The 168,438-nt window shown below is 35.0% G+C and carries 170 protein-coding genes, 7 pseudogenes, 2 riboswitches and 1 other annotated feature (1 of these 180 cut by a window edge); of the genes and pseudogenes, 43 read left to right on the forward strand and 134 right to left on the reverse strand.

Going from position 1 to position 168,438, the window contains the following annotated elements:
- Window positions 1–378 carry the 5' portion of a cobalamin biosynthesis protein CbiN gene (locus tag COE49_RS19475; protein ID WP_088231217.1) on the reverse strand. It extends 165 nt beyond the left edge of the window, so 378 of the gene's 543 nt are visible here — the first part of the coding sequence; its start codon is at window positions 376–378; the stop codon falls past the left edge of the window.
- A 176-nt stretch (window positions 379–554) separates the two neighbouring features.
- Between COE49_RS19475 and COE49_RS19480 the strand changes: the two genes are divergently transcribed.
- Window positions 555–1,538 (forward strand): ketoacyl-ACP synthase III, encoded by a 984-nt coding sequence (locus COE49_RS19480; protein ID WP_088231216.1) that lies wholly within the window; start codon window positions 555–557, stop codon window positions 1,536–1,538.
- A gap of 41 nt (window positions 1,539–1,579) precedes the next feature.
- Here COE49_RS19480 and COE49_RS19485 read toward each other — a convergent pair whose 3' ends face one another.
- Window positions 1,580–2,854: an MFS transporter gene (locus COE49_RS19485; RefSeq protein WP_098841109.1), complete on the reverse strand. Its 1,275-nt coding sequence runs from the start codon at window positions 2,852–2,854 to the stop codon at window positions 1,580–1,582.
- Window positions 2,855–3,145: 291 nt separating this feature from the next.
- On the opposite strand from COE49_RS19485, the pseudogene COE49_RS19490 reads away from it, so the two are divergent.
- Window positions 3,146–4,006 (forward strand): annotated as a pseudogene (locus COE49_RS19490) (leucine-rich repeat domain-containing protein); the annotation flags it as partial.
- A 34-nt stretch (window positions 4,007–4,040) separates the two neighbouring features.
- Here the strand turns inward: COE49_RS19490 and COE49_RS19495 are convergent.
- The 4 genes and pseudogenes from COE49_RS19495 to COE49_RS19510 form a co-directional block, all read right to left on the reverse strand.
- Complete coding sequence (locus tag COE49_RS19495; protein ID WP_088231214.1) at window positions 4,041–5,789, reverse strand: MFS transporter; 1,749 nt, start codon at window positions 5,787–5,789, stop codon at window positions 4,041–4,043.
- Window positions 5,790–5,821: 32 nt separating this feature from the next.
- Window positions 5,822–6,361 (reverse strand): PadR family transcriptional regulator, encoded by a 540-nt coding sequence (locus tag COE49_RS19500; protein WP_088231213.1) that lies wholly within the window; start codon window positions 6,359–6,361, stop codon window positions 5,822–5,824.
- 165 nt (window positions 6,362–6,526) lie between these two features.
- On the reverse strand, window positions 6,527–7,339 hold the full coding sequence (locus tag COE49_RS19505; protein ID WP_088231212.1) for a polyphosphate kinase 2 family protein: 813 nt from the start codon (window positions 7,337–7,339) through the stop codon (window positions 6,527–6,529).
- Window positions 7,340–7,428: 89 nt separating this feature from the next.
- Window positions 7,429–7,677 (reverse strand): annotated as a pseudogene (locus tag COE49_RS19510) (carbon starvation CstA family protein); the annotation flags it as partial.
- Window positions 7,678–7,787: 110 nt separating this feature from the next.
- Here COE49_RS19510 and COE49_RS19515 point away from each other — a divergent pair.
- A complete protein-coding gene (locus COE49_RS19515) occupies window positions 7,788–8,252 on the forward strand; it encodes a hypothetical protein (RefSeq protein WP_088231211.1) in 465 nt (154 codons plus the stop codon).
- A 9-nt stretch (window positions 8,253–8,261) separates the two neighbouring features.
- Here COE49_RS19515 and COE49_RS19520 read toward each other — a convergent pair whose 3' ends face one another.
- Together COE49_RS19520 and COE49_RS19525 are read right to left on the reverse strand one after the other, a co-directional pair.
- The gene (locus COE49_RS19520; RefSeq protein ID WP_088231210.1) at window positions 8,262–8,540 is read right to left on the reverse strand and encodes a hypothetical protein; all 279 of its coding nucleotides are present in this window, start codon (window positions 8,538–8,540) and stop codon (window positions 8,262–8,264) included.
- A 25-nt stretch (window positions 8,541–8,565) separates the two neighbouring features.
- Entirely contained in the window at window positions 8,566–9,828 is a 1,263-nt protein-coding gene (locus COE49_RS19525; protein WP_098252675.1) for an MFS transporter, read from the reverse strand.
- Between the two features lie 366 nt (window positions 9,829–10,194).
- Between COE49_RS19525 and COE49_RS19535 the strand changes: the two are divergent.
- Window positions 10,195–10,359 (forward strand): annotated as a pseudogene (locus COE49_RS19535) (DNA mismatch repair protein MutT); the annotation flags it as partial.
- Between the two features lie 28 nt (window positions 10,360–10,387).
- On the opposite strand, the gene COE49_RS19540 reads toward COE49_RS19535, so the two are convergent.
- From COE49_RS19540 to COE49_RS19550, 3 genes are read right to left on the reverse strand one after another with little or no spacing between them, the layout of a single operon-like run.
- Entirely contained in the window at window positions 10,388–12,013 is a 1,626-nt protein-coding gene (locus COE49_RS19540; RefSeq protein WP_098946022.1) for a YndJ family protein, read from the reverse strand.
- Between the two features lie 5 nt (window positions 12,014–12,018).
- Entirely contained in the window at window positions 12,019–12,630 is a 612-nt protein-coding gene (locus COE49_RS19545) for a DUF4166 domain-containing protein (protein ID WP_088231207.1), read from the reverse strand.
- 3 nt (window positions 12,631–12,633) lie between these two features.
- On the reverse strand, window positions 12,634–13,542 hold the full coding sequence (locus tag COE49_RS19550) for a DoxX-like family protein (protein WP_088231206.1): 909 nt from the start codon (window positions 13,540–13,542) through the stop codon (window positions 12,634–12,636).
- Window positions 13,543–13,733: 191 nt separating this feature from the next.
- Window positions 13,734–13,920, forward strand: a riboswitch (Lysine riboswitch).
- A gap of 201 nt (window positions 13,921–14,121) precedes the next feature.
- On the opposite strand from COE49_RS19550, the gene COE49_RS19560 reads away from it, so the two are divergent.
- The gene (locus COE49_RS19560) at window positions 14,122–15,351 is read left to right on the forward strand and encodes an aspartate kinase (RefSeq protein WP_088231205.1); all 1,230 of its coding nucleotides are present in this window, start codon (window positions 14,122–14,124) and stop codon (window positions 15,349–15,351) included.
- Between the two features lie 203 nt (window positions 15,352–15,554).
- Here the strand turns inward: COE49_RS19560 and asnA are convergent, their stop codons facing one another.
- Both asnA and COE49_RS27700 read right to left on the reverse strand, forming a co-directional pair.
- Window positions 15,555–16,538 carry an aspartate--ammonia ligase gene (gene asnA, locus COE49_RS19565; RefSeq protein WP_088231204.1) on the reverse strand — a complete coding sequence of 328 codons (984 nt, stop codon included), beginning with the start codon at window positions 16,536–16,538 and terminating at the stop codon, window positions 15,555–15,557.
- 70 nt (window positions 16,539–16,608) lie between these two features.
- Window positions 16,609–16,867: a binding site (T-box leader), on the reverse strand.
- 131 nt (window positions 16,868–16,998) lie between these two features.
- A complete protein-coding gene (locus COE49_RS27700; RefSeq protein WP_098946023.1) occupies window positions 16,999–17,172 on the reverse strand; it encodes a hypothetical protein in 174 nt (57 codons plus the stop codon).
- A 102-nt stretch (window positions 17,173–17,274) separates the two neighbouring features.
- Between COE49_RS27700 and COE49_RS19580 the strand changes: the two genes are divergently transcribed.
- Window positions 17,275–17,409 (forward strand): DUF3934 family protein, encoded by a 135-nt coding sequence (locus tag COE49_RS19580; protein ID WP_000047587.1) that lies wholly within the window; start codon window positions 17,275–17,277, stop codon window positions 17,407–17,409.
- Between the two features lie 100 nt (window positions 17,410–17,509).
- On the opposite strand, the gene COE49_RS19585 is transcribed toward COE49_RS19580, so the two are convergent.
- The 8 genes from COE49_RS19585 to COE49_RS19620 form a co-directional block, all read right to left on the reverse strand.
- On the reverse strand, window positions 17,510–20,704 hold the full coding sequence (locus COE49_RS19585) for a DEAD/DEAH box helicase (RefSeq protein ID WP_098946024.1): 3,195 nt from the start codon (window positions 20,702–20,704) through the stop codon (window positions 17,510–17,512).
- A 125-nt stretch (window positions 20,705–20,829) separates the two neighbouring features.
- Window positions 20,830–24,456, reverse strand: a complete 3,627-nt coding sequence (locus tag COE49_RS19590; RefSeq protein WP_098946025.1) for an S-layer homology domain-containing protein — start codon at window positions 24,454–24,456, stop codon at window positions 20,830–20,832.
- A 50-nt stretch (window positions 24,457–24,506) separates the two neighbouring features.
- Window positions 24,507–28,427, reverse strand: a complete 3,921-nt coding sequence (locus COE49_RS19595) for a choice-of-anchor L domain-containing protein (protein ID WP_098946026.1) — start codon at window positions 28,425–28,427, stop codon at window positions 24,507–24,509.
- Window positions 28,428–28,651: 224 nt separating this feature from the next.
- The gene (locus COE49_RS19600; protein WP_088231199.1) at window positions 28,652–29,584 is read right to left on the reverse strand and encodes a response regulator; all 933 of its coding nucleotides are present in this window, start codon (window positions 29,582–29,584) and stop codon (window positions 28,652–28,654) included.
- Between the two features lie 2 nt (window positions 29,585–29,586).
- The gene (locus COE49_RS19605; RefSeq protein ID WP_088231198.1) at window positions 29,587–30,885 is read right to left on the reverse strand and encodes a sensor histidine kinase; all 1,299 of its coding nucleotides are present in this window, start codon (window positions 30,883–30,885) and stop codon (window positions 29,587–29,589) included.
- 63 nt (window positions 30,886–30,948) lie between these two features.
- A complete protein-coding gene (gene malS, locus COE49_RS19610; protein WP_140417389.1) occupies window positions 30,949–32,661 on the reverse strand; it encodes an oxaloacetate-decarboxylating malate dehydrogenase in 1,713 nt (570 codons plus the stop codon).
- A gap of 75 nt (window positions 32,662–32,736) precedes the next feature.
- Window positions 32,737–34,176 (reverse strand): aspartate ammonia-lyase, encoded by a 1,440-nt coding sequence (aspA, locus tag COE49_RS19615; RefSeq protein WP_088231197.1) that lies wholly within the window; start codon window positions 34,174–34,176, stop codon window positions 32,737–32,739.
- 25 nt (window positions 34,177–34,201) lie between these two features.
- Complete coding sequence (locus COE49_RS19620; RefSeq protein WP_088231196.1) at window positions 34,202–35,473, reverse strand: cation:dicarboxylate symporter family transporter; 1,272 nt, start codon at window positions 35,471–35,473, stop codon at window positions 34,202–34,204.
- Between the two features lie 375 nt (window positions 35,474–35,848).
- Between COE49_RS19620 and pyrH the strand changes: the two genes are divergently transcribed.
- Window positions 35,849–36,592 carry a UMP kinase gene (pyrH, locus tag COE49_RS19625; RefSeq protein ID WP_088231195.1) on the forward strand — a complete coding sequence of 248 codons (744 nt, stop codon included), beginning with the start codon at window positions 35,849–35,851 and terminating at the stop codon, window positions 36,590–36,592.
- Window positions 36,593–36,775: 183 nt separating this feature from the next.
- Here pyrH and COE49_RS19630 read toward each other — a convergent pair.
- From COE49_RS19630 to COE49_RS19665, 8 genes and pseudogenes are all read right to left on the reverse strand, one after another.
- Window positions 36,776–37,279: pseudogene (locus tag COE49_RS19630) on the reverse strand (imm11 family protein); the annotation flags it as partial.
- Between the two features lie 36 nt (window positions 37,280–37,315).
- Window positions 37,316–37,625, reverse strand: a pseudogene (locus COE49_RS19635) (cytoplasmic protein); the annotation flags it as partial.
- A gap of 86 nt (window positions 37,626–37,711) precedes the next feature.
- The gene (gene cls / locus COE49_RS19640; RefSeq protein WP_141556635.1) at window positions 37,712–38,923 is read right to left on the reverse strand and encodes a cardiolipin synthase; all 1,212 of its coding nucleotides are present in this window, start codon (window positions 38,921–38,923) and stop codon (window positions 37,712–37,714) included.
- 111 nt (window positions 38,924–39,034) lie between these two features.
- Window positions 39,035–40,180: an ABC transporter permease gene (locus COE49_RS19645; protein WP_088231193.1), complete on the reverse strand. Its 1,146-nt coding sequence runs from the start codon at window positions 40,178–40,180 to the stop codon at window positions 39,035–39,037.
- 1 nt (window position 40,181) lies between these two features.
- Window positions 40,182–41,291 carry an ABC transporter permease gene (locus COE49_RS19650; protein ID WP_088231192.1) on the reverse strand — a complete coding sequence of 370 codons (1,110 nt, stop codon included), beginning with the start codon at window positions 41,289–41,291 and terminating at the stop codon, window positions 40,182–40,184.
- A 37-nt stretch (window positions 41,292–41,328) separates the two neighbouring features.
- Window positions 41,329–42,267 carry an ABC transporter ATP-binding protein gene (locus COE49_RS19655; protein WP_088231191.1) on the reverse strand — a complete coding sequence of 313 codons (939 nt, stop codon included), beginning with the start codon at window positions 42,265–42,267 and terminating at the stop codon, window positions 41,329–41,331.
- Window positions 42,268–42,404: 137 nt separating this feature from the next.
- On the reverse strand, window positions 42,405–43,505 hold the full coding sequence (locus COE49_RS19660) for a sensor histidine kinase (RefSeq protein ID WP_098882921.1): 1,101 nt from the start codon (window positions 43,503–43,505) through the stop codon (window positions 42,405–42,407).
- Window positions 43,506–43,509: 4 nt separating this feature from the next.
- Window positions 43,510–44,148, reverse strand: coding sequence for a response regulator transcription factor (locus COE49_RS19665; protein WP_088231189.1), 639 nt, complete (start codon window positions 44,146–44,148; stop codon window positions 43,510–43,512).
- A 188-nt stretch (window positions 44,149–44,336) separates the two neighbouring features.
- Here COE49_RS19665 and COE49_RS19675 point away from each other — a divergent pair, with 188 nt between their 5' ends.
- The 4 genes from COE49_RS19675 to exsE are packed head-to-tail and all read left to right on the forward strand — an operon-like array spanning window position 44,337 to window position 47,374.
- A complete protein-coding gene (locus COE49_RS19675) occupies window positions 44,337–44,912 on the forward strand; it encodes an RNA polymerase sigma factor (RefSeq protein WP_240522835.1) in 576 nt (191 codons plus the stop codon).
- Window positions 44,909–45,352, forward strand: a complete 444-nt coding sequence (locus COE49_RS19680) for a hypothetical protein (protein WP_088231188.1) — start codon at window positions 44,909–44,911, stop codon at window positions 45,350–45,352. The genes COE49_RS19675 and COE49_RS19680 overlap by 4 nt, the downstream gene beginning before the upstream one ends.
- A complete protein-coding gene (locus tag COE49_RS19685; RefSeq protein ID WP_088231187.1) occupies window positions 45,345–46,415 on the forward strand; it encodes a hypothetical protein in 1,071 nt (356 codons plus the stop codon). The genes COE49_RS19680 and COE49_RS19685 overlap by 8 nt, the downstream gene beginning before the upstream one ends.
- Entirely contained in the window at window positions 46,412–47,374 is a 963-nt protein-coding gene (exsE, locus tag COE49_RS19690) for an exosporium protein ExsE (protein ID WP_088231186.1), read from the forward strand. Before COE49_RS19685 ends, exsE begins: the two co-directional genes overlap by 4 nt.
- Window positions 47,375–47,404: 30 nt before the next feature.
- On the opposite strand, the gene COE49_RS19695 is transcribed toward exsE, so the two are convergent.
- Window positions 47,405–48,652, reverse strand: coding sequence for a DUF445 domain-containing protein (locus COE49_RS19695; RefSeq protein WP_088231185.1), 1,248 nt, complete (start codon window positions 48,650–48,652; stop codon window positions 47,405–47,407).
- Window positions 48,653–48,805: 153 nt separating this feature from the next.
- Complete coding sequence (locus tag COE49_RS19700; RefSeq protein WP_088231184.1) at window positions 48,806–50,137, reverse strand: D-serine ammonia-lyase; 1,332 nt, start codon at window positions 50,135–50,137, stop codon at window positions 48,806–48,808.
- A gap of 148 nt (window positions 50,138–50,285) precedes the next feature.
- Here COE49_RS19700 and COE49_RS19705 point away from each other — a divergent pair, with 148 nt between their 5' ends.
- Entirely contained in the window at window positions 50,286–50,831 is a 546-nt protein-coding gene (locus COE49_RS19705; RefSeq protein WP_088231183.1) for a helix-turn-helix domain-containing protein, read from the forward strand.
- 45 nt (window positions 50,832–50,876) lie between these two features.
- On the opposite strand, the gene COE49_RS19710 is transcribed toward COE49_RS19705, so the two are convergent.
- The 5 genes from COE49_RS19710 to COE49_RS19730 form a co-directional block, all read right to left on the reverse strand.
- Window positions 50,877–51,557, reverse strand: a complete 681-nt coding sequence (locus COE49_RS19710) for a prolipoprotein diacylglyceryl transferase family protein (RefSeq protein WP_088231182.1) — start codon at window positions 51,555–51,557, stop codon at window positions 50,877–50,879.
- A gap of 17 nt (window positions 51,558–51,574) precedes the next feature.
- Entirely contained in the window at window positions 51,575–52,129 is a 555-nt protein-coding gene (locus COE49_RS19715) for a TlpA family protein disulfide reductase (RefSeq protein ID WP_088231181.1), read from the reverse strand.
- A gap of 55 nt (window positions 52,130–52,184) precedes the next feature.
- The gene (locus COE49_RS19720) at window positions 52,185–52,997 is read right to left on the reverse strand and encodes a M56 family metallopeptidase (protein ID WP_088231180.1); all 813 of its coding nucleotides are present in this window, start codon (window positions 52,995–52,997) and stop codon (window positions 52,185–52,187) included.
- Between the two features lies 1 nt (window position 52,998).
- The gene (locus COE49_RS19725) at window positions 52,999–53,415 is read right to left on the reverse strand and encodes a BlaI/MecI/CopY family transcriptional regulator (RefSeq protein ID WP_088231179.1); all 417 of its coding nucleotides are present in this window, start codon (window positions 53,413–53,415) and stop codon (window positions 52,999–53,001) included.
- Between the two features lie 107 nt (window positions 53,416–53,522).
- On the reverse strand, window positions 53,523–53,921 hold the full coding sequence (locus COE49_RS19730; protein WP_088231178.1) for a DUF3942 family protein: 399 nt from the start codon (window positions 53,919–53,921) through the stop codon (window positions 53,523–53,525).
- Between the two features lie 382 nt (window positions 53,922–54,303).
- Between COE49_RS19730 and COE49_RS19735 the strand changes: the two genes are divergently transcribed.
- Both COE49_RS19735 and zwf read left to right on the forward strand, forming a co-directional pair.
- The gene (locus tag COE49_RS19735; RefSeq protein WP_088231177.1) at window positions 54,304–55,002 is read left to right on the forward strand and encodes a peptidase E; all 699 of its coding nucleotides are present in this window, start codon (window positions 54,304–54,306) and stop codon (window positions 55,000–55,002) included.
- A 346-nt stretch (window positions 55,003–55,348) separates the two neighbouring features.
- Window positions 55,349–56,824: a glucose-6-phosphate dehydrogenase gene (gene zwf, locus COE49_RS19740; RefSeq protein WP_218012275.1), complete on the forward strand. Its 1,476-nt coding sequence runs from the start codon at window positions 55,349–55,351 to the stop codon at window positions 56,822–56,824.
- Between the two features lie 155 nt (window positions 56,825–56,979).
- Here the strand turns inward: zwf and gndA are convergent, their stop codons facing one another.
- The 11 genes from gndA to COE49_RS19795 all read right to left on the reverse strand — a co-directional run bounded on the left by gndA (window position 56,980) and on the right by COE49_RS19795 (window position 72,316).
- The gene (gene gndA / locus COE49_RS19745) at window positions 56,980–58,389 is read right to left on the reverse strand and encodes an NADP-dependent phosphogluconate dehydrogenase (RefSeq protein WP_098946028.1); all 1,410 of its coding nucleotides are present in this window, start codon (window positions 58,387–58,389) and stop codon (window positions 56,980–56,982) included.
- A gap of 337 nt (window positions 58,390–58,726) precedes the next feature.
- Window positions 58,727–60,073, reverse strand: a complete 1,347-nt coding sequence (gntP, locus tag COE49_RS19750; RefSeq protein WP_098946029.1) for a gluconate permease GntP — start codon at window positions 60,071–60,073, stop codon at window positions 58,727–58,729.
- A gap of 255 nt (window positions 60,074–60,328) precedes the next feature.
- Window positions 60,329–61,864: a gluconokinase gene (gene gntK, locus COE49_RS19755; RefSeq protein ID WP_088231173.1), complete on the reverse strand. Its 1,536-nt coding sequence runs from the start codon at window positions 61,862–61,864 to the stop codon at window positions 60,329–60,331.
- On the reverse strand, window positions 61,857–62,588 hold the full coding sequence (locus tag COE49_RS19760; protein WP_088231172.1) for a GntR family transcriptional regulator: 732 nt from the start codon (window positions 62,586–62,588) through the stop codon (window positions 61,857–61,859). Before COE49_RS19760 ends, gntK begins: the two co-directional genes overlap by 8 nt.
- 413 nt (window positions 62,589–63,001) lie before the next feature.
- Complete coding sequence (locus tag COE49_RS19765; protein WP_088231171.1) at window positions 63,002–64,411, reverse strand: MATE family efflux transporter; 1,410 nt, start codon at window positions 64,409–64,411, stop codon at window positions 63,002–63,004.
- Between the two features lie 98 nt (window positions 64,412–64,509).
- Window positions 64,510–65,274 carry a DUF2087 domain-containing protein gene (locus COE49_RS19770; protein WP_088231170.1) on the reverse strand — a complete coding sequence of 255 codons (765 nt, stop codon included), beginning with the start codon at window positions 65,272–65,274 and terminating at the stop codon, window positions 64,510–64,512.
- 831 nt (window positions 65,275–66,105) lie between these two features.
- Entirely contained in the window at window positions 66,106–67,494 is a 1,389-nt protein-coding gene (fumC, locus tag COE49_RS19775; protein WP_088231169.1) for a class II fumarate hydratase, read from the reverse strand.
- 231 nt (window positions 67,495–67,725) lie between these two features.
- The gene (gene nhaC, locus COE49_RS19780; RefSeq protein WP_088231168.1) at window positions 67,726–69,129 is read right to left on the reverse strand and encodes a Na+/H+ antiporter NhaC; all 1,404 of its coding nucleotides are present in this window, start codon (window positions 69,127–69,129) and stop codon (window positions 67,726–67,728) included.
- Window positions 69,130–69,652: 523 nt separating this feature from the next.
- Window positions 69,653–71,107: a hypothetical protein gene (locus COE49_RS19785; RefSeq protein WP_098357245.1), complete on the reverse strand. Its 1,455-nt coding sequence runs from the start codon at window positions 71,105–71,107 to the stop codon at window positions 69,653–69,655.
- Between the two features lie 193 nt (window positions 71,108–71,300).
- The gene (locus COE49_RS19790; RefSeq protein ID WP_088231166.1) at window positions 71,301–71,711 is read right to left on the reverse strand and encodes a hypothetical protein; all 411 of its coding nucleotides are present in this window, start codon (window positions 71,709–71,711) and stop codon (window positions 71,301–71,303) included.
- Between the two features lie 119 nt (window positions 71,712–71,830).
- Window positions 71,831–72,316, reverse strand: coding sequence for a hypothetical protein (locus COE49_RS19795; protein WP_088231165.1), 486 nt, complete (start codon window positions 72,314–72,316; stop codon window positions 71,831–71,833).
- 169 nt (window positions 72,317–72,485) lie between these two features.
- On the opposite strand from COE49_RS19795, the pseudogene COE49_RS19800 reads away from it, so the two are divergent.
- A pseudogene (locus COE49_RS19800) lies at window positions 72,486–72,722 on the forward strand (GntR family transcriptional regulator); the annotation flags it as partial.
- Between the two features lie 144 nt (window positions 72,723–72,866).
- On the opposite strand, the gene fbpA reads toward COE49_RS19800, so the two are convergent.
- Both fbpA and COE49_RS19810 read right to left on the reverse strand, forming a co-directional pair.
- Window positions 72,867–73,037, reverse strand: a complete 171-nt coding sequence (gene fbpA / locus COE49_RS19805; protein ID WP_088231164.1) for a Fur-regulated basic protein FbpA — start codon at window positions 73,035–73,037, stop codon at window positions 72,867–72,869.
- 193 nt (window positions 73,038–73,230) lie between these two features.
- Complete coding sequence (locus COE49_RS19810) at window positions 73,231–74,130, reverse strand: cation diffusion facilitator family transporter (protein ID WP_098357244.1); 900 nt, start codon at window positions 74,128–74,130, stop codon at window positions 73,231–73,233.
- A gap of 212 nt (window positions 74,131–74,342) precedes the next feature.
- On the opposite strand from COE49_RS19810, the gene COE49_RS19815 reads away from it, so the two are divergent.
- Window positions 74,343–75,416, forward strand: coding sequence for a WD40/YVTN/BNR-like repeat-containing protein (locus tag COE49_RS19815; protein WP_088231162.1), 1,074 nt, complete (start codon window positions 74,343–74,345; stop codon window positions 75,414–75,416).
- A gap of 39 nt (window positions 75,417–75,455) precedes the next feature.
- Here COE49_RS19815 and COE49_RS19820 read toward each other — a convergent pair whose 3' ends face one another.
- From COE49_RS19820 to COE49_RS19830, 3 genes are all read right to left on the reverse strand, one after another.
- Complete coding sequence (locus COE49_RS19820; RefSeq protein WP_088231161.1) at window positions 75,456–76,562, reverse strand: DUF4179 domain-containing protein; 1,107 nt, start codon at window positions 76,560–76,562, stop codon at window positions 75,456–75,458.
- A complete protein-coding gene (locus COE49_RS19825; protein WP_088231160.1) occupies window positions 76,559–77,125 on the reverse strand; it encodes a sigma-70 family RNA polymerase sigma factor in 567 nt (188 codons plus the stop codon). The genes COE49_RS19820 and COE49_RS19825 overlap by 4 nt, the downstream gene beginning before the upstream one ends.
- 126 nt (window positions 77,126–77,251) lie before the next feature.
- On the reverse strand, window positions 77,252–78,082 hold the full coding sequence (locus COE49_RS19830) for a PP2C family serine/threonine-protein phosphatase (RefSeq protein ID WP_088231159.1): 831 nt from the start codon (window positions 78,080–78,082) through the stop codon (window positions 77,252–77,254).
- 124 nt (window positions 78,083–78,206) lie between these two features.
- Here COE49_RS19830 and COE49_RS19835 point away from each other — a divergent pair, with 124 nt between their 5' ends.
- From COE49_RS19835 to COE49_RS19845, 3 genes are read left to right on the forward strand one after another with little or no spacing between them, the layout of a single operon-like run.
- Window positions 78,207–78,617: a MarR family winged helix-turn-helix transcriptional regulator gene (locus COE49_RS19835; RefSeq protein WP_088231158.1), complete on the forward strand. Its 411-nt coding sequence runs from the start codon at window positions 78,207–78,209 to the stop codon at window positions 78,615–78,617.
- Window positions 78,601–78,930, forward strand: coding sequence for a DUF3147 family protein (locus COE49_RS19840; RefSeq protein WP_098252659.1), 330 nt, complete (start codon window positions 78,601–78,603; stop codon window positions 78,928–78,930). Before COE49_RS19835 ends, COE49_RS19840 begins: the two co-directional genes overlap by 17 nt.
- On the forward strand, window positions 78,891–79,823 hold the full coding sequence (locus COE49_RS19845) for an alpha/beta fold hydrolase (RefSeq protein ID WP_141524758.1): 933 nt from the start codon (window positions 78,891–78,893) through the stop codon (window positions 79,821–79,823). The genes COE49_RS19840 and COE49_RS19845 overlap by 40 nt, the downstream gene beginning before the upstream one ends.
- Window positions 79,824–79,841: 18 nt before the next feature.
- Here the strand turns inward: COE49_RS19845 and COE49_RS19850 are convergent, their stop codons facing one another.
- From COE49_RS19850 to COE49_RS19865, 4 genes are all read right to left on the reverse strand, one after another.
- Window positions 79,842–80,213 carry a hypothetical protein gene (locus tag COE49_RS19850; protein ID WP_088231156.1) on the reverse strand — a complete coding sequence of 124 codons (372 nt, stop codon included), beginning with the start codon at window positions 80,211–80,213 and terminating at the stop codon, window positions 79,842–79,844.
- Window positions 80,214–80,300: 87 nt separating this feature from the next.
- Window positions 80,301–80,876, reverse strand: a complete 576-nt coding sequence (locus tag COE49_RS19855) for a histidine phosphatase family protein (RefSeq protein WP_088231155.1) — start codon at window positions 80,874–80,876, stop codon at window positions 80,301–80,303.
- A gap of 181 nt (window positions 80,877–81,057) precedes the next feature.
- Window positions 81,058–81,219, reverse strand: a complete 162-nt coding sequence (locus tag COE49_RS19860; RefSeq protein ID WP_002171285.1) for a hypothetical protein — start codon at window positions 81,217–81,219, stop codon at window positions 81,058–81,060.
- Between the two features lie 65 nt (window positions 81,220–81,284).
- A complete protein-coding gene (locus COE49_RS19865; RefSeq protein ID WP_088231154.1) occupies window positions 81,285–81,401 on the reverse strand; it encodes a multidrug transporter MatE in 117 nt (38 codons plus the stop codon).
- Between the two features lie 39 nt (window positions 81,402–81,440).
- On the opposite strand from COE49_RS19865, the gene COE49_RS19870 reads away from it, so the two are divergent.
- Window positions 81,441–81,863: a YfmQ family protein gene (locus COE49_RS19870; protein ID WP_098357241.1), complete on the forward strand. Its 423-nt coding sequence runs from the start codon at window positions 81,441–81,443 to the stop codon at window positions 81,861–81,863.
- 40 nt (window positions 81,864–81,903) lie between these two features.
- Here the strand turns inward: COE49_RS19870 and COE49_RS19875 are convergent, their stop codons facing one another.
- Window positions 81,904–82,434, reverse strand: a complete 531-nt coding sequence (locus tag COE49_RS19875) for a DUF4398 domain-containing protein (RefSeq protein WP_141552191.1) — start codon at window positions 82,432–82,434, stop codon at window positions 81,904–81,906.
- Between the two features lie 109 nt (window positions 82,435–82,543).
- Entirely contained in the window at window positions 82,544–83,812 is a 1,269-nt protein-coding gene (locus COE49_RS19880) for an MFS transporter (protein WP_098357239.1), read from the reverse strand.
- Window positions 83,813–83,931: 119 nt separating this feature from the next.
- Here COE49_RS19880 and COE49_RS19885 point away from each other — a divergent pair, with 119 nt between their 5' ends.
- From COE49_RS19885 to COE49_RS19905, 5 genes are all read left to right on the forward strand, one after another.
- On the forward strand, window positions 83,932–85,146 hold the full coding sequence (locus COE49_RS19885; RefSeq protein ID WP_088231150.1) for a helix-turn-helix domain-containing protein: 1,215 nt from the start codon (window positions 83,932–83,934) through the stop codon (window positions 85,144–85,146).
- 66 nt (window positions 85,147–85,212) lie between these two features.
- The gene (locus COE49_RS19890; protein WP_001019753.1) at window positions 85,213–85,392 is read left to right on the forward strand and encodes an H-type small acid-soluble spore protein; all 180 of its coding nucleotides are present in this window, start codon (window positions 85,213–85,215) and stop codon (window positions 85,390–85,392) included.
- A 124-nt stretch (window positions 85,393–85,516) separates the two neighbouring features.
- Window positions 85,517–85,852, forward strand: coding sequence for an antibiotic biosynthesis monooxygenase family protein (locus tag COE49_RS19895; protein WP_088231149.1), 336 nt, complete (start codon window positions 85,517–85,519; stop codon window positions 85,850–85,852).
- A 2-nt stretch (window positions 85,853–85,854) separates the two neighbouring features.
- On the forward strand, window positions 85,855–86,448 hold the full coding sequence (locus tag COE49_RS19900; protein ID WP_088231148.1) for a dienelactone hydrolase family protein: 594 nt from the start codon (window positions 85,855–85,857) through the stop codon (window positions 86,446–86,448).
- A gap of 11 nt (window positions 86,449–86,459) precedes the next feature.
- Window positions 86,460–86,819 (forward strand): hypothetical protein, encoded by a 360-nt coding sequence (locus tag COE49_RS19905; RefSeq protein ID WP_088231147.1) that lies wholly within the window; start codon window positions 86,460–86,462, stop codon window positions 86,817–86,819.
- 22 nt (window positions 86,820–86,841) lie between these two features.
- On the opposite strand, the gene COE49_RS19910 is transcribed toward COE49_RS19905, so the two are convergent.
- From COE49_RS19910 to COE49_RS19985, 16 genes are all read right to left on the reverse strand, one after another.
- Complete coding sequence (locus tag COE49_RS19910; protein WP_016088508.1) at window positions 86,842–87,012, reverse strand: DUF3951 domain-containing protein; 171 nt, start codon at window positions 87,010–87,012, stop codon at window positions 86,842–86,844.
- Between the two features lie 62 nt (window positions 87,013–87,074).
- Window positions 87,075–87,386: an AzlD domain-containing protein gene (locus COE49_RS19915; RefSeq protein ID WP_088231146.1), complete on the reverse strand. Its 312-nt coding sequence runs from the start codon at window positions 87,384–87,386 to the stop codon at window positions 87,075–87,077.
- Window positions 87,377–88,102: an AzlC family ABC transporter permease gene (locus COE49_RS19920; RefSeq protein WP_088231145.1), complete on the reverse strand. Its 726-nt coding sequence runs from the start codon at window positions 88,100–88,102 to the stop codon at window positions 87,377–87,379. The genes COE49_RS19915 and COE49_RS19920 overlap by 10 nt, the downstream gene beginning before the upstream one ends.
- Entirely contained in the window at window positions 88,095–88,931 is an 837-nt protein-coding gene (locus COE49_RS19925; protein WP_088231144.1) for a TrmB family transcriptional regulator, read from the reverse strand. The genes COE49_RS19920 and COE49_RS19925 overlap by 8 nt, the downstream gene beginning before the upstream one ends.
- Before the next feature lie 158 nt (window positions 88,932–89,089).
- Complete coding sequence (locus tag COE49_RS19930) at window positions 89,090–89,863, reverse strand: flagellar basal-body rod protein FlgG (RefSeq protein WP_088231143.1); 774 nt, start codon at window positions 89,861–89,863, stop codon at window positions 89,090–89,092.
- A gap of 42 nt (window positions 89,864–89,905) precedes the next feature.
- Window positions 89,906–91,213 (reverse strand): flagellar biosynthesis GTPase FlhF, encoded by a 1,308-nt coding sequence (flhF, locus tag COE49_RS19935; RefSeq protein WP_088231142.1) that lies wholly within the window; start codon window positions 91,211–91,213, stop codon window positions 89,906–89,908.
- 14 nt (window positions 91,214–91,227) lie between these two features.
- Window positions 91,228–93,294 carry a flagellar biosynthesis protein FlhA gene (gene flhA, locus COE49_RS19940; RefSeq protein WP_098946030.1) on the reverse strand — a complete coding sequence of 689 codons (2,067 nt, stop codon included), beginning with the start codon at window positions 93,292–93,294 and terminating at the stop codon, window positions 91,228–91,230.
- Between the two features lie 23 nt (window positions 93,295–93,317).
- Window positions 93,318–94,364: a flagellar type III secretion system protein FlhB gene (flhB, locus tag COE49_RS19945; RefSeq protein ID WP_088231140.1), complete on the reverse strand. Its 1,047-nt coding sequence runs from the start codon at window positions 94,362–94,364 to the stop codon at window positions 93,318–93,320.
- A gap of 10 nt (window positions 94,365–94,374) precedes the next feature.
- A complete protein-coding gene (locus COE49_RS19950) occupies window positions 94,375–95,136 on the reverse strand; it encodes a flagellar biosynthetic protein FliR (protein WP_088231139.1) in 762 nt (253 codons plus the stop codon).
- A 15-nt stretch (window positions 95,137–95,151) separates the two neighbouring features.
- Window positions 95,152–95,427 (reverse strand): flagellar biosynthetic protein FliQ, encoded by a 276-nt coding sequence (locus COE49_RS19955; protein ID WP_001098082.1) that lies wholly within the window; start codon window positions 95,425–95,427, stop codon window positions 95,152–95,154.
- A 33-nt stretch (window positions 95,428–95,460) separates the two neighbouring features.
- Complete coding sequence (locus COE49_RS19960) at window positions 95,461–96,219, reverse strand: flagellar type III secretion system pore protein FliP (RefSeq protein ID WP_088231138.1); 759 nt, start codon at window positions 96,217–96,219, stop codon at window positions 95,461–95,463.
- Entirely contained in the window at window positions 96,216–96,536 is a 321-nt protein-coding gene (locus tag COE49_RS19965) for a hypothetical protein (protein WP_000121176.1), read from the reverse strand. Before COE49_RS19965 ends, COE49_RS19960 begins: the two co-directional genes overlap by 4 nt.
- A 12-nt stretch (window positions 96,537–96,548) precedes the next feature.
- Window positions 96,549–96,908, reverse strand: a complete 360-nt coding sequence (locus COE49_RS19970) for a flagellar motor switch protein FliN (RefSeq protein WP_098357235.1) — start codon at window positions 96,906–96,908, stop codon at window positions 96,549–96,551.
- Window positions 96,909–96,918: 10 nt separating this feature from the next.
- Window positions 96,919–97,905 carry a flagellar motor switch protein FliM gene (gene fliM, locus COE49_RS19975; RefSeq protein WP_098357234.1) on the reverse strand — a complete coding sequence of 329 codons (987 nt, stop codon included), beginning with the start codon at window positions 97,903–97,905 and terminating at the stop codon, window positions 96,919–96,921.
- A 14-nt stretch (window positions 97,906–97,919) separates the two neighbouring features.
- Window positions 97,920–98,144, reverse strand: coding sequence for a flagellar motor switch protein FliN (locus COE49_RS19980; RefSeq protein ID WP_000775710.1), 225 nt, complete (start codon window positions 98,142–98,144; stop codon window positions 97,920–97,922).
- Window positions 98,145–98,205: 61 nt separating this feature from the next.
- Window positions 98,206–98,973: a lytic transglycosylase domain-containing protein gene (locus COE49_RS19985; RefSeq protein WP_088231135.1), complete on the reverse strand. Its 768-nt coding sequence runs from the start codon at window positions 98,971–98,973 to the stop codon at window positions 98,206–98,208.
- Window positions 98,974–99,218: 245 nt separating this feature from the next.
- Between COE49_RS19985 and COE49_RS19990 the strand changes: the two genes are divergently transcribed.
- Window positions 99,219–100,625, forward strand: coding sequence for a flagellin N-terminal helical domain-containing protein (locus tag COE49_RS19990; protein WP_088231134.1), 1,407 nt, complete (start codon window positions 99,219–99,221; stop codon window positions 100,623–100,625).
- 264 nt (window positions 100,626–100,889) lie between these two features.
- On the opposite strand, the gene COE49_RS19995 is transcribed toward COE49_RS19990, so the two are convergent.
- The 22 genes from COE49_RS19995 to COE49_RS20100 all read right to left on the reverse strand — a co-directional run bounded on the left by COE49_RS19995 (window position 100,890) and on the right by COE49_RS20100 (window position 119,750).
- Window positions 100,890–101,825 carry a DNA-binding domain-containing protein gene (locus COE49_RS19995; protein WP_098252655.1) on the reverse strand — a complete coding sequence of 312 codons (936 nt, stop codon included), beginning with the start codon at window positions 101,823–101,825 and terminating at the stop codon, window positions 100,890–100,892.
- A gap of 642 nt (window positions 101,826–102,467) precedes the next feature.
- Complete coding sequence (locus COE49_RS20000) at window positions 102,468–103,376, reverse strand: chemotaxis protein (protein WP_088231132.1); 909 nt, start codon at window positions 103,374–103,376, stop codon at window positions 102,468–102,470.
- Between the two features lie 104 nt (window positions 103,377–103,480).
- A complete protein-coding gene (locus COE49_RS20005; protein WP_088231131.1) occupies window positions 103,481–103,966 on the reverse strand; it encodes a LysR family transcriptional regulator in 486 nt (161 codons plus the stop codon).
- Between the two features lie 324 nt (window positions 103,967–104,290).
- Window positions 104,291–104,626, reverse strand: a complete 336-nt coding sequence (locus COE49_RS20010) for a DUF3964 family protein (protein ID WP_088231130.1) — start codon at window positions 104,624–104,626, stop codon at window positions 104,291–104,293.
- Window positions 104,627–104,675: 49 nt separating this feature from the next.
- A complete protein-coding gene (locus COE49_RS20015; RefSeq protein WP_088231129.1) occupies window positions 104,676–105,899 on the reverse strand; it encodes a flagellar hook protein FlgE in 1,224 nt (407 codons plus the stop codon).
- A gap of 17 nt (window positions 105,900–105,916) precedes the next feature.
- Window positions 105,917–106,495, reverse strand: a complete 579-nt coding sequence (locus tag COE49_RS20020; RefSeq protein WP_098946031.1) for a flagellar hook assembly protein FlgD — start codon at window positions 106,493–106,495, stop codon at window positions 105,917–105,919.
- Window positions 106,496–106,498: 3 nt separating this feature from the next.
- Window positions 106,499–107,611: a flagellar hook-length control protein FliK gene (locus COE49_RS20025; protein WP_141524757.1), complete on the reverse strand. Its 1,113-nt coding sequence runs from the start codon at window positions 107,609–107,611 to the stop codon at window positions 106,499–106,501.
- Window positions 107,612–107,621: 10 nt separating this feature from the next.
- Window positions 107,622–108,032, reverse strand: a complete 411-nt coding sequence (locus tag COE49_RS20030; RefSeq protein ID WP_088231127.1) for a cytoplasmic protein — start codon at window positions 108,030–108,032, stop codon at window positions 107,622–107,624.
- Between the two features lie 114 nt (window positions 108,033–108,146).
- On the reverse strand, window positions 108,147–109,451 hold the full coding sequence (locus COE49_RS20035) for a flagellar protein export ATPase FliI (RefSeq protein WP_088231126.1): 1,305 nt from the start codon (window positions 109,449–109,451) through the stop codon (window positions 108,147–108,149).
- Window positions 109,448–110,134 carry a FliH/SctL family protein gene (locus tag COE49_RS20040; RefSeq protein WP_088231125.1) on the reverse strand — a complete coding sequence of 229 codons (687 nt, stop codon included), beginning with the start codon at window positions 110,132–110,134 and terminating at the stop codon, window positions 109,448–109,450. The genes COE49_RS20035 and COE49_RS20040 overlap by 4 nt, the downstream gene beginning before the upstream one ends.
- A complete protein-coding gene (locus COE49_RS20045) occupies window positions 110,121–111,125 on the reverse strand; it encodes a flagellar motor switch protein FliG (protein WP_088231124.1) in 1,005 nt (334 codons plus the stop codon). The genes COE49_RS20040 and COE49_RS20045 overlap by 14 nt, the downstream gene beginning before the upstream one ends.
- Before the next feature lie 13 nt (window positions 111,126–111,138).
- Window positions 111,139–112,707, reverse strand: a complete 1,569-nt coding sequence (fliF, locus tag COE49_RS20050; RefSeq protein WP_098357227.1) for a flagellar basal-body MS-ring/collar protein FliF — start codon at window positions 112,705–112,707, stop codon at window positions 111,139–111,141.
- 22 nt (window positions 112,708–112,729) lie between these two features.
- Window positions 112,730–113,029, reverse strand: coding sequence for a flagellar hook-basal body complex protein FliE (fliE, locus tag COE49_RS20055; protein ID WP_088231122.1), 300 nt, complete (start codon window positions 113,027–113,029; stop codon window positions 112,730–112,732).
- A 15-nt stretch (window positions 113,030–113,044) separates the two neighbouring features.
- Entirely contained in the window at window positions 113,045–113,458 is a 414-nt protein-coding gene (flgC, locus tag COE49_RS20060; protein WP_098946032.1) for a flagellar basal body rod protein FlgC, read from the reverse strand.
- A gap of 21 nt (window positions 113,459–113,479) precedes the next feature.
- Complete coding sequence (gene flgB / locus COE49_RS20065) at window positions 113,480–113,887, reverse strand: flagellar basal body rod protein FlgB (protein WP_088231120.1); 408 nt, start codon at window positions 113,885–113,887, stop codon at window positions 113,480–113,482.
- Between the two features lie 378 nt (window positions 113,888–114,265).
- Window positions 114,266–114,538 (reverse strand): flagellar biosynthesis protein FlgG, encoded by a 273-nt coding sequence (locus COE49_RS20070; protein ID WP_088231119.1) that lies wholly within the window; start codon window positions 114,536–114,538, stop codon window positions 114,266–114,268.
- Window positions 114,528–114,896 (reverse strand): flagellar export chaperone FliS, encoded by a 369-nt coding sequence (locus COE49_RS20075; RefSeq protein ID WP_088231118.1) that lies wholly within the window; start codon window positions 114,894–114,896, stop codon window positions 114,528–114,530. Before COE49_RS20075 ends, COE49_RS20070 begins: the two co-directional genes overlap by 11 nt.
- Before the next feature lie 23 nt (window positions 114,897–114,919).
- Window positions 114,920–116,338, reverse strand: coding sequence for a flagellar hook-associated protein 2 (locus COE49_RS20080; protein ID WP_098841490.1), 1,419 nt, complete (start codon window positions 116,336–116,338; stop codon window positions 114,920–114,922).
- A gap of 19 nt (window positions 116,339–116,357) precedes the next feature.
- Window positions 116,358–117,221: a flagellar hook-associated protein 3 gene (locus COE49_RS20085; protein WP_088231116.1), complete on the reverse strand. Its 864-nt coding sequence runs from the start codon at window positions 117,219–117,221 to the stop codon at window positions 116,358–116,360.
- A gap of 280 nt (window positions 117,222–117,501) precedes the next feature.
- On the reverse strand, window positions 117,502–118,800 hold the full coding sequence (gene flgK / locus COE49_RS20090) for a flagellar hook-associated protein FlgK (RefSeq protein WP_098252653.1): 1,299 nt from the start codon (window positions 118,798–118,800) through the stop codon (window positions 117,502–117,504).
- A gap of 17 nt (window positions 118,801–118,817) precedes the next feature.
- Window positions 118,818–119,270: a hypothetical protein gene (locus tag COE49_RS20095; protein ID WP_088231114.1), complete on the reverse strand. Its 453-nt coding sequence runs from the start codon at window positions 119,268–119,270 to the stop codon at window positions 118,818–118,820.
- Between the two features lie 15 nt (window positions 119,271–119,285).
- Window positions 119,286–119,750, reverse strand: coding sequence for a YaaR family protein (locus COE49_RS20100; protein ID WP_000946323.1), 465 nt, complete (start codon window positions 119,748–119,750; stop codon window positions 119,286–119,288).
- A 147-nt stretch (window positions 119,751–119,897) separates the two neighbouring features.
- Here COE49_RS20100 and COE49_RS20105 point away from each other — a divergent pair, with 147 nt between their 5' ends.
- A complete protein-coding gene (locus tag COE49_RS20105; RefSeq protein WP_088231113.1) occupies window positions 119,898–120,395 on the forward strand; it encodes a flagellar motor switch protein FliG in 498 nt (165 codons plus the stop codon).
- 39 nt (window positions 120,396–120,434) lie between these two features.
- Window positions 120,435–121,217, forward strand: a complete 783-nt coding sequence (gene cheR, locus COE49_RS20110) for a protein-glutamate O-methyltransferase CheR (protein ID WP_140417385.1) — start codon at window positions 120,435–120,437, stop codon at window positions 121,215–121,217.
- Between the two features lie 110 nt (window positions 121,218–121,327).
- On the opposite strand, the gene COE49_RS20115 is transcribed toward cheR, so the two are convergent.
- From COE49_RS20115 to COE49_RS20145, 7 genes are all read right to left on the reverse strand, one after another.
- Window positions 121,328–122,044: a hypothetical protein gene (locus COE49_RS20115; protein ID WP_088231111.1), complete on the reverse strand. Its 717-nt coding sequence runs from the start codon at window positions 122,042–122,044 to the stop codon at window positions 121,328–121,330.
- 27 nt (window positions 122,045–122,071) lie between these two features.
- A complete protein-coding gene (locus COE49_RS20120; protein WP_088231110.1) occupies window positions 122,072–123,397 on the reverse strand; it encodes a transglycosylase in 1,326 nt (441 codons plus the stop codon).
- 29 nt (window positions 123,398–123,426) lie between these two features.
- Complete coding sequence (locus COE49_RS20125; RefSeq protein ID WP_098357148.1) at window positions 123,427–125,070, reverse strand: flagellar motor switch protein; 1,644 nt, start codon at window positions 125,068–125,070, stop codon at window positions 123,427–123,429.
- Between the two features lie 334 nt (window positions 125,071–125,404).
- Window positions 125,405–127,453 (reverse strand): chemotaxis protein CheA, encoded by a 2,049-nt coding sequence (locus tag COE49_RS20130; protein WP_098357149.1) that lies wholly within the window; start codon window positions 127,451–127,453, stop codon window positions 125,405–125,407.
- 128 nt (window positions 127,454–127,581) lie between these two features.
- Window positions 127,582–127,950 (reverse strand): response regulator, encoded by a 369-nt coding sequence (locus tag COE49_RS20135; protein WP_088231107.1) that lies wholly within the window; start codon window positions 127,948–127,950, stop codon window positions 127,582–127,584.
- A 146-nt stretch (window positions 127,951–128,096) separates the two neighbouring features.
- Complete coding sequence (locus tag COE49_RS20140; RefSeq protein ID WP_088231106.1) at window positions 128,097–128,774, reverse strand: OmpA family protein; 678 nt, start codon at window positions 128,772–128,774, stop codon at window positions 128,097–128,099.
- A 19-nt stretch (window positions 128,775–128,793) separates the two neighbouring features.
- Window positions 128,794–129,627, reverse strand: a complete 834-nt coding sequence (locus tag COE49_RS20145; protein WP_098946033.1) for a MotA/TolQ/ExbB proton channel family protein — start codon at window positions 129,625–129,627, stop codon at window positions 128,794–128,796.
- A gap of 172 nt (window positions 129,628–129,799) precedes the next feature.
- Between COE49_RS20145 and COE49_RS20150 the strand changes: the two genes are divergently transcribed.
- On the forward strand, window positions 129,800–130,402 hold the full coding sequence (locus COE49_RS20150) for an HD domain-containing protein (RefSeq protein ID WP_025688340.1): 603 nt from the start codon (window positions 129,800–129,802) through the stop codon (window positions 130,400–130,402).
- Between the two features lie 18 nt (window positions 130,403–130,420).
- Here COE49_RS20150 and hfq read toward each other — a convergent pair whose 3' ends face one another.
- Both hfq and COE49_RS20160 read right to left on the reverse strand, forming a co-directional pair.
- The gene (hfq, locus tag COE49_RS20155; RefSeq protein ID WP_088231104.1) at window positions 130,421–130,609 is read right to left on the reverse strand and encodes an RNA chaperone Hfq; all 189 of its coding nucleotides are present in this window, start codon (window positions 130,607–130,609) and stop codon (window positions 130,421–130,423) included.
- A gap of 53 nt (window positions 130,610–130,662) precedes the next feature.
- A complete protein-coding gene (locus COE49_RS20160) occupies window positions 130,663–130,881 on the reverse strand; it encodes an aspartyl-phosphate phosphatase Spo0E family protein (protein WP_098252650.1) in 219 nt (72 codons plus the stop codon).
- Between the two features lie 238 nt (window positions 130,882–131,119).
- On the opposite strand from COE49_RS20160, the gene COE49_RS20165 reads away from it, so the two are divergent.
- The 3 genes and pseudogenes from COE49_RS20165 to COE49_RS20175 form a co-directional block, all read left to right on the forward strand.
- Window positions 131,120–131,242, forward strand: a complete 123-nt coding sequence (locus tag COE49_RS20165; RefSeq protein WP_000007806.1) for a YjcZ family sporulation protein — start codon at window positions 131,120–131,122, stop codon at window positions 131,240–131,242.
- A 188-nt stretch (window positions 131,243–131,430) separates the two neighbouring features.
- A complete protein-coding gene (locus tag COE49_RS20170; RefSeq protein WP_088231102.1) occupies window positions 131,431–131,898 on the forward strand; it encodes a VOC family protein in 468 nt (155 codons plus the stop codon).
- Window positions 131,899–131,904: 6 nt separating this feature from the next.
- Window positions 131,905–132,167: pseudogene (locus tag COE49_RS20175) on the forward strand (MFS transporter); the annotation flags it as partial.
- 799 nt (window positions 132,168–132,966) lie between these two features.
- Here the strand turns inward: COE49_RS20175 and COE49_RS20185 are convergent.
- Both COE49_RS20185 and COE49_RS20190 read right to left on the reverse strand, forming a co-directional pair.
- The gene (locus COE49_RS20185) at window positions 132,967–133,140 is read right to left on the reverse strand and encodes an aspartyl-phosphate phosphatase Spo0E family protein (RefSeq protein ID WP_098357153.1); all 174 of its coding nucleotides are present in this window, start codon (window positions 133,138–133,140) and stop codon (window positions 132,967–132,969) included.
- A gap of 200 nt (window positions 133,141–133,340) precedes the next feature.
- Entirely contained in the window at window positions 133,341–134,123 is a 783-nt protein-coding gene (locus COE49_RS20190; protein WP_088231101.1) for an SDR family NAD(P)-dependent oxidoreductase, read from the reverse strand.
- A 400-nt stretch (window positions 134,124–134,523) separates the two neighbouring features.
- Here COE49_RS20190 and COE49_RS20195 point away from each other — a divergent pair, with 400 nt between their 5' ends.
- Entirely contained in the window at window positions 134,524–135,429 is a 906-nt protein-coding gene (locus COE49_RS20195; RefSeq protein WP_001019663.1) for a LysR family transcriptional regulator, read from the forward strand.
- A gap of 63 nt (window positions 135,430–135,492) precedes the next feature.
- Here COE49_RS20195 and COE49_RS20200 read toward each other — a convergent pair whose 3' ends face one another.
- From COE49_RS20200 to COE49_RS20210, 4 genes are all read right to left on the reverse strand, one after another.
- The gene (locus tag COE49_RS20200) at window positions 135,493–135,969 is read right to left on the reverse strand and encodes a 2,4'-dihydroxyacetophenone dioxygenase family protein (protein WP_000528732.1); all 477 of its coding nucleotides are present in this window, start codon (window positions 135,967–135,969) and stop codon (window positions 135,493–135,495) included.
- A gap of 209 nt (window positions 135,970–136,178) precedes the next feature.
- Window positions 136,179–136,967 carry an SDR family NAD(P)-dependent oxidoreductase gene (locus tag COE49_RS20205; protein ID WP_088231100.1) on the reverse strand — a complete coding sequence of 263 codons (789 nt, stop codon included), beginning with the start codon at window positions 136,965–136,967 and terminating at the stop codon, window positions 136,179–136,181.
- Between the two features lie 346 nt (window positions 136,968–137,313).
- Window positions 137,314–137,481, reverse strand: coding sequence for a hypothetical protein (locus tag COE49_RS27705; RefSeq protein WP_170933768.1), 168 nt, complete (start codon window positions 137,479–137,481; stop codon window positions 137,314–137,316).
- Window positions 137,482–137,536: 55 nt separating this feature from the next.
- Entirely contained in the window at window positions 137,537–138,826 is a 1,290-nt protein-coding gene (locus COE49_RS20210; RefSeq protein ID WP_088231099.1) for an MFS transporter, read from the reverse strand.
- 827 nt (window positions 138,827–139,653) lie between these two features.
- Between COE49_RS20210 and COE49_RS20215 the strand changes: the two genes are divergently transcribed.
- Window positions 139,654–140,427: an SDR family NAD(P)-dependent oxidoreductase gene (locus COE49_RS20215; protein WP_088231098.1), complete on the forward strand. Its 774-nt coding sequence runs from the start codon at window positions 139,654–139,656 to the stop codon at window positions 140,425–140,427.
- Window positions 140,428–140,533: 106 nt separating this feature from the next.
- On the opposite strand, the gene COE49_RS20220 is transcribed toward COE49_RS20215, so the two are convergent.
- The 8 genes from COE49_RS20220 to COE49_RS20255 all read right to left on the reverse strand — a co-directional run bounded on the left by COE49_RS20220 (window position 140,534) and on the right by COE49_RS20255 (window position 149,415).
- Window positions 140,534–141,481 carry an alpha/beta hydrolase gene (locus tag COE49_RS20220; protein WP_098357154.1) on the reverse strand — a complete coding sequence of 316 codons (948 nt, stop codon included), beginning with the start codon at window positions 141,479–141,481 and terminating at the stop codon, window positions 140,534–140,536.
- A 273-nt stretch (window positions 141,482–141,754) separates the two neighbouring features.
- The gene (locus tag COE49_RS20225; RefSeq protein ID WP_098946035.1) at window positions 141,755–142,750 is read right to left on the reverse strand and encodes a TauD/TfdA family dioxygenase; all 996 of its coding nucleotides are present in this window, start codon (window positions 142,748–142,750) and stop codon (window positions 141,755–141,757) included.
- Window positions 142,751–143,122: 372 nt separating this feature from the next.
- The gene (locus COE49_RS20230; protein ID WP_255294756.1) at window positions 143,123–144,412 is read right to left on the reverse strand and encodes an MFS transporter; all 1,290 of its coding nucleotides are present in this window, start codon (window positions 144,410–144,412) and stop codon (window positions 143,123–143,125) included.
- A 136-nt stretch (window positions 144,413–144,548) separates the two neighbouring features.
- Window positions 144,549–145,604: a TauD/TfdA family dioxygenase gene (locus tag COE49_RS20235; protein WP_088231094.1), complete on the reverse strand. Its 1,056-nt coding sequence runs from the start codon at window positions 145,602–145,604 to the stop codon at window positions 144,549–144,551.
- A gap of 33 nt (window positions 145,605–145,637) precedes the next feature.
- Window positions 145,638–147,152, reverse strand: coding sequence for a long-chain-fatty-acid--CoA ligase (locus COE49_RS20240; RefSeq protein ID WP_098252647.1), 1,515 nt, complete (start codon window positions 147,150–147,152; stop codon window positions 145,638–145,640).
- Window positions 147,153–147,417: 265 nt separating this feature from the next.
- Complete coding sequence (gene nfsA, locus COE49_RS20245) at window positions 147,418–148,152, reverse strand: oxygen-insensitive NADPH nitroreductase (protein ID WP_088231289.1); 735 nt, start codon at window positions 148,150–148,152, stop codon at window positions 147,418–147,420.
- A 212-nt stretch (window positions 148,153–148,364) separates the two neighbouring features.
- Window positions 148,365–148,682, reverse strand: a complete 318-nt coding sequence (locus COE49_RS20250; RefSeq protein ID WP_088231092.1) for a magnetosome magnetite crystal formation protein family — start codon at window positions 148,680–148,682, stop codon at window positions 148,365–148,367.
- 154 nt (window positions 148,683–148,836) lie between these two features.
- Window positions 148,837–149,415 (reverse strand): YdcF family protein, encoded by a 579-nt coding sequence (locus tag COE49_RS20255; protein ID WP_088231091.1) that lies wholly within the window; start codon window positions 149,413–149,415, stop codon window positions 148,837–148,839.
- A 160-nt stretch (window positions 149,416–149,575) separates the two neighbouring features.
- On the opposite strand from COE49_RS20255, the gene COE49_RS20260 reads away from it, so the two are divergent.
- Window positions 149,576–150,253: a DUF421 domain-containing protein gene (locus COE49_RS20260; RefSeq protein ID WP_088231090.1), complete on the forward strand. Its 678-nt coding sequence runs from the start codon at window positions 149,576–149,578 to the stop codon at window positions 150,251–150,253.
- Between the two features lie 21 nt (window positions 150,254–150,274).
- On the opposite strand, the gene COE49_RS20265 is transcribed toward COE49_RS20260, so the two are convergent.
- Window positions 150,275–151,630 carry an MATE family efflux transporter gene (locus COE49_RS20265; RefSeq protein WP_088231510.1) on the reverse strand — a complete coding sequence of 452 codons (1,356 nt, stop codon included), beginning with the start codon at window positions 151,628–151,630 and terminating at the stop codon, window positions 150,275–150,277.
- 123 nt (window positions 151,631–151,753) lie between these two features.
- Complete coding sequence (locus tag COE49_RS20270; RefSeq protein WP_088231511.1) at window positions 151,754–152,593, reverse strand: MerR family transcriptional regulator; 840 nt, start codon at window positions 152,591–152,593, stop codon at window positions 151,754–151,756.
- Window positions 152,594–152,861: 268 nt separating this feature from the next.
- Between COE49_RS20270 and COE49_RS20275 the strand changes: the two genes are divergently transcribed.
- Window positions 152,862–154,025: a cation:proton antiporter gene (locus COE49_RS20275; RefSeq protein WP_000393907.1), complete on the forward strand. Its 1,164-nt coding sequence runs from the start codon at window positions 152,862–152,864 to the stop codon at window positions 154,023–154,025.
- Between the two features lie 66 nt (window positions 154,026–154,091).
- On the opposite strand, the gene COE49_RS20280 is transcribed toward COE49_RS20275, so the two are convergent.
- The 8 genes from COE49_RS20280 to COE49_RS20315 all read right to left on the reverse strand — a co-directional run bounded on the left by COE49_RS20280 (window position 154,092) and on the right by COE49_RS20315 (window position 160,812).
- Window positions 154,092–154,370, reverse strand: coding sequence for a DUF3986 family protein (locus COE49_RS20280; protein WP_098841492.1), 279 nt, complete (start codon window positions 154,368–154,370; stop codon window positions 154,092–154,094).
- A gap of 78 nt (window positions 154,371–154,448) precedes the next feature.
- Window positions 154,449–155,798, reverse strand: coding sequence for an aspartate aminotransferase family protein (locus tag COE49_RS20285; RefSeq protein WP_141555299.1), 1,350 nt, complete (start codon window positions 155,796–155,798; stop codon window positions 154,449–154,451).
- Window positions 155,799–155,988: 190 nt separating this feature from the next.
- Entirely contained in the window at window positions 155,989–157,539 is a 1,551-nt protein-coding gene (locus COE49_RS20290; protein ID WP_212590128.1) for a solute symporter family protein, read from the reverse strand.
- 2 nt (window positions 157,540–157,541) lie between these two features.
- Window positions 157,542–157,883, reverse strand: coding sequence for a DUF485 domain-containing protein (locus COE49_RS20295; RefSeq protein ID WP_098841494.1), 342 nt, complete (start codon window positions 157,881–157,883; stop codon window positions 157,542–157,544).
- A 395-nt stretch (window positions 157,884–158,278) separates the two neighbouring features.
- Window positions 158,279–158,908, reverse strand: a complete 630-nt coding sequence (locus tag COE49_RS20300; RefSeq protein WP_088231517.1) for a sterol desaturase family protein — start codon at window positions 158,906–158,908, stop codon at window positions 158,279–158,281.
- Between the two features lie 90 nt (window positions 158,909–158,998).
- Window positions 158,999–159,292 carry a cytoplasmic protein gene (locus COE49_RS20305; RefSeq protein ID WP_088231518.1) on the reverse strand — a complete coding sequence of 98 codons (294 nt, stop codon included), beginning with the start codon at window positions 159,290–159,292 and terminating at the stop codon, window positions 158,999–159,001.
- Window positions 159,293–159,311: 19 nt separating this feature from the next.
- Window positions 159,312–159,944 (reverse strand): LysE family transporter, encoded by a 633-nt coding sequence (locus COE49_RS20310; protein ID WP_088231519.1) that lies wholly within the window; start codon window positions 159,942–159,944, stop codon window positions 159,312–159,314.
- Between the two features lie 139 nt (window positions 159,945–160,083).
- The gene (locus COE49_RS20315; protein ID WP_088231520.1) at window positions 160,084–160,812 is read right to left on the reverse strand and encodes a YqcI/YcgG family protein; all 729 of its coding nucleotides are present in this window, start codon (window positions 160,810–160,812) and stop codon (window positions 160,084–160,086) included.
- 261 nt (window positions 160,813–161,073) lie between these two features.
- Here COE49_RS20315 and cspB point away from each other — a divergent pair, with 261 nt between their 5' ends.
- Window positions 161,074–161,271 carry a cold shock-like protein CspB gene (gene cspB, locus COE49_RS20320; protein WP_001161731.1) on the forward strand — a complete coding sequence of 66 codons (198 nt, stop codon included), beginning with the start codon at window positions 161,074–161,076 and terminating at the stop codon, window positions 161,269–161,271.
- Window positions 161,272–161,391: 120 nt separating this feature from the next.
- Window positions 161,392–161,640, forward strand: a complete 249-nt coding sequence (locus tag COE49_RS20325) for a DUF2564 family protein (RefSeq protein WP_000534394.1) — start codon at window positions 161,392–161,394, stop codon at window positions 161,638–161,640.
- A 34-nt stretch (window positions 161,641–161,674) separates the two neighbouring features.
- Here COE49_RS20325 and COE49_RS20330 read toward each other — a convergent pair whose 3' ends face one another.
- From COE49_RS20330 to COE49_RS20340, 3 genes are all read right to left on the reverse strand, one after another.
- A complete protein-coding gene (locus COE49_RS20330) occupies window positions 161,675–161,851 on the reverse strand; it encodes a zinc-finger domain-containing protein (protein WP_000358801.1) in 177 nt (58 codons plus the stop codon).
- Between the two features lie 12 nt (window positions 161,852–161,863).
- Window positions 161,864–162,523, reverse strand: a complete 660-nt coding sequence (locus COE49_RS20335; protein ID WP_088231521.1) for a ribonuclease H family protein — start codon at window positions 162,521–162,523, stop codon at window positions 161,864–161,866.
- Between the two features lie 125 nt (window positions 162,524–162,648).
- Window positions 162,649–163,134 carry a QueT transporter family protein gene (locus COE49_RS20340; RefSeq protein WP_088231522.1) on the reverse strand — a complete coding sequence of 162 codons (486 nt, stop codon included), beginning with the start codon at window positions 163,132–163,134 and terminating at the stop codon, window positions 162,649–162,651.
- A gap of 6 nt (window positions 163,135–163,140) precedes the next feature.
- A riboswitch (PreQ1 riboswitch) is annotated at window positions 163,141–163,185 on the reverse strand.
- A 132-nt stretch (window positions 163,186–163,317) separates the two neighbouring features.
- Between COE49_RS20340 and COE49_RS20345 the strand changes: the two genes are divergently transcribed.
- The 3 genes from COE49_RS20345 to COE49_RS20355 all read left to right on the forward strand — a co-directional run bounded on the left by COE49_RS20345 (window position 163,318) and on the right by COE49_RS20355 (window position 165,565).
- Window positions 163,318–164,190 carry an aldose 1-epimerase family protein gene (locus COE49_RS20345; protein WP_088231523.1) on the forward strand — a complete coding sequence of 291 codons (873 nt, stop codon included), beginning with the start codon at window positions 163,318–163,320 and terminating at the stop codon, window positions 164,188–164,190.
- Window positions 164,191–164,259: 69 nt separating this feature from the next.
- A complete protein-coding gene (locus tag COE49_RS20350; RefSeq protein ID WP_088231524.1) occupies window positions 164,260–164,646 on the forward strand; it encodes a reverse transcriptase-like protein in 387 nt (128 codons plus the stop codon).
- A 13-nt stretch (window positions 164,647–164,659) separates the two neighbouring features.
- On the forward strand, window positions 164,660–165,565 hold the full coding sequence (locus COE49_RS20355; RefSeq protein WP_140417411.1) for a DMT family transporter: 906 nt from the start codon (window positions 164,660–164,662) through the stop codon (window positions 165,563–165,565).
- A 2-nt stretch (window positions 165,566–165,567) separates the two neighbouring features.
- On the opposite strand, the gene COE49_RS20360 is transcribed toward COE49_RS20355, so the two are convergent.
- Window positions 165,568–165,828, reverse strand: coding sequence for a DUF6123 family protein (locus COE49_RS20360; RefSeq protein ID WP_001195212.1), 261 nt, complete (start codon window positions 165,826–165,828; stop codon window positions 165,568–165,570).
- 182 nt (window positions 165,829–166,010) lie between these two features.
- On the opposite strand from COE49_RS20360, the gene COE49_RS20365 reads away from it, so the two are divergent.
- Entirely contained in the window at window positions 166,011–166,571 is a 561-nt protein-coding gene (locus COE49_RS20365) for a cysteine hydrolase family protein (protein ID WP_088231526.1), read from the forward strand.
- A 43-nt stretch (window positions 166,572–166,614) separates the two neighbouring features.
- Here COE49_RS20365 and COE49_RS20370 read toward each other — a convergent pair whose 3' ends face one another.
- Window positions 166,615–167,475 (reverse strand): GNAT family N-acetyltransferase, encoded by an 861-nt coding sequence (locus COE49_RS20370; RefSeq protein ID WP_098841495.1) that lies wholly within the window; start codon window positions 167,473–167,475, stop codon window positions 166,615–166,617.
- A 594-nt stretch (window positions 167,476–168,069) separates the two neighbouring features.
- On the opposite strand from COE49_RS20370, the gene COE49_RS20375 reads away from it, so the two are divergent.
- On the forward strand, window positions 168,070–168,438 hold a 369-nt coding region (locus COE49_RS20375; protein ID WP_369689531.1), incomplete at its 3' end, for an exosporium leader peptide-containing protein.

The raw sequence follows: 168,438 nt of genomic DNA on the forward strand, positions 1-168,438 counted from the left end.
CTGTTTCTCCATCTTTGCCTCATCTAATCTCTTCGTTCCACTGCAAATAGATGTCTCTAACTTTGCCTCCCCTCTATAAGAAGAAAAGACTAGATACTCTCCTCCCTCTGCAAAACGAAATGTACAACTGCTCATACTTGTATATATAATAATTTGCGAAGAATTTGTTCCTTTCCAAATTTTCTTCACTTCAAATAGTGTTTTAATCCCGCCCCCATCTTGCTTTTGAACTTCTAAAACTTTCCCTTCGAACACTACATCATTTTTTTGTAACCTATCTTCTGGTGATGCTTTAGTACAATCACAAGCATAGGACTTATCTGGTAATATAAAACTACAAATTAAAACAAGAGACAACAAATATATGATTCTTTTCAAGAACCTCAGACCCCTTCATTATCAATTTCAAAAGCTTTCTGTATATTATTTTGACATTCCCTCTCAAACTCCTTTTTAATTCATACATAAAGATATTAAGTTATAAAGCTATCTGTTGACTTTATTATCATCTGATACTAGTATCAAGTTATAAAAATAAGTTAGGAGATGTTCCTATGCATTCTAAATCTCGTATTACTGCAATTGGTACTTATGTTCCAGATCAAATATTGTCTAATAACGATTTAGAAAAGATGGTCCATACGAATGATGAATGGATTTTACAAAGAACAGGAATGAAGGAAAGAAGAATCTCTAGCGAAGAAGAATACTCCTCACACTTAGCCATTAAAGCAATTGAAAATTTATGTAAAACATTTAAAAAGAACTTAGAAGATATCGACTGTATCATCGTCGCTACAACAACTGCTGACTATGTTTTCCCTAGTGTTGCGTGTCAAATACAACAATACTTCAACATACCTCATACAATAGCATTTGATTTAAATGCGACTTGCGCTGGTTTCACATATGGACTACATGTTGGTAATAGTTTGATCACTTCTGGATCACATGAAAAGGTCCTTGTCGTAGCGACAGAGACATTATCTAAAGTTGCTGATTACACCGATAGAACGACCTGTATTTTATTTGGCGATGGTGCTGGAGCTATTTTATTAGAAAAAGATGAAAACAAACCAAGCTTTATCGCTGCTCATATGGGCACAAACGGTGACGGCGGAATTCATCTATACAGAACAAACTTATCTACTACTATGAATGGCACACCACTGCAAACAAATGAAAAAATCGTTCAAAATGGAAGAGAAGTATATAAATGGGCAACACGCAAGGTGCCAGCAGGTATAAAAGAACTATTACATACCGCACATATGCAAATAGATGATATAGACTGGTTCGTACCTCACAGCGCTAACTTGCGAATGATCGAAGCTATTTGTGAGAAATCTCAAATTCCAATGCAAAAAACATTAACGAGTATGGAATTTATGGGGAATACCTCCTCCGTCTCCATTCCACTCGCTTTAGATTTAGCTAGTAAAGAAGGAAAATTAAATAACGGAGACACACTTTTACTATACGGATTCGGTGGTGGTCTTACGCATTTAGGGCTTATTGTTGCGTGGGATTTAAGCTAATTATATAAAGAGAGGTTCTAGTCAGTAACTAGAACCTCTCTTTAATTTCTTTCTCCTTTTCGAGACCATATCACAACAGGAATCAACATGAAAGCTAAAACTCCTCCAGCTAATGACAATGCCGCATAACTTGAATTCGCCACTACCATTCCTGACATCGCTCCACCTGAAGCTCCAGCTAGCGCAATAAACACATCTATTTTCCCTTGTGTTTTTGCACGTGTGGAAGGGATAGTTGCATCAACAATTTGAGCAGTACCACTTATTAAACCGAGGTTCCATCCTAATCCAAGTAAAGACAAGGCAACAATTAATAGTATTAAAGAATCACTCGGTGCTATCGCAGCTATGACACCTGCTGCTAGTAAAATTACTCCACCAGCTATACTCATCGTAGTTCTGCCAATTTTATCAATTAACATTCCCGTAACGAGAGATGGAAGATACATTGCACCTACATGAAAACCAATTACAAGACCTACTGCACTTAAATCGTGGCCATGGTGTCCCATATGAACTGGCGTCATCGTCATGATTGCAACCATCACGATTTGTGTAAGTATCATTACGATTGCTCCAACAGTAATGCCTCGTTTATTTTCTTTCACTTCTTCTGTTACCGGTTGCCCTTTATATGTATGTTCTTGTTTATATGCTTCTATCATATTAGCAATAAGTAACGGATCTGGACGAAGCATAACAAAAAGGACAAGACCCGCAAGTATAAATGCTGTTGCTGATAATATGAATGGACCAGCAAGTTCAGGAATTCCAATTGAATGAGCAAACCTTCCCATTACACCTACTAAATTTGGACCTGCGACTGCACCAAAAGTCGTCATGACCATCGTAATACTAACAGCAGTTGCTCGTTGCTTCTTATTCGCTAAATCTGTACCAGCATAACGAGCTTGTAGATTTGTAGCTGTACCTGCACCATATGTAAGTAAAGAAATAAGTAAAAGAATAATACTATTTGTTAAAGCAGCCAATACAACTCCAATTGCTCCAAGTCCACCTACTATAAATCCTGTTGCAAGTCCAATACGGCGTCCATATCGCTGCGAAAGTTTCCCTACTATGAATGCAGCTAACGCAGACCCTAATGTAAACATGGCAGTCGGCAATCCTGCATATGCATCTGTTCCAAGCATTTGCTGTGCAAGAAGTGCACCTACCGTAATTCCAGCAGCTAAACCTGCCCCGCCGAACATTTGTGAAATACTTACGATTATTAATGTTCGTTTATATAGTTTTTGTTGCTCTTCTTCTGTATACATACGATTACTTTTTAAAGCCCCCGCCTTATCCAACAATTCCTCATCCTCCCTTTAAAATTAAACCCTCTTGTTAATGTACTATGTTTAACGTTACATATTCAATGGCATTTCCCATTCTTCGCTTTCATTCTAAAAAACTCTCTAACCCAATTCGTCTTCCTCCATGCTATATTAAAAATACTACTATTCACAATATGCAAGGAGAACACAATGAAAAAAAACCTAGAACTATGTGAGGCTTGCAAACATAATCCGATACATAATGCCATAGATTTCGACAAATCAAACCAATCTTTCAAATTATGTAGTCAATGTCACAATCGTCTTATCTCTTTTAAAAAGAAACCACAAAACTTTTTAGTTATGGATGGCACCGTACAAATTCATGAAAATAGACTGGATGAGTACGTACACTTCATTAATACAAACAACTTTAACGATGTTTACATTAATGATCTTAGATATAGTTTAAACCATATTAATTTTCTAGAACACTGTCCGCAAATTGAAAGCTTACACATTAGTAGTACATGTATTACTGATTACTCAGCTTTATATAAATTAAAAAACTTAAAATCTTTAGCACTGGAAGAACCACAAGTCCCACTAAACTTAACAGAACTAGCAAGCTTTACAAATTTAGAGGAACTTTACATACAGTGGAATAAAAACATTACAGGATTCGAATCTTGTCCTAACTTAAAAGAACTATACATTTGGAAATACAAGCCGAAACAAAAAAATCTTGAAGAATTAATACCTTTACGAAAACTTGAAAAACTAAGAATTACACAAGGAAACATTAACTCCTTAAAAGGATGTAGAGCATTCCCTAAATTAAAGCAATTAGAACTCAATTATTTAAGAAATTTAGAACATATTGATGAGATTGAAAACAACGCTTCAACATTAAAATACATCGAATTCGATCATTGCAGTAAAATGAAAAATCACGACTATTTACGTTATTTAACAAATTTAGAAACACTCATTCTATCCGGTTGTGGTAACATACAAAATCTACAATTCATTAAAGAACTACCTAAATTAAAGCATTTTAGCTTCGTGGATTCTACGATTGTAGACGGCAATTTAGAGCCTTGTGTCGGAATAGATTTTGTTGGCTTTAATAATAAGAGACATTATAGTCATAAATTTAACGAATTAAACCCAGATTTTCCATACTAGTGTAAGAAAAACAGGCTGCTATTAGCCTGTTTTTTTACGCTTCCTCTACCACTCTTTCCCTTCTCTTTTTACTCAAAGTCTTTCCTTCCCAAAATAACAAACTTACTAAAGCACAAACTAAAATAATTGGTACACTCGCTTTATATAAATCTGTAAAACTCATCGCCATCTGATTCTTAGCATAATGCTTCACGTCATCTGAAAATGCGAGTGCCTCTTTCTTTACAATTCCCTCTTGCTTTTCAACTTCCTTTATCACTTGATTCATAACTTCTTCTCTTTTTATATCTCTATATTCTACTGGAACAGCATTTAATACTTCATCTACTTTTTGGTGAATTAGTTCGTCTTTTTTCTCTTTATTTAACCCTACAAATGTTTCATTTTGATGCTTTTCTACATTCGTTTCTATACTTTGATTCTCTATTTTTTCTTTTGTCATTTGTAATATCTCAATTTGCTGAGTACGATCCACATGAATATTTCCTACTTTTTCTTCTGCATAACGATATACATTCTCTTTATTTACAGTTAAGTTATGAGTTAAGTTAGATACAAATATTGCTACCGCTAATACAATTCCAACTTGCCGCAACATCGATACGACACTTTGAGAAGCAGTTAACAATTCCCCTTCAAACGAAGATGCGCTTAAAACAGTAATTGGTCCCACTACTAAGCCATACCCAACACCTAATATCATACATGGGATAATAATTTCTATATTTGTGGAAGTGACGTCAATCATTTGCAACCAATAATAAGATAGACTCATAACAAGAAATCCTGACAAAATAATAGTTACTTTGCCAAGCTTTTTAATTAATGTTGCTGCAACTGGTGAGACCAAAAATATCATTGCTGAAATAGGTGTCACTAAAAAAGCTGCTTCAATTTCCGTTCGACCTTGTATTTTCGTCAAGAACGTTGGAAGTAATACAGTTACTCCAATTAAAAATAAATTACTTAATATTACAACGATAGATGCTCCAACAAACATTCGATCTTGAAATAACTTTAAATTCACCATTGGATTATGAATCTTCCGTTCTACTAAAACAAATAAAATAAGAGAAATAGTGCTAATTACATAACAAGACAAAGCTATATTACTTTGCCATCCCCATGTATTGCCTTTTACTAATATGAGAGTAAAAGAAAAAATTGCTGTACTACTTAATAGTAGTCCTATCCAGTCTATTTTTGAGATGATACGTTCTTCATTTTTTATTTGTAACATAATGCCGCATAAAATGATTCCAAGAATACAAATTGGAACATTAACGAAGAACACCCATCTCCAACCGAAATTTTGTGTAATAATTCCGCCTATTACCGGTCCCATCGCAGCTGATAGTCCTTGCGTTACCCCTAAAATTGCAAGTGCAACATGCCTCTTAGCTAATGGCATAGCTGATACGCCGATTACCATACTAGTCGGAAATAAAATTGCCGCCCCTACACTTTGTATAAAACGAGAAAAAATGAGAAAATCACCCGTATTAGCAAAAGCACAAAGTACTGATCCACCACCAAAAATTATCAAACCAAGAATATACATCTTTGCTTTCCCAAAAATATCAGCTATCCGTCCTAACGGAATAGCAAGTACTGCAATCGTCATTGTATATACATTTAATACCCAAGACATCTTTTCTAATGAAGTATTTACACTCGATTGTATTGCCGGTAAAGCTATATTCATAATTGTCGTATCAATCATACAAAGAAAGATACCTAGACACATTAAAAAGACAATCTTAATACCCTTTGATTGCTCCATCTTTATTTACCCCTTTATTTCGAACGTGTTTTTCATTCTTCCTTTTTATTGTGTTCTTTTGTTTCTAATTGCTCTAGTTTTCTTTTCAATATCTCTACTTGTGCACTATACGATGCAATACCTACATCGAGAGAAATTTCCTCGACAAAAGTAATACCTACTCTCCACTTTTCATATTTCAATCGAAGATCCGCAATGTATGCTTCTTTCCTTTTAATTTCCTCTTCAATCCATTTTTTTATTGCCTTATCATCGCTATAATTACCGAAATACATCCTCATTAAAAAATCTGAACGTAAAACATCTTTCTCTACATCTGTTTTCATGTATTGATAAAACTCTTCACGCCCTTCATCTGTAATAAAGTACATTTTCTTATTCGGTTTCCCTTCTTGCATAATAACCTCTTTCTTTATTTTCCCCTCTTTTTCCAACTGTCGTAACGTTGGATAGATCATTCCAAAACTCCCATCAAAAAAATGAGTAAATACGTCCTCGAACACAATTTTAATATCATAACCAGACAATTCTTTTTCCATCAATAAACCTAAAACAACATCTCTTCCCTTCAAAATAAGACCCCCACATTGTATATAATCAATAATCATANNTATGATTATTGATTATATACCTTATTCTGTTAATTGTAAAATGTTTCTAAATAAAAACCATCCTGTAATTTGGTTTCTCAAATTTCCAGGATGGTTCTTCGTTATATTTCATATTCAAATTTCGTACTATTTTACAATTACATCTTGATTCGTTTCAAAGCCCTCTTGCTTACCTTCTTTCATTTCATAATAATAAGAAGGCAATTCTATACCATGCTCTACGAAATAATCCTCAATTAACGAAATAATCACTTTCAACGTTTTCACACGAGCATATAATTTATCGTTACTTTCGATAATATTCCATTTCGCATTTGGTTTATTTGTTTTTTCAAACATTTCTTCCGTCGCTTCAACATACTCGTCCCATTTTTCACGATTACGCCAATCTTCGTCTGTAATTTTCCACCTTTTTAATGGGTTTTTCTCTCTATCTTTAAACCTCTTTAATTGTTCATCTTTACTAATATGATAGAAGAATTTTCCTATTATGTAATGATCATCGATTAATAATTTTTCAAAATCATTAATCTCATCATATGCTCTCATCCATTCTTCCTGTGTAGCAAAACCTTCCACACGCTCAACTAACACACGGCCGTACCACGAGCGATCAAAAATAGTAATTTGCCCGTACTGAGGAAGTTTCCGCCAGAAACGTTGCAAGTAATGGTACCGTTTTTCATGAGGTGCAGGTGCTCCAATCGGAGTTACTTGAAAACCACGTGGATCAAGATGCTCAGTCACTCGTTTAATCGCTCCACCTTTTCCAGCTGCATCCCAGCCTTCCATAACGAGCATAACTGCAATTTTTTCCTCTTTTACAATTTGCTGAAGCGCTAATAAACGTCTCTGGTATTTTTCAAGTTTCTTATTATACTTAGATTTCGATTCTATTCTTTTCGTTACATCTACTTTAGCAAGATGTCCATTTTCCATAAAACAAATCCCCCTTGTTGTATGACAATACTATTTTAACATACATTTGGTAATTTTTTCATATTACAAAAAGCTGTTTAGAAAAATCTCTACACAGCTTTCATGAAACATATAGCAGTTAAAATAACTGTAATAACCGCACCTACAACATAAGACGTATTTAGTGAAATATTAAAACCTATTTTCGCATTTAAAATATAAATGGCTGTCATGAGCGTCATAAAGATTGCTGGAATTAAGGACACAACATATGGTTTTCTTTTTATGAATAAATACATCGTTCCAATCCATAGTGCAATTGCTGCAATCGATTGGTTAGCTCAAGAGAAATATCTCCATCTTATTCACAAAGAGAGACTATACTTTTCACAATTGAATTATGGTATATCCTCTTACAAAGAGAAGATAATAACAAATAAATCCGTTAAAGAATGGGAGCTCTCTAACAATGAAACGAAAAATATTTTCTCTCTTTGCACTAACCTGTTTAGCACTACCAATACAAGCAAGTGCATACACATTTCAATCACTACCAATTGCGTCAAAGTCTAAACAGTGGTATATCGAAATTGATAAATCTCATAACGTAAAGAAGCAAGCAGTGCAGCCAAAACAGGATGTATACGATACGTATAGTTTACTTGTAAAAAATATCGGTAATGATGTATCAAACGTAGCTGTGGAAATACTTGATAACACTCCTACCTCTAAAGCTACTTTTAATCCTACTACATTAAATAACAAAGTTTCTAAAAGTCATACAAACTTTGACTACATAGTATTCCCATTAGACTTTAACAGCCATAATTTCAAAGTCGTCATTACTTGGGAAGAAAATAATTTCTCTTACAACGGTCATCCGGTAAATGAGGATAAAAAGATGAAACAAACATTTGTATTTAATGAAGACTAAGTTCTGAACTTAGTCTTCATTTATGAAACCTGATTGGATCGCTTCTGTCACTTCTTTTGTAATTTCCAGTTCAGTTGCTTCCGTACTAATTTGCTTGTGCCAAATATGTACAGAAGGCTTTTTATTATAAAAATGCTTTATTAATAATAATCGATTATATACTATATTATTTTCTATATGAGTAGCGATATAGACCGTGAAATTTTTTGCTTCAAAAACCTTTTCTTGCAAAGTGTATTTGCTTTCTAGTTGCCTTACTACTATATCTTTCAAATTTTCTATCGTCATATACGCTGTCCCCTTTCCCCTATCATCAATCAAATCGACGAATACTCCGCACAGACAATGCCATACCTATTGTAATAATCACTAAAATTGCTAGCAATACAATCGTTATCTCGCCACCTATTACATTCGCTAGCCAACCAACAACTACGTATCCTAATGGCAATAAAGCGAAAGAACCTAACATATCAAGGCTTGCTACTCTTCCAAATGCTTCTTCTGGAACAAGTTCTTGTAAACTCGTTTCCCAAATAAGTCCAAATATCATCATACCGAATCCTTCGATTGCCATTAAGAATATTAAAGCAGGTGGCCAAGAAATGAACGGCATAATTAGTAGAGCGATACCACTAATTAAAACACCTCCATAGGCAAGTAATCCTCTTTTATGCCATCGTTCCCTCCCGCCAAATATTAGTGCGGCGATTACAGCACCACCACCAGAAGCTGCCATGCCTAGTCCATATACGTAAGCTTCAAAATGATGGTGAACATTAAACAACCATGGAATTAATACGACGATAATGCCGGCATAACAAATGTTTACGAAAGAAAACACTAAAATTGTAATCCACAACCACGGATGACTTTTTAAAACTAAAACCCCTTCCATAAACTCTTTTTTATAATCGATCTTACTCCTTTCAATCGAGTTTACTTTCTTAAACTTAATTTCTTTTAAAAATAATAAACAGAAAAATGATAATAAATACGTTGCTGCATCTAGTCCAAACCCTATCCCAGCAGATGCAACTGATACGATTAATCCACCAAGTGCCGGTCCGATTAATCGTATGCCTTGATTACTCATTTGCGTGAGTGCATTAGCCGCATTACGAATTTCTGGTACAAACACTTTTGCTCTTACAGCTGAATACGCCGGCTGGAATATTCCTTCCATAAGTCCGTATAAAGCAACAAGGACATATAAAAGGGTAATCGTTAGCAAATCCATAAATATAAGCGATGCAAGTAATAGCATTAATATAGCGCGGATTATATCTGTAAATAACATTAATTTTACCCGGTCAATTCGATCTACAACTAACCCTGCAAACGGTAAAGCAAGAATATTAGGTAGCATGTACATTGCCATAGTCATCCCCATTACAACCGTTGAACCAGTTAATGAGTAAACAACGACTGGCAAAATAACCATCGTTATAGAACTCCCTAAAGTTGAAAGCAATTGTCCAATCCACAAAAATTTAAAATGCCGTGACACTTTAACTGGCAACAGTAATTTGCCAACATACCCTAAACCTTTCTCTCTTTGTATTTCTCCTTGCATTTCCCTCTCCTCTTTCCAAATGACTATAGAATCCATACATAATAACAGAAAATTACCAATATTACATTTTCAATTATATAAGAAACCATTATGCTATGGTAAAATTATCAAAAAAAATATAAAGGAGAATACATCATTATGCCTCCAAATTCACATAACATCGAGCACCAACTCTATACAATGTGTATGATCTAGCGTAACAATGAAGTTTTACTTGTAAAATAAATGCTTGTTAATAGGAGGTAACGATACTGCCTCGTGTGGAATGTTATACCCCTCGTCCCTTCGGGGTTGCGAGAACACGATGAAGCACTAACTTGTGTAAATTTAATTGAATTGTATAGATTTAGTTAAGTTTATCGTATCGGTGAATTAGTATGGGTGCCAATCAATACAGCACTAAATCTTCCTATGCAAGGTTGGTTTAAAGAAAGATCCCCATTACTTTTTGAAAAAGGTACGTTTGAAATTCAACGTGTTTGGGACAAAGATTTAGATAAACAAGTCGCTATGACAATTGCCCACACGTAAAAAAGCTCGGAATCTCTCCAAGCTTTTCTTACTTTTCCTCTATTTTCTTAATCTCATAATCAATTTCTAAAAACTTAACTCCAAATATCCACATTTTATGGTGAGCTGTTAGCATTTGACCATTTCCCTCTTTAATAATAAACGTCTCTGCTAACGGTAAACGGATTGTAAAGAAACGAGTATGTAAATAAATCCCCTCATCGCCCTTACCATTTTCTCTTAGCTTACTAGTAATGATTAACTCATTATTATCATTGCGTAATTTTAAAATCCCCGTCATATTCGAATATGGTAAAGGTAATGCGATATTCATATATGTATCGTTCTTATGGGTATGCATTGAATACAAAGCTAAAAAAATAGACTTCCCTGCTTCATTTTTTCTTAGCCAAGCTCTTACGTTTTCTCTTCCGTCTTTCTCATCGATTACACCAAGGATAGAACCGTACATTGTTTCCCACTTGCCACCCATTCCTAAATGTATTTGTCCAACACGTTTACTCATTTTCTCATAACAAAATGCAAATGGGCGGAACCAACGAGTCCATTTAATATGCGATTGTAACTTATACGCTGTTGTATTTTCATAAAAACGAATAATGCTTAAAGGAATCTTCGCTGTGTCAAATGCCTCACTATGAAAGTCATTCATTTTATCAACTAAACCTTTGTATTCCTTACTATCTACTAAATTCCTACTATGTAAAAACGTCTCACCAATTGTTACACTTCCTCTTAACCGACTCATTGGTTTTCCATAGTATTTATAATTGGGAGCACTCTTTTCCATCATCCAACCAACAAATGCCGGTAGCGCTACTCCAATCCCATTTACGACACCGTGAACCCAAACCATTTGTACAATTGTAATCGTCATTACTTGTTTCAAATTCCCATATGAATATATGAGTGAGAACATAATTGTGACCATGAGCGTACTAGACGAAATGATTAAAAGAATCTTTGCGCTGATAGCATTAAATTTCGTGCGCCAAACATAAATCCCATAACCATAAATAGCACATAAATATAGGAACACTGCAAAAAATTCAAATATCCTTGAGTATGTAATTCCAATCGCAACTGTCATCGGTGAAATGACTATAATAAACATAATTGCATCATATACTTTACTTCTCTTTTCTCTCTCCCTCCCAATTAAACCCGCTGATAACGGCAATAGAAATGCCGAATAATGAAAGTGTGCAGCTGTAAGTAAAACAATGTCAGAACTAAACTGCATAATCGATACGTTTGCTACTGAAGCAAAAAACCAAAAACCACCTAAAAACAAATAAATAAACGCACTATCGATAGCCGTTTCTTCTAATGGCTTCCGTCCTCTTTCTAGTAATCTATTTATACCAAATAACGCAACGATCCCCGTATATACAAACCAAATTATCGCAAAGAAATATTGATTTGTTACAAAAGCTAACATTGCACTAATTGCTGCGACCGGATATAAAAACGATACGGATTTATAAAATAATAAATACGATCCATTTCGTGTTCTTTTATCAATAATACAAAAAGACATCGGTATAAATAACAAAATAGATAATAATATAATTGCTTCAACAGGATTTACATCGGGCCACTCACATATTAGAAAAACAATATAACAAGCAAGACCAAATATTATATTTCTCATATCGTTTATTTCCTTTCCACAAACGTTCCCTTATATGAAAATAGCGAACCAATTAACGGATTTCGTACTTGAACATAAATTCGAAAACATTGTAATTCGTCATCATAACTTTCAACAATTTTTGCCTCTCCGTATAAAAGTTTCGGTAAAGAGATTTTTCTTCCAAACATATAAAGCCATTGTTTCTTTGAAGAAATATGCATTGCCCCTAACCCATCAATATGAAAATTCAATGTAGAGACGAGTAAATGTGGTTCACCAAAATAATCTACAATTTCATTTTCGTTTTCATCCAACTGCATAACCGCATTAAAATATCTTTCCTTATCATGAAAATAAAACGTGCGATTCCACTTTACAATTTCTTTTCCATCTTTATCTCGTCCAGCAGTATTATGTATTACAAAAGGCACTTTTTTTCCTCGTTCAGAGAAAAACATTCGAAACTTCGATGCAATTTTTAATATTAATTTCACAAAAAAAGAACCACCATAAATTTCATCCATCTTTCCTTCCCCAATAAAACTATTCTCTTCTGTAATCTCATAGCGTTTCTGCAATTTCGGATGAAGTTTTTTATAAGAATCCCCTAATAGTCTTTCATAAATATTAGCCATACACTATCCCTTTCTCGTCCTCTTGCAATTTTTTGCACTTGGCAAATCGAAGCTATTCATATAACCGACAATCGATACTCCAATTAGAAGCAGATTTAACGTAATTGGATTAAACGGCTCTGTAAAGCTTGTGATATTCGTACATCCTGCTGCTATCGTTAAGGCTATTAACATGAAAATATGTAGTATAAATACATTTCGTTTTGGAAATGGAAGTAACCATATGACACCAAAAATAACTTCTAACAGCCCAATTATTTTAAGAATAAAAATACTATTTTCAGTTGAACCAATTATGACCGAAAGCATTTTCACTTCTTCTGGATGGGTAAAGATTATTTTCGGTACAATCCCTTGATATAGCCATACAAAAGAAAATAAAAAACAAACGAGCCAATATGTCATTGTTCTTCTAATTAGCAACTTAGGATGAAGTCCCTTTTCTAACCATAATTTTAAAGCATCAAAACTCCAAGCAGTCGCAGAGCCTAATAACGGGCGAAAAATATATGAATCTATTACATTTCCTATACGGCCAAATCTTGTATCATAATCATATTGCGTTTCAAAATGAATGTATTCATTATTCGGTGTATACTTCCAATACCCACGCCCCATTTGTATAAGCGATAATTGATTGTCTGTCCAAAATTTCAAAGACGAAATTCGTTCTCCAGTTTCTTTTCTAATCTCACCTATCGATTCCCCTTCCCCAGCTATTTCAAGTCCAAATCCGATCTTTGTTTTATACAAAAATTGCTGCGGTTCTCCCTCTTTTTTCTCTAAATACGAAATTTCAGTAAAGCGAGCATCCCACTCTGTATGTATGTCTGGTTCTTGCGTATATTCCCATAATTTCTCTATCGTTGTTTCCATTTCTATCGAAACATAAATAGGTTTTTTCCTTTGCATTCTTCCACCTCCAGTGCACTATATTTTTAATGTACATGCAATGAGTTTATTTTGCTACATTTTTCACAAACTCCCCCGTAAATAGAAAGAATTTTAAAAAAATACACAAAACACTTGATTCCCCGGAAAATTTAAATTATTATAAAACAAATGTTACCCACAACTTTATAAATCAAACACTCTCGCCTAAAACGTGAGATAGAGGTTGCAATACTTATAAGTATTCTAATGGAGACACAGAGATGTCTATGAAATTAGAAGAAAGGAAGTGTTGCCGAAATTGATAAACTTCTCTGCATTTATCAATTGGGGCTGTTTTCGAATAGAAACAGAACTGTCATATGTACAAACATGTACGTATGAAGAGCTATCTACAAAAAAGAGATATCATTTTCATGATATTCCTTTTTTGGCGGTTTTTTTATTAGCTCCGTTTTCTGTTTCCCTTTTCCTGTAACAGCACCATCCTCACTTATTTGAGATGGTGTTTTTTGTTTTTCTCTCTGGTAACTACAGGAATATTGGGATTTGCATATGTCCTAACCTATTCTTAAAAATGGACGAAAGAAGGAATTCGTAATGGAAACGATTGTACAAAAATTTGGTGGCACTTCTGTCGGAAGCGTCGAACGCATTCAACATGTAGCAAATTTAATTATTGAAGAATATGAAAGGGGACATAGCGTTGTCTCTGTCGTTTCGGCAATGGGCAAAAGCACGGATGAACTAGTAGCACTTGCTAACGCTGTTACGGAAAACCCAAGTAAACGTGAAATGGACATGCTTCTATCTACAGGAGAACAAGTGACCATTTCATTATTAACAATGGCATTACAAACAAAAGGCTATAACGCCATTTCATTAACAGGATGGCAAGCTGGTATTACGACAGAATCTGTACATGGTAGTGCACGGATTACTGACATTAATACAGATCGTATTCAGTCTTATCTTGCTGAAGGCACAATTGTTATCGTAGCTGGTTTCCAAGGTATGAGTATAGAAAGTGAAATCACAACGCTTGGACGTGGTGGCTCTGATACGACCGCTGTCGCATTAGCAGCGGCATTAAAAGCGAAAAAATGTGATATTTATACGGATGTGACAGGCGTATACACGACTGATCCACGAGTTGTAAAAACGGCTTACAAATTAGATGAAATTTCTTATGACGAAATGTTAGAGCTTGCCAACCTCGGTGCTGGCGTATTACATCCGCGTGCTGTTGAATTTGCTAAAAATCATAATGTCGTTTTAGAAGTCCGCTCAAGTATGGAACAAGAAAACGGAACAATTGTAAAAGGAGAATGTAACATGGAACAACAATCAATCGTTAAAGGTATTGCATTTGAGGATAATATTACACGTGTCACAATTAAAGGATTGGAACAAGGCTCACTTTCAACAGTTTTCTCTACATTAGCAGCAGCACACATTAATGTAGATATTATCATTCAAAGTATTACAAATGAAGGAACTGTTCATCTCTCCTTCTCCATTCACTCTAATGATTTAAGAGAAACTTTAGAAGTGTTGGAACAAAATCAAGAAACTCTTCACTATGAGTCAGTAGAACATGAAAATCATTTAGCAAAAGTATCAATTGTAGGATCTGGTATGGTATCTAACCCAGGTGTCGCTGCAAATATGTTCACTACTTTAAAAGAAGAAGATATTCATATTAAAATGGTAAGTACATCAGAAATTAAAGTATCTGTCGTTATTGACCGCCTTCATTTAGTTACAGGTGTTGAGGCGCTGCATCAATCATTTATGGCGAAAATTGAGCCTTTAGTACAAATGGTATAATTTAATATTTTTATTGCAACTTACAAAAGTCATATAAATCTATTTCCTTCCTATTTATAAATAAAAAGCTGTTTGCATAGATTTCAAGATTCTATACAAACAGCTTTTTAACATATTATTGACATCCAAAAATCATTATAAAACACTCAAATTAATCGTCAGTAGTATTTCCTAGGAAATACTACTGACTCTTCTCACTTCTATTAAAACAGATGAATGTTTTCTTTCTTACAAGCTGCACGTAAATCGTCAGGCCATACAGAAGATTGAACTTCACCAATATGTGCTTTACGTAGGAAATACATGCACATTCTTGATTGTCCGATACCACCACCAATTGTTAATGGTAGTACGTCTTCTAATATCCCTTTATGGAAATCATACTCACGTTTGAAGTCATCACCTGTTTTCGTTAATTGCTCATCAAGTGATTTACTATCAACACGAATTCCCATTGATGATAATTCGAATGAAGCTTGTAGTACTGGGTGCCAGAATAAAATGTCACCGTTTAATTTCCAATCGTCATAATCAGCTGCACGTCCGTCATGTTTTTCACCTGAACGAAGTACATCACCAATTCCGATAATAAAGACTGCACCGTGTTCTTTCGCAATTGCATGTTCACGATCTTTCGGTGTTAATTCTGGATATTTATCTTCCAGCTCCTGAGAAGTAACGAAGACGATTTCTTCTGGTAAATACTTTCCTAGGAACGGATACTTTTCAAATAAGTGATCTTCTAAATCTTTGAATATTCCATAAATTGTTTGTACTGTTTTTTGTAAGTAATCGACAGTACGCCATTCTTTTTGAACGATTTTTTCCCAATCCCATTGGTCAACGTAAATGGAATGTGTAGCATCAAGTTCTTCATCACGACGAATCGCGTTCATGTTCGTATATAAACCTTCACCAGCTTCATATCCGTATTCATGTAATGCAAATCTTTTCCACTTCGCTAGTGAATGAACAATTTCTAATTCTTCTCCCGAATGCAGCATATCAAATTCAATTGGACGTTCTACACCGTTTAAGTGATCGTTTAATCCTGATTTTTTCGTTACGAATAATGGTGCAGATACGCGGAATAGTTCAAGGCGTTTTGCTAATTGATCCTCGAAAAATGTTTTAACTTCCTTAATTGCAATTTGAGTCTCTCTTACTGTCATTAATGATTGATACATGGTGGTTTCCTCCTAAAATGTTTGGATGTTGTGAAAAGAAGCCAACAAAAAAAGCCCTTCTTCCCCAAAAAACTGGGACGAAAGGCTTTGGTTCCGCGGTACCACCCAAATTAGCAACAGAGGTTGCTCACTTATACAGTACGGAGATGGAATATCTCGATACTGCTCTTCTTGTAACGGCGAAGTTCCCGGCTAAGTCTACTTTCCTCTAAAGGATTTCGGTTAGCAACTCCAGGAGGTTCTTCATAATAGGCTTCGTATCAGGCTCACACCACCCCTGACTCGCTTAGACTACATCCTACTACTACTCGTCCTTTCATAGTCGTTTTGTTGTCACATCTCTGAAACATTTTATTAATGATTATTCTATACAAAAAATAAAGAAAGTCAACAAAAATTTTCAAAATGTTTTTCAATTCTTTATTTTACGGCTTTATTGATTGTTTCTAATATAACATTTTCACTTCTTTTGCCTCGTCAATCCGAAAAGCGTTTCACTAATCGAAACTAACATATACACAACAAGTAATGTAATCGTTCGAAAGATAGAATCCGCAGTATTTCTTATTATTTTCATTTTCTTTGTAATTCCTTTCTGTTTACTTGCAAATTCATGATATACTATAGCATTCAAGCAGTTTGTTTTTCCTTAAAGCAAACATAGTCATTTATCAAGAGTATTTTCTAAATTATTGACTATTATCAAATCAGATTTTTTATATAATGGAGTGATCATATGAGCAAAACGAAAGCAAAACCGAAAAAAGGCGTAGGACAAGGTACAGGAAGTAAAGGATGGAACCGTTGGCAATCAAGTGCAAAGAAAAAGGCAGCTGCAAAACCATACAAAAGTAAAGGTGCAAAGAAGTAATTTAAATAACATTTGATTTCTTTACTTTGTACAAAACAAAATATAATTATTACAACAAAAAGCTATGCTCTCATAAATTTGAAAGCATAGCTTTTTCATATTAAATCATTAGAATATCTCGTATTTCTTCCTCCGTAATAGAAGATAATTTCTCTTCTCCCGGCTCAATCACTTCAGCGATTAAATTTTTCTTACTCTCTTGCAGTTCATGCATCTTTTCTTCAATCGTTCCGTGAGCAACTAACTTAATAACTTGCACTGTATTTTTTTGTCCCATTCGATATGCCCTATCAGCTGCTTGTTGCTCAACTGCTGGATTCCACCATAAATCGTATAATATGACCGTATCTGCTCCTGTTAAATTGAGACCCGTACCACCAGCTTTTAATGAGATGAGAAATAAATCGCCTTCCCCTTCGTTAAAACGATTACATAGCTCTACACGCTCCTGCGCAGGTGTACTCCCATCTAAATAAAAATATGGAATGGCTTGACGATTTAACTCACGACCAATAATGGAGAGCATCTTCGTAAATTGAGAAAAAATTAAAATTCTCTTTCCTGTACTTCTACATTCCTCTAAAATCTCTAACAATTGTTCAAATTTAGCTGAACTACCCTTATAATCATCGACAAATAACGCGGGATGATTACAAATTTGACGCAGTCTCGTTAAACCAGCTAAAATTCTGATTTTATTTTTACGTAACGTATCTTTGTCTAAATGTTTTAACGTTTCTTCTCTCAATTTCGCTAAATAAGCAGCATAAAGTCTCTTTTGATCTGGTAACAACTCCGATGACTGTAAATGCTCTATTTTATCTGGCAACTCATTTAATACCTCCCCTTTTAGTCGCCTTAATACGAATGGTTTCACTCGCTTCGCTATATCTTCACGCCTTAAATCACCGAACTCTTTTCTTCCTGGCAATAATTCCGGAAATACGATATGAAAGATAGACCATAGCTCTTCTAATGAATTTTCTACAGGGGTCCCCGTTAATCCGAAACGATATTCAGCTTGAATCGTTTTCACTGCTCTTGCCGTTTGTGTTGTAGGGTTTTTAAACGCTTGTGCTTCATCAAGAAATAGCGTGTGAAACGGCCTTGCATACAATCTTATGTCCCTTCTCAGCAATGGATATGACGTAATTACGACATCAAATTCCACTATATCTTTCAATATTTTTCGGCGCTCTGCTTGACTTCCATCGGCAATAACCGCTCGAATATGCGGAGCGAATTTTTTCAATTCACTAAGCCAGTTATAAACAAGTGATGACGGTGAAACGACTAATATGGGCAGCTTCTTCTCTCGAATTTCAGGCAAGACGGAATCTATAAAAGCAATGCTTTGCAGCGTCTTCCCAAGCCCCATATCATCTGCTAAAATACCACCAAAACGGTAATGAGCGAGTGTTTTCATCCACTCGAATCCATACACTTGATACTCTCTCAGAACAGCGTGTAAAGTATTTGGCACAGCAAACTTCAATTTTTTCGGATTTTGAATGTTTTCCACTAACTCTTGAACAGAATCATCTAAACTTAAAACGTTGCCTTCCTGAAGTCCGTTCATCCATTTTACACTCCGAATAAGCGGAACATTTACTTCTTCTCCATGTGAAAATTCTTTCCGAATACCTGATTCTTTTACAAATTGATTAATTTCATTAAACTCTTTACTTTCCAGTGATAATAACGAACCGTTCGCTAATCGGTAATATTTACGTTTCTCTTCAAGAGCCGCTAATACACCTTTAATTTCAGCTTCCGGTATTCCTTTTATATCAAAACGAAATGACAACCAATCAATTCTTTCTTTTCTTCTTACTCTAATTAGAGGAGCTGTATCTCCTTTATGAATTCGTAATTTAATTGCTGTCGTCGCATAAATATCAAGTAAACCTTTTAACGTTGGAACGATGTGATATAAAAAATTGTACTCAGCTTCTTCATTATGCATAAAGTAACCGCCCTCTGTTTTCGCAAAGGCACTTTCACTCATCATGTCTAAAATCTCTTTTTCTTTTTTCTCGTCACGATTAAAAACAGACGGCTGCCCGTCTTCTTCTAGCGGGTTAATAACGACGTTTCCATAGTGGAATTCAAGGCCTGCTAACAAACGATTTTTCACTCGATCTAAATACAATTTCGCTTTTAGTGACGGTGTTTCAACACGATCTGATAGTACTTCATCAATTCGAACTGTTCCGAGTTTCATTAAGCCTGGCACAACTTTCGCTACGAAATGTTCCATCTTATTTTCAGGAATGTAAAACTGATTGCTATTTGAACGATTCATCATCTTTTTTAATTCAATAAGCCGCATACACTCTTCCATATGTAAATGATATAGTTTCCCGTCATAAAGTGCATTGTTATACATATCCATAACTTGTACACGGTTTAATCCATCTATATGAAGTGTAAATCCGCCATTATTCCCTTTCGTAAACTCGAAATGTAACGGCAATAACCCTTTAGAAACTTGTAAATCGTGAAACAGTTGTTCATATTGTTTCAGCTGTACATACTCAACTCTAGAAAGTAAAGAAAGCATGTCATTCCATGAAGCTGGCGGTATGAATATCATACTTTCATCTTGTTTGGCATGTACTTCTAGCGCATCCTCATACATTTTTTCATTATGATACATTTTAATAAGCTGCTGAATAATTGCGTCTGTCTCTTGTTTAAAACTATGTACATCTGGTGTATACGTAAATTCATTTGAACAATGAAATGACTCTCTTTTTTCCACTTTAGAAAGAAAGTCTCTAATATGATTTATAGAATATGTTTTCGCAAGTTTTAACTGAATTCCAAGAAGGGCCCCACCGCTTTTCGTCGCTACTGGTGAACATATAAACGTAACATCTAATATTTCACGTGTATCAAAACGATGTTGTTTACTTTTGGGCCGCAGTGGTTTGTCCGCAAACAATTGAAACATCCCGTTTGTTAACTGATCATTTCTGCTACTAACAGAGCCCATTCCACCTGTTTGCTGATTATAATTTATTTGTAGCAGTACTGCTGCAACATGTTGACAGTACGTTTGAAAAGACGCTAACGAAGGACAACTACATCTCGCAACAACATTACCTTTTTTAGCTTTTTCTACTGTAACATGAAAATCTTCGTTCCCTTGTACCGTCGCCTCGCAAATTTCTTTATTTTCATCATAATGGTTCACGATTACTTTATTTGCTTTATAATAAGCTTCACCTCTTTTATAGGAGGTTTCTCCGCATACTTCTTTAATAATCGATTTATTTATATAAAAACTCAATGGTTCAACTCCTTACGTCCTCATTTCATTCTATAAACATTGTACATGTATACTCCATTAAGTAAAGTCGTACATACGAAAAACAAGCGCCTTTCTCTATATAACGAAAGGCGCTTGTCTTTTAATTAGTTGATGTCGTCTAAATACCAAGACCCATCTTTTTTCACTAAATCATACGTATACGTAAATGATTCACCTTGCTCACCTTGAACTGGTACACTTACCTTCACACTTAACGTTGATGGTGTTTCACTTACACTTGAGAATGTTTTCATTGCCTCTGTATTATAAACATTCGTTACAGGATATAAGTAATACGGATTTAATATCCACTGTCTATTATACTTATAAGCTTTTTCAAATTGCTTCCCTGTAAATTTTGGCTCATAAAACTTTTTCATTTGTTTTTGTAAGTCTTCAAATTTTTCTTCTTCAGGCGATTTAACTGCCGCTTGCAAAATATTATTTGCGTGCTGCTCCGCATCTAATATTAATTGCTGAGCACTTTGTAAAGATAAACCTGATAGTGCTCGCTTATCTTCCTCACTTCCCGAAACTTGAGCACTAACCTTACCTGTCAATCCTTTATAAGCGACATTAATTTCAGTCGTATCTCCGATTTTCGCATCGTCCTTTACTGTCACTTCTCCAAGCTCATTTACGATAACGAAATCTTTCGAACTTTTGAAAGTAAGTAGGTTCGGTTGTGTTACTTCTTTATAGCGGTACTGCTCAATCGGCAATCCTAACATTTCATATTGCTCAATTATTTCTTCCGGCACCGGTATTGCTAAACGTACTTGCAATTGTTCTTTTTGTTTTTTCATCACAAATGTTTTTTCAGGATCTACTTGTAACTTCGTTGGCTTCACAATATAAACTGGAACTTTTATTTCTGAAAGTACTTTCCCATCTTCCACTAACTCAAATAATAGGTCTACTTTCTGTTTTTCTTTTGCACCTGATTTTGCATGAATTGAAAAATCATTGGCATCTTTTCGTTTTGCTTCTACTACGTCTGTATTTTCACTTGATACTCGTATTTCCTGATCCTTCGATAATTTATCTACTTTCATTGTTAATTGATTTTCATCAAAGATTCTTTTTACTACTTTTAAATTTGTATCTTCTCCCTCTTCAAGTAATAAATAATCTTGCGCTGATTGTAAATCATACTTTTCACAATTACTTATTTTTCCGATCTCTTCATTTATATCTATTAACGATTTCTTTATAGATAAAATATCAGCTTTAAGTATACTCGCCTTTAAACCAGCTTGAATATAATATCCAAGTGACCCTTTTGCGCAAATACTTTCAAACGCATTTATATTACTAGAGTCAACGTCTTTTATTCCCCACGACGCTCTTGCTAACGCTTCTAATTTCAATCCTGCTTCAAAATTAGCCCCTATCAAAGTTATATTAGCAAGTGTTAACCCCCCATTAACGTCGATACCTGCTTTCCCATCAATTTTTGCTTCCCCTTTAAATTGAAGATTAGGTCCTATTTGCTCATGTTTACCTACAATTCCGCCGTTTTCAATTCCCACCTTAAACGAATCTATTTGCTTCACATCTACTTCTACACCTATTGATAAATCTGCTTTCAATACAAGCGAAGCTTCCATCGTTATAGCTATAGCTGGAGCAGCAGGCAGTGGTACACGAACCATAAACAAAGGTTTTTTAAATGGTTTCAGTGAGAGACCTTTTTTTTCAATCATTTCTTTCCATTCTTCAAATGTTAGACCTTCCGATTTTTTCTTATCACAATTTACTGGGGCTCCTACACAGTGCGAGTAATCAAATGTGTATTTTACGTTATTCTCAACTTCACCTTTAAGAATAAATTTTAATTCATCTAAATTAGTTACATCTTTAAACAAGATATCCACATCTACATTTTTAATTTTCATTTTACCTTTTAGTGCAAAAGTTAGATCCTCATTAATTCCTAAATCCTTACCTGTTATTTTAACATTTGTGTTCGTACTGAATTCTTTTTTATCAACGTCATATTCAGCGAATGCACGTTGTAAGAAATGCTCTGGCCCCTGTAAAACATATTGATTTTTTTCTTTCTCTCCATTAATTTGCTGTTGAAAAGGATTAAAAGAAACTGGCTGCTTTTCGTCCAGCGTTACACCTTCTGCTAAATAAACAATTTCTGCATTGTCTCTCGTAACTGATATTTTTTCCTTCACATCTATTTTTTCAATTACTTCTTTAGCATCTGGTTGCACTGCTTTTACAACCTTCTCCCCATCACTGCCATCCGTTATAGAGATGATTTTAATAACAACTCCAAGTGGATTATTTGGGATTGGTGGCAAAATTAAAATGTTATCATTTTTCAATTCTTTTAATTTTGCTGCTTCCTTTTTGAATGTGAAAGTATCTGTTTGAGTTTGTTCTATGTCGTGTTTATATTGTTCTTTCACTTCATATACGTTCTTTTTGTATACGATACCTGCTTTTTCAGCGTCTCCTCCATTACCCGTACCGCCACCAGTATCACCATCCCCAGTAGTCGGCTCATCTTTCTTAAAATCAATAACTTTACTAACGACTGCTGTCGACTCCGCCCTCGTTAATGTTTGTTTCGGTTTGAACGTTCCATCTGGATATCCCGAAATGATTTTTGCATTTACTAATGCAGCTATCAATTTAGGATTTTTCGTAAATTCACCTTTATCTCCAAATTTTATTTCTTCATTTACTTCCTTTAACTTCAACACTTTCGCGATAATGATCGCCATTTCTTGCCTTGGGATTTCTTGCTCTGGTTTGAAGCTATCTCCATATTCTTTCTTTTCAATAATCCCTTCTTTTATCGCTGTTTCGACGTACTGATTTGACCACTTACTTTTCGGTACATCTTTAAACGTCTCTTGGTCTTTTACAATCTTATAGCCTTGTTGCAGCACAATCATAGCTAAAAATTGTTCTCGCGTTAAGCGATCTTCTGGACCAAAGATTCCGTTCCCCTTACCAGATACAATCTTCATCTCTTTTAATCTCTTTATATCTTTATACGCCCAGTAAGAAGGTGGTACATCATCAAATACATATCCATAATCGAGTAATTTAACGATAACTGCTGTTGACTCTGCTCTCGTTAATGTTTGTTTCGGTTTGAACGTTCCATCTGGATATCCTGAAATGATTTTTGCATTTACTAATGCAGCTATCAATTTAGGATTTTTCGTAAATTCACCTTTATCTCCAAATTTTATTTCCTCATCTACTTCTTTTAACTTCAACACTTTCGCGATAACAATCGCCATTTCTTCCCTTGAAATTTCTTGTTCTGGTTTAAAATTATCCCCGTATTCTTTCTTTTCAATAATCTCTTCTTTTATTGCTGTTTCAATGTATTGATTTGACCATTTACTTCTTGGTACATCTTTAAATGTCTCTTGGTCTTTTACAATTTTATAGCCTTGTTGCAACACGACCATCGACAAAAATTGTTCTCGCGTTAAGCGATCTTCTGGACCAAATAACCCATCTCCCTTACCAGATACAATCTTCAACTCTTTTAATCTCTTTATATCTTTATAAGCCCAGTAAGAAGGTGGTACATCCTTGAATACAAGCTCATTTGTATTTTCAGCTGCGCTATGAAACGGATTTGTTTTTTTATTTACCTCGTTAGCAGCGTACGCTATTGCACCATCAAATATCAATGTTATAAATAGTACAAACAGTATACTCAATTGAGCTACTTTTTTAAGCCAATTTTTCATCCCGTATTCCCCTTTTGCATTCAAAATGAAATAAAGATAACCGCATCGAATTATTCATCAATTGTAGAAAGAACAGTCTCTATGTTTATACCGTCTCCAACCTTTTTAATGAATGATTTTCCAATATTTAAATCTCCCGAGATTTTAGGTAGTAATAAATAATCAAGCCATACCGTTTCCCCTGATGGAATAGAATTAACAACGCGCTTCAACTCTGTTCCTGGTGTATAAACAAAGTTTTTCTTTTCTGCTTCATTTAACTCTACTTGTAAATCATAAATAACGTTTGGCGATTTATTTTCAATTCCTACCCTAACTACATACGGAAGACCTTTATATGCTTTTTTATCTACTTTAATATGCATCTTCACTCCGTCCTCCCCGTACACTTCAATTGGCTTAGCTGTTTTAAACTCGGCAGAAAGTGGCTCATCAAACGGGTATAATGTAGATGAGAAATTAGCACCTAAATGATATTCACCTTTTTTATCTCCACGAATATACCACTCAGCTTTCTTAACTTCATTTCCACCTATCGCTCCTAAATGGATTGTTTCACTTTGTTTTTCAGAAATCGGAGCTAAACTTAATCCTTCTGGTAACTTTAGCGATACATTTGTATTCGTTAATTCAAATGGCTCATCCGCAAAACTTTGAATCATCACTTCCACTTTAAAGAACTCTTTCAACCAACTTACTTTTCCTGGAACTACCATATATCCAACTGCAGGAGGGGCTTCTTTTTCTTGGAAACGTTCATTTTGAATAACAACTGGGTACACATTAACCTCACTTGCACCACTACCAATCGACACGTTTAAATCACCTTGTATAACTTTACCTACATTATTAATGATGTAATCAACTTTTTTATCCTCATTATCTATTTTCAAATGCAGTTCAAACTTATACACATGGCGATTATCTGGATGATTGACATCAATACCAGCCTTCTCTATTTCTTCTTTCGACATTTGAGTTACGTTCATCTTCCCATCAAATAACTGCGAAGGTTCTAATATGACTTTCTGCTTCGTCCGCTCATCATTCTTTACAACTACGCCTACAGCAACTGGTTTATAGCCTTTTTTATAAACGTATACTTTATAAGCACCTTCTTGTGGTTTTAACGACAGAGTACCATTGCTACCTGTTATTAACTTTTGTGTTTTCTTTTTTGAATCTTCTAAAACGACGCTAACATTATCAATTCCGCGTCCACTTCCATCTTGTACTTCTAGTAATAAGCCAGTCTCTTTCTCTGTTACCTCAACAGGAATGTTCAAACTTTGTTTATCTTTCGTTATCGTAACTGTTGCAGTTCCTTTTTTATCTTGAGCTACTAACTTCCCAGAAGCATCTACTTCTACTACAGACGAATTTGAAGATTTAAAATTCGCACTTTTCGTAATATCTTTTAGCGAACCATCTTCATATAAACCTGTAACTTTTAATTCATACGCTTCTTTCGTTTTTAATGCAATTTTCTCCGTACCAACTTGTAATGCAACAAGTGGATTCTCTACTTTTACTTTCACTTCCTTTTTTATATCTCTTGCAGATACTGTAATAATAGATTCTCCTTCTTTTTGCGCTACAATATTTCCGAACTTATCAACTTTCACGTTATCGTTGTTACTAGAGAATGTCGCTTCATTATTAATTGATGAACGGTAATCCTCTTCATAAACTCCTGTTACTTGTAACTTTTTCGTACCTTTAATAGGTAGTGTTATATTTGATGTTTCAAATTCAATGTCTTTCAGACCGTTTTCAACGTATACTGGGATACGTACCATTTCCCCTCTATAATTACCAACAAGCGTCGTTTGTCCTTGTTTAAGTCCTCTAACCTCTCCATTAGCTATAATTTCAGCGGTTTTCTCATCATTTATCCAGAAACTTACCTGATCCGTGACATCTTTCTCACTATTGTCATATTTTGCTTTTACTACAATTTTATCTTTAGTCCCTTCCTTTAATGTAAGCTGTTGTTTATCGGTTACTATCTCTTTCAATTGTTTTTCTACCGTTACTGTCCCCTCTATTGTCAAACCTTCATAAGTTGCTTTAACCTTTGTTTCTCCTTCTTTCTTTCCTTTCAAATACATTGAACCATACATTGAACCATTTATTAATTCAACAATATCTTTATTAGCAACCGATATTTCAGATGATTTCGTAACATCTTCATGGTATCCGTCATCATAGGATGCTATAACAGAAAAAGGATAACTTTCTCCTTCTATTACTACCATACTAGGGCTAACATGAATTTCCTTCAATTTACGATTCGATTTTTTCACAGTTACCTTTGCCGTTTTCTTAATTCCACCGTACTCTACTGTAATAGTTGCCTCTCCTTCATTTACAGCTCGAAAACTATTAAAACCAATGATACGTGCAACATTTTCATCTGAGCTTGATAATTTTACCTTTCCAGTTATACTTTCCACTAATCCACCATCATAAATTGCTCTTGCACCGATATATCCTACATTTTTATCTACTAATGAAAAGCTTTCTCTATCTAGTTCAATATCTTTTAATGTTTTTTCGACTTCTATCAGAGCTCGAATACTTTTCTCACCATACTTTATGGTCATACTAGTTACTCCAGCATTTTGTGCTATTATTTTATTTTCCGCATCTAACTTCGCAACCTTAGTATCATTTACGACTATTTCAACATTCTCAGTAATATCTTTTTCTTGGCCATCATTGTACTTAGCCACTACTTTAAACGTTTTCCCCTCACCAACTTTTAATTTCATCTGTTCGGGATCGATATCCATTCTATGCATAAATATACTAATTGAATCCCGAAAAGTAGTTGTCCCATCTCTCACTCCATGTAAAGAAAGTTGCAAATCACGATCTTGTTTACTTACTTCTATTTGAATCGTTTTCGTAGATTCCCCTTTCTCGAAAAATACCTTTCCCTGATCTTTCGTTACACTAGTACCTTTCTGGGGAAGAATTAAGTTCCATTCCACGCTATCGTCTTTATTTGTATTTCCTGTTCTTACAACATTAACACTGACTTTTGCCTTATCAACGCCTATATTTTCTACTTTCCATCCAGCAACATAAACGTAATCATACTCTACTGGGAAGGGTATATCTTCAAATGTAAAAGGTTTAACAAGCACATTTGAATCTACACCGTTATCTTTCCCATCCGCAATTACTAACTTGATCTTATTCCAATCGTTTACTTTTACGTTCGAACTAGCATCTAATACTGTAGTCATTCCATCCATTTCCGTATTTTTAGAAGCATTTGTATTCGAAATATAGTAACCATTATTATCCCACTTATCAATCGTGGAGGTTGTCACTGGACTCCTATTCCAATTTGATATAACCGCTATATTCTCCTCGTTAATAAACATTCCTACTGCATCATTATAATTCGAAAACTCCTCATACTCATCTGAAGCAAGCGCATACTGCACATTCATTTTTTCTTTCGTTGGCTTAAACTCAAACTCTAAAACACTTGCATCAAATGTTTTTGTCCCGTTCCACAATAATTGTTCTACATCGCTATCACCGGGTTGGTTATTTATGTTTGTATAACTTCTATATTTATTAGGTCCTATAATGCCCTTCGTATTACCTGTACTTAATATGACTCCGTCTTCTATTCCAAAAATATTTTGCTTCGCTTGAAATGTGCCGGCTGCTTGATTTGCACCTTTATATTTCACATTTCGAATTTCCACTCCATCACCAACGAGCTTTTTCGCTAGCTGTTCCGCTTTCACATTATCATCTAATGTGGATACTGAAATGTCTGGATTATTACTCTTACCAGCCTCTTGCACACTCTTAATTTCAAATTTTCGGTCTTCCTTAATCGTTTCTTCTCCATTTGCCTTTACATAAAAACCTGGTAACTGTAAACATAAAATAGCAATTATACAAACTGTTAATACATTTTTAAAATGCTTATATTTTCCTCCCAACTAATTATCCCCTTTCCTTTTCTTCAAATACATACGTTTCCGCTATTAACTCCTTTCTTTGCATTTTATTGGAAACTCATAAATATATTAATCTATTACTATTATCAAATTCAATAGCATTTTTCACAAATTGTTCATTTATTCAAAAAATACTTTTCGACACGAAAAAAACCAAATCAATGTAAGATTTGGTTTATCAACATTTATACCCTATATCGTATTTTTCAATCTATCTCCATCAACCGTTTCGCCTCAAAATACAACACTTGAATAAACTTTTTCGTGTTAATTCGTGTATGACCTGAAACTGCGAATTCTTCCTTTGTCATTTCTGTCATCCGTTTTCTAACTATCGTAAAATCAAAAAATTTCGGAGCATAGCTTTCAAATTTCGGATTTGAAAAGTCTGTTAATCCTAAAGAAGCCAAATGATTTAACGACTGATAAATCGCTCTGCGCACTCTTTGTTCAGAGGCTTTTTTCTCTTTATCAATATCCGCCTCTAAAGCTCCGTCTCCTAATTTCTTTATCGTAATATATTGGAAAATTTCTTTTAATGCAGGAAATCCAAATTCAAATGTTTGCGCCTTTTCCTGCCCATATAAATATTCCAGCATACTAAGTAAATCTTTACTTCCATTTTCTCCCGCGATACCGAGCTCTGATAGTAAGAAACGTCCTGAATCTGCTATCTTTTTTGCTTCTTGCATCGGTTCACTACGCATTTGCGGCTGCTCCCACTGAAACACGTTATTCAATGATTTTTGAATATCATGTATGGAACGCTCTAAACGAATCCGTTCCATTACCTTTCGTACGACAGATTCAACTTCAATTTTGTTTAGTGGTTTCGTAATATAATACTCCACACCAAGTGTATACGCCTCACCAATGAGCTGTTTCGATTCAACTTGGGAAATCATAATAATTTTACCAGTGAAAGAAGAAGCTATATGGCGAACTGTTTCAATCCCATCTCTCATCGGCATTAGTAAATCAATAAATAAAATGTCCACTTTCTTATAATTTAACTGTTCTGCTTCAATAAACGCTCCGTCTTCCGATTCTCCAATTACTTCCCCAAGATCGCCATCTTCAATAATTTGCGAAAGCATCGAACGGAAAACTTCATCATCATCTACGATATAATAAAACAACTCTATTCCCCTTCCCGCTTTAAACTACACTCCGGTAAACAAACGATAAACTTACACCCTTTTCCAGTTTCATTGTCTTCTAACCTTACTTCTCCGCCGAGCTCTGTTACCATTTCGTGTATGTAAGAAAGTCCAATACCCGTGGACGGTGTTCCCGTTTGATCATACTTTGAAGTAAATCCAGGCTTAAATACTAATTTTTTATACTTTTGTGAAATACCAGGGCCATCATCAATTACTTCAAAGATTACATGTTGATCTCGTTTATATAATTTAATACTAATGAGACCTCTATTTTCAATTGCTTCAACTGCATTGGCAACTAAGTTATTAAAGATTGATAGCACTGTATACACGTGATATGCAGCATGCTCACCTTCTATATGTTTAGAAAAACGTATATCTTTTTTTAACATTTCAGCATACTTCTCATTTATTCTCACAATCATTTCCGCAAGTTCATGTCCTTCTACATACTCAGCCACATTTTTATCTAATAATAGTTTAGACAATCCTGCAAAAATTCTTTGATTATCTTTTTTTATTTCATGTACTTCTCCCGCTATTTTCAATGCTGTTTTACCATTCGAATCATCAATTACTTGCAAGTTCCGATATAATTGATAAGCTTCTTGTGTAATTAACTCCGCATTTTGTAACGTTTTTTTCAAATGAACAGATTCTACATATAAATTAGACAGGTGCATTAACATATTTTCATTTTCTTTTCGCACTTGTGATTCTTTTAATTTCGTTTCATATAAGTTCATCATATTTAAAAAACCGAGTGCAAAGAAACTACGAAAAATAGCAATAATAATTAACTTATTTACTTCAGAAACCGTTATTGTTGTACCGAGAACTACCATATGGTAAATCGCAAGTTCTGACATACTTGCGATAATTTCAATTGTAATTCCAAGGCACCCAATAATTATTGGTTTCTGATGAAACTTATTCACTCTACAAAGCGAAAAAAGACTTCCATAAATAAAATAATAGAAGAACACAGGATAGCGCAAATAAAATGATTCTGTCATATGAAATGAACCTTGCAATACCCAGTCAAGACATACGCGGAATAAGACTACACATATACCAACAAGAATACCTGCAACTGCAGCTGGTACTCTTCTTAAAAACAGTAATAAAAAGAAGAATAGTGGCGTCCCAAAGCTAACACGAAACATATCATTAAAAGGATGAAAATTCAGCTCTCCGGCAATCGGAACAACGACCATTAATATAATTAAAAGAGACATATCATTCTTCCATAATTGATTCCAATTCAAAAGTGCCACTTCCTATCCATTTTTTCAATCGTACAAATAAAGCCCGCTTATAATAATAAACGGGCTTTATTTCTATATTCTAACCTTTTCTACCGCTTTTATTTGGCGATACTCTGGCATCCACATTGCTTCTTTCACTGCAATCTTGATATCGTTATCACTTAATTTCTCTCTAGCAACACCTTCTGCAACTGCAACTTTCGCTACTTCAATTGCAACCATTTCGGAGATATTACGTAACTCTTCAACTTCTGGCAAGATAGGTGCCCCTGGTTGACTTGTATCTACCATGCTTGCAACTGCTTCTGCTGCTGCTGCGAACATTCCGTCCGTCATAACGCTTGCACGAACAACAATTGTTCCAAGACCAAGTCCTGGGAAGATAAGTGCGTTATTTGATTGCCCAATAACGTACGTTACACCGTTATACGTAACTGGTTCAAATGGACTTCCTGTTGCAACTAACGCTCTTCCTTCTGTCCACTCAATTAAATCTGCTGGTTTTGCTTCAGCAAGTGGCGTCGGATTCGACATTGGTAAAATAATTGGTCTTTCTACATGAGAAGCCATTTCTTTAATAATCTCTTCTTTAAATGCGCCCGCAACAGTAGATGTACCAATTAAAATTGTCGGTTTTGCATGTTTCACAACTTCAGCAAGTCCAATTACATCATTTGCTTTCCACTCACTTACTTCCGCTTCTTTTCTTGCATATGGAATTTGGAAATCAAGAAGATCTCCCATATTATCTGTAACTAATCCGTTACGGTCAATACACCAGAAACGATTATGTGATTCTTCTTCTGATAAGCCAACGCGGACCATTGCATCTCTTACTTGATCTGCGATACCGATTCCAGCTGTACCAGCGCCAAACACAACGACGCGGTGTTCACTCAGTGGTACACCAGAAGCTTTCACCGCTGATAATACCGCAGCAAGTGAAACTGCACCTGTACCTTGAATATCATCATTAAACGTACATACGTCATGACGGTATTTATCTAAAATTTTTCGTGCATTGCGAGAACTGAAATCTTCCCAATGTAAAAGTGCTTTCGGGAATTGTTTATTTACCGCTTGTACAAACGTATCAATAAATTCATCGTAAGCTTCACCCGTTATACGCGGATGACGATTTCCAATATAAAATGGATTGTTTAATAGTTCCTCACGGTTTGTACCTACATCTAAAATTACTGGTAATACACGGCTAGGATCGATTCCAACTGCGGCCGTATAAACAGCTAATTTCCCGATTGCGATGTTAATGCCACCAACGCCCCAGTCACCAATTCCTAATATGCCTTCTCCATCTGTTACAACGACTAAATCAATGTTTTCAGCTGTTGCACCGATATTATTGAATGCTTCTTCAATACCTGAAGGGTCGTTAACTGATAAATAAACGCCGCGTGGTTTACGGTATTCATGACTGTACCTTTGAATTGCTACACCAACAGTAGGTGTATATACGATTGGTAACATTTCACGTAAATGATCCGTTAAAATGCGATAAAATAATACTTCATTTCGATCATGCAACGCTGTTAAGTATACATTCTTTAATAAATCATCCGGCTGAGAACAGAATTGTTCGTATGCTCGGCGTGCTTGTTCATCTAATGTTAAAACCGCTGGCGGTAATAAACCTTTTAAACCTAACTCTTCTCTTTCTTCTTGCGTGAAAGCGACCCCTTTATTTAAAAGTGGTGTTGATAATACTTCTACTCCTCTTAATGCTGTTTCTAATGCCCCATTAGAAGCCACTGTAAACTTACTCATAACATCCCTACCTCTATTCATATATAACATTTCTATATTGTAAACAAAAAAGAGGGGCTTGTCCCCCCTCTTCTTTTAATTTTTCTTTAAAAGAGTTGCTCCTGCAATCCCTGGATGTGTCATTTCGAATGGATCTAGAATTAACTCTAAGTCTTCTTGTGACAACACACCATTTTTCACACAAAGTTCTCGAACGGATTGACCTGTTGCAATTGCTTCTTTCGCAACGCGAGCTGCTGCTTCATAACCGATATGAGGGTTCACGGCTGTAATAATTCCTACACTCTTCTCAACATACTCTTTTAAGCGATCTTCATTCGCTTCAATTCCTTTTAAGCAATTATCTGTAAAGGCACGGAAACCGTTATTCATAATGCTAATAGATTGAAGTAAGTTGAAAACAAGTACTGGTTCCATAACGTTTAATTCTAATTGTCCTGCTTCTGAAGCAAGGCAAATTGTATGGTCGTTACCAATTACTTGGAACGCAATTTGGTTAATCACTTCTGGCATAACAGGGTTTACTTTCCCTGGCATAATAGATGAACCTGGTTGACGAGCTGGTAGCATAATTTCTGCTAATCCAACACGTGGACCTGATGCCATTAGACGAAGGTCATTCGCAATTTTAGACATGTTCATCATACATACTTTTAGTGCTGCAGATACTTCAGTATAAGCATCCGTATTTTGCGTCGCATCTACTAAGTCTTCTGCACCAACAAGTGGTAATTCACTAATTGTAGCTAAATGTTTTACAACTGCTTCAATATATTCTGGATCTGCATTTAAGCCTGTACCTACTGCAGTTGCTCCCATGTTTACTTCATATAAATGTTGACGCGATTGCTGAATTCGTTTCATATCACGTCCAAGTACGCGAGAGTATGCTTTGAATTCTTGTCCAAGACGAATTGGCACAGCATCTTGTAAATGTGTACGACCCATTTTAATAACATGATCGAACTGTTCTGCTTTTAATTCAAATACATCATGCATATAACCCATCGTTTGTAATAAGACTTCTAATGCATTTAATGTTGCGATATGAATCGCTGTTGGGAATGCATCGTTTGTTGATTGCGCCATATTTACATGACTGTTTGGACTAATATAATGATAGTCTCCCTTTTCCATTCCTAATAATTCAAGAGCACGATTGGCAATGACTTCATTTGCGTTCATGTTCATTGAAGTACCTGCACCGCCCTGAATTGGATCGACGATGAAATGATCATGCCATTTTCCTTCTAAAATTTCTTGAGCAGCTTCTGCGATTGCGCCACCCTTGTTCAATTCCAATCTTCCAACATCTGTGTTAGCAAGTGCTGCTGCTTTTTTCACAATTGCAAACGCTTTAATTAAACCTTCGTGAATTTTGTATCCTGTAATCGGAAAATTCTCTACTGCACGCATCGTTTGTACGCCGTAGTATGCAGAATTTAGTACTTCTTTTTCACCTAAAAAATCTTTTTCAACTCGCACGCCATTTTTAACTTCAGTTAATGTTGCCATGATTATTTCACTCCTTAACGATTTCTTATGCTGCTTTTGCTTGTTTGACTGTTTCTACATATTGTTTTGCTTTCTCATTATCGAATTCGCCTTCCCACTTCGACATAACAATGGCCGCTAATGCATTTCCTAACACATTGACAGATGAGCGAATCATATCTAAAATACGGTCAATTCCCGCAATTAACGCGATACCTTCTAGTGGTAATCCCATTGAACCTAACGTTGCTAATACAACAACGAACGATGCACCTGGAACCCCTGCCATACCTTTGGATGTTAACATGAGAACGAATAATAACGTAATTTGCTCCGTCAGTGACATGTGTACACCGTACATTTGTGCAACAAACAATGCCGCTAATGCTTGATAAATAGCCGATCCAGTCAAGTTAAATGTATAACCTGTCGGAATTACGAAAGAGGCAACTGCCTTTGGACAACCGAACTCTTCCATTTTTCTCATTATATTAGGTAAAACAGCTTCTGAACTTGCTGTCGTAAATGAAAGAATAAGTTCTTCTTTTAAAATTTTCATTAATGTAAAAATGTTTACTCCAACCATTCGTGCATTAATACCTAATACAATCACAACGAATAGTATAACAGTTACGTATACAGCTAGCACTAGTTTTCCTAACGGAAGTAATGTTCCTACACCAAATTTTGCAACCGTAACTGCAATTAATGCGAATACACCAAATGGTGCGAATTTCATAACTTGATTTGTAACCCAAAACATCGCTTCGAGCACACCTTCAAAGAAGTTAAAGACAGGCTTTCCTTTTTCACCAATTGCCGCAACGCCTAAACCGAATAGTACTGAGAAGAATATAATCGGTAATAAGTCACCTTGTGCAATAGATTCGAATACGTTTTTCGGTACAATGTGAACAATCGTTTCAGCAAAACCTTTCTTCTCTGTAGCATCTGCTGTTTCTTTATAAGAAGAAATATCACTTTGCTGCAAACTATTCATATCAACGCCAGTACCTGGTTGGAATATATTTGCTGCAAGTAATCCCATTAAAATAGCAATCGTCGTAATAATTTCGAAATAAAGAATTGTTTTTCCGCCTAGTTTCCCAAGCTTTTTCATATCACCTACACCAGCTACCGCAACAATTAATGCTGAAATAACAATTGGTACTACAATCATTTTAATTAAGTGAATAAATATATCCCCAACTGGTGTGATATAAGAAATCGCCGTTTTATTGCCATAAAAGATTGCCCCTACCACAATCCCTAAAACGAGCGCGACAAAAATTTGTGTTGCTAATCCGAATTTTTTCATTTATGTTCATCCCCTTTATGCGAACGCTTTCATTTCGTATTTATAAAAGCTACTCACACATCATATAGGCGAACCTACAAAATCATACAAAAACCTACAAGTTCGTCACAAAAAATTCAATTTTTTTTCTTAAAATATTCATTGACACATATTCCGTAAAAAGAAATAAAATATACTTGATAAAACATCAGATTATTTCGTATAATCTAAAAGATATATGTATTCAAACAAAAAAGGATGAAAAGGAGTGGATGTTATGAAAAATCATACGAAGAAGTTCATTACATCTATTTCTTTTCTATTTTATTTTTATAAAAAGGAACAAGGGCATTCGCCCTTGTTCCTTTTTTATTGCTATCTATAGGGGGAATTATTATGAAGCCATATAAACGAGTCTTAATTAAATTAAGCGGCGGCGCACTTGCTGATCAATCTGGAAATAGCTTTAACTCGAAACGATTAGAACATATCGCGAATGAAATTTTATCCATCGTTGATTTAGGCATCGAAGTCTCCATCGTAATTGGTGGTGGTAACATATTCAGAGGTCATTTAGCTGAAGAATGGGGAATTGATCGTGTAGAAGCTGATAATATAGGCACGTTAGGAACTATAATTAACAGCTTAATGCTTCGCGGTGTTCTAACTAGTAAAACTGATAAAGAAGTACGCGTTATGACTTCCATCCCTTTTAATGCGGTAGCTGAGCCATATATTCGCTTGCGTGCAGTACATCATTTAGATAACGGTTATATCGTTATTTTTGGAGGCGGTAACGGGCAGCCATTCGTTACGACAGATTACCCAAGTGTACAAAGAGCCATTGAAATGAATAGCGATGCCATATTAGTTGCAAAACAAGGAGTAGATGGTGTCTTTACAAGTGATCCAAAACATAACAAATCAGCGAAAATGTATAAAAAACTAAACTATAACGATATTGTTAGGCAAAACATACAAGTAATGGATCAAGCGGCTTTACTGCTTGCCCGGGACTATAATTTACCAGCACACGTCTTTAACTTTGATGAGCCTGGTGTGATGAAAAGAATTTGTTTAGGTGAACATGTTGGGACGTTGATTAATGATGATGTTTCGATGTTGGTGCATGAAAAATAATATTTTGCATCGGAAGTTTTCTTCATCTCTAGAAATTATTAGCCTTTTACAAGCAGTTGATCTCCCACCTTGCCTCTTTACTTCAGCCGAATTTCGAGGTGGGAATCTTACTGCTCGTTAATGCAGGATAAATAGTCCCCTACTTTGTATAACAAGGGGACTATTTATAATTTTAGAATTTATTTATGAGAGCTCTTCTGAATCCCACACTTCAATAAATCCAAAACCTTTTAATTCACTTTGTTCAATAAGAGCCTTCAACTCGTCTGAAATAAAGACAACCGTCGGGTGAATTTTGCCATTTATGTAAACTTTAAAAATCATTTCATTTTGAACAGTATTAAAATCAAACGCGAACTTTTCACAACCTACTACAAGGCCTGTAATCAGTTTTTTAAAGATTGCTTTATCTCCATCAATTGCATCTAGTACATTCAATACATGGACCAAGTAATATACCTCACTAGTTGAATTGCGTAAAAGTGGTAAGAATTCAACATTATCGCCTATTAAAGGTTCAAGCACTTGCTTGGCTTTTTCACTAATCATTGGTGCACCAGCTCCTCCCCAAAATTTAGGGAAATCACTATAATTATCTCCTTCTATACACTCTATATATATATTGCCCCATGAATTTGCTAAATGAGTTATCGAATTTATTTTTCCATCAATATATTTTTTATGGTCTTAGTCATTTACTTTATAAGGTAAAAACACACCCTTAGCAGGTAAGGTTTCATCTAAATGAGTAACAGCGTATCCCATGTTCTCATTTACCAAGTGCCACAATACCATCTATTGTATCTTCAACAGCTTGACCTGTACCTTCTAAAATACCATCTATAATTTTTTCGGATGTAGATTTTTCGGGAGCTTTCTTGCACACCGCCCCCTCTTCCATTGATCTCTCCTTTAAATGATCATCAACTTGACGTTTTCTTTCATCAGCAATTTCTTGAATCGAAACGGTCCAATCCATATTTAATCCTTGTGTACTAAACGCACCCACTACCAATAATGAATTATAAAACAAGAAAGAACCTTCTGTTTTTGAAGGTTCTTTCTTACTTCTTCTTTGTACTCACTATATCTTTCATTTCAATTATTTTCATTAAATCATCATAAATAAAAATCCACCAACCCTGCCAACTTCTCCTTACACCGCTCCCAAAATGATAACTTCTCAAAAAACTCTTTCGTCATTTCTTTTGAATCATGAAAATCTTGCGCTAATGCCTCGTTCACTTCTGATACGATAGTTCCACCATGAATATACAAATTCATCTCATCATTAATATAAAAGCTACGTGCAGTTATGTTCGTTGTACCGATAACAGTTAATTCATTATCAATCAGCATTAACTTTCCATGAAACATCCCTTTTTTATAACCATATACTTTAATTCCATTATTAACAGCTTGACGTATGTAAGGATAGGCCGCCTCTTTAATAAGAGGAATATCTGGTTTATATGACCAAAGTATTTTTACTGTGACGCCACGTTTTTGTGCCGCGATTAAAGCGTTCATTAATCCTTTATTTTTCGCTATAAAATACGGCGTCGTAACGACAACCGAATGCTTCGCTTGGTTTATTAACTCAACATATTTTTCAGCGACGTGATGCCCGTTGTAACTAGCTATCGTATGTAACGTGTTCCCTTTACTAGCTTTATTCGTACTTCTCTTTATATGTTCTTTCGTATCTCGTTTCCAATCTAAAGCGAACTGTTCTTCTAAATCTTTTGCTCCTTCTCCTTTTATCCGCACATGATAGTCACGCCAATATCCAAATCGCTTATCTTTTCCTAAGTACTCATCTCCCATATTAAACCCACCTGTATAGCCGATCTCCCCATCAATCGTTGTAATACGGCGATGATTACGGTGATGTAGTGAATAAAATCCGAACGGCAATTCCAGTTTTCTACTATATGTAAAATGTACACCACTTTCCCGCAATTCCTTTATCATCTTTCTTTCAAATGATAAATCATTAATGCGATCAACTGATAAATAGACGTTTACTCCTTCTTTTGCCTTCTCTTTTAATAAGTTTAAAAAAGTATGGCTACTTTTATCATCCGACAAAATAAAAAAATACGTGTAAATAGAACTTTTCGCTTCTTTTATATCCGTAAATAACTGTTTATAAAAAGGCTTTCCTTCTACATATAATTGAAAGTCACTATAATGAGGGGCATACTCTGTCGGCATATTTTTCCCAGCTTCCATTTTCCGTCCGAGTGTAACATCAATATGCATCCAAATTAAAACCAAAACTAATATACCAATAATGATAGAAGTAACTCGTAATATTTTCTTAATCATTTTAATTTCCTTCCGCTCATTTTCTTTCCACCTTTCTATTTTGTCATTCCAATTTAGATTTCATGCTTCATACAAAAAAAGGATGCGACTTAACGTCACACCCTTTTTCCATTAAACAAAGTTCCTCGCATCATTATTCCTTCCAAACTTATAAATAGCAATTAAGAAGAACGCAATCGCAAAGGCGAATAAGATTAAAATGTTTAAATATAACTCAGAGAATGGAATTCCTTGCTGTAGTTTTGCTATCGTATCTAATAACCAACGCTGCGGAAGAAAATCAGCTACTTTTTGTACCGCTTTTGGCATAATGTCGTACGGGAAATAACATCCAGCAAGTAAACATGTTGGTACTATCACTAGATTTTGCAATGCATTTGAAGCAGTTGAACTTTTTGAAAAAGACACAATGACTAATGATAAACCAATTGCAATTAAAGCGAATATCATAAGCACACCAATCATTACTATGAAAGGCATATTAATATTTGTATGAAAAACATTCGTCATAAATAGTACTGCAATGACAATTTGCAATGTTAATATCATCATATTTACCGCGACATTGGATAATATAAATTTCTTTCCGTCAATTGGTGTTGATAATAATCTAAAGTACGTTCTATTCTCTTTTTCTTTTAAAATAAATCCTGATAAGTTCACTGCTGAAAACAGCATAAACATAATAAGATAACCCATCGTTTGGTTTGTCATATCTTTATTTTTCGAAGTATCTTCTAGCGTCTCCGTTTTCATTTTAAATGAACTTTTTTGATACCCTGCGTACATATTATCAAATGCACTTTGATCTGTTCCTGCCACTTTACTAATAGCTGCTACATTATCAATATAGTTGTATAAATATGATTTTATAAATCCTGTTACTTGATCACCTTTAATTGATGAAATTTCAATATGATCTGGTTTCCCTTCTCGAACACTTTTTGAAAAACCAGAATCTAATATAATAACTCCATCAAGTTTTTTGGAAGTGAGTTTATCTTCTACTTCAGACTCCTTAACCTTACTCACATTTACATGTTCTAATCCTTCTAAAAATTTCACCGTGTCATTTGCTATCGGCTCATTTTCTTTATTTACAATCCCGATATTTAACGTTCCTTGCCCTGCATTTCCGTATATCGAAAAAGAGATGAGCGTTCCGATTATTGGCAAACTAATAATAATGAATAACCCTTTTTTATTTTTCAAAAGTACAGATAACGTTTTTTGTATGAGCCATAAAATATCTTTCATACTATAGCCCCTCCCGTCTACGTAATGCAATAATTGCAATTAATAAAAAGAGTGCTGATATTCCAAGGTTTAAAAAAATGACTGGTAGTGCTGCCCCTACATCATTCGCATAAATAATTTTCATAACAGCTGTATTTGCCCAAGTTAATGGCGATAAATTCGTAACAAAATTTTCTTCTACTACGAAATATGCACCACCAAAAATAGAAGCTAATTGCACTACTACCATAATAATTGCTCTCGATGCTTCAGCTGTTTTCGTAATATATCCGATTCCTAAACCGAAGCTAATTGCTAGAAAGACTTGTGTTAATAAAATAATAAATATAATTCCAAGATGGTCGCCCCAATTTGCTTGAAAAACAAATTTACTAAATAACATGACTAGTAATATGCACAGGGCATTTGCTACTAGGCTACCAAGTACTTTTCCAATGAATATTTCAGCCTTACTTATAGGTGCAGCAATGAGACGATCTCCTGTTTTACGTATTCGTTCTCCTCGAATTAAAGAACTCGCTCCCATCGCAGCATATAGTGCAATCATCGTCGTCATTGCAACCGCATAATAATCCATAGAACCTGGTTTTTTCGCAGCTTGTAAAGATGTTTCTTTTATATAATCATTATGATTTCCGTTTGAAATAACTGCGTTAACCTTACTAGGATCTACTTTTACAACTTCGGTCACTACATTGTACTTATCAACAAATGTTGTAAGCATACCTTCCACAATACTTCCTTCAATACTACTTTTGTCACTTCCGTACAATTTTGCGCCATCTTTATTTAACTCTACATAAGCAGCATATTTATTTTGCTTTACTTCTTCTTTCCCATCTATACTGCCGGAAGCTTTTTTAAAATGAATACCCGATTTATCGACTTCTTTCGTAAATGCTTCAAATGATTGAGAAAACGTACTACTCGCTTCATCTTTATATAGCACTTGTATATCTTTAATAGAATGACTATCACTATTAAATGCGTCACTTAACGCTGTCCCTAACACAAGCATAAGCACAATCGGAAATGCTAACATAAAAACTAAAGTTCTTACGTCCCTGAAATCTCTCTTAATATGCATAATTGCAATATTGAAGATGTTCAATTGATGAACCTCCCTTTACCTTTTCTTCATTTACCTTTTATTTATCTCGTAAGTTTCTTCCAGTCAACGTAAGGAATACTGTTTCTAAATTCGGAGCCTGCTCTTCTAACGAACGAATTTCAATATCATGATTAATGAAGTGCTGAATAATTTTATTCAAATTGTTTAATCCTGCATCAGAATTTACTTTAATTACATTCTCTTCGATTTGAACAGCTTTCACGCCGCTTATCTCTTTTAATTTTTCTACATCGAGATTTTCTACAGATCTCACTTCAATCCAAATGTCTTTCGTATCAGTAATGATCGCTTTTAACTGTTCTTTTGTACCTTCTGCAATCACTTTACCGTGATCAACAATCGCGATTTTCGTACAAATCTCTTCTACTTCTTCCATGTAGTGACTCGTATAAATGATCGTACTTCCCATTTCATTTAATTTTCGGACTGACTGAAGAATGTAGTTCCTTGACTGCGGATCAATTCCAACCGTCGGCTCATCCATAATAATCAATTTCGGTCTATGTGCGATTGCACAAGCAATATTCAATCTTCTTTTCATCCCACCAGAAAAGTTTTTCGGATAACTTTTATGTTTATCACTAAGTCCTACAAATTGAAGTGCTTCCTCTACCCTAGCTTTTAGTTCTGCTCCTCGTAACCCGTACAACCCTGCAAAGAATTTCACATTTTCATAAGCAGTTAACTCTTCATAAATCGCAATATCTTGCGGAACAATGCCGATGTTCATTTTCGCAAATCGATTATGTTTCTTTATATTTTTTCCTAGTATGCTAATTTCACCTTCATTACTTCTTAACAAACCGGCAATCATATTAATTGTCGTACTCTTACCAGCACCATTCGATCCTAAAAAGCCAAATATTTCTCCTTCTTTAATAGATAAAGACATATTATCAACTGCGATGAAATCACCAAATTTTTTCGTTAAATTTTTAATTTCTAATGTATTCATCATTTCACCCCTATTTCGGTTTCTCTGCTGTTTATTATAAACAAAAAGAATGAACCTGCTTAGTGCAGAACTTCATTCTTTTCACATGAGAATATTCACTTTTTTCATATGAGATGATTCATCCTCGTCCCATTTTCTTATATCGGTAACAGCATTGTTACTGAAAAACCACTTGTCCCATCTACAATAATTTTTCCGTTTACAGATGCTGTTCGCTCCTCCATACCCATAATACCAAGACCTTTTTTTACAAGCACTGCACCTTTTCCATTATCCTTCACTTGCACTTTCACCATCTTGTTAAGTACATGAATATCGATTGAAATGACTGTCGCATCAGCATATTTCATCGCATTTGTTAATGTCTCCGTAACATTTTCACCGATAATCTTCCACTGAATTGGAGAAATCATATCTAAGTTCCCTTTATATACGAATGGAATATTTATATCATGCTTACCGGCAAATTCCTCTATGAATAATTTCATACGATGAATACCAATTTGCTCTGTTGGTGGCTTCATATTTTTTAACGTAATGCGAATACTTTCGATTCCGTCTTTTGAAATATGAATTGCATTTTGTAATAACTCCGCAGATTTTTCTTTATCTATTTCCATTAATCTCTTCGCTGCTTCCATTTGAATGAGTGCACCCGTCATCGAGTGACCAATTTTATCATGAATTTCTTGCGATAGCCGATTTCTTTCTTCTAACTTAAATGTGTACTCTGATTGCCTTATGTACTCTTTATTTTCATTTAGACTTTTCGTCAATCGCTGCATATCTTTTCGCATCTTATCATTTTGTGATTCAAGCTTTAATACACGCGATATATACCGTTCTGCCATAGTTAATACAATGAAAGAAAATGCAACAATTAATCCATATGTTATTCGAATACTTTCATCTGTAAAGGTAATAGGAATCATCATTATAATAAAGAGCTGCCATTTCTTCTCTATATAACGAAATGTAATTTCATATAAGTTCAATGGTAAAAACAAAATAAAAAACGGATGAATCTTCCATGTAAATAACATAACAACACCAATTGACACAGAAGTTAATATGCTTTTGTACGTATCTTTTTTACATATAGAAATTAGCACGTTTACAGAAAGATATAAAAGTAAAGTAAGTATAATCCATGATAAGTTCGCAACATTTAAATAGATGTAACTAAACACAATATATATAAAGACAATTAATTTACTTACAATTAACCAAAATTCCATATCTTTACTCTACTTTCCCTGTTAAGTAATAAATCGCAATTTGTGTGCGATGTTCTAGTCCAGTTTTCCCTAAAATAGATGTAATATAATTCGCAATCGTTCCTTCTGATATGAAAAGTTGCTTCGAAATTTCTTTGTTCGAAAATCCTTTTGCAATTAATGCGATAATACTAAGCTCTCTTTCAGTAAAAAGGCTCTTATCTATTTTAGACTCTTCTTCTTTACTTTCCATTAAATTAGACTTAATTTTATCAAGCACGACATCTTGCATGACAGTTTGACCGTTATATACTCCTTTTATTGCATCACGAATACGCTCCGGATCATTATTTTTTAATAAATAACCTTTCGCTCCGTTTTTTACTGCATCCAAAATATATTCATCATCATCAAACGTCGTTAAAATAAGCGGCTTTGTTTTCGTTTCTTCACAAATGAACTTCGTTGCCTCTACACCATTCATGTTCGGCATACGAACATCTAAAAGTACAATATCAACTTCATTCTTTTTGCAATATTCCACTGCTTCTTTCCCATCATTTACTGTATCTACTACTTCGAATTCTTCGTATGTATTTAAAATAATTTTCATGCCTTCTCTAATAAAAGAATTATCATCTGCTATTAATATTTTAATTTTCATGTTTGTTAGTATGGGCCTTCCCTACTAACATTCACATCCTTTCTTCACGTATCATTTCCTACTTGCTCATTATATACTTCTCTCTACCATTTTTTCACACCTTTTTCATATAGCCCCATCTCTAAAAATATATTATTCTTTTTTTACAACATGTGTAGGGTGACTTCTCGTTTCTTACGTCTATATAATTGAATGCGTCAAAAAGGAGGGAGAGCACAATTGAAGAAAAACAGTTAATTGAAAAAGCACAGCAAGGTAGTGAGCATGCTTTTCGCATCCTTGTCCAAACATATCGTCATTATATTTTCCAAATTATTTTTGCTATTTTAAGACATGAAGAAGATGCGAAAGATGTGACACAAGAAGTATTCGTAAAAGTTCATGCTTCTCTCCCTAATTATCAATTTCGCGGATTAAAAACGTGGATGGCGCGTATTGCCACCAATCACGCTATTGATTATAAGAGAAAGAAAGCTAAAGAAAACGAAGAACTCTCCTTATGTAAAGAAACTGAGGAAAATATAAAATCCTCTCATAATATTGAGGCTTTATTATTGACGAAAGAGCAAAAATTAATCATTGCTCAAAAGCTGAGAGAACTTCCGGAAAATTACCGTGACGTCGTTCTCGCACATTACTTAGAAGAAAAAAGCTATCAAGAAATTGCTTTACAGGAAAACATTGAAGTGAAAACAGTCGAAATGAAACTGTATCGGGCAAGAAAATGGATTAAAAAACATTGGAAGGAGGAAGAGTTTCTATGATGCATTATTCAAAAGAAGATTGGCGCAATTATACATTAGATACTATAGCAAACAATGAACGTGAATCTATGGAAGAACACCTTTATGAATGTGATCATTGTTTAGCACTTTATATGGAAAGTATTGATGAGCAACATGAAAACCTTCCAATGATAAATGATGATTCATTTACAAACGAAGTTATGACGCAAATACATTTTGAAACGTTACAACCTAATGAAAATATAAAAACAAACTCACTAAAGCGCACGATTATTCATTACATAATTGCGACTGCGGCTACCATTATTTTTATGGTAAGTGGTTTATTCCAATATATTTTCACAGCGACATCAAATTTCGAGAAATCTTCCAAAGAAAATGAAACTTCTATTTCACAACAAATTGTAAACAAAGCAGCGCACACATCAAAGCAGGACGGAGGTTCAAAGCATGAATAAAAATCCCTTTTTAGCACTTGTATTAGGGCTAATTCCTGGGCTTGGTCATTTATATTTAAAGAAAATTGGAGGTTTTATTTTATATAGCGGAGGAGCTTTATTACTATTTACCTTTGCAGTGGTTTGGACGACACAATTAGGAGAGCATGAGATTACCTTTCTCTCCCTATTTTTACTAGTAGTGTTATGGATAATCAATTTACTAGATTTAGTTATCACGATTGTAAATCAATCGAAAAAACAAGCAGCTGGAGAATTGACAGGGTCCTCTAAAGAGAGCGAACGATTTTATATCATTCTCCTATCAATTATCCCTGGACTTGGACATTTCCAACTAGGACTTATGCAACGCGGTCTTACATTTTTAGTCGCTTGCGCAGGCTTAGGCAGCATGATTATATTTGTTACATTATTAACTAACCAAGGGAGTTTCCTTATCTTCCTTGTTACGTTACCTGTTTTATGGATTTACAACTTCTTCGATGTTGTTCAACAACTACAGAAAAAAGAACGTGGTGAGCAGCTAGATGATCGTACTATTTTCGAAGAGTTTGAAGAGCACCGTGAACAAGGAAAGAAAAATAAAACATTCGCTTCTATTTTAGCAATGTTTCCTGGAGCAGGACATATGTATTTAGGCTTACAACACCGTGGTCTTCAGCTTATGGCAGCCTTTTTACTTTCAATATACTTACTTGACTTATTAAGGCTTTCTGCATTTTTATTTTTAGTACCAATCATTTGGTTTTATAGCTTTTTTGATGCGTTACAACAAACTGCAAAATACGGAAAAGAACGCTTAAATGATGAACCTATTATCGATTATTTCATAAATCATCAAAGATGGATCGGTATCGGATTAATTGTATTAGGTGGTTATTATTTATTAGATCAAACAGTCCTTCCTATTTTGAATGATTACTTTGCAACTATATTTAACATTCATCTTAGCGAAATATATTATCGCTATTTCCAAACATCTATCGTTGCGCTCCTCTTAATTGGTGGCGGCTTTAAATTATTACTTGGAAATAAAGAAAACAAAGGTGGGACAAACGAATGAGAACATGGCGTGTTGGAACATTCTCAATGGGGCTTTCTATTATTGCATTAGGTTGCTTCTTACTATTTTCAGTTATAAAAGGAACTCAAGTATTAGATTCTTTAACAGCATGGTGGCCTGTTTTACTTATTATACTTGGCGTGGAAATTTTACTATACCTTCTATTTTCTAAGAAGGAACAATCATTTATTAAATATGATATTTTTAGTATTTTCTTTATCGGCGTTTTAGGAAGCGTCGGAATTGCTTTTTACTGTTTATTATCAACTGGATTACTAGAGGAAGTTCGTTACTCCATTCATACAACTAGACAAACAAACACGATTCCAGAAAGTAAAGTTGATATTCCTGAATCCATCAATAAAATTGTCGTGGATGCAGGTACAGACAATCATCCTCTAACGATAGACGGAAGGAATTCAAATGAAGTTAGCCTTCTTGGAACATATGAAATGACGACAAAAGGAAATGAAAAACTCAATTTAAAACAAGAAGATTTTCTTTCAGTTCAAACGACTGGAGAAACGATGTATATAACATTAAAGTCATTACCATTTCATCAAAGAATGTTTGGTCAGGAACCACAAGTAAAACCGACGCTTGTACTCCCACAAACGAAACATGTAGAAATTCGTGCGTCTAATCGAGATCTATCTCTTTATCCAGGTCAATTACAAAACAATTGGTTTGTACAAGAAAGCTCAGGTGTATCTGTTCATTTAATAAAAGAAAGTGACGTATCTCTAACAGCAGTAACAAATCAAAAAGAAGCTATCGGAAACACACCTTGGGAACAAGTAGAAGATTTAACGAAAAAAGAAAATAATTCTCCAGAAGAAAATCCAGAATTGGACAAGCAAGAACATTGGTATAAAAGTTCAATTAAAACTGGAAACGGGACGTACAAGCTAAACATTGAGAAAGCTTACAATTTAAATATGAGTGTTATTGAAAAATAAAAAACCTTCCACAATTGTGGAAGGTTTTTCTCATATAATTGCTTTAATTCCTTCTAATACTAATCCGATCATAAATCCGCAAACAGCACCGTTTACTCGAATCCACTGTAAATCTTTACCTACATTATTTTCAATCATTTCGATTAATGTTTTATCGTCTAACTTATCAAGGTTTTCTTGCACAAGCTTTCCGATTTTCGAATGATTCTTTTCAACGAGTGTAACAACTTGATTTTGTAACCACTCTTCTATTTTTTGAACAGTCATTTCGTCTTCTTTTATTTTATTCATTTGTTTTTGTAAAAATGGAAGAACATATTTATCAGCAAATTCTTCATTGTTGACAAAGGCAACTGCTCTTTGTTTTACTTGCTCAAGCATTTCTTTTATTTTGTCAGTACCATCCCAATTCGCAATCCACTTTTCTTTCCAATTTTCTAATTCCTGTAGTAAAGCTTCATTTTCTTTTACATTTATAATTTCTTGACGGATTTTTGCTAATATAAGTTGTCTTGTGCTATTATCAGCATCTTGTAAGCTGTTAATATTACTAATGATAAACTTCTGCAAAATGCCTCCAATTTTATCTTCATCTACGATATTCATAAATGATTTTAAAGTAAACTGCAGGAATCCATCTACTTTTATATTTTCCATCGCCTTTATTCCTAAACTTCCAAGCTGATAACGCGCTTCATCTTGCGCTGTCCAATCTTTTACTTTTACTAATATGTAATCAAGTGTCTTTTCATCATATTCTTGCACAACTAATTGATCAACAAGCACTTGTAAGATGTTACTTGTATTAATTGTATGCAAATACGTTTTTAATTCTTTTTCAATAATAACAGCTAACTTTTCCGTATCTATTGTAACAATCGCTTTCTCCGCAATCGTTACAATCCCCTTTTTCACAGCATTAGACTGCATTTCTCTCTCAGCAATTTGCAGCACCATTTGCGCTAGCTGCATTTCTTTTACTTTATTCGTAATACTTTCTTTCGTCAGCCACTCATTTTCTAACGTATTGATGAGCCCTTTCGTTACTCGTTTACGATTTTTAGGTAATAACGCTGTATGCGGTATTGGAATTCCCATCGGATGACGGAATAAAGCTGTAACTGCGAACCAATCCGCAAGTCCACCAACTAATCCAGCTTCAAATCCCCCTTGTATAATCTCTCCAGCTACCGTTCCTTGAAAAGGGATAGAAGCCGCAAAGCCTACTCCCATAACCCCAAGCGAAATACCCGCTATATATTTAGTCTGTAATGACATCGTATACACATCCTCTTATTATGTAAAATAAAGCTGTTTGTTATATTTATTCAATATTAGTTATCCTCTATATATACTATAATGAACTATTGTGAAAATAACAAAGATTTTTATGTACATGAAAAAATGAGGCTACAATTAGCCTCATTTTTCTTATATTGTTAATTCCAAACCTTTCTTATAATATCCACTCATTACATCTTTTGGAACCATACTTCCACCAGTCCCCCACACAATATGAGTACCTGTCTTCATCTTCTCTGTTAACTGTTGCTTTTGTAAATACTCATCTTCTTTACATACTTTTACTGGCCCAACCATACCTGCTAACGCAGAAGGTTCTAAATAAATATTTTCCGTATCAGCTAGTTCTTTTAACAATCTATATAACTCTTCATCACTTACTGTGTAATTTCCACTTAGAAATGGTTCCATCGTTTTACCAACAAATCCAGATGGTCTTCCTACCGCAAGTCCGTCTGCATCTGTTACATTATCAATCCCAATATCTTGAACAGCAATTTTATCATGAAGTCCTGTCATTAATCCGAGTAGCATACATGGTGAATGTGTCGGCTCTGCAAAGAAGCAATGTACGTTGTCTTTAAACAAGAGCTTTAAGCCAAATGCTACTCCGCCAGGTCCGCCCCCTACTCCGCAAGGAAGGTAAACGAATAAAGGATGCTTTTCATCTACTACAATCTTTAACTCTTCTAATTGTTTTTGTAGACGCGATGCTGCGACTGCGTATCCTAAAAATAAATCATGTGAGTTTTCATCATCTACAAAATAACAGCTAGGATCAGCATCTGCTTGCCTTCTTCCTTCCTCTACTGCTTTACTATAATCAGCCTCATATTCAATAACGTTTACACCTTTACTTCTTAATAAATCTTTTTTCCATTGTTTCGCGTCTGCTGACATATGAACAGTTACATTAAAACCTAGTTTCGCACTCATAATCCCGATGCTTAGTCCTAAGTTTCCTGTCGAACCTACTGCAATAGAATATGTTGCAAAAAACTCTCTACATGTATCACTATCTAAAATGGAGTAATCATCTTCCTCTGTTAACATTCCATGCTGCAGAGCTAATTGTTCAGCATGTTTCAATACTTCATAAATGCCGCCTCTAGCTTTAATTGATCCTGATATCGGAAGATGACTATCACATTTTAATAATAATTCTCCTAATATAGACTGCCCGTATTTTTTCTCTAAAGATTGTTTCATAGCAGGTATGTTCACTAAAGGTGATTCAATAATGCCGTTCGTTTCTTTCGTTTCAGGAAAAACTTTCGCAATATATGGTGCGAAACGCTCTAATCTCTCTTCCGCGTCTTTTACATCTTCTTCATTAAGTGGTGAATCTTTTATTGCCGTTTCATACTTTTCTATATTCGGATTTACCCAAAATACTTCTTCTGTTGCAATAAGTTTGTTAACTAATGGATATTCTGCTTTTAATTCCCCTATTTCCTTCATTCCGTTTCCTCCTCATATCCTTGTAGCTCACTATACAATAAATTATAATTAAATTAATTTTAATATAGTTTAACATAAAATGAAGTTTTAGTTAATTTTAATTTAATTTACTTAAATATAATTTAATAATTATGAAGGAGAATGTTTTATGGAAAATATAGATATTGGTAAAAAGATTGAAAAACAAAGAAAAGAAAAAGGTTTAACTAGTAAAGAACTAGCAAGAATGGCTGAGATTACACCATCTATGTTAAGCCAAATTGAACGTGGTTCTGCTAACCCTTCCATTCAAACGTTAAAAGTACTCGCAAAAGCACTTGATGTTCCAACGTTTAGTTTTTTACTTGAAGAAACAAATACAGATGATTTAATCGTACGTTCTCATAAACGTAAGAAAATGATTATCGATAATTTATCATATGAAATGCTTTCACCTGATTTCACAGGAAACTTAGCAACCGCAATTATGACTATTCCACCGAATACTGCCTCATCAGAAAATGTTCTAGAACATAAAGGAGAAGAATTAGCCTTCGTGTTGGATGGCACCATTACATTACATTTAAATGAAGAAGAATACATATTAGAAACTGGTGACAGTGTAAAAATACCTGCTTATTTAAAGCATAAATGGGTAAATCAATTTGAGAAAAATACGATTGTCTTATTTTCTGTTACTCCGCCGATTTTTTAATATATGTAATAAAAATAGCCACGCACGGACACCTTCCGTACATGGCTATTTTTTTGGTATCAACAAAATCCCGAAACTAATAACAACAAAACTCATTATTTGCTGTATGGATAGACCAAATAGAACCGCATTTTGTTCACTAATGAACGACATCATAATATGCGCAATTCCCTCAAAAATCAAAAAAACACTTATATTTTTTCCATTTCCTAACCTTTCATTTTTGACCCATAACAAGCCCATTATACAAAGGGCGAGGATGATCTCGTATATGAAAATAGGCTGATACAAAAACTTAGATTCATATATTTTCATTCCCCACGGTAGTGTCGTTTGTACACCTACTTCTCGATGGAATAGAAAATAAAAGATAATACCCATACAAAATCCAAAAGGCAATGCATCGAATAAAACACGAAGCGAAAATTGATCCTTTTTACTTTTCCAAATAATATATATACTCGCAATTACGCATCCAACTATAATATGTTGCATACTTCCTACAGCTAATATTGCTTGCAATGGTGATCCAAAAGCCCATACTGGATTTAAAATTGCCGGTGCAAATTTCCATACAAATACGATGATAAGGAAAGCATTTGTTACTGCATCCATCATTTTTTCATATGATACAGTTTGGTGTATCATCTTTTGTTTCATAAACATAAATCCAATTAGACTTCCAATTATAAGAGATATGGGTTGTAACCTTACGATCCACTCCATCACTACGTAATCCCCTCTTACTTCTCAATTAATTTCTTAAATTTCTCTTCTAATTGATCTGGAGGTAATACACCTCGTACATGGTCTACTATAATACCATCTTTATCAACAAAAAATGTCGTTGGTAAAGAAAATACTTTATAGTCTAATCCAGCTACTCCATCCATATCTAATAAAACAGGAAACTCAAATCCATGGCGATCGGCAAATGCGCTTGCTTCTTGTACTGGGTCACTTACAGTTGCATTTACTGCAAAGATTTCAATATCCTTTTTATATTTGTCATAAAAATGAACTAAGTCCGGCGCTTCCATTTCACACGGCCCACACCATGACGCCCAGAAATTAATAACATATGGTTTTCCCTTTGCATCGTTTAACGAATACAGCTTTCCGTCTAGTCCCTTTAATGTTATATTTGGCGCTTTGAAGCCTACTTGTGGTAATATTTCTTTCTCTTGTAATTCTGCTTGTTTCGCTTTTCTTTCCTTCTCTTCTTTCTTTGAATTATAAAAGTTGACTCCCGCCCAAACGAGCGCTCCTACTAGTATAATAGCAATTAACTTCTTCACTTTTCTTCCCCCTAATCACACTACACGAAGTAGTGTTAATTCTTAAAAAAAGAGGCTATATGCACTCTCCGACAATAAGTACAATCGACATACAGAATAAACATACTGTTACATATACCGAATTCGTATGTAACGGTATATTAAGCTTAACAACTTTTTCATTTAACACTTGCTCAATTCGCAAATTGATTGCTGTTTTTGCAAATGAAGCTGTAACACATTGATTTTCCACTTTCTTTATTTTCATTAATTTTAATAATGCACTACCTAACTCGAATGAAGATTTCATTTTTTGCATCGCATATTTATCTGCAGCTAACTCTTGGTACGCCTCATATCGCTGTAGTAGTCCTTTTAATATCGGAATATATATCATTCCCTCTGCTAACAACGTAAAGCAAAATAATTTTAGCGGATCCCGATTGATTTGATGATATTCTTCATGGAATACAATCGCATCAATTTCTTCCTCTGAAAACATTTGAAGTATCCCTTCCGACAGAACAACTTTCGGACGAAGTATTCCAATTGTAAATGCTGCTACTTTCGTAGTCGGCAATATATATATTTGTTTTCCTTTTCTAATGAAAGGAAAAAGTACTTTTTGAAATTTTTTACTATAGAAAAATTGCCCCCAAAGTCTTTTGCACACGATCAGTACAGTAAGTAATAACAATCCAGCTATTATAATACGAATGAGCGATAATTCTTTCATATGCTTTTCTAACTGAAACAAGCAAAATTTCGAAAGAAAGAACGCCTTATTTTGAAAAAGAAATGGATATGTAACGTAATAGACTAACATGCTGAAAAAGAGAGTACTTACAATTACTGCTAACAATACGATTTTACGCATTTGCCATTTCATTTTATCGATCCTCTTTTTTTAATTGATTCAATTTGTCTTCTAATTTTTTGATTAAAGTCGGATCAGCCTGCTCTAACTCATCTAGCATATGAGTTACAACTAAATCTCCAAATTCCCCCATTAATTCCTGTGTCATTTTCTTCGTTTGATTGGATAAGAATTCTTCTTTTGTTTGTACTGCACGATATATGCCACTTCTTTTCACAGTCTGTTTTTCTAAGTGGAATTTCTCTACTAACCTGTTCATAACTGTCATAACAGTATTAAAGTTCACAGGTGATTCTTCACTCAATTTCTGCTGCACTTCTTTAATAGTAATATCCTCAGTAGACCAAACAATCTCCATAATTTTCGCTTCAAGCGGCCCAAAGAAGTGATTTAACCCTTGCTCATTTAACTTATAGTTTTGAGTAAACATAGCATGGCTCCTTCCACACTACAGATTGTAGTATAAATTAAATGAAAGGTCAAACTCGAATCATATAAACGAATATCCACTCATTATAACTCTGCACTCCATTCTATTCATTGTAAACCTAACTTTTCTCCAAACGTCTCAAAGAGATAATACTCTAATATTTGTACACTAAACGGCTCATTACGTCCAAGTGCAAATAACTCCTTATCTTTCGCTACGATAGTATCTAACGGAATTACTACATTATCCACTATTTTTGTAATTTCAATTATATTACTTTCTACGTTTACTTCTGTTTTAAATTCAATATTTTCTAATACTATATGTGAGCGTCTTCCAGATGCAAAAAAGGTAAAGTTAGGATTTTTAAAAATGCCAATTTCACTCTCTAACGGATATAAATATCGAAAAATGATATCTCTGTGTCCATCTTTTATTATTTTTTCATCTTTTTCATCATCTAAATATTCTTTTACCTTCGCTGCAAACTCAAATCGAAAATCCACTCTTTCACGCTCCCTCACTTTATTTCATATTAAATAAATATATTTAAATAATTTTACCATATTGTAATACAAGTTCCCATTAAAAGTAAAAAACATTTTGTAAAATCATTACTATTTCCTCTTAGTTATATATATACACTCTACATTTAATGATTCTTCGTAATATTTAGCTAGATGATTTCCATATTTTACAACGATACGTATCTCATATTATTTATCAACCAATTGTTTCTAATTCCTCAATATGTAAAAAATAGCGTTCTCTTACTATTTCTATATAATTTCTCTCCACTCCTTCCACATCATCATTCATTTATGGAAGGAATGTAACTCTCTTCTATCGAATTTTTATATAACAAAAATGATTAGGTGGTGCTTTACTATGAAATTAGCTGTCATTGGTGGCGGTGATTTACAAGATTCCAATCACTCGCCTATTAATGAACGACTTATAGAATTAACGGATAAACCGTACCCAAAAGTATTATTTATTCCTACAGCTAGCCATGATGATGAAAGCTATATAAAATTATTTTTAGACACCTTTGAAAAACAATTACATTGTGACGTACAAATTTTACGTACTATAACTGATACACCTTCTAAATATGAAATAGACGAAATGATTCATTCAGCTGATCTCATTTACCTCGGTGGCGGGAATTATATTCACATGCTTACACAGTGGAAAGAATATGAATTAAATGAAAAGTTACTATCGGCTTTGCGACGCGGAACACTTATTGCGGGATATAGCGCTGGTGCTATGTGTTGGTTCACATCTAGTATCCGATCGGATTACGAGGGTTCTGGCTATATCGAGAGTAACGGATGGGGTATCGTGAACAAACGATTTTGCCCGCATTATAACCAACTAAACAGAATGAACGCCTTTCATTCCTTTTTACAAAATCACCAAGGTAATATAGAAGGGATTGCATTAGAGGATAATTGTGCTTTATATATTACAGAAGAATCCTTTGAGATTATCGGTGAACCTGAAAAAGCGTGGGAGTTTTATATGAGTGATAAAAAACTCATTAGACAACATTTTGATATAACTTTAAAAAGCTATTTATAAAGTCTTGCCTTGGTCAATAGATTTACCATCTAGTTGCAGTGTTCCGAAAAAAATGAAGTAAAAAAATAAATAAAAACAAAATAAAAAAACAACTCCAAAATCAACTTTTATTGTATATTTTGGAGTTGTTTACGTTTACAATTACATGGTATAGATGATTTCGTGCTTTTTCTTTTGATTTTCTATAGCCTTCGCCTTAATAAAAGATTTATTTCCACGTTCCTACGCATACTTAAAAGTAGAAGATTTCTTTCAAATTGTGTTAAACTTTTGTGAGATACTATTCAATATACATTAATAAAGGTGAGGGTACCCAGTGAATAATAACAACAATACATATTGCACTATGGTTATATTTGGAGCAACAGGAGATTTAGCGAAGAGAAAATTATTCCCTTCTATATATAGCCTATATAAAAAAGGGCAGCTCTCTAAAAATTTTGCTGTTGTTGGTGTAGCGAGACGTGAATGGAGCGACGATATATTTCGTGCAAATGTATTAACCTCTATTCAAGAGTCAGAAATTGAACCGGGGAATGATTTAGATGAATTTTTAACTCATTTCCGTTACTTAGCGTTTGATGTAACGAATACTGCTTCATACCAAGATTTGAATGCATTAATTACTAACCTTGAAGAACAATTCAATATTCCAGGAAACAGAATGTTTTATATGGCGATGGCTCCTGAATTCTTTGGAACAATTGCTTCTTACTTGAAATCAGAGGGCGTGACAAACTCAAGTGGCTGGAATCGATTGATTATCGAAAAACCTTTTGGACATGACTTGCCATCCGCACAAAAATTAAATGAAGAACTTCGTCACGCATTTGCGGAAAATGAAATTTATCGCATTGACCATTATCTAGGAAAAGAAATGGTTCAAAACATTGGCGTTATTCGTTTTGCAAACGCAATATTTGAATCATTGTGGAATAATAGATACATCTCTAATATTCAAATTACATCCAGTGAATCTTTAGGTGTAGAGGATCGCGGAGGGTACTATGACAATTCAGGTGCCTTAAGAGATATGATACAAAACCATATGTTACAAATGGTTGCTTTACTGGCAATGGAACCGCCAATTCGTTTAACAACTGAAGAAATCCGAAGCGAAAAAATTAAAGCATTACGTGCACTTCGACCAATAGCAGTAGAAGAAGTGGATCAATATTTTGTACGAAGTCAGTATGGTCCTGGAACAATCAAAGGAAAAGAAGTTCCTGGGTACAGAAGCGAAAATAAAGTGGATCCAAACTCAAGAACAGAAACATTTGTGGCGGGTAAATTATTAATAGACAATTTCCGCTGGGCTGGTGTGCCGATCTACATTCGTACAGGTAAACGCATGCAAGAGAAATCAACAAAAATCGTTATTCAGTTTAAAGAATTGCCAATGAATTTATATTCTAAATCAGAAAACAGCGTTCATCCAAATCTGCTTATTATTCATATTCAGCCGGATGAAGGAATTTCTCTTGTTTTAAATGGTAAGAAAATCGGTACTTCTGAAAAGACGAAACCATTTAAACTTGATTACTGCAATGACTGCGTAGACGGAGTAAATACACCAGAAGCTTATGAGAAACTGATATATGATGCAATTCAAGGCGATGCAACAAACTTTACTCACTGGGATGAAGTAGCGTTATCATGGAAATTTGTTGATGTTATTTCTAAAGCATGGAAACAGGATGTATCAACCGATTTACTTACTTATGAATCAGGATCAATGGGACCTCAAGCTTCAGATGATTTGCTTGCAGAAAACGGCTTCCATTGGTGGCCAATTTCAGATGATAGTGACTACTCAATCTAATCATAGCAAAGTCTTTTTATGGTCGCAGCTCCATTAAAACTAATGGGTACAGATGCAGCACCAGCGCGCAAGCTATTTTTTCAATAAAATGAAACTGCCCATTAATGCAGGATAAAAAAATGGACCAAGATTTCAATCTTGGTCCATTTTTTATTTTATATCCATTTCGTATGGAATGTACCTTCTTTATCTACTCGTTTATACGTATGCGCTCCAAAATAATCGCGCTGCGCCTGTAACAAGTTTGCAGGTAATGTTGCAGTACGATAGCTGTCATAATAAGAAATCGCTGCTGAAAATGCAGGTACCGGAATACCTTGTTGTACAGCCAATGAGATAATTTGACGTAATCCGCCTTGGTATGACTCTACAATTTCTTTAAAGTATGGGTCAAGTAAAAGGTTCGGTAAGTCAGTGTTCTTCTCATAAGCTTCTTTAATGTTCTGTAAAAAGGCTGCACGAATAATACATCCGCCTCTCCACAGCATAGAAATGCTGCCAAAATCAAGGTTCCAGTCATATTCCTCAGAAGCTGCCTTTAATTGCGTGAATCCTTGCGCGTAAGAACAAATTTTACTCATATATAAACCTTGGTGCACTGCTTCAATTAATTCTGCTTTTTCAATTCCAAGCGCTGGTTTATCTTTAGGGCCAGATAATAATTTGCTTGCATGCACACGCTCTTCTTTTAAAGCAGAAATACAACGTGCGAATACAGATTCTGTGATAATCGGAAGAGAAATACCTAGATCAAGTGCACTTTGGCTTGTCCATTTCCCTGTGCCCTTTTGTCCCGCAGTATCAAGAATAACATCCACTAATGGCTTTCCAGTTTCTTCATCTTTCTTCGTGAAAATGTCTGCTGTAATCTCGATTAGATAACTGTTCAGTTCGCCCTTATTCCACTCAGCAAATATTTCATGAAACTCTTCTGCAGTCAAATCAAGTGTTTGTTTCAAGAAGAAATATGCTTCACAAATTAATTGCATATCTCCATATTCAATACCGTTGTGAACCATCTTTACATAGTGGCCCGCTCCATTAGGTCCGATGTAAGAACAGCAAGGCTCGTCATTCACTTTTGCAGAGATATTTTCAAGCATATCCTTCACTTTTTCATATGCATCCTTCTGTCCGCCCGGCATAATAGACGGTCCCTTCAATGCACCCTCTTCTCCACCTGACACACCTGCTCCAATGAAATTGATTCCTTCTTCGGCAAGACGTTTGTTTCGGCGAATTGTATCGACAAAGTATGTATTACCGCCGTCAATTAAAATATCACCTTTATCAAGATAAGGAAGCAGAGAATCAATCGCCTTATCTGTAATTTCCCCTGCGTTAACCATTAACAAAATTTTTCTAGGTGATTCAAGTGAGTTAACAAACTCTTCAACCATATGAGTACCAACCATGTTTTTACCACGGTTTTCCTCAATAATTTCATTTACTTTTTCCTTTGAAATATCATATAGGGCAACAGAATACCCTTTACTTTCAAAGTTAAGTGCGAGGCTTTTTCCCATAACGCCCACACCAACTACTCCAATTTGTTGCTTTAGCATATTTCATCGTTCCTTTCTATACATGTTACTCTGTCTATATTACAGTATATATACCTAAAGTAACAATTTAATCAAATAATCCGTCTTATTCATTTCATTTTTCTCCGCCAAGATGCGTACAAAATGTCATAGGAACACGGCACATCGATCGCCATCAAGTTAAAAAATAAAGAGAAACTTCCATCCTTATCAATTAGAGTGTACTTAATTGGGATACTTTTTCCTAAGGGAAAAGTATCCCATATGAATTGTCCCAAAAGTTTGATTGGAAAAAATTTCAGATGTAGCGGGTTATTTTTCGAATCGTTTCCGTACCCCTTTTACTGTCTAGAAAGGTCTATACAAATAAGCTTAGTAATAAAGTAAATCCTAATCCGGCTACGGAAATGATAGTCTCAAGCAAGGTCCATGTTGCAAATGTTTCTTTCATGCTTAAACCAAAGTACTCTTTGAACATCCAGAAACCCGCATCGTTCACGTGTGAAGCAATTAAACTACCAGCTCCTGTTGCAAGGACAACTAAAGCAAGGTTAACGTCAGAGTGACCTAACATCGGAATCACTAAACCGACAGTTGTTAATGAAGCAACCGTAGCAGACCCTAATGAAATACGTAAGATGGCAGCTATAATCCATGCGAGCAAGATCGGTGATAATGAAGTTCCTTGGAATAGTTCGGCTACATAGTTACCAACGCCGCCATCAATTAATACTTGTTTGAAGGCTCCGCCTCCGCCAATAATTAAGAGCATCATCCCAATATTTGAGATCGCTGTTGTACAAGATTCCATCACGTTTTTGATTGGAATATTTCTTGCCAATCCCATTGTATAGATCGCAACTAATAAGGATATCAACATGGCAGTATCCGCATTCCCAATAAACTGGATCGCTGCTAGTAAACCATTATCTTTAAATCCTATTGTTTTTTGCAGCAAAGTAATAATTGTAGCGATTGCCATTAAAATAACAGGCAGTAAAGCGGTAAAAACACTAATCCCAAAGCCAGGAGTTTCTTCAAGTTTAAATACTCTCTGCTCACCTAAAGATTTGATATTACCAGTTTTTGTGAATGCTTCAGGTACTAGTTTTTTTGCAATTTTAGTAAATACAGGTCCAGCTAAAATGACCGTTGGAACCGCTATCATAAAACCATAAAGTAATACTTCGCCGATGTTTGCATGCAATTCACCAGCGATAGCAGTTGGTCCTGGGTGTGGCGGTAAAAATCCGTGTGTTACAGATAAAGCTGCTGCCATCGGAATACCGAGATATAAGATAGAAACTTTCAATTCTCTTGAAATAGCAAATACAATCGGAATTAATAATACTAATCCTACTTCAAAAAATAATGCAATGCCGATAATAAATGAGGCAGTCACAACAGCCCATTGAATGTTCCTTTTACCAAATTTGTTCACAAGGGTCATGGCAATGCGTTGTGCGCCCCCAGAATCTGAAAGCAACTTACCTAACATCGCACCAAGTCCAAAAACGAGTGCTAAATGACCAAGTGTTCCACCTAATCCTGCTTCAATGGTTTTAACAATTTTTTCTGGCGGCATTCCAAGTGCTAAGGCAACGCCGAACGATACAATAATTAATGAAATAAAGGTATTTAATTTAAAGCGCATTATCAGTAAAAGTAATGCTAAAATCCCAATTGCTACAATGACTAATGGCATCGTAACTCCCCCTTAATATTAGCTGTATTTGTGTTTATCGCGCAGTAACGAGCAGTAAGACCCCCCACCTCAAGATTTAGAGGAGCGAGGGAGACAACTGCATATAAAAGCCCGATTAGTGAAGGCTAGCCATTATTTGAGATGAAAAAACGCTCAAATGATGGCATTTTCACCTTATCCGCTATTTTTTCGGTAGTAACCTCCAACCTCAAAATTTAAAGAGAGACGAGGAGTGGAGGATCACTGATGAAAGTTTTACTTTATTAAATTTCTTTGATAATTAGCAATTCGTGTATAATCGTCTTCTAATACTCTTGATAGGTTGATAAATATCGGTAGTAATTGTCTATATTCTTGTGTTGCTTCTTCTTTCGGTGTGTGTTTGTAGGTGCTGCCAACCATTTCGGAAACGATTTCAAAAGAATCAATTTTCCCTGTAGCATAGAGACCTAATATACATGCACCTAGACAGGAGCTTTCGTAGCTTTTTGGAACAACGACTTCAGATGAGAAAATATCGGACATCATTTGTCGCCAAACGTCAGACCTTGCGAAGCCTCCTGTTGCTTGAATACGGGTCACAGGACCATCCATGCATTCGATTAACGCTAAAAATACGGTGTATAAATTATAAATAACGCCTTCTAAGGCTGCACGGATCATATGTTCTTTCTTATGTGACATAGTTAAACCGAAGAATGAGCCACGTACATCTGGATTCCATAATGGCGCACGTTCGCCTGCGAGGTATGGATGGAATAATAATCCGTCTGCGCCAGGTCTCACTCGTTCAGCAATTTTGGTTAATACATCGTATGGATCAATTCCAAGTCTTTTCGCAGTTTCTACTTCTGATGAAGCAAGTTCATCGCGAATCCAGCGAAGGACCATCCCTCCATTGTTTACCGGTCCACCAATTACCCAATGTTTTTCCGTTAAGGCATAACAGAATATTCTTCCTTTTTCATCTGTTTGCGGCTTGTCAATGATAGTTCGAATGGCACCACTTGTCCCGATTGTGACTGCAATCTCGCCTTTTCTAATTGCATTCACACCTAGATTAGAAAGCACTCCATCACTGGCACCAATGACAAACGGTGTTTGTGAATCGATACCAATCTTTTTAGCTAAATCCGGATTACAGTTGCTAAATATTTTGGTAGTTGGTACGAGCTCAGATAATTGAGCAGGGGTTACACCAGCAATTTTTAAAGCTTCTTCATCCCAATCTAGTGTTTGTAGATTCATCATCCCCATGCATGAAGCGAGGGAATGATCCACGACATATTGATCAAATAATCTTTTAAAGATATATTCTTTTATTCCAATATACTTTTTCGTTTTGACTGCGATTTCAGGATGGTCATTCACAATCCAAGTAATTTTACTTAATGGTGACATGGGGTGAATGGGTGTTCCTGTTCGTCTATAAACTTCATGGCCATTCAGTTCATCTTTAATTTTATGTGCCCATGCCTCACTGCGATTATCTGCCCAGGTGATACAAGGTGTCAGGGGCTGGTCATTTTCATCCATGGCAATGACACTGTGCATGGCGCTACTAAATGAAATAAACGATGGTTTTTTATCTGAATGATGCCCTGTTATATTTGAAATCGCTTGTAAAACAGCTTGAAAAATCTCTTCTGGATCTTGTTCCGCTGTCGATATATCCGGTGTGTGAAGTGGGTAACCAATATTCTCTGTTTGGGCGACTTCACCTTTTTCAGTAAATAATACTGCTTTGGTACTTGTTGTACCGATATCTATACCTAACATATAGCTACTCATGTTCTTGCTCTACTCCTTTAGATAACATTTGTTGTGACATCCAGAGGTCTTCAACTTTCCCTTGAACATCATCAAAGTTTTGATGTAAGGCCTCAATCATGAGGGCTCGATCTTTTGATTCAATCGCTTTTATATAAAGCTCATGATTTTTTATAATCCGTTCAAAGTCTTCGTATTTTTCCTTGAAACGGGTACGCATTGATAATAGGATTAAGCTTTCCATAACAGGTTTTAAATTATTCCACATCATCAGGATATGGGAATGATGAATAGTGCGAATAATCGTTTCATGGAATAAGATATCTTGATAAGAAAACTCATCAGCATCATGATATTTAATGGCGATTTTCATCATTTCTATAATTTTATTCAGTTCCTTTATTAACTCATTCGTTTCCATTTTTACAAGCCGTTCAAAGATAAACGTTTCTATGAGTAAACGAACATCGTATATTTCTTCAATTTCTTTTTCGGTTAAACCAATGACAACTGCGCCCATTCTTTCTAAGCGAATGATATTTTCTGAGGCCAGTACTTTTAATGCTTCACGAACGGGTGACCGACTTACAGAAAAGTCGGCAGCTAATTTATTTTCCGATAGAATGGTACCGTTTTCAATTTTACCTGCAATAATACGCATTCTAAGTTCGCTCGCAACACGATCACCAGTAGAAGCTTTTGAAAGCCATTTTTCAGGATAAATAAATTCCATTGATTCCATCATAACGTCACCTTCTCATGTTAATCAAGTATACTTGTATACAAGTATTATAACTCGTATTTTTAATTATGCAAGCGCTTTATTTTTTGCGTTGATTTTTTAGGGGTACCGCCACATCACAATCAAGCTAAGACAAGCGAATACCCCAAAACGAGAAGATTGGCATCTCCAAATAAAAATGTACAATTTTTATTTTTGGGGCGTTATAGAATTCTTAAGTTGATGGCGCTAGGGTGGAACTCCTTAAATAGAAACGAAACATTTTTGAAGCAAGTTACTGTTGGCGAAAATAGTAACAACCTAAATCTTCTAATCTAATATGTATAAGAAAAGAGGATATATGCTCATATATTGAACATACTATCCTCTTCTTAGTTTAGTCGATTTAAATAATAACCTAGGGACTTCTTCACTATTTAACTAACTAATCGTGTAATTCGTTTCTTCTGCCATGAAAGCTTATAATATGCATACTGTAATATTAAACTGACAATAAATGCTGCCGGGTACCCAATCCATATTCCTTCTATTCCGAGGCTTGTATGGTAAGAAAGGTAATACGCTACAGGTACTTCAACAAGCCAAATTGATACAACACCGATGACAGTTGGCCATAGCACTGTACCACTTGCTCGCATTGTCGCACTAATAATTTGCGCATGCCCGAAAATTAAATAGCTCCATAATGTAATCATAACTAAACTATGAGCAATCTCAATTGTAGTTTGACTCGTCAAAAATAACGATAGAATGTCTCTTGAGAACAAGTAAATAAGAGATATTAATACACCACCGATGACATAATTCATGATAATTCCGGCCTTTACAACTTTCTGCAATCGATCAAATTGATTCGCACCAATTGATTGCGCCGCAAAAATGGAGACAGTAATACCAAGACTAACGGCTGGCATCTGTACATAACTTGCAACTTGATTCACAACACCATAAGCAGCTGTTGCATCCGAACCGTAACGATTTACAAACGCGATTACCGCAATTTCAGATAATGAAACTAATATCATATTAATACTAGCTGGAATACCGAGTCTTAATAATAACTTTAATAACTCCCAATCCATTCGAAGATATTTTCTCACCGTACTATCTAGTTGTAGTGGATGATCTTTCTTCTTTAAATACATTAACATGACAATAAATGTAATAACTGTAGATATTACTGAAGCATATGCAGCTCCATAAACATCTAATTTCGGGGCTCCTAACCATCCAAAAATAAGAATCGGTAATAAAATCATATTTAGCGCTGTACTTACGATTAAAAAATAAAATGGCGTTTTAGAATCTCCTGTACCTCTCATAAATGTTGTGTATGCAAAATATAAAAATAATACTGGCATAGATATAAATAAAATGCGTGCATAATGTACACTTATTTCAATAATATTTTCCGGTGTTCCCATAATGCGCATAATATCCATCGCAAAAATACTACCTATTATCGCCAGCACAACTCCGATAATAAAAGTAAACGTAAGTGTCGTACCAACGATAGCTTTTAAGCGTTCTTCATTTTTAGCACCAAAAGCCTGACCAATTAAAATAGAACTACCTGAGCCGATTCCAATGACGAATGAAACAAGTAGGAAAAATAACGGAAAGAAAGCCGATATAGCCGCTAAGTCCTTTACACCAAGCCATCTTCCCACTACTACCATACCGAATAATTGTCCAACTGATTGTAATACATTACTTAGTAGTAACGGCACTAAAAACATGGACATTGATTTCCATATCGGTTTACTCTCACTTTCTAACTTATGTGACTCCGCACCTTCTTTATTATTCTCTGCAGGTGGTTTCAAATTTCATTTCTCCTTTTATTCAAAATCTATTTTCAAACTCTATCTCTTTGTATAGTTGTTATAATGATGTGCTTCTATTCATTTTCTTTTGTGCATTATTATAACTTTACCCAGTATTGGCTTCCATCAGCTGTTCTATCTAAAAAACCATATTCGATTAAATATCTTCTTAAAGTTACGAAATCTGGGTATATATTTTTCAAAATTGTATTTACTTCTTTTTCGGCATACTTTTGATTACTATCAAACTTTTTCACTAAGTGACGCAGTATAATTAATTTACGCTTTTGCTTCTTCGGAAATTTAGAAAGCGGCCCATCTAATCCATCTATAAAATGCGCTTTTAATACTTCATCATTTTCTTCTTCCGTAATATTGTAGCGATCATCCACCATCGTCGCTGTTCTATGAATTGGTACAAATTTCGTTTGCACTTTTGATTTTTCTTCTGATAATTCCATTAATGCTAAAAATACTTTCGCTTGCTTCATTTTCTCTCGCAGTGTAAATCGATGATTGCGAATTGTTGATGTGCTTCCGCCATCCATCTCTTTTACAATCTCTTTATCATTCAATCCCATATGGAAAAACTGAACCATTTTCTTTTGCAAATCCGTTAAACCAGTAAATTTCTTATCCATATTTAATAAATAATCAAACATAGACGTATGCTCATTTTGAATATGCAATTGGGCAAACTTCTCTGCTTCATACAAAACTTGATTATCTTGATAAATAACCCCTTTTATAAACGTTTCTCCGCAAGCTAAACAAATATATTCTTCTGCCGCTGCATCAAACACATATCCTTTCTTCAATTCCTCAACCGATGCCTCCCAAAACTTCTCTGAAATATCACTCATACTAAACACTCCTTCAAAACGTTTGTTTTCAAACAAACATTTCATAATATCGTTTATTATCTCTTCATCATCTTAACATACCAAAAACAAACATTTCAACGTTTCGTTTGCCTATTTTATAAACTTTTATAAAAAAATCTATTAATAATCTTTATAAAGGATTTAAAACAATAAAAAGCGAATGTATTTAATAAACTAATGATTATAGGATGTGAACTAGAACGTGACTATTCTTCAAGACACTCTGTTTACTGTTAAACAACTTGCACATAAAACATATACAAATTTAAAAAAATAAAATACGGCATTCAATTCCAACTATAAAAAGGTGTTTTCATATAAGAAAACACCTTTTTATCTTTTATATATTTTATTTACAACTTCTACTAAAACTTTACTCGCTTGAACAAATACATGTTTTCGATTTCTATCCTCAACGAATTCTTTTGAACAACCACTATTAATCATTATACAATGAATTATGAATACTATTTTCACTCTTTTCATACCCGTCACTTTATGTCACTCCACTATTGAAAAACTTTTTTATATTTATCTCATCAAAAAAGTTTACACGAATAATGAAACGTAAAAATATGNNCATATTTTTACGTTTCATTACAATATCGTGATTTATTTTATTTACAAAACACGTATACCGAGGTAACTAACTTGAAATTTAAAGTGAAAAAACATCCATTTCACTATTCTTCCAAAATGAACACTCCACTAATTCATACAAAACCCTTTAAATATAATTTTTTCCCACAAGGAATTACACTTGAATATAGAAAAGCCAAGATTCTAAGCTACGAACCTTGGCTTCTTCTATTATTCTTTCGGTGCGATCATTTTCTTCGGATCTACAATTTCATCAAATTGCTCTTCTGTTAGTAATCCAGAATGCAATGCTGCTTCTTTTAACGTCAATCCTTCTTTATGAGCATGCTTCGCAATTTTCGCTGCATTTTCATATCCAATATGCGGGTTTAGCGCTGTTACAAGCATTAATGAACGATTCACATTTTCATTAATCACTTCTTCATCTGCTTCAATACCAACTGCGCAATTGTCATTAAACGAAACAATGGCATCCGCTAATAAGTGTGCTGATTGTAAGAAGTTGTAAGCGATAACTGGTTTAAATACGTTTAATTCAAAATTACCTTGGCTCGCAGCAAATCCAATAGTCGCGTCATTCCCCATCACTTGCGCTACAACCATTGTTAACGCTTCACTTTGCGTTGGATTTACTTTACCTGGCATAATAGAACTTCCTGGCTCATTAGCAGGAATAATAATTTCCCCAAGACCACTACGTGGACCACTTGCAAGCCAGCGCACATCGTTAGCTATCTTCATTAGATCCGCAGCTAATGCTTTTAATGCACCATGAGTATATACAACTTCATCATGACTCGTTAATGCATGGAACTTATTTGGTGCAGAAACAAATTGTTTACCTGTAAATTGGCTAATTTCCTCTGATACCATCTCACCAAATTTAGGATGCGCATTAATACCTGTACCAACCGCAGTACCACCAATTGCTAGCTCTTTCATATACGTATTGCTCTCTGCAATCATACGCTCTGTTTTTTCAAGCATACGATGCCATCCGCTAATTTCTTGCCCTAACGTTAACGGTGTTGCATCTTGTAAATGTGTACGACCAATTTTAATAATGTGTTCAAATGCAGTTACTTTTTCTGCTAAAGTTTCTTTTAACTTCGTAATTGCTGGTAATACGTGATTTTCTACTGCAATTACACACGCTACATGAAGCGCCGTTGGAAATGTATCATTTGAGCTTTGAGACATATTCACATCATCATTCGGATGAATATGTACTTCAGATCCTTTTTCATTTAAAATTTGATTCCCGCGATTTGCAATTACTTCATTCACATTCATATTCGATTGTGTACCACTACCTGTTTGCCATACGACAAGTGGAAAATGTTCATTCCACTTCCCTGCAATGACTTCATCAGCAGCTTTCACAATTGCTTCTGCTTTTTCTTCTGATAATTTCCCTAACTTTTGATTGCTAAGCGCGGCACTCTTCTTTAAAATTGCAAATGCTTTTACAATTTCAAGCGGCATTTGCTCTGTTCCAATTGGAAAGTTTTCTTTACTACGCTGCGTCTGAGCTGCCCATAATTTATCAGCTGGAACTTTTATTTCTCCTAATGTATCTCTTTCAATTCTGTACTCCATTTTTTCATCCCCTTGAAAATATAATACCTACATCTTTTATATTAACAGACTTTTTCTCAAATGATAAGAATTCTCACTCGTATATATAAATATTTGATATTTATTTTCAATCCCCCCCTTAACATGCAATGTGTCGGAATCAAAACGAAATATTAATAAGCTGGTTATCCATCCCCGCTCGAATAAACAAAAAAAATCACCTTCCACATTACGTAAAAGGTGATTTTTTATTTATGACGCTTGTTTTCCTTTATCTGCGTCATCTGCATACCAAATAAACTTACCTGTATATCCGTAAATAACTGCTAAAATTAGTGATACAAAGCTTAGCCACATAAACGGAACATATGAGAGTGTTGCCACTCCTAAAATACCAGCCATAAAAATACCATTATCCGACCATGGAACCATACCAGAAGTTAACGTTCCACCTACTTCTGAGTTACGCGCTAATACGCGACGGTCTATTTTTAATTTATCATAGCTATCTTCCATAATTTTCGGCGTTAAAATAAGTGACACGTACATCGCACAGCCAAATATATTCGCTAAAAATGCAACAACTAATGTAGACAGTGTTACATTACCTGCCGAATTTAATTTCTTCTCAAATTTCGATACGATTACTTTTAGAACACCTAGTTTTTCAAGTAATCCACCAAATCCTAAACCGAAAATAATAACGGCCACTGAACCAAGCATACCGTTAATTCCACCACGGTTTAATAACTTATCGACAAACTCAACACCAGATTGAATGGAGAATCCGTTATATGCTGTTCCAATTGCCTCTCCAAAGTGCATTCCTTGGAAAAGAGTTGCCCAAATTGCACCAATTAAAGCTCCCATAGCGATTGTTGGCATAGATGGTTTTTTCATCGCCAATAGCACAATAACGATTACAGCAGGAACAAGCATCCATATTTTAATATCAAAGTGTTGTAATAAAGATTCTTTTAAAAACTCTACTCTATTTAAATCTACATTATCCCCGCCATACATCCATCCAGCAACAGTAAACATAATGCTGGTAATAATATAAGCCGGAACGTCTAATACGAGCATAGCTCGAACGTGAGCAATTACATCTACTTTCGCCATAGAAGCTGCAAGAACTGTGCTATCAGAAAGTGGTGATAATTTATCTCCGAAATAAGCTCCTGAAAGAACTGCACCAGCAACAAGCGGAAGTGGTAATCCAAGTCCTTCACCAATCGCCATCATAGCTATACCAGCTGTTCCAACTGTTCCCCATGATGTTCCTGTCGCGATAGAAGTAATAGAACAAATAATTAAAGTTGCCAGTAAGAATATGCTTGGGTGGATAAATTCTAATCCATAATAAATTAATGTCGGTACAACTCCACCGGCAATCCACGTTCCAATTAAAGCCCCTACTGCAACTAAAATAAGAATTGCTTCTAATCCATTAGAAATCCCTTTTGTAATTGCATCTTGCAATTCTTGATAACGAAATCCTAACCTTAATCCAAGCGCAATAACTAAAAACCATGAAATAAAAAGCGCTAATTGAATTGGGAGATCAAAAATCGTTTGGAAGGAAAAGACGACAGCAAGAAATAGGAATAAAAGAATGATAATTTCTGGCATCGATGGTAATCTTACACTTTTCATTTTTTTCTCTCCTTACAAGTCGATAACATGATGTATGTCGGCTTATATGTATGTAGAATACAATTAGCGAAGACAAAACAAAATTTTCATATTATTTCGATTTATTTTTTCAGTATAATATTTTTACACCTTTTCTATTGTAAAAGTAGATGCTACTTTTCGCAATGAAAAAAATAAAAAAATGTTGTATTTTTATTTATTAAGCTATTTGCAGCAATTAAAAATCTCCTGATAATAACCTTTTTAATATTTGTCTTCATAAAACTTTTTACTATGAAGTGCTATGTTTCCCCATAAAAAAACACACATCATTAACATGATGCGTACTCCACTATTATCTATATATATTTTTATTTCTTCTTTTCATTATTTTTTTATCATTGTAATTATGATTTTGTTTCATAAAAAGATGAAGAATTAACCCTTCTTTAGGATCTTGCTTCTTTAAATTTCACAATATTAATTTCAACTTTTCACTTTTTTCATTTACATAGTTTGTTACATAGTAATCTTCCATTGAACTTTATTTCTTCAAGATCATATCCGAAATAATCATTGGAATATAGGACCTTTCTCCTTGGGGCGTTTTTACATTCGTATCATAATGAATAGTAAGAACTTTTATTCCTTCTACATCTACTGTAACAGATTCCATCGGACTATTTTTGCTGATTTTCTTTTCGATAATTGGTGTTCCTACAATTTGTTTCGTTACCTTATCTACTTTATAATCGTCCCCATATACACGAACAATATAATCACCTGTATGAACACTTTGTCCTTCTCCAGCTCCTATATTGAATGTTACAGTTTTGAAATCATCCGCAATTGGATATTGATAATTTCCATATCTAGTTGTATCACTTCCTAAATCGAAATCGGCACCCACTGCTTTCATGGCATCATAATGCGATTTTCCACTCACATCTTTAAATCCATAAGTAGAAGGTAATTTGTTACTCCGATTTGTTTCTATCGCGGGGAATCCAGTCAATGATACTTCATCCAATTCTTTTCCTGTTGCTAAATTAAAGGCATACAGTGCGCTTTCAACAGAGAAATAAATGACACCATCTGTTTTCCCTACTGTTTCTTTTAAACTAATAGTTGATTCAAATGGAATCTTTGTTCCCGCAAATAAAGAACTTGTTTCAGATTTAATCCCTACCTTTGTTGAACTTACATACCGTGTAACAGGCTGATAGAAAGAAATTTCAGGGTGGTCTTGTATATCTTTTTTCAAATCTAAAATACCTGCAATTTTTATCTCTTTATAATCTGGCGACAATTCAATTACTTTCACTTCCACATCCATGTCTTTTCCTTCTTTTTTCATGGATAGACTACTATAAGATGCCGTATCGATTGCTTCAACACCTGGAATGTCCAATGTTCCACTTGATGGTTTTAATTGGATTGTTTTTTTATCTTTTTCCTCATAACCACCATCTACTTTTCTTTCGAATACCGCATCCATACGAACAAGCTTTTTACTACTAAAATCCTTACCCATTTTATATAAATGAACTTCTCCTTCATCAGTAATACGCGTTTCTATTTTCATGCTATCTACAAATATATCACTTGTACTATCTTCGGCAATAACAGTAACTGCCATATTATCTCTATCTAAATGAGCGATTTCTCCTTCATATCGTAATGCTAATAGTGTATACCCTGTTGTTTTATCTTTTGCATACCCTAAATACCGAATCGCTCCACTTTCATTTTCATATAAAAGTTGTTCTTGTTTTTGAATTTCTAATGGAGCTTTTGCATATGTAACGTTTTTTTTCACTTCTTTTCCTTTTTCACTCTGCTCTTTTACTTTCTCACTTTGTTCTTTTACTCCATCTGTTTTTTTCGTTTCTTCCTGCTTCACTTCTTTCATGACTTTCTCTTTTTCTTCACTTCCACAAGCTGCCATTCCAAAAACTGTCGCAATTGTTAAAAGTGAAATCCCTATATAACGTTTCATTCGTTTCCTCCTCTATATGCCCGAATCACATACATCAAAACTATGTTCTACCAATTTTTTCAAGCGAATAGTTTCTATCAAAATGATACAAACACAATTTCTTAAAATCCTATCAATATTCATCCCATACAACTCATTTATCGCTATTTCATGATTTACACAAAAATCATGCATGAATATTTAAAGCGGATACCTACATATCTTTTTTCTTACCATGGATTATTTTTCTCCCCTGCGAAACTGAAAATGGAATGAAATAGGTTACGATGACAAGTATAGAAACGAATAAACCTACTTTTCCACCGATATAAGAATATTTCCAAGGCGCATATAAATTATCTGTAAGAAGTAACAATAACCAGAAACACACATTTGGAATTCCAGATAATAAATAAAAAATCCCTGGGTTTCTTCCTATAATCATTCTATACATACTAATTGCGGAAAAAAGAGGAGTAAGGTATAGAAAAAAGAAAATTGAAATTTCTTCCCAGATAGGAATTGTAAATCCATTCACATCTTTTGCTCCAAACGCATTATACCAAGGCATAAAAAAAGTAAAAATAAGCGTACACATGAAAAGACATCTTAACAATAATGTCAATTTGCCACCTCCTGCACATTGTAAAATCAAGTTATTTAAACGACGAATATCTCACCTGAAGGATCGCTTGTTATTTCGTAAGCACAAGTTTTTCTTTTTTATTCACTATCAGTTCTATCTCATTTCCCCGAAAGCTCTTCACGTGTAGCTTCTCTTTTTTTCTTTTGCTCTGCCCATGTAGAACGACTTTCCGCCGTTTTTGTGAATTCCATAACTTGTTGAACACCAGAAGGACTCTCTATAATCTCTTCTAAATCACCATCACCTTTCAGTTTGAATATTACTTTTGAACCAATGGAACGTTCTTGTGATTGTGAACTCGAATTGACTACAATTGCTTCTACTCTATCTTTTTTTACATTTTGTACTTCTAAAGTTAAATCCCAATACTTCCCATCATCCTCTAGACTCATCACTAGATTTTCATTCTGTTTCTTTAGTGTGAAATACCAATCATCATTATGCCAATTTCCAACTAATTTACTCACTTCATTTTTATTTTTTGACTCTGTTGATGCTTGTTCCACTTCCTGTTTTTCTGAACAACCCGCAATACTTCCCATCATGATCACCACCAAAAAAATCACCCATCTCATTTTTTTCATCGTCTCCCCCCATACACATTTTGAAAAATTTTTTCATCATACCTCTTCTAGGAATTGTATTCACAGATACCTATCTCGCATGCTCCCCTTTATCCCCCATATTTTATTAATATGCGGAAATCTTACTATAAACACACTTTTATGTATCACTAAATGTCAAATGATAGTTATACAACTTTGGATTATAGAAGGTGTATTACAGCCTAATAAAAAAATGAATGATGGGGAATTGACAGAAGCACTTGGAGTAAGTAGATCACCAGTTAGAGAAGCATTATAAATTCTAGAGGTCTAGTGGAAATGGTCCCTGGGCAAAAAAATTGCTCCAATTAAATTAGAAGACGTATCCATTATTTATGAGACGATGGCTAGTCTTCACTCAATTATTGGAAAGCAAACACTTCAAAAGTAAAATGAAAAGCGAATAGAACAAATAATGTCTCAAAAGTGGATCTGTCATGAAAGAAATACAAAAAATAATTTCTATGAAATAATAATAGAGCTGGTTACACAAAATCGTAACCAGCTCACCTTTTACTAATCTATATAGCTATGCCTGAATATCTGCGTAATCTACAATATCTTCATACTCTTTTTCTAATTCCTCTAAAGACAGCTCGTATAATTGTCGGTCGCGAATTTTAAACACACCTGCTCCAATTAACTCATCAATTAAATACCTCTTACGATTTTCAACAGCAAAACGGAGTTGACTACTCATCTTTTAAAAAACTCCTTTCTACGATCATTGAAAATGATAATCTTTATCAATTACCACTTTTGATTATAAAAGATGATTCTTAATAAGTAAAGTAATCTTATGAAATATTTACCTTACAAAGTATTTGTGGCCACATTATATATATGTATGTCGTGCGAAAAATGTTATGACACTTTTTCGTATCCTTTTTCTTTCATACTTTGCAAGTTGTCTCACTATGAGCAAATTCACCATCAATTTCTACTTGAATGGTGACATGTTCTACATGAAACTTCTCCTTTAATACATCCGTAGCTTCTTTTAATACACTTTGTGTTTCATTACCTTTAATAATCAAGTGGCAAGTTAATACTTGAAAATCCGATGTGACAGACCATATGTGTAAATCATGAACTTCCTTTACAATCGTAATACTTAACAATGTCTTTTTTACTTCTTCAACATTTATGTGCTGCGGTGCACCTTCCATTAATATATGAACCGTATCACGTGTTACACGCCATCCACTAATAATGACTAAAATAGACACGAGAATACTAGCAATTGCATCTGCAGCAGTCCATCCGAAAAATTTAATAAGTAGTGCTGCAATAATCGCTCCGACTGATCCTAATAGATCCCCTAATACGTGTAAGAAAGCACTTCTTAAATTCAAATTACCTTTCACATCTCCGCCTCTCATTAATATCCAAGCTGATAAAATATTAATAAGTAGACCAAGTACAGCAATAATGAGCATCCCATTACTAGCAATCTCAACCGGTTCTTTAAAACGACGAATGGCTTCAATAAAAATGTATACTGAAATGACGATAAGAACGACACCGTTACATAATGCCGCTAACATCTCAACTCGCTTATATCCATATGTCTTTGCAGCAGTTGCCGTTTTTTCTCCAAGCTTAAACGCAAGTAAACTTAAAGCTAAAGATACCGCATCACTTAACATATGCCCCGCGTCAGATAGTAGTGCTAAGCTATTTGTTACAAATCCCCCAATAACTTCAGCAATCATAAAACTTGTTGTTAATAAGAACGCAAGTAGTAGCGCCTTTTTATTGTTAGAATGACCGTGATCATGTGAATGTCCCATACGAATGCTCCTTTAAATGCAATATCTGTACATTAGTATGAAACAAACTCTCCATCTTTATCCCGCATTAACTGCCCATAAATGCCCGCTTCCTCTGTATACTCACTTCGCTATTTTTCAAATAATCCCTTTTTCTCAAATAAAAACAAGACTACTTCTTTTTTATTTTCATATTGTTTACTAATGAAAGAATTTTTAAGGAGGCTACTAAAATGAAACGTTTATTTCTCTGTATGGAGCGTGAACTTGTTGTAGTAAAAGAACAATATGGTAACTATGAAACAGCATATCACTTACAAAATATGCAACCTACCTGTATCGCCGTTGATCCGTTCCACCAAAATCGTGTATATTGCGGAACATTTGGACGAGGTCTCTGGTTAAGTGACGATAGCGGAGATTCATGGAGACCAATTGGAGATTCTTATCGTTACTTTGATTTCCCTAAAGAGGATGGTATTTTACACTCTTCTATCACTTCCATAACGATAAGCTCAAATGAACAAGTTAACGGATATGGCGTCGTTTATGTCGGCACAGAACCGAGCGCTTTATTCCGTTCAGAAAACGGTGGTGAAACGTGGACTGAACTTAAAAATATGAAATCATTATTATCTTCTTATACGTGGGCTTTTCCACCTAGACCTTTTACTCATCACGTGCGCTGGATTACAGTGGATCCAAACAATCCAAATACAATACACGTTTCAATCGAAGCTGGTGCTGTTATTCAAAGTAATGATAGAGGGCATACATGGATTGATAAAAAATTCGGTGCTCCTATCGACGCTCATCAATTACTTATGCACCCTGAAGCTCCAAATCGCCTTTATGCATCATGTGGTGACGGATTTATGAGTGGCCCTGATCGCGCTTATCTAGAAAGCTACGATAACGGCAGTAGTTGGATATCATGTAGTGAAGGAATTGAACATCATTATTTATACAGCATGGCTATCGATCCAGCTGATTGTAATACAATTCTCGTTTCTGCCGCACCAAGTGCTGATCTCGCTCATCACCGTATTCCTTATGAATCTTATATATATCGTAAAACGAAAGACACTCCTTTCCAGCAAGTACAACAAGGACTACCATCTGCAATTGGTACAGTCATTTCGATGTTTGCGACAAATTCAGCAGAACCACACACATTTTACACTTTAAATAACAACGGCTTGTTTCAATCCAACGATAGCGGCGAATCGTGGGAACAACTAAACATTCCGTGGAAAGAGGAATATAAAACGCAGCATCCGCATGCGTTACTTGTTACCAGTTCTTAATGAAAAAGGACTGCCTACTTATTTCAGGCAGTCTCTCTTTTATTTCTTTAAATCAATCACGATATCATCTAATATAATCCCTTTCTTTTTCGCTTCTTTATTCGGCACTTCAATTTTCTTCTCGATTCCATCAATAAACTCCACTCCACCAAAGTTTTCTGGCGTATGAACTCTTAAATGAACATGAGGCGTAACGATAAGCTTTGTTGCATGTTCGTTTAATTTTTGGAATGTAGCACTCCAACTACTTTTATATGGTTCTGCTACTGTACTGCTTCCACCATTTCCTTGACCTGCATATCGATTTCCTAAATCATCTTTTATTTCCAGTTCAACATACGCACTATCCCATATACTTCTTAACGCCTTCGATTCTTCCTGATTGTAAAAAATGATAAACGACATAGGGGTAACTTCCATTTTGTCTATATTTACTTTTATACCTTCTTTTTCCGAAGTACCCTTAACCTTCACATCCTTACCATCTTTCGCCTTTATACTAAGTTCAAAATCCCAATTTCCTTTTATTGAGTTCCCTTCATAATCCAGTTCAATTGCTTCCATGTTCCATCTCACATTTGCAACATCTAGCCTTTCATTTTCAATACCACTCATAGTAGTCATGCCTACATATTTCCTCTCTCCAACCTTTGTAACATTCGAACTACCTGCCCCGCCATTAAAGCCCATAACTTGCGGACTTCCAAATATGAATGGTTTCTCTCCTAAATCTTTATTACTCTCAATAGAATATGTAATTGTAATTGTTCTACCATCGAACACAGCATCATTAATTGTAACCTTAACCCCATTACTCTCTCTCGTCATATTCAACTCAGTCGAAAACTCTTTATAATTTTCATATACCCCTGTTCTACCATTATCTAAAAATCGGAATATGTCCCCTACTATTGGTAGTCCTCCAGCGTATGTAGGAAATCCGATGCCAAGCATGGCAACCGATACGCCGACTAAAATAGATGCAGCAGCGACACCTTTCTTCCAAGTTTTCATCTTTTTCTTCGTACGTATCGATTGCTTTACATTACGCTTCACTTTTTCTTTTTCAATTTCAGAAGCCTCAATTTCTTCTAGTTCTTTTTCATCTATATCAATATCATTTAATAGCTCATAAATGTCTTTCATATTGCACTACCTCCAAAACTAATATTCGTAGCATTTTGTTGTAGTTTCTTTTTTCCACGGTACACTCGATTATCTATCGCTGCCCGAGTTAATCCTAACTTGTCACCTATTTCCTCTGTCTTCATACCGAGAAGGTATTTCATAATGAACACTTTTTGATCTAACGGTTCTAATTGATTAATAAGCTTTAATAACTCTTCCCTATCTTCCATAACGATTAATTCATCTTCAGCTGACTTTTCCGTACTGATATGAAACTCATCTGATATAATTTCTACTTTTTTAGTCGCTTTTCGGTAATAATCAATTGCCTTAAACTTTGCAATCGCTGCAATCCATTTTTTAAAATCATTCTGCTCTCCATGAAATTTATTTGCGTTATTCCATATGGAAAGAAATATATCGTTTACACATTCCTCTATGAGTCCATCATTTTGAACAGGAAGAAGAACTTTATGCGTTATTCCTTTTATGAGTGGTAAGTATGTATCAACAACAAATTCTAGCGCATCTTCTTTTTGTCGCTGTAATCGTTTTATAAAATTTTTCTCATTTGATTTCATGTAGCGATTCCCCTTATTTTTTTGTAAAAGCTTTTACACCCTATATAACGTCTTTAAAAATATTTTCTCTCATCTTTGCTTAACAAAAAAGAGTTCAAGGACAAAATCCCTTGAACTCTCTTTCATTTATTCATTCGCGCATTGTTTATTTTCAGTGTCAATGGACCACCCAATAATCGTAGCACAATCTCTACCTTTCCACTGCAGTACATTTGTTAATACTGGCTCAATCTGTAAGCAACTTCCATCGTGTAATATTTCTACTAAAGATTGATCATCATCAAACCTTCGTTTATCACACTCTAAAATACCGTCCGTTGCCATTACTATGTGATTCATTCCTTTTTCTAATCCTCTTACACCTGACGTAAAGCACGGTGTATTTGCTGCAAAGATATTTTTTCTACCGATATATTCATAATTCTTTCGTTTATTTAATCGTCCTTTTCCATTCTTCGTTTTCTCAGAATGGAATAAATATGCGAAACAATCACCCACTGATAGCCAATACAGAAATTCACCTTTTCGCAAGCAAATTAAGCAGGCAAGTTCCTCATCATCTTGATCACATTTTTCAATAAATAACTCATCTGTAAATAACGCTAATAAGTACATATGTGTATGATGAAAAGCTAAATGTATCGGGTATGAAAATAACTCTTTTAGTTTCTCTTTTCTTTCCGAAATCGCTTCTATTATATAATGGATATTTTTCGTTTTATGATGTGTATCAAAAATCATAACAAATTCAAATTGTAATTCAGGATCCCACCAAGCAAGCACTGCATCTCCTCTTTCATATGCATCACTCTCTTGATTTCCACCGTATACGCCGACTGAAAGAGGACCACATTTTTCAACATGTATTTCATCTACATACATCTGTTCATGACTCATCCATTTGAATGTATTCACAGCTATCATCCTCTCTCTTGCTAAATGTATACCTTTACACATAGATTACCTTATATTTCAATAAAAATAAACTTTTTCAACATTTTTTATCCAAATAAAAGGATTTTATTTCTTATCTGGCGAATATATCTTAATATACGATATAAAAATAGGAGGATTTATTATTATGAAAGACTTGAATCAACATTGGGAGAGCATTTATTATCACTTACGATATGAATATGAAGACAATCTTTCACACCAAGCAATTCGTATTTTACAAATCGTTTCCCGCGAGAAAGATATAACAATTGGAAAAGTCGCTACTGAGCTTAGTCTTTCTCATAACACAGCTTCTGAACACGTAAAGCGCCTTATTCAAAAGGATTTCATCGTTAAAGAAAGAAATAAACAAGATGAAAGGGTCGTAAATCTTACATTAACAAAAGAAGGAATTGAAGTATTAGAAAAGCATACTTTACTAGATAAAGAAAAGATAGAAATATTAGAATCACAGTTATCAAAAGAAGAACAGCAATTAATCGAAAAAGCCTTTTCGTTATTAGCGAAGGAGGCACAATATGCATTTCCTCGTTAAGGTTATTGTTTCGGCACTTATTATTGGTGTTATTACTGAAGTCGCTAAACATTATAGTACGATAGGAGGCTTTATTGCCGCCCTTCCTCTTGTAAGTTTGCTTAGTCTATTTTGGATTTCTTTCGAAGGTGGCAATAAACAAGAATTGAGTCAATTTGCTTTAGGCGTATTATATGGATTTCCTGCATCAGCACTACTATTATTTATCGTCTATATTGGCTTAAAAAACTCATTTGCACTTAGTACATCTGTCCTGTTTGGTATAAGTGTTTGGTGCATCGCTTTCGCTTGTCAAAAATTATTTCAAGCTTAGGAGGAATTATTATTTATAAATTTGTAGAGATATTGGGCCAAAACATAGAAGTATATATAAAAGGAAATCATAAACAAACTGTAGTCATTCAGACCGGAATGACTTGCTCATTCTATGATTGGCTTCTGATTATCGAAAGACTTTCAAAACGCTTTACAGTCGTTTCGTACCATCGCCCCGGTTATGGAAAAAGTGAACTAGGGAATCATTCACGTACTACGTTACAAGCAGCAAAAGAATTACATACGTTACTACAAAAACTAGCTATTCATGAGCCCATCATTCTAATCGGTCATTCCTATGGAGGGTTATGTGCACAACATTTTGCGATGTTACATGAAGATAGACTGCAAGCACTTATTTTAGTTGATTCCACTTCCATGAACTTACACCGATTAGATGAACTTCATCTACCGATTTCTGATCAAACGGATTCTGATGATATGTGGCTTCAAAAATATAATACGTACTCCAAAATGAATGTAGACACACTTTATAATGAACTAAAGCCTATGCTCGTTGATCAATCAAGACAGCTAATTGAATTTTCTACCTCTCCTTCATTATATAAAGCGACAGCTTCTGAACTATCGGAGTGGAAAAATTGCGCCCGCTCAATAAAAGAGTTATATAAAACATTAGAAATACCATTAATCATTATCGGTAGAGATCCTCATTATTCCATTTCTCAATTGATTGAGAGTGGTATGCCAAAAGAAGAAGCCTCACAACTTGAAACAATGTGGCAAGAACTTATTCAAGAACAATTAAACATCTCAATACATAGCGATTATATACTTGCCGAACATGCCAGTCACGGAATAGAAAATGACCGACCAGATATTATCGTCGAAGCTATCCTCTCCTTACAAATAAAAAAAGGAAGCAACTAAAGCTGCTTCCTTACTTATCTATTCATAATCTTCTTCATCATTGATTTCTTCGTAATACGAATTCCCATTGCTTACATATATAGGACCATTCGCAACATCAATACGTAGTACCCATGCCCATGGCACAGCTAAACGTTTATGTATTGCTCGCCAAAAGCTCATTGATTTTCTTTCGTACTCCTCGAACTCTTGAAGTAACTCTTTATAGGAGGAACCGTCTAACTGAACATTTGCTTCTAATAAACGAGAATGGGCATAGTACTGTAACTCAAGTTCAGCAGCAATTTCCATTTCTTCTTCCGTTGCCATACCAATAATTGTTCCATCTGCTGGTACAATTTCATATACGTTGTGAACCTCAATAAGCCCTTCTTTCTCTTTCTCAAACATGTAAACAGCCTCCTTTAACAAATATTTTTTGTTACAAAGTCATATTTCTACAATAACTTCTCTCTTTCCTTCTTTTTTGATAAACTTTTACAAAATATTTATCTGATGACCTGTATGTTCTATTCTTTCAGCAGAAATTAAACTTTCATTATGAAAAGTCAACTTAAATACATCGGGCATATGAAGTGTTTTCCAAAACTGAAAATCATATTTCGAATCAAAATAATTCATAAGTAATACCATAATATTCCCATGAGTTCCTATTACAATATTCTTACCTTCATATTTTTTTAATATATTTTGCATACATATTACAGCACGCCTTTGTGCTACATCATTCGATTCTCCGCCTTCGTGTGCAAAACTCCAATCTTCCCACACCTTCTGAATCGCATCGTTAAAATTATGTACTGGTTCTGCGCTTAATAACCTTTCCCGCAAATCTTCTTCTAGTTGTATTGATAAATTACATGTATTCGCGATTCCTTGCACAGTTTGAATCGCCCTTTTATACGGACTAGAAATCACGACATCAATATGTTCACCTTTTAATAAGCGTGTTACATTCTCTGTATCTAAGTACCCTTTTTCAGATAAGGGACGTTCCCTTTCGTCTTTTGTATATGTAGAGTGAGCATGGCGAACGAAATATATTGTAGTCATTATTCAACTTCCTTTCTTATTGTTAATCTATATTCAATGGATTCTTTAGAAAATCCTGTATCATAATAGAAAAGAGCGCTTTTTCATAAGCGTCCTTTTGTTTACATAACAAAAAACATGCTTTCATAATGAGAGCATGTTTTGTGATATTCTTCACATTATTTAGTTAAAAAATAAACCTTTACTTACCATGATGTAACATTAAATCACTTAGTTCTTCTTCAATGTGATTTAATTTCGCAACGCCTTCTTTCCATTTATGAATATAACGTGAAACCCCGACGAAAAATAAAACAAAAATTGTAGAAAGAATAATACCATACACGATTGCTACAGTACTCATAGTTACACTTCCTTGTAATTAGTAATGTTGTTATTAGTTATATTTTTATTATAAACCTTTTTCTTTTAAAATACTTCGATTTCAATTTTTTGTAACAAAATTGATTTTTCTAATATTTCACCCGTAAAAATGGAATATTTTTCACAAAATATACAAAACTTCACCATATGTACTATTACCATATGAGTTATATTATTAAATAGGATAAAGGGGATGATATTATGACGACTTGGTTTATTGTAATGTTAGTTGTATTTGGAGCATTTAAAATTATCGTTTCTAGTCTTCCGAACTCTGTTATTGAATCCATTATTAGCAAGTACGAAACACATCCACAACTTGAGGAAGAGAATGTGACTGTTACAATCAATGGAAAGAGCTTAGAAGGCGAAAAGAAATCTCAAATTATTCATGATTTTAATGAAGGTTTATATTTAGATCGTTATTATGCACCACCGCTAAATGAGGGCACTCCTTTAATTATCAATGCAAAACATGGCAAAAAGGATTTTACATTTTATATTTATAGTCATGAAGAGCATGTTGATGTTGTAAAACAACATAAAAAGAAGGTAGTTGCTTATAGTTTGCGTTCTAAAAACCTTCAAAATAGTGATATGTTCGTATCTTCTGATATAATTTAAAAGGCTGTCGTTATACACGACAGCCTTTTAAACTATAACTCTATTTATTTTTCTTTTCCTCAATTTTGGCTTGCGCCTCTTCAGCCTTATCTAATGCTTCTGAAACTTTTTTCTCTTTTTCTTTCACGTCATCTATACTATCTACAGCTTTAATAAGTTTATCGATTCCTGCTTCTTCTACCTTTTTCCTTTTTGCCACTCTTTCATTTACTTTCTCTTCCACATCTTTTGCTTTTTGAAGCATATCCTCGGCATTTGATGTCACAGCATTTTCAAGTGCAGCGTCTTTTTTCTTTTGTAACACTTCATTTGCAATGTCTTTCGCTTCTAAATACTTACCATCTTTTAATGCTGTTGCTCCGTGATCCATTATCTCGGCAACTTCTTTATATGATTTTGCTTCATTTCCTGCTTTCTCTTTCTCTTTCTCTGCTTTTTCAAACCACATTGCCGCATCACTATATTTTTCATTTTTCAATGATTGCATACCTGTTTCAATATACGTGTCATAATTACTACATCCAGTCATTACAACTAACAGAAAAAGCATAACAAAACTTAATTTTTTCATGATGTTTTCTCCTTTTCTTTGCCTGCTCACTATACTGTAACATACATGAAAAAGAGTTTCAAAAACTAAAATACTAATTTAGTCATTTTTATATTGTTAAATTTTTCTTTTAGGCCGGCACATTCACTTGTTTTTTCGCCATATGCTGCTTTACTCCAACTAATACAACTAACAATAAGCCTCCGCCCAATGTCATCATAACGATGCTAGTTGGCAACATATCTAATAATAATCCATATACAATCATGCCAAGCGGCGCGATTGCAGTAGCGATTGTTTCAAGTAGGCCGAATACACGCCCTATATAGTTTGGATCTGTCGTCTTTTGCATATGCACTTGCATCGGGATATTTACAACCATCATTGATATACCAGTTAAAATCATAAAAGTGATATAGTAAATAAAACTTGCTACTTTCGGAATGGTAACTAACAATGGAAAGACTGTACATAAACTCAAGCCCGCAAATAAAAACAGCCCAATATAAACAGAGCGAAACGGATTATTCACTTCTTTACGTACTGATAAAACGATTGCACCAATTAGCATCCCAACTGCTAACATTCCCTCTACAACACCGAGTTGTTTCGAGGATAAATGCAAATTTTGAATAATAATATATGGAAGTGAAACGAAAAGTGCACTCGCAAAAAAGTTTACCCATAATGCAATTTTCATTAAACCATATATTTCATGCTGTCGTTTTATATATGAAAAACCTTCTTTTATACTCGTCAAGAAATGCTCTTTACTTTCGGCCAATTCTTTTTTATATAAATCAAATATGATAAATAATTGTATAATAACTGCTAAAAAGAATGTAATACTATTTAACAGGAAGAAAGATTTAATTGAAAAGAAACCAAATACAACTCCACCAATAATCGGCGCTAAAATATTCGATAAAGATGCTGCCGTCTGGTTCAAAGCACTCGCCTTTTGAATACGCTCCTCATCTACTAAATTAGGAATAGACGAAGTTAATGCTACAGAATAAAAACTTGCACAAATTGATAATAATGCTGCTGAAACATAAATAAACAGAAGTGACGGCCCAAAAGTAGTCGCAAGAATAAACATAATAAGCATCGTTAAACTACTTAATAAATCTGTGCCAATGACAAGCCATTTTCGATTGACGCGGTCAGCTACAGCACCTGCAATCGGTCCACAAATCATTCTTGGTATTGATCCGCAAATAAGTGTAGTTGCAAATCCCATCCCTGAACCAGTTGTCTTTAATACGTATAACCCCATTGCAAACGTATAAATACCCGCCCCTAACAAAGACGTCATTTTTCCAATCATCATTAAAATAATATTTCTCGTTGCTACCTTCATTTTCGAATCATTTTGACCTATACTTACATCCCCCATAATGACACTCTCCCCCTAAAAGTTAAATTGTGTTAAACTTATTATATATTTAACTTTCCAATTTTTACAACAAAAAGTTTAATTGTATTTAACTTTTTTAACTATAAAGGAGCAATAATATGGAAACTCTCGGCGAAAAAATTAAAGCATTACGAAAAGAAAAAAAACTTACACAAACAGAACTAGCTGGCTCAGAACTGACAAAAAGTATGTTAAGTCAAATTGAGAATGGAAAAGCTACACCCTCCATGAAAACATTACAATATATCGCTGAAAAACTTGGGTGCGAAACGAGTTTTTTACTAGAAGATGATGATGTAGAAATTGTAGAACTGATTCAACAAATGGAACAACTCATAAAAGCAAATAATTGTGATAAAGTATATAACACTTTACTACCTATCGTTCAAAAAGAGCTACCTCTTACTTTAAATACGGCTCGTTTATATAAACAATTTGTAACCGCTGCAGCTATAATGAAAGATTATAATATAGAATATTACGTTGAAAAGGCTACTTCTATTTTTGAAAAATATACTTTATACCGTGACAGTACGGAAACAAAATTAAAATTATCTTATACGATATTCACACGTAAAAAGTATGCTGAATGTTTACAACTTATAGCTAGTATCCGAAATGACTATGAAGAGAAACATTTAGAAATGGATCTTATCATACATATCGAGTTATGTTTATATGAAGCAATTATTTTACTTGCATGTGGTAATTATGAAAATTGTGAAAGAGTCATTTTAGATGCACTTGCCTTTTCAAAAACACATCAAGTGTATTATAAAACAGATGAATTTTACCGCATATTATCTTATCAAAAAGTCATCACGGCTGATAAAGAACAATATTTACACTACATAAAAAAATCTGAGCAATTTGCCATTTTCACAGAAGATACTTTATCTGCTGCGATTGTTGATATTTTAAAAGCGTACTACTACAATACAATTACTAATGAATATACAATCGCATTAGAGCATCTAGAACAATTTCGAGAAAAACTAAAAGATGAACCACTTTTTCAAGATGACGGATTATATTATCTTGAAAAAGGAAAAGCTTTGTACGGTTTAAAACGTTACGAGGAAGCTTTGAAAACATTACAACGTGCTATCCTACCAGATTATATGAATCATCCACTTGATCAAGCGTGGCTTACAACAGCAGGGGCATATCGCGCTCTTTGTTACGTAAAACTTAATGATAAAAAAAGCGCTCTTGAAGAAATAACAGAAGCAAACCAATTCATACAATCTTATCCCGATTCCATATTCTCTTCATTCATTAAAGAAACATTACAAATAATACAAAAACTTTAAAAATGTCTCGAAATGGTATATTATCCCTCCTTTTTAGCAAAGATAATAATGATGGGAGGAATATAAATGAATATAGAACGTGCAAAAGAGCTTTCTGTATCAGCAGAACATGCCAATGTCAGTTTTCAAGGTATGCCTGTTATGATTCAACACGTCGACGAAAGCAGCGAAACCGCCCGCATATATGAAGTTAAAAACCCAGGACGCGAATTAACGGTTCCAGTTAATAGCTTAGAGGAAATATAAGCAATGCCACTTCAAATTTTTTGAAGTGGCATTTTTCTTTTTTCTATAAAGAAGCTCGTGCTTCTTTTCTTTTTATTTCGTGCTAAAATTCAAACTATAAAATGATTTTAAAGGGGACATTTGAATGGAGAATACTTCACAAAAAAAGAAGCCTTATTATGCAGTTATATTCACTTCTAATTTATCGACTGATACAACAGATTATAGTACCATTGCCGAAAAAATGGAGGAACTCGCAAAGCAGCAGCCTGGATTTTTAGGTGTAGACAGTGCACGAGATCATTCGGGTCTCGGAATCACAATTTCTTATTGGGAATCACTTGAAGCAATTGACAATTGGAAACAGAATGCCTTACATAAAGAAGCGAAAAAAAGAGGCCGTGAGCAATGGTATGAAAACTTCCACCTGCGCATCTGCCTTGTTGAGAAAGAATTTAAGTTTCATAGAGGTACATTGTAACTATGAAGAAAAAATTAGCTCTCGTTGCTGTTCATGAAATATATGGTGTGAACGACCATATGCATCACGTTACCCACCACTTCACTTCATCTCATATCGATGTATTCTGTCCTAGTCTTTTACAATCACAGCATGCTTTTCATTATAATGATGAAGAAAAAGCATATCAGTTTTTTATGAATCATATTGGATTTGATGATGGAAAAAAGCAAATTGAAGAATTCATTACTCGTCTTTCTAGTAGTTACACACACATTGGACTTATTGGCTTTAGCGCTGGAGCTACCATCTCATGGCTATGTAGTAACAATCCGAAAATAGATTTTATTATCGGATGTTACGGTTCCCGTATACGTGACTATGTTCATGTTAAGCCTACATGCGCTACATTGCTTCTTTTCCCTGAAAAAGAAGCTAGCTTTTCAGTATCCTCTTTAATGAAAACATTAAAGAAACAAAATAACCCTTTAATAGAAATACAGCAACTGCATGGTGAGCATGGATTTCTAAATCCGTACTCGGAAAAGTATAACGAGCACTCTACAAACAAAGCATACAATTTAATAGATTCGTTTCTTACGCAAACAATACGATAAAGGAGTTTTTTATGCAACTTACATTACTTTCTCTCATATTCATTATCATTCCTTTTATTGCAGTACTATCTCTTATCTTTATATCAGTTAAAAAAGGGACATTTTTAAAACGTCCCTACTTACAATCTATTATCGTTTGCATTTTATTTTTTACAAATTGGATTTTATATTTAACAACTTTTTATTCGTTACTCCCCGAGAAGGTTAGTGCGTTCATCTTCTTACCCATTTGGTTCTTCCTTTGTATTTTAGGATGTATCGTTTTCTGGCGTGAATGGAGAAATAATCGTGTGTTTTCGATATCCATTGGGTTTCTTTCCTTTATTAGTTTTCTATTTGGGTTATTGTTGTTAGTTCTTTCGGGGATGTAAAAAAAGGAAGAAAAGTCCACTTTCAACTTTTCTTCCTTCTATGTTTACCTTTAGACTTCACTGTCACTGATTCACAAGGTGTATAATATATTTGAGGTGTCGCCTTATCAACAAACATCATAAACGTAATAAAGCCGATAATAAAAAAAATAAACAACGTTAACAAAATTGCTCCTATCGTTAAAAGTATCATAACACCACCCCTATATCTTTCATGTTATTACACCTTTCGCTATTAAATGAGCTGAATCCTTTTTAGAAAAAGAAACGTAACAAAATAATCACAATCACGCCAGTTAATACTGTTCCTAATAGACTACGAGTATATATTGCAACAAGAAATGTCGGAATTGCCGCGATAAGATAATCCCACTGCGTCGTCTCATGCATAAATAAGACTTGTGCTAACAGTGCCGCTAATATCGCAATTGGTATGTAATTTAACCATTTTAAACCCCAATCTGGAATTTGTAGTTTGCTAAATACGAGAAGAGGTAATATGCGTGGCACGAGTGTGACAGCTCCTGCTGCTAGTAAAAGTAATAATACATCTAATCTCATTTCCATTTTTCAATCACCATCCCAATCGTTGCAGCTACTAGTGTTGCAATAATAACTGCTATACTATCTGGCATAAATAGGTGTGAAACATATGCGATAATAATTGCTATAATTGCAACAGTTACATGAATTGCTAGTTTCGGTTTACTACTTATGAGCTGAAGAACAAATAATCCGATAAACATCGCTGGTAATGCATAATCCATCCCGTACGTATGAGGGTCTGGTATCCACTCACCAAATAGGCCTCCAATAATAGTAGCAAGAATCCAATTTAAATACGCTGTTACATTTAGCCCGATCATCCATCTTTCGCCTACATATCCTTTTTGCGCTGCATGCTGCACTGCAACACCGAAAGTTTCATCTGTAATTTGTGAACCGATGACTAAGTTTTTAAATAGAGGAATTTTTGTAAAGTACGGTGCAAGTGCTGCACTCATTAAAAGGTGGCGTAAATTAACAAAAAAGACGGTGAAAATAATTGCGGAAGCAGGAGCACCTGCTGCATACATACCAGCTAATATAAACTGAGCAGAACCTGCATAAATTAAAGTGGACATAAAAGCAATTTCAATGATGGAGAAACCTGCTGTTTTCGCAATAACACCTGCTGCTATACCGATGCTCAAATAACCAAATACAGTTGGTAAACAATCTTTTACTCCTTGTTGAAATGTATCATCGCTCTGCAAAGCTACATGTGCCTGAGCTTTACTCATCCTTATCATCCTCCATTCCTTCTAAAGTTCGTTTTCCTGTTACGACATGAACTAAATCTATATTTTCACGCCATAACGTATCTAACTTATCAGCCCCAAATTCCTTCGTGATTTCTTCAACCATAATATCGTGCCGCACATACTCTGTAGCAACGAGAACTAATGCTGGGTCATACGTTGTAACGGCCCATGAAGTGCTATCATTTGAGAAGTTCGCAATTAATACTTCTTCCCCGTCACGCGCGATTACAGTTAAATGACCACCCATTCTCTTTTCAACAACGTGGGGCGTCATATAATTATGGTGAAACGTCGCGCCTATTTTTGTATTGGGAGCGCCAAATAAGATTGAAAATATATGTACGCCTTCTTCTTCTTTCCGATGAATGAACGGCTCAATTTCATGCACTTGATCTTCCCATACAGAAATCCATAACTCTTCCTTTGCCCTATTAATTATATTGCATATTTCTTTTAAAACACGATCATTTGAGCGAATATGCGAAATTACATCTATTTGTCGCTCTTGTTCCAAACAATTTAATTTCTCATCTAAAAATTCAAAGGACTTCTCAAAATCTTTTCGCATTCGATTCATTAATTCCGTAGCTGGTACTGGGACATATTTCACAGGTTCTGACGGAACGATATGCACCGCTCCTTTATCCATTAACTTACCAAGCACTTCGTAAATCATGGAACGAGGTACCCCTGTTTGTTTACTCACTTCATACCCTGTTACTGGGGAATGTTTTAAAAGTCCAATATATGCTTTACATTCGTACTGGGAAAAACCTAACTTTTGTAACTCCTTTATTATTTCATCCATCTGTAACACCTCACATTCTATATAACTCTTATTTCAAAACGATACATGTATATTAGTAGTTATTAGTATACCTACTAATATAAAAAAACAGACCTACAAAGTCAATTGATAATTCTGAAATTTCAAAACAAAAAAAGACTTCCGCTAACGGGAGTCCTTTATCTCAATATTTCATTCGCTTCTTTTTCATAAATTTTATCAAATGAAGTCATAATGCGTTGTGACGCTTGGATCATTTTTTGATTCGTCATAAGATCCGCTATCTCTTTCGTCATATCTACATTTGAATTTTCTAGCATATGATTTTTTACTATCCCTGTACCATTCGGTAAATCAGCAATATTTCCTTCAGCTAGTGTAAAGCTTTTATTTTCACGTTGCACAAGACGATTATTCGTTTCTGCATCTACTGTTTTCGTTTGCAAACGTGCAATATTATTCTGTGTTATTTCATCATACAATGTACCATCTGCTTGTACAGCGACCTTTGCGCCTTCTGGAATACGAATGCGCTCATTATTCTCTCCCATTACGAAAGCACCTGAAGATGTTTGTAAATACCGATCGCTATTTACTGTAAAACTACCATCTCTCGTTAAAAATGTTTCATCATTTTTAGATGTAACGAAAAATGATGATGTACCAGCTGCCCCGTCATCTAAAAAGAAATCTGTAGGGCTATTCGTAATTTGTATATTCCCTTGCGCTAAATTCACATGGGTCGCAGCTGGCACTACAGCATAATCAACCTTACCGATATTTGTCGTAGATCCATCTCCGCTTCGATATGTATCTTGTACATCAAATACTTTAGAAGTCATATTTTCTGCTTTAAATCCTGTCGTTTGAGCATTTGCAACGTTATTCGAATGAACATTAATACGCTGCATGTAATTCATCATACCCATAGAACCTATATAAAGACCGTTCATACTCGTTTGAATAAGGCAAGCACCTTATTCTTCACCTCTTTTCTACGATGTTTGTAACATTTGTTTTGCTAAATGTTCAGCTGTAGCGATATGGATATGTTGCTTCACGTCTTGTCCGTCTGTCATTAGTACAATGGGAGCTGATGATACTGCTGGAATTTTCAGCAATTCGCCACTACTAGCTGTTTCATCAAATTTCGTAAACACAATTCCATCTATATGAATATCTTTAAAGTTCGTAATGATTTCAATCATATCTTTACTTTTCATAGAGGCTGATAACGTTAAACAAATGTAATCTGGTTCTACTTGTTCCATCGTTTCAATCATTTCTTCCACTGTTTCTGACGTACGATAATTTTTTCCAGCTGTATCAATTAATATATAATCGACGCGCGCTTCTTCTTTAAAATACGTAAGTGCTCTTGTCATTGCATCTTCATCACGCACAGCGATTACTTCTGATCCGATTGTCTTTACGTAATCTTGTAGTTGCTGCACTGTTCCAATACGCGAATGGTCTGTTGTAATAAAACCAACTGTTTTTTTCTTTCCATGAAACTGCCATGCCATTTTCGCCAGTGTCGTCGTTTTCCCAACGCCAGTCGGGCCGATTAAAGCAATTGTTTGTACCTCTTTTTCAAAGACGTTCTCGGTATTGAAATGAGATTTCATATCTTCCAATATATATCCGATCACCTCTTCTTCTGTAATCATCGTTGCCTTCTCAAACTTCACTTTTAATTTTTCAGCATATGCATGAATGAAATATTGTTCTACATCATTTTGTTCTAACATTCGAACTACTTTTTGAATAATAAACGGTACAGATTGTTGTGTTTCTTTTTTTACAACTTCTTCTTTTTTAGCAGAAACGATTTTTTTCTCAACATATTGCTTTTTCGTTACTCTCGTTTCTTCCGTCTGTTTCACAACGACGATTCCTTTTTCAAACAGCTTTAAGAGCTTCTCTTTCTTTCTTGCCCACTCTTCACTATTTCCTATTTGCATCGCCGCATATGACATAGAAGTCGTCACGTTTTCTAAATTGTGCAGTACAGATTGAATTCCATCCGCCTTCACAATTTCTTCTGCAGGGTCACCTACAACATCCATTAATTGTTCATGAAAGTGAGCTGTACTCTCATTCACTTCTTCCTGTTTATCCTCTGGAAAAGCAACTAACATTTCATAATTCTTTTTCCAAAAAAACGGGATATTTCGTTTTACACTTTCATCGACAACGTAATAATAATCTGTACCATATTGGTCAAATAACTTTCGATACAATTCATTTTTTGAAGCTGCTTTTATTCGCATTAACGCTTCTTTCTTTTCTGTACTTTCCATTACTTCACCCCCTACTATTCAATATAGGCAATTTGATCTACAACAATTTCTGGTGCTAATTCACTAATACAAAGTACTTGTGCTTCTATTTGATAACGCTCAAGAAGTCTTACAATCGCAAATCTGAAATCTTTTCTACGCGTTAATAACACGGGTTCTCTTCCCATTAAACGAGCTTGTTTAAAGAAGCGTTGTACTTGCTCAACGACACGCGTTTCTAAATCTAAATCCCAGTTTAATAAATAACCTTGGTAGGAATTGTTCACAACATCCGCATCTAACTCGATTGAATCCGAGAAGAGCGCCGCATATATTTTTCCGTCAGGATTTTTCGCATGTTCACAAATAACTTTTGAAATACACTCACGAACGAATGATGTTACACCGTCAACATGGTTTTGATAAATTTCTTTTCCGTCAATAATACCTTCGATAATGGTTGGTAAATCTCGGATGGAAATTCCTTCTTTTAATAGTTGTTTAATAACATTTTGAATGAGTGATAAATCGATTTCTTTCTTCTTAATCTCTTCCAATAAAACGCCATTATCATTTTCAAGCGAATTAATTAAGTCTTTCACATGCTGACGCTGAATTAACTCATGCAGGTTACGTCTAACGACAACATCTAAATGTGTAATTAATATGCTAAGTGGCTCTAACACTTGATAGCCTTTCATTTGTGCATCTTGTACCATATGCTCCAAAATCCAATATCCATCTTCACCGAAAATCGGATCTTTCGCTGGTTCCGCATCTAAATCAGCCATTACGTTCGGTGTTTTCAGCGCTAATAAATAACCTGATTTTAAAACCCCTTCAGCCGCCTTCGCACCTTTAATGCGAATGATGTAACGTCCGCGTGGCCTGAAACTCGTATTATCTTTAAAGTTAATGCCAGGAACATTAATACCAAGATCGGTAATAATCGACTTCCTCATTAGAACAACTTTATCACGAGCTGTTTCTCCGTTAATTTTCTGCTTTACAAGTGCCGCTAAATCTAAACCGAGTTCTACGATAATTGGATATTTATCTGTAAATACTCCGAATGAATCTTCTACTTGTTGTAGTTGTTCTTCATCACCTTGAATCATTTCTAATTCTTTTTGCAGCTCGTCTTCTTTTTCTTTCTTTATTCGCAGTTTATTGCGAACTCCTAAGAAAATAATTGTGCCTCCAACGAGTGCAAATGGTAGAAATGGTAGTGGTGTAAAGATACCCATTGCGATAAATAAACCACCGAGCGCATAGACAACGACTTCATGTGCTAATAACTCTTTAAAAATACCTTCTGTTACTGTATCAGGCGAACCGTCAAATACACGTGTTACGATAATACCTGTTGAAATCGCAAGCATTAACGAACCGATTTGGTTTACAATTCCGTCACCGACAGTTAACTGTGTATAATGAAGAGCTGCTTCACCAAAGCTCATTCCTTGCTGCATCATTCCGACAATTAAGCCGAAAATGATGTTTACGAATAAAATGACAATCCCGAAAATAACGTCCCCTTTAATAAACTTCCCGGCACCATCCATCGCTCCGTAAAACTCTGTTTCCATATTTAATTTTTTTCGTTTTGCCTGTGCATCTTTCTCTGTAATAATGCGTTGGTTTAAATCAGCATCGATCGACATTTGTTTCCCTGGTAAAGAATCAAGTGTAAAACGAGCCGCTACTTCCGCTGTACGAGATGCACCGTTTGCAACGATAAACTGGAATATGATTAATACTGTAAAAATAACGATACCAATTAATAAGTTTCCGCCAATTACGAACTGACCGAACTCTTCAATAACATGACCAGCATTTCCGTCTGTCAAAATCGCTCGCGTCGTCGAAACGTTAATCGATACGCGGAAAATCCCGATTAATAACAACATCGTCGGAAATGACTTTAATTCATCCCACTCGTTAATACTTGTCGCTCGCATATAAATAAGTACTGACATACTTAGTAGAAAAACGATAATGATATCAAGTATAAAGGGTGGAAGTGGAATTAAGAGCGCCACAACGAATGACGCTGCTAAAAAGATAGAAAAATAGGTTCTTGCCGAATCTATCTTAAACAAAGAGATCTCCTCCAAACGCGCTATTACACTTCAAGTTCGTTCGTTTGAATTAAATAGCGCATAACTTCAATTACAGCTACGTATAAATCTTCTGGAATCGCCTCATCTTCCTCGACTTGATAATATAAAGAGCGAGCGAGCGGGCGATTTTCCACCATTGGTATTTCTTGTTCACGGGCAAGCGTTCGTATGTATAAAGCGAGTTCATCTTCCCCTTTTGCTACGACAATTGGCGCTGCATCAACTTGTTTATTGTAACGAAGTACGACCGAAATGTGCGTCGGGTTGTTTACAATAAACGTTGCGCCATCCATCTTCTTCGCAATTGTCCCTTGCAATATGGCGTGCATAAAGTTTTTTCGTTTCCCTTTTACTTGCGGGTCCCCTTCATTATCTTTATGCTCCCTTTTCACTTCTTCTTTTTTCATCTTAATATCTTGTTCGTACTCCCATTTTTGATAAATAAAATCAATGATAGAAAGGACGATTAAAATAATTAAAATAGCTAAAAAGATAAATTTAATTTGTCTAATAATTTCAGTAAGTGACGCCGTCCAGTTAAAACCAATCATACTTACAATTGTCTCTAAATTCTTTTTAAAGAGAACGTACGAAACGTAACCGATTAATCCCATATAAAACAATGATTTCAAAATATCTACTAAACTTTTACGACTAAGTAGTCTCGTAAAATAGTTTTTCGGATTAATACGTGATGCTTTCGGCTTAATGACTTTAGAAGAAAATAAGAAACCGACTTGAATCATATAATTGAATAAATGAAAAGCGTATACGAGTATTAATATGGGAGCTGATACTTTCAGTAGTAATATTCCCATTAAATAAAAATACTCAGTCGAATCTGTATTTTTTCCAATTTGATCAAATAGCACCGCTACGGAATTCGCAATTTCAAACCCTAACCAATCTCCAAAAAAATAAACGACAACTGCTAATACGAGAATGGAAAATAAATTATTTAAATCTTTACTCCGGGCAATATTCCCTTCTTCACGCGATTTTTTACGCTTCTGCGGGGTGGCCTTTTCAGTTTTATTATCCTTTGCCATGCGCGTCCCCCTACTTCGTTAAGAAAAAGTCAAATAGTTTCGTATATTCCTCAAGTAATACATCTGTCATATTTTTAAACACATAACCGAGCATTGGTACACTCATCGCAATAAACAAAATACCACACGTAATTTTAATGACATACGCATTCATAAAAACGTTTAATTGCGGGGCGTTTTTTGCGATTAATATAAGAACAAAGTTAATGATAAATAAACTTCCCATAAGCGGAAGAGCAATTTCAACCGCTGATGTAATTGCAAATAATAACGTTGCGAGTAGACTATCTAAAAAACTAGTCGTCAGCAATTTTGAAATCGCCTCTGTATATTGAAACGACTTTAAAATCGTGGCAACGAAATAATTAATGCCGCCAAGTGAAATAAAAATAATAAGAAAAAATATATCAAAAATGGTTGATAGTAAAGTAGACTGCGATCCTGCATTCACATCAAACAAACTTGCTTGTGATAAACCGATATCAAAGTCTAAAATATGCCCGGCCATTTTTGGAATGTTCCACAGCATTTCTACAATTTTGGCAAGAGATACTCCAATTACAATTTGCGTTCCTGCATAAGCGGCTACATCCCAAACTGTCTTTATATGAGAGACATCCACTTGATCCGCAACTGCAATCGAAAGACCAAGCCAAAATGTAACCTTTGCCATTGCTGGAATCGATCGACCTGCGAAAAACGGTAAAAAATATAAAAATGAAGTAATGCGGCAAAACGCAAAAAACGTCGCCGCCCATAATTCCATATTCATTTCGGTTCACCTATCTTAGTACGAACGCAATAGCGATGGAATTTTATCAAATAAATCTAAAATGAGCATCGTTAACTCTTGAAACATCCACGGACCTAAAATGATAATAACGAGTACGATACTCGCCATTTTCGGTAAAAACGTCAGCGTTTGCTCTTGAATTTGCATCATCGCCATAATGACAGCGATAATAATAACGACGATCATACTAACGCCGGCAACCGGCATTAAAATCATTACCCCTTTATAAAAAAAGGTTTGAAAAATATCTATAATTGGTGACGTATTCATTCATATGGCTCCTATCACATAGCATCAAACGCTTCAGGCGACCGTTTTAAACATAATGTCGACGATTTTTGTATACCCACCTAAATATACGAAAACGAGTATTTTAAACGGTAAACTTAAAATCATCGGCGGTACCATCATCATCCCAAGGTACATTAAAAGTGTACTAATAATTAAATCTATAAATACAAACGCTAAATAAATGAACATCCCCGTTAATAATCCTTTTTGAATTTGCGTTAACGTAAAGGATGGTACGAGCGTAAATAAGGAAAGGTCTTTCAAATCTTTCGGCAACTCTTCTCCGCGCACTTTCAGCATCATTTTTAAATCATGCTTATACGTATGCTTCGACATATAATCCTTCATAATAGGAGCTGTCGTCTCCGCGGCTTGACTTACTGTTATTTTCTCTTTCGTCATTGGATCCCACACATCACTCTTCAGTTGCCCAAGTACAGGCTGCATTGTAAAAAGTGATAAAAATAAAGCAAGTCCAACAAGTACTTGGTTCGGCGGTAAATTCATTACCCCAAGACCTTGACGTGTGATGCCAAGAACGATCATAAAATAAGTAAAATGTGTAAATAATAGAACGATAGAAGAAGATAATGATAAAAGGGTAACAAGTGCAAATAACTGTACACTTGAATTACTCGTAAACTCTTTTCCATTTTCAAAATTAATAAAACCGTTCGGGGCTGCATACGCTGGATTTACAAAAACAAATGAAAAAATAATAGAAAATAAGAAAATAACGGTACATAACGATAACTGTTTCTTTATTCTCATGATGGATCCTCTACTTTTTTCGTTTCACTCTTCACCGCATCTTCTAGCGCTTGTTGAAACTGATTTCCTGTTCCTGTTAATTGCACAGATTGTACACCGTTATTACTAATAACAGTGAATACTTGCTTTCCGTCCACTTCAAACAAAAAGGCGCTCGTTTGATGATTTAAATACACGCCGTCCTTCACTTGAATATGGCCATTTTCTCCTTGCTTAAAAAACTGCTGTTTACGCGTCTTTTTCGTCATATAATATGCACCATAGCCGAGCGCACCAAACAGTAAAACGACTTGAAATAAGGTCGTCATATACGACATATGACTCCTCCTCTACTCTTTATCTTTCATTTGACTTTGCGCTTTCATAAGCGCAGCTTGCTTCTTGTCAGCTTCAATTTCAGAAATAATAATGCCAAACTTCTCATCCATTACAATTGCTTCACCAATGCCGACTTTCACATTACTTAAATACACATCTACTTTATGTCCTAAGTTTTTCTCTACTTCAAGAACATCGCCAACTTTTAATTGCTTCACGTCACCAAGTGTAATAGATGCCTTCCCAAGCTTTACACCTAAATCAATCGAAATATCTGAAACAGTATCAATATGTGCTTTACCTACTTCATTTCGCTTCCTTGCAAATTCTTCTAACCCCATTAACGACACAGGAGATACTTCATGCTTCATATAGATCCTCCTACTCTACAAAACTTTTAAATAGAAGCGCCTTACGCGTTCCATCTTTCCCAATAAAACAATTAAATTTATGCTTTCCATCGACATAACCAAGTAATTGATCCGAAACTTTCGTATGAAGCGGAATAATGTCACCTTCTTCAATTTGCTCAATCTCACCCATTGTCATCTTCTGCTCACCAATCGCAACGTGAACAGGTTTATACAGTTGGTTTACTTTCACTTCTACTTCAGATGTATACTTTTTACGCTTATCCGAAGAATGTTCGACAATATTTTCAGACGTTAACTTATCCATTATTTCTTCGACAGATAAAAACGGAATCCCGATACGAACCGTCGTATTCCAAAAATCCGTTTTCATATTTACGTTCAGCAATGAAATAATATCGCTCGCTGTCGTAATCTTAAGTGCATTTGGATCCGTTTCTGTCGTTACAAATGTCGGCTTAATCGCAATAACACGCTCAAATGATTGTTCTAAATTTTTACAAATAAGAGCGAATATATTATCAAGTGTTAAAAATTCAAATGCAGTAAGTGGTCTTCGCATCGTAAACGGACGCTTACTATCTCCGCCAAGCCAACACTCATGAATATAAATGACAAATGCTAAATCAATCTCAACAACAATTTCTCCAAGCTCTGGAAGTCCAAGATCAATAACGCAATATAAATAATAATCTTTCGGCATTTTCTCCACATATTCACTCGTAAATGGAACTTGCTCAACGGTCGAAGGCTCTAGTTCAATGGGAATACGCATACGAGCCGAAAGCGCTTGTGACGTCTGTTTACCAAACGTAGAAGCAATCGCTTGCAAACTACGTAAATGCTCAACACCGAACTTCTCTGGCCTATTAAAATCATACTCTTGAAATTTATCTTGCTTCCCTGCTCCTTGTGCGAAAGCTGGCATTTCCTCGCCTTCATTCACCGCCTTCAGCAGGGCATCAATTTGTTCTTGGCTTAATTTATCGCCACTCATGAAAATCCCCTTCCCTACCTTTTCAACTCAACGATTTCAACATACATCTTCCCGTTTTTTGTCAAAATCTTTCCGGTTCCAATCTCTTCATTCTCAAGCATAATACGCACCGTATTTTTCGTTGAATTTTCAAGACGATACAATGTACCCTTCGTAATATGAAGCAGATCCTCAATTTTCTTTTTCGTATTTCCGATTTCAAAATAAATTGTTAACGGAATATCATCTTGTAATTTCAAATCTAGCCAACTCCCATATCTTGTTCACAAAAAATTTCTATTCTATATATAATGAAGTTCCTTATTTTGAAACGTCGATATTCAATATTTTTTTAATATATCCTTGCGTTTCTTTAAATGGCGGTACGCCTCCGTACTTTCTCACATTACCTGGACCAGCATTATAAGACGCAAGCGCAAGAACAAGATCACCATTATATTTCTTTAAATAACCGCTTAACTCTTTCACGCCGCCTTCAATACTTTCAGCTGGTGAAAATGGATTCTTCACACCCATCTCCTTCACATTCGCTGGCATAAGTTGCATAAGCCCCATCGCCCCTGCAGGTGACACCGTTTTCGGATTAAAATTAGACTCTACTTCAATCATTTTTTGAATTAACGTTTTCGGAATTCCGTATGTACGACTAACGCGATCAATAATATCCTCATACTTCCCTTCATTTGAAGAACGTATTTTCTGAATATTATATTTATCGGTTAATCTCCACGTATCAGCACCCTCATTTTTTGCTTCTGGGAAGCGTCGCTCAAACTCTTTTTGCGCAACTTGCACTTCATCTACTTTCTTCGTTTCAGACTTACTTGCTTCATCCACTTTACTAGACTCACCTTTAGGAACGAGCGTTTCTATTTTCGTAGATTGTACCGGCTGACTCATATCTTCTACTTTTTCCGGCTGAATAGTAGCCTTCGTCTCCTTCGCAGGATCGTTCTGCAATTTCTCTTGAAAACGACTACTAACGAACGCCTGCGGACTACTTAACTTTTGCTGAAATTGTCCTTTTTTATACGCAAGCACTTCTTTTACTATATTTCCAACTACCATAATATCACCTTTTCGGTAAACAAAGATATTCTAATATTAGAGTTTTTTTTAAAAGTTTGCAATAATCCTTTGTAATAAAAAAACAACTAAATTGTTAAACTGTTATTTTCTTATATTTGTTAATTCAAATTTTAAGTTGACACTTGATATAGCAAGGATTACAATAAATCCGAAATTGTTTTTTTTGTATATTACCGTTTAGTAATTTACAGAAAAATCAAAATCAAAAAATGGGGGTTCTAAATATGAGAATTAATACAAATATCAATAGCATGCGTACACAAGAGTACATGCGCCAAAACCAAGCAAAAATGAGTAACTCAATGGACCGTTTATCAAGCGGTAAACGTATCAACAACGCTTCTGACGACGCAGCAGGTCTTGCAATCGCAACTCGTATGCGTGCACGTGAAAGCGGATTAGGTGTTGCCTCCAACAACACACAAGACGGTATTTCTTTAATCCGTACAGCTGACTCAGCAATGAACTCAGTATCTAACATCTTACTTCGTATGCGTGACCTTGCTAACCAATCTGCAAATGGTACGAATACAGACGACAACAAAGCTGCATTACAAAAAGAATTTGCTGAATTACAAAAACAAATTACTTATATTGCGGACAATACACAATTCAATGATAAAAACCTACTAAAAGATGATTCAACTATTAAAATCCAAACTCTAGATTCTAAAGATTCTGATCAACAAATTGGAATTGATTTAAAATCAACTTCACTATCAGCACTTGGTATCGAAAAGCTAACAATTGGTTCTTCTGCAAATCCACTTGCTAAAGCAACAATCGAAGCAAAAGATGCTTATGATAGTGCTAAAGTACTTTCTGATGCTGCGCGTACTGATATTGAAGATAAAGCAGGGGCAACATCTCCTAATACTGATGCCCAAAAAGCACTTGCTTATATTGAAGCAAAAGAAGCGCTCGCACAAATTAAACCTGGTGAAGATGGATATGAAGGTGCTGCTGATGAGGTCGCAGCCAAAGCCAAAGAATTAACTAATGATGCAAAAGGTTTAGTTGATGCATATGAAACAAAACTAGCTGCTACTACTGCTAAAAAAGCTGAATATGATGATGCGAAGATTGCTTCTAATGCAGATACTGCTGTTGCAAAAAAATTAGTAACAGCGTACGAAGATGCTAAAAGTGCAATTACCAGTCCAGATACTGAAACTGAGGGAACAAAAGCTGCTAAAAGTTACATTGATGCGAAAGCTGCTCTTGAAAAAAATCCTAAATCACCTGAGGCGAAAACACAATTTGAAGAAGCAAAAGCTAGTATGGAAAAAAATGCTGATGCGAAAGCACTAGTTGCTACATATGAAAGTGCTAAAACAGCTGCTACAAACGGTACTCCATTAAATGCAATTGAAAACATTGATGCGGCATTGAAAAAAGTTGCTGACAATCGTGCAACTCTAGGTGCTACATTAAACCGTCTAGACTTTAACGTAAACAACCTTAAGAGCCAACAATCAAGCATGGCATCTGCTGCTTCTCAAGTAGAAGACGCTGACATGGCAAAAGAAATGTCTGAAATGACTAAGTTCAAAATCTTGAACGAAGCTGGTATTAGCATGCTTTCTCAAGCGAACCAAACTCCACAAATGGTTTCTAAATTATTACAATAATCCATTTGAGTTAGTTTCAAAAATAAACCTCTCTGCTTGCAGAGAGGTTTATTTTTTCTATATAGATAGATTAAAAGATTTTTAAACTTAATAATAAACGCTAGCCAATCCTTAGTGAGTTATATACGTGGTAATCCATTATATATCAATTAACAAGAAGATAAACGACACTTTTAATACCCTTCCAAATAATCAAATTCCACAAAAAACAAAAGGGACATACATAAAATCTATGTATCTCCCTTTTATTTTGTACCCAATACTTTATGGCGTTACCGTCACAACTTGTCCTCTGCGGTCGACCATTATTTTCATGTTTCCGTCTTGTGCGTTGTATAATCCTATTTTATGTAATTCTTTTTTGCAGTCTTTCACAAATTTCGGCAGTTGACGAATTTGATCGATATCGGAACTCGTAATGAAGTTAATGACATGACACGTCATATCTTTAACATCTTGTACAAGTTCTTCTTTCTCTCGTTGTAACCTCTCATTTTCTGCTTGTAGCAATTGCAATTCATTTTCTATACTACGTGCATCTTTCTCATCTTTCAAACGCTCTGCAGCCATGCTAGAAAGCTTATATATCCCTTCCATAAACTGGTGCAGTTCGTGTTCTTTCTTTTCACTATTGTTACGAATCGTGTCAAAATTATCAACGATACCAGATAGAACTGTTACGAGGCTTTTTTCATCCTCTTCAACTACAGCGACTTCTTCCTGACTCTCTATTATTGGTTCAGCCATTACTTTTGCAGGGGTATATTTTCGTTTTCGTCCCGGTTTTTGTTTTTCAATGTTTTCAAACGGTATTTCCTGTTTTTTTAATTTATAATACGTATTTTGTAATTGACTTTCTGTTTTTGGAAATATATTCAGCTCATTTTTACTAACGTATTTTGAAATATTTGCGATGTTTAAACCGTGACGCTGACAAAATTGATACACTTCATACAGTAGCTCTAGTTCAGACTTCAGCCACGTAACTGCTGATTTTTCATAGGCGCGCATCCCGCCACTTTTTTCTATATCTATTTGAAATAATACCATTCTATTATATAAATCAACTAGTTCTTCATACTTTACTCGGAATTGTTTCTCTATTTTTTTAAATTCCGTTTCTAATTTCATATCGTTCATTTCATTATTTGACATGTTTTGTAAAAGACTTAATACATTGATTGCTGTGTGGTGATACATACTCTGTGCCACTTCCCCTCATCCTTTCACAATTCTCATCTGACTCCCATGTCTTTTAAGAAAATAGCAATTTTTACATATCCACATTATAACATTTCGAAATTATCTGTCAAATAATTAACATACACAAATGTATAGAAAGTATAAAAATAGAAAAACTAAATTTTTTGAAATAATATATGTATAAGTGTATTTTAAAAATAATCTACTTAATTATATTATACGGTATTTCGAATGTCTTTTCACCGAAAAAATTTGCGCTACCACGAAATCGTACTAGCATGATCCAAAGATACATTCTCTTATCTTTTTAAATAAAAAAGCATACTACTTATTCATGAAACCAATCCACAATACTACATACCGCCACAAACACTCTCGAAACGTTTCATTCCCCTGCCTATGTAACCTATAAAATACTAAAAAGGAACTAACCAAAAACTCACATGGCTAGTTCCCTTCTCTCTACTAAAAGAATAGAGGTGTACACTGGTTCTGCAAAGCCTCGCTCGAAGACTCACTTCTTATACTTACCTAAGAACTACTTCATATCTCTGGTCTCACATCGTTTGGACCTCTATTAGGCACTGACCGCTTCCACACACGGCTAGTTCCTCTATTCCAACTAAAAAAACGCTTTTTTTACAACACTAACTTATCTACTAAACCAATTAGCTCTTGAATATCTGGCTTACTTACTTGCGCATTTGCCCCTACCGCTTCACCTTTATGGAATAGCTCATTCGTAATTAATGAAGAGAAAATAACAACTGGTAAACGTTTCATTACTTCACTATCTTTAATTACTTTCGTTAAATGATGTCCATCCATTTTTGGCATTTCAATATCTGTAATTAGCAAGTGAATATGTTCAAACATTTTTTCTCCTTGCTCTTTTTCTAGTTTTTCAATATGCGCTAACGCTTCTGCACCATTACTGAAGAAGTTCATTTTTGAATATCCAGCTGATGATAATGTTTCTTCTAGTATTTGACGAAGCATTGCAGAATCTTCCGCAATATAAATAATTTTTTCAGCACGATCTGTTTTTTGCGCCAAACCAGATAATGTTTTCTTATCATAACCACCGTTACTAATTTCACAAACAATTTTTTCATAATCTAATAATAAAATGATTTTCCCATCTAGTTTTACAATACCAGATGTCGTTTCTTCTAGTCCCATAGATAATGAAGCTGGTTCATCAATTTGTTCCCATGAAATACGTTGAATGCGATGCACTTCATCAACACGGAAAATCACTTTCATTTGGTTTAATTCCGAGATAATAAATTTCGTTTGATCCAGTGGCTTTGTAGATTTTATATTGAGTGCCGTCGCTAAGTTAATAACTGGTAAAATTTCACCACGTACTTGAACAACACCTTCAACTGCATGATGAGATTCTGGCACAGTTGTAACAGGGAATGGGTTAATGATTTCGCGTACTTTCATTACATTAATACTAAATAGGTTTTCACCAACAGTATATGTAACAATCTCTAATTCATTTGTTCCGCTTTCTAATAAAATACTTTGTGCTTGTGACATAATGGTGTCGCTCCCCTTCCGTCATCTCCGTATATCTGATTATTAAGCTTTATTAAAACAGAAAAGTCAACTACCTATATAAATAATATAGGTAGTCAAACGATTCATTCATTTATAAACGATGCAAGTGCTTCTAATAACACTTCTTGTGCTCCTACAATTTCTGTCGGCATTGCTTCCCATTTTTTCGAAAGTTCCGTTTCCACTCTCACTCTTAACGCTGGATTCATTTCTTCTAGCACGTATTCTTTCGTTGCTATATCAACATCCAGTAGAGCAAGTGCATATAGTTCCGGATCATTTATTTTTTCAAATAACCGTTGCAATACTACCGGCGCTATATGTTTTAATTTTTCAATATGAATTTCCTTATCCGAAAATAATAACTCATATTGAATAAACGTAACATTTTCTTTAATTACTTGAAAGTAGCAATTATTTTTTTTATCATTCACAAAATAACCATTCGAATCTGCAATAATACTCTCTACTTTACGAATTAAATCTGGCAAACTACTCGCTGCCATTACAGTACGCTGCTCAATCTCACCTGGCGAAATGAATGTAACGCGATACTTATTCTGCGCCATCCTCCTCATCTCTCCTTTTATAGAAATTCAGTCTAATTATTTACTACAACTATCTTAAATTAACTTAACCTATTTCAATTCACTGCTTCTAGACTTGGATCAATCCTATCGTCAAAGAACGAAGAAGCACTAACCGCCATGTCCTTCTCTAAAACTTAATACAATAGAACCAGAGACATCACTCATACTACATCTTCTTAAACTATCCTAGTAACTCTTCATACCTCTGTTCTTAAACACCAGTCGAGCCTCTCTTAAGCACTAACCGCTCCAAACCACCGCTAGCCCATCTCTCAAAATCTAAAAAAGGGCTTTTAAGATCTTTTAAGAGCTTTTCAGTAACTCGATGTTATTGAACCAAAACGCAATTTGCTGATCCGTTATCCCTGATAACGTAACAAAAAACTCACGGCACTTCATCTCGTCCTTAAACAGTTGATACTTCCAAACGCCATAACTGCCGACACTTATGAAATATGATTCGTGAATACGGCCAATCATTGCTTGTTTTTCACCGAATGAATATGGCGGCACTTGCTTAATTTCAAATTGATCTGGTAAATATACATGCTCTTCTCGTTCCATTTTTAACACTTGCTCAGCAAGTTCACGTTTATTTTCGAAAAAAGGCAATTGTAAAATTCGCTCTTGTCTTGTCATACGAATAAAAAACCCTTTCTACTTCCTTACAAATTTTCTTTATGATTTATTATCGAATTAAGTTTACAACTTCATTTAATACTTCATCTGAAATTTTAATTACTTTCGCATTTCCTTGGAAGCCACGTTGGTATAGCATTAAATCAACGAATTCTACAGATAAATCTACGTTTGCACCTTCTTGCGCACCACCACGTACTTTTCCTGCACCATTTTGACCAGATACGCCAAGTGCTAAAATACCAGTTGTATTCGTCGCGGTATAGTTACCATTACCCGTTTTCATTAAGCCACCTTCGTTCGGGAACATCCCAACAGCTAATTGACCTGCAGCCTTCATACTCCCATCAGAGTACTTCACCATCACATATCCACCGTCAGCAATAAAGCAATCTTTAACAGTTGCCGCTGGTCTACCATCTACGTTTGTTACCGCTATCGTTTTCTCTGTCGGGTGGTTTGTTAATTTACTAAAATCTATTTTCACTGTTCCACCATTAAATGGAATCTCTGCTTCAGGATCTACCGGATCTGGCTTCCCTACCTTATTGAATTTCACATTACCAGCTGCTTCTTGGATTTCATTAAACCCTGTTTCTTTTTTCGTGTCATTACGCATCTTCACTGTATATTTATAATTATGTTCACCATCTTGTGTAAACTCCAAACGCATTGTCCACGTATTACCAGCATCATCGTATACAGGCAATTCTTGCGTAATATGTTTTGCATCAGATGGAATGTTCCCTCCAACAATTCCTTTTGACGTTCGAATACCACCGATTGCTGATCCCATTGGAATTTGCAATGGTCCCGGAATACCAGATAAGTCCACATTACCAGTTGATGGATCAGCTGGATAGGCGAATACATATTGACCTTCTGTATTCGTAATATAGTAATCTGAAGATATTGCAAACGTCCCTTTACGTGTAAATTCCATATTTCCAGCTTTTGAATCACCTACAAGGAAGAATCCATTCCCTTCCATTGCTGCTTGTGTTTTACCACCAGTTAACGTAATTGTACCATCGCTATAATCCGTAACCGTTCCGCTCATTTTCACACCGTTACCGATACTTTTTGGGTTCGTTCCTGCGTATCTTTCATCGCCTTTTGCACCGATTGAATTGTTGTACAATAAATCATCAAACATCGCTTTTTGTTTTTTATAACCAACTGTTTGTGCATTAGCAATATTATTTGAAGTTACACTTAATGCATTTTGTGTTGCATTCATACCTGTAATACTTGTATATAACGCTTTAATCATAATGTATGGACACTCCCTTATGGATTTGTTGTTTTTACTTCTTCAGTTCCTTTTTGATCGGCTTTCTTTACATCTTCTGGATTCGTTTCTCCAATTGGTTTATCAGATACTCTCTCAACGAAGCGAAGGGATACCACTTTATCACCAATAACAAGCTGTACATCATTATTTTCTGCAAGGCGAACTGTCTCTACTTGACCAGTTACTTTGTTACCGTCACCGTCAACACCTCTTACGTACTTCCCTAAAAACTTCATTCCACCATCAAGCGCTGTCGAATACATCGTCATTCTTAAAGAGTCAACTGCCTTTGTCATATTTTGCACTTGTTCCATAAGAGATAACTGCGCTGTCTGATTCATCATTTGATTCATATCCATTGCATTGAATGGATCTTGGTGCTGAAAACTCGCTAAAAACAATTTTAGAAAATCATCGTTTTCCATTACACCAGGTGTTTTTTGTTCACTTGCTGATACTCCATTTGTTTGCCCTACTGGCGATTGTACACCGTTAACAGGGACATTACTTCTTTGCGCTCCTGCTTGTAACGGAGTATGATTTGTACTCGTTGTATTTAATCCAACTGTTGGCACGCTTTATTCCTCCAATAATCCCGCAAATTCTTTTGATTGTTGATTCTCCTGTTTCGGACTTGCTAACTTCTGTTTTTGCCTTTGCTCTTGTTCTCGCTGTTCTTTACGGTTTTCATCTTTATCTGAATAACTAATTTGAATATTAATTTCTTTTTCTTTTAACTTGAGTCTCAATTCATCAAATATGATTTCAACACGTTTTTTCGCATCGTGTTTTTCCATTTCGACATGAACATCAATTTGATCTCCATGCTTTTTCATAAATACAGTTAATGTCCCTAGTTTCTCTGGGTTTAACTGAAATAAAACACGTTCTTGTTTCACTACAAATTTTTGCAATGCTTCTACTTGCGCTTCCATTTTCTTTCCTAAATCAGGTAATGCAACTTTCTCAGCACCGCCATTTGATTTTCCTATTTGATCCGTACTCGTCACTTTATTTAATAACTCCACACCAGCGGAACTCGAATCGTTTAATGCGTCAACTTCTGGCAACTCTATCTTTACATCGTCGCTCTCTAATTTCGGAAGATCTGCATCTAAGTCTTTAGACTCTTCTTGTTTCTTTGCGATATTACAAGATTCTGATTCTACAACTCTCAATACTTGCATCGTTTGCTCTGGCATCATCACTTTATCTAACACCATTTGCAATGTATCTTCTAAACAGATAGCATTTGTAATGCGCATATTTGAAAGAAGCTCTTGTAACTGTTGTAATTCAGCTGCAGGCAATTCGTTAAGTTTTATATTGCCGTGTTCTTTATATAACTCTTGTATTTTTTGTATGTATTGATATAACAATTTTGTCTGCACACGTAATTGTTCAATTGCAACCATTTGCTCTGATATAGCTAACAGTATTTGTTCTGTTTCTTTTTTCTCTTCTTTCTTTATAAGCGGCTCTTCCTTTTTCACCGGCTTTTGTACTAGAAGATACTCTTTCTTTTCTTCTGGCGCTTCCTCTTGCTTTGCTTTCTCCGTTTTCGGCCTTGTTTTATTTTCACTTCTCATCGTTTGATCGAATGCAGACTCTTCACGTTTCGGCTGCATTTCAAGACTTTTCTCTTCTTGCGGAGGTAAACTTTGTTGCACCGGTAATACAAACTGTAACACAACTTCCACCTCATCTATTTATACACATTTTTAAATCAAGAAGCATCTTTTCTTCTAACTTTTCTTGTGCTTTCGCAAGCTTCTTACAATCTTCTTGATACATTTCATCAATGACACGTTCTTTTTCTTTTATTTTTTCTAAAAGGCTTTCATTTTTTTGAATAAAACCTTCCGTTTTTTTAATTTTCCGATTCCATTCTTCTATTCTCTCAGGCGAAAATGTATGTGAAGACAGCATACCAGCCATAATACATTGCCCAGTTTGTACGACTTTACTTCGCGATTTCACAACATACAAATCATATTCTTTTTTTTGTTCTATTTTTCTTTTTTCAGCTGTTAGTTCGTACACTTCTTTTAAAATATGTTCTTTCTCTTGATTCATCTGCAATTTTATCGTGTCGTACTGCTGCTTATCCACCTATTTTCATAGCCCCTTCCTATTATAGCGCTCTCTTTTTCTATTATATAGTTTTTTCACAAAAAAATCTGTGAAATATTAAAAAACAAAAATAAGACCCCAAAACACGAGGTCTTATACAATATGATGCATCGCTTGGACGATATCTTCAAATTGAAAACGATCCGCTCGCCCTTGTTTTAAGAACGTATTTATACCTTCCACTTTATTTTTACATTCAAAAATATAAGCATTTTCTTCATTTTCTTGAATTGTTCCTAATTTGAAATACAATTCATTTTCCTTATAAATCGATAAGATTTTTCTCATTTCATTTGCACATTGCCAATGATTCGGTGATACGATTTCTTCCATAATCCTACTTACTGAATCTAATACAGAAATAGCTGGATAATGACTAAGCGTTGCAAGTTCACGCTTTAACACGATATGCCCATCTAAAATACCACGCGCTAAATCTGGTACTGGGCCATTTAAGTCGTCCCCATCAACAAGTACTGTATATATGCCTGTTATTGATCCTTTTTGTGTTTTTCCCGATCGTTCTAACAATTTCTTCATATAGCTTTCCATTAAGAGCGTTTTACCACCTATCGGTAATTCTTTTACGGCAATATCAACACTTCGGCGTGCATCAGCAAAACGAGTAACAGAATCCATCATGAGCAATACGTTATTGCCTTGGTCGCGAAAATATTCAGCGATAGATGTTGCAAGCTTGGCAGCACGAAGTTGCATGAGATGGCTTTCATCTGATGTTGCTACAACTACGACGCTTTTTTTCATTCCTTCTTCGCCTAATTCTTTTCGGATAAAATCTTTTACTTCTCTGCCACGCTCTCCTACTAAACTAATAACATTAATATCAGCTTTTGCGTTTTTCGCAATCATTCCGAGTAAAGTAGATTTACCAACACCAGATCCAGCGAAAATACCAATTTTTTGACCGATGCCAATCGTTAACATAGAATCTATCGATTTAATCCCCGTCTCAAATACATCGGTAATTTCTTCACGCTCAAATGCGTGTATAGGCGGGGCATCCAATTTTATTTTCTGGAGCGGCATATTTTCAGCGTTCTCATTTAACACTTCACCATTTGCGCTTAACACTTTTCGGAGCAAATGATTACCACGGGGTACAACAACGTCTTCAGCAATTAATGTAACTGAATCTCCGTAACATACTTTTTCCGTCTGTTCAAATGGGAGTAACATATTATTCTCTTTTTCAATCGCAATTACTTCACATAAGACATTATGTTCCCCAACGAGGCAAACATCTCCAATCTTCGCTTTCGGCCCTTTCGCTACGAAAAACTGCTCTTGTACACTATGAACTTTACCAACTTTCGTATACAGCGGTGTTTTAATGAACATATTCCATTTAGCATTCTCATTCATTAAAAGCCTGCTCATACGTTTTGCTCCTCAAATACTTTCTCTTCTTCCCATTTTTGACGAAGTTTCGCAAATATAGGTGCAAATTTAAATTCGAAAAATTCCTTTTCTTCTTCCAGAACAAATTCACCAAACTGCAAGGAGAAATCATACTTCCATTCAACTAATTGTAAAAGCCAATATTCTTTCGTATTTTCTTTCTCTTCTTGAATGCGTTCAAACGTTTCTGGGTGTACTGTAATGATTAATTTTTCAAATGAAGTAGGCAATGTTTGAACGATGCCAGTTAAAATTGGTAAAACATCTAGTAATCGCGAATCTACCGCTTGATTCACGATTTTTTCCGCTAACTGAAAGGATTGATCCCATAGTAATTCTGTCCATTCATACGCTATTTCTTGTTGTTCTTTTTGAAACTGGATACGCGCTGCTTCCATCTGTTCCATTTGTTCATGAATGTGCTGTTGAAATTCTTCTTTCCCTTGCATCAACTGTTGTTGTTCTCGTTCTAACGTTTGCTGCTCTTTCCTTAGCTGATTCATTTCAATATGCAAGGCATCTTGCTGCGCACGAAGTTCTGCATGATCAACTTGTAGTTCTCCCTCTATATGAACTGAGGCTGGCTTTGGAAATTGTAATTCATACGTCTCTTCAGAAAAAGAAACAGAATTCTTCGGAATTCTGTTTTTAAATAAGGACATCATCTTCACCTCTTTGAATGATAATTCTTCCTTCTTTCTCTAACTTTTTCACTGTACCTGTAATCGTTTGCTGTGCTTTTTCAGCGTCTGTCATCTTAAGTGGTCTTAAACCATCTAATTCTTCTAAAATCATCTCTTTACGATTCATAGACATACATGTAAATAGTTTCTCTTTAATTTCTTCTTTTGCGATTTTAAGTGCTTTTGCGATAACACCATTATCTGTAATTTCCTCTAACACACGGCGAAGCGCAAGATCTTCAAGACCGAGTAAGTCTTCAAAGACAAACATGTTTTCTTTAATCTTTTCAGATAGTTCATAGTCCATTTCATCCAGCTTTTGAAAGACTGTTTTTTCAACACCTCGTGAAACGTTATTTAAAATGTTCACAATTGTTTTCAAGCCATCTGTTTTATTAATCGCACTAAATGCCATATTATTTAATTTCGCCTTTAATAATTCACTAATTTGATTAATTAATTCGCCATCTACTTGTTCTAGCTTTGCAATACCCATTACTGTTTCTACTCGTTTATAATCTGGTAATCTCTCAATTAATTGAGAAGCAAGCTGTGGCTTAATATAAGAAGCAATAATCGCAATCGTTTGCGGTGATTCATCATTAAGTACTGTAAGAAGCGGTTCTAAATCTGTTAGTGAATTTAAGAATTCAAATGGATTATCTTTGTTATACCAAAGGTCTTCCAATAATTTTTCAAGCTCGTCTTCTGGCATGTTTTTAAATATGCGACGAATATATTCTTTATCCGGAGTCACTAGATTCAATTCTTTTACATTTAGTTCATATAAGAACTCCCCTAGTACATTTTCTAACGTTTCCGGTTTATATACACGAAACTTCGCGATTTCACGAAGTAATACTTCTTTTTCCTCAGCAGTCATATATTCAATGACTTTTGCTGCCACCTCTTCATCTAATGTACGAATGAGGATGGCAGCTTTTTCTTTGGAGGAGATTCCATCTAACATCATTGTTCCTCCCTTACTGTCCGTTTAGCCATTTTTTAATAACTTTTGCAGTACCTTCTACATGTTCCTTCGTAGCATTTTGTACTTGTTCATCTAACGTTGGTTCTTTCGGTTTTTCTGGTTCAAGTTTTGGTTCTGGCTCTATTTTTTCTTCCGGAATTTCCATAATACTTTCACTACTTGCCGCAACTTCATCTTCTGCTAAGTATTCTTCATATTCCTCTTCTTCTTTCTTTTTCTTACGTCTCGCTAAGAAGAACCATACTAGACCAACAAACGCTAACAAGCCACCTGTAATTCCACCGATTAGCCACCAGTTCAAGCCACTTTTCTCTTGTTTTTTCGGTTCTTCTGCTTTCGGTTGATCAAATTGAACTGTTACAACGTTAACTTGTCCATTTGTAAAGTTTCCGTTCGGATCAGCTTGCAGTCCTGCTGCCGTTCCAATTGCTTCTTTAAACGTTGTCATATCGATTCTTCGTTTTACTAACGTATCATTATCTACCCATACTACAATATTTGTTTTCGTTAATTCTGGATGCTTCTTAATCGTTTCAACTGTTTTATCTATTTCATAGTTTTCAATCTTATTACTATTATTATTCTCATAGACGACTTTACCATCTTGATTATTGTTCGTACCGTAGTTTGGCACTTCACCATTTGCTGTAATACCAGCACTCGGCTTCGCATTATCTTGTGCCGTCGAACGCTCTTCTTGCTCTTGTTTACTACGAAGTACACCTTTATCACCATATTTTTCTGATTGACGTGTTACTTCATCATAATTCACGGTAACTTTCGTATTCACTTTATATTCATTTGGTTTAAACATCGTCATTAGCGTTGCATCAATATCTTGTTTTAATTTACCTTCAATTTGATGTTGCATCTCAACTTCTTTTTCATAAGAAGAAGAGCTGTTCGCATTCGCTGCATCTGCTCCTTTTGAGATTACACCTTTTTTACTATCTATTACACTTACTTCTTCCGGTTTTACACCAGGAACTGCCGCACTAATCATTTGCTTTATACCCGCAACTTGATCAGTTGTTAAAAGTTGTCCACGTTTCACCCCAACAGTAATTGCTGCTGTTCCTTTCGCTTTTTCCTCATCAAAAATCGTTTCTTTTTCAGGTAACGTAATTTGCACATTTGCCGTTTCAACTGTTGCGAAGTTTCTTACAATATCTTGCTCCAATTGCTTTTTCGTACCGACAATTTGCTTCATTTTTTTATCTTGCTCACTTGAACCGAGCGAGCTTTCTAATAAAATTTCCTCACCGCTTTTCGAATTAAACGGTAAGCCCATTCCATTCATTTCTTTTCGAACCCACGGAGCATCATTCTTTTGCACACGAATCGAACCATCGGCTGCTAATTGATAATCAACACCTAGCTTCGATAATTCTGCTGTAATCTCTTGTTTGTCTGCATCATTTAAATTTTGATATACAACAACATATTTATCTGGCAAGGTGAAGTATAAAAGTGCTCCTGTTACAATTGCTAAAAGCGCAGCACCGATCACTAATTTATGCCAAGTTTTTAACGATTGGAAAACATTTTTTATCTTTTCCATTTAAACACACCCGTCCACTTTCCTAAATTTGCATATTAATTAGCGACTTATAATTTTCAATAAGATTATCACGTACAAGAGCTGCAGTTTTCATTTGTGATTCAGCTTTCTTTTGCTGAATTAAAACGTCATGTGTTTCCCCTACCCCTTTTGTTAATAAATCATATACAGCTGTTTGGGCATTGTTTTGTGTTTGATTCATATCTTCTAATAAATCAATAAACTTTTTCCCAGAAGCTGCGGATGTTTGCGAAGGTTTAGACGTGCCGATTGCCTGAATCGTTCCAAATGGCTGTGTCTGTATCATTGGTTGAATTTTCATTTCTCATCTTCTCCCTTATCCTCTGCCAATCTCTAAATCTTTATCGAGCATTTTTTTGTTCGCATTTAATACACTCGTATTTGCTTCATACATTTTTTGAGCAATCATTACATTCGTCATTTCAGCAGTCACATCAACGTTCGGATAACGTACATATCCTTCTTCATTTGCATGCGGATGCGTCGGATCATACACTAAATTTTCAGTTTGATCTGCTTCAATACTTTTTATTTTCACTCCATTTGTAGAAGTACTGTTTAACATACTTGAAAAACTATTGTTTGATTCTAGCACTACACTGCGACGCTCATACAAATCTGCCCCTGGTGCTGCAGTCGTATTCGCATTTACGATATTATTAGAAGTAACTTCCATCCATTTTCGTGCTGTAGTGAGCCCTGAACCACTTGCATTAATTGCTTGAAACATAAGTTGCCTCTCCTTCTATACTTAACGTCCACGCGCTGCCTGGTTAATTGCATATTGCGTATTAATCGCGTTAATTGAAATACCGTATAATTGATTTGCTTTCATTAAATCTAGCATTTCTGTCGTTACATCCACGCTATTTCCATCTTTATTCATTTGCATTGATTTCGTTTGAATCTTTGCATATGTATTTTTCATATTTACTGTTGGTAAGTGCATTTCATTCGTTTGATATAAATCTGGATTGCTATTTAAATCTGAAGGATTACTTTTATATAATGCACTGCTTTTATTCATCTGTTCAGCAAATGTTACATCTTGTGCTTGATAGCCAGGTGTATTTGCATTTGCAATATTACTAGAAACAGTATTTCGTTTCGTCACTAAATAATTCATATAGTGGCTTACATCACTCACTAAATCTGGCATATTCAACATCCTTCCTTTTCCACTTGGCCATTTCGAACATAATAATCCACTAATAGAAGTTTCACTTCATTATTTATTTTCTTATATGTATTTATTAAAATATTAACTGTTATATACCCTAACATATTTTATTCCATTTTTTCATTGTTGTCTTTAGAAAAATACAAAAATATAAAAAAGAATGAAAAAAATTGTATACACGTAGTCATCCATGTAGCATTTCAATATATGAACTACAAGCTAACATCCATTTTTATATTATGTAGAGAATTACTGTTTTTTTCACTACAGCCATGAAGAGAAACCTCAATCAGCGGAACTCCTAAACAAAGGGATGGATTCCCCTTCAAAAAGGGAACCCGTTTCCATACTTTATATTTAATATTTACCGTAAAATGAATTAGCTTTCATTCGCCCATCATTTGTCATAATCATTTCTTCCAAAATCTTTTGCTTATCTCGAATATGCTGAGCTGCCTTAATAATTAACGGACTCACTTCCGCTGCAACTTGCGCGCGTGTTTCTTCATCCAATGTCATCATCCAGCGATTTAACATCGTACTTTTCTCAGCAAACTCTTCATCTGACACTTGCAATTCACCGATTTCATTAAAACAGCGGACAAATGCTCGATAAATATCATTGTTCATTTTCGAGCGCTCCGCGGTAACCATCTATTAAATCTTGTAATACTTTCACAATCGCATCGATATCTTTTGCTTCACGTGTTACTTTCATCGTTTGAATTTGAACGCTAATCCAATCATATAAACCAAATAGGCTATCATATAAATCTTTCGTAATTTCAGGATTTAATTGTAGCTTTAATTCTTCAAAAATACGTTCTAACTTTTCAAGAAGCGCATCACCTTCTTGTAGTTTAAAAGTATGTAAAAGCTCTTCTAAATTACGAAATTCTACAATACATCTTTCATAAATAAAAATTGTATTTTTAATTGGGTTACTCGTCATAATATCATTTTGCATATAGCGTTGCCATGCTTGCATACGATCACTTCCTTAGCTTTTCATTAATCATCACTTTTTTGTTTTGTCATTGCTTTAATTGTTTTTAATTGGCTATCAAGCGCCGCTAATGTACTTTCTAACTTTTGATATTTCTTCACGATTTCATCTTGCTTTTGCAAGTTTTGTGCTTCAATATCTTTAATCTTTTTATCTAAATCACTTACACGCGAATCGATGCTTTTCACACTTTCCCCGACTACACCCTTATCACCAAATAACTTTTCAAGTGGTTCTTCCATCATCTTTCCTATTCCATTTGAACTAAAGAAGAACTGTTTTGCTGCATCAGGATTATCTTTTAACGCCTTTGCTAATTTTTCATCGTCCACTTGCATTGTTCCATCTTGTTTTAATTGAATACCATATGTGAACAAATAGTTGCCATCCTTTGAAAACGTCACGACGCTATTCATCATCTGGCGAACACTTTGCATAATTGCCTGTCCTTGAAAAGCTCCATTTTTCCCATCGAAAATATCAATTGTACCTACAGCCTTATTGTACTCAGCTACCATTTTTTTAATTAAATTAGCTGCATCTGTGACGTTTGAATCACTAACTGTAAACTTTAAATCTATATCTTTTTGATCCACAGCTTTTGTATCTGCACCCGTGTCACCACTAGGCTTATTTTCCACTATCGGGTCTGTTACTTTTAAAAGCTCAATCTTTACACCAGGAAGTGATTCAATTGTGTTGCTAGCGCTTTTTTCTTCAATACCATTGATACTATATATGGCATCTAGTGCTTCATTAATCGTATTTAATTTCATTTCCGTTTTAGGCGTGCTTGTTTCTGTACCTTTAACTTCCACCTCTGAATAAAACAACTCAGTGAGCACGTTAGGTGGTGTCTGTTCTAAATGAATAGCGTTTGCTTCTCCTTCTTTCGTAGAAGACATGAAGATTTTTTTGCCTAGTGTATATACCGATACACCGTAATCCCCATCATTAATTTTATTAATTAAATCTTTATATGTCATATCCGTCGTAACTTTAAGTTCTTTATTATTAATCTTTAACGTTTCATTTCTAGGAAGCTTATCACCTATCGTAATTTCATTAGATGCGATTTGATGACGCTGTGCCAGTTGATTAATTTTCACATTAAATGTTCCTGCGATGGCTCCACCACCAGCTTTTACGTTAATATAGCCATCTTGTGATGTCGTCACTTTTTTTTCATTTCCTTTAAAAGTAGCTAAATTTTTAAAGGTTTGCGTGAAAGAACTAAATTCTGATTTTAAACTTGTATATAATAGTTTATCTTGTGAAAGTTGTTTTTTTTCATTTGTATATGGTGTTTTCCTCATATCCAGTGCATTCATTTCTAATTCAACGAAGTTAGAAGTATCGATCATATTATTACCGAGGTTCCATATTTGTTGTCTACCGCCAATACCCGTTAATGTTCCTGCCATATTTCTCACTCCTTATCGTTTACATATAATCTAAAATACTCGTTTTACTCATCGTACTAATCGCTTTAAGCGTCGCTTCATACGTCGCGTTAATGTATGCTAAATCAGAAATTGCCACCGCTAAATCAACATCTTCAATTTCTTTACGGTTTTCTTGAAGCGCTAAGTTTTGCTCACTTAAAATCGTATTAAACGTATCTACAGTGCTCATCGTTGCTCCCACTTCTGTTGTACGATTAATAACGCTATCTAAGTTTTTCTTATTCTCCTCTAAAAAAGGTTGTAATGCATTTTGATCACCGCTTTGCAAAGCATCTTTCATCTTTACTAACGTTTGGATAACAGGAGTTAATAAGTCATCACCTTTACGAAATGCTTTAATTTCATAACCGTCATTTAGCTTCCACATTATATCTTTTTCGCCACCTTGGTATGTACCATCATCCGTAAATGGTGGTTTTTCTGCACTATCTCCACCAAAAAGATAGCGACCTTGCTCTTTCGTATTCGCTAAATATACGACTTGTTTTAGAATTTGATCAATTTCTGTTCCAATTGCTTTTAATTCTTTTTCACTATTCGTCCCATTTAATGCTTGAATCGTTAATTGATCTGCTCTCGTTAAAGATTTCACAATACCTTGTAATGTATTTTCCGTTTGACTTAACACATTTCTAGAATCTGCTATATCTTTTTGCATTTGTTCAATATTTGCCAATGAATGTTGAATCGCAAATGATTTACTTGCTGCTAGTGGATCTTCGCTCATAAGAAGGTTTTTCTTCCCTGAAGTTACTTGATTTCGATGATATTGCTGCTGTACATTCAAATCCATTAACCGATTCTTTGCCCAGTTTGCATTTTGAAATGTAGATACTCTCATCCCTATCTTCTCCTTTATTTATATTTGAAGTGGCGTGAAGAAAAAACTGCAGCTATGTACGCCGAACCCTCTCGTCTTCTCATATCTCTAGTCTTACTTCGCTTGGTCCACTNNAGAATGTGCTTTTTGTTTTTATTTAACATGTGAAGGGGCTATTTGCTAAACATGGCTTCCTTACTAACTAACTTACCCTATCGCCTTCTCATATCTCTGGGCTTACTTCGCTTGGTCCACTNNAGAATGTGCTTTTTGTTTTTTGCTTTTTGCTTTTCATTACCTGTTACCTAATAATTGAAAACAAACTATCAAACACTTCATTCATCGTATTAATCGCTTTAGAGTTCGCCACGAAGTATTTTTGGAAGGCCATTAAATTTACCATTTCCTCTTCCATATTCACGCCTTCGATACTCATTTTTTCTTGCTGAATACCATCCAATAAATCACCATGAATACTTTGATAAGCATTCACTGCACTTTTATCTGAAGCTACCCCAACTATGAATTGGTCTAATGCTTGTTTATACGTAAGCCCCTCTTTATAATCTCCATCTGTAATTCCTGCCAGTTTATTTGCTGTTTCAGCAGATATTTTCATTTTCGAAACATCTTGTGCAAATTCCGGGTTTAATTTCATCTCTTTCGCATAATCTCCAACGAAGAAATCTTTTCCCATCACTGTATTCACTTGATTTTTCACTGAACTCATAAAATCTTCAAGATTTTTTTTATAACCCGCAATCTTCGCTTTCGTATCTATCGCTGATTGAATTGCGCCGCTAGTTAAAGGAATTTCTGAACCATAAATCCCAACAGACATTGGCTCTTTTTCTTTATTTAATTGAAGTGGATATGTATCTTGTCCATTTACTGTTAAAACACCATTGATTCTAACACTTACTATATTAGGATTCATAGATTCATAAGATACCTCTATATCGGCATACTTAGACATCTCTGTAACGATACTGTCACGTTCGTCTAATAGTTGATTTGGTACTTGTGTGCCAGCTTGCCCAATTTTTTTATTCGCTTCTGCTAAACTAGCAGCAAGACGATTAAATTCATTCACATGCGCTTCAATATCTTCTGTCGTCTGAACTTCCGCCGTAGCTAAGTTTTTCGCAAGACGATTTACCTGACTTGTGAATTTCCCCGTTTCAGCAATTAATGTATCATAGTAGTTTGGTTGCTCCGGATTTTTTGCAACTTCACGGAAAGCATTGAAGAACCCGTCCATTAAACTGGATAACGAATTCTGTCCAGTCGTACCTACCATAGACTCTACTCTTGATAAAGTAGAATTCATATATGCATAATATGAGAACTGTGATAATTGATCATTATATTGTTTCGTTTTCACTTCGTCCGTAATACGATCAACGCCTAATGTTTGTACACCGTTACCAATTCTTTGTGACGGCATATGCCCATTACTCGCTCCAGCAGAGGCGATATTCACTGCTTGACGTACATAACCTGGAGTATGAATGTTAGACAAGTTTTGTTTCGTCGTTTGTAATCCCATTTGGGCCGCTAGCATACCTGATAGCGGTGTATTATAATCAGATAATCTCATATTGATTCACTTCCCCTTTACAAAAGTTCGTTCATAAAGATTTGCGAATTATTGTTTCTCTCCAAATTATATTCAGAAACCGAATCCACAATAATTTCTGTAGTTTTTAATAGTACGTTTAAGTAATATTGATTTTTCAAAAGAATCATTTTTACATTTTCTTCTAATACAATTAAGTTTTTTTGTATTTTTTCAATTTTTTCAATTTCTTCACGAGAAAAATACAAAAATAACGCACTCACACGAAACGATTCAACTCCCTGTTCTTTACAAAACTGAACAACCATGTCTTCAAATGAGCTTGATAATCCTTTTAAACCGTCTATGTACTGTAATTGCTCTATTTGTAACTTTTGAACTGCGTTTACATTTTTATGTTTTAAATTCTCGTATATGTTTTCTCCAAGCGCTTGAATATTTTCATATGCTTTTTGAATAATGACGAGCTTTTCATATAATTGTATGTACATATTATTTCCTTCCTTTTACAAGACTAGATTTACAATTAAACCGTGGATTTCTCCAATTTGATTTAACATTTCTAAATGCCCTGTTTTTGTATTAATCAAGTTCATAACATCTTCTAATTCATTTAATCCCATTTCTGCCTGTTTCACAATCGTCATTTTTTGTGAATACCCGTAACGTGGATGACGAGACATAACGTCTTTATATTGCAATACATTATCAACGTAAAAATTCAAAAATGATTTTACCGTATTTTTATATTCCATAACATTATCAAGCGTTAATTCCATTTCAATTTTCTCTTTAATTTCTCCAATATTATCGACAAACGCTTCCATTTGTTCTAGCAATTTATCCTTTTTCGGATCTGCATGCAAATTATCCGAAAATGCAAGCCCTGTCCTGACATTTGCTTCTTTCGGCATTTGAGTAGCAGGCGGTATATGCGATAAAATTGGGTTATGCGAGATAGAACGTAGCATATATATCACCTATTTATTTATTTTTTTATTTCTTCCTAAAGTTAATCGTAAAATCCAGTTATTTATAATTATACTCTGAACACTCATATTTTGCAGTTATTTTTTGTAGAAGATATGTTACAATTTAGCATGAGGTGGCACAATTCTATGAATATTTTTCTTTGTGGTTCAAATCAATTAACAGCATTAGATCAAGAAGAAATTAAAAAGTTTTTAACCGACTATGCTCATAAACATAAAATTTACATATTATGTTATAAATCTATTGAAAATGAAGTTCTTCGTTTTTTCATTGCAAACGAAAGACTCGCTCAAAATTTATGCCTTTACACGCTACAACCGTTACAAACAGTAACAGATGAATTTCAAGAAGTCGTTGATTACTTAAAAAAACATGGAGCCGAATACGTTGCTTTTGATCACCCTTCTGGCTCCATTTACCGATCAGATTATATGTTTTTTGTAAAACAAATTATTGAAGATACCGATTTAGTTCTCTGTTTTTACAATGGAGACAAACATACATCAGTCATTCCTGTTGATATTGCAAAAGAAGCGGGGATTGATGCTGTCATTTATGATTTACCAGGTTTACATGAAAAGCAGATGAAAAAAAGCTTTGAACAAAAAATTCGTATGATGTAAAGGGGGAGGCACAATATCGTTATTGTGCCCATTGTAAATATGATAATTGAACAAGATTATGATCATTTTATCGCGAGTTTTAAACAACAATTCAATATGGATATCGCTTCGTATAAACAAGATAGAATGCGCCGTAGAATTGATGCTTTTATTACGAGAAAAGGCTTTGAAAACTACACTAATTTTTTTAGCCATTTACGTGCCGATCAAAATTTATTTGTAAGCTTTATTGACTATATTACAATTAACGTTTCAGAGTTTTTCAGAAATAAAGAACGCTGGCAAACGTTAGAAACGAAAGCACTACCAAAATTACTTGAACAAAATAACGGGAAATTAAAAGTATGGAGTGCTGCCTGCGCTGCCGGTGAAGAACCATATACACTCTCTTTAATTTTATCAAAACATCTTTCTCCATTTCGCTTTGAAATACAAGCAACAGATCTTGATTTTCATATATTAGAAACTGCAAAACGTGGTCAATATACAGAACGTTCTTTAAAAGAGTTACCTACAGATTTGAAAGAGCGCCATTTTACGAAAGAGGATGATATATATTCATTGCATCAAAACATTAAGCAACTTGTCACGTTCAAACAACACGACCTCTTAATGCAATCATTCGATACAAATTACGATTTAATCATATGTCGTAATGTAATGATTTACTTTACAGAAGAAGCAAGAGTAAAGCTGTATGAAAAGTTTAGTCGTTCTTTACGAAAAGGTGGCGTGCTATTTGTTGGTAGTACAGAGCAAATTTTAACACCCGAACGCTACAATCTTCAGCGATTCGATACATTTTTCTACGAAAAAATATAAAGTGAAACTTTAATCAGCGGAAGTTTTGTCCATCCCCATTGATTATTAACCTTCACCAATCGGGCGTTTGCGGGATAAAAAAGGGTCGTCACATGAAAGTGGCGACCTTTTTATATAACTCGAATCAAAATAATAGTAACAATCCATATAAAGAGAAACAGAACCGTCATTGACCATTTATGTTCTTGAATCGTTTGTTTCAATGCTTGAGATAGTTGCGTCATGTTCATTTCTGCAAGCGCTCTCCATACACTTACATCTCGATCTTTAGCCATGTGATCCATGCCGTTAATTAAAGTGGTTTCATTAGACAACTTCGTTATATAAGCAGTAATAACCGTTACCATTAAATTTATATTTCCTTCTGAAGAATCACTTTCCACTCTAGAAATAAGCGCACTCACATCTAGTAACGGAATATGTACCTTTCTACCAAATGATAATTGTACTTCAGCAAAATCATACGTTCCATCTAACAAAGGAAGTTCTTTTATATGCGCTTGCTTAACAAGTCCTTGCAGGCTTCTAATTACTTGTTCGTATATTCTTTCTGTTTGCTTTCCTTCTCCGGATAACGCATGTAACTTTTTAAAAAGTTGTAACACTGTATCCATCTCTTTAAAAAGCATTTCCTTCATACTCTTTCCATCACTTAAACTTGCAAGTAAAATTCCTATTTCATTATTTTTCGTAATGATTTTAGAATGTCCAGTAAACACTAGATTACTACGCTTTCGTTCTTTCTGAATCTCATGTTCCGAAATAGCTTTAGGCTGTTTTAATGGTTGCAGCGTCTTATGTTCAATTGTTGTACGTTTAATTTCCATTTAAGCGCCTCCACTACTATGAAATAATTAGCCCCATTCTTTATTACTCTTTAAAACTAACAACAGTACGAATAAACCTGACATAATTGCAAATACATTAGAAGCTTTTACTCCTTGTTCACCTTTTTCTTCCTTCTTTTCTGGCTCTTCTTTCTTTTTTGAGACGTCGTGATTGTCACTTTTTCCTTTTTCCTCTTTTTGAACCTTTGCATTCGTTACTTCTTTATTTTCTGTCAACGGCTCTTTTATATTGTAGTTAATTTCTTCTTTCTCTTTTAACGGTTCTCTTATAAAATTATTTACTTTCTCCTCTTGCTTCGGAATTTGAACAACTGGAAGTTTTTCTTCTGGAAGCGGAATCTCTACTTTCAAATATTCCTGCTTCTCAGTTTCTTTCTTATCTTCTAACTTATTTTCATCCTCTTGTTCTTCTATCTTTTTATCATCTTCCGCTTTTTGCTCCAAAACAGAAACGATATATTCACTTTCCATCACAAGTTTATTACCTGCTGCATCTATTATTTCTACAAATAGTTTGTATGGTCCAATTGGCAAATCATCCGTTATTTCGAATGATTTTTGCCAATCCATGTCGCGCTTATTGTAGTCTAATAAAAAGGTAATCTCTTTATCCTCTTTTCCTTTTAATGTAACACGAGCTTCTTTCACAACCGATTCTATATCTGACGCTTTTACTCGTATATGTATAGAGTCTCCCTGTTTCCGTTCAATTAAGTTCTCTTTCGCCTCATCAATAGTAACTTTATGTAACGTTGGCAATTCTGTATCAATAGTCGGTGTTTCATTTTTAATACGAATAAGCGGGACATTCACTTCATTTTCTATAAGTTCTTCCTTCTCATTTTCTTTATAACTTTGAACGAGCTGAAGGTGCCAATCACCTTGCAAATCAAAAATTCCAATCTTATAGTTCGCAATCCACCGCTTCGTCTCTTCTTCATACTCAAAAGATAGCATTCTTTCTTGTGCATATTGCTCGCCATTTTTTTGCAACTGCAATATACCTTTCATACTTTGAATGCTTTTCTCCTTTCGTTCTACAGTAATCCGCAATTCTTCGCCAACCTTCAATTCCTGCTTATTTACTGTAATGATCCCTTGATCCGTTTCTATCTTTCTTCCAATCTCTTGTTCATTCGCTACTTCTTTTTGTTCCTCTTCAACTTCGTTCATTTCTACTCGTTCTGTCTGCTCTTGAACTGCCTTTTTTTCTTGCACGTTCATTTCATTTATATTTTGATCTCGTTCCATTTGTTCTTCCGCCTGAATTTGCAAAGGGAAGAACAAATGTATACATAGCCAGCAAACTAGAAAAAACGTTACGTTTTTCATCTACTTGTTCAAACTCCTATTTCAACGCCTTACAACGTTTTTGTCACTTTCACTCCGAAAAATCCATCTACATTTACAAGTTCACCATACGCCACTAATATATCATTTACATAAATTTGAATCGGTTCGTCAATATCTTCATCCAGTACAACCGCTTCATTTTCTTGTAAACTTAATATATCTTGAATTGTTTTCACAGTACTTCCAAATACAAATTTCACATTCATTTCTACATTTTGTAAGATGGATGTATCCATATATACTGGCTCAATTTGTTTCACTTCTTTAAACTCAATAGGTTGTACAACAGGTGCTACAATTTCTTCCTCTTCTATTTCTTCCTCAATCTTTTCTTCTTGTCCTTCCACCATTGGATATAGAAGTCGTCTCACCATTTCTTTCGCCTCTGAAATCGGTAAAATTTGATACATTTTCGATTGAAGTAAATCACCAATTTCAATGTTGAATGTAATTTGAACAAGCTCATCGCCTTCCATAGCTTCTCCCAAATATTCCATTTCTTCTCGCAGCGTCACAAATTTAACTTCTGGTGGTGTCATATCCATTTTTTCTTTAAACATTTCTGACATGGCAGTTGCCGCATGCCCCATCATTTGATTCATAATTTCTTTAATACCACTTAACTCTAATTCACTTAGCTCTTTCTCCGGGTCAATTTCTCCTGTCCCCATCATCATCAAATCTACCATTGTTAAAGCAACATCTTTCGTAAATACGAATACGTTCTCATTTTTTAATCCTTCAACAAAATCGACATTTAAAATGACGAATGGTACAGGTACCCCATCATAATGACGAACATTAATCGCCTCTACGTGTGGTGTACTAATAGTGACTGGCTGATTTAATAGTGTTGATAATACTGTTGAGGCTGAACCAATTGATATATTTGCAATTTCACCTAGCACATCTTTCTCTTCTTGCGTTAACTGCTCTTTTTTAACATGCTCTTCTGCAATCTCAGTTCCCACAATTTCCGCCGGCTCATTTATTTCTTCCACTTCACTAGATAATTGCAATAATTTATTTATCATTTGTTTCGTATGTTCAACTGAAACAATTTGCACTAATTTAGAGTTTACAAGATTATCTATTTTTAGATCAAACGACACTTTAACAATCATGTTACTTCCATTTATTCCAGAGATTTTCTCCATTTCTTCTGATAATTTTACAACTTTAATCGTCGGTGGAGACATATCTACTGCATCTTGGAAGAATTCCGACATAGATGTAGCTGCGAATCCCATCATTTGATTCATCGCTTCTTGTACAGCACTTAGTTCTAATTCACCAAGTTCTTTTCCTTCTTCCACTTCACCTGTCCCCATCATCATTAAATCAGCAATGGATAACGCAACATCTTGCTGGAGGACAAGTAGATTTTCCATATCTAAGCCTTTTGTGAAATGAATATTTAATACAACATGAGGAACTTCAACATCACTTGTATCATATAAATCTACTAACTCTACATGAGGAGCAGTTATACTTACTTGCCTATTTAAAATTATTGATAAAACTGTCGAAGCTGAACCGAATGATATATTTGCGATTTCACCAAGAATATCGCATTCTTGAGACGTTAAATGCACCTTTTCTTTCTCTAGCACAATTGTACTTGTATCCCCTTGTGTGTGTTGCTCTGGCATTTTCCCCGCCTCCTCATTTCTGTTTTCCATCTAATAATATAAAGTGAAACTTTAATCAGTAGGGGTTTCTTCATCCCCCAATAATTATTAGCTCACACCATTCAGGCCATTATCTTCCGCCTAACTCCATCGCACTCTCCGGATTTTGAGCTAGGGGGTCTTACTGCCCGGAAAATAGCGGGATAAATTCTCAATTATTATATTTTAGCAAACTTATTATACGAATCGTTACTATGCATTTTTTTCCACATTCATGCGATTCATTTTTTCATGTTCGTAATAAACCAAAAGGCTCCCCAATTATATACAAGTGGGGAGCCTTCCTTCATTCCTATTATAAACCTTCTGGGTTTAAAATGAGGACCACTCGTCCATCACCGAGAATCGTCGCGCCAGAGAAATAGTTAGAGCTCTCTGCAAAGAAGTCACCTAATGATTTTAAGACTATTTCTCTTTGACCGATAATTGTGTTTACAATAAGTCCATAGCTGCGATGTGTATTACGAACAATTAACACAGGAACCATTTGACTATCATATGACTCAAACGCCTCATCTACTGTTTTTTCACCAAATACAGTACTTAAATGCTTCACTTCAATAATTTGATTGCGATAGTTTAATACATCTTTCCCTTGTAAGGATTGAATGTCTTCTCTCTTAATTCGAATTGCTTCAACAATATTTCCAAGAGGTAAAGCATAACGCTTATCATTCGTTTGAACAAGCATCGATTGAATAATAGATAATGTTAAAGGAAGTTCAATTCTAAATGTACTTCCTTTTCCTTCTTCAGAATCAATAATCAAATGCCCACCTAAACTATGGATTGTATGCTTCACCACATCTAATCCCACACCACGTCCTGAAAGATCCGATACGACTTCAGCTGTACTAAATCCTGGTTGGAAGATGAGATCAAACACTTCGCGGTCTGTTAATTTATTTGCCTCTGCTTCTGTTACAACACCATTTTTAATCGCTTTTTTTAATACTTTTCCTTTATAAATACCATTTCCATCATCAGTAATTTGAATCACGACATGATTTCCACTATGAAAAGCCTCTAATTTAATCGTGCCTGTCTCGTTTTTACCTGTATCGCGACGTTGTTCAACAGTTTCAATACCATGATCAATCGCATTACGAATTAAATGAACAAGTGGATCACCGATTTCATCAATAACAATTTTATCAACTTCAGTATCTTCACCTGTAATTTGTAAATCAATTTTCTTCCCTAGATCTTTCGCTAACATACGTACCATACGCGGGAAACGGTTAAAAACAGTTTCAATCGGCACCATACGCATATTTAGTAATACATTTTGAATATCCTTTGAAATATCACCTAATCGATTTAAATGCTCAATTAATTCCTTGTTTTGAATTGTTTGTGCCAATTCATCAATGCGCCCACGCTCAATTACGCTTTCTTCAAACATATTCATTAATCTTTCAATTTTCTCTAATTGAACACGAATGGAACGATTCTCCACTTTACCATTTTTCGTTTTCATTGTGCTTTTAGCTGGCTTAGCACTCGTAGGTTGGGTCACCGTCTCTATAGATGTTTCTAACTGCGTAACCACAGCAGGTTGCACCGCCGCCTCTATAGGTGTTTCCAACTGCGCAACCACAGCAGGTTGTATCATTTCTTCTACTTGCACAAATTCCTGTACAACGACTTCCTGCGAAGAGTCCCCTTGCTTTACTTCTACTTTATCAATTTCAGAAACATGAAGTACTACTTGTTTCAATTCTTCTACACTACGATCCGTATTCATAAATACTGTGAACTCAAATCCGAAAGCATCCGCTTCGATTTCTTCAATACTTGGAACTATTTTTTGTATATTACCTAAATTTTGCAGTGCTTCAATACACATAATGGCACGTACTGCTTTTAAAATCGCTTGCTGTTCAACAGTTATGTGTACTTCATGCGAAACTACATTCTCGTTACTTATACGATTGGTCTCTACATGGTCTGTAGAAGTTTCTACATCACCATTCAATAGCTCTTCTAATTTTTGCTTAGTCGATGCAACATCAATATTACCCATTCCGCCTTGTTGCACATCTGCAACCATCTTCTCCAAGTTATCAATGCACTCAAAAATCACATCAATAATATTCGCATTTATCACTATATTCCCATGACGGATTTCATCTAACACATTTTCCATTTTATGCGTTAAATCCGCCATTTCCGTAAATTCCATACTTGCAGACATACCTTTAAATGTATGAGCTGAACGAAATATTTCTCCAACTACACCCATATCAGCAGGATTCTGTTCTAAAATTAGCACATTTTCATTTAGCGACTGTAAATGTTCTTCTGATTCTTCAAAAAATATATTTAATAGATCTGTTTGCATTTTAATCCCCTACCTGTCTAACAAACATTTCATTTATGTATAACAATTTAGTGTTTTATAACGAGAAAAAAGGGGACCACACGTCTATCCGCTATCATTGTTTGATTCCTTGTGGCACCCCTTTTATATTAGCTGTTTGCTACTTTTGTTAAAGCTTCGATTACACGATCCGCTTGGAATGGCTTTACAATAAAGTCTTTTGCTCCGCCTTTAATTGCATCTAATACCATCCCTTGTTGTCCCATCGCAGAACAAATAACAACTTTTGCACTCGCATCAATTTTCATAATTTCTTTTAATGCTTCAAGTCCGTCCATTTCCGGCATAGTAATATCTAATGTTACAATATCAGGTTGAAGCTCTTTATACTTTTGAATTGCTTCTATTCCATTCTCCGCTTCACCGATAACTTCAAATTCAGCCTTACTTTTTAATAAGTTTTTAATCATCGTTCGCATAAACATCGCATCGTCTACAACTAAAATTTTATATGCCATTCTTTTAGACTCTCTCCTTCTATGTATAAAAATATCTTAATATTTCACCTTATCATTCTCACTCATTATACAAAATAAAACGATAAAATTTAATATTTTTTAAAAGAATTTCTGTATTTTTATTATATTATTATTAAAATAATATACTATTCTTTTATATAAATGACAACGCGACGGTTTTTCTCCCAATTTTGCGGTGAATCATTTGGTACAACTGGCTTTGTATCTGCATATCCTACCGCAGCTAATCTTTTATCATCCACATGATACACCTCGATTAAGTGGTGTATCATATTAGCCGCTCTTGCTGAAGATAACTCCCAGTTAGAAGGAAACTTTTCATTATGGATTGGTCTACTATCTGTATGTCCTTCCACAACAATCGGATTTGGTAACGATTGGAAAAATCCAACTAATTGACTAATTATCTCTTTTGCTTCTGGTTTAACGTTCGCATCACCCGTATCAAATATTAAATTATCTACTATAACGATGCTTACTCCTGTATCCTCCCGGTATACATTCACTTGACTAATACCGTTATTATCTACATACGCTTTTAACTTCTTATACAAGTCGTCCATTCGCTTCTTTGAGACCATTTTTTCATCATTTTTTTCATGTGAAATATCTGGTATTGTATTTCCCAATACTTTTGCATCAACTTGCTCCGCGTCACTAAACTTTTCAAGCATCTTTGATAATTTTACTGTATCTTGCTTTGAGGTAGCAACTAGTAATACAAAGAAAGTTAATAATAACATCGTTAAATCTGTAAAAGTCGTCATCCAACGAGGCGATCCCTTTTGCGGTCGTTTTTTCATCATACCACTCCTTGAAATATTAGGCTGCTCGTTTTACTTTTTTTGTCTTCGATTCGTATACATATGTATCTAGTTTTAATTTTAATTTAGAAGGAATTTGTCCACGATACAATTCTGAAATGGCTTCAATTACAAACTTCTTCTCTGTATACAAATCTTCAATACCACGATACACCTTTTCGGCAAGAGGTATTGCAATCATATTTGCAAGTACAGATCCATACAATGTCGTTAACATTGCAACTGCCATCCCTGTACCAATTTGCGATGTATCTTGCAAGTTTTGAAGCATAATGATAAGACCGATTAAAGTTCCTATCATCCCCCAAGCTGGGGCAAAATCACCAATTTTATCTAATAAAGTTGCCCCTTTTCTTAATTCATACACTTCTGTTTCTACATCTTTCATTAACACTTCTTTTAATTCCTCTTCATCGTAACCGCTCAACATGAGTTGAATTCCTTTTTGAATAAACGGATTGTCTACTTGCTCCCCATCAACTTCTAAAGAAAGCAAACCATATTTTTTAGACTTTTTTAAAAAATCAACAAACAAATCCGTTAACTGTTCTAAATCTTCTTCTCTTCTATGTAAAACAGTGAAAATACTTTTCGTATATTTTTTTATTTCTCTAAGTCGATATGCTACAACAATCGTCGCTGTTGTTCCCCCAATGACAATTAAAATAGATGAAACGTCTAAGAAGTTTTTAAAAGCTTTTATTCCGCCGCCGCCAAGCATAATCGCCGCTATCACAATGGCGAAACCTATTATGATGCCAATCGGGCTAGAAATGTCAAACTTCCTTTTTCTTCTTTGTGGTCTAGCAAATACTTGATTTTCGTCTCCCATATTCTCGCCCTTTCCTTTTCATTTTCATAAAACATTTTTTTATTTTAATAATACGTTTTTACATACAGTATGTATTATACGTTTATAATCTATTTATCGCAATATACTCATAAAATTGACACATTTCATTTCCATATTAAAATTATGGTATGGAAATATGAGGAGGATCACGATGGAACATAACATTTTACAAGTCATTGCATTAGCAGAAAAACTAAAATACGAAATGCGACATAGCTGGCTTTCTAACGGACGTCAAGAAAGCGTTGCTGAACATACGTGGCGCATGTCTCTAATGGCCATCTTAGTTGAGCCTTATTTAGATCAAAAAGTAAATATTGAAAAATTACTTAAAATGGTTATCATTCACGATTTAGTCGAAGCGGAAGCTGGTGATATTCCAGCTTTTGATACAATGAATAGTCACGAATTACAATTACAAAAACAAAAAAATGAACTAGAAGCAATTTTAAATATTAAACAAACATTAACAGGTTCTCTCGGCGAGGAATTATATGATTTATGGATGGAATTTGAAGCGAAAGAAACGTACGAAGCACAAGTTGCTAACGCACTTGATAAACTTGAGGTGAAAATTCAGCATAACGAAGCCGATATTGATACGTGGCTACCAATTGAGCATAAAATGACATTCCAAGTAGCAAAACATACAAACTTTGATTCTTTCCTATCTAAATTACAAAAAATTATCGAGCAAGATGGCGAAAAAAAATTAATAGCTGCCGGCATTGACGTTGAAGCTTGCAAACAATAATGAAATAAGACANNTGTCTTATTTCATTATTGTTGATACAGCTTGCTTGTAAATAAGTTGTTGCTTTCCATCGACTAACATTAAAATTGTAAATTTATCTATCCCAACAACTTCTCCTACTATTCTAACGCCACTCTTTAAGAAAATTGTAACAGTACCCTTTTCTTCTTTTATTTGTTTATACAACTCTTCTTGTAAATGTTCCAATTACTGTTCTCCCCTTACTTATAAAACATCTTAATATAAAAAACTATAAATTTTCATTTATACATCTTATCTTTTACATTCATAAACTTATTAATAAGTATATCTAAATCTCGGCTAAATAACAAAACTTTATCATGATCCAATCCATGTCTAGCAACAAGTTGAATTAACTCTTTCTTTTTGTTTTCTATTTTATTTTGTAATTGTCCCATCTCCATCTCTATACAAAAACTCCCTTTTCCCATAATATTACTTGTAAAATTATAGTACAAATTCCCACATAAAAAAATATAAAAATGGTTTTTTTTACAATTTTTCATAAACAAATTGTAAATTATATAACATTTCATTTGTATATAACTATATAAACAAACTAAACATATAATCCAAATGAGCTTACAGGCGTTTGTCTAATTACAAATGAGACTGGCTCCTTTTCTATACAAAAACATACTGTATATAGTAGTCCATGAACTATATAGATTAATTTATTAAAGAGGAGGAAAAAACATGAGCTTTGGTGGTAGTTGCGCTGGTTTCGGCGGTGGATTTGCTTTGCTTATCGTACTATTCATCCTTCTAATCATTATCGGATGTAGCTGTTGGGGTGGCGGCGGCGGATTCGGATATTAACATATCATATCCTTTGCGCTAACTCTAAAGGAATGCAGTAAGAAAACTAAAAACTATATGAAAACAGCTCATATTTGAGCTGTTTTTTCATACTTTCGTATGAGTGAATGTACCCCTTATTTGCGATTTCACCTAACAAAATATCGTTTACTATAGAATAAGAAACATTTTTACTGAGGAGGATTACAATGATTAAAGGTCTTTATGAAGCACATTTACCCGTCCGTAGCTTAGAAGTATCTATATCTTTTTATGAATCACTAGGGCTCAAATTATATAAAAGAGGAGAATATATTGCTTTCTTTTGGATTAAAGAAAATGAAAGTTGGCTCGGCCTTTGGGAAGGAACAGAATACAAAGTTAATTATCACCCATCTTTACGACATATCGCCTTCCAAGTAAGCTTACACGATTTAGAAAATGCGATACATTGGCTAAATCAAAAAGGAATTTCAGCACGAAAAGACTTTGGAATGGAACCAATTGAACCCATTGTTTTTCCGGAATTAGCACATGCCTCCGTATACTTTAACGATCCTGATGGAAACAGTTTAGAATTGATTGCACAATTACCAGTTGAACTTCCTACAAAGGAGAAAGTGTATTTAAGCGAATGGAAAAAACAAGTTCAAGCATCATTATTACATAAGGATTAACCTTTTATATCAGTTTCTTATTCCACACTTCTTAAAACAAATACAAACTTCAAAAAACTATTTTATGGTCAAACATTAAGTGTACTTGGAGATTGGTTTCATACGGTAGCTTTATTAACATTCGTCTATAGCATAACGGAATCTCCGTTTATGATAGCGCTCACTTTTATAAGTAAAGGGTTGCCTCAGCTTCTTCTTAGTCCTTTCATAGGTGGAATTGTAGATCGTTTTTCTAAAAAAAGATTCTGATTTTCACCGATATTTTACGGGATGGCTTTTAGAGATTCTTTCTCCGCAAGTTATTGGTAGCCTGTTAGCTATATGCTGTATTTTCGTTAGTTTTATATGGATTTTCTTATTTTATCGTGGGGAACTTAGTGAAGAATCTACTATCACTTAATGAGGTAAACCCAAAAGTAGCTGAATAGCTACTTGGGCTAACCTCTTTTTTATTTGCAGGAAAAACCCAAAACGAGTACTGGATATAAAACGAACAAAAGAGCCTATCTTTATACAGAATGTTTGGATTGTCCATTTTAAGATAGTCGTAGACTGTCTATTCATAAGTTGATATACATTGTATTCCAAAAATTAATCAACCAGATTTTATAGGAGAAGATTTTGATAAAGAATCCATGCATTGTTTTTTAATATAATGGTAAGTTCTGTGAGTATAATAAACTTTTGCAGTAGCAAGATTATCACAAATAGAACACTTAATTTGATAAGAAGCTTTGCTAACATGGGGAGTGTCTAACAATAGTAATGTTTCTTTCATGTGTGAGGTACAGACCCACATAACGTCACCCCTTCATTAATATTTCACAGTAATCTTTACTCTGTGGAGTCACTTTCCTCTTAAGTTTATCTGGCTTTCATTTCTTCAATTGTTCTGCAATTATCTAATTCCAATAGATCGAAATATTTTTCAATTGTTTTATAGGGCTTTTAACTAATCTTTTCTGCCTGCCTACAATTATTGTACTTTCTTTCGAAACAATTTTTATCAGTTTTATATAATAAAGATAATTTCTAGAAACAACTATTAGACATAAGCTACTACCCAAGTTACTCCTGTTTGTTTACTGCGGAATATTTTATCATCATAAATTCATTGACCACCAAATCTAACTTTTGGCTGAATTCAACGGTTTTTTGGTTAGTTAATCCATATTTCTGCGCTGATATTTCCATTTCGCGTTTGAATTGATTGTATTCATTTAAAATTTTTTTCAGCTTCATGAAGCTGCCTCCAATCATAATGTAAGCATACTATTTTCCGTAAATTGTATAAGGTTTGATAGCGCTCTTTAACGATTGAATGGCCCCTGCTTTGCTATTCAACTAAATTAAGCACGATTGTGCAATTTTCCACAGAAATTATATAAGGGTGATACGTGTAAAAACTCTCATTCTTTCAAAGATAGGAATTTTATGTTTATTTACACTTTTTGCTCAAGAAGTTTTCTGGTATAGATGGTTACCCATTTCCTTGGCAGCAGGCCCACAGATTTAGCCATGAGTTTATTTTTAAAGCCCGGAATGATTACCCTTTTATTCTTCATTAATCCTTCAAAGCCGCACTTGGCAACCATTTGCGGATCCAACATGTTCTTATTGAACACTTTCGTTCCTGCTCCGGCGAATTGCTGCGTGAGTGTTGTTTTAGTAAAGCTTGGACATAATACTGAAACTTGAACCCCAGTTCCTTTCAGTTCTTCAGCAATCGCTTCCGAAAAGGATAAGACGTACGATTTACTCGCTCCATACATCGACATTCGTGGAACTGGCTGAAAGGCTGCTAGTGAAGCCACGTTTAAAATTTTACCTTGCTTTCGTTTCACCATGTCATCCGCAAAAAGTCTGGTTAAATACGTAAGTGAAATCATATTTAGCTGCAAATATTCCATTTCCTTCTGAATATCCACTTCCGTCATGAATCCAAATCCGCCAGCTCCGGCATTATTAATCAATATATCAATGTCAATTCCCTCAGTTTTCAAGTATCGATGCAGGCCCTCTACCGTTGTATAGTGGCCTAAATCGCCGGCAAAAGTATTTACTTGTATACCATAATCCTTTTTTAAATTCTCGGATTGTTGCTCTAACAACGTTGCGTCTCTGGCAACTAACACTAAGTTATAGCTGTGACCTGCGAAAATTTTAGCGAATTCCAAACCGATTCCTTTTGTAGCACCTGTAATTAAAATAGTTTCTGTTGTCATCCGTCTCCTCCACATGTTTTATTTATCCAGTTGAACAATGAGAAATTGCTTTATTCTAACTTGAATCTGTTACATCCATTGCCAGGACAAGGGCTCGTTTCCCTAATACTTCGATTTCTTTCACACCTTTCTCGTAAGCCCCTATACGACGTGAACATACTACAACGTTCGCCATCTTCCTTGACTAACACAGACGCTTTCAGGATCCGTTAACCTGCTACTATCTTCAGTAACTATATTTGTCCCGTTAAACCAAGCAATCGTTTTAATTATTTTAGAATCTTCAAAATTTTATAAAAATTATTATTGTTATCAATTATACTTATAAATTATAATTAAATAAAATTAAAGAATTTAATCTGTAAATAAGTAATACTAATATTCGAAAAGGGGAGCGGTCATGAACATTGAGCAATTAGTATATATTATTGAGGTCTCAAAACACAGTTCTCTGACTAAAGCAGCACAGAATCTTCATGTGACCCAATCTACGATTAGCCAATCCATTTCCAGCTTAGAAAAGGAGTTAGGGGTTAAGATCCTTAATCGCTCACGAGGACACGGTGCTGTACCAACCGATGAAGGTAGAATCATTCTAAAACTTGCCTACGGAGTACTGAGAAAAATTGAAGAAATAAAGGAGACAGCCAGCTCATTCAACTCCATGGAAGCGGGAGAACTAAGGTTATCTTCTTTACCCGGATTGACGACGTTTCTAGTAAAAGCTATAGCTGCTTTTAGACATGAATATCCACATGTAAATGTGGAGGTTACCGAAAAAAGTGGACATGCTGTAATTGAAGATATTCGACAGCATAAGACCGACATCGGACTGATTACGTATTCGCCCGATTTAAATGTAAATATGGAAGGAATAGCTTTTGAAACACTATTTGAAGGGAAACAGAAAGTATATGTTTCTAAGCATTCTCCCTTAGCGTTTCTTGGTACCATAACTCCTCATGATATACTTGATCAAACTCTCGTTACATATAAAGGTGAATTTATGCAGTATTTTGTTCAAGATTTCTTTAATAAATATAAACCCTTAAAAATTCTATTTACATCAAACAATATGGATGGAGTTCTCCAAGCCATCATCGAAAGTTTAGCTATTACATTCGCTCCTGATTTCGTAATGAAAAATTATCCCCCTGTCAACAATGGTGATATCATTCCCGTTGATTTGATGAATCATAGAACTGTAAATATTTCTTTAGGAATGGTTCGATCAGAGAATAAACATCTATCCACTTTTGCCAACAAATATATTCATCATCTTAAATCCAAAATTATTCAAAGTTAAGAGAGCAAAAAGAGAAGCTCGTCGCATGTGAACATCGAGCTTCTCTTTTTACAAATCTATCTTTTAAAACTTAGTCACATCGACCGGTTCAATTCCTTCAGCTGCGCAATGCTCATGGTATTTTTTCAAAAATGACTCCCAATTATCTCTGGCAATAATTTCCCCATTCTCACCTAAATAATCTAATGTTCCTTCAACAATATTAAGCGTAATAACTTCTTCATCTCCTACAGCTTGAGGTGTATGTGAAGAGCCAGCTGGCTCATAAACGACATCACCAGCTTTAGAAACCCAAGGATCCTCAAGATATCTCCAAGTGCCTTGGACAGTATAAACAATGACCGTACCAGGATGAAAATGAGCAGGAAGTTGCATAGCCGCAGGGACTTTTAATAGCGTAACCGTCTGTCCGGTTACTGGGTTGGCCTTAAGTAATTTAAACTTCGCATCTCCAAAATAAGGAATCCAAGGTAAATCATCTGGACAAATATTATTAGCATGAAATGCCACTACCTCTTTTACATTTTTTACGTTTCCCATTTATATCGCCTCTTTCTATTTTTTAAAATCAGCATGCTGATAACGCTTACATTAATCGGTTGATTAACTACTGCGAATCTATCATTTTCAGTGTGTTCATAATTAAAAATTAAGTGAAGTGATTATTTTTAACTTATAATTAACTTCTACTAATTCACACCCTCAATTTGATATATTCACGAATTAAGTTTAATTATTTTTTTTGGGACCTACTTAGCACCAAGTCCCCCATCAAGAGTCAATATTTGTCCTGTACAATAATCAGAAGCTGCTGAAGCAAAATAAAGGACTGCTCCTACTAAATCTTTGTCTCTACCTAATCTCCTTACTGGAACTTGGGAGGCAATAATAGGACCGGCCTTATGCACAAGTGTTCCAGGTATTTCTGGGTTATTCATTCCAGTAGTGAAAACTCCAGGAGCAATAGAATTCACATGTACACCATGGCGGCCCCACTTAACTGCAAGATCCTTCGTTAAAGTCATAACTGCACCCTTACTTGTTGTATATCCTACAGAATCTACTGCTTCTGGGTCAGTACCTTTAAAGCCGATTGAAGAAGAAATATTAATGATTTTTCCGTATTCGTTGTCTATCATATGTCTTCCTACAGCCTGACACATTAAAAATGTTCCTGTCACATTTGTATCGAGCATAGCTTGCCATTCTGTTAAAGGCATGTCCGTAGCAGGCGTTTCAAAAACCGTGCCGCTACTGTTGACTAAAATTTCGATTTTCCCAAAATGAGAAACCGCTATCTCCACACCTTGAGCGATAGATTCAGGAACTGTTATATCCAATGATAAGGCAAGTGCTTGTCCTCCTAACGCCTCGATTTCTTTCACAACTTCTTCGCAAACTTCTATACGACGTGAGCAAACTATCACATTTGCACCGGCCTCAGCTAACGCCAGTGCCATTACACGCCCTAACCCGCTACCACCTCCGGTAACCATTGCTGTCTGTCCTGTTAAATCAAACAATTGTGTAGATGACATTCTAGACCCCCTTTAAAATTTTTAATATTCGAAATTTTTAAAACTTACTATATTATGGATTATACTCATAAGTTATAATTAAATAAAATTAAAGATTTTAATGTGCAAATAAATATTATTAATATTCAAAAAGGAGTACAGTATCAATATTGAACAACGACCATAAATATGGAAGTTTTTTCTAATTCACCTTTGGAAGTTTGCCATTACATGTTCTCCTGATTTCGTAATAAAAAATTATCACCCTGTCATAAAAGGTGATATCATTCCAATTGATTTGGTGATTCATAAGTACTTAAATATTTCTTTTAGGTTGGTTCGATCAGAAGATAACTTGCTTTTTTTGCTACCTGCGAAGCTCCAAATTCTGTCTTACAACCTCTTTTACTTCATCTTCTACTTCAATATAATCATCCGAGTAAGTCTCGGACATCTTCTCTTGACAATTCCAACACTCGCTGCGATTCCGTTCCATAATGGCTAATACTTCATGACAATGTACACAACGATCCATTTAGCAACCTCCTTTTCATATTTACTCCTTTCTTTCCCCGATCCATCATTAATTTTTAAATACTTACTTGCTCCTCTGCTTTTATTGTTGTATGACTTTGATTCGCGGGACGTACAACAATCAAAAACAGTAATCCAATAACGAACATACACAAAGCAGTTACTTGAAATCCATAACGATATCCTATTTCCTCAGTCGCTGCATACTGGATGAAATACCCGAATACGAGCGGAGCAATAATACTTGTTGAGCTTGCAAGAGCAACGTAAACCCCTTGTGCTTTTCCAATGTTTTTTGGAGAAAAAAAATCCATCAATATTGCAGGTGCAAGTGAAAGAATGACATACGCAAAACCTGGAGCAAGGGTGAAAAACAAAATGGATATAGCACTTGAATTCACGGCATTTGCTATATATACACAAAGAGCAGATAGCACCATGGTGGAACCGGCAACATTTATTCGTGCTTTACGAATATCCCCAGTTTTGCGATAAATCCGGTCTGATAGGATAGAAAAGCCAATTTGACTAATGGCAGCGAAAAGAAAAGGTAACGACACAGCTACTTTTAATGTTTGATTATCAAAATGTTGAACTTTGGTAAAGTATGCCGGAAACCATATAGCTTGAACGGACAATAGCCAATAGGCACAACCTCCACACAAAATAATAAAAACAAAATTTTTAGATAAAAGATGCGGAAGAAACTGACGCCAAGAAACCTTGGAGAGGGTTGATGAATGCTGCTCCTCTTGATGAAATGAAGGCAACCCGATTTCTTGTGGACTGTCTTTACCGAAAATGATCCATAAAACTAATACAATCAGTCCAACAATCCCCATGACTAGAAAAGCAGATCTCCATCCATATTGATTGATCAAGGAGATTAATAATGGTGTAGCAATTGCAGGCCCAATTGTGGCTCCACAAAGAACAGCACCAAAGCCTATACCATGTCTATGTTTTGGGAACCATTTTCCAACTATAGCCGTTGATAGAGCAGGGGCTGCACCTTCGCCTGCTCCTAAGATCATTCTTGTAAAGACTAGCAGAGATAGACTAGAAACAAAAGGTGTAATAAATTGAACAATCAACCATACCAGCGACATCCAAGTTAACATTTTTTTCGTGTTTTTGGAATCGGCCATGCCCCCAAGAATGATAGAGGAAAAAGTGAAGAACCAAAAGAAAGAACTTCCCACCAACCCCCATTGCGAAGGACTTAAATGTAACTCTTTCATTACTGGGATGGAAACCAAACCAATGATAATTTTATCAACTTGGTTGATCATACCTGAAGCAATTAGGAATAATAATATAATCCAAGAATATTTTGGGGTGTTCAATATAACAATCTCCCCTTACCTTAAGTTTTCTACAATACCACCGCGACCTTCTTTACCTGCCTTCTCATCTATAAACATCGCTAAATCACGTGCAACTTCTCGGCCGTTTGGCATCGTGAGCCATGATCTTAATAAATGACGTTTACGTTCTTGTTCTTCATAATGTGTATAAAATTACTGCAAGCCTCCCTAAACGTGAAAGCGTTATCATATTTTTGTAGATTGTTTCCTAATAAAAGATCAACTTCAACTCCATCTCCCTTCTCAAATTCTTTGTCAAATAAATTATAGCTTCTTAAGTGCTGTCCTCCTTCTCCGCCTATGCAAGAGTGCTTTAAATAACAACCGATACAACCGCATGGATTGTTATTTAGATTATATTCATAATTTTCAGATAAATAAAATTAAAAGTTTTAATATGTAAGTAAATATCGCTAATATTCAAAAGGAATACAGTTATATGCAGTAAACAATTACAATATATTGTTGAAATCACAAAACACAACTCTCCACCTATCTTCTTCGCTTCTCTCATCCTTGAGATAGACACAAATAGCGGGATAAACGAGAATAGGGGTATGCTCCTCCCCTTGAAGAGCCTATTCAATCGCACAAGACCGATACATTTTACAGAGTAAGGTATCGGTCCTATTTTCATTAATTACAAAATAACTTTTTATATTAGTAATACTTACTTACAAATTAAAATCTTTAATTTTATTTAATTATAATTTATGTGTAAAATTAATAATAGAAATGATTCAATATTCAGGGGATTATTCCAAAGTTTGATCTTTTACGGTTAAATCAAAACAGGGGGTTAAAATATGGACTTAAAGTTATCCGGAAAAAAAGCACTTATTGTTGGAGGAAGCCGCGGAATTGGTAAAGCTACTGCCCGTCAATTGGCTCTGGAAGGTGTAGATTGTACGATTTGTTCAAGAAACGAGTCCTCACTAAAAATTACGGCAGAGGAATTAGCCCAAGAAACAAAAAGAAATATCTATCCGATTGTGGCAGATACCACTGATCCTGACTCCATTCTAAATTTAGTTGAAAAATCAGCAGCGGCAATGGGAGGCATCGATATTTTAGTCAACAGTGGCGCACGTGTTGGGGGCTTTGAGCCAGAAGATTTTAATAGTATTAAAGATGAACTTATTTTGAAAGATTTTGAAGAAAAGTATATGGGCTATTTTCGTTGTATCCGAGCTGTAGCTCCCTATATGATTGAAAATAATTGGGGACGCATTATAAGTATAAGTGGTCTGGCTGCTAGAATTGGCGGTAATTATTTTAGTTCTGGTCCACGTAATGCATCTGTTGTCCATTTAACAAAATCTGCATCATTGGAGTTAGGAAAGCATGGAATTAACGTCAATGCTGTTTATCCAGGGATTGTCGATACTGAAATGTTTAGAAATCGAGTCACTAACGAAGAAGCTGTGCGTCAGATGGCCTCACTCAATGCAATCGGCCGCCTGATTACAGTAGAAGAAATTGCTAATGTCATTACCTTCTTGGCTTCACCTTTGGCAGCATCTATTACTGGTGATGTCATTTCGGTAACCGGTGGAATTGGAGATACCGTTTTTTACTAAAAAGCTAGGTTAGATATTGTAATTGTATCTTAGATTACCAATAATAGTGTATTTAAAAACGAGCCTCGCTAAAATCTGGGGCTCGTTTTTTATAACTTTTTCGATTTCAATCTATCCCTATTGTATATTTAGCAGTATTCAGGAACTTATCAATCTTAGAAATCGTTGATTCAATGTTCTTAGAAAAAATAGCCATGTTTGCAAAAAAGCCGTGGATCATACCAGGTTCACATGAATATTCAACTTGCACACCAAATTTTTTCAGACGTTCCGCATAAGCCATTCCTTCATCCCGAAGTACATCGTTTTCTGCGGTGATTACAATTGCGGGCGGGAGACCACTTAAATCTTCAGCAACCAAAGGAGAAGCGTATTCATTATTCTTGTCCTCATCATTCCTTAAATAATGATCACGGAACCAAACCAGCTGTTCACGATCTAGCCCAAATCCTTTTGCAAATGTTTGGTGGGATTCCGTATTAAACTCAAGATTGGTCACAGGATAAATTAAAACTTGTGCAGTGATGTTAGGGCCTTTTCTGTCTCTCGCCATCATAGTAACTACTGTTGCTAGATTTCCACCCACGCTATCCCCCCCTACTGCCAATCTAGTAACATCTCCGTTAAAAGAGGAACCATTTTCATAAAACCATTCCAATGCCGCATATGCGTCTTCAACTGGAGTAGGGAACTTATACTCTGGAGCGAGACGATAGTTAACAGATACGACAATACTAGCCGTTCTATTTGCGATCATTCGGCAACTTGCATCCACCACGTCAATGTCTCCTAGAACCCATCCTCCACCATGGTAATAAATAAATATTGGGAAGGGACCTTGCCCCTCCGGTATGTATACCCTACATTTGATTTCTTCCTCTTGACTTACCGGTATCATTAAATTTTCTACCTTTGAAACCAGATCTAATTTTACAGCAGGGCGTGGTGCGTTGGAAAGCATATCTCTTACTGCTTTAGGATCCATCGTATGAATAGGTGGCATCTGATTACATGCTTGTAAAAACTTTTCTGCTTGCGGATCTAAATTTACCAAGAAACATCATCCTCACTTCAATTTATTTTCAAACTAACCCGAATATTTCCTAAATCTTTCTTCCTGTCCTGAAACCTTCACATTCACTTCATCATTGAAAAACATACAATGGTGATTTTATTCACCTTATTTCGATGAATAAAATCACCATACAACTTAATATAAGAAAAAATGACGATTTTACTTCTCACTAGCTGTTTATTCCGCATTAACTGGCAGTAATGAGCTTTCCATCAGCAGGGGATGAAGCCCCTACTGATAAGAAGCTTCACTTTATCTATTTACAGGTACTCCTCCGATATAAAACTCGAAATCTGGGGCAATTTTTCTACCATTTGGCATCATAAGCCACAATCTTAATAAATGACGTTTGCGGTCATCTTCTTCATAATCTTCAAATACTGTGCGTGAATGCATAACTGTATAATTATTAACAAATTGCATATCACCTGGTTCCATCATCATATCAATATGCATGTTCTTATCATGAGTAAGGGAATCTAGTAAATCAAATGCTTCGATTTCTAATTTCGTCAAAGAAACATCTGTTTTCGTTTGTGCAGATTCGATATAATTTCGTATCCATCTGCAGCTTAATTTACCATTGTAATAACTAAAGATTGGTGATGAAACTACTGGAGATGAACCTTGTACTTCTTCCCCGCGAAGATCATGGAAGAATGGGCGATAAAGAATTCCAAGATATTCTGGATAATTCTCAAGAATTTCATTATAAATAGCCATAGAACTTGCGATACTACTTAGACCACCAGATTTTGCTTTGCGAAGGCATAGTAAGCCAACTACATCAGCGAGGTCTGTGTGATAAGGAAGGTGTACATTCGTTTGGTAACCACGTACACTAGTATTTTTAAAGTCGAGACCTACGTCTTTGATATGCCCTAAAAGGTCACCTTTTTTACTTTGAATGATTGGAATACCTAGGTAAAGTCCGAGCCCCCAGTAAATGATACTTGCTTCTTCATCAGTATAACGTTCCATTGGCAATCCACGAATCAATAGGAATCCTCTACCATTTTCCAGCTCGTCAACAAAGTAAGTGATCTCGTCAGCAAGATCCGGAATCTGAAAATCTTCTTTTCCAAACTCAGGTGCTTTTAATCCCTTACGCTGAACATGTAATACAGCCTTCTCAAGTGCAGCAATCATTTTTTCGGACAAATAATAAATCCATGAATCATCTTTAGCTAGTTCAATACCCTTCCACACTGAACGCCCTTGAATTTCCCTCTTTAAAATGATCGACATAAATAATCCTCCTTTATTAATTTGGTTATTTTCCCACTTAAGATGACTGAATTTTTTTATCATTAACAATGCAGAAAAGAGAAGTTCCTTAATCGCTCCTTGCCCCTGACCTCTCGCTATCTCCCGAAACATCGATAACACTTACATCAGAAAATAGATTGAATATTCAGTTTTTATGTCACGAGTAAGTTGCATGAATATATACCGGCATCCAATCACACAAACACCCCTTTCAAAAAACTAAGTAATAGATTCATTGGCTACATTATCCATCAACATAGTTATGGTCCCCTTACCTCAATTTGATATATTCACTAACTACGGCGATTCTTCTTTGAAGTTATTACTGTGCCCTTACTTGCTGTATATCTTTTAAATACTCACTTGCTCCTCTGCTTTTATTTTTATGCTGTCTTGCTTTGCGGGACGTACAACGATCCAAAACAATAATCCGATTATGAACATCCCAAAAGCAGTTACTTGAAATCCATAACGATATCCCATTGCCTCAGTCGCTGCATATTGGATGAAATACCCGAATACGAGTGGAGCAATAATACTTGTTGAGCTTGCAAGAGCAATGAACGTCCCTTGGGCTTTTCCGATGTTCTTAGGAGAAAAAAAATCCATAAATATTGCGGGCGCGAGTGAAAGAATGACATACGCAAAACCTGGAGCAAGGGTGAAGAACAGGATGGATACAGCAGAAGAATTCACAACATTTGCTAGATATACACAAAGAGCAGATAGCACCATCATGGAACCGGCAAGATTTATTCGCGCTTTACGAATATCCCCAGTTTTGCGATAAATCCGGTCTGATAGCAAGGAAAATCCGATTTGGCTAATGGCGGCGAAAAGAAAAGGTAATGACACGGCTAACTTTAATGTTTGACCATTAAAATGTTGAACTTTAGTAAAATACGCTGGAAACCATATTGCTTGAACGGACAATAACCAATAAGCACAACCTCCACATAAAACAGTAAACACAAAATTTTTAGATAAAAGATGCGGAAGAAACTGACGCCAAGAAACCTTAGAAAGGGTTGATGAATGCTGCTCCTCTTGATGAAATGAAGGCAATCCAATTTCTTGTGGACTTTCTTTGCCGAAAATGGCCCATAAAACTAGCACAACAAATCCAACAATCCCCATAGCTATAAAAGCAGATCTCCATCCATATTGATCGATTAAAGAGATTAATAATGGTGAAGCAATAGCTGCTCCGCCTGTTGTTCCTAACAGAACGGCCCCAAAACCTATACCATGTCTGTGTTTCGGAAACCATTTCCCCATTATTGCCGTTGATAGGGCAGGTGCTGGACCCTCGCCTGCTCCCAAGATCATTCTTGTAAAGACTAATAGAGACAGAGTGGAAACAAAAGGTGTAAGAAATTGAACAATCAACCATGTAAGTGACATCCAAGTTAACATTTTTTTCGTATTTTTGGAATCGGCCATACCACCAAGAATGATAGAAGAAAAAGTAAAGAACCAAAAGAAAGAACTTCCTACCAATCCCCATTGTGAAGGGCTTAAATGTAATTCTTTCATAAGGGGAACGGAAACCAAACCAATAACAATTTTATCAACTTGATTGATCATACCTGAAGCAACTAGAAATAATAATATAATCCAAGAATACTTTGGAGTGCTCAACGTATAAATCCCCCCTATTTTTACCATCAAGGGAAAACCTTTTCCTACCATCTGAAAAGGCGTTCCCCATTACATGAATCAATTGGTGTTGTAATAAATTGGTTTATAAAGGTCAGTCTTTCGGATTTAAACTCAATTACTTTAAGTTTTCTACAATACCACCAGATGTTTTTCCACGGACTGGAATACCACCGCGACCGGCTTTACCTGTTTTCTCATCAATAAACATCGCGAAATCATTTGCAATTTCTCGGCCATTTGGCATCGTGAGCCATAATCTTAATAAATGGCGTTTTCGTTCCTGTTCTTCATAGTCTTCATATTGAGTACGTGAGTGAAGAACTGTATAATTATTAACGAATTGCATATCACCTTCTTCCAGCATCATATTATAATGCATATTTTCATCATGAAGGATGGAATCCAGTATGTCTAAAGCTTCAATTTCAACTTTTGACAAATGGATACCCGTTTTCGCTTGTGCTGATTCAATAAATGTACGGACATATCTGCAGCTCAATTTACCATCATAGTAACTAAAAATCGGTGATGTAAATACTGGTGATTCACCTGGTGACTCCTCCCCACGTCGATCAAAGTTGAATGGACGACAGAGAATTCCCAGATACTCTGGGTACTTCTCAAGAATTTCATTATAAACAGCCATTGAACTTATGATACTACTGAAACCCCCGGATTTCCCTTTTCGAAGACTTAATAATCCGACGACATCAGATCCATCCGCGTGAAAAGGCAGATGCAATTTCGTTTGGTAACCGCGTACATTTGAATTTTCTAAACTCAGACCTTGATCAATGACGTGCCCTAAGAGATCACCGTTTGCGTTTTGCGATACCGGAATGCCCATGTGAAGTCCGAGCCCCCAATAAATAGTGCTCACTTCTTCATCCGTATACCTTTCCATTGGCAATCCACGAATTAATAGAAACCCCCTCCCATTCTCTAACTCTTCCACAAAGTATGCAATTTCGTCAGAGAGATCCGGAATCAGGAAGTCTTCCTTGTTAAAATTAGGTGCTTTTAAACCCTTTTGTTTAACAAGAAATAAAGCGCTTTCAAGAGATGCTATTGTTTTCTCAGATAAATAATAAACCCATGAATCATCTTTAGCTAAATCAATACCTTTCCACGCTACTGGTCCTTGAACCTTTTCCTTTAAAATGAGCGACATACATATTCCTCCTTCAATAATATGGTTAGTTTCTTACTTAACTTCAATCAATTGTCTTAACTCTCTGCGCAAAATTTTCCCTGTTGAGTTCTTAGGTAACCCTTTAGAAAATTCCACTTGGCTAGGAAGCTTGTACTTAACCAGCTTATCCTGACAAAATCGGATAATGTCATTCACGGTGATTCGTTCATCATTGACTACGACATAAGCTTTTACTTTTTCTTCGTATTCTCCATCTGAAACTCCGATTACGGCCGCCTCTATAACAGCAGGATGTTGATACAGAACTTCCTCCACTTCACGAGGATATACATTGTATCCACCAACAATAATCATGTCCTTCTTGCGATCCACGATGTAGATGTATCCTTCTTCATCCATTGTCGCTAGATCATCAGTGTAAAACCATCCATCTATTAAGACCGCTGATGTAGCTTCCGGCATCCTCAAGTATCCATTCATTACGTTTGGCCCTTGAACTACTAATTCTCCGACTTCTCCTCTAGGCAATTCTTTTCCGTCCTCATTGACAATTTTGCTCTTGAGGCCTGGTATATTTAGGCCGATAGAGCCTGGTTTGCGGGTTCCCTTTAAAGGATTAATAGCGACAAGAGGAGCAGTTTCTGAAAGACCATACCCTTCCAAGATAAAAACATTATATTTTTTTTCAAATTTTTGTAGCAGCTCGACCGGAATCGAGGCACCTCCTGAGATACACAAGCGAACGGATAAGAAATCTTCCTCCTTGGATTCAGGCAATTGCAAGATAAAATTATACATCGTAGGAACTCCAGCAAACACTGTTGCCTTTTTTTCTCGAATGGTATTGATTACATCAAGAGGGCTGAATTTAGGTAGGATCAGGACAGTTGCCCCGCAAGCAATTGGTGCATTCAGACAAATAGTCATACAAAAAACATGAAACATTGGTAGAACAGCTACTACACAATCTTTACCATGAAGCTCAATTAATTCTGAAATCGCATCTGCATTCGAAGCCAAATTCCGATGTGATAACATCGCACCCTTTGGTTTCCCTGTTGTTCCTGATGTGTATAAAATGACTGCAAGGTCTTCCTGATCAATGAAAGGGCTTAGCCAAACATTATTGTTTGTTTCCATCAGATGCTCCCATGTACATTCCTGATCCTCGGCATCTGTATAAATAACTAGCATTAGATTTTTCAATTGTTCCTTTACTTCTGATAATTTCGGTTCTACAGATACATGAGCAATAACCGCTTTAACTTGGCTATCATCTAAAATGTAGTTCATCTCCTCTTTCGTATACAAAGGATTCATCGGAACAACAAATGCACCTAATCGTAAAATGCCGTAATACGTAATGAGAAATTCAGGACTATTTCCTAATAAAAGAGCCACCCCATCTCCCTTCCCAATTCCTCGGGCAGACAAACCAGCAGCCAATTGATCTACCTGCTGATTTAGTTCTCTATAAGTAACACTTTTATCTCTATAGATATAAGCGATACTGTCTGGGAATTTACTTGCACTTCTTTTCAGATTTCCGTCTAAATTATAACTCATTAAATGATTCCCCCCTTTATTCATATGGAAGTGGTTGAACAATAATTTTTAAGAATATTCAAAATATTGTTACGTTAAGTATACTTATAAATAATAATTAAATAAAATTAAAGATTTTAATTTGTAAGTAAGTATTACTAATATTCAAAAAGGGATGTAGCCATTATATTGGAAGCCCTTCAGAATATGTGGGAAGAATTAAGAGGAAAATAACATTTATCCTCTTAAAAAAGGACAAACCCATCTCTCAGGTTTGTCCTTTTACTTATTTCTTATTTAACCCTTTCTCACTTAAAAACTCTTTCATATGCATTCTCTTCTCTTTAGCCATAAACGAACTCATTGATTCCGTCCATGTTACGTTTTTCTTGTTTGATGATCTTTCTTTGTAATACGCGCTCATCGTTTCATCGTATTCGTTTAATAATTCATCGTATTTCTTTTCATCATACCCATTTTCATGAAGGATTGCTGCTACTGGTAAACGTGGTTTCACTCCATGTTCTTCATTTGGTACACCAACTGTCATTCCGAATACAGGATATACTTTATCCGGCAAATGCAGCAATTCGCTCACTTCCCTCGGGTTATTACGAATTCCACCAATATAACAAATGCCGTATCCTAACGATTCTGCTGCTAGTGCTAAGTTTTGTGCAAAAAGTGAAGTATCTACCGTCGCAACGATAAAGTCTTCTACTCCTTCATGTTTTATCTCTGTACCATGTTTAGCACATGCCATTTCAAGACGTTTTAAATCTGCACAACAAACAAAGAATGCTGCACAGTCTTTCACGTGACGATTTCCAGATAACTCTGCTAGTTTAGCCTTTAAGTCTTGGTCTGTCACATATAAAACAGAATAGGCCTGTACAAAATGCGAGGAAGCGGCATGCTGCGCAGCTTGCACCATTCTTTCTACTACATCTTTCGGAATTGATTCTTCTTTATATTTACGAACTGAAACGTGTTGCTCCATTTTATGTATGATTTCATTCATGAAAAACACTCCTTTTTTCTCTTCATAATGAAAAATTAACATATCTTTTTTCATATTCACAACTTATAAGCACAAAAAGAGCAATTCTTTTTGAATTGCTCTTTTTTAAAACGTTTATTAGTGCGGTAAATGAAATTATATCGACGATTCGAAACGGGATATCGACTTACCGACAAATAACGACAAACTCAAAGCAAATTATTCTTTTCTTATTACGCCGCTTTCAAAACTTTAATACCTTTGACGATATTCCAAATGAAGTAGTAAATTCCTACAAGAATGAATACTGCATATGTGATCATCATTCCAATTCCCGCACCAGCAGATTGATCGAAGCCTAAACCGTATACGCCTGATACTGCTAATCCACCAAATAAGATTGCATATGGGAAAATATGTGACCAAAATGCTTTTTTCGCGTGATATTTCACTTCATCCTCCGCAACGAAGTACACGATAATTGGCAGTAAAAATGGTGCGAAAAATATACTAAAGTAACATAGTGAAGATAATATATTATTTCCTTTCATCCGATTCACCTCTAAATAGTTTTTGTTATCTTCATTATGTCAGGAATCTACTTCAGAAACTATCGCTTTACCTTTCATTAAGATGACAGTTTTGTAAGATTTTCCTCATTAAAAGGAATCCCGCCTGAAATGTCAGGCGGGATTCCTTTTTTAACTATATTCGATTCATAAACCAATATTGAGTAATTGCTAAATACTCTCGAACGTTCGATTGGATAATAATTGGCTTTGGTGTTTTCGCTGGAAGACCTTCTAATGTCAATCCTTGTTTTTCTGCAATCTTTTTCGCTCGGAACATATGAAAATCGTTCGTTACGATCATACCCTTTTTCATATTGGCTGGAATTAATGTTTTTGAAAATGTAATATTCTCATCTGTACTCGTTGATTTATCCTCCATTATAATACGGTCTTCTGCAATATTTTGTTTCATTAATCCTTGTTTCATCGCTAATGCTTCTGAAATATCTTCACCTTTTCCTTGTCCGCCAGATACGATAGCGATTGTTTTCTCATGTGATTTTAAATATTCAGCTGCCTTATCGATACGATATTGCAATGAATAAGACGGTTTCGTTCCATTTACTTTCGATCCGAGTACAATTATATAATCAGCATCGTAGGTCGCATTCATATGCCCATGCTTATAAATGTTATATTGTAAAAACCCCGCATACACGGCGCAAATCATTATAACAACTAAAATGTACTTAATTATTTTCTTCTTTCTCATATTCATATACTCCTATTTTCTTTACTTTCTTCATGATAATATCCATTTATTTGTTTGTATACAGACAAATTCCAATTAACCCTAATTTATCCTCCTAAAGGTAATATTTCTATTACTTTCGGGAATAGTAAGTACAACTTCGCACGAAGGAGTGTCCCTATTGCTTCTCTTTTTATGTAACGTATCATTCTTTTTTATTTTATTTTTACTATCGCTTAAGCTACTCGGTAAATCCGCATTAGCACAACTAACTCCTCATGATTTTGGGGCTATTATCTTTTTATCTTATTTAGCTTTTCAAGCCATACCAGTCTCTGGTACTTTGCAAGCCTTTCTCGGTATGGTTGTTATTACATGTTTACATTTGCTTCTTACAAAATTAAGCTTACTCAATAAACTAAATCGTTTCATTCTCGGACACCCCATTATTTTAATTAAACATGGTGATATTATTTTTGAGAATTTACAAAAAAGTAGATATCCGATCGCTGAATTACTTTCTAACCTTCGCGTTGCGGGATATCCAAGTGTTCATGAAATTGAATATGCAATTTTAGAAGCGAATGGAGCGATTAGTATTTTACCAAAGAGAGAGCTTGTACCATTAACTCCGAAAGATTTAAATATTGATGTTACATATGCTGGGTTACCAATCGCCCTTATCGTTGATTCACAAATTCAATACGATAACTTAAAGTTAATTCATAAAGACGAAAAGTGGTTATATAAAGAATTAAAAGAAAAAGGAATTACAACTATTAAAAACGTTGCTTTTGCATCTGTTCAAGAAACCGATGGGTCATTCGCTATTAGTTTAAAAAATAAGAAATCCCCTTAATTACTTAAGGGGATTTCTTCATCATATTGCTTCTTTCTCTCCTGCCATGTTTAATGGAACAGGATGTTTCATACGATTCATCGTAAATACGATAATCGCTGTCATTACTTCTGCAACTGGCATAACAAGCCAAATTCCATTTATACCAAATAATTTCGGCATAATCCATAACAACGGAATAATAAATAGTAACCCGCGGCTCATTATAATAAGTACCGATTTTTTCGTTTGTCGCACGGATTGGAAGTACTCTCCATACACAATGTTATAACCTAAAAATACGTATTGGATAAAGAACAAGCTAATACCTGTTAATGTTAACTCCAATAATTCTGGAGATTGGACATCAAATAAACCAATGATATATTTCCCGAAGAATAATCCGACAATTATCGCAACACCCCCGAGTACAACTGCAATTTTTACAGCAAACTGCAATCCTTCACGCAATCTTTCTGATAAATTTGCACCGTAATGAAAGCTAGCAATTGGTTGCAATGCAGCACCTACACCGAAGAATAATAGTAATGTCATTGCATGAATGCTATTCACCATCGCAAAAGAAGCTACACCTAGTTCTCCTGCATATTGAACGAAGGTGATATTAAAACCAATCGTTACGATTGCCACTGTACTTTCTGCTGTAAAACTTGGAAAACCAATTACCATAATTTGTTTCACTGTATCCCATTCAAAATGGAATTTCACCCATTTTAATACACTACTTTTCCTAAAGAAATGAGTTAATAATACAAGGAAACCGATTGCTGCCGATAGAATAGTTGCTGACGCAGCTCCTGTTACGCCCCATCCAAAGATAAAAATAAAAACATAGTCAAAAATAATGTTCAATACAGCCGTTACGACAAGACCTGCCATTGCTAAATTAGGATTTCCATCGTTACGTATAAATGTACTTAAAATATTTTCTAACACGTAAATCATTCCAAATGTCAATATCACGTGTAAATAGTCTAACGCATATGGTAAAATCACTTCATTTGCACCGAATAAGTATGCTAAATCTTCTATTCTCCATAAGCAAATTGCCGCTAAAATACTTACAATAATAACTGCTACCGTCATGGATTGCGTAAAAATAGACCTTGCTCTTTCTCGTTTATTTTCACCTAATGCAATGGAATATAGCGTTGCCCCGCCCATTCCAATCCATAATGAAATAGAGAAGAAAATTGAAAACGCTGGAACAGCTACATTTACTCCAGCTAAACCGTTTGCTCCAACGCCTCTACTAATCATGATCGCATCAATCATGACATTTACTGACATTAATACCATACCGAGAACTGCTGGTATTAAATATGAAATAAATAAACTTTTAATTGGTTTTTCTCTTAATTTTTCTGTTGCTTCCATTCTAATATGCTCCTTTTTTCAACTCTCTTTTTTTAGTTTAAACCTTCAAGTAACTTTAAGGTCAATAGAGAATTAAAAAATAGGTAATATTGTGTTTGATGTCCATTTGTAACTATACGAGTCCTACTGCTTTGTTTTTTTCATTATAGGAATTTGAATTTCTGTTACTTGCTCCTCTGGATTTTCTGTTACAGACCAATCAATTAATGCAATCTCAATCGAATCTCCGCCTACTTCATATCCTTCTTGGTCAATGTATTTCATTAACTTTTTATATGTTTCATCAGTTTCTTCATATGGCCCATGGTGATATACACAGGCAAATATGCCCTCTTTAATTTCATCTGAGCTATGTACTTGAAAAGGCATGTAATCCAAAAGAATAAAAACACTGCTATATGCTTGAAACTCATTTTGCATTAATCCTTTTTTTGCAACTGTTACACCAATATCTCCAGAAAATAAGCTATCATCCATTTGCCTCATATTTTTTTGCAACGAATGGATATAGTACTCAAACATATCATCTGTCGTATTCGGGGCAACCGCAATTGCTGTAATTTTTCGCTTGGGGATCTTTTTAATTACCATTCGTTCAGCTTTTGCTTTTGTTGCTTCCTTAATTAAATGAATTCTATGCTCCATTTTCGCCAAAGCATACTCAATTTCTCTTTGTTTTTTCAACATCAGTTCTTGTTGTTTTTCCAATAAATTGAGTGCGTATACTGGATTTCTTTCATCAATATATTTCTTAATTTCCTTTAATGGAATATTTAATTGGCGCAAAAACTTAATCGTATCTAATAATGAAAATTGATCGATTGTGTAATAGCGATAATTCGTTTGCGGATCTACGGTAGACGGATGAAAAATTCCTTTTTCATCATAATAGCGTAAAGTCGATTCCGCTATATTATGCATTTTCGCCATTTCTCCAATTGTAAAGCGTTTATTTAATAACATATACCCTACTCCAATTCGTTAAAAATGTAGCCTTATTTCTTCTTATTATATAGTGATTACCTCCATACCTAAATCGAATCCTATTATGAAAATCTGCTATTTTTTCATTGATTTTTAATAAATTTTATTATATATTAATTACAGGTTCAAATTACGAGTTCAAAAGAACTTGTAATAAGACCCTTTGTTTAATGGGTTTTACATATTTTCATTAGGCAAATTCCGAGAAATCGTATGATAAAAATAAAAATGATGAGGAGAGGATCCGATGGAATTCGAATTTTTCTTTCAAATTGCACTTATTTTATTAAGTACAAAGCTTGCTGGTGATCTTAGTGTTAGATTAGGTCAACCTTCTGTACTAGGTAAATTAATTGTCGGTATCGTTATCGGTCCAGCTGTATTAGGTTGGATTGAAAATTCAGAGCTTCTAACACAATTAAGTAATGTCGGTGTTATTCTTTTAATGTTTATGGCAGGACTTGAAACAGACTTAGAAGAATTAAACGCAAATCGTAATTCTTCTTTAGCTGTTGCACTTGGAGGTATCGTTCTTCCGTTCGTAGGTGGCTACGTTTCTGGTCTTGTTATGGGAATGGAACAAGGAAATGCTGTCTTCTTAGGATTACTTCTATGTGCGACAAGTGTTAGTATTTCTGTTCAAACACTTCGCGATTTAGGGAAGATGAAAACACGTGAAAGTACTACTATGCTGGGCGCAGCTGTATTTGATGACATTCTTGTCGTTATTTTATTAGCATTTGCAATGAGCTTCTTAGGTACAGACGATGTTAACTTAACAATGGTTATCTTGAAGAAAGTTGTATTCTTCGCTTCTATTATTTTAATCGGATGGAAAGGTGTTCCTGCGATTATGCGCTGGTTATCACCACTACGCGTATCTGAGTCTATCGTGAGCGCGGCTCTTATCATCTGTTTCTCATTCGCATATTTCGGCGAACTATTAGGAATTGCTGGTATTATCGGTGCTTTCGCAGCTGGTATCGCTATTTCTCAAACGAACTACAAACATGAAGTAGAAAAGAAAGTTGAACCAATCGCTTACGCTATGTTCGTTCCAGTATTCTTCGTAAGTATCGGTATGAATATTACATTTGATGGTATTGGCAACCAAATTTGGTTCATCCTAGCATTAACAGTAATCGCTGTACTAACGAAACTAATCGGTTGTGGATTCGGTGCACGAATGACTGGATTTGACGCTAAGTCTTCTGCAATTATCGGTGCCGGAATGGTTTCTCGTGGTGAAGTTGCACTTATCATCGCAGGAACAGGACTCTCTTCAGGTCTACTAGCACAAGATTACTTTACAGCTATCGTTATTGTCGTTATTTTAACAACGATGATTACACCACCAATGTTAAAATACACTTTTGGTGCAAAAGATAAAGCAATGAAAGCAAGTAAATAAGTTTACTATAATAAATAAAAGGAGATTACTATCTTATAAGATAGTAATCTCCTTTTTGTTTTACCTTTAAACAATCTCGTTCTTTTTTAACCAGTTTTCAAAAGTAGTTCGCGCTTCTTCATCATCGATATCATCACGAAATGAATATACTTTAATTCCATAATCATCTATATATTCACCTAACTTCATTTTCTTCACTTTTTTGTAAAAATCGTCTACCTCATAATGTGGAATATAAGCATCCCAAATTGGTTCATTCATTCTTTTGTATGCCGTCACTTCTAAATCATGTCCATCTTCATAATAACCAATGTGATAATGTTTGTTAGGATCATACTTCTCCATTAAACTCTCTTCCCCTACTTGAATTATGACAGAAAAAAGCGAGCTTTCTATAGTAGCTCGCTTTTTTCTGTTTAGTAATTAAATACGTTCCATCGCCGTCTTCAACGTTCCAACAACGAAAGCAATCTCTTCACTTGAAATAATAAGCGGCGGTGCTAATGTTAATACGTTATTATACCCCGCTGTTGTCATACCGTTCCGCCCTATAATTAAACCTTTTTCTTTACAAGCATTTACAACACTTGCAATTTTGTCGTTATCAATTGGCTCTTTCGTCTCTTTATCATTTACTAGTTCGATTCCAACTAACAGACCTTTTCCTCTAATATTTCCAACTAACGGATGTTCCCCGATTTCTTCTTTTAATTGATCTAATAAAAGAGAACCCATTTGTGCAGAGCGCTCAATTAAATTTTCATTTTCCATAATTTCTAAGTTTTTAAGAGCTAATGCACAAGCTGCAGGATTTCCACCAAATGTATTAATATGACGGAAGAATTCATATTCTCCCTTCCCTTTAAATGCTTCATATATTTCTTTTTTCACAGCTGTCGCTGATAAAGGTAAATATGCGCTCGTAATCCCTTTTGCCATCGTAATAATATCAGGCTTAACGTCATAATTCATAAATCCAAATGCTTTTCCTGTACGTCCAAAACCGCAAATCACCTCATCGCTAATGAGTAATGCACCGTGTTTTTGACATGTTTCATGAACAGCTTTCATATAGTCTTGTGGCGGCATTAAAATGCCCCCTCCTGTAATAATTGGTTCCATAATAAAAGCTGCAATCGTTTCACTTAATTCCCATGTCATAACACGATCTACTTCTTTCACACACTCTACGTCATAAATATTTTGTGATTCGATTTCTGACATACGATAACAATCTGGCGGCGTTACATGTAAAAATCCTGAAGCGAATGGCTCATATTGATATCTACGCTGCGCTTGTCCAGTTGCTGCCATCGTTGCCATTGTATTTCCGTGATACCCACGGTAACGTGACATAAATTTATAACGATGCGGTTCACCTTTTTGAGCATAGTATTGTCTTGCTATTTTAAAAGCTGTTTCGTTCGCTTCCGAACCACTATTAGAGAAGAAAATAACATACTCTCCACCAAGCCACTCATTTAACTTTTCAGCAAGCTTTATAGCTGGCTCATGTGATTGTGACATTGGAAAGTATGATAAAGTTTGTAATTGCTTATATGCCGCCTCTGCGAGCTCTTTTCTTCCGTATCCACTATTCACACACCAAAGACCACTCATACCATCTAAATATCTTTTTCCTTGTATATCCTCAACCCAGCACCCTTCTGCTTTTGCCCCTACCATTGTATTATTTGGACTAAAAGGACGCATTCCGTGCCAAACATATTGCTCATCTTTTGCTAATAATTCATCAGTTTGTTTCGTTTTCATCATTTCTTCCACCTTCCATAACAACTTATTTTTCACAAAAGCTGCACTGGTGCCATGATGATTTAAATTTCTCCCTGCTATTTTCATTCCACAAAATTAAGACAAAATCCTACTTACAATACAGTAATATTTACAAGAAAATCCCAAAAGAAAAAGGGGCTTTTCTTTTGTATCGAAAAGCCCCTCCTTTTTAATGTGAAGATGCATCGCTAATACCATGACCAGTATTAGATTTTACAAGAATTTCATCAAATTTCGCTGCGTCCTCTTTCTTGCTAGATAAAACAGTTCCTAAATAGGCTGCAAGAAAACCGAGCGGAATCGAAATAATTCCAGGTGTCGTATATGGGAATATCGCTTCTCCAACAAATATAGCTTTTCCAGCTACAGGGTTCCATACATTTGGACTTAACGCTACGAGAACTATTGCTGATACAAGACCTACGATCATACCAGAGATCGCACCGGTCGTATTAAAGCGCTTCCAATATATTGTAAACAATATAACTGGTAAGTTTGCACTCGCTGCAACTGCAAATGCTAGTGAAACTAAAAATGCTACGTTCAATGTTTGAGCAAATAACGCTAGTATAATAGATAATACCGCTACTCCAATAGATGCATAACGAGCCATTGATACTTGCTCTTTTTCAGTTGACTTTCCCCTGCGAATAATCTCATTATAAAAGTCATGTGCAAAAGCTGATGCCGCTGTTAATACAAGTCCTGCTACTACAGCTAAAATCGTTGCAAAGGCAATTGCTGATACGAAAGCAAATAAGAAATCTCCACCTAACGCTTTAGCTAATAAAGGCGCTGCCATATTACCAGCTGGATTTGCTTTAATAATTGCCTCATTCCCTACAAACGCCGCCGCACCAAATCCTAAGAAAATCGTCATAATATAAAATGCGCCAATTAGCCATGTCGCATATACAACAGATTGACGTGCCGTTTTTGCATCACGTACTGTAAAAAAGCGGACAAGGATATGTGGTAATCCTGCTGTACCGAGAACTAGTCCTAAATTTAAAGAAAGCGTATCAAGGCCATCTTTATACTTTACACCTGGATTTAAAAACGACTCTTTTAACGGAGTAGCTGTTTTCATTTGAGCGAACATTTCAGTCACACTAAAATTAAATTTTGAGAAAACGATAACAGAAATAATAAATGTTCCAGCCATAAGTAGTACAGCCTTAACAATTTGCACCCAACTCGTAGCTGTCATGCCACCAAAAATAACATACACAGTCATAAGTGTACCAACGATTAATACAGATGTTGTATATTCGATTCCTAATAATAATTTAATAAGTGCACCCGCACCAACTAATTGTGCAATCATATAAAAAATAGAAATTGTCATCGTATTTAGCGCTGCAATACCGCGTACCTTTTTCGCATCAAAACGTGCTGCAATCATGTCCGCTAATGTGTACTTCCCTAAATTTCTAAGCGGTTCTGCAACGAGATATAGAACAACTAAATAAGCCACTAAAAAGCCGATGCTATAAAAAAATCCGTCAAATCCAGTTAACGCTATTGCTCCAGCAATACCGAGAAATGAAGCAGCAGACATGTAATCTCCGGCAATAGCCAGGCCATTTTGCCAACCCGTTAATCCCCCTCCAGCTGTATAAAACTCACTCGCATTTTTCGTTTTTTTCGATGCAAAATAGGTTATAACGAGCGTACCGAGGACGATAATTAAAAATAGTGCAAAAGCAGTCGTATTCAAATTCAACCCCTCCCCTTTTGCATGTCTTGTAGAATGTTTCGCGAGATTTCATCAAATGATTCTGCTTTTTTGCTATAAATCATACATAATGCCCATGTCATTATAAATTGAGCAAAAGCAAATACCCATGCCCATGTAACATCACCAAATGCTGATGTATTGAGCACCTTTGAATACGATGTTAATATTGGAAGTGCAATAAAAAAACTAAAAAAGAAAATACTCATCGGAACGATAAACTTCTTTTTCGTATTTAATAGCAATTGAAATTCTTCTGACTGAACAACCTCTGTATAATTCACCTCATTTTTCAACTTACGTGCTGACGTATCATCTCGTTTCATTCTCTAATCCCCTCTCTGTACTTGAAGTACAAATCCCCCTTACATACCAAAAGACTAAATTTTATAAATATTCAGAAACTTATTTTTATTTTAGACAATCCACACATCTGTGCAAAGATTTTTCGATAGACATTTTTCGGCATTTTCTCCTAAGTTTTTAATATATTTTTTCAACATAAAGTGAAACTTTAATCAGTAGGATGTTGTCCATCTCCCACTGATTATTCCCCTTCACCAATCAAGCTTTTACGGGCTGTTATCTCCTGCCTAAATCCCTCGCAATCACCAACTTTTGAGGTGGAGTCTACCCAGCAAATAGCGGGATAAAATTTCCGTACTTTAATCCATACCACTCAAACTTTTATCTCGTTAAAACAAAATAAAAAAAGTAGTGCTTATTGCACCACTTCCGTCTTTTTCTCCTTTTCTAAATTACGGGCTGTTTCACTTAATTCCACGTCTTTTCCATCTTTAAGCGTTCCAAATATAAAATCGAACACTGGATTTGAAACACCGAACCAAAACTTTTCATTTTTATAATGGTGTAGTATGTGCTGTTTTTTTAGCCATCTTCCAAACTTAGTGAAAGGACGAATCGGTCTATGTGCAATATAATGTTTCCATTCGTAAACGAGGAGCATGATAATCATTCCGATTCCAAATGAAAGTGTAACAGTAACACTTTTCGCAATACCGTAGGATATAAGTAAATATATAGTAAAGCTAGGTATACTAAACCATACAGGCAAAAATAAAAGTTTTAAATCATCTGGATATACGTGATGATCATAATGTAATCTTCTTAACATTTTTAATAAAAATGCATTTTTAGGCGGCTTTAAATGGAATAAAAAACGATGTGTCATATATTCATTAAACGTATAAAAAATAATTCCAAACAGGCACGCTAACATACCGGTCCATGTAAAAAATTGCATTTTTAAAATAATGATGAAAACAAATAGAATACTATACATAATAACGATATCATGTTGCAAAAAGAACTCTTTCCCCACTCTCTTCATCTTTCTTCCCCCTTTTCCCCAAAAAACAGCCGCAACATATCGTTACGACTATTTCTTTTCTACTCTTATTCTATTCTTATTCTATTCACTTTACAAATTTGCCTGCTGCTCTATTGTCGAGAAAAAATTGTTCGGCCCAAATATATTTTGCTTTGGAATAATATGTTCCACTGCAAATACTGTTACTTCGCCCCTTTGTACTTCTCCAATAATGAGCCCAAATAATTCATGATTTACCGCAAACGTCGGTTGCTTCGTTTGCAGCAATCTTGCTGCATTCTGAAAGACTGCCTCATATAATGGATTCCTATCAGTAATTTCTTTTCGGATTTTTGGTGCTAACGTAATAATAATTTCTTTTCCGTCAATAGTGGTTCGATACATAAAAATCTCCCCTTCAATCTTATGTGAACAACTGTAAAGCCTTGTATGCAAAATGGATAGAATATCCTACTAAAATAATACCTGCTCCGGCTGTTATATAGCCAAGTGCTTTTTGCTTTAATAAAGCCCTTCCAAAATGGACAGAAAAAGCAATATTTAAGTTCCACAAAATAATACCAACAATAATACAAAGACTGTACAAAAAAGCTTCTTGTTTCGTTACCTTTGTAAGTAACGAGCTAAGTGTACTTCCGTATATACCAAACCAAAAAACAAGATTTAATGGGTTGGATATCGCAATTAAAAAACCTGCCATAAAAGATTGTGTAAGGCCACCCACCTCTTCTTTGTTATATTCCATATTCGAGTGGAAAATTCCTTGTTTTACACTTTGAAATCCTAAATAAAATAACAAGAAAAAACCAATGCAATACATAAACGCTTGTACATATGTATACATAAACACAGAAGATAAACCGAAGTAAATGAGAAGCATGAACAAAATATCTGCAGTCATTCCACCAATTCCAACGACCCACGCATGCCAAAACCCTCTTTCAATTCCTCTTTTTAACATTTCAATATTAATCGGACCTACCGGCGCAGCTAATGAAATACCTAACACAATTTGCTGTATAATTGCTCCAAACATCGCTCTATCCTTTCTACTTCTTTTACTATTAAGTAATGATGTGATTTTAAAAAACAGACTAGCTTTCATAAGAAATATTCACTACTAAAATACCCTTTTTTATCCAAAATATACAAAAGAGCCATCCAGATGATGGCTCTTATTTTTCCACTCTATGAAGAAAAGGACATCTCCCTTTTATTGGCTCTACATCATCCCCGATAAAGTATTGCTTCCATTCACGATGATCTGGATCTCCATAATGACTAATGTTAGGATGTTTTGGCAACTGATCCCACTTTTCAACTCGCTCACGGACCATTTGTCTCGAATATGCCCCTTTAGGACGATCCCCTTCTAATCCATCAAAAATGGTGCGAGGCTGAAAACCAATAACGAGAGAATTTCCTAGATGTCTCGTTTTTCGTTGTTTATAGGCCGGTGCATTTCCAAACGCAAATATCGGTTCACCACCAAATGAAAATTCCCATAAATAGTGGTCTGGATTTTTTGGAATTTGCTGCGGCCATGTTTGATCATCGTTTTCATGTAAATACTGTAGTACTTTCCAAAAATAATCTCGATAATATTCGAGTGATTGCTCTTCACGTTCAGGTTCTATAAATAGAAAAAATCCTCTTCTTACAAGCGGTCGTTCTTTCATTAACTCCAGGAAAGATAACATTGTATTTGGCAAATGACTCCAATCATCATGAGAAAGAAATGAATAACGAAGCTCATTCTTTTTCAAAGCTGTTAAACCGAAATAACATGGAAAAGTTGGTTCTAATACAACACTCGAAAAATTATGAAATTCTTCTGCAACCCATTTTGGTATGTCGGCTCTATTTCTCATTCCTTCATTATCTAATAAATAAGACTCACCCATTTTTTCACCTCACTATGTACAGCATTCACTTAAGAATATTACATATTCGGCTTGTCCTATACCTTTTAAAAATTCAGTTGAAAAATTATTTAAAAATACAAAAAGTTAAAAGCGTTTACTTGACTAAATTCTACCAATTCGTGTATATTTAAATTAATCATTTAGCAGAATATTCAAGATTATAGCACTTTTAGTTTATATTATCGTTTAAATGAATTTCACTAAATGAAAATAGTAAACGCTTTTAGGAGGAATTGTAACATGCAAGGAAAAGTAAAATGGTTTAACAACGAAAAAGGTTTTGGATTTATTGAAATGGAAGGCGCTGACGATGTATTCGTACATTTCTCTGCTATCCAAGGCGACGGCTACAAAGCTTTAGAAGAAGGTCAAGAAGTATCTTTCGACATCACTGAAGGAAACCGTGGACCTCAAGCTGCTAACGTAGTAAAACTTTAATTCAACATATGATAGGAGATTACCTTACTTGGTAATCTCCTTTGTTTATTCCTTTGTATATTTCCGTTTTACAGAGCAAAAACTATGTGAAATGCGCACTATACAAAGGAGGAATTATTAATGGGATCAGAAGTAAATGATTTTGAAGAAGTGAAATTCCGTGTAGAAACAGCACAAAAAATGGTAGGGTCAGCGACAATTTCAATGGATCCAGATACATTAGAGCATGCCACTACTGCTGTAGAAGCAGCTCGCTCTCAGCTTGAAATTATGAAATCCGTGGCGACAGATTTAGATGAGCCATTTCTAATGAATGAGGAAAAGAAATTAAGCAAGTGCGAGCATCAATTAAACGAAGCAAAGCACTAAAAAAACATCCAGAGAATTTTCTCTGGATGTTTTTTTATGACAACTGTTCTCCATACTTTTTCAATGTTTCTCCAACTGTACATTGCCTAATACAAAATGAATGGGCGTAATATTTACTATTTGTCTTTCGATTATGTTCTCGCAAAAAACATCCTTCACAATATGTTTCTAATAAGTCATTTACCTCCGTAATGAGTTGCTTTTTATCCACCTTTGCACCTCTCTATTCGGTTATTTCTTTATGACTATCAATGACCGTCCCTTCTAATGCTTGCGTCGCTAATTGATGTGCTTCTTTATTTTGTTTTCTAGATATTGGCTCACATACAAGTTTTAATTTCATTTGCTTCGCCTTTTGTTCAATTTGGTCTAAATAATGATTTAAATGCTCATCATAGCAAGGCCATTCTCCGGACAATTGCTGCAGCACCACTTGAGAATCTCCGCGAAGTGTAACTGCTTCATACTTAATCCCTAATTCCTCGAGTATATTCATACCGTATAACAATGATGCATATTCCGCTTCATTATTATCATATATACCTTCCATATATGCATTGCGGCGAATTCGGTAGTTTGTATTTCCTTTTTTATAGTACACACATATACCGACTCCAGCTTCTTTCGTCTGCAAATCATACCCACCATCAAAATAAACATATATTTCTTGAAGCTCTTCCTCCACTTGTTTACTCAGCTTTTTCATTTCCTTTAATGACCATTCTGCATCCATTTCATCGTAAAATGAAAGTTCTTTCACTCTTCCTGTTTTCTCGAAGTCCTCCGCAAATTGAAGTGCTTCCTCTATGTTCATATAATCTGTTGTTAATTCCGTTTGCAAACCACGCTTCGTTTTATACAGCCATTGAATTTTATATTTCATACTAGATTCCCCTTATGTAAGACTTCTTATATATTTTATTATATTTTATCAAGAGTCACTGCAATATATTCACTATAATCACATACAAAAAGAGCTATCCCCTATAGGAACAGCCCTTTCATCTATTACATAAATCTTTCAAATTGTACTCGCTTATTAATCCAGTACATTACAGGCATACCAATTGCCATTACTACGAATTCACCCGCTGCACATGTTAACCAAGTCAACATAAATGGTAAATCAAATGCAAGATGAAGTTCGATTGCAATCATAAACATTGTAATCGTAAAGATCACTGTATTAAAAATCATACGAGCCCAAACACCTTTAATAAATCGCATCGAAATAATCGTTGCAACTAATGCAAGAATAGATTGCCCTACTCCAAATACTAAATCGTAAGCGATCATTGGTGAGAAAAAGAGATTCGTTAAAAATACACCTAATACAATCCCGTAAATTGCTTTCTTATTAAATACAATGAGATGATTAAACATCTCTGAAATACGAAACTGTACATTCGTAAAGCCAAATGGCTGAATAAGCATAGAAACAGCAATATATAATGCCGCTAAAATACCGTTACCGACTAATGTTCTTATATTCATGACAAAATCTCCTTAGTTTTTTTACGTGGGATGGTTTCGAACCACGTTATTCGTTTTTTAAGCAACAAGATTACATTGTACGTGGTGGCCCACCTTTCGTCAATAGATTCCTATCATAAACTACCTTTTTTCTTTTAGACAACGTATAATGAAACATATGAAATATTTAGGAGGTTTCACTTCATGACTGCAACAATTCAAAACGAAAAAGTGATCGTTTCCATCTCTGAAAAAGGTGCAGAATTACAAAGCGTTCGCTTAAAAGAAGACAACACAGAATATTTATGGCAAGGTGATTCTACTTATTGGGGGCGCCGCGCACCAATTTTATTCCCAATTGTCGGCCGATTAGTAGATAATACATACTATGTAGATGGAAAACCTTATTCTTTAACACAACACGGCTTTGCTCGTGATCTTACATTCTCTGTAAAAGAGCAAAGTGAAACAAAAATCACTTATATCGTTACGAGTAATGAAGAGACACTACAAAAGTATCCATACGAATTTGAATTACTTGTTTCTTATGAGTTAGAAGAACAAAATATACATGTTACATATGAAGTAAATAATCCTTCTTCAAAAGAGATGTTCTTCTCAATTGGAGCACACCCTGGATTCAATTTCCCATTAGTAGATGGCGAATCATTTACAGATTATCATCTATCTTTTAATGGTTCAGAACGCTTAGAAACAAGTGTACTAGAAGGACCTTATCTTTCAAATAACAAGCAATTAATCGCTGAAAACACGAATGAATTGCCACTTACATACGATTTATTCAAAAATGATGCACTTATTTTTGAAAATATGAATACGAATGAAATTTCGATCCGTTCTCATAAACATAATAAATTTGTAAAAGTAGAATTTGACGGATTCCCATTTGTCGGCGTATGGACACCAGGAAATAATGCACCTTTCTTATGCATTGAACCTTGGTATGGAATTGCTGATGAAGTGAAGCCAGCAAAAGATTTCAAAGAAAAAAAAGGAATTCAGTCTTTACAAGCGAATGAAACATTTACATGTCGTTATAGCATTACAATTGGATAAGTACTCTATCCCCTACTTTAAGAGCACTTTTAGGTAGGGGATAATCTCATAATTTGGAGGTTTCTCATTTTGATTGAAGTATATATTGATGGTGCAACAAAAGGAAATCCTGGCCCTTCTGGTGCTGGAGTGTTCATTAAAGGCGTACAACCGCCTGTACAATTATCATTACCACTTGGGACAATGTCCAATCATGAAGCAGAATACCATGCTTTACTTGCAGCATTAAAGTATTGCACGGAGCATAATTATAGCATTGTATCTTTTCGTACAGATTCTCAGCTGGTTGAGCGAGCTGTTGAAAAGGAATACGCAAAAAATAAAATGTTTGCACCACTTTTAGATGAAGCATTGCAGTACATAAAAAGTTTCGATCTCTTTTTTATTAAATGGATTCCAAGCAGTCAAAATAAAGTAGCTGATGAATTAGCTAGAAAAGCTATATTACAAAATTAATGGGGGTATGAGTGTGAAAAAAGAGTGGATTGCTCCTCTTGCTTTATTATTTGTCTCTTTTATTTGGGGAGCTACGTTTGTTGTCGTTCAAAATGCTATGTCTTTTGTCGGGCCATTTACTTTCAATGGTATTCGCTTTTTATTCGCTGGAATTATTTTATTATTCGTTCAAATGATTTTCTCACCGAAAATTTCAAAACAAGAATTAACACATAGTAGTTTAGCTGGATTAATGGTTGGGTTCTTCTTATTTGTCGGCTATTTATTACAAACATTCGGCTTACTTTATACAACGTCTTCAAAAGCTGGTTTCTTAACTGGACTTAGTATCGTCATGGTTCCAATTCTGTCTTTTATCTTTTTAAAACAAAGGGCTACAATTTTCATCGTACTTGGTATTGCTGTGGCAACAGCAGGTTTATACTTATTAACGGCCGGTGATTCTTTTCAATTAAACATTGGAGATATACTCGTTCTCGGTTGTGCTGTCGCATTCGCTGCCCATATTCTTGTTAACGGCTTCTTTTCTAAGAAAATATCACCTTTATTATTAAGCACATCACAAGTATTAGCTGTTGGTATGTTTTCTTCTATTTGCGCTTTTTTGTTTGAAGATTGGGAAAAATTATTTTCAGTATCACTATGGACGAATCAGTCCTTCTTATTCGCTCTCTTTCTAACTTCCCTGTTTGCAACATCCATTGCCTTTTTCATCCAAACATCAGCACAAAAACATACGTCTCCAACGAGAGTAGCAATTATTTTCGCAATGGAACCCGTTTTTGCTGCATTAACTGGTGTTCTCGTTGCAAACGAGCAGCTTTCCGTCTCTGCTATCGTTGGGTGTCTTTGTATTTTCTTAGGAATGATTTTCGTTGAATTACCTTCCAAAACAAAAAAAGAAGCGCGGGCTGCGTGAAGTTACGCTTGTAACTTCCGCATAAAAGCCTTAGCGCTTTTTTTATCTGTAATTTCTTCTTCTTTCAATCGTTCTAATAACGCAACAAAATAACTGCCATCAAACTGCAATTGATGTTTAATTGTCGCTTCTATTGCTGCGTTCACAATTCCATCAGACGCACCCGTATACCCTTGTCCGAACATAATAAATCCTTGTGCTTCCTCTGATAATTTAAATCCTTTCGTATGTAAGAATGAAAGATAATCTTCTACTGTTTGCATGTTATTCCCACCTACTCAAAAATTCTCCATCTCCTATCATACATGTTTTTACACGCTGTGAGAATGAAATTTCTTTGACAACTTTGTAAATCAATCATCTACTTCGCTTGCAATGGAGGATTTCCTAACAATATGAAGGAATATGTATAGTGGAACTTATTTCATATTAAAGGGGAGACACGATGAAACAAGCGCTATTAATTATCGATGCTCAGCAAGAATTAATTGATGGAAATGAAAAAGAAAGTGAAGTTTTTCGTAAAACCGAGCTATTATCTACACTAAATACAGCCCTGCAGAAAGCAATAGATGCAAATGCTCTTATTGTTTTCGTAAGAGATATCGATGTTGCTTCTGGTAGTGGCGTAGGCTTTGAAGTACATAATCAAATTAAAGTACCTCAGTCTGCAATCCTTATTAATAAAGCGGCAACAAATTCATTCTACGGTACTTCGTTACTTGAACTTTTGAAAGAAGAAAAAATCAATCATATTGTTATAGGTGGCTGTAAAACAGAACATTGCATCGACACCGCCGTTAGAACAGCGACTGTACAAGGCTTTGACGTTACATTAATTAAAAACGGTCATTCCACAACTGACTCTAACGTGTTATCTGCAGAGCAAATTATTGGTCATCATAATAAAATTTTACATGGTCATTATAATGTTGATCATTTTTCTATGGTGAGAGATATAGAGGAAGATCTCTTTCAACCATCCCATGACCAATATCGTGATTAAATAAACGATAAAAAAGAATCCTTACGCGAAAAGGATTCTTTTTTTATCCAAAAATTTGCGCTGCAATGCTATATAACTCATTATTCCTTTTTAATAATTGATTGCTATTTTTCATCATAATTGGCGGCATATTCACCTTTTGAAAACCAAAATCCTCTAAACTTTTCATGAAATTCGCTTTTCCTTCTGGTACATCTATTCTTAATTTACCTTTATGCCATTTGGCTAAATAATGAACAATATCCATTGCCATCTCATCATTTTTTGCAACTACCGGTCCTATTATTTTATTTTCTGGCGTTTGTACACTCAAACCATATCCTAGTACCTTTTGTTCCTTATCCTTCACAACAGTGCACTGTTCACTTTGCATAATTCTTTTCTTTAAAAACTCTTTTCTATTTGTTCCAAACGCACATTCATCTATTTTTATAATTTCTTCTAAATCCCCCTCTTTATAATCCATCATATATTCTTCATTTCCTGCACATTTATGATTCGTATTGTACGAGTTACATATGTATTTTGAAACATAACTAACAGCTCTAAATCCTAATTTTTCATATAAAGGCTTCCCCTCATCCGTAGCAATCAACATAATTGGAGTATGAGCTGATACGCTTTTAATACATGCATCCGTTATTATCTTTCCAATCCCTCTCCCCTTATAATCTGGATGTACAATCACCATTCCGATAGACGCTAAATTCTCCCCATATAATATTATTGCCGCGCTAGCAATTAGTTCCTCTTTCTCATTCCAAACACCGTATACAATGCCTGAGTTGAAAATCGTCTCAATTTCTTCTCTGTTATAATCCCATCCAATATAAGAAGATAATGCAACAATATCCTCTATCTTTTCTTTCCTAAGACGCTCCACCCTAATCTCTAATTCAATCATTCTCCATCTCCTTATCTAGACATTTCAATCATTCTTCCGAATCAACTTGTACATGTTTCCCTTTATTTGTCACACACATATTCTATTTTAACCAAGAGTATATTATAAATGAGGTGACAACATGCATATTGCGAATAAATTTTTTAACACCACTAACGGCCCCTTACAATTACAGGATAACACACTAGATTTAAATAAAATTATCAATCTAAACCGTGCTGTTACACTCCAGACAATTAATACAGTTATAATTACAAATACCGCTTGATTCAAGCTATCCAACGTTATAAATAATTTCTTTGATTCTCGAATAATACTATGGGAAACTTAGACCTTACTGATACCAACCTCAAAAAATACTTCCTCCAATAGCTCAATTATACATTTTTCCGATATTAACATTATTATAATTCCGCTAATTTCAAATCGTTATCCATCCCGTTAGCCATTTCAAATTATTATTACATAAAATAATATGATACATATTTAGAAGTAACTAATTCTATAATCACTTAATATATCTACTTAACAATAGTTTCCTTTACAAAATGTATTAACTGGCTGGTGAATAATTTTTTAAGAGGGGCGGAATATATGTCAAACAAAAACAAGAAACTTTCAACGTTGAATTCGAATAATCCCCTATCTGCAGGAGCTCTTACGCCTAGTCTAGTAGGCCCGACGTTCCCACCACTTCCACCAGTAAACCCTACTGGTATTACTGGACCCACTGGTAACACTGGGGCTACCGGAACTACTGGTCCCACTGGTGACACCGGCGCTACTGGAACTACCGGAACTACTGGAGCTACTGGCAACACCGGCGCTACCGGAAATACTGGTCCCACTGGCATCACTGGAGCTACCGGAACTACTGGCATCACTGGAACTACCGGAACTACTGGTTCTACTGGCGACACCGGCGCTACTGGAACTACTGGTCCTACTGGCATCACCGGCGCT

The sequence above is a fragment of the Bacillus sp. AFS029637 genome (assembly GCF_002584985.1).
In the GTDB taxonomy this organism is placed as follows: Bacteria; Bacillota; Bacilli; order Bacillales; family Bacillaceae_G; genus Bacillus_A.

Coding starts and splice junctions, on each gene's coding strand:
- COE49_RS20315 (WP_088231520.1), bottom strand. CDS start 160,812: ATGGGTGAGTCTTATTTATTAGATAATGAAGGAATGAGAAATAGAGCC.
- COE49_RS19695 (WP_088231185.1), bottom strand. CDS start 48,652: ATGTCATTACAGACTAAATATATAGCGGGTATTTCGCTTGGGGTTATG.
- COE49_RS19990 (WP_088231134.1), top strand. CDS start 99,219: ATGAGAATTAATACAAATATCAATAGCATGCGTACACAAGAGTACATG.
- COE49_RS20235 (WP_088231094.1), bottom strand. CDS start 145,604: ATGTCGCTCATTTTAAAGGAAAAGGTTCAAGGACCAGTAGCGTGGAAA.
- flhB (WP_088231140.1), bottom strand. CDS start 94,364: ATGGCAAAGGATAATAAAACTGAAAAGGCCACCCCGCAGAAGCGTAAA.
- COE49_RS19480 (WP_088231216.1), top strand. CDS start 555: ATGCATTCTAAATCTCGTATTACTGCAATTGGTACTTATGTTCCAGAT.
- COE49_RS20105 (WP_088231113.1), top strand. CDS start 119,898: ATGAATATTTTTCTTTGTGGTTCAAATCAATTAACAGCATTAGATCAA.
- COE49_RS20295 (WP_098841494.1), bottom strand. CDS start 157,883: ATGAAACGAGATGATACGTCAGCACGTAAGTTGAAAAATGAGGTGAAT.
- COE49_RS20100 (WP_000946323.1), bottom strand. CDS start 119,750: ATGCTACGTTCTATCTCGCATAACCCAATTTTATCGCATATACCGCCT.
- COE49_RS19880 (WP_098357239.1), bottom strand. CDS start 83,812: ATGGGGGATGTAAGTATAGGTCAAAATGATTCGAAAATGAAGGTAGCA.
- COE49_RS19950 (WP_088231139.1), bottom strand. CDS start 95,136: ATGAATATGGAATTATGGGCGGCGACGTTTTTTGCGTTTTGCCGCATT.
- COE49_RS19965 (WP_000121176.1), bottom strand. CDS start 96,536: ATGTCGTATATGACGACCTTATTTCAAGTCGTTTTACTGTTTGGTGCG.
- COE49_RS19815 (WP_088231162.1), top strand. CDS start 74,343: ATGAAACGTTTATTTCTCTGTATGGAGCGTGAACTTGTTGTAGTAAAA.
- COE49_RS19860 (WP_002171285.1), bottom strand. CDS start 81,219: ATGAGTACTGTAGCAATCGTGTATGGTATTATTCTTTCTACAATTTTT.
- COE49_RS19665 (WP_088231189.1), bottom strand. CDS start 44,148: ATGAAAATTAAAATATTAATAGCAGATGATAATTCTTTTATTAGAGAA.
- COE49_RS19985 (WP_088231135.1), bottom strand. CDS start 98,973: ATGGTAGTTGGAAATATAGTAAAAGAAGTGCTTGCGTATAAAAAAGGA.
- fumC (WP_088231169.1), bottom strand. CDS start 67,494: ATGGAGTACAGAATTGAAAGAGATACATTAGGAGAAATAAAAGTTCCA.
- COE49_RS20240 (WP_098252647.1), bottom strand. CDS start 147,152: ATGAGTTATAATTTAGACGGAAATCTGAAAAGAAGTGCAAGTAAATTC.
- COE49_RS20270 (WP_088231511.1), bottom strand. CDS start 152,593: ATGTTATTAAATAAACGCTTTACAATTGGAGAAATGGCGAAAATGCAT.
- flgC (WP_098946032.1), bottom strand. CDS start 113,458: ATGTTTCAAGCAATTAATGCAAGTGGTTCAGGGCTCACTACAGCACGA.
- COE49_RS19760 (WP_088231172.1), bottom strand. CDS start 62,588: ATGATGGAATCAATGGAATTTATTTATCCTGAAAAATGGCTTTCAAAA.
- COE49_RS19590 (WP_098946025.1), bottom strand. CDS start 24,456: ATGAAAAATTGGCTTAAAAAAGTAGCTCAATTGAGTATACTGTTTGTA.
- COE49_RS19885 (WP_088231150.1), top strand. CDS start 83,932: ATGGAAACTCTCGGCGAAAAAATTAAAGCATTACGAAAAGAAAAAAAA.
- COE49_RS19515 (WP_088231211.1), top strand. CDS start 7,788: ATGAAACGAAAAATATTTTCTCTCTTTGCACTAACCTGTTTAGCACTA.
- COE49_RS20000 (WP_088231132.1), bottom strand. CDS start 103,376: ATGTCACAAGCACAAAGTATTTTATTAGAAAGCGGAACAAATGAATTA.
- COE49_RS19680 (WP_088231188.1), top strand. CDS start 44,909: ATGATGCATTATTCAAAAGAAGATTGGCGCAATTATACATTAGATACT.
- COE49_RS20185 (WP_098357153.1), bottom strand. CDS start 133,140: ATGAAGCTGAAAAAAATTTTAAATGAATACAATCAATTCAAACGCGAA.
- COE49_RS19505 (WP_088231212.1), bottom strand. CDS start 7,339: ATGGAAAATGGACATCTTGCTAAAGTAGATGTAACGAAAAGAATAGAA.
- COE49_RS19540 (WP_098946022.1), bottom strand. CDS start 12,013: ATGAGAAATATAATATTTGGTCTTGCTTGTTATATTGTTTTTCTAATA.
- COE49_RS19890 (WP_001019753.1), top strand. CDS start 85,213: ATGAATATAGAACGTGCAAAAGAGCTTTCTGTATCAGCAGAACATGCC.
- COE49_RS20075 (WP_088231118.1), bottom strand. CDS start 114,896: ATGCAAGCATGGCAACGCTATATGCAAAATGATATTATGACGAGTAAC.
- COE49_RS20035 (WP_088231126.1), bottom strand. CDS start 109,451: ATGAGCAGGCTTTTAATGAATGAGAATGCTAAATGGAATATGTTCATT.
- COE49_RS19840 (WP_098252659.1), top strand. CDS start 78,601: ATGCATTTCCTCGTTAAGGTTATTGTTTCGGCACTTATTATTGGTGTT.
- COE49_RS20195 (WP_001019663.1), top strand. CDS start 134,524: ATGAACATTGAGCAATTAGTATATATTATTGAGGTCTCAAAACACAGT.
- COE49_RS19915 (WP_088231146.1), bottom strand. CDS start 87,386: ATGGAAATGAGATTAGATGTATTATTACTTTTACTAGCAGCAGGAGCT.
- asnA (WP_088231204.1), bottom strand. CDS start 16,538: ATGTATCAATCATTAATGACAGTAAGAGAGACTCAAATTGCAATTAAG.
- COE49_RS20125 (WP_098357148.1), bottom strand. CDS start 125,070: ATGCCAGAGCAACACACACAAGGGGATACAAGTACAATTGTGCTAGAG.
- flgK (WP_098252653.1), bottom strand. CDS start 118,800: ATGAGATTATCTGATTATAATACACCGCTATCAGGTATGCTAGCGGCC.
- COE49_RS19920 (WP_088231145.1), bottom strand. CDS start 88,102: ATGAGTAAAGCTCAGGCACATGTAGCTTTGCAGAGCGATGATACATTT.
- COE49_RS19525 (WP_098252675.1), bottom strand. CDS start 9,828: ATGCAAGGAGAAATACAAAGAGAGAAAGGTTTAGGGTATGTTGGCAAA.
- COE49_RS19830 (WP_088231159.1), bottom strand. CDS start 78,082: ATGTGTAAAGGTATACATTTAGCAAGAGAGAGGATGATAGCTGTGAAT.
- COE49_RS20115 (WP_088231111.1), bottom strand. CDS start 122,044: ATGGAAATTAAACGTACAACAATTGAACATAAGACGCTGCAACCATTA.
- COE49_RS20135 (WP_088231107.1), bottom strand. CDS start 127,950: ATGGCATATAAAATTTTAGTTGTAGACGATGCGATGTTTATGCGAACG.
- COE49_RS20275 (WP_000393907.1), top strand. CDS start 152,862: ATGGAATTCGAATTTTTCTTTCAAATTGCACTTATTTTATTAAGTACA.
- COE49_RS19995 (WP_098252655.1), bottom strand. CDS start 101,825: ATGTATCACCACACAGCAATCAATGTATTAAGTCTTTTACAAAACATG.
- pyrH (WP_088231195.1), top strand. CDS start 35,849: ATGAAGCCATATAAACGAGTCTTAATTAAATTAAGCGGCGGCGCACTT.
- COE49_RS19545 (WP_088231207.1), bottom strand. CDS start 12,630: ATGGCTAATATTTATGAAAGACTATTAGGGGATTCTTATAAAAAACTT.
- cspB (WP_001161731.1), top strand. CDS start 161,074: ATGCAAGGAAAAGTAAAATGGTTTAACAACGAAAAAGGTTTTGGATTT.
- COE49_RS19960 (WP_088231138.1), bottom strand. CDS start 96,219: ATGAGAATAAAGAAACAGTTATCGTTATGTACCGTTATTTTCTTATTT.
- COE49_RS19685 (WP_088231187.1), top strand. CDS start 45,345: ATGAATAAAAATCCCTTTTTAGCACTTGTATTAGGGCTAATTCCTGGG.
- COE49_RS20170 (WP_088231102.1), top strand. CDS start 131,431: ATGATTAAAGGTCTTTATGAAGCACATTTACCCGTCCGTAGCTTAGAA.
- COE49_RS20215 (WP_088231098.1), top strand. CDS start 139,654: ATGGACTTAAAGTTATCCGGAAAAAAAGCACTTATTGTTGGAGGAAGC.
- COE49_RS19905 (WP_088231147.1), top strand. CDS start 86,460: ATGCAACTTACATTACTTTCTCTCATATTCATTATCATTCCTTTTATT.
- exsE (WP_088231186.1), top strand. CDS start 46,412: ATGAGAACATGGCGTGTTGGAACATTCTCAATGGGGCTTTCTATTATT.
- COE49_RS19655 (WP_088231191.1), bottom strand. CDS start 42,267: ATGAATACATTAGAAATTAAAAATTTAACGAAAAAATTTGGTGATTTC.
- COE49_RS20165 (WP_000007806.1), top strand. CDS start 131,120: ATGAGCTTTGGTGGTAGTTGCGCTGGTTTCGGCGGTGGATTTGCTTTG.
- COE49_RS20200 (WP_000528732.1), bottom strand. CDS start 135,969: ATGGGAAACGTAAAAAATGTAAAAGAGGTAGTGGCATTTCATGCTAAT.
- COE49_RS20130 (WP_098357149.1), bottom strand. CDS start 127,453: ATGCAAACAGATCTATTAAATATATTTTTTGAAGAATCAGAAGAACAT.
- COE49_RS19770 (WP_088231170.1), bottom strand. CDS start 65,274: ATGAGTGATATTTCAGAGAAGTTTTGGGAGGCATCGGTTGAGGAATTG.
- COE49_RS19710 (WP_088231182.1), bottom strand. CDS start 51,557: ATGGAGTGGATCGTAAGGTTACAACCCATATCTCTTATAATTGGAAGT.
- COE49_RS19580 (WP_000047587.1), top strand. CDS start 17,275: ATGAGCAAAACGAAAGCAAAACCGAAAAAAGGCGTAGGACAAGGTACA.
- COE49_RS20040 (WP_088231125.1), bottom strand. CDS start 110,134: ATGTCCTTATTTAAAAACAGAATTCCGAAGAATTCTGTTTCTTTTTCT.
- COE49_RS19895 (WP_088231149.1), top strand. CDS start 85,517: ATGGAGAATACTTCACAAAAAAAGAAGCCTTATTATGCAGTTATATTC.
- COE49_RS20120 (WP_088231110.1), bottom strand. CDS start 123,397: ATGAAAAACGTAACGTTTTTTCTAGTTTGCTGGCTATGTATACATTTG.
- COE49_RS19870 (WP_098357241.1), top strand. CDS start 81,441: ATGACGACTTGGTTTATTGTAATGTTAGTTGTATTTGGAGCATTTAAA.
- COE49_RS19705 (WP_088231183.1), top strand. CDS start 50,286: ATGGAAAATATAGATATTGGTAAAAAGATTGAAAAACAAAGAAAAGAA.
- COE49_RS19910 (WP_016088508.1), bottom strand. CDS start 87,012: ATGATACTTTTAACGATAGGAGCAATTTTGTTAACGTTGTTTATTTTT.
- nhaC (WP_088231168.1), bottom strand. CDS start 69,129: ATGAAAAGTGTAAGATTACCATCGATGCCAGAAATTATCATTCTTTTA.
- COE49_RS19735 (WP_088231177.1), top strand. CDS start 54,304: ATGAAATTAGCTGTCATTGGTGGCGGTGATTTACAAGATTCCAATCAC.
- COE49_RS20345 (WP_088231523.1), top strand. CDS start 163,318: ATGACTGCAACAATTCAAAACGAAAAAGTGATCGTTTCCATCTCTGAA.
- flgB (WP_088231120.1), bottom strand. CDS start 113,887: ATGCCAGATTTAGTGAGTGATGTAAGCCACTATATGAATTATTTAGTG.
- COE49_RS20370 (WP_098841495.1), bottom strand. CDS start 167,475: ATGATTGAATTAGAGATTAGGGTGGAGCGTCTTAGGAAAGAAAAGATA.
- COE49_RS20360 (WP_001195212.1), bottom strand. CDS start 165,828: ATGCAAACAGTAGAAGATTATCTTTCATTCTTACATACGAAAGGATTT.
- COE49_RS20015 (WP_088231129.1), bottom strand. CDS start 105,899: ATGATTAAAGCGTTATATACAAGTATTACAGGTATGAATGCAACACAA.
- COE49_RS27705 (WP_170933768.1), bottom strand. CDS start 137,481: ATGGATCGTTGTGTACATTGTCATGAAGTATTAGCCATTATGGAACGG.
- cls (WP_141556635.1), bottom strand. CDS start 38,923: ATGATTAAGAAAATATTACGAGTTACTTCTATCATTATTGGTATATTA.
- COE49_RS19865 (WP_088231154.1), bottom strand. CDS start 81,401: ATGGTAATAGTACATATGGTGAAGTTTTGTATATTTTGTGAAAAATAT.
- COE49_RS19700 (WP_088231184.1), bottom strand. CDS start 50,137: ATGAAGGAAATAGGGGAATTAAAAGCAGAATATCCATTAGTTAACAAA.
- COE49_RS20095 (WP_088231114.1), bottom strand. CDS start 119,270: ATGTACATACAATTATATGAAAAGCTCGTCATTATTCAAAAAGCATAT.
- COE49_RS19955 (WP_001098082.1), bottom strand. CDS start 95,427: ATGAATACGTCACCAATTATAGATATTTTTCAAACCTTTTTTTATAAA.
- COE49_RS19820 (WP_088231161.1), bottom strand. CDS start 76,562: ATGAAAGACATTTATGAGCTATTAAATGATATTGATATAGATGAAAAA.
- COE49_RS20010 (WP_088231130.1), bottom strand. CDS start 104,626: ATGACAAGACAAGAGCGAATTTTACAATTGCCTTTTTTCGAAAATAAA.
- COE49_RS19550 (WP_088231206.1), bottom strand. CDS start 13,542: ATGCAAAGGAAAAAACCTATTTATGTTTCGATAGAAATGGAAACAACG.
- COE49_RS20080 (WP_098841490.1), bottom strand. CDS start 116,338: ATGGCAGGAACATTAACGGGTATTGGCGGTAGACAACAAATATGGAAC.
- COE49_RS19925 (WP_088231144.1), bottom strand. CDS start 88,931: ATGGATGAAATAATAAAGGAGTTACAAAAGTTAGGTTTTTCCCAGTAC.
- COE49_RS19520 (WP_088231210.1), bottom strand. CDS start 8,540: ATGACGATAGAAAATTTGAAAGATATAGTAGTAAGGCAACTAGAAAGC.
- COE49_RS20225 (WP_098946035.1), bottom strand. CDS start 142,750: ATGTCGATCATTTTAAAGAGGGAAATTCAAGGGCGTTCAGTGTGGAAG.
- COE49_RS20300 (WP_088231517.1), bottom strand. CDS start 158,908: ATGAAGAGAGTGGGGAAAGAGTTCTTTTTGCAACATGATATCGTTATT.
- COE49_RS20005 (WP_088231131.1), bottom strand. CDS start 103,966: ATGGCGCAGAATAAGTATCGCGTTACATTCATTTCGCCAGGTGAGATT.
- COE49_RS20145 (WP_098946033.1), bottom strand. CDS start 129,627: ATGGGAGACGAAAATCAAGTATTTGCTAGACCACAAAGAAGAAAAAGG.
- COE49_RS19900 (WP_088231148.1), top strand. CDS start 85,855: ATGAAGAAAAAATTAGCTCTCGTTGCTGTTCATGAAATATATGGTGTG.
- COE49_RS19645 (WP_088231193.1), bottom strand. CDS start 40,180: ATGAAAGATATTTTATGGCTCATACAAAAAACGTTATCTGTACTTTTG.
- gndA (WP_098946028.1), bottom strand. CDS start 58,389: ATGCTAAAGCAACAAATTGGAGTAGTTGGTGTGGGCGTTATGGGAAAA.
- COE49_RS20070 (WP_088231119.1), bottom strand. CDS start 114,538: ATGAACAATGATATTTATCGAGCATTTGTCCGCTGTTTTAATGAAATC.
- COE49_RS20045 (WP_088231124.1), bottom strand. CDS start 111,125: ATGTTAGATGGAATCTCCTCCAAAGAAAAAGCTGCCATCCTCATTCGT.
- zwf (WP_218012275.1), top strand. CDS start 55,349: ATGGTTATATTTGGAGCAACAGGAGATTTAGCGAAGAGAAAATTATTC.
- COE49_RS20335 (WP_088231521.1), bottom strand. CDS start 162,523: ATGAAATATAAAATTCAATGGCTGTATAAAACGAAGCGTGGTTTGCAA.
- malS (WP_140417389.1), bottom strand. CDS start 32,661: ATGAGTAAGTTTACAGTGGCTTCTAATGGGGCATTAGAAACAGCATTA.
- COE49_RS20280 (WP_098841492.1), bottom strand. CDS start 154,370: ATGGAGAAGTATGATCCTAACAAACATTATCACATTGGTTATTATGAA.
- COE49_RS20365 (WP_088231526.1), top strand. CDS start 166,011: ATGAAACAAGCGCTATTAATTATCGATGCTCAGCAAGAATTAATTGAT.
- COE49_RS19620 (WP_088231196.1), bottom strand. CDS start 35,473: ATGAAAAAATTCGGATTAGCAACACAAATTTTTGTCGCGCTCGTTTTA.
- COE49_RS19720 (WP_088231180.1), bottom strand. CDS start 52,997: ATGAAATGGCAAATGCGTAAAATCGTATTGTTAGCAGTAATTGTAAGT.
- COE49_RS20325 (WP_000534394.1), top strand. CDS start 161,392: ATGGGATCAGAAGTAAATGATTTTGAAGAAGTGAAATTCCGTGTAGAA.
- COE49_RS19855 (WP_088231155.1), bottom strand. CDS start 80,876: ATGACTACAATATATTTCGTTCGCCATGCTCACTCTACATATACAAAA.
- flhF (WP_088231142.1), bottom strand. CDS start 91,213: ATGGAAAGTACAGAAAAGAAAGAAGCGTTAATGCGAATAAAAGCAGCT.
- COE49_RS20190 (WP_088231101.1), bottom strand. CDS start 134,123: ATGACAACAGAAACTATTTTAATTACAGGTGCTACAAAAGGAATCGGT.
- COE49_RS19725 (WP_088231179.1), bottom strand. CDS start 53,415: ATGTTTACTCAAAACTATAAGTTAAATGAGCAAGGGTTAAATCACTTC.
- gntK (WP_088231173.1), bottom strand. CDS start 61,864: ATGAGTAGCTATATGTTAGGTATAGATATCGGTACAACAAGTACCAAA.
- cheR (WP_140417385.1), top strand. CDS start 120,435: ATGATAATTGAACAAGATTATGATCATTTTATCGCGAGTTTTAAACAA.
- COE49_RS19930 (WP_088231143.1), bottom strand. CDS start 89,863: ATGAACGGTCTTTATATAGGTTCTATGGGTATGATGAATTACATGCAG.
- COE49_RS20205 (WP_088231100.1), bottom strand. CDS start 136,967: ATGTCATCTACACAATTGTTTGATTTAACAGGACAGACAGCAATGGTT.
- COE49_RS19810 (WP_098357244.1), bottom strand. CDS start 74,130: ATGGGACATTCACATGATCACGGTCATTCTAACAATAAAAAGGCGCTA.
- COE49_RS20250 (WP_088231092.1), bottom strand. CDS start 148,682: ATGAAAGGAAATAATATATTATCTTCACTATGTTACTTTAGTATATTT.
- COE49_RS19835 (WP_088231158.1), top strand. CDS start 78,207: ATGAAAGACTTGAATCAACATTGGGAGAGCATTTATTATCACTTACGA.
- COE49_RS20265 (WP_088231510.1), bottom strand. CDS start 151,630: ATGGAAGCAACAGAAAAATTAAGAGAAAAACCAATTAAAAGTTTATTT.
- fliM (WP_098357234.1), bottom strand. CDS start 97,905: ATGAGTGGCGATAAATTAAGCCAAGAACAAATTGATGCCCTGCTGAAG.
- COE49_RS20255 (WP_088231091.1), bottom strand. CDS start 149,415: ATGAGAAAGAAGAAAATAATTAAGTACATTTTAGTTGTTATAATGATT.
- nfsA (WP_088231289.1), bottom strand. CDS start 148,152: ATGAATGAAATCATACATAAAATGGAGCAACACGTTTCAGTTCGTAAA.
- COE49_RS20085 (WP_088231116.1), bottom strand. CDS start 117,221: ATGAGAGTATCTACATTTCAAAATGCAAACTGGGCAAAGAATCGGTTA.
- COE49_RS19825 (WP_088231160.1), bottom strand. CDS start 77,125: ATGAAATCAAATGAGAAAAATTTTATAAAACGATTACAGCGACAAAAA.
- COE49_RS19970 (WP_098357235.1), bottom strand. CDS start 96,908: ATGAAGCATGAAGTATCTCCTGTGTCGTTAATGGGGTTAGAAGAATTT.
- COE49_RS19560 (WP_088231205.1), top strand. CDS start 14,122: ATGGAAACGATTGTACAAAAATTTGGTGGCACTTCTGTCGGAAGCGTC.
- COE49_RS19850 (WP_088231156.1), bottom strand. CDS start 80,213: ATGTTTGAGAAAGAGAAAGAAGGGCTTATTGAGGTTCACAACGTATAT.
- aspA (WP_088231197.1), bottom strand. CDS start 34,176: ATGGCAACATTAACTGAAGTTAAAAATGGCGTGCGAGTTGAAAAAGAT.
- COE49_RS20150 (WP_025688340.1), top strand. CDS start 129,800: ATGGAACATAACATTTTACAAGTCATTGCATTAGCAGAAAAACTAAAA.
- gntP (WP_098946029.1), bottom strand. CDS start 60,073: ATGCCATTAGTCATTGTAGCAATTGGGATTTTAGCATTACTTTTACTG.
- COE49_RS19660 (WP_098882921.1), bottom strand. CDS start 43,505: ATGGAATTTTGGTTAATTGTAAGTAAATTAATTGTCTTTATATATATT.
- COE49_RS20305 (WP_088231518.1), bottom strand. CDS start 159,292: ATGTATCGAACCACTATTGACGGAAAAGAAATTATTATTACGTTAGCA.
- COE49_RS20140 (WP_088231106.1), bottom strand. CDS start 128,774: ATGAAAAAACGACCGCAAAAGGGATCGCCTCGTTGGATGACGACTTTT.
- COE49_RS20340 (WP_088231522.1), bottom strand. CDS start 163,134: ATGAATATAAGAACATTAGTCGGTAACGGTATTTTAGCGGCATTATAT.
- fliE (WP_088231122.1), bottom strand. CDS start 113,029: ATGAAAATTCAACCAATGATACAGACACAGCCATTTGGAACGATTCAG.
- COE49_RS20310 (WP_088231519.1), bottom strand. CDS start 159,944: ATGTTTGGAGCAATTATACAGCAAATTGTGTTAGGTATTTCATTAGCT.
- COE49_RS19795 (WP_088231165.1), bottom strand. CDS start 72,316: ATGAAAAAAATGAGATGGGTGATTTTTTTGGTGGTGATCATGATGGGA.
- COE49_RS19495 (WP_088231214.1), bottom strand. CDS start 5,789: ATGGAGCAATCAAAGGGTATTAAGATTGTCTTTTTAATGTGTCTAGGT.
- COE49_RS20285 (WP_141555299.1), bottom strand. CDS start 155,798: ATGAAAACGAAACAAACTGATGAATTATTAGCAAAAGATGAGCAATAT.
- fbpA (WP_088231164.1), bottom strand. CDS start 73,037: ATGAGTAGTCAACTCCGTTTTGCTGTTGAAAATCGTAAGAGGTATTTA.
- fliF (WP_098357227.1), bottom strand. CDS start 112,707: ATGGAAAAGATAAAAAATGTTTTCCAATCGTTAAAAACTTGGCATAAA.
- COE49_RS19875 (WP_141552191.1), bottom strand. CDS start 82,434: ATGAAAAAATTAAGTTTTGTTATGCTTTTTCTGTTAGTTGTAATGACT.
- COE49_RS19785 (WP_098357245.1), bottom strand. CDS start 71,107: ATGAAACGTTATATAGGGATTTCACTTTTAACAATTGCGACAGTTTTT.